The organism is Afipia sp. GAS231 (assembly GCF_900103365.1).
Classification (GTDB): Bacteria; Pseudomonadota; Alphaproteobacteria; order Rhizobiales; family Xanthobacteraceae; genus Bradyrhizobium.
The window spans coordinates 3,928,417-4,159,102 of the sequence record NZ_LT629703.1 but is presented as its reverse complement, the minus strand read 5'-3'; the positions used below and the strand labels follow the sequence as shown (position 1 = coordinate 4,159,102).

At 62.7% G+C, this 230,686-nt stretch carries 197 protein-coding genes, 2 tRNA genes and 1 pseudogene (2 of these 200 running past the window's edge); 102 read left to right on the top strand and 98 right to left on the bottom strand.

Annotated features, from left to right (window positions below):
- From BLS26_RS19550 to BLS26_RS19520, 7 genes are all read left to right on the top strand, one after another.
- Window positions 1-1,232 carry the 3' portion of an AMP-binding protein gene (locus tag BLS26_RS19550; RefSeq protein WP_092513793.1) on the top strand. The gene continues 319 nt to the left of window position 1, outside the view, so only the last 1,232 of its 1,551 coding nucleotides appear in the window; its start codon lies off the left edge, out of view; its stop codon occupies window positions 1,230-1,232.
- A gap of 281 nt (window positions 1,233-1,513) precedes the next feature.
- Entirely contained in the window at window positions 1,514-3,109 is a 1,596-nt protein-coding gene (locus tag BLS26_RS19545) for an ABC transporter substrate-binding protein (RefSeq protein ID WP_092513791.1), read from the top strand.
- A gap of 203 nt (window positions 3,110-3,312) precedes the next feature.
- Window positions 3,313-4,260, top strand: a complete 948-nt coding sequence (locus tag BLS26_RS19540) for an ABC transporter permease (protein ID WP_092513789.1) — start codon at window positions 3,313-3,315, stop codon at window positions 4,258-4,260.
- Between the two features lie 10 nt (window positions 4,261-4,270).
- The gene (locus BLS26_RS19535; protein ID WP_172804637.1) at window positions 4,271-5,164 is read left to right on the top strand and encodes an ABC transporter permease; all 894 of its coding nucleotides are present in this window, start codon (window positions 4,271-4,273) and stop codon (window positions 5,162-5,164) included.
- Window positions 5,164-6,177 carry an ABC transporter ATP-binding protein gene (locus tag BLS26_RS19530; protein WP_092513786.1) on the top strand — a complete coding sequence of 338 codons (1,014 nt, stop codon included), beginning with the start codon at window positions 5,164-5,166 and terminating at the stop codon, window positions 6,175-6,177. The genes BLS26_RS19535 and BLS26_RS19530 overlap by 1 nt, the downstream gene beginning before the upstream one ends.
- Window positions 6,174-7,163, top strand: a complete 990-nt coding sequence (locus BLS26_RS19525; RefSeq protein WP_092518275.1) for an ABC transporter ATP-binding protein — start codon at window positions 6,174-6,176, stop codon at window positions 7,161-7,163. The genes BLS26_RS19530 and BLS26_RS19525 overlap by 4 nt, the downstream gene beginning before the upstream one ends.
- Before the next feature lie 262 nt (window positions 7,164-7,425).
- Window positions 7,426-8,370, top strand: coding sequence for an IS110 family transposase (locus BLS26_RS19520; protein ID WP_092513248.1), 945 nt, complete (start codon window positions 7,426-7,428; stop codon window positions 8,368-8,370).
- Between the two features lie 178 nt (window positions 8,371-8,548).
- On the opposite strand, the gene BLS26_RS19515 is transcribed toward BLS26_RS19520, so the two are convergent.
- The 9 genes from BLS26_RS19515 to BLS26_RS19475 form a co-directional block, all read right to left on the bottom strand.
- Window positions 8,549-10,510: an acetyl-CoA carboxylase biotin carboxylase subunit gene (locus BLS26_RS19515; RefSeq protein ID WP_172804802.1), complete on the bottom strand. Its 1,962-nt coding sequence runs from the start codon at window positions 10,508-10,510 to the stop codon at window positions 8,549-8,551.
- A gap of 5 nt (window positions 10,511-10,515) precedes the next feature.
- Complete coding sequence (locus BLS26_RS19510; RefSeq protein ID WP_092513782.1) at window positions 10,516-12,132, bottom strand: acyl-CoA carboxylase subunit beta; 1,617 nt, start codon at window positions 12,130-12,132, stop codon at window positions 10,516-10,518.
- Window positions 12,133-12,148: 16 nt separating this feature from the next.
- Window positions 12,149-13,750: an AMP-binding protein gene (locus BLS26_RS19505; protein ID WP_092513780.1), complete on the bottom strand. Its 1,602-nt coding sequence runs from the start codon at window positions 13,748-13,750 to the stop codon at window positions 12,149-12,151.
- A 150-nt stretch (window positions 13,751-13,900) separates the two neighbouring features.
- Window positions 13,901-14,767 (bottom strand): 3-keto-5-aminohexanoate cleavage protein, encoded by an 867-nt coding sequence (locus BLS26_RS19500; protein WP_092513778.1) that lies wholly within the window; start codon window positions 14,765-14,767, stop codon window positions 13,901-13,903.
- A 54-nt stretch (window positions 14,768-14,821) separates the two neighbouring features.
- Window positions 14,822-15,664 (bottom strand): helix-turn-helix domain-containing protein, encoded by an 843-nt coding sequence (locus BLS26_RS19495; protein WP_092513776.1) that lies wholly within the window; start codon window positions 15,662-15,664, stop codon window positions 14,822-14,824.
- A 198-nt stretch (window positions 15,665-15,862) separates the two neighbouring features.
- Complete coding sequence (locus tag BLS26_RS19490; RefSeq protein ID WP_092513774.1) at window positions 15,863-16,519, bottom strand: glutathione S-transferase family protein; 657 nt, start codon at window positions 16,517-16,519, stop codon at window positions 15,863-15,865.
- Between the two features lie 69 nt (window positions 16,520-16,588).
- Complete coding sequence (locus BLS26_RS19485) at window positions 16,589-17,800, bottom strand: acyl-CoA dehydrogenase family protein (RefSeq protein WP_092513772.1); 1,212 nt, start codon at window positions 17,798-17,800, stop codon at window positions 16,589-16,591.
- Between the two features lie 9 nt (window positions 17,801-17,809).
- A complete protein-coding gene (locus BLS26_RS19480) occupies window positions 17,810-18,967 on the bottom strand; it encodes an acyl-CoA dehydrogenase family protein (protein WP_092513770.1) in 1,158 nt (385 codons plus the stop codon).
- Window positions 18,968-19,103: 136 nt separating this feature from the next.
- A complete protein-coding gene (locus BLS26_RS19475; protein WP_172804636.1) occupies window positions 19,104-20,258 on the bottom strand; it encodes an acyl-CoA dehydrogenase family protein in 1,155 nt (384 codons plus the stop codon).
- Between the two features lie 186 nt (window positions 20,259-20,444).
- Between BLS26_RS19475 and BLS26_RS19470 the strand changes: the two genes are divergently transcribed.
- Window positions 20,445-21,662, top strand: a complete 1,218-nt coding sequence (locus BLS26_RS19470; protein ID WP_092513768.1) for an ABC transporter substrate-binding protein — start codon at window positions 20,445-20,447, stop codon at window positions 21,660-21,662.
- 113 nt (window positions 21,663-21,775) lie between these two features.
- Here the strand turns inward: BLS26_RS19470 and BLS26_RS19465 are convergent, their stop codons facing one another.
- A complete protein-coding gene (locus BLS26_RS19465; protein ID WP_157676501.1) occupies window positions 21,776-23,308 on the bottom strand; it encodes a patatin-like phospholipase family protein in 1,533 nt (510 codons plus the stop codon).
- Between the two features lie 209 nt (window positions 23,309-23,517).
- Between BLS26_RS19465 and BLS26_RS19460 the strand changes: the two genes are divergently transcribed.
- Window positions 23,518-24,546 (top strand): alpha/beta fold hydrolase, encoded by a 1,029-nt coding sequence (locus BLS26_RS19460; RefSeq protein WP_092513766.1) that lies wholly within the window; start codon window positions 23,518-23,520, stop codon window positions 24,544-24,546.
- Window positions 24,547-24,635: 89 nt separating this feature from the next.
- Here BLS26_RS19460 and BLS26_RS19455 read toward each other — a convergent pair whose 3' ends face one another.
- A complete protein-coding gene (locus BLS26_RS19455) occupies window positions 24,636-25,661 on the bottom strand; it encodes an ATP-grasp domain-containing protein (protein WP_172804635.1) in 1,026 nt (341 codons plus the stop codon).
- Entirely contained in the window at window positions 25,658-26,578 is a 921-nt protein-coding gene (locus BLS26_RS19450; RefSeq protein WP_244541628.1) for a putative zinc-binding metallopeptidase, read from the bottom strand. Before BLS26_RS19450 ends, BLS26_RS19455 begins: the two co-directional genes overlap by 4 nt.
- Before the next feature lie 1,211 nt (window positions 26,579-27,789).
- On the opposite strand from BLS26_RS19450, the gene BLS26_RS19445 reads away from it, so the two are divergent.
- Both BLS26_RS19445 and BLS26_RS19440 read left to right on the top strand, forming a co-directional pair.
- On the top strand, window positions 27,790-29,343 hold the full coding sequence (locus BLS26_RS19445; RefSeq protein WP_092513760.1) for a long-chain fatty acid--CoA ligase: 1,554 nt from the start codon (window positions 27,790-27,792) through the stop codon (window positions 29,341-29,343).
- A 72-nt stretch (window positions 29,344-29,415) separates the two neighbouring features.
- The gene (locus BLS26_RS19440; protein ID WP_092513758.1) at window positions 29,416-30,639 is read left to right on the top strand and encodes an ABC transporter substrate-binding protein; all 1,224 of its coding nucleotides are present in this window, start codon (window positions 29,416-29,418) and stop codon (window positions 30,637-30,639) included.
- 217 nt (window positions 30,640-30,856) lie between these two features.
- Here the strand turns inward: BLS26_RS19440 and BLS26_RS19435 are convergent, their stop codons facing one another.
- Both BLS26_RS19435 and BLS26_RS19430 read right to left on the bottom strand, forming a co-directional pair.
- A complete protein-coding gene (locus tag BLS26_RS19435) occupies window positions 30,857-31,063 on the bottom strand; it encodes a cold-shock protein (protein ID WP_092513756.1) in 207 nt (68 codons plus the stop codon).
- Between the two features lie 177 nt (window positions 31,064-31,240).
- Window positions 31,241-32,005, bottom strand: a complete 765-nt coding sequence (locus BLS26_RS19430; RefSeq protein WP_092513754.1) for a helix-turn-helix transcriptional regulator — start codon at window positions 32,003-32,005, stop codon at window positions 31,241-31,243.
- Window positions 32,006-32,192: 187 nt separating this feature from the next.
- On the opposite strand from BLS26_RS19430, the gene BLS26_RS19425 reads away from it, so the two are divergent.
- The 3 genes from BLS26_RS19425 to BLS26_RS19415 all read left to right on the top strand — a co-directional run bounded on the left by BLS26_RS19425 (window position 32,193) and on the right by BLS26_RS19415 (window position 37,561).
- On the top strand, window positions 32,193-34,463 hold the full coding sequence (locus BLS26_RS19425) for a marine proteobacterial sortase target protein (RefSeq protein ID WP_092513752.1): 2,271 nt from the start codon (window positions 32,193-32,195) through the stop codon (window positions 34,461-34,463).
- A 142-nt stretch (window positions 34,464-34,605) separates the two neighbouring features.
- Window positions 34,606-35,172 carry a class GN sortase gene (locus BLS26_RS19420; protein WP_092513750.1) on the top strand — a complete coding sequence of 189 codons (567 nt, stop codon included), beginning with the start codon at window positions 34,606-34,608 and terminating at the stop codon, window positions 35,170-35,172.
- Window positions 35,173-35,338: 166 nt separating this feature from the next.
- Window positions 35,339-37,561, top strand: a complete 2,223-nt coding sequence (locus BLS26_RS19415) for an acetate--CoA ligase family protein (RefSeq protein WP_092513748.1) — start codon at window positions 35,339-35,341, stop codon at window positions 37,559-37,561.
- Window positions 37,562-37,665: 104 nt separating this feature from the next.
- Here the strand turns inward: BLS26_RS19415 and BLS26_RS19410 are convergent, their stop codons facing one another.
- On the bottom strand, window positions 37,666-38,427 hold the full coding sequence (locus tag BLS26_RS19410) for a trypsin-like serine protease (protein WP_092518272.1): 762 nt from the start codon (window positions 38,425-38,427) through the stop codon (window positions 37,666-37,668).
- A gap of 109 nt (window positions 38,428-38,536) precedes the next feature.
- Here BLS26_RS19410 and BLS26_RS19405 point away from each other — a divergent pair, with 109 nt between their 5' ends.
- The 3 genes from BLS26_RS19405 (at window position 38,537) to BLS26_RS19395 (ending at window position 41,613) form a co-directional block, all read left to right on the top strand.
- Window positions 38,537-39,172, top strand: a complete 636-nt coding sequence (locus BLS26_RS19405) for an HAD-IA family hydrolase (protein ID WP_092513746.1) — start codon at window positions 38,537-38,539, stop codon at window positions 39,170-39,172.
- A 109-nt stretch (window positions 39,173-39,281) separates the two neighbouring features.
- Window positions 39,282-40,229, top strand: a complete 948-nt coding sequence (locus BLS26_RS19400) for a MoxR family ATPase (RefSeq protein ID WP_092518271.1) — start codon at window positions 39,282-39,284, stop codon at window positions 40,227-40,229.
- A 7-nt stretch (window positions 40,230-40,236) separates the two neighbouring features.
- Complete coding sequence (locus BLS26_RS19395) at window positions 40,237-41,613, top strand: VWA domain-containing protein (RefSeq protein ID WP_092513744.1); 1,377 nt, start codon at window positions 40,237-40,239, stop codon at window positions 41,611-41,613.
- Here BLS26_RS19395 and BLS26_RS19390 read toward each other — a convergent pair.
- Window positions 41,607-41,960 (bottom strand): Hpt domain-containing protein, encoded by a 354-nt coding sequence (locus BLS26_RS19390; RefSeq protein ID WP_092513742.1) that lies wholly within the window; start codon window positions 41,958-41,960, stop codon window positions 41,607-41,609. The two genes, BLS26_RS19395 and BLS26_RS19390, sit on opposite strands and share 7 nt — an antisense overlap.
- 160 nt (window positions 41,961-42,120) lie before the next feature.
- Here BLS26_RS19390 and recQ point away from each other — a divergent pair, with 160 nt between their 5' ends.
- Complete coding sequence (gene recQ, locus BLS26_RS19385) at window positions 42,121-43,983, top strand: DNA helicase RecQ (protein WP_092513740.1); 1,863 nt, start codon at window positions 42,121-42,123, stop codon at window positions 43,981-43,983.
- Between the two features lie 3 nt (window positions 43,984-43,986).
- On the opposite strand, the gene BLS26_RS19380 is transcribed toward recQ, so the two are convergent.
- Entirely contained in the window at window positions 43,987-45,000 is a 1,014-nt protein-coding gene (locus BLS26_RS19380) for a 1-aminocyclopropane-1-carboxylate deaminase (RefSeq protein WP_092518270.1), read from the bottom strand.
- A gap of 159 nt (window positions 45,001-45,159) precedes the next feature.
- Between BLS26_RS19380 and BLS26_RS19375 the strand changes: the two genes are divergently transcribed.
- Window positions 45,160-45,624, top strand: a complete 465-nt coding sequence (locus BLS26_RS19375; RefSeq protein WP_092513738.1) for an Lrp/AsnC family transcriptional regulator — start codon at window positions 45,160-45,162, stop codon at window positions 45,622-45,624.
- Window positions 45,625-45,759: 135 nt separating this feature from the next.
- Complete coding sequence (locus BLS26_RS19370) at window positions 45,760-46,308, top strand: hypothetical protein (protein WP_244541627.1); 549 nt, start codon at window positions 45,760-45,762, stop codon at window positions 46,306-46,308.
- 23 nt (window positions 46,309-46,331) lie between these two features.
- On the opposite strand, the gene BLS26_RS19365 is transcribed toward BLS26_RS19370, so the two are convergent.
- Complete coding sequence (locus BLS26_RS19365; RefSeq protein WP_092513736.1) at window positions 46,332-46,610, bottom strand: hypothetical protein; 279 nt, start codon at window positions 46,608-46,610, stop codon at window positions 46,332-46,334.
- On the bottom strand, window positions 46,610-46,786 hold the full coding sequence (locus tag BLS26_RS36315; protein ID WP_172804634.1) for a hypothetical protein: 177 nt from the start codon (window positions 46,784-46,786) through the stop codon (window positions 46,610-46,612). Before BLS26_RS36315 ends, BLS26_RS19365 begins: the two co-directional genes overlap by 1 nt.
- Window positions 46,787-47,059: 273 nt before the next feature.
- On the opposite strand from BLS26_RS36315, the gene BLS26_RS19355 reads away from it, so the two are divergent.
- Window positions 47,060-47,368 (top strand): hypothetical protein, encoded by a 309-nt coding sequence (locus BLS26_RS19355; RefSeq protein WP_092518267.1) that lies wholly within the window; start codon window positions 47,060-47,062, stop codon window positions 47,366-47,368.
- 136 nt (window positions 47,369-47,504) lie between these two features.
- Here the strand turns inward: BLS26_RS19355 and BLS26_RS19350 are convergent, their stop codons facing one another.
- The 10 genes from BLS26_RS19350 to BLS26_RS19305 all read right to left on the bottom strand — a co-directional run bounded on the left by BLS26_RS19350 (window position 47,505) and on the right by BLS26_RS19305 (window position 58,924).
- Complete coding sequence (locus BLS26_RS19350; protein ID WP_092513732.1) at window positions 47,505-48,227, bottom strand: ABC transporter ATP-binding protein; 723 nt, start codon at window positions 48,225-48,227, stop codon at window positions 47,505-47,507.
- Window positions 48,224-48,973 carry an ABC transporter ATP-binding protein gene (locus tag BLS26_RS19345; RefSeq protein WP_092513730.1) on the bottom strand — a complete coding sequence of 250 codons (750 nt, stop codon included), beginning with the start codon at window positions 48,971-48,973 and terminating at the stop codon, window positions 48,224-48,226. The genes BLS26_RS19350 and BLS26_RS19345 overlap by 4 nt, the downstream gene beginning before the upstream one ends.
- Complete coding sequence (locus tag BLS26_RS19340) at window positions 48,970-49,923, bottom strand: branched-chain amino acid ABC transporter permease (RefSeq protein ID WP_244541626.1); 954 nt, start codon at window positions 49,921-49,923, stop codon at window positions 48,970-48,972. The genes BLS26_RS19345 and BLS26_RS19340 overlap by 4 nt, the downstream gene beginning before the upstream one ends.
- Entirely contained in the window at window positions 49,920-50,789 is an 870-nt protein-coding gene (locus tag BLS26_RS19335) for a branched-chain amino acid ABC transporter permease (RefSeq protein WP_092513728.1), read from the bottom strand. Before BLS26_RS19335 ends, BLS26_RS19340 begins: the two co-directional genes overlap by 4 nt.
- A gap of 73 nt (window positions 50,790-50,862) precedes the next feature.
- On the bottom strand, window positions 50,863-52,119 hold the full coding sequence (locus BLS26_RS19330; protein ID WP_092513726.1) for an ABC transporter substrate-binding protein: 1,257 nt from the start codon (window positions 52,117-52,119) through the stop codon (window positions 50,863-50,865).
- Between the two features lie 101 nt (window positions 52,120-52,220).
- Window positions 52,221-53,474 carry an ABC transporter substrate-binding protein gene (locus BLS26_RS19325; protein WP_092513724.1) on the bottom strand — a complete coding sequence of 418 codons (1,254 nt, stop codon included), beginning with the start codon at window positions 53,472-53,474 and terminating at the stop codon, window positions 52,221-52,223.
- Window positions 53,475-53,832: 358 nt separating this feature from the next.
- Window positions 53,833-54,585: a DUF2786 domain-containing protein gene (locus tag BLS26_RS19320; RefSeq protein ID WP_092513722.1), complete on the bottom strand. Its 753-nt coding sequence runs from the start codon at window positions 54,583-54,585 to the stop codon at window positions 53,833-53,835.
- Between the two features lie 123 nt (window positions 54,586-54,708).
- Window positions 54,709-55,965, bottom strand: a complete 1,257-nt coding sequence (locus BLS26_RS19315) for a S1C family serine protease (RefSeq protein WP_092513720.1) — start codon at window positions 55,963-55,965, stop codon at window positions 54,709-54,711.
- Between the two features lie 141 nt (window positions 55,966-56,106).
- Window positions 56,107-57,381, bottom strand: coding sequence for a hypothetical protein (locus BLS26_RS19310; protein WP_092513718.1), 1,275 nt, complete (start codon window positions 57,379-57,381; stop codon window positions 56,107-56,109).
- Window positions 57,382-57,433: 52 nt separating this feature from the next.
- Window positions 57,434-58,924 (bottom strand): trehalose-6-phosphate synthase, encoded by a 1,491-nt coding sequence (locus BLS26_RS19305; RefSeq protein WP_244541625.1) that lies wholly within the window; start codon window positions 58,922-58,924, stop codon window positions 57,434-57,436.
- A 90-nt stretch (window positions 58,925-59,014) separates the two neighbouring features.
- Here BLS26_RS19305 and pks2 point away from each other — a divergent pair, with 90 nt between their 5' ends.
- The 3 genes from pks2 (at window position 59,015) to BLS26_RS19290 (ending at window position 68,193) form a co-directional block, all read left to right on the top strand.
- Entirely contained in the window at window positions 59,015-65,296 is a 6,282-nt protein-coding gene (pks2, locus tag BLS26_RS19300; RefSeq protein WP_305764648.1) for a sulfolipid-1 biosynthesis phthioceranic/hydroxyphthioceranic acid synthase, read from the top strand.
- 213 nt (window positions 65,297-65,509) lie between these two features.
- The gene (locus BLS26_RS19295; RefSeq protein ID WP_197681260.1) at window positions 65,510-66,799 is read left to right on the top strand and encodes a condensation domain-containing protein; all 1,290 of its coding nucleotides are present in this window, start codon (window positions 65,510-65,512) and stop codon (window positions 66,797-66,799) included.
- Window positions 66,800-66,897: 98 nt separating this feature from the next.
- Entirely contained in the window at window positions 66,898-68,193 is a 1,296-nt protein-coding gene (locus tag BLS26_RS19290) for a glycosyltransferase (protein ID WP_092513712.1), read from the top strand.
- Here BLS26_RS19290 and BLS26_RS19285 read toward each other — a convergent pair.
- The 4 genes from BLS26_RS19285 to BLS26_RS19275 form a co-directional block, all read right to left on the bottom strand.
- A complete protein-coding gene (locus BLS26_RS19285) occupies window positions 68,167-69,330 on the bottom strand; it encodes a nucleotidyltransferase family protein (protein WP_092513710.1) in 1,164 nt (387 codons plus the stop codon). The two genes, BLS26_RS19290 and BLS26_RS19285, sit on opposite strands and share 27 nt — an antisense overlap.
- On the bottom strand, window positions 69,327-70,484 hold the full coding sequence (locus tag BLS26_RS19280; protein ID WP_157676500.1) for a PqqD family peptide modification chaperone: 1,158 nt from the start codon (window positions 70,482-70,484) through the stop codon (window positions 69,327-69,329). Before BLS26_RS19280 ends, BLS26_RS19285 begins: the two co-directional genes overlap by 4 nt.
- A 249-nt stretch (window positions 70,485-70,733) precedes the next feature.
- A complete protein-coding gene (locus BLS26_RS35830) occupies window positions 70,734-70,892 on the bottom strand; it encodes a hypothetical protein (protein ID WP_157676499.1) in 159 nt (52 codons plus the stop codon).
- Between the two features lie 168 nt (window positions 70,893-71,060).
- The gene (locus BLS26_RS19275; protein WP_092518261.1) at window positions 71,061-72,809 is read right to left on the bottom strand and encodes an AMP-binding protein; all 1,749 of its coding nucleotides are present in this window, start codon (window positions 72,807-72,809) and stop codon (window positions 71,061-71,063) included.
- A 69-nt stretch (window positions 72,810-72,878) separates the two neighbouring features.
- Between BLS26_RS19275 and BLS26_RS19270 the strand changes: the two genes are divergently transcribed.
- The 3 genes from BLS26_RS19270 (at window position 72,879) to BLS26_RS19260 (ending at window position 76,448) form a co-directional block, all read left to right on the top strand.
- Entirely contained in the window at window positions 72,879-74,216 is a 1,338-nt protein-coding gene (locus BLS26_RS19270) for a hypothetical protein (protein WP_157676498.1), read from the top strand.
- 79 nt (window positions 74,217-74,295) lie between these two features.
- Window positions 74,296-75,252 carry a glycosyltransferase family 2 protein gene (locus BLS26_RS19265; protein WP_197681259.1) on the top strand — a complete coding sequence of 319 codons (957 nt, stop codon included), beginning with the start codon at window positions 74,296-74,298 and terminating at the stop codon, window positions 75,250-75,252.
- A 74-nt stretch (window positions 75,253-75,326) separates the two neighbouring features.
- Window positions 75,327-76,448, top strand: coding sequence for an LptF/LptG family permease (locus BLS26_RS19260; protein WP_092513702.1), 1,122 nt, complete (start codon window positions 75,327-75,329; stop codon window positions 76,446-76,448).
- 17 nt (window positions 76,449-76,465) lie between these two features.
- Here BLS26_RS19260 and BLS26_RS19255 read toward each other — a convergent pair whose 3' ends face one another.
- The gene (locus BLS26_RS19255; protein WP_157676497.1) at window positions 76,466-77,650 is read right to left on the bottom strand and encodes a rhamnan synthesis F family protein; all 1,185 of its coding nucleotides are present in this window, start codon (window positions 77,648-77,650) and stop codon (window positions 76,466-76,468) included.
- A 272-nt stretch (window positions 77,651-77,922) separates the two neighbouring features.
- Between BLS26_RS19255 and BLS26_RS19250 the strand changes: the two genes are divergently transcribed.
- From BLS26_RS19250 to BLS26_RS19230, 5 genes are all read left to right on the top strand, one after another.
- A complete protein-coding gene (locus BLS26_RS19250; RefSeq protein ID WP_092513698.1) occupies window positions 77,923-78,756 on the top strand; it encodes an ABC transporter permease in 834 nt (277 codons plus the stop codon).
- Window positions 78,725-80,074, top strand: coding sequence for an ABC transporter ATP-binding protein (locus BLS26_RS19245; protein ID WP_092513696.1), 1,350 nt, complete (start codon window positions 78,725-78,727; stop codon window positions 80,072-80,074). The genes BLS26_RS19250 and BLS26_RS19245 overlap by 32 nt, the downstream gene beginning before the upstream one ends.
- A 108-nt stretch (window positions 80,075-80,182) precedes the next feature.
- A complete protein-coding gene (gene rfbC / locus BLS26_RS19240) occupies window positions 80,183-80,737 on the top strand; it encodes a dTDP-4-dehydrorhamnose 3,5-epimerase (RefSeq protein ID WP_092513694.1) in 555 nt (184 codons plus the stop codon).
- Entirely contained in the window at window positions 80,737-81,642 is a 906-nt protein-coding gene (rfbD, locus tag BLS26_RS19235; protein WP_092513692.1) for a dTDP-4-dehydrorhamnose reductase, read from the top strand. The genes rfbC and rfbD overlap by 1 nt, the downstream gene beginning before the upstream one ends.
- Before the next feature lie 173 nt (window positions 81,643-81,815).
- A complete protein-coding gene (locus BLS26_RS19230) occupies window positions 81,816-82,505 on the top strand; it encodes a bifunctional DNA primase/polymerase (RefSeq protein WP_092513690.1) in 690 nt (229 codons plus the stop codon).
- A gap of 398 nt (window positions 82,506-82,903) precedes the next feature.
- On the opposite strand, the gene BLS26_RS19225 is transcribed toward BLS26_RS19230, so the two are convergent.
- The 3 genes from BLS26_RS19225 to BLS26_RS19215 form a co-directional block, all read right to left on the bottom strand.
- Entirely contained in the window at window positions 82,904-83,668 is a 765-nt protein-coding gene (locus tag BLS26_RS19225) for a class I SAM-dependent methyltransferase (RefSeq protein ID WP_092518259.1), read from the bottom strand.
- 189 nt (window positions 83,669-83,857) lie between these two features.
- A complete protein-coding gene (locus BLS26_RS19220) occupies window positions 83,858-85,018 on the bottom strand; it encodes an IS30 family transposase (protein WP_092511988.1) in 1,161 nt (386 codons plus the stop codon).
- 122 nt (window positions 85,019-85,140) lie between these two features.
- Entirely contained in the window at window positions 85,141-85,467 is a 327-nt protein-coding gene (locus tag BLS26_RS19215; protein ID WP_074830840.1) for an antibiotic biosynthesis monooxygenase, read from the bottom strand.
- Window positions 85,468-86,070: 603 nt separating this feature from the next.
- Here BLS26_RS19215 and BLS26_RS35825 point away from each other — a divergent pair.
- From BLS26_RS35825 to BLS26_RS35815, 5 genes are all read left to right on the top strand, one after another.
- Entirely contained in the window at window positions 86,071-86,214 is a 144-nt protein-coding gene (locus tag BLS26_RS35825; protein WP_157676496.1) for a hypothetical protein, read from the top strand.
- An 88-nt stretch (window positions 86,215-86,302) separates the two neighbouring features.
- Complete coding sequence (locus BLS26_RS19205; RefSeq protein WP_092513689.1) at window positions 86,303-86,590, top strand: hypothetical protein; 288 nt, start codon at window positions 86,303-86,305, stop codon at window positions 86,588-86,590.
- A gap of 264 nt (window positions 86,591-86,854) precedes the next feature.
- The gene (locus tag BLS26_RS19200; RefSeq protein ID WP_092513687.1) at window positions 86,855-87,172 is read left to right on the top strand and encodes a GcrA family cell cycle regulator; all 318 of its coding nucleotides are present in this window, start codon (window positions 86,855-86,857) and stop codon (window positions 87,170-87,172) included.
- Window positions 87,173-87,198: 26 nt separating this feature from the next.
- A complete protein-coding gene (locus BLS26_RS35820) occupies window positions 87,199-87,375 on the top strand; it encodes a hypothetical protein (RefSeq protein ID WP_157676495.1) in 177 nt (58 codons plus the stop codon).
- A gap of 269 nt (window positions 87,376-87,644) precedes the next feature.
- Window positions 87,645-87,788 (top strand): hypothetical protein, encoded by a 144-nt coding sequence (locus tag BLS26_RS35815; RefSeq protein WP_157676494.1) that lies wholly within the window; start codon window positions 87,645-87,647, stop codon window positions 87,786-87,788.
- A 12-nt stretch (window positions 87,789-87,800) separates the two neighbouring features.
- Here BLS26_RS35815 and BLS26_RS19195 read toward each other — a convergent pair whose 3' ends face one another.
- Both BLS26_RS19195 and BLS26_RS19190 read right to left on the bottom strand, forming a co-directional pair.
- Window positions 87,801-88,352, bottom strand: coding sequence for a hypothetical protein (locus BLS26_RS19195; protein WP_092513685.1), 552 nt, complete (start codon window positions 88,350-88,352; stop codon window positions 87,801-87,803).
- A 272-nt stretch (window positions 88,353-88,624) separates the two neighbouring features.
- A tRNA-Ser gene (locus BLS26_RS19190) sits at window positions 88,625-88,714 on the bottom strand.
- A gap of 278 nt (window positions 88,715-88,992) precedes the next feature.
- Between BLS26_RS19190 and BLS26_RS19185 the strand changes: the two genes are divergently transcribed.
- Window positions 88,993-89,268, top strand: coding sequence for a hypothetical protein (locus tag BLS26_RS19185; protein WP_244542013.1), 276 nt, complete (start codon window positions 88,993-88,995; stop codon window positions 89,266-89,268).
- A 170-nt stretch (window positions 89,269-89,438) separates the two neighbouring features.
- Here the strand turns inward: BLS26_RS19185 and BLS26_RS19180 are convergent, their stop codons facing one another.
- The 4 genes from BLS26_RS19180 to BLS26_RS19165 all read right to left on the bottom strand — a co-directional run bounded on the left by BLS26_RS19180 (window position 89,439) and on the right by BLS26_RS19165 (window position 95,685).
- Window positions 89,439-90,899, bottom strand: a complete 1,461-nt coding sequence (locus BLS26_RS19180; RefSeq protein ID WP_172804633.1) for a trehalose-6-phosphate synthase — start codon at window positions 90,897-90,899, stop codon at window positions 89,439-89,441.
- A gap of 196 nt (window positions 90,900-91,095) precedes the next feature.
- Window positions 91,096-91,926: a trehalose-phosphatase gene (gene otsB / locus BLS26_RS19175; protein WP_092518257.1), complete on the bottom strand. Its 831-nt coding sequence runs from the start codon at window positions 91,924-91,926 to the stop codon at window positions 91,096-91,098.
- A 6-nt stretch (window positions 91,927-91,932) separates the two neighbouring features.
- A complete protein-coding gene (locus tag BLS26_RS19170; protein ID WP_371360627.1) occupies window positions 91,933-93,390 on the bottom strand; it encodes an MFS transporter in 1,458 nt (485 codons plus the stop codon).
- 324 nt (window positions 93,391-93,714) lie between these two features.
- Window positions 93,715-95,685, bottom strand: coding sequence for a methyl-accepting chemotaxis protein (locus BLS26_RS19165; protein WP_092518255.1), 1,971 nt, complete (start codon window positions 95,683-95,685; stop codon window positions 93,715-93,717).
- Between the two features lie 545 nt (window positions 95,686-96,230).
- On the opposite strand from BLS26_RS19165, the gene BLS26_RS19160 reads away from it, so the two are divergent.
- From BLS26_RS19160 to BLS26_RS19145, 4 genes are all read left to right on the top strand, one after another.
- Window positions 96,231-96,716: a (2Fe-2S)-binding protein gene (locus tag BLS26_RS19160; RefSeq protein WP_074821965.1), complete on the top strand. Its 486-nt coding sequence runs from the start codon at window positions 96,231-96,233 to the stop codon at window positions 96,714-96,716.
- Between the two features lie 87 nt (window positions 96,717-96,803).
- A complete protein-coding gene (locus tag BLS26_RS19155; RefSeq protein ID WP_092513677.1) occupies window positions 96,804-99,143 on the top strand; it encodes a xanthine dehydrogenase family protein molybdopterin-binding subunit in 2,340 nt (779 codons plus the stop codon).
- 14 nt (window positions 99,144-99,157) lie between these two features.
- Window positions 99,158-99,958 carry a xanthine dehydrogenase family protein subunit M gene (locus tag BLS26_RS19150; RefSeq protein WP_092513675.1) on the top strand — a complete coding sequence of 267 codons (801 nt, stop codon included), beginning with the start codon at window positions 99,158-99,160 and terminating at the stop codon, window positions 99,956-99,958.
- 157 nt (window positions 99,959-100,115) lie between these two features.
- A complete protein-coding gene (locus BLS26_RS19145; protein WP_092513673.1) occupies window positions 100,116-101,228 on the top strand; it encodes a CaiB/BaiF CoA-transferase family protein in 1,113 nt (370 codons plus the stop codon).
- A 148-nt stretch (window positions 101,229-101,376) separates the two neighbouring features.
- Here BLS26_RS19145 and hppD read toward each other — a convergent pair whose 3' ends face one another.
- Complete coding sequence (hppD, locus tag BLS26_RS19140) at window positions 101,377-102,495, bottom strand: 4-hydroxyphenylpyruvate dioxygenase (RefSeq protein ID WP_092513671.1); 1,119 nt, start codon at window positions 102,493-102,495, stop codon at window positions 101,377-101,379.
- A 138-nt stretch (window positions 102,496-102,633) separates the two neighbouring features.
- On the opposite strand from hppD, the gene BLS26_RS19135 reads away from it, so the two are divergent.
- Both BLS26_RS19135 and BLS26_RS19130 read left to right on the top strand, forming a co-directional pair.
- Entirely contained in the window at window positions 102,634-103,110 is a 477-nt protein-coding gene (locus tag BLS26_RS19135; RefSeq protein ID WP_172804632.1) for an Lrp/AsnC family transcriptional regulator, read from the top strand.
- Between the two features lie 201 nt (window positions 103,111-103,311).
- Complete coding sequence (locus BLS26_RS19130) at window positions 103,312-103,623, top strand: DUF1272 domain-containing protein (RefSeq protein WP_092518253.1); 312 nt, start codon at window positions 103,312-103,314, stop codon at window positions 103,621-103,623.
- Between the two features lie 103 nt (window positions 103,624-103,726).
- On the opposite strand, the gene fahA is transcribed toward BLS26_RS19130, so the two are convergent.
- From fahA to BLS26_RS19105, 5 genes are all read right to left on the bottom strand, one after another.
- Window positions 103,727-104,998, bottom strand: a complete 1,272-nt coding sequence (gene fahA / locus BLS26_RS19125; RefSeq protein ID WP_092513669.1) for a fumarylacetoacetase — start codon at window positions 104,996-104,998, stop codon at window positions 103,727-103,729.
- 128 nt (window positions 104,999-105,126) lie between these two features.
- Entirely contained in the window at window positions 105,127-106,473 is a 1,347-nt protein-coding gene (gene hmgA, locus BLS26_RS19120) for a homogentisate 1,2-dioxygenase (RefSeq protein WP_092518252.1), read from the bottom strand.
- Window positions 106,474-106,475: 2 nt separating this feature from the next.
- Window positions 106,476-107,429 (bottom strand): MBL fold metallo-hydrolase, encoded by a 954-nt coding sequence (locus BLS26_RS19115; RefSeq protein ID WP_092513667.1) that lies wholly within the window; start codon window positions 107,427-107,429, stop codon window positions 106,476-106,478.
- A gap of 32 nt (window positions 107,430-107,461) precedes the next feature.
- Window positions 107,462-107,689, bottom strand: a complete 228-nt coding sequence (locus BLS26_RS19110) for a DUF2783 domain-containing protein (protein WP_092518251.1) — start codon at window positions 107,687-107,689, stop codon at window positions 107,462-107,464.
- A 7-nt stretch (window positions 107,690-107,696) separates the two neighbouring features.
- Window positions 107,697-109,310 (bottom strand): FAD-dependent oxidoreductase, encoded by a 1,614-nt coding sequence (locus BLS26_RS19105; RefSeq protein ID WP_092513665.1) that lies wholly within the window; start codon window positions 109,308-109,310, stop codon window positions 107,697-107,699.
- 257 nt (window positions 109,311-109,567) lie between these two features.
- On the opposite strand from BLS26_RS19105, the gene BLS26_RS19100 reads away from it, so the two are divergent.
- Window positions 109,568-110,017, top strand: coding sequence for a MarR family winged helix-turn-helix transcriptional regulator (locus tag BLS26_RS19100; protein WP_244542012.1), 450 nt, complete (start codon window positions 109,568-109,570; stop codon window positions 110,015-110,017).
- 120 nt (window positions 110,018-110,137) lie between these two features.
- Here the strand turns inward: BLS26_RS19100 and BLS26_RS19095 are convergent, their stop codons facing one another.
- Window positions 110,138-110,944, bottom strand: a complete 807-nt coding sequence (locus tag BLS26_RS19095; RefSeq protein WP_092513661.1) for an N-acyl homoserine lactonase family protein — start codon at window positions 110,942-110,944, stop codon at window positions 110,138-110,140.
- A 481-nt stretch (window positions 110,945-111,425) separates the two neighbouring features.
- Here BLS26_RS19095 and BLS26_RS19090 point away from each other — a divergent pair, with 481 nt between their 5' ends.
- The 4 genes from BLS26_RS19090 (at window position 111,426) to BLS26_RS19075 (ending at window position 118,034) form a co-directional block, all read left to right on the top strand.
- Window positions 111,426-112,910, top strand: a complete 1,485-nt coding sequence (locus BLS26_RS19090) for a caspase family protein (protein ID WP_092513659.1) — start codon at window positions 111,426-111,428, stop codon at window positions 112,908-112,910.
- 144 nt (window positions 112,911-113,054) lie between these two features.
- A complete protein-coding gene (locus BLS26_RS19085) occupies window positions 113,055-113,753 on the top strand; it encodes an OmpA family protein (protein ID WP_092513657.1) in 699 nt (232 codons plus the stop codon).
- 193 nt (window positions 113,754-113,946) lie between these two features.
- A complete protein-coding gene (locus BLS26_RS19080) occupies window positions 113,947-114,870 on the top strand; it encodes an efflux RND transporter periplasmic adaptor subunit (RefSeq protein ID WP_092513654.1) in 924 nt (307 codons plus the stop codon).
- Window positions 114,870-118,034, top strand: coding sequence for an efflux RND transporter permease subunit (locus BLS26_RS19075; RefSeq protein WP_244541624.1), 3,165 nt, complete (start codon window positions 114,870-114,872; stop codon window positions 118,032-118,034). The genes BLS26_RS19080 and BLS26_RS19075 overlap by 1 nt, the downstream gene beginning before the upstream one ends.
- Before the next feature lie 11 nt (window positions 118,035-118,045).
- On the opposite strand, the gene BLS26_RS19070 is transcribed toward BLS26_RS19075, so the two are convergent.
- The gene (locus tag BLS26_RS19070; protein WP_092513652.1) at window positions 118,046-118,720 is read right to left on the bottom strand and encodes a Crp/Fnr family transcriptional regulator; all 675 of its coding nucleotides are present in this window, start codon (window positions 118,718-118,720) and stop codon (window positions 118,046-118,048) included.
- A 219-nt stretch (window positions 118,721-118,939) separates the two neighbouring features.
- Here BLS26_RS19070 and BLS26_RS19065 point away from each other — a divergent pair, with 219 nt between their 5' ends.
- The 3 genes and pseudogenes from BLS26_RS19065 to BLS26_RS19055 all read left to right on the top strand — a co-directional run bounded on the left by BLS26_RS19065 (window position 118,940) and on the right by BLS26_RS19055 (window position 125,206).
- The gene (locus BLS26_RS19065; protein WP_092513650.1) at window positions 118,940-121,024 is read left to right on the top strand and encodes an AsmA family protein; all 2,085 of its coding nucleotides are present in this window, start codon (window positions 118,940-118,942) and stop codon (window positions 121,022-121,024) included.
- A gap of 256 nt (window positions 121,025-121,280) precedes the next feature.
- Window positions 121,281-123,731, top strand: coding sequence for an adenylate/guanylate cyclase domain-containing protein (locus BLS26_RS19060; protein WP_092513648.1), 2,451 nt, complete (start codon window positions 121,281-121,283; stop codon window positions 123,729-123,731).
- Window positions 123,732-123,981: 250 nt separating this feature from the next.
- Window positions 123,982-125,206: pseudogene (locus BLS26_RS19055) on the top strand (IS481 family transposase).
- Between the two features lie 607 nt (window positions 125,207-125,813).
- Here BLS26_RS19055 and BLS26_RS19050 read toward each other — a convergent pair.
- The gene (locus BLS26_RS19050; protein ID WP_092513647.1) at window positions 125,814-126,140 is read right to left on the bottom strand and encodes a transcriptional regulator; all 327 of its coding nucleotides are present in this window, start codon (window positions 126,138-126,140) and stop codon (window positions 125,814-125,816) included.
- 273 nt (window positions 126,141-126,413) lie between these two features.
- Here BLS26_RS19050 and BLS26_RS19045 point away from each other — a divergent pair, with 273 nt between their 5' ends.
- Window positions 126,414-127,256 carry an efflux RND transporter periplasmic adaptor subunit gene (locus BLS26_RS19045; RefSeq protein ID WP_244542011.1) on the top strand — a complete coding sequence of 281 codons (843 nt, stop codon included), beginning with the start codon at window positions 126,414-126,416 and terminating at the stop codon, window positions 127,254-127,256.
- Between the two features lie 340 nt (window positions 127,257-127,596).
- On the opposite strand, the gene BLS26_RS19040 is transcribed toward BLS26_RS19045, so the two are convergent.
- Window positions 127,597-128,436 carry a caspase family protein gene (locus BLS26_RS19040; protein WP_092518250.1) on the bottom strand — a complete coding sequence of 280 codons (840 nt, stop codon included), beginning with the start codon at window positions 128,434-128,436 and terminating at the stop codon, window positions 127,597-127,599.
- Window positions 128,437-128,793: 357 nt separating this feature from the next.
- Here BLS26_RS19040 and BLS26_RS19035 point away from each other — a divergent pair, with 357 nt between their 5' ends.
- The 7 genes from BLS26_RS19035 (at window position 128,794) to BLS26_RS19005 (ending at window position 137,973) form a co-directional block, all read left to right on the top strand.
- Window positions 128,794-130,521 carry a hypothetical protein gene (locus tag BLS26_RS19035; RefSeq protein ID WP_092513644.1) on the top strand — a complete coding sequence of 576 codons (1,728 nt, stop codon included), beginning with the start codon at window positions 128,794-128,796 and terminating at the stop codon, window positions 130,519-130,521.
- Between the two features lie 228 nt (window positions 130,522-130,749).
- Complete coding sequence (locus BLS26_RS19030) at window positions 130,750-131,475, top strand: thermonuclease family protein (RefSeq protein ID WP_092513642.1); 726 nt, start codon at window positions 130,750-130,752, stop codon at window positions 131,473-131,475.
- Window positions 131,476-131,623: 148 nt separating this feature from the next.
- Window positions 131,624-132,463: an LssY C-terminal domain-containing protein gene (locus BLS26_RS19025; RefSeq protein WP_244541623.1), complete on the top strand. Its 840-nt coding sequence runs from the start codon at window positions 131,624-131,626 to the stop codon at window positions 132,461-132,463.
- 139 nt (window positions 132,464-132,602) lie between these two features.
- Window positions 132,603-133,787 (top strand): alanine--glyoxylate aminotransferase family protein, encoded by a 1,185-nt coding sequence (locus tag BLS26_RS19020; protein WP_092513638.1) that lies wholly within the window; start codon window positions 132,603-132,605, stop codon window positions 133,785-133,787.
- 156 nt (window positions 133,788-133,943) lie between these two features.
- Window positions 133,944-135,005, top strand: a complete 1,062-nt coding sequence (locus tag BLS26_RS19015; RefSeq protein ID WP_092513636.1) for an ABC transporter ATP-binding protein — start codon at window positions 133,944-133,946, stop codon at window positions 135,003-135,005.
- A 26-nt stretch (window positions 135,006-135,031) separates the two neighbouring features.
- On the top strand, window positions 135,032-136,099 hold the full coding sequence (locus BLS26_RS19010; protein WP_092518249.1) for an ABC transporter substrate-binding protein: 1,068 nt from the start codon (window positions 135,032-135,034) through the stop codon (window positions 136,097-136,099).
- Between the two features lie 155 nt (window positions 136,100-136,254).
- On the top strand, window positions 136,255-137,973 hold the full coding sequence (locus tag BLS26_RS19005; RefSeq protein ID WP_244541622.1) for an iron ABC transporter permease: 1,719 nt from the start codon (window positions 136,255-136,257) through the stop codon (window positions 137,971-137,973).
- A 112-nt stretch (window positions 137,974-138,085) separates the two neighbouring features.
- Here the strand turns inward: BLS26_RS19005 and BLS26_RS19000 are convergent, their stop codons facing one another.
- Entirely contained in the window at window positions 138,086-139,192 is a 1,107-nt protein-coding gene (locus BLS26_RS19000) for a hypothetical protein (protein WP_092513634.1), read from the bottom strand.
- Window positions 139,192-140,628 carry an MBOAT family protein gene (locus BLS26_RS18995; protein WP_092513632.1) on the bottom strand — a complete coding sequence of 479 codons (1,437 nt, stop codon included), beginning with the start codon at window positions 140,626-140,628 and terminating at the stop codon, window positions 139,192-139,194. Before BLS26_RS18995 ends, BLS26_RS19000 begins: the two co-directional genes overlap by 1 nt.
- 229 nt (window positions 140,629-140,857) lie before the next feature.
- Here BLS26_RS18995 and BLS26_RS18990 point away from each other — a divergent pair, with 229 nt between their 5' ends.
- Entirely contained in the window at window positions 140,858-142,975 is a 2,118-nt protein-coding gene (locus tag BLS26_RS18990) for a S9 family peptidase (RefSeq protein ID WP_172804631.1), read from the top strand.
- A gap of 124 nt (window positions 142,976-143,099) precedes the next feature.
- Here the strand turns inward: BLS26_RS18990 and BLS26_RS18985 are convergent, their stop codons facing one another.
- From BLS26_RS18985 to BLS26_RS18960, 6 genes are all read right to left on the bottom strand, one after another.
- Entirely contained in the window at window positions 143,100-143,819 is a 720-nt protein-coding gene (locus tag BLS26_RS18985) for a ribonuclease activity regulator RraA (RefSeq protein ID WP_092518246.1), read from the bottom strand.
- A gap of 129 nt (window positions 143,820-143,948) precedes the next feature.
- A complete protein-coding gene (locus BLS26_RS18980; protein ID WP_092513628.1) occupies window positions 143,949-145,040 on the bottom strand; it encodes an SMP-30/gluconolactonase/LRE family protein in 1,092 nt (363 codons plus the stop codon).
- Window positions 145,041-145,180: 140 nt separating this feature from the next.
- Complete coding sequence (araD, locus tag BLS26_RS18975; RefSeq protein ID WP_092513626.1) at window positions 145,181-146,917, bottom strand: L-arabinonate dehydratase; 1,737 nt, start codon at window positions 146,915-146,917, stop codon at window positions 145,181-145,183.
- Window positions 146,914-147,774 (bottom strand): ABC transporter permease, encoded by an 861-nt coding sequence (locus tag BLS26_RS18970; RefSeq protein WP_092513624.1) that lies wholly within the window; start codon window positions 147,772-147,774, stop codon window positions 146,914-146,916. The genes araD and BLS26_RS18970 overlap by 4 nt, the downstream gene beginning before the upstream one ends.
- Window positions 147,775-147,785: 11 nt before the next feature.
- On the bottom strand, window positions 147,786-148,550 hold the full coding sequence (locus BLS26_RS18965) for an ABC transporter ATP-binding protein (RefSeq protein WP_092513622.1): 765 nt from the start codon (window positions 148,548-148,550) through the stop codon (window positions 147,786-147,788).
- A 4-nt stretch (window positions 148,551-148,554) separates the two neighbouring features.
- Entirely contained in the window at window positions 148,555-149,535 is a 981-nt protein-coding gene (locus BLS26_RS18960; RefSeq protein ID WP_244542010.1) for an ABC transporter substrate-binding protein, read from the bottom strand.
- Between the two features lie 167 nt (window positions 149,536-149,702).
- Between BLS26_RS18960 and BLS26_RS18955 the strand changes: the two genes are divergently transcribed.
- The 3 genes from BLS26_RS18955 to BLS26_RS18945 all read left to right on the top strand — a co-directional run bounded on the left by BLS26_RS18955 (window position 149,703) and on the right by BLS26_RS18945 (window position 154,642).
- On the top strand, window positions 149,703-150,422 hold the full coding sequence (locus tag BLS26_RS18955; protein ID WP_092513618.1) for a GntR family transcriptional regulator: 720 nt from the start codon (window positions 149,703-149,705) through the stop codon (window positions 150,420-150,422).
- 227 nt (window positions 150,423-150,649) lie between these two features.
- Complete coding sequence (locus BLS26_RS18950; RefSeq protein WP_092518245.1) at window positions 150,650-151,084, top strand: response regulator; 435 nt, start codon at window positions 150,650-150,652, stop codon at window positions 151,082-151,084.
- Between the two features lie 54 nt (window positions 151,085-151,138).
- Window positions 151,139-154,642, top strand: a complete 3,504-nt coding sequence (locus BLS26_RS18945; RefSeq protein WP_092513616.1) for a PAS domain S-box protein — start codon at window positions 151,139-151,141, stop codon at window positions 154,640-154,642.
- A 28-nt stretch (window positions 154,643-154,670) separates the two neighbouring features.
- On the opposite strand, the gene BLS26_RS18940 is transcribed toward BLS26_RS18945, so the two are convergent.
- Window positions 154,671-155,306: a response regulator transcription factor gene (locus BLS26_RS18940; RefSeq protein ID WP_092513614.1), complete on the bottom strand. Its 636-nt coding sequence runs from the start codon at window positions 155,304-155,306 to the stop codon at window positions 154,671-154,673.
- A 154-nt stretch (window positions 155,307-155,460) separates the two neighbouring features.
- Between BLS26_RS18940 and BLS26_RS18935 the strand changes: the two genes are divergently transcribed.
- Window positions 155,461-155,811 carry a hypothetical protein gene (locus BLS26_RS18935; RefSeq protein ID WP_197681258.1) on the top strand — a complete coding sequence of 117 codons (351 nt, stop codon included), beginning with the start codon at window positions 155,461-155,463 and terminating at the stop codon, window positions 155,809-155,811.
- Between the two features lie 236 nt (window positions 155,812-156,047).
- Here BLS26_RS18935 and BLS26_RS18930 read toward each other — a convergent pair whose 3' ends face one another.
- From BLS26_RS18930 to BLS26_RS18900, 7 genes are all read right to left on the bottom strand, one after another.
- Window positions 156,048-156,368, bottom strand: coding sequence for a pilus assembly protein PilZ (locus BLS26_RS18930; RefSeq protein WP_092513612.1), 321 nt, complete (start codon window positions 156,366-156,368; stop codon window positions 156,048-156,050).
- A gap of 4 nt (window positions 156,369-156,372) precedes the next feature.
- The gene (locus BLS26_RS18925) at window positions 156,373-157,245 is read right to left on the bottom strand and encodes a protein-glutamate O-methyltransferase CheR (protein WP_092513610.1); all 873 of its coding nucleotides are present in this window, start codon (window positions 157,243-157,245) and stop codon (window positions 156,373-156,375) included.
- 29 nt (window positions 157,246-157,274) lie between these two features.
- Window positions 157,275-157,661 carry a PleD family two-component system response regulator gene (locus BLS26_RS18920; protein ID WP_092513608.1) on the bottom strand — a complete coding sequence of 129 codons (387 nt, stop codon included), beginning with the start codon at window positions 157,659-157,661 and terminating at the stop codon, window positions 157,275-157,277.
- 42 nt (window positions 157,662-157,703) lie between these two features.
- Window positions 157,704-158,180: a chemotaxis protein CheW gene (locus tag BLS26_RS18915; RefSeq protein WP_092513606.1), complete on the bottom strand. Its 477-nt coding sequence runs from the start codon at window positions 158,178-158,180 to the stop codon at window positions 157,704-157,706.
- Between the two features lie 33 nt (window positions 158,181-158,213).
- Window positions 158,214-160,973, bottom strand: a complete 2,760-nt coding sequence (locus BLS26_RS18910; RefSeq protein ID WP_092513604.1) for a hybrid sensor histidine kinase/response regulator — start codon at window positions 160,971-160,973, stop codon at window positions 158,214-158,216.
- A 583-nt stretch (window positions 160,974-161,556) separates the two neighbouring features.
- Window positions 161,557-161,967, bottom strand: coding sequence for a response regulator (locus BLS26_RS18905; protein WP_092513602.1), 411 nt, complete (start codon window positions 161,965-161,967; stop codon window positions 161,557-161,559).
- Between the two features lies 1 nt (window position 161,968).
- Window positions 161,969-162,457, bottom strand: coding sequence for a response regulator (locus tag BLS26_RS18900; RefSeq protein ID WP_092513600.1), 489 nt, complete (start codon window positions 162,455-162,457; stop codon window positions 161,969-161,971).
- A gap of 669 nt (window positions 162,458-163,126) precedes the next feature.
- Here BLS26_RS18900 and BLS26_RS18895 point away from each other — a divergent pair.
- The 3 genes from BLS26_RS18895 to BLS26_RS18885 all read left to right on the top strand — a co-directional run bounded on the left by BLS26_RS18895 (window position 163,127) and on the right by BLS26_RS18885 (window position 165,005).
- Complete coding sequence (locus BLS26_RS18895; protein ID WP_092513598.1) at window positions 163,127-163,852, top strand: Crp/Fnr family transcriptional regulator; 726 nt, start codon at window positions 163,127-163,129, stop codon at window positions 163,850-163,852.
- Window positions 163,853-164,155: 303 nt separating this feature from the next.
- A complete protein-coding gene (locus tag BLS26_RS18890; protein ID WP_092513596.1) occupies window positions 164,156-164,548 on the top strand; it encodes a response regulator in 393 nt (130 codons plus the stop codon).
- Between the two features lie 211 nt (window positions 164,549-164,759).
- Entirely contained in the window at window positions 164,760-165,005 is a 246-nt protein-coding gene (locus BLS26_RS18885) for a hypothetical protein (RefSeq protein ID WP_092513594.1), read from the top strand.
- A gap of 246 nt (window positions 165,006-165,251) precedes the next feature.
- Here BLS26_RS18885 and BLS26_RS18880 read toward each other — a convergent pair whose 3' ends face one another.
- Window positions 165,252-165,872 (bottom strand): helix-turn-helix transcriptional regulator, encoded by a 621-nt coding sequence (locus BLS26_RS18880; protein ID WP_092513592.1) that lies wholly within the window; start codon window positions 165,870-165,872, stop codon window positions 165,252-165,254.
- 681 nt (window positions 165,873-166,553) lie between these two features.
- On the opposite strand from BLS26_RS18880, the gene BLS26_RS18875 reads away from it, so the two are divergent.
- Entirely contained in the window at window positions 166,554-167,000 is a 447-nt protein-coding gene (locus BLS26_RS18875; protein ID WP_092513590.1) for a hypothetical protein, read from the top strand.
- A gap of 32 nt (window positions 167,001-167,032) precedes the next feature.
- Here BLS26_RS18875 and BLS26_RS18870 read toward each other — a convergent pair whose 3' ends face one another.
- Both BLS26_RS18870 and BLS26_RS18865 read right to left on the bottom strand, forming a co-directional pair.
- The gene (locus tag BLS26_RS18870) at window positions 167,033-167,239 is read right to left on the bottom strand and encodes a hypothetical protein (RefSeq protein ID WP_092513588.1); all 207 of its coding nucleotides are present in this window, start codon (window positions 167,237-167,239) and stop codon (window positions 167,033-167,035) included.
- A gap of 90 nt (window positions 167,240-167,329) precedes the next feature.
- Window positions 167,330-168,349: a glycoside hydrolase family 3 N-terminal domain-containing protein gene (locus BLS26_RS18865; protein WP_092513586.1), complete on the bottom strand. Its 1,020-nt coding sequence runs from the start codon at window positions 168,347-168,349 to the stop codon at window positions 167,330-167,332.
- Window positions 168,350-168,498: 149 nt separating this feature from the next.
- On the opposite strand from BLS26_RS18865, the gene BLS26_RS18860 reads away from it, so the two are divergent.
- Window positions 168,499-170,568 carry an acetoacetate--CoA ligase gene (locus BLS26_RS18860; protein ID WP_092513584.1) on the top strand — a complete coding sequence of 690 codons (2,070 nt, stop codon included), beginning with the start codon at window positions 168,499-168,501 and terminating at the stop codon, window positions 170,566-170,568.
- Between the two features lie 43 nt (window positions 170,569-170,611).
- On the opposite strand, the gene BLS26_RS18855 is transcribed toward BLS26_RS18860, so the two are convergent.
- Together BLS26_RS18855 and BLS26_RS18850 are read right to left on the bottom strand one after the other, a co-directional pair.
- Window positions 170,612-171,190 (bottom strand): hypothetical protein, encoded by a 579-nt coding sequence (locus BLS26_RS18855; RefSeq protein ID WP_157676493.1) that lies wholly within the window; start codon window positions 171,188-171,190, stop codon window positions 170,612-170,614.
- Window positions 171,191-171,200: 10 nt separating this feature from the next.
- Window positions 171,201-172,718, bottom strand: coding sequence for a papain-like cysteine protease family protein (locus tag BLS26_RS18850; RefSeq protein ID WP_092513580.1), 1,518 nt, complete (start codon window positions 172,716-172,718; stop codon window positions 171,201-171,203).
- A 508-nt stretch (window positions 172,719-173,226) separates the two neighbouring features.
- Between BLS26_RS18850 and msrA the strand changes: the two genes are divergently transcribed.
- On the top strand, window positions 173,227-173,739 hold the full coding sequence (gene msrA / locus BLS26_RS18845; protein ID WP_092513578.1) for a peptide-methionine (S)-S-oxide reductase MsrA: 513 nt from the start codon (window positions 173,227-173,229) through the stop codon (window positions 173,737-173,739).
- A 76-nt stretch (window positions 173,740-173,815) separates the two neighbouring features.
- Here msrA and BLS26_RS18840 read toward each other — a convergent pair whose 3' ends face one another.
- A complete protein-coding gene (locus BLS26_RS18840; RefSeq protein WP_092513576.1) occupies window positions 173,816-175,243 on the bottom strand; it encodes an MATE family efflux transporter in 1,428 nt (475 codons plus the stop codon).
- A 135-nt stretch (window positions 175,244-175,378) separates the two neighbouring features.
- Here BLS26_RS18840 and BLS26_RS18835 point away from each other — a divergent pair, with 135 nt between their 5' ends.
- Window positions 175,379-176,224, top strand: coding sequence for a LysR substrate-binding domain-containing protein (locus BLS26_RS18835; protein ID WP_244542009.1), 846 nt, complete (start codon window positions 175,379-175,381; stop codon window positions 176,222-176,224).
- Here BLS26_RS18835 and BLS26_RS18830 read toward each other — a convergent pair.
- On the bottom strand, window positions 176,221-177,108 hold the full coding sequence (locus BLS26_RS18830; RefSeq protein ID WP_092513572.1) for a LysR substrate-binding domain-containing protein: 888 nt from the start codon (window positions 177,106-177,108) through the stop codon (window positions 176,221-176,223). The genes BLS26_RS18835 and BLS26_RS18830 overlap by 4 nt on opposite strands.
- A gap of 144 nt (window positions 177,109-177,252) precedes the next feature.
- Between BLS26_RS18830 and BLS26_RS18825 the strand changes: the two genes are divergently transcribed.
- The 4 genes from BLS26_RS18825 (at window position 177,253) to BLS26_RS18810 (ending at window position 180,226) form a co-directional block, all read left to right on the top strand.
- On the top strand, window positions 177,253-177,933 hold the full coding sequence (locus tag BLS26_RS18825) for a hypothetical protein (RefSeq protein WP_244541620.1): 681 nt from the start codon (window positions 177,253-177,255) through the stop codon (window positions 177,931-177,933).
- 60 nt (window positions 177,934-177,993) lie between these two features.
- On the top strand, window positions 177,994-178,908 hold the full coding sequence (locus BLS26_RS18820; protein ID WP_092513570.1) for an SDR family oxidoreductase: 915 nt from the start codon (window positions 177,994-177,996) through the stop codon (window positions 178,906-178,908).
- 11 nt (window positions 178,909-178,919) lie between these two features.
- Window positions 178,920-179,333 (top strand): nuclear transport factor 2 family protein, encoded by a 414-nt coding sequence (locus tag BLS26_RS18815; RefSeq protein ID WP_092513568.1) that lies wholly within the window; start codon window positions 178,920-178,922, stop codon window positions 179,331-179,333.
- Window positions 179,334-179,530: 197 nt separating this feature from the next.
- Complete coding sequence (locus BLS26_RS18810; RefSeq protein ID WP_157676491.1) at window positions 179,531-180,226, top strand: hypothetical protein; 696 nt, start codon at window positions 179,531-179,533, stop codon at window positions 180,224-180,226.
- Between the two features lie 41 nt (window positions 180,227-180,267).
- On the opposite strand, the gene BLS26_RS18805 is transcribed toward BLS26_RS18810, so the two are convergent.
- Window positions 180,268-180,357 (bottom strand) — tRNA-Ser (locus tag BLS26_RS18805).
- 123 nt (window positions 180,358-180,480) lie between these two features.
- Between BLS26_RS18805 and BLS26_RS18800 the strand changes: the two genes are divergently transcribed.
- A complete protein-coding gene (locus tag BLS26_RS18800; RefSeq protein WP_092513564.1) occupies window positions 180,481-181,344 on the top strand; it encodes an alpha/beta fold hydrolase in 864 nt (287 codons plus the stop codon).
- Window positions 181,345-181,639: 295 nt separating this feature from the next.
- On the opposite strand, the gene BLS26_RS18795 is transcribed toward BLS26_RS18800, so the two are convergent.
- Window positions 181,640-182,737, bottom strand: a complete 1,098-nt coding sequence (locus BLS26_RS18795) for an ROK family protein (RefSeq protein ID WP_092513562.1) — start codon at window positions 182,735-182,737, stop codon at window positions 181,640-181,642.
- 385 nt (window positions 182,738-183,122) lie between these two features.
- Here BLS26_RS18795 and rplU point away from each other — a divergent pair, with 385 nt between their 5' ends.
- The 3 genes from rplU to BLS26_RS18780 all read left to right on the top strand — a co-directional run bounded on the left by rplU (window position 183,123) and on the right by BLS26_RS18780 (window position 184,716).
- Window positions 183,123-183,602: a 50S ribosomal protein L21 gene (gene rplU, locus BLS26_RS18790; protein WP_092513560.1), complete on the top strand. Its 480-nt coding sequence runs from the start codon at window positions 183,123-183,125 to the stop codon at window positions 183,600-183,602.
- A gap of 93 nt (window positions 183,603-183,695) precedes the next feature.
- Entirely contained in the window at window positions 183,696-183,965 is a 270-nt protein-coding gene (gene rpmA, locus BLS26_RS18785) for a 50S ribosomal protein L27 (protein WP_092513558.1), read from the top strand.
- 154 nt (window positions 183,966-184,119) lie between these two features.
- The gene (locus tag BLS26_RS18780) at window positions 184,120-184,716 is read left to right on the top strand and encodes a GNAT family N-acetyltransferase (RefSeq protein ID WP_092513556.1); all 597 of its coding nucleotides are present in this window, start codon (window positions 184,120-184,122) and stop codon (window positions 184,714-184,716) included.
- A gap of 57 nt (window positions 184,717-184,773) precedes the next feature.
- On the opposite strand, the gene BLS26_RS18775 is transcribed toward BLS26_RS18780, so the two are convergent.
- The gene (locus BLS26_RS18775; protein ID WP_092513554.1) at window positions 184,774-185,688 is read right to left on the bottom strand and encodes a DMT family transporter; all 915 of its coding nucleotides are present in this window, start codon (window positions 185,686-185,688) and stop codon (window positions 184,774-184,776) included.
- A gap of 196 nt (window positions 185,689-185,884) precedes the next feature.
- Between BLS26_RS18775 and BLS26_RS18770 the strand changes: the two genes are divergently transcribed.
- The 17 genes from BLS26_RS18770 (at window position 185,885) to BLS26_RS18700 (ending at window position 202,249) form a co-directional block, all read left to right on the top strand.
- Window positions 185,885-186,367 carry a MaoC family dehydratase gene (locus BLS26_RS18770; protein ID WP_092513552.1) on the top strand — a complete coding sequence of 161 codons (483 nt, stop codon included), beginning with the start codon at window positions 185,885-185,887 and terminating at the stop codon, window positions 186,365-186,367.
- A 157-nt stretch (window positions 186,368-186,524) separates the two neighbouring features.
- On the top strand, window positions 186,525-187,055 hold the full coding sequence (locus tag BLS26_RS35810) for a hypothetical protein (RefSeq protein ID WP_157676490.1): 531 nt from the start codon (window positions 186,525-186,527) through the stop codon (window positions 187,053-187,055).
- A gap of 25 nt (window positions 187,056-187,080) precedes the next feature.
- Window positions 187,081-187,263 carry a hypothetical protein gene (locus BLS26_RS18765; RefSeq protein WP_092513550.1) on the top strand — a complete coding sequence of 61 codons (183 nt, stop codon included), beginning with the start codon at window positions 187,081-187,083 and terminating at the stop codon, window positions 187,261-187,263.
- Between the two features lie 203 nt (window positions 187,264-187,466).
- Entirely contained in the window at window positions 187,467-188,525 is a 1,059-nt protein-coding gene (gene obgE, locus BLS26_RS18760) for a GTPase ObgE (RefSeq protein ID WP_092513548.1), read from the top strand.
- A gap of 103 nt (window positions 188,526-188,628) precedes the next feature.
- Window positions 188,629-189,771, top strand: coding sequence for a glutamate 5-kinase (gene proB, locus BLS26_RS18755; protein ID WP_092513546.1), 1,143 nt, complete (start codon window positions 188,629-188,631; stop codon window positions 189,769-189,771).
- 433 nt (window positions 189,772-190,204) lie between these two features.
- On the top strand, window positions 190,205-191,659 hold the full coding sequence (locus BLS26_RS18750) for a tetratricopeptide repeat protein (RefSeq protein ID WP_092513544.1): 1,455 nt from the start codon (window positions 190,205-190,207) through the stop codon (window positions 191,657-191,659).
- A gap of 600 nt (window positions 191,660-192,259) precedes the next feature.
- Window positions 192,260-192,406: a hypothetical protein gene (locus BLS26_RS35805; protein ID WP_157676489.1), complete on the top strand. Its 147-nt coding sequence runs from the start codon at window positions 192,260-192,262 to the stop codon at window positions 192,404-192,406.
- A gap of 864 nt (window positions 192,407-193,270) precedes the next feature.
- The gene (locus BLS26_RS18745; protein ID WP_092513542.1) at window positions 193,271-194,563 is read left to right on the top strand and encodes a glutamate-5-semialdehyde dehydrogenase; all 1,293 of its coding nucleotides are present in this window, start codon (window positions 193,271-193,273) and stop codon (window positions 194,561-194,563) included.
- Window positions 194,564-194,666: 103 nt separating this feature from the next.
- Window positions 194,667-195,248: a nicotinate-nucleotide adenylyltransferase gene (locus tag BLS26_RS18740; RefSeq protein ID WP_244542008.1), complete on the top strand. Its 582-nt coding sequence runs from the start codon at window positions 194,667-194,669 to the stop codon at window positions 195,246-195,248.
- 220 nt (window positions 195,249-195,468) lie between these two features.
- Window positions 195,469-195,825, top strand: a complete 357-nt coding sequence (gene rsfS, locus BLS26_RS18735) for a ribosome silencing factor (protein ID WP_092513540.1) — start codon at window positions 195,469-195,471, stop codon at window positions 195,823-195,825.
- Window positions 195,826-195,926: 101 nt separating this feature from the next.
- Entirely contained in the window at window positions 195,927-196,409 is a 483-nt protein-coding gene (gene rlmH, locus BLS26_RS18730) for a 23S rRNA (pseudouridine(1915)-N(3))-methyltransferase RlmH (RefSeq protein WP_092513538.1), read from the top strand.
- A 39-nt stretch (window positions 196,410-196,448) separates the two neighbouring features.
- Window positions 196,449-197,816, top strand: a complete 1,368-nt coding sequence (locus BLS26_RS18725) for a murein hydrolase activator EnvC (protein WP_092513536.1) — start codon at window positions 196,449-196,451, stop codon at window positions 197,814-197,816.
- The gene (locus BLS26_RS18720) at window positions 197,813-199,189 is read left to right on the top strand and encodes a S41 family peptidase (protein ID WP_092513534.1); all 1,377 of its coding nucleotides are present in this window, start codon (window positions 197,813-197,815) and stop codon (window positions 199,187-199,189) included. The genes BLS26_RS18725 and BLS26_RS18720 overlap by 4 nt, the downstream gene beginning before the upstream one ends.
- 170 nt (window positions 199,190-199,359) lie before the next feature.
- Window positions 199,360-200,580: a divergent polysaccharide deacetylase family protein gene (locus tag BLS26_RS18715; RefSeq protein ID WP_092513532.1), complete on the top strand. Its 1,221-nt coding sequence runs from the start codon at window positions 199,360-199,362 to the stop codon at window positions 200,578-200,580.
- A 261-nt stretch (window positions 200,581-200,841) separates the two neighbouring features.
- Complete coding sequence (locus tag BLS26_RS18710; protein ID WP_092513530.1) at window positions 200,842-201,345, top strand: RNA pyrophosphohydrolase; 504 nt, start codon at window positions 200,842-200,844, stop codon at window positions 201,343-201,345.
- An 18-nt stretch (window positions 201,346-201,363) separates the two neighbouring features.
- Entirely contained in the window at window positions 201,364-201,885 is a 522-nt protein-coding gene (locus tag BLS26_RS18705) for an RNA pyrophosphohydrolase (RefSeq protein ID WP_092513528.1), read from the top strand.
- A 142-nt stretch (window positions 201,886-202,027) separates the two neighbouring features.
- Complete coding sequence (locus BLS26_RS18700) at window positions 202,028-202,249, top strand: hypothetical protein (RefSeq protein WP_092513526.1); 222 nt, start codon at window positions 202,028-202,030, stop codon at window positions 202,247-202,249.
- Window positions 202,250-202,259: 10 nt separating this feature from the next.
- On the opposite strand, the gene BLS26_RS18695 is transcribed toward BLS26_RS18700, so the two are convergent.
- From BLS26_RS18695 to BLS26_RS18670, 6 genes are all read right to left on the bottom strand, one after another.
- A complete protein-coding gene (locus BLS26_RS18695; RefSeq protein ID WP_092513524.1) occupies window positions 202,260-203,912 on the bottom strand; it encodes an adenylate/guanylate cyclase domain-containing protein in 1,653 nt (550 codons plus the stop codon).
- A 189-nt stretch (window positions 203,913-204,101) separates the two neighbouring features.
- The gene (locus BLS26_RS18690) at window positions 204,102-204,509 is read right to left on the bottom strand and encodes a F0F1 ATP synthase subunit epsilon (RefSeq protein WP_092518242.1); all 408 of its coding nucleotides are present in this window, start codon (window positions 204,507-204,509) and stop codon (window positions 204,102-204,104) included.
- Between the two features lie 139 nt (window positions 204,510-204,648).
- Entirely contained in the window at window positions 204,649-206,091 is a 1,443-nt protein-coding gene (atpD, locus tag BLS26_RS18685; protein ID WP_092513523.1) for a F0F1 ATP synthase subunit beta, read from the bottom strand.
- 47 nt (window positions 206,092-206,138) lie between these two features.
- Window positions 206,139-207,017, bottom strand: a complete 879-nt coding sequence (locus BLS26_RS18680; protein WP_092513521.1) for a F0F1 ATP synthase subunit gamma — start codon at window positions 207,015-207,017, stop codon at window positions 206,139-206,141.
- Between the two features lie 148 nt (window positions 207,018-207,165).
- Window positions 207,166-208,695 carry a F0F1 ATP synthase subunit alpha gene (atpA, locus tag BLS26_RS18675; protein WP_092513520.1) on the bottom strand — a complete coding sequence of 510 codons (1,530 nt, stop codon included), beginning with the start codon at window positions 208,693-208,695 and terminating at the stop codon, window positions 207,166-207,168.
- Complete coding sequence (locus tag BLS26_RS18670; RefSeq protein WP_092513519.1) at window positions 208,695-209,255, bottom strand: F0F1 ATP synthase subunit delta; 561 nt, start codon at window positions 209,253-209,255, stop codon at window positions 208,695-208,697. The genes atpA and BLS26_RS18670 overlap by 1 nt, the downstream gene beginning before the upstream one ends.
- A gap of 662 nt (window positions 209,256-209,917) precedes the next feature.
- On the opposite strand from BLS26_RS18670, the gene BLS26_RS18665 reads away from it, so the two are divergent.
- Complete coding sequence (locus tag BLS26_RS18665; protein WP_092513517.1) at window positions 209,918-210,409, top strand: septal ring lytic transglycosylase RlpA family protein; 492 nt, start codon at window positions 209,918-209,920, stop codon at window positions 210,407-210,409.
- A gap of 246 nt (window positions 210,410-210,655) precedes the next feature.
- On the opposite strand, the gene BLS26_RS18660 is transcribed toward BLS26_RS18665, so the two are convergent.
- Window positions 210,656-212,866, bottom strand: a complete 2,211-nt coding sequence (locus tag BLS26_RS18660; RefSeq protein WP_092513515.1) for a primosomal protein N' — start codon at window positions 212,864-212,866, stop codon at window positions 210,656-210,658.
- Window positions 212,867-213,007: 141 nt separating this feature from the next.
- On the opposite strand from BLS26_RS18660, the gene BLS26_RS18655 reads away from it, so the two are divergent.
- Both BLS26_RS18655 and BLS26_RS18650 read left to right on the top strand, forming a co-directional pair.
- Window positions 213,008-213,979 carry a tyrosine recombinase XerC gene (locus BLS26_RS18655; protein ID WP_092513513.1) on the top strand — a complete coding sequence of 324 codons (972 nt, stop codon included), beginning with the start codon at window positions 213,008-213,010 and terminating at the stop codon, window positions 213,977-213,979.
- Between the two features lie 122 nt (window positions 213,980-214,101).
- On the top strand, window positions 214,102-214,692 hold the full coding sequence (locus BLS26_RS18650) for a DUF4337 domain-containing protein (protein ID WP_092513511.1): 591 nt from the start codon (window positions 214,102-214,104) through the stop codon (window positions 214,690-214,692).
- Window positions 214,693-214,865: 173 nt separating this feature from the next.
- Here BLS26_RS18650 and BLS26_RS18645 read toward each other — a convergent pair whose 3' ends face one another.
- From BLS26_RS18645 to BLS26_RS18590, 12 genes are all read right to left on the bottom strand, one after another.
- Window positions 214,866-215,396: a hypothetical protein gene (locus BLS26_RS18645; RefSeq protein ID WP_092513509.1), complete on the bottom strand. Its 531-nt coding sequence runs from the start codon at window positions 215,394-215,396 to the stop codon at window positions 214,866-214,868.
- Window positions 215,397-215,633: 237 nt separating this feature from the next.
- Complete coding sequence (gene lpdA / locus BLS26_RS18640) at window positions 215,634-217,037, bottom strand: dihydrolipoyl dehydrogenase (protein WP_092513507.1); 1,404 nt, start codon at window positions 217,035-217,037, stop codon at window positions 215,634-215,636.
- 35 nt (window positions 217,038-217,072) lie between these two features.
- Entirely contained in the window at window positions 217,073-217,819 is a 747-nt protein-coding gene (locus BLS26_RS18635) for an SDR family oxidoreductase (protein WP_172804630.1), read from the bottom strand.
- Between the two features lie 180 nt (window positions 217,820-217,999).
- Window positions 218,000-219,241 carry a 2-oxoglutarate dehydrogenase complex dihydrolipoyllysine-residue succinyltransferase gene (odhB, locus tag BLS26_RS18630; protein WP_092513503.1) on the bottom strand — a complete coding sequence of 414 codons (1,242 nt, stop codon included), beginning with the start codon at window positions 219,239-219,241 and terminating at the stop codon, window positions 218,000-218,002.
- A gap of 150 nt (window positions 219,242-219,391) precedes the next feature.
- Window positions 219,392-222,349, bottom strand: coding sequence for a 2-oxoglutarate dehydrogenase E1 component (locus tag BLS26_RS18625; protein ID WP_092513501.1), 2,958 nt, complete (start codon window positions 222,347-222,349; stop codon window positions 219,392-219,394).
- Window positions 222,350-222,483: 134 nt separating this feature from the next.
- Window positions 222,484-223,368 (bottom strand): succinate--CoA ligase subunit alpha, encoded by an 885-nt coding sequence (gene sucD / locus BLS26_RS18620; protein WP_092513499.1) that lies wholly within the window; start codon window positions 223,366-223,368, stop codon window positions 222,484-222,486.
- A gap of 51 nt (window positions 223,369-223,419) precedes the next feature.
- Window positions 223,420-223,896: a DUF1579 family protein gene (locus tag BLS26_RS18615; protein ID WP_092513497.1), complete on the bottom strand. Its 477-nt coding sequence runs from the start codon at window positions 223,894-223,896 to the stop codon at window positions 223,420-223,422.
- A 2-nt stretch (window positions 223,897-223,898) separates the two neighbouring features.
- Window positions 223,899-225,095 carry an ADP-forming succinate--CoA ligase subunit beta gene (gene sucC, locus BLS26_RS18610; protein ID WP_092513495.1) on the bottom strand — a complete coding sequence of 399 codons (1,197 nt, stop codon included), beginning with the start codon at window positions 225,093-225,095 and terminating at the stop codon, window positions 223,899-223,901.
- A 120-nt stretch (window positions 225,096-225,215) separates the two neighbouring features.
- Window positions 225,216-226,184 (bottom strand): malate dehydrogenase, encoded by a 969-nt coding sequence (gene mdh, locus BLS26_RS18605; protein WP_092513493.1) that lies wholly within the window; start codon window positions 226,182-226,184, stop codon window positions 225,216-225,218.
- A gap of 233 nt (window positions 226,185-226,417) precedes the next feature.
- Entirely contained in the window at window positions 226,418-227,602 is a 1,185-nt protein-coding gene (gene zapE, locus BLS26_RS18600; RefSeq protein ID WP_092513491.1) for a cell division protein ZapE, read from the bottom strand.
- 210 nt (window positions 227,603-227,812) lie between these two features.
- Window positions 227,813-228,349 (bottom strand): RNA 2',3'-cyclic phosphodiesterase, encoded by a 537-nt coding sequence (gene thpR / locus BLS26_RS18595; RefSeq protein ID WP_092513489.1) that lies wholly within the window; start codon window positions 228,347-228,349, stop codon window positions 227,813-227,815.
- Between the two features lie 192 nt (window positions 228,350-228,541).
- Window positions 228,542-229,321, bottom strand: a complete 780-nt coding sequence (locus BLS26_RS18590; protein ID WP_371360981.1) for an arylesterase — start codon at window positions 229,319-229,321, stop codon at window positions 228,542-228,544.
- On the opposite strand from BLS26_RS18590, the gene BLS26_RS18585 reads away from it, so the two are divergent.
- Both BLS26_RS18585 and BLS26_RS18580 read left to right on the top strand, forming a co-directional pair.
- Entirely contained in the window at window positions 229,320-230,033 is a 714-nt protein-coding gene (locus tag BLS26_RS18585; protein ID WP_092513487.1) for an ABC transporter ATP-binding protein, read from the top strand. The two genes, BLS26_RS18590 and BLS26_RS18585, sit on opposite strands and share 2 nt — an antisense overlap.
- Window positions 230,030-230,686: the 5' end (the start) of an ABC transporter permease gene (locus BLS26_RS18580; protein ID WP_092513485.1), read on the top strand. 1,914 nt of this gene lie beyond the right edge of the window; 657 of the gene's 2,571 nt are visible here — the first part of the coding sequence; it begins with the start codon at window positions 230,030-230,032; its stop codon lies beyond the right edge, outside the window. Before BLS26_RS18585 ends, BLS26_RS18580 begins: the two co-directional genes overlap by 4 nt.

The following is a 230,686-nucleotide window of genomic DNA, read 5'->3' as shown; positions in this document are numbered from 1 at the left end:
TCGATGTTGCGCGCGAAGCGTTGAAGGAATGCCCGAAGGTCGAACTCTGCATCGTCGTCGATGGAGAGGGTGAGAGCGATCGCATCGTCGGCCTGCAGCAGGCGACCGCGGGGCTGCCGAATACGCCGGTCGCCGACGAATGCGTCGGCACCGCCATGCTGTATTCGTCGGGCACCACCGGCCGGCCAAAGGGCATCCTGCGCCCGCTGCCGGAACAGCCGCCGGTGCAGAACCTGCCGATCTTCGATTTCCTGCTGAAGCTGTGGCACTACCGTGAGGGCATGGTCTATCTTTCGCCGGCGCCGCTCTACCATTCGGCGCCGCAGGCCGCGGTCAACCTCACCATTCGCTCCGGCGGCACCGCCATCATCATGGAAAGTTTCGACCCCGAGCGTTATCTCGCGCTGGTCGAGCAGTGGGGCATCACCCATACCCAACTGGTGCCGACGATGTTCTCGCGGATGCTGAAGCTCCCGGCCGAGGTACGCCAACGCCACGACCTGTCCACGCTCGAAATCGCAATCCATGCCGCCGCACCCTGCCCCGCGGCGGTCAAGGACGAGATGATCAAATGGTGGGGGCCGATCATCCATGAATATTACGGCGCCACCGAAGGGCTCGGCTTTACGGCTTGCGACAGCAAGCAATGGCTGGCCCATCGCGGCACCGTAGGCCGAGTCCTGCTCGGCGACCTGCATATCCTCGACGAGAACATGCAGCCGAGCCCGAAGGGCCAGCCTGGCACGGTGTGGTTCAAGACCGCGACGCCGTTCGAATATTTCGGCGATCCGGCCAAGACCCAGGAGTCACGCTCGCCCGATGGCGGCATGAGCACCGTCGGCGACGTCGGTTATGTCGACGAGGACGGCTATCTCTACCTCACCGATCGCGCCACGTTCATGATCATCTCCGGCGGCGTCAACATCTATCCGCAGGAATGCGAGAACCTCCTGATCACCCATCCCAAGATCGCCGACGCCGCGGTGTTCGGCGTGCCCAATCCGGACCTTGGAGAAGAGGTGAAGGCGGTGGTGCAACCGATGCCCGGGGTTGCGCCGGGGCAGGCGCTGGCCGACGAACTGATCGCATTCTGCAGCCAGTCGCTGTCGCGCCAGAAAGTGCCGCGCTCGATCGATTTCGAGGCCGAATTGCCGCGGCTGCCGACCGGCAAACTCTACAAACGCCTGCTGCGCGACCGCTACTGGGGCAACAAGACCTCACGGATCGTGTGACGGGACGAAGCGCGCCGTGAGACAGGTGAGGCATATTGGCGCGATCCCTGTGTGCCTTTGCCCGCCCATGGCGGACCGAAACGCGATCGATAGGCGAATTCCCGGCAAATCGCGGCAATAGCGCGCCCGCAAGTTCCGCCACGCGAACATTGCCCGCCACGCGAACCCCGCAATAGTCCGAATTGCCAATCCCCACATCGGCTTGGCTGGTTGCCCGGGCGTACCACCGTGGTATCCTCGATACCAATCGGCCAGTTGAGACCGAAGTTGTGGAGGGGACCATGCGGAGCGTTCGCGCGCTTGCCGCTGCGGCATTGTTGTTGCTGCCGGCTAGCCATGTTGCATCGGCGGAGGAACCGAAGCACGGCGGCATCCTGAAGATCTATCACCGCGACAGCCCCGGCAGCGCGTCGATCCACGAAGGCGCGACCTATTCGATCAACATCCCCTTCATGCCTGTCTTCAACAACCTCGTCATCTTTGACCAGCACGTTGCACAGAACAGGGCGGATACGCTGCGGCCGGAACTCGCGGAGAGCTGGGCCTGGAGCAGCGACAACAAGACCCTGACCTTCAAGCTGCGACAGGGCGTCAAGTGGCACGATGGCAAGCCATTCACCTCGGCCGACGTCAAATGCACCTTCGACATGCTGATGGGCAAGTCGCAGCAGAAGTTCCGGCAGAACCCGCGCAAATCCTGGTACGATCAGGTCGATGACGTCGTCACCAATGGCGACTTCGAGGCGTCGTTCAAATTGAAGCGGCCGCAGCCGGCGCTGCTGGCGCTGCTGGCCTCCGGCTACACGCCGGTCTATCCCTGCCACGTCTCGCCCGGCGACATGCGCACCCACCCGATCGGCACCGGTCCGTTCAAGTTCGTCGAGTTCAAGGCCAACGAGTCGATCAAGCTTGTGAAGAACCCGGACTACTGGAAGAAGGGCCTGCCCTATCTCGACGGTATCGAATTCAACATCATCACCAACCGCTCGACCGCGATCCTTGCCTTCGTCGCCGGCAAGTTCGACATGACGTTCCCGACACATATCACGATCCCGCTGCTCAAGGACATGAAATCCCAGGCGCCAAACGCCATCTGCGTGGTCGAGCCCACCAACGTCTCGACAAACATCATCGTCAATTCGACGGCACCGCCGTTCGATAGTCTCGACATCCGCCGCGCCATGGCGCTGGCGCTCGACCGCAAGGCCTTCGTCTCGATCCTGTTCGAGGGCCAGGCCGACATCGGCGGCACCATGCTGCCGGCGCCTGCCGGCCTCTGGGCGATGCCAAAGGAGATGCTGGAAAGCATTCCGGGCTATGGCCCGGATGTGAACGCCAACCGCGAGGAGGCCCGCAAGCTGATGGCGAAGGCCGGCTACGGCCCGGACAAGCATCTGGCTGTCAAGGTCTCCACCCGCAACATCGGTGAGTATCGCGATCCCGCGGTCGTCCTTATCGACCAGCTGAAGAGCATCTATATCGACGGCGAGCTCGACGTCGTCGACACCGCGCAATGGTTCCCGAAGGTCGCGCGCAAGGATTACATGCTCGGCCTCAATCTCACCGGAAATGCCGTCGACGACCCCGACCAGTCGTTCTACGAGAACTACTCCTGCGGCTCGGAGCGCAACTACACCAACTACTGTAACAAGGAGATCGAGAAATTGTTCGACGTGCAGTCGCAGGAGACTGATGTCGGCAAGCGCAAGAAGCTGGTATGGGATATCGACAAGAAATTGCAGGAAGACGTCGCGCGACCGATCATCTTCCATGCGCGGGCCGGCACCTGCTGGCAACCTTATGTCAGGAACGTCACGATCATGTCCAACAGCTCCTATAACGGCTATCGTTACGAAGATGTCTGGATGGACAAGTAACTTCGTCGGCCGGTAACCGGACGCTCCAAAGCGTATACGAGCGAAGTGGACGCCGGTTCGCGCCGCAATCAAGTTTACGCAGATTGCGTAGACTTATCTGCGGTAGGAAACGCGTCAAAACAAAGAGCGGAGCCCGGTTCTGATTTGATCAGGACCGGAACGGCTCCAAGGAATACCAAAGGAACGCCAAAGGGGAACGTCAGGTGTTTGCTTATATCGTGCGACGCCTCGCTTTGATGCTCGTGACCCTGATCGGGATCTCGATCATCATCTTCGTGCTGCTGCGCGTCGTCCCCGGCAATATCGTCGACATCCTGTTCGACGCGGCTGGCTTCGTCGACCCCGCCGACAAGGCCAATCTGGAAAAGGAACTCGGCCTCAACCTGCCGCTCTACGTACAGTATTTGCACTGGATCGGCGGGTTGCTGCACGGCGACCTCGGCTATTCCTACGTCTCGGAAAAGCCGGCGTTGCAGGAGATCCTGCCGCGGATTCCGATCACCGCGCGGCTCGCCGGCCTCGCGCTATTGTTCTCCGCCTCGATCGGCATTCCCTTGGGCGTCATCAGCGCGGTGCATCAGGGCTCGCGGCTGGATTACGCCTTGCGCATTGTCAGCCTGAGCGGGCTGTCGCTGCCCTCGTTCTGGCTCGGCCTCTTGATCCTGATGGCGTCGGTCTCGCTGTTCGGCAGCATGCCGATCTACAACCCGAATCCGAAAACCTGGACCGAGGCAATTGCGATCTATTGCGTACCGGCGATGGCGGTCGGCTTTCGCAGCGCCGCGCTGACCATGCGCATCACCCGCTCCTCGATGCTCGAGATTCTGCGGCAGGACTACATCCGCACCGCACGCGCCAAGGGCGCTTCCGAAGCTTCGGTCAACTACCGCCACGCGCTGAAGAATGCCATCCTGCCCGTCATCACCGTGATCGGCATCGAGGCCGCCTTCCTGATCGGCGGCCTGATCGTGACCGAGACCGTGTTCAACATTCCCGGCGTCGCCCGCTTCCTGGTGGAAGCGCTGCGCTGGCGCGACTACCCGATCGTGCAGAACCTCGTGATGCTGATCGCCGTGGTCGTGGTGTTCGCCAACTTCACCGTCGACATGCTGTATGCCGCGATCGATCCGCGCATCCGGTTTGGGGATTAGGAGCCGCCGCTTGACTTCGATCAACTACGACAGCGAGCTGAAACGCGCCGGCGCCCATTCGACGCATGGCTGGCGCCGGCTGCTATTTCTCGCGCAACGCTACGTGCTCGGCACCTTCGGCCTGTTCATCATGCTGCTGTTCGTCTGGGTGGCGATCTCGGCCAACCTGATCAGCCGTTACGATCCGCTCAGCGTCGATTCCACGCATCGCCTCGCGTCGCCCGACTGGCTGCACTGGATGGGAACCGATTCGTTCGGCCGCGACGTCTGGAGCCGGATCATCCACGGCGCGCGCATTTCGCTGGCGGTCGGCATCGGTTCGACCTTCCTGGGATCGTCGATCGGCGTCATGGTCGGCCTCGCCTCCGGCTATCTGTCGGGCTGGGTCGACCTGGTGTTCCAGCGCGTCACCGATATCCTGCAGGCGTTGCCGCTCTTGGTGCTGGCGCTGGTGATGACGGCAGCACTCGGCCCGTCGCTGCCGAACGTGATCATCGCGATTGCGATCCCGCTGATCCCCACCGTGGCCCGCGTGATCCGCGCCAATACGCTGGCGCTGCGCGAACTGCCGTTCGTCGAGGCCGCCAAATCGATCGGCATGAGCGAAACCCGCATCGCGCTGCGTCACGTGCTGCCGAATACGCTGGCGCCGCTGATCGTGCTGGCGACCGCACAGCTCGGCTCCACCATCCTCACTGAAGCGTCATTATCGTTCCTCGGCCTCGGCATCCCCGAGCCCTATCCTTCCTGGGGCCGCATGCTGTCGGAATCGGCGGCGGAATATGTCCGCACCGCGCCGTGGCTGGTGATCTTCCCGGGCATCGCCATCAGCCTCGCGGTGTTCGGCACCAACCTGTTCGGTGATGCGCTGCGCGATATCCTCGACCCGAGGCAACGCGGCTGATGACCGGGGCAAGAGCGGAAGAAACGGTTCTTGACGTCAAGAACCTGCAGACGGTGTTCTTCACCAACTCCGGACTGTTCCGGGCGGTCGACGACGTCTCGTTCCATGTCTGCCGCGGCGAAACGCTGGCAATCGTCGGTGAATCCGGCTGCGGCAAGAGCGTCAGCGCGCTGTCGATCATGCGGCTGGTGCCTGACCCGCCCGGCCGCATCGTCGGCGGTTCGGTGACGCTGGAAGGCACCAATCTGCTCGACCTCGACGAGGCCGAGATGCGCAAGATCCGGGGCAACCGGATCTCGATGATTTTCCAGGAACCGATGACCTCGCTCAATCCGGTCATGCGGATCGGCGACCAGATCACCGAAGTGGTGCAACTGCACCAGACCATGACCAACAAGCAGGCCTGGGCCAAGGCGGTCGAGATGCTGCGCCTGGTCCGGATTCCCGAACCGGAGCGGCGGGCGCTGGAATATCCGCACCAGTTATCCGGCGGCATGCGCCAGCGCGCCATGATCGCGATGGCGCTGGCGTGCCGGCCGGCGCTGTTGATCGCGGACGAGCCGACCACCGCGCTCGACGTCACTATCCAGGCGCAGATCCTGGCGCTGATCGTCGACCTGCAGAAGACGCTCGGTACTGGCCTCGTGCTGATCACGCATGATCTCGGCGTCGTGGCGCAGACCGCGCAGCGCGTCATCGTGATGTATGCCGGCAAGAAGGTCGAGGAGGCCACCGTCGAGGATCTGTTCGAGAACCCGCTGCATCCCTACACCCGGGGCCTGATGGCCTCGATGCCGGCAGTGATTTCGCTGGAGGCCAAGGCCGACGCGCGGCTGACTGAAATTCCCGGCATGGTGCCGTCGCTGACCAACCTGCCCGCCGGCTGCGCCTTCGCGCCGCGCTGCAGCCTGGCGATCGACCGCTGCCGCGCCGAATATCCGCCGCTGCAGGAATTTGGCGGCAATCATTGGGCGGCGTGCTGGCGCGCGGCGGAAACGGTGGCCGCGCCATGACCGACACACCCCTGCTCGAAGTCACCGACCTCGTCAAACATTATGCGGTGCGCGGCGGCGTGCTGCGCCGGCGGATCGGCACCGTGCATGCCGTCGACGGCGTCAGCTTCTCGGTCGGCCGCGGCGAAACGCTCGGTCTCGTCGGCGAATCCGGCTGCGGCAAGTCGACGGTGGCGCGTACCGTGATGCGGCTGGTCGAACCTTCCAGCGGCGCCATCAAGCTTGACGGCACCGACATCACCGGCCTCAGCAAATCAGAGATGCGGCCGCATCGGCGCTCGATGCAGATCGTGTTCCAGGACCCGTTCGCTTCGCTCAATCCGCGCATGACCGCGGGCGATATCGTCGGCGAACCGCTCAGCGTGCATGGGCTCGCGACCGGTCGCGAGAAGCAGGCGCGGGTCGCCGAATTGTTCGCGCAGGTGGGCTTGCGGCCCGACCAGATGAAGAACTATCCGCATCAGTTCTCCGGCGGGCAGCGGCAGCGCATCTGCATTGCGCGCGCGCTGTCGCTCGGGCCGAGCCTGATCGTCTGCGACGAGCCGGTATCGGCGCTCGACGTCTCGATCCAGGCACAGGTGATCAACCTCCTGATCGACCTGCAGCGCAAGCACGGCTTCTCCTATCTGTTCATCGCGCATGACCTCGCCGTCGTCGCCCATATCAGTCATCGTGTGGCGGTGATGTATCTCGGCCGCATCGTCGAAATCGCCGACAAGAAAGAACTGTTCGCCAACCCGCGCCATCCCTATACCCAGGCGTTGCTGGCGTCGGTGCCGGTCGCCGATCCCAAGGCAAAGAAACTCGCACCCATGATCGATGGCGACGTGCCGAGCCCAATCAACCCGCCACCCGGCTGCGCCTTCCACACCCGCTGCCGCTATGCGATGGACCGCTGCAAGGTCGAGCGGCCGGTGCTGGTGGCAGCGGGCGCGAAGCACGAGGTGGCGTGCTGGCTGAATGACGGGACGGGGCGACCGGGGTAGGCTTGTCGTCCCTGCGAACGCAGGGACCCATACCGCGTGATCCATCGATGGTATGCGGTGGCTGAGACCGTGCGCACAACGACCGCCGCGGCGTATGGGTCCCTGTGTGTGCAGGGTCTGTCATGATGGGGTGGGCGGGAAGCCGTTGGGTCCCTGGCGCATGACGCCGTAAGCCGGCTCGGTCTCCCGCCCGTTTCGACCATTAACCTGAACAGTTGCACGAGGCTGCGCCAACAGACCTCGCATCACAGGGACAGGCCCCATGATCTTATCCCTTCGCTGCGTCGGAATCGACGTCTCCAAGCATACGCTCGACATTTTTGATGATGCCGTCGGCAAACCCGAGCGCATCGCCAACGCGCTACAGGCCATCACGGAGCAGGTGGCGCGTTGGCGATGCGGCAATGTCTTTGTCGTATTCGAAGCCACAGGCGTCTACGACCGAGAACTTGCCGAAGCGTTGCATCGGGCCAGGATCCGGTTTGCCCGCATCAATCCCGCCCGCGCTCGCGACTTTGCCCGCGCGCGAGGACGGCTGGCTAAAACCGATGCGATTGACGCCCACATGCTCGCCGGCTTTGCGCGGACGATGGCGCCGGCTTCCGAACAGGCGCCAGATCCAGCCCGGAACGCCCTGTCACTCCTCGCAAAACGCCGCGATCAACTGGTCCACATGCGGGCTCAGGAGAAGAACCGGCGCAGCGAGACGCGTGATCCCGCCATGATCGAAAGCATTGCGCGCCTCATCGACTTCCTCAACGGCGAGGTCAAGGCGATCGAGGCCAGGATCAAAACCCTCATCAAGGCCGAGCCGACGATATCCGACGACGCGCGTCTGATACGATCGGCACCAGGCGTCGGGCCTGTCGCCTGTATGCAGCTCATCGCCCAGATGCCCGAACTCGGTCGCGTCGGGCCTAAGCAGGTGGCTGCGTTGGCTGGTCTGGCTCCGCTTAACGTCGATAGCGGCCTATATCGCGGCAAACGAGCCATCGGTGGCGGCCGCAAGCGGGTCCGCGACGCTCTCTACATGGCCGCTCTCAACGCCGTACGCCGCGATGGTTCGGTTAAAGCTTTTTACCAAAAGCTCCGCACCGCCGGTAAACCCGCCAAACTTGCCCTGATCGCCGTAGCCCGAAAACTCCTCACGACCCTCAACGCCATGGTGCGAGACCGGAAAGCCTACCTCGCACCACGGCCTTCATAACAGTTGCCGGCTCAAGGCCGGGACGACGGGTGGTTAAGCCGTCGTCATTGCGAGCCAACGGGTCGCGCGCATGCGCGCCCGATGACAGGCTCCGCGAAGCAATCCATCTTGCTTTGCGTCGCAAACGACGAATGGATTGCTTCGTCGCTTCCGCTCCTCGCAATGACGGTTGCGGCAGCTAAACCGCCGCGATCTCCACCACGATCTTCCCCGTCGTCACCTGCTCGCCCTCGGCCACATCAATCGCCGAAACCGTGCCGGCCACACCGGCCGTATGCACGTGCTCCATCTTCATCGCTTCCAACGTCATCACGGGTTGCCCCGCAGCGACCTTGTCGCCCGGCTTGACCAGCACCGCGACGACGCGGCCGTTCATCGCCGCGCGCACCTTGCCGTCGCCGCCGCTGGCCGCGGCCGAGACCGGGGCTGCCAGCGTCAGGTCGCGGATCGCAATCGTGACGCCGCGATGCAGGACATAGAGGCGGTCGCCATCGCGCAGGAACCGTGCGGATTCCATTGTCCCGTTGGCGCGGAAGCGAATGGCGTCGCGGCCGAGTTCGTCGATCTCGAAACGCTGCTCGCCACCTTCGAAGGACGCCCGATAGCCGCCGTCGCGTTCGCGCACGATGTCGACCTCGTGCACGCCCTGGCCGAGATCGATCCGCGTCGTCAGCGGAAACGCCGCCGCCAAAGACCGCCCGCGGCGCCAGGCCGGCGCCTGCGGATGCGTCGCATAGAGCAGCAACGCCGCCAGCGCGGCCTCCGCCTTGTCATCGGCGCGCGGCAGCAGCAGTTCGCCACGATGATTGCCGATAAAGGCCGTGGTCGCTTCGCCCTTCGCAAAAGCGGGATGGCGCAGGCACGAGATCAGGAATCCCTGATTGGTGGTGACACCAAATGCCGCGGTCTGCTCGAGGCCGCAGATCAGCTTGCCGCGCGCCTCGTTGCGATCCGTACCATGGCTGATGATCTTGGCGATCATCGAATCGTAGAACGGCGGAATCTCGAAACCTGATTGCAGCGCATGCTCGACGCGAATGCCATCCGGCATCTGCCACAGCGCCATCCTGCCGGATTGCGGCATGAAATCATGATCGGCGTCTTCGGAACACAGCCGCACCTCGATCGCGTGGCCGGAGAACTTGATGTCCTCCTGCACCAGTCCGAGCGGCTCGCCGCTGGCGACGCGCAGTTGCAGTCCGACCAGATCAAGGCCTGTGATCGCCTCGGTGACGGGGTGTTCGACCTGCAGCCGCGTATTCATTTCCATGAAATAGAATTCGCCGCTCGCATCGAGCAGGAATTCCAGCGTGCCGGCGCCCTCATAGCGCAGCGACCTCACTGCATCGACGGCGACCTGGCCCATCCGCGCCCGCAGCCGCGGCGTCACCGCCGGCGACGGCGCCTCCTCGATCAATTTCTGGTGCCGGCGTTGCACCGAGCAATCGCGTTCGCCGAGATGAATGGCGTTGCCGTAGCGGTCGCCGAACACCTGCACTTCAATATGCCGGGGATTGACGATCGCGCGCTCCAGAATCACGCTTGCGTCGCCGAACGCGCCCTGCGCCTCGGATCGCGCGCTGCGCAGTGCGTCCGGAAACGCGGCGGCATCCGCCACCAGCCGCATGCCGCGCCCGCCGCCGCCGGCGACGGCCTTGATCATGACCGGGAAGCCGATCTTCTTGGCCTCCTTCAGCATCACGGCGTCACTCTGGTCCGCCCCCTGATAGCCGGGCACGCAGGGCACGCCGGCCTTCAGCATGATGTCCTTGGCGCCGGCCTTGTTGCCCATCGCCCGGATCGATTTCGGCGACGGCCCGATGAACACCACCCCCGCGTCGCGGCAGGCCTGCGCGAAATCTTCGTTCTCGGCGAGAAAGCCATAGCCGGGATGCACTGCGCCGGCGCCCGAGGCTTTCGCCGCCGCAATGATGGCATCGATCCGCAAATAGGACTGCGACGGCAATGCCTCGCCGATCCGCACCGCCTGATCCGCCTCGCGGACATGCAGCGCATCGCGGTCGGCGTCGGAATAAACCGCAACCACGCCATAGCCGAGGCGGCGCGCGGTGCGCATGATCCGCAGCGCGATCTCGCCGCGATTGGCGATCAGGATCTTGAAGAACGGCGTTTGCTTCATCATGCTCATGGCCGGGCGACCGAGAATTGCATGCGCTGGGGGATGCGCGCCTCGGCCTCGCGGCAGATCGCCAGCACCTCGGACAGCACGCTGCGGGTATCGCGCGGGTCGATCACGCCATCGTCGAGCACGCGCGCGCTGGTCGAGAATACGTCCATCTGGCCGTCGAACACGCCGATGATCTGCGCCTTCATCGCATCGAGCTTTTCCTTCTCGACCGGCTTGCCGCGCCGCGCGGCGGCCGCCTCGGTCACGATCGCCATGGTTTCGGCGGCCTGCTCGCCGCCCATGACCGCTGTTTTGGCATTGGGCCAGGAGAAGCAGAAGCGCGGATGGAAGCCGCGCCCGCACATGCCGTAATTGCCGGCGCCGAACGACGCGCCGCAGTAAATCGTGATCTGCGGCACCGTGGCCGACGTCACGGCCTGGATCATCTTGGAGCCGTGCTTGATCATGCCGGCTTCCTCATAGGCCTTGCCCACCATGTAGCCGGTGGTGTTGTTGAGATAGAGCAGCGGCGTGCGCGACTGGCAGCAGGCCTGGATGAAATGCGTGGCCTTGTTGGCGCCGGGCACATCGAGCGGGCCGTTGTTGGTGATGATCCCGATCGCCTGCCCCTCGATGCGGGCGTGACCGCACACGGTCGCAGGACCGTAATTGGCGCCGAACTCGGTGAAGTCGGAATCGTCGATGATCCGCGCAATCACCTGGCGCATGTCGACCGGACGCTTGTGGTCCATCGCCATGATGCCGAGCAACTCTTCCTGCTCGTAACGCGGCGGGCGCCACGACGTCTCGGCCGGCTTCGACCGGTCCCATTCCAGATTGGTCATGATATCGCGCGCGATCCGCAGCGCGTCGCGGTCGTCCTCGGCGAGATAATCGCCGAGCCCGGAGATCGAGGTGTGCATCTCGGCGCCGCCGAGTTCCTCCTCGGTCGCGATCTCGCCGGTAGCAGCTTTCAAGAGAGGCGGCCCGGCCAGGAACGCACGGGTACGGCCGCGCACCATCACGATGTAATCGGACAGCCCGGTCTGGTAGGCGCCGCCCGCGGTCGAGGAGCCGTGCGTTACCGTCACCACGGGCAGACCGGCCGCCGACAGCCGCGCCAAATTTCGAAAAATGTTGCCGCCGCGAATAAAATCCTCGACGCGGTAGCGCAGCAGGTTGGCGCCGGCGCTTTCGACCAGCTGCACATAAGGCAGCTTGTTCTCCAGCGCCAGTTCCTGCACCCGGAGCGTCTTGTCGAGCCCGTAAGGCTGCAGCGCGCCGGCATCGATGCCGGAATCGTTGGCGCTGACCATGCAGCGGATGCCGGCAACAAAGCCGATGCCGGCGATCAGCCCGCCGCCGGGCACGCTCTTGTCCGCATCCGGCACATCGAACATGTAACCGGCGAGCGTCGACAGTTCGATAAAGGGCGTGCCGGGATCGAGCACCAGCGCCACCCGCTCGCGCGGCAGCAACTGCCCGCGCTTGTGGAAGCGATCCTTGGCGCCGGCGGAGGCAGCGCGCGTCCGCTCCTCCAGCATCCGCATCCGCGCGATCAGCGCCAGCATGCCGTCGCGGTTGGCCTTGTAGGCGGCGCCGCCGGTGGCGACGGTGGATTCGAGGATGGCCATGTTTACTCCGTCATCCTCACGCGCTCTTCCCGGTAAAATGTTCGCTGTACGTCTGACGCAATTCGACCTTGCGCAATTTCCCGGTCGCGGTCATCGGCATTTCGTCGAGGATACGAATGAATTTCGGCACCTGGAAGCCGCCGAGGTGTTTGCGGCAATGCTCGGCGATCGCGGCTTCGTCGGCTTGGGCACCCGGCTTCAGCTTGACGAACGCCGACACCGCCTCGCCCCATTGCGGGTGCGGCAGGCCGACGACGGCAGCGTTCTGCACCGCCGGATGCGCCAGCAGCGTCTCCTCGATCTTGACCGAAGCGACGTTCTCGCCGCCGGACTTGATCATGTCCTTCTTGCGGTCGAGGAACAGCACCTCGCCGTGCTCATCGATCAGCGCGAGATCGCCGGTGTGATGCCAGCCGAACTTGCGCGCCTCTTCGGTCGCCTTCGGATCCTTGTAATAGCCCAGCATCACATTCGGGCCGCGATGCACGAGCTCGCCGGCCTCGCCGCGCGGCAACAGGTTGCCGTTGTCGTCCATAACAGCCGTTTCATTCACGATCAGCGATTCGCCCCAGTAATTGCCGAAGCGTTCGAGCTGGCGGTCCGGCTGCGACATCGTGGTGGCCGGATACATTTCGGTCTGGCCTGACGAGAGCACGAAGTTCGGGCACATGTCTGCTATCGCGCGTTCCAGCAGCGGCCGGCCCATCGGCGCCATGGTGTAGATGCAGGTCTTGAGGCCCGACAGGTCGAACTCCCTGCGGCGCGGATGATCGAGGATCGCCTGGTACATCAGCGAGAGGCCGACAAACACGGTGAGCTTGTCGCGGACGATGGCTTCCATGCAGACGATGGGATCGAAGCCGCGCATCAGCGCCATGCGGCCGCCGACCGACAGATAGCTCAACAGCAGCACATGACCGGCGCAATGGAACAATGGAAACTGCCCGGTGATCCCGTCGTCGCGGCCGAGCTTCATCTCGATGCAATTGCTCATCACGGCCATCACAACGGCGAGATGGCAATGCATCGCGCCCTTGGGCCGCGACGTTGTGCCCGACGTGTAGATGATCATCGCCAGATCGCGCTCGTCGAAATCGATCTCGGGCTCGACGTCGGGCCGGTCTTTGATCAGGTCGGCGAAATTCTCCAGCCCTGACGCTGCGACCTTACCGGCGAGGTCGATCGCGATCATCTGCATGCCGCGCTTCTCCAGCGCGGCGCGGCGGTCAGGCTGCGCATGCAGCATGTCGTCGATGACAGCGAAGCGAACTTCGGCATGGTCGAGGATATAATCCATGTCCGCCGGGCCGAGCATGGTGTTGATGGGGACCCAGACCAGTCCGGCGCGATGAATGCCGAACAGCGCTTTGACGAATTCGACCGAGTTGTTGCAGATCGTCGAAATCTTGTCGCCCGGCTTCAGCCCGCGGCTAACCAGATAGTTGGCAAAACGGTTGGCGTCGCGCTCGATCTCGGTAAACGTCACGCGGCGCGCGCCATCGGTCAGCGCCACCCGATCCGGAAACCGCGCCGCCGCCCGCTTCAAGAGATCACCGATCGCGACGCGGCCGATCCGGCCCGGCCCGGGCACGCCGCCGGTTGCGGTGAGGTTGGTCATCTGTTCCACTCCCCGTGAACGTAATCCAAGACGCTCACCCCACCCTCCGTCATTGCGAGGAGCGAAGCGACGTGGCAATCCAGTCTTTCTTTTCGCGGCAAGATGGATTGCTTCGCTTCGCTCGCAATGACGGCTGAGTGTGTCCCGACGCTAATGCCTGGTCCCGAAAATCTGCCGCGCTTCGGCGGGGCTCGCGATCTCGCGGCCGGCACGCCGGGCACAGGCGGCGATAGCTTCGATCAACTGCCCGTTCGAGGTCACCTTCTTGCCGTCGGCGAGATAGAACGTGTCCTCAAGCCCGGTGCGCAGGTGTCCGCCCAAATCAGCGCAGCGCTGGTGCAGCGGCCAGATTTCGCCGCGGCCGATCGCGGTGACTTGCCAATGTGCGTCCGGCTCTTTCAGCTTCAGCAGGATCGGCAGCAGTTCCGGATCGGCCGGCATGCCGGAGGCCACGCCCATCACGAAATTGTACTCCAGCGGGCCCGCATACATCCCGGTCTGCCGGTACATGTTGACGCAACGCACGATGCCGACGTCGAAGCATTCGAATTCCGGAATCGTCCCGGCCGTTTTCATGACGTCGAGATAGTCCTGCACTTTCTCGACCGCGTTATCGAACATCATCGGCGGCCAGGCCCAGGTGTTGTCGGACTTGACCTTGAGATAGTTCAGCGAGCCGGCGTTGCAGGCCGCGATCTCGGGCTTGGTCTCGCGCACGCAGTCGAGCGCGCCCTGGTAATGCGGCCCCGAGGTGCCGGTAGTGTGGTTGATGATCACGCCTGGGCAGGCCTCGCGGATCGCCTGCTGGATTTCCTTGGAGACGCTGACTTCCCAGGACGGCAGGTGGCCCTCGTTCGGCTCCTGCTGGCGCAGATGCATATGCATGATGCTGGCACCGGCGTTAAACGCAGCCTTGGCCTCGCGCGCCATCTGCTCCGGCGTCACAGGCACGTTGTGCTGTTTCGGATCGGTCAGCACGCCGTTCAGCGAGCAGGTAATGACGGCCTTGTCGCCCATGGATCAGCCCTTTGATTCCCGGAAGCTATTGCTCTCGCGATCATGCGGCCGGGATCAACTGGCTTCTTGCGTCCATGCGCTATTGTCGGCCTCGATGCGACCGCTGGTATAGATCGCGAGGTCGCGCGAGCCGGAAAAGATCGCGCGCGGCTTCAGCCCGTAGAAGCGGCGGATCGAATGGCTGAAATGCGTCGAGTCGGGATAGCCGATATCCTGCGCGAGATGCGCGAGGTTGATGTCCTGGTTGGCGAAGTGCAGCAGATGCCGCGCACGCTTCCAGGCGCGGAACGAACGGAACGAGATTCCGGTCTCTTCCTTGAACAGATGCAGGAAGCGCGACGGCGACAGCGCCGCCTCCGTGGCGCAGCTTGCCGCCGTCACCGGTTCGCCGCAGAACTTTCCGATCTGCACGATCGAGCGTATCACCCGCGGATCGAGCGCACGCGGTGCCAGGACTTCGCCAAGACACAGCAGATCGAATTCGGCGTTCGAAATATCGTTGCCACCCTCCTCATTACCTTGGCGCTCGCGCAATTCGACATAGGCGTCACGAATCCGGTTGGCGAAGTTTGCGCTTTCGGGGCCCGAGAGGCGCTTGACGAGATCCTCGAACACGCCTGGCGGAACGCTTTCCGGCTCGATCACGAGGCTGAGCACCGAGCGGTAGTCGCTGGCGATGGTGTGCATGATATTCGGCAGCACGGCGGCGAGCTCGCAGAGGGTCTCGCGGCCATCGGCGGTGAGGCACAGCCCGCCCTCGATCGCGACATAGACATTGAGCGCGCCGGAGCAGCGCGCCCGCGGGCGGCCGAGCAGGCCGGCGTAAAACACGCGCTCCGGGGTGATCAGCATCAGGTGGCCGGATTTGTGGCCGCTCTCGTGACCGATGTCGTTCATGGCAGTTCCTCCTCGCGCGGCTCTAAGGCCGCTGCGACAGGAGGCAACCATAGCGCAAAATGGGGGTCTGTCACCGACGAACAAAAGGGTCATTCCGGGGCGCCCGAAGGACGAACCTCAGGGGTGCAATTGCACCCCGGGGAATCTCGAGATTCCGGGTTCGATGCTTCGCATCGCCCCGGAATGACGGCGCTCTAACTAGGGCCGCACCCTCGCCTTCACGCCCTGTTCCACCCCGGCCTTCTGTTCCGCCGCCACCGCGCGCTGGTAACCGTCGCGCTGCTGCAACCGCTCCCAATAGGCCCTGACATTCGGCCCAAAGTCCTTGTCGAGGCCAATATTGCCGGCCAACCGCAAGGCATAGCCGTTGGCGATATCGGCGGCGGTGAACCGGCCGGCGCAGAGGAACTCCGAATTGGCCGTGGCGGCTTCGACCGCCCGCAGCCGGCCGAGGAACCACTTGGCATAATCGCCGGAGACCTGCGGGTTCCGGCGCTCTTCCGGCTCGAGCTGACTGTATCTCAGCACCAGCGTTTGCGGAAAGGTCAGCGTGGCGTCGCTGAAATACATCCAGTTCAGGAACGCGCCGTAGGCCGGCTCGTCGACCCCGACCACCAGCGGCGTCGGCCCGTGCCTTGTGCCGAGGTAATGACAGATGCCGGAGGACTCCGTCATTTTGGTTTCGCCGTCGACCATGAAGGGAATGGTGCCGAGCGGGTTGATCGCCATGTATTCCTTGGCAAACACCCGCGGCGGGAACGGCAGCATCTTGAGCTCGTAGGGCAGCCCCTGCTCTTCCAGCATCCAGAGCGGACGAAACGAGCGTGCGCCGTCGCAGTGATAGAGCGTGATCATCGAGCGTTTCCCCTGATTTTGTTCAAGCGAGTTTAAGGCAAGCATGGCCTGGGCGCCATGGAGCGCGTGTCAGCCGTTGCTGTGCTTTTTCAATTCGAGCCGCGCAATCTGATTGCGATGGACTTCATCCGGGCCGTCGGCGAGACGAAGCAGGCGCGCCGTCGCATAAGCCGCGGCGAGTCCGAAATCGTTGCCGGTGCCGGCGCCGCCATGGGCCTGGATCGCCCAGTCGATCACCTGGCAGGCCATGTTCGGCACCGCGACCTTGATCATCGCGATTTCAGCCCTCGCCGTTCGGTTGCCGACGGTATCCATCATGTGCGCCGCATGCAGCGTCAGCAGCCGCGACTGCTCGATCATGATGCGCGATTCCGCGATTCTTTCCTGCGTCACGGTCTGCTCCGAAACCGCCTTGCCGAAAGCGACGCGGCTTCTGGTGCGTACGCACATCTTCTCCAGCGTCCGCTCGGCGAGGCCAATCAGCCGCATGCAGTGATGAATGCGGCCGGGGCCGAGACGCCCCTGCGCGATCTCGAAGCCGCGGCCCTCGCCGAGCAGCATGTTGGTCGCGGGAACGCGGACATTGTCGAAAACGACTTCGGAGGCGCGATCCGGTACGCCGTAGAATCCGAACACCGGGATCGGCCGCAGCACTTTGACGCCTGGCGTATCCATCGCCACCAGGATCATCGACTGCTGGCGATGGCGATCCGGATTGTTGGGATCGGTCTTGCCCATGAAGATGCAGATCTTGCAGCGCGGGTCGGTGGCGTTGGTGGTGTACCACTTGCGGCCGTTGATGACGTAGTCGTCGCCGTCGCGGACGATCGAGCTCTCGATGTTGGTGGCGTCGCTGGAAGCGACCGCCGGTTCGGTCATGGCGAAACATGATCGGATTTCGCCTGCCAGCAGCGGCTTGAGCCATTTTTCCTGATGCTCTCGCGTGCCGTAGCGCGCCAGCACTTCCATGTTCCCGGTGTCGGGCGCCGAGCAGTTGAACACCTCGGGCGCCAGATGCGTCCTGCCCATCACTTCGCACAGCGGCGCGTATTCGAGATTAGTGAGCCCCGCGCCATGTTCGCTTTCAGGCAGGAACAGATTCCACAGGCCGGCTTCGCGCGCCTTCGGCTTCAGTTCCTCGACGACCGGATAGACCTTCCACGGGCCGAGATCCTCGGCCTCCTTATAGAACCGCTCCTCGTTCGGATAGACGTATCGGTCCATGAACGCTTCGAGGCGGTGCTTCAGCTCGCTGACTTTCTCACTCTGCGCATAGAACATGATCCGCCCCTACTTCTTGGCGCCCGGCAGCGTGCCCATCATCTTGCACAGCACCGTCAGCATCACCTCGTCGGCGCCGCCGCCGATCGAGGTCAGGCGGCTGTCGCGATAGGCCCGGCTCACCGGCGTCTCGTTCATGAATCCCATGCCGCCCCAGAACTGCAGGCAGGCATCGGTGAGTTCGCGGCCCAGACGGCCCGCTTTGAGTTTCGCCATGGTTGCGAGCCGCGTGACGTCCTCGCCCGCGACCAATGCTTCGGCGGCGCGATAGATCAGCGCGCGCAACAATTCGACCTCGGTCTGCATTTCCGCGAGCTTGAAATGGACGGTCTGGTTGTCGAGGATCGATTGGCCGAACGCCTTCCGGTTGCGGGTGTACTCAATGGTCTCATTGATAATGAACTCATGCGCCTTGAGGCAGGCCGCCGCGCCCCACAGCCGCTCCTCCTGGAACTGCACCATCTGGTAGGTAAAGCCCTTGCCCTCCTCGCCGATGCGGTTGCGTTTCGGCACCCGGACATTGTCGAAATAGATTTGCGCGGTGTCGGAGGAGCGCATGCCCAGCTTGTCGAGCTTGCGCGCGATCTGCACCCCCTTGCTCTTCATCGGCACGCAGATCAGCGACTTGTTGCGATGGACCTGGTCGTCGCTGGTGTTGGCGAGCAGGCAGATCCAGTCGGCCTGGGTGCCGTTGGTGATCCACATCTTGCCGCCATTGATGACGTAATCGTCGCCGTCGGAGCGGGCATGGGTCTTGATCGAAGCGACATCGGAGCCGGCGCCGGGCTCGGAGACGCCGATACAGGCGACCATGTCGCCGGCGATGGCGGGCGCCAGAAACTCGCGGCGCACGTCGTCGGAGCCGAACCGCGCCAGCGCGGGAGTAGCCATATCGGTCTGCACCCCGATCGCCATCGGCACGCCGCCGCAGGTGATGGCGCCGAGCTCTTCCGCCATCATCAGCGCGTAGCTGTAGTCGAGCCCCTGGCCGCCGAACTCGACGGGTTTGTTCAGCCCGAGAAAGCCGAGATCGCCGAGCTTCTTGAACAGCGCATGCGCCGGAAAAATATCGGCCTTCTCCCACTCGTCGACGAACGGATTGATCTCCGCGGCGATGAATTTTTGCAGAATACGACGCGGTTCGTCGTGGTCGGCGGTGAAGAGCATTTTTGTGATCCAGAGCCTTATTAGTTAGCCCGCCGTCATGGCCGGGCTTGTCCCGGCCATCCACGTCTTTGGCCGCCAGTAGAAAGAAAGACGTGGATGCCCGGGTCAAGCCCGGGCATGACGGAGAGAGAGAACGTCACAACCCCATCTGCCGGCTCGCCAGATCCTTCATGATCTCCTCGGTGCCGCCGCCGATGGCGTTGACCTTGACCTCGCGGTAGATGCGCTCGACCTTGATGCCGCGCATGAAGCCGGCGCCGCCGAAGATCTGCACCGCCTCGGAGGCGCAGAACGCCATGGTCTGGGTCGCCTGGTTCTTCATCATGCAGATCTCGGCGACCGGGCTCTCGCCCTGCCCGAGCCGCCACGCCAGCATTTCCAGCATCGCCTGCGACGCTGCCACCTTCTGCGCCATGTCGACCAGCTTGTGACGGATCACCTGATGCTGCGAAATCGGTTTTCCAAACGTCTTGCGCTCTTTGGCGTAGGCGATCGCGTCCTCGACGCAGACCCGCGCATAGGCGGTGCAGCTCGCCGCCATGCCCATGCGCTCGCTGTTGAAATTATGCATGATGATCTTGAAGCCTTGGCCTTCCTCGCCGATCAGGTTCTCGACCGGCACCCGGCATTCGTCAAAATGCAATGTCGCGGTGTCCGACGCCCACCAGCCCATCTTCTTGAGCTTGGTGCGCGACAGCCCCGGCGTATTGCCCTCGATCAGGAGCATGCTGACCCCGCCGGGGCCCTCGCCGCCGGTGCGCACGGCCACCGTCAGATAATCGGCGCGCATGCCCGACGTAATAAAAGTTTTCTCGCCGCTGACGACGTAATGGTCGCCGTCGCGCCGCGCCTTGGTACGCAGGTTGGCGACGTCGGAGCCGCCGCTCGGCTCGGTGATCGCCAGCGCCGAGATTTTCCTGCCCGCCAACACATCCGGCAGCACCCGCGCCTTCACCTCCGGCCGGGCCGCGCGCGCGATCGGCGGTGAGCCGATGGTGTGGCTCATCAAGCTCGAACTGACGCCGCCGGCGCCAGCGCGTGCCAGCTCCTGCGAGGCCACGATCTTCATGAACTGGTCGGCGGGTACGCCGCCGAACTCTTCCGGGAAGCCGAGTCCCAACAGCCCGATCTCGGACGCCTTGACATAGAGCTCGCGCGGAAACTCGCCGGCCTCGTCCCATTCATGGGCATAGGGCTCGATCTCGCGCGCGACAAAGCGGCGCATCACGTCGCGAAACGCCTCGTGCTCCGGCGTGTAAAATGGGTTTTGCACCCGCGTGCGTTCCAGCATAGCGTCCTCCCGAGCATGATCCGAGGTCATGCTCCAGCATGAAGGCAACGTTGCCCTGATTTGGCCCGCGCAAACTTGCGTCCAGCGGCTGGACAGCAACTCAACGCAAGACCGGCGGCGTGGGCGGGCCCTAGCCTTTGGTAAAAAGCAGATAGCACATACGGCCATTGGCCGGGAGGATGAAGCATGATCCGATCGAGGCTATCAGCCCCGGCAGCCCTTTTGTCAGTCGTGCTGTCGCTGTCCGCCTGGACGGCGGCCTCCGCCCAACAGCCGGGAATCACCGACACCGAAATCAAGTTCGGCAACATCATGCCGTATAGCGGCCCGGCCTCGGCGCTCAGCGTCACCGGAAAAGTATTCGCCGCTTATTTCGACATGATCAACGAAAAGGGCGGCGTCAACGGGCGCAAGCTCAACATGATCTCGCTCGACGACGGTTTTTCGCCGCCGAAGACGGTCGAGGCCACCCGGCGGCTGGTCGAGAACGACAACGTCGCTTTCATGTTCGGCACCATGGGCACCGCGCCGAGCTCGGCGACCGCCAAATATCTCAACGGCGCCAAGGTGCCGCATCTGTTCCTGATCTCATCCGCCTCGAAGTGGAACGAGCCGGCGACGCAGCCCTGGCTGATGGCGCTGCCCTGGGCGCCCAACTATGTCGAGGAAGCCGGCATCGAGGTGCGCTACGCGCGCGCGAAAAATCCCAAGGCGCGGTTTGCGATTCTTTACCAGAACGACGATGCCGGAAAGGATTATCTGCGCGGCGTCAAGGAAGCGCTGGGCACTGAGGCCGACAAGGCGATCGCGATGGCGTCGAGCTTCGAGGTCGCCGATCCCACGGTGGATTCGCAGATCCTCACCCTCGCCAACACCAAGGCCGATGTGTTCCTGATCTACAGCGTGACGCCGCGCGCCTGTGCGCAGGCGATCCGCAAGGCCTATGAAACCGGCTGGCGGCCGATGCGTTTCATTGCCTCGGGCTGCGCCAACAAGGACACCGTGATGGTGCCGGCCGGGCTGGAAGCGTCGCACGGCATCATGTCGGTGGTGTCGCTGAAACCTTACGTGCCTGATTCCAAGGACCCTGGGCTGATCGCCTATGGCGACTTCATGAAGGCGCGGCTGCCCAACGTCGACCCCGCCAACTTCGCCGCCGGCTACGGCTACATGGTCGCGCAGGCGCTGGTCGTGGTGCTGGAGCAGTGCAAGAACGACCTCAGCCGTACCAACATTATGGCGCAGGCCGCCAACTTGAAGAACGTGCCGCTGTCGATGCTGCTGCCCGGTATTACGCTGAACACCTCGCCGACCGACTACCGCCCGATCAAGGACGGCTACATGGTCGAGTTTCGCGACAGCCAGCTCGCCGTGATCAGCGAACTGCTGCGCGGCGGCTCGTGACCGCGAGAATGTAGCGCAGCAAAAGCAACATAATCCGACTTCACACTCCGCTCGTCATGCCCGGGCTGCTCCCGGGCATCCAGGTCGGTGGTCCGTCGTCCGATTTTCGTTGGTTATGCGGCTTCACCCGCCACCCGGCCTGCGAGCCGGACGATCGTATCGCGATAACCCAGGCGCATCATTGCGCGGGCTCGCTCTGCCGCAAAATCCATCGTGCCAACCAGTATGTTCCCAAGCGGGCGCGATGGCGTCAGCACCAGAAGCTCAGGAAGTGTCGCCGGCGGCGGCCGGCCAAGACGCTCGAGCACCCGGCTCAGGTCTGTGCGAATCCTTGCTTCGTCCCCTCGGTTATTCAGTGGCATCACGATGATCGTGCGATGACCGGGCAGATCGACCAGCGCGGCAAGCGGCTCGTTGTCAGCGATGCCGCCGTCCACGTATGTGACGCCATCGAACTGACGCGCTGGAAAAATTTCGGGCAAGCCGGCGCTCTGGAGGATGAGTTCTCGCATCCGGCCCGGAGGCTCGGTGCAAACGTTGAAGTGGTTCGGCACGTATTCCATCGTCCAGGATGTCGTCGGCAGCGACGCACCATCGACCAAACCGCCGAAGTCCCTATCCAGCGTCGGTATGATGCCCGACCGCTCCGAGACTGCCGGGCCACCGGTTGCCGTGCCGTGGGCAAGCAGCCGAGGGGCCACGGTGCGCTGTACTTCGCGCAGCGCGCCGAGCGTCACGAATACCGGCGTCGGGTGTGCCTTCAGCTGCTCGGGATTTACGCATTCGCTTATCAGCTCGGCGAGCCGGGTGTTGGACGCCAGAACGAGGCGGGTGGCGAGCAAGTCGAGAGCCGTCGCGAGCCAGGACGCATAGTTCACGACGCACAGCGCCAAAAACGGTGCGCCGATCACGGCCACTGCGACCTCGAACAGCGGCAAGGCGAGATACCACCAACCCGCTAGTCCGGAGAACGCGATCAGCACCAATGTGAACTGCGCGATCCAATCGTTCGAGCGCGGCTGTTTCAGGAGCGAAAAATACCAGCGAAGCACAGCTGCAATCGCTCGCAGCGGCTCGACGGCGCGCCATGCTTGCTGCCACTCGTGGGTGGCACGATAGAGACTGACCGGTATGGCCCGTGCCGGGAACTTGAACTTGCCCAGATACGGCACGATCAGCACAACGCGGATCGCAACCGCGACGAGCAAGGACCACCAACGCATTTGCAACACGCGGCCGAAGCTCATGTTGTTCCAGATTCGCTCGGCGCGGTCGAATTCGTCCTGCGCCACAAGCACGGCATTCAGTGCACCGACCGATGTGCCGGCAATGGCGCCGAAACGAACGATGCCGCTGTCGCGCAGCGCCTTCCAGCAACCGACCTGGTAGGCACCTTTCGCGCCGCCGCCACCCAACACGAGGCCGACCGGGCCGCTCGCGGCGATCGCCCGCCCTGCCGCCGCTGCCTGGGCTCGTTCAGCGTTGGTGGGTGGCGCAACCTCGAGGGCACGCAGGCTGCGCCGGCGGACGAGGCAGCCAGCGGGGACGAGACCTATGGTCAAGGCCACCCATGCCCACCACGGCGGGCAGTAAGCGACGATCGGCGCAGCAAGGCGCCGCATCAGCCCGCCGATGGCCGCGAGCAATTCGGCACCGGTTGGCCCATTGGAAGACGTTGGATCCCAGGGGAGGCCTGCCACTGGAGAAAAACCTCTGGTGTCCGCGCACGGCTTTAGGCACGTCGTTCAGCATGGCGCGGCCCATCACACGCATCAAGGGATTTTGACTATCGGCACAGTCCGCTTGCAGATAGTCAGCAAGGGAAAGAATTCACCCCAACTATCGGCGGGAAACCATGAAACTCTGGACACGGACGATCCTCGCCGGCGCAGCGCTTTCTGCGGCTGTCTTCGCCGGGCCGCTGGCCGCCCAACAGCCGACCGACGCGGCACCGGCCTACGGCCCGGAACTGGAAGGCTTCGACTATCCCTATCCGGTTCAGCGCTTTGCTTTCACCTCGCAGCGGCAGTCGCTGCAGATGGCCTATCTCGACGTCAGGCCGGAGCGCCCAAACGGGCAGACGGCGGTGCTGCTGCACGGAAAGAATTTCTGCGCCGCCACCTGGGAGCCGACCATCAAGGATCTGGTCGCGGCCGGCTATCGTGTGATCGCGCCGGACCAGATCGGCTTCTGCAAATCGAGCAAGCCTGCCGCCTACCAGTTCACCTTCAAGCAGCTTGCCGGCAACACCCACGAACTGCTGGCGAGCCTCGGCATCGACAAGGCCGTGGTGATCGGTCATTCCACCGGCGGCATGCTGGCGGCGCATTATTCGCTGATCTACCCAAAAGACGTCAGCCACCTTGTCCTCGTCAATCCCGTCGGGCTCGAGGACTGGTCCGCGAAGGGCGTGCCGCCGATCTCGGTCGACCAATGGTACGCGCGCGAGCTGAAGACAAATGCGGACGGCATCCGCGCCTACGAGAAATCGACCTACTACGCCGGCAAGTGGGAAGATCGCTACGAACGCGCGGTGCAGATGCTCGCCGGCCTCAACAACGGCCCGGGCAAGGAAGCCGTCGCGTGGGACTCGGCGCTGATCTACGACATGATCATCACCCAGCCCGTGCTGTATCGTTTCCCGGAAATCTCCGTGCCGACCTTGCTGATGATCGGCCAGAAAGACACCACCGCGATCGCCAAGGACTTCGCGCCGCCGGAGCTCCGGCCGAAACTCGGAAATTATCCCGAACTGGGCAAGGCCGCTGCCAAGGCCATTGCCGGCGCCAGGCTCATCGAGTTTCCCGACTACGGCCACGCGCCGCAGATGACGGACCCCGAAGGTTTCAACAAGGCGCTGATCGCGGGGATTTCGAAGTCGTGAACGCCTAGCGAGTTGCGAGGGCTTCGAGCAGACCAAAACAGCCGGACACAGGTGAATCAGGCATGGAGCCCCTCTTCCGGATACCCGTCTCAGCCTATGGATGCCCCGGCGTTTGCCCGGCTTATTCCAAGCGCCAGAATGCGATGCAAGAGGCTAGGGTAATCCAGTCCGTCATGCTGGGCGGCTGTAGCGAACTCCTGGCTCCTCGCGATTTCGGGATTGGGGTTCGCTTCAATGAAATACAGGGTGCCGTCGGCAGAGAGGCGAAAGTCAACGCGCGCGTATCCATCAAGCCCTAGTGTTCGGTAGATGCGTTTCGCTGTTCGTTGAATGCGGGCTCGTACCTCCGGCGCAATGTTCGTGGCCGGCCCGTCTACAATTCCCACGCGCTCCTGATAACCGGTATCGTGTTTGACTTTCTCGGTGGCTATGGCCTGGCCGCCCATGGTTCCAAATTTCAATTCCCAAACTGGCAACACTCGCAACCGATTGTTGCCGAGCACGCCGACATAAAGCTCGCGTCCCTCGATATATTGCTCGGCGATCGCGGCGGTTCCGATCCGCTCGTGAACGAACGCCACGCGCGCCGCGAGCTTTTCGTCGGTATCGACGACGGATGCCTGCGAGATACCTCGGGATCCATCTTCGTTCAGGCTCTTGACGATCAACGGCAGTGCAAGACGCGCGGGGCGTTTGACCTTTCGGCGCATCGGGAATACGGCGAAGGCCGGCACCGCGACCCGGCGATGGTGCACCAATGTCTTGGACAGATCCTTGCCGCGCGCCAAGATCAGACCACGCGGGTTGCACCCGGTATACGGGATCTGCATCAGTTCGAGATAGCTTGCGACGTGCTGGTCGTACGTAGGCTCGTTATGAAATTGCTCCAGCAACGTGAATACCACGTGCGGCTTGAAATTTTCGATCTGCTCGCGCACCGGCTTGATTTCTTCCTGCGCACCGAGCGGGCGAACATCATGACCGGCTGCGCGCAAGGTGCTGACGACGTCGTATTCTGTTTTCCATTCGTTGATTTGCCGCGCAGTGTACCCGTCGGTAGAGTCCGGGGGCACGAAGTCCGGATGCATCAGCACCAGAACGCGCAGGCGTTTCATAGCGCGATCCATTTTCGCCGCGAAGGACCAAACAGCGCGTGCATGGTCTTGGCAGTCAACAGGACGGTGAAGTCGGTCACGAGCTTCCGCTCGGAGCCGACAGCGCGCAGATTCAGCTCCCGACAGCGGGAGATCATGTCGTCAAGCACAGCATCTAGCGTAAGTTGGTTCTCGCCCGTCCACCGAGCAACCAGCCGCCTCAAATGCGCGCGGTGCCGCCGGATAAATGCAGAAGCCGGTTGCCCCCGGCGATTCAGCGGATCGACGGAAAAGATCCTGGAGAGGTCGCGATCGTAAGTCTTCGGTGCCCGGAAAGCGTAGAACTCCTGCTTCTTCTTATAGTGGTCGCCAAGTGTCTGGCTGAGTTCACGCAGCGGATCAACACGCTCCCGCGTCATGATCAGAGGCCGCTTTCCGGCGATTTCCTCCATCAGTTCGTTAACATATTCGAGCTTCTTCAGCGCTGGCCAGCCGGCATAGCGCGTCCGCCAGTTCGAACGCGGCCGAAGCCACACCGCGAAGGTTTCAGCAAAATCCTCGTCCGGATGGCTCTGTGCGTACCAGAGCCGAAGATGCTGGACATATTGCCGGCTGGCCGGATTGGGCCGGTAATAGCGCGGGTAGTGTTTTGATGACCGACCGAACAACTGCTGCCAAAGCCGGCGGCGCTGCAGCTGATAGCCGTGCTGGATCGCATGGCCCGCCTCATGGCGGAGGATGGCCATGCATTCGGACCAGGTACCGCCCTCGACGTCGAGCATCATTTTCTTCTCGAGCTTCATCAGGCGGGGATGGGCAAGGTAGAATGGGATGGCAATGCCGGGAATGGCTGCAGGACTAAACCATTCGCTCGATATCCACGTATGTGGCCGAAGCCGGATGCCCCGCTCTTCGAGCTCTTCATAGAGAGTGCTCATACAATCTTCGAGCCAAGTACCTTCGACCGCAACCCTCAGACTACTGAGGCGTTGCTGAAGTAACTGGTCATCCGATAGCTTTTCCCAAGCATATTTCCGGCGCGGCATAGGCATCTAAAGTCACAACAACAGGGACTTTGATGGTGTCATAGGATGTTGCTGACAACAACCGCCGATTCTCAGCGGCGCGCCGTTGTTCAGTCAGCGGCCCGCGTCGGACAGAGGGTCAAGACCGGCCCTGCGGAGTTCGAACCGCCGCTTCTGTTGTACCCGAGACCGGACATCGCTAGCCGGACCGACCGTGTCGGTTCGTGCCAAGCTGATCTGAAGGGGACGTCCACTTGTGGCGCAAGCGCACTCTGGCGCGCCGCCAGTCTGGAAGAGGATTCCAATTTCTGATTTTCCGAAATTCTTCTTGACCGCGACCCGGAATCAGCCGTACACATCCGCCGTCCCGTTCCACTCGGAGGGCGTTTCGCGATCGTCACAACGCGGGATGGGATTGCGATGGACGCGACGTCACAAAGACGAGTGTGGCTGTTGCGTACGGCGAAGTCGTGTGGGCCTGGCGCCCCGATGCAGGTGTCAAGTTCGCAAGCGGCTAACGCTTCTTGCGGGCGATGGTGTCACAAAAAGCAGGGTCACCAGGGCGAACTCGTATAAGCCGTAAAGCCATTGCGCAGGGAAGGCCGGAGGCTTCCGCCAAACCTGTATGCTCATGTGCAGCCTATACTAGCGCATATCGCACATGAGACCGCGGGTGCGGCGCGCACCCGGTCTTCCCTGCGCCCTCTGATTGGGAGGGTGAGGTTTTCTAGCAAAGCTTCGGGCAGGTCATGCCGCGAGAACGATTTCCGCTGTCATCGCCCGCGAAGGCGGGCGATCCAGTATTCCAGAGGCGCCAGTGATTGGAACGATAAGGCGCGGCGTACTGGATCCCGCGCATGCGCGGGGGATGACGAGAGTGGAGCGTTTCGCGCTCTCCTTCGTCATTGCGAGGAGCGAAGCGACGCGGCAATCCATCGGGCCGCAAAAAGAAAGACTGGATTGCTTCGCTCCGCTCGCAATGACGGAAGCTGCCGCCACTCCGCGTCCTTCCGCGACCACTCAACGCAAGACAGGTTTCAAATTCGGCCGCTCCATCCGGCAGGTTGGGATAGGATCAGCCAAGGCTCGGGCGGCGTCAGACCGCTGAAATCAGGGAGGAAATCTTGTCCGTTCGCTACTACGACTGGATCGCCCATTTCGGCCGCCGCACGCCGGACAAGATCGCTGTCGTCGACCTCGCGAGCGGGCGCCGTATTTCCTATGCGGAGTTCGACCGCCGCATCGCGCGGCTTGCTTCTCACCTGCGCGACCAACTCGGCGTCAAACGCGGTGACCGGGTCGCGGTGCTGGCGCTGAATTCGACCGATACGCTGGAGGTGCAGTTCGCCTGTTTCCGGATCGGCGCCGTGTTCCTGCCGCTGAACAACCGGCTCACCGTTCCGGAATTGCAATTCATCGTCGGCGATGCCTCGCCCACGGTGATGATCCACGATAGCGATCTTGCGGAGACGGCACTCACCGTCGCCAAGCTCTGCAACGTCGCCTCCGCGCTGCACTACGGCCCCGGCGGCTCCTATGAAGCCGGGATCGCAACGGCAACGCCGCTCGATGCGCCCGAGGTCGTCACGCTCGATGACATCTCGACCATCATGTACACCTCGGGCACGACAGGCCAGCCCAAGGGCGCGATCATCACCCACGGCATGACGTTCTGGAATTGCGTCAACCTCGGCGGCCCCGCCTACATCTCGCCGTCGACGGTGCTGCTCACCGTGCTGCCGCTGTTCCACACCGGTGGACTGAATTGCTACACCAATCCGGTGCTGCATGCCGGCGGCACCGTGCTGATCATGCGCACGTTCGATCCAGGCCTGGCGCTGCAACTGATCAGCGATGTGTCAGTCGGCATCAATCAGTTCTTCGGCGTCCCCGCGATCTACCAGTTCATGGCACAGCATCCGGCGTTCGCGACCGCTGACTTCTCCAGGCTCGTGATCGGCGGCGTCGGCGGCGCGCCGATGCCGGTGCCGCTGCTGAAGGTGTGGGAAGCGCGCGGCGTCGCGCTCCAACAAGGTTATGGCATGACCGAGACCAGCCCGGCGGTGCTGACGCTCGACAGGGAGGACGCTGTGCGCAAGGCCGGCTCGTCGGGCAAGCCGGTGATGCACACCGAAGTACGGATCGTTCGCCCCGACGGATCGGACGCCGGTGTCGACGAACTCGGCGAACTCTGGGTCCGCGGCCCCAACGTCACGCCCGGCTACTGGAACCGGCCCGACGCCAACGCGTCTTCGTTCACCGACGGCTGGCTGCACACCGGCGACGCCACGCGGGTCGACGCGGAGGGCTTCTACACCATCGTCGACCGCTGGAAGGACATGTACATTTCGGGCGGCGAGAACGTCTATCCGGCCGAGGTCGAAAGCGTGCTGCATCAAATTGCGGCAGTTGCCGAAGCCGCCGTCATCGGCATCCCGAACGAGCAGTGGGGCGAGGTCGGCATGGCGATCGTGGCGGTGAGGCCCGGCCATACCCTTGCCGCCGAGGAGATTCATGCGCATTGTGCCGCCAATCTGGCGCGGTTCAAATGCCCGCGCCTGATCGAGTTTGTCGATGCCCTGCCGCGCAACGCGACCGGGAAGATCCACAAGCCGACGCTGCGAAGTAAATTCGGCGTGTCCAAAGCCACCGATACGGCGAAGGCGATCGCCTCGTAACTGCCAATTAAATGAGTACCGCCGCGTTTTCGTTAATGCCTCTCAACACAAGAAACCAGGGAAGAAAACTTTATGAAGAACAAGAAACTTTCTTTGCTCACCGCAGCAGCCGTGCTGTCGCTGCTGTCAACGCAGGGCGCACTGGCGCAGAAGAAATACGACACCGGCGCCTCCGACACCGAAATCAAGATCGGCAATGTCGAGGCCTATAGCGGCCCGGCTTCCGCCTACGGCGTCATCGGCAAGACCGAGGAAGCCTATTTCAAGATGATCAACGATCAGGGCGGCATCAACGGCCGCAAGATCAACTGGATCTCCTATGACGACGGCTACAGCCCGCCAAAGACGGTGGAGCAGATCCGAAAATTGATCGAGAGCGACGAAGTGTTCCTGGTGTTCAACGCGCTGGGTACGCCGACCCAGACCGCGGTCCAGAAATATCACAATTCCAAGAAGGTCCCGCAGCTGTTCCTCGCCACCGGCGCCAGCAAGTGGAACGACCCGAAGGACTTTCCCTGGACCATGGGCTTCCAGCCGAGCTACCGCGTCGAGGCGCGGATCTTCGCGAAGTACATCCTGAAGAACAAGCCCGACGGCAAGGTCGCTGTGTTCTATGCCAATGACGATTTCGGCAAGGACTATGTCGCGGGATTGAAGGACGTGTTCGGCGACAAGGCTTCCAGCATCATCGTCGCCGAGGAAAGCTACGAGACCACCGAGCCCTCGATCGACTCCCACATCGTCAAGCTGAAAGGCACCGGCGCCGACGTCTTCGTCAACATCGCCACACCGAAGTTCGCCGCACAGGCGATCAAGAAGATGGCGGAGCTGGAATGGAAGCCGATGCACCTGATGACCGACGTGTCGATCTCGATCGGCGCGGTCATGAAGCCCGCCGGGCTTGAAGCTTCCGAAGGCGTACTGTCGGCCAGCTATCTGAAGGATGCGTCCGATCCGCAGTGGAAGGACGACGAGGGCATGAAGAAGTTCATGGCCTTCATCGACACGTACATGCCGGGCGCCAACATCTCCGATTCCAACCTGGTCTATGGCTACGCCGCGGCGCAGACCATGGTGCAGGTATTGAAGCAGTCGGGCGACAACCTGACCCGGGAGAACGTGATGAAGCAGGCCGCCAGCCTGAAGGATTTTGCACCGGATACGCTGATCCCCGGCATCAAGGTCAACACCTCGGCCACCGACTTCGCCCCGATCGAACAGCTCAAGATCATGCGGTTCAAGGGCGGCCAGTGGGATCTGTTCGGCGATATCATCAGCGCCGAGACGGGTGGCTAGAGCATGATCCGGAAAAGTGGGCACCGGTTCCGAAAAGATCATGCTCACACAAGTGTCGAAAAGCAAAAAGCCCGCCGGCATATCGCCAGCGGGCTTTTCTATTCAGAAGCCGATCGAAGGATCCCAGTACATCCGTGGGTCTCCGTTAGCGATCACCAAAGCGTTTCGCGTGAAAGCGGGTACCGTCTCACGCAAGAAATGCTTCGAAAACTTAAGACTAGACGCGGAGGTTTTCCGCGCTGGTCTTGCCGCGCTTGCTGTCGACCTTCGCTTCATATGAAAGCTTTTGGCCTTCATTGAGCGAGCTCAGACCAGCACGCTCAACGGCGCTGATGTGGACGAAAACGTCGGTTCCGCCATCGTCGGGCTGGATGAATCCGAAGCCCTTGGTTGCGTTGAACCACTTAACTGTTCCGGTAGCCATGTCACTATCTCCAAGATGCGCTAAGCGCTTTTGGCCCGCACGACCTCCGTGCGGGCTTATCCGACTTCAACGATGACTTGGGGAATGGAGCCGGTTTCGGCGCGGTCAACAAGGCAGAGCGGTAATTCGAATGGCGGTGATATAGCCTATTTCAGCGGAAAAGCAAGGCTCGAGGCACTAACCCGGCAAAAACATCGCAAACGGCTCGTCGAGCGTCCGCCGCAAATGGGTGCGATAGGCCGAATAATTGGCATTTTCGGGCGAAATCCGCCCAAATGCCGGGTTTTGGATCATCTTGACCGGCAAATACGCAATCGGGGCCGCGATCGGCGTCAGCAGCGAGCCGCGTCCCGCCAGCAATGTCGTGATGATCCCGAACATCTCGCCGGAGATCGGCAGCCGCGCCACCGTGATCAGGCGGTGCTGGCCGTGCCGGTTGGTAACGAGATAGATGTGGCCGGACTGGTTCGGCACCGCCACCTCGCCATACTGCGTGTAAGCCGCATCCTGCCGCTCGCTCTCGTGAAACACCAGACATGATGCGGCGGCGTCCCAGCTGATTTCGGTGAGGTAGGCGAAGATCGCGTCCTTGTCGCCGAACGACGGACGTATCGTGATGTAGGTTCCTTCGATCCAGGCCACCGCACGACGCGAATAGGCGCCGAGCCCATCCGCCGCGACGTCGCCGTTGACGGGGAGAGCCGGTGCCGGCGCCTCCGCCGTCGTGCGCAGGGAGACGCCGAGCGCCTGTTCGAGCCGAACCGTGGTCGCGAGCGTGAACGGACGGCGTCCGCCCAGCACTTTCTCGAGCGTCGACAGGCTCAGTTTCGCCAGCTCTGCCAGCGACTGCCGCGAGATGCGGCGGCGGGCGATCTCCTCACGAATGGTGTCGGCAATCTGCCGGCTTTGCTCGGCGGAAAGCTGCTTGTCCGGCGTCGGCATCGTCACCCCTGTTCGGTTGGCGCCAGTGTACCAGACGCACAATCCATCACAAACCCGCACAAACCGGCCGCGTCCGAGGCGCGCCGCGCTGGCCCACGGCTGAACAAGGCCGATCATTCCGCTCGCGCCAAAGCGCGGCATTCCGCACGTTTCCAAGCGGCGAAACCGCCATTTGGGAGCGAGTGACATGACGACATGCGATGAGATTGAAACCGACAGTCGCACCGGTCTGGCCGGACTGGTCAGGCTGGTGCTGTTCATGGTGATGCAGGGACTTGCCGTGATCCTGGTCGGATTCGCGGCATTATTTTTGAGCTTCGAGCCGGTGTGGTCCGCACCCCAGCCCGCCGCGTTCATCAAGCCTGGAGACGCCCGCTCCGGCTCGCTGCTGCTGAAGACCGACGAAGGTTACAACGATGCGGCGCGGCTCGGCATCGACGTCGATCTCACCGTATCGGGGCCGACGGTTCGCGCCCGCGTCACGCAGATCTTTCGCAACCCGACGCAAAACTGGGTCGAGGCGGTTTACGTCTATCCGCTGCCGTCGGGTGGCGCGGTCGATACGCTGAAGATGGTGATCGGCGACCGCGTCGTGGTCGGCGACATCAAGGAGCGGCAGCAGGCCAAGGCGATTTACGAACAGGCCAAGCAGAACGGCCAGAAGGCGGCGCTGACCGAACAGGAGCGGCCGAACATCTTCACCAACTCCGTCGCCAATATCGGCCCCGGCGAGACCGTGCTGGTGCAGATCGAATATCAGGAACCAGTCCAGCAATCCGGCAACGAATTCTCGCTGCGGGTGCCGATGGTGGTCGCTCCGCGCTACAATCCCGCACCCGTGGTGCAGAGCGTCGACTTCAAGGCCGACGGCGGCGGCTGGGGCGCGGTGAAATCCGATTCCGTTCCGGACCGCGACCGCATTTCACCTGAAGTGCTCGACCCCGCGACCAACGCGCCCGTCAACCCGACGACCATCACCGTTCACCTGCAGGCCGGCTTTCCGCTCGGCGAGGTCAAGAGCCATTTCCATCCAATCAAGACTGAAAAAGCCGACGCCAACACCAGCATCATCCGCCTCGCCGAAGGCCCGGTGCCGGCAGATCGCGATTTCGAACTGAGCTGGAAGCCCGCGGCCGAAAAAGCGCCGTCGGTCGGCCTGTTCCGCGAACATGTCGGCAACGCCGATTATCTGCTCGCCTTCGTCACGCCGCCCTCGGTCGATCAGGCCCAGCAAAAGCCGCTGCCGCGCGAGGTGATCTTCGTGATCGACAATTCCGGCTCGATGGGCGGCGTCTCGATCATCCAGGCCAAGGCCAGTTTGATCTACGCGCTCGGCCGCCTGCAGCCCGGCGACCGCTTCAACGTGATCCGCTTCGATCACACCATGGACGTGCTGTTCCCGGCGCCGGTGCCGGCCGACGCTGTTCATCTCGGCCAGGCCACCTCATTCGTCGGCGCGCTGCAGGCCAATGGCGGCACCGAGATGGTGCCTGCGATGCGCGCGGCGCTGTCCGACAATAGCGGTGACGCCAACTATGTCCGTCAGGTCGTGTTCCTGACCGACGGCGCCATCGGCAACGAGCAGCAACTGTTCGAAATCATCAGCGCGCTGCGCGGCCGCTCGCGTATCTTCATGGTCGGCATCGGTTCGGCGCCGAACACCTATCTGATGACGCGCGCTGCCGAACTCGGCCGCGGCACCTTCACCCATATCGGCTCGGTCGAGCAGGTCGAGGAGCGGATGCGCGGGCTGTTCGCCAAACTGGAAAATCCCGCGGTGACCAATCTCACCGCGAAATTTTCCGATAGCGCCGCCGACATCACACCGACAGCGATCCCCGACGTCTATCGCGACGAGCCGCTGGTGCTGGCGGCGAAGCTCGACAAGCTCGCGGGCTCGGTCGAGATCAAGGGCCGCATCGGCGACCGTCCCTGGGTCGTGACGCTGCCGCTGGCGAATGCCGCCGAAGGCAAGGGCCTGTCCAAGCTATGGGCCCGCCGCAAGATAGCGGATGCCGAAGTGGCACGCACCACGCAGCAGGTAAAACCCGAAGACGCCGACAAGGCCATCCTCGCGCTGGCATTGGAGCACCAACTGGTGACACGTCTGACCAGCCTGGTCGCGGTCGACAAGACCCCGAGCCGTCCGGAAGGCGAACCGCTCAGGGTATCGGAACTGCCGATCAACCTGCCTGCCGGCTGGGATTTCGCAAAAGTGTTCGGCGAACGCCCGCAGCTTCCGGCCGCGCCGACGGAGCGACGTGCCGACACGGGCGACGCCAAGGTTCAGGTCGCGACGCTGAAGCGCGCCCAGACTCCGGTCGTGCAATCCCCCGCCACCGTCATGCTGCCAAAGACGGCAACGGATGCGGAGCTGAAGCTGATCGCGGGCGCGATCCTCTTGATGCTCAGCCTGATGCTGTTCGTCTACAACCGGCGTCAACTGTTCATGCGCTGACGTCACGAGATGGAGGCGGCGCCCCAACCGCTTCCTGAAAAGCGCGCGCGGCCTGTCCGCCCCCCCCCCAAGGCCGCGCGCGTGAGATTCACCACCATCGTCATGGCAAGCGAAGCGAAGCAATGACGAAAGGGCCAACGACATGCCCCGCATCCTCCCTCTCCTCCTCGCCCTCGCCGGCCTCATCCTGTTCGGCCAAGGCGCCTATATCCACGCCAAGGCGCTGCTTGCCCAGGTCTTACTGGAGCGCGCCTTCGACACCACCATCGCCACCGGACATCCAACAAAGCCGTGGTCGTGGGCGGATACCTGGCCGGTGGCGCGGATCGAGGTGAAGCGAATTCATGCGCGCGCTATCGTGCTGTCCGGGAGCAGCGGCCAGGCACTCGCCTTCGGCCCCGGCCATGTCGAACTGACGCCGAACGCCGGCGAGCGCGGCGTCGCCGTCTATTCCGCGCACCGCGATACGCATTTCGCCTTCCTGAAGAACGTCGCCATCGGCGACGAGATCGATATCGTCAGAAATGACGGCCGGACGTTCCGCTATCGGGCAGATGCCACTTCCGTCGCGCGTTTTGACGCTTCCGGCATCGATCCTCTCGCAGGCGGGCATGAACTGGTGTTGTCAACGTGCTGGCCGTTCGACGCGTTGACGCCGGGCCCCGACCGCTATCTGCTGCATGCTACCATGATCGAACCCGGCTCCTGAATTCTCCGCAAGCCGAAATATCGTGCGCAGGGCGAATGGAGCTGCCCGTCCAACGCGTGTTGCCACGTCAGCCAAGTCTCAATAAAAAGGCATCAACAAATGAAAATCATGGCGCGGCGATCACCTCGATCGCCCCGGCCAAAGGAACAACGGGTAAGGGAAGTCCATGGAAGCTCAGGCACGTACCGTATCGCACCAAGCCGAACAATGGTCGCCCTCGCCTGACGCCAGCGACATCGTCAAAAGCATCCATGCGATGCTGCACCCGCGTAATATTGTCCTGGTCGGCGCCACCGACAAGCCCGGCAACTATGCCGAGCGCATCTGGAACAACCTGATCAAGTACCAGTTCGAAGGCGGGCTGTTCCCGGTCAACGCCAAGCGCGAAACGATCTGGGGCGTGCCCTGCTACAAGGATTTCGCCAGCCTGCCCAAAAAGCCCGACCATGTCGTGGTGCTGGTGCCAGCCCGTTTCGCCGTGCAGGTGATCCGCGATGCGGCGGCGGCCGGCGCGCGCTCCGCCACCATCGTCACCTCGGGCTTCAGCGAGTTGCAGGACGCGGAAAGCCAGCGGCTGGCGGAGGAACTGAAGCAGGCCGTCAAGGAAACCGGCCTAGCCGTCACCGGCCCGAACTGTCTCGGCAATCTGAGCGCGGGCGAGAAACTCTTCACCAATATCGATGACCGCATCGTCACGATGGAAGCAGGCCCCGTGGCGATTGCCGGGCAATCCGGCGCGATCGTGATGGCGATCCGCCAGGCACTGGAAGATCGCGGCGTCGGCGTAGGCTATATGGTGACGACCGGCAACGAGACAGGCCTCGAGACACCGGATCTGATGGCCTATTTCGCCGCCGATCCCTCGATCCGAGTGATCGTCGTCTATCTCGAAGGCGTGCGAAACACCAAGGTGTTCCGTGACGCCTGCAAGGCCGCGCGCAAGGCGGGCAAGCCCGTGATCGCGCTCAAGCTCGGCGCCTCCGAAGGCGGCCGCGCCGCCGCGATGGCGCACACCGGTGCGCTGGCCGGCTCGATCGAAACCTTTGACGCGATCTCGACGCGCGAAGGCGTGATCCGCGTGCGCGGGCTCGACGAGCTGATCGAGACCACCGAATGCTTCGTGCATGCCGAGCCGCCGAAGCGCGACCGCCTCGCCGCCGTATCGCTGTCCGGCGGCAAGCGCGGCCTCTTGATCGACGCCTTCCATTCGGCCGGCCTGAATTTCGCGCCGCTCAGTGCCAACGCCAGCGCGCAATTGGCAAAAATGCTCGGCCCCGGCAGCATCGTCGGCAATCCGCTCGACGCCGGCTTCGCCGCGGTCGTCGACCCCTCCGTCTACATGAGTTCGATCCAGATCATGATCGACGATCCCGATACCGATATCGTCATCATCGACGCCGAACTGCCGAAGGCGCCGCACGAGCTGCGCGAACGTAACCTGCGTATCGTCAATGATATGGCAGGCAGAGCCTCCAAGCCGGTAGTCTACATCAGCGCGATGTCGATCGGGTTTACCGAGTTCACCAAGGGCCTGCGCAAATCGCTGCCAAACATTGCAGTCATGCAGGGTCTCGATCGCGCGGTCGGCGCGATCAAGTCGCTGATCGACTATGCGCAGTTGCGCAAGGAAGTGCCTGATATCAAGTCGAGTTCGAAGGCGTCCGCCCGCGCGGTGCTGGAAAAGATGCTCAAGAGCGCCAACGGCGCCGCGGCGCTCGACGAGGTGGCGTCAAAGAAGTTGCTCAAGGCCTATGGCATTCCGGTCTCCAGGGAAGAGATCGCGCAGACCGCGGCGGAAGCCGTGAAGATCGCCAAGAAAATCGGCTTCCCGGTGGTGGCCAAAGTCGTCAGCGCCGACATCCTGCATAAATCGGATATCGGCGGCGTGGTGCTGAACCTCAACAGCGCGGCCGAAGTGAAGAAGGCCTTCAACGACATCACTGCGCGGGTGAGGAAGCTCAAGGGCAAGCCGAAGCTCGAAGGCATTCTGATTGCGCAGCAGGTCAAGGCCGACCTCGAGCTCGTGGTGGGTGCTTCCCTCGATGCCGAGATGGGCCCGGTGGTATTGTTCGGCACCGGCGGCGTCGACATCGAATTGATGAAGGACGTGGCGCTGGCCGGCGCACCGCTGGATGAGGCCGAGGCGAAGCAATTGATCGCAAAGACCAAGGCTGGCGTGAAAATGAAGGGCTATCGCGGCAAGCCGGCACTGCACGAGGCGAGTGCGGTGAAGGCGCTGGTCGGTCTGTCCAATCTGATGGCGGATGCCGGCAACCGCATCGCGTCGATTGATGTCAATCCGTTTTTGATCAACAGCAAGGTCGGCGTGGCGGTTGATGGACTGATCGTGCTGAACAATGCTGCCGCGAACAAGGCGGCGGGGCACTAAGCTCGTAGGGTGGGTTAGGCGAAGCCGTAACCCACCACAGACCAACCGCGCCGCACGAAGTTGGTGGGTTACGCTTCGCTAACCCACCCTACGCTTCCGCGAACTTACAACCCCGCGCCCCACTGCCGCGCGGTCTGCAAAATCCAGTCGCGATACAACGTCAGCGGCGTGACGCCGGTGAGACCGCCGCAGCCCGCCGAGCCGTTTGGGCCGGTCGACCAACTGACGACGCCGATGATCGCAGGGCCGCCTTGCTGATCCTCGAACACCGGTGCGCCGGAATCACCGGTGCAGGCGCCGAGCCCGTCGCGTGAGCCCTGGTTGACGGGATCGACCAGCCTGATCTGCAGCGTTCCGGGTTTGCCGGTCGCGACCAGGCCGGCGACGCGGATGGCGCCGCCGCTCTTGCCGTCGCCGCGCACGGTGACGCCGATGCCGGCGATGGTGAAGCGGCTGCCGACGACGATGGGAATGTTGGGCATGCCGAGTACCGATGGCACCTTCGCCTTGGCCGGTGCGCCGAGCAGCAGCAACGCGACATCCGCCGTAGCCCGATGCGCCAGCATCGTCTGCATGTTGAAGCCAGGATGAACAGCTACCGTCTTGACGTCCTGCAACGAAGGCTGTCTGTCCGCGCCGTATTCGACGATCTTGTAGTCGGCACCGGGCTGCACGCAATGCGCCACGGTCAGCACCAGCTTTGGCGCGATCAGCGCGCCCGTGCAGAAATTGCCGCGCGAGCCGACGATGGTGACGACCGAGCGGCCAACGCCGTCCGTCTGCGGCACGCCGCCACCAACGATGGCGTGGGCAGGAACCGAGAGCAGCAGCGCGAGGCCGGCGATCATGGGGGACAAAATTTTCATGGCCGCAGCAATAGCCCGCGCCACGCCGGTCGCCAAGCTGCCGTTCGGGCTGGTTCCATCGGCCATTCCGTGTTAGCCGCTCTGCAACATCTATTCAGTTGGGCAGGGAATGATGATCGAGGCCGTAATCTGGGATTTCGGCGGGGTGCTGACCACCTCGCCGTTCGAGGCATTTGCGCGATACGAGACTGAGCGCGGGCTTCCCGCCGACATCATCCGGCGCACCAACGCCGCCAACCATCTGGAGAATGCCTGGGCGAAATTCGAGCGCGCCGAGGTTGATATCGACGCTTTCGACGAACTGTTCGCAACGGAATCGCGGGCGCTCGGCGCCGAGGTTCGCGGCAAGGACGTGCTGCCACTGCTGTCGGGCGATCTGCGGCCGGAAATGGTCGAGGCGCTCAAGCGCGTGAGGGCCAAGTTCAAGACCGGCTGCATCACCAACAATCTGCCGGCCAATGCCATCGGCAGCCACAGCGGCCGCTCGCTCTATGTCGCCGAAGTCATGGTGCTGTTCGACCACGTCATCGAATCCGCGAAACTCGGCTTGAGAAAACCCGACCCGCGCATCTACCAGATCATGGTCGAGGCGCTGAAAGTGAACCCAAAAAATTGCGTCTATCTCGACGACCTCGGCGTCAACCTGAAACCGGCGCGCGACATGGGCATGACCACGATCAAGGTGCTCAACGCGGCGCAGGCGATCGGGGAACTGGAAGCGGCGACCGGGCTCGCATTGCGCTAGACGGAAAATCCCGAGATTTTGCGGCCTCGGCATGATGAAACGGTGCTTGTCCTTTGCCGGGAACGCAGGCAAAACACTCTGAAATCATGAGAATTCGGAGTTGAAACCCGTGGCTGACAATCGGCCTTCGGCCTCGATCGAGGCAGTGGAAAGCGGTCTTGCGGCGCAAGGCTATATTGCGAGCCGCCAGATCGCGACCGCGGTCTATCTGGCGCAGCAGATCGAAAAACCCATCTTGGTCGAAGGCCCCGCCGGCGTCGGCAAAACCGAGCTGGCGAAGGCGATCGCGGCGTGGCGCGGCCTGAAGATGATCCGCCTGCAGTGCTATGAAGGGCTCGACGAAGCCAAGGCGCTCTACGAGTGGAAATACGCCAAGCAGCTTCTGTACACGCAGATCCTGAAGGACAAGCTCGGCGAAGTCCTCGGCGGCGCGCCGACGCTCGAGGCCGCGCTGGACCAGTTGCATGATTTCGGCGACGTGTTCTTCTCCAAGGAATTCGTCGAGCCGCGGCCGCTGCTGCAGGCGCTGGAGCAGCCGGCCGGCTGCGTGCTGCTGATCGACGAAATCGACAAGTCCGACGCCGAATTCGAATCGCTGCTCTTGGAAATCCTCAGCGATTTCCAGGTCACGATCCCGGAACTCGGGACAGTCGTTGCCGTCAAGGCGCCGACGGTGATCCTGACCTCCAACAGCGAACGCGATCTCGGCGACGCGCTGAAGCGGCGCTGCCTGCATCTGCATATCGGCTTCCCCGAGCAGCGGCTGGAAGAGCGCATCGTCGAAAGCCGCGTGCCCGGCATTTCGCAGACTCTGCGCAAGCAGATGGTCGGCTTCATCCATGAAGTCCGGTCGTTGGACCTGAAGAAATTGCCGTCGGTGAGCGAGACCATCGACTGGGCGCGCGTGCTGGTGCTGCTGCAGGCGCCGGAGCTGGGCCACGAGATCGTCAAGGACACGCTGAACGTGCTGCTGAAATATGAGGCGGATATCGAGGCCACGATGCCTCAGGTCTCCACCTTCATCGCCAAGGCCACGCGTCAGAACGTCTTCGGGTAGCGGGCGAATGCGAGAGAACCTGCATCGCTTCTTTCGTGCGGCGCGGGGCGCGGGTGTCCGGCTCTCGCCGGCCGAAAGCATCGATGCGATGCGCGCGGTCGCCAAGGTCGGCATCGCCGATCGCGCGATCCTGCGCGATACGTTTCTGCTGACGCTCGCCAAGAGCCAGGACGAGAAGAAGGCGCTCGGCGACTGCTTCGACCTGTTCTTCGATCAGCCGGAGCCGCAAGCCCCGCCCGAGGACGGCGAGGCAGACGAGCAGGATACCGAAGGATCCAACGCATCAGCCGGCTCACCCAGCGAAGCCATCGGTGGCGGCGAGCAGGCCGAAGGACTGGGCCAATTGGCGCAGATGCTGCTGGCGCAGGACCGCAACGAGATTTCGGCGGCGATCGCCAACGCGGCGAGTGCCGCCTCGCTGTCCGACATCCGCTACTTCACCCAGCGCGGCATCTTCTCCGGCCGCATCCTCGATCGGATGGGCATCCAGCGTCTCCGCGATGATCTCGATGACCTGCAGGCGACCAACCCCGCACTGGCGGAGCGGTTGACGGATGCGCTGGAAGGTTTGCGCGGCACCGTTCGCGAAACCGTCGCGCAGGCGCTGATGCTGTACGGGCGCGAGGAAGCCGAGAACCTCCGCAACGAGATCCTGCGCAACGCGCCGCTGTCCCGGATCGAGCCGCGGCAGGTCGAGCAGATGCGGCATCTGATCCGCCAGATCGCGCGCCGCCTGCGCGAACGCTACAGCAAGCCGCGCAAGCGCCAGCGCCGCGGCCATCTCGACGTCCGCCGCACGATCCGGCGCAACGCGGCATGGGGCGGCGTGCCGTTCCTCACCGCCTGGAAGCGCCGGCACCGCGACAAGCCGAAGATCGTCGCCATCTGCGACGTCTCGGGTTCGGTGGCGAAGGTTTCGGATTTCTTCCTGCTCCTGATCCACAGCCTGCACGAGGTCGTCGACGACGTCCGCTCGTTCGCGTTTTCGGGCCACCTGATCGAGGTCAGCGATATCCTGGAGAAGAAATCGCCCGAAGAGGCGATGGCCGAGATCATGTCAAAGGTGGGATTCGGCTCGTCCGACTACGGCAATTCATTCGCCGATTTCGAGAACGAATTCATGAACTCGCTGACGCCGCGGACCACGGTGATCGTGCTCGGCGATGCCCGCACCAACAACCTCGTTCCGCGCGCCGACATCCTGCGTCGCATCGCCGAACGCTCGAAGCGGCTGGTGTGGCTCAATCCCGAAGGCCGCATGGCCTGGGGCTGGGGCGATTCTGAAATGCCGCGCTATTCGACGTTCTGCACCGTGGTCCGCCAATGCGCCACCGCGCAGCAGCTCGAACGCGCGGTGTCCGATATCGTCGCGAGCTATCAGTAGGCCGGTTGCAGCAAGTTTGTCCGGGCGAATTCCGCCGCTTGCTCGAATGACTGGCGAAGGGCTCCCGTGCATTCATCCAATCGCCGGGCGCTCATGCCCTCGATGCCGGATTCAAGCTCGCGCGCCAGCGCCGACAATTTTACAAAGCCGAAGGTCGCCGCCGAACTCTTGATCGAATGCGCTGCCCGCTTGATCGACGGACGACCGGTCGTGGCCGACATGATCAGGGCCATCTTGCAGGGCGTATCGGCCAGGAATGCCTGCAACACCTCGGCAGCGTCTTCATTTCCGAGTTCGGAACAAAGCCCGCGGAAGACGGATGGGTCGAACAGGGGCGCTTCATTCATGTGCGCGGTCTTTCCTCGTTATTGGCCCGGAACGCCGGCGGGCGCCGCAGGCTAACGCACGCGCGTGGACGGCGCGTAAAGCCCGGCGAACAGAACTTTTCCTGAATTTTACGATCGGTTAGTGATATCAGGGATTTCCAGCCGGATGACCTGATTCCCCATGCCTTCCCCCGCAGCCCGTCCCCGCGACAATGCCCCCGATGCGCTGTCCGTGCTGAACGCCGTGTTCGGCCTGCCGGCCTTTCGCGGCGCGCAGGAAGAGATCGTCCGCCACCTCTCAGGCGGCGGCAACTGCCTGGTGCTGATGCCGACCGGCGGCGGCAAGTCGCTGTGTTATCAATTGCCTTCCCTGCTGCGCGAGGGCTGCGGCATCGTGGTCTCGCCGCTGATCGCGCTGATGCGCGACCAGGTCGCAGGCCTCCTGGAAGCCGGCGTCAAGGCGGCGGTACTGAACTCGACGCTGTCGTACGAGGAAGCCGATGAGGTCGAGCGGCGCCTGCTCGCCGGAGATCTTGATTTGCTCTACGTGGCGCCGGAACGGCTGCTGACGCCACGCTGCCTCAACCTGCTCGGCCGCGCCAAGATCGCACTGTTCGCGATCGACGAGGCGCATTGCGTGTCGCAATGGGGGCATGATTTCCGCCCGGAATATATCGGCCTGTCCGTGCTCGCCGAGCGCTTTCCCGACGTGCCGCGCATCGCGCTGACCGCGACCGCCGATGACCTGACCCGCAAGGAGATTGCCCACCGGCTCGGGCTTGCCGATGCGCCCTGCTTTGTCGCGAGCTTCGACCGTCCGAATATCCGCTATGAAATCGTCGAGAAGCAGAACGCGCCGACCCAACTCAAGGCCTTCATCGACGAGCGCCACGCCGGCGACGCCGGCATCGTCTATTGCCTGTCGCGCGCCAAGGTCGAGGATACCGCGGCTGCGCTGACCAAGGCCGGCATTCCCGCTTTGCCCTATCATGCCGGTCTTGATGCAAGTGTGCGCGCCCGTAACCAGGATCGCTTCATCAACGAGGACGGCGTCGTGATGGTTGCCACCATCGCGTTCGGCATGGGCATCGACAAGCCCGACGTGCGTTTCGTGGCGCATCTCGATTTGCCGAAGAGCATCGAGGCCTATTACCAGGAAACGGGACGTGCGGGCCGCGACGGCAAGCCGTCCAGCGCCTGGATGGCCTATGGCCTGTCCGATATCGTGCAGCAGCGCCGCATGATCGACGAATCCACCGGATCCGACGCGTTCAAGCGCGTGTCGGTCGGCAAGCTCGATGCGCTGGTGGGGCTCGCCGAAACCGCCGGCTGCCGGCGCAGCCGCCTGCTCGGCTATTTCGGTGAGGCGGTCACAACAGGTAATTGCGGCAATTGCGATAACTGCCTGTCGCCGCCGCAACTTCGCGACGGCAAGGTCGCCGCGCAGAAGCTGTTGTCCTGCGCCTACCGTACCGGGCAGCGATTCGGCGCCATGCATTTGATCGACGTGCTGGTCGGCCGCCTGACCGAAAAGGTCACGCAATTCGGTCACGACAAATTATCGGTGTTCGGCATCGGCGCCGAACTCAACGAAAAACAATGGCGCTCGGTGATCCGGCAACTGGTTGCGATGGGTCATCTGCAGACCGACAGCGAAGCCTTTGGCGCGCTGAAGCTGACGGAGACCGCGCGCGCCGTCCTGAAGGGCGAGACCGAAGTCATGCTGCGCGAGGCGCCGGCCGGGACCCGCGTCCGCGCCAGCCGGAGCAAATCGCGGCGCGGCGATCTGGCGCCGCGTGCCAGCGGCGAAGGCCGGTCCAATGATGCCGGCCTGCAGACCGACCTCAGGGCATGGCGTTCGGAAATCGCGCGCAAGCGCGGCGTGCCGGCTTATGTCGTGCTGCACGATTCGACCATCGACGGCATCGCCGCTTCGCGTCCGACGACGCTCAACGAGCTTCGCAACATCCCCGGGATCGGCGACAAGAAGCTCGAGCACTACGGCGAAGAGTTGATCGCGCTGGTGCGGGCGGCAGAGGCGTAAGCGCTATCCGTTGCGGAACGTATAGGCGTATCCGTTGATCGCCGGCGCACCGCCGAGATGCGCATAGAGCACCTTCGATCCCGCAGGGAAATAGCCCTTGTCGACGAGGTCAATCATGCCTTGCATGGATTTTCCCTCGTAGACCGGATCCGTGATCATGCCTTCGAGCCGCGCGCTGAGCCGGATGGCTTCCTTGGTCTCCTCTGAGGGAACGCCGTAGGCGGGATAGGCATAGTCCTCGATCAGGACCACGTCGTCCGCGACGATTTCCTGGCCGAGTTCGACGAGGGCGGCGGTGTTGCGGGCGATGTCGAGCACCTGGGCCTTGGTCTGATCAGGGGTGAACGACGCGTCGATGCCGATCACCTTGCGCGCGCGGCCGTCCTTGGCAAATCCCACCAGCATGCCGGCATGGGTGGAACCGGTGACCGTGCAAACCACGATGTAATCGAAGGTGAAGCCGAGTTCTTTCTCCTGCGCCCGAACCTCCTCGGCGAAGCCGACATAGCCGAGCCCACCAAACTTGTGCACGGACGCGCCGGCCGGAATCGCATAGGGCTTGCCGCCCGCGGCCTTTACCTCGGCGATCGCCTGCTCCCAGCTTTGCCGGATGCCGATGTCGAAACCTTCGTCGACCAGCCGCACGTCGGCGCCCATGACCCGGCTGAGCAGGATATTGCCGACGCGGTCATAAACGGCGTCCTCATGCGGCACCCAGCTCTCCTGCACCAGACGGCACTTCATGCCGATCTTCGCTGCCACGGCCGCAACCATGCGGGTGTGATTGGATTGCACGCCGCCGATCGAAACCAGCGTATCGGCATTGGAGGCGATCGCGTCGGGGATGATGTATTCGAGCTTGCGCAACTTGTTGCCGCCGAAGGCGAGCCCCGAATTGCAGTCCTCCCGCTTGGCGTAGAGCTCGACCTTGCCGCCGAGATGCTGCGTCAAGCGCTCCAGTCTCTCGATATGGGTCGGTCCGAAGGTCAGCGGATAGCGTTCGAATTTCTCCAGCATCGTCATCTCCGTTGATGGTCTGATCTGGGGAGATGCCCTATCACCAAGCTAGGGAAAGGTGCTCTCTAAGTTTCTAGAAATCTTTTATCTATTCTGCGGGTTGGTCCGAAAATATTAGTATTCCTTCCGCAATATCGGAGAACCACGAAAGATTCTTCCATGGCCGGCGCGCTCGACCGTATCGACCTCAAGATATTGCGTTTGCTGCAGAATAGCGGCCGGCTGAGCAATGCCGAGCTGGCCGAAACGGTCGGCGTCAGCCCGGCGACCTGTCACCGCCGCACCCAACGCCTGTTCGACGAGGGCTTCATCGCCGAGGTCCGGGCGATGGTGGCGCCGCGCAAGGTCGGCAAGGGCGCGCTGGTCATGGTCGGCGTCGTGCTCGACCGCTCCACCCCGGAAAGCTTTGCGACCTTCGAGCGGGCGATCGCGAAACTGAAATTCGTGCTCGACTGCCACTTGGTGGCAGGCGATTTCGATTATTTTCTCAAAATCCGCGTCGGCGACATGGAAGATTTCAACCGCATCCACGGCGATCAACTGATCGCGCTGCCAGGCGTCCGCCAGACCCGGACCTTCTTTGTCATGAAGGAGGTGGTCGACAACGCGCCGCTGGATTTTTGACTGGTCCCGGACATGGCCGCCGTACCATAAAACCGGCGCTATTTTGCCGTTAAGTGCTAATGCTCGGTTCCCATCCGCGATTCGATCGATGTTCCACGGCGCCTTTCCCATGCCCTATCCCATCGGCCAGGTATCATGATGCGTCAGTGCTGGCAGGCCTTCGCAGTCGCGACGTCGCTCCTTGCGGCGCCGTCGTTTGCCGCCGACGATCCGGATACCATCATCTTCGCGATGATGCCCGGAAAGTGCAGCATGCTGAACGTGGCGGGACACGCGTTCGCCTGCAGGGCCGTTGCGTTCTTTCAGACCGAGGAAGGCCGCGCCAATTTTACGGTGGCGCTCGATGATCCCAATGACGACAGCCACATCATCACGTTCTCGGGCGACAATGGCCGCAGGCCGGAAGCCAATCTGTACGAGCTGCCGATCGACCGGATGATGCTGAAGTCCAAGGACAGGCCGAAGGCCGATGGCTTGCCGGTGCCATCCGTGGAATCGACGGCCGGGATGTGCAAGCAGGTTGGAAACTTCGTGACGATGGAGGTTTCCTCGGTGTCCTGCACCGCGACCGACAGGAACGGCAAGAAATACGAGTTGAAGTACGAATCTGATGGCGAGCCGATGTCGGTGCGCCGCATCAAGCGGGTGCGGACCGGAAGCACGGCGGTATCGCCGTTTGACTAGTCGGACGGTCCAACGCTGCTCCCTCAAGCCGGCGATTTACTGTCCGCATCTTGCGAAGGCGACGGCGCTGCCGTCGGCTCCCGGTTTGACAGGATCGTTGTCGCCCATCTCGGCCTTGCTTCATCCTCGCCCGGCACATTGATCTGCACGGCGACGCCGTCGCTGACGGCAAAGGATGCGGCCAATGCGGCAGCTTCCAGCGCAGCACTCCTGGAATCATAGACGCCGGCGATCTTGACGTTGTCGGCAAACACCGACCAGCCCAGCGGCGCCTTCACGATTTCGAAAACCGACCGCACCATCACGAGACGCACGCGCCTTCGGGGAACGGGATAATCGGCCAGGGCGGCCCGGCATTGTCGTTGGTGGCTTTCGGCGGCTCGGCTGCCATCAGCGATCTCGCCATCGAGTCCTCCACCGGCAGCACGATGGCCGTCCTTACTGCTTCCATCACCCGCTCGAACTCAATTTCACTCATCGCGCGCTCCATCGGCCCCCGCGGACATCGACGCCGCAAGGATCATTTGTGGGAACCGCGCCCGCCACAGATCGCATGCAAGTTTGGTGTTTCGTGGCCCGTGCCCGGTCGCTTCGATGGCAAAATGCGGCGTAATCGCGGTTTCAAGCGAGACATGCCCTCGGACTTGATCCGAGGGTGGGCGCCGGGCTTCAGCCGGGAGAGATGCGGCGCGACGAAATCGGCCGGATCGGCGCATGCGTGATAGACTCGGCCGCGAATCAGGAGATTTTCATGTCTGCAGACAGTGACAGCACCATCGCGTGGCACCGCGCCCAGTTGAAGAAGCTGCGCGAGACCCTGAAGCATATCGAGACCACCAGGTTCACGGTCGGCGAGCCCGCCCAATCGCGGAAGACCGGCAAGACCCAGAAGACCATTGCCGACCTGCAGCGAAAGATCAGCCAGTCGCTGCAGATCATCGCGGCCTACGAACGGCAGACCCGGCGGCCGCTGACGACCGATCAGCAAAGCCTCGCCAGTGTGAGCTGGAGCAGCTGGAATGCGCAGGCCGCGCACACGCGCAGCAATAATTCACGGTAAGGCGCCGGACGCCTGGGTTTCCAACTGCTCGATCGTCATGTTGGCGCAGTGAATGCGGACGCAGCGACAGCATCCGCCAGGCAGCTCAGACCGCCGGGTCCCACAGCCGCGCCAACGCTCCTGCCACCAAGGCCCTTCACGTCAGGGTCCATTCCTCGGCACTCGCGCCGGCGAGCGCCCGGACACGCGCCTCGTCTACTGCAAGTTCATGTGCATGCCCGGAATAGACCACGATGCCATCGTCCAGCACATAGGCTTCATCGGCGATTTCCAGGCTCATCCTCGCGTTCTGTTCGACCAGCAGAACGGAAATACCCTCGGCTTTCATCTGCTGGACGATACGAAACACCTCGCGCACAATCAGCGGCGCCAGGCCTTGCGAAGGCTCGTCGAGAATGAGCAGGCGAGGATTGAGCAGCAGCGCACGAGCGATCGAAAGCATTTCCTGCTCGCCGCCGGAAAGCTGACGGCCACGATTGAGCTTGCGTTCTTCAAGCCGGGGAAAAAGCTGGTAGATCCGCGCAATGGTCCACGGCCCGCCGCGTTCGAGCGGGACCTTGAGGTTTTCCTCGACGCTGAGATTGGCAAAGATGCGACGGCCTTCGGGCACATAGCCGACGCCAGCCGCGGCGATCCGAAAGGTCGGCCAGCGCGTGGTCTCCGCTCCGAAGATCGTGACCTTGCCTTCGCGCGCGGGCGTTAGCCCCATCAGGCTTCGCAAGGTCGTGGTCTTGCCGGCGCCGTTGCGGCCAAGCAGGGCGGTGATCTTGCCCTCGGCAACCTCGAGGTTGACGCCATGCAGGATGTGGCTCTTGCCGTAGTAGGTGTGGAGGCCTTCGGCGGTCAATGCGGCGGTCATGCGGCGGTGCCCAGATAGGCCGCCTGAACGGTCTCGTTGGCGGCGATTTCCTGTGGCGTGCCCTGCGCCAGCATCTTGCCCTGATCGAGCACGCAGATACGGTCGGCAAGATGAAACACCACGCGCATGTCGTGTTCGATCAGCACGATGGTGTAGTTGCTGTCGCGGTGCAGGCGGCGGATCAATTGCGTGATCTGGAACGTCTCCTGGTCGCCCATGCCGGCGGTTGGCTCGTCGAGCAGCAGCAGATGCGGTTTCAGCGCGAGCGCCATCGCGATCTCAGCAGCACGCTGGTCGCCGTGGGCGAGTTCACCGACCAGCCGGTCGGTCTTGGTTTCCAGTGACACCAGCTTGAGCGTCTCTTCGACGCGGGAATAGACCTGCGCCTGTTCCGAGCGGTTGATCCACGGCCGCAAACGATATCCGCTGGCGACTTCGGCGGCGATGCGGACGTTTTCGAACACCGTGAGTTCGGGAAAAATCTCGGTGATCTGGAAGGTGCGCGCCATGCCGCGGGTGACGCGCTCATGTGTCGACAGTTTGGTGATGTCACTGCCGTCGAAGGTGATGGTGCCGGCGGTGGGCGGAAAGAATCCCGAGATCAGGTTGAAGAAAGTGGTCTTTCCCGCGCCGTTCGGCCCTATGATGGCGCATAGTTCGCCCTTGGCCACATTCAGCGATACCTCGCGCACCGCCACGAGGTTGCCAAAGCGCTTGATGACGTTGGCGATTTCGAGAACGTTCATGCCTTGCTCCGTTGCAGGAAACCGAGCAGGCCGCGCGGAAAGAACAGCACCACAAGGACGAACAGCAGTCCAACGAACGACATCCAGTTGACGGTAACACTGGACAAATAATCCTGCAGCACAACGAACACGGTTGCGCCGAGCAGCGGTCCCCAGAAGCTGCGCATGCCGCCCATTACCGCCATCATGACGAAATCGCCGGATTGGCTGTAATGCAGGCCTTTCGGATCGGCAAAATTATTGACCAGTGCATAGAGAGCCCCGGCAAATCCCATGAAGAAGCATGACAGGGTAAAGGCGATCCAGATGTGCCGCTCGACGGGAAGTCCCAGAAAGCGCGAACGCCGCTCGTTCTCGCGGATCGCAATCATGGTGCGCCCGAACGGCGAGCGCAGGATGAACCCCATGGCACCGACCGCAAGCGCGAAACAGAACAGGACGAAGAAATAGAAATTGTTGGCATTCGACAGGATGTCGAACTTGAACAAACCGAAGTCGAGCGGTTGACGCGAGAAGCCGCGCAGGCCGTCATCGCCGCCCGTTACCGAACTCCACTGAAAAGCGATGTAGTAGAATACCTGGCCAAAGGCGATCGTCACCATCGCGAAGTAGACGCCGCGGCGGCGCACGATCAGTGTGCCGAGGATGGCACCGCAAAGGCCTCCCAGCAGCATGCCCATCAGAAGCGCCAGTGGCGTGCTCGGCGCCAGGAATTTGAGCGTCAGCCCGGCGCCGTAGGCGCCGAGCCCGAAATAAGCGGCATGCCCGAACGATAGTACGCCGGTGAATCCAAGCAGAAAATTCACCGACATCGCCGCGAGGCCAAGCACCAGCACGCGGGTGGCCAGAGCGGTATAACCGCCGAGCGGCACCATCCAGTAGGGGGCGAAGATCAAGGCTGCCCAGATCGCCGCGAGGACGATCAGCTTGCGGGTCTGTTCCGACGTCAAGACATCATTCCTTCCTCGCCCAGCAAGCCGCGCGGACGTATCAGAAGGACGACCGCCATCATGACATAAATGACGGCTTCGCTGGCCGCGGGCAGGAACACCGCGGTCAATCCCGAGGCCAGCCCGATCAACAGGCCTCCGAGCAACGTCCCCGGCAAGCTGCCAATACCGCCGACGATAATGGCAATGAAGCTCGGCATCAGAAGGCCGGTCCCCATGGTCGGCTCGAGCCCCAATTGCCCGGCGGCGAGAACGCCGCTGAGACCGGCCAGGTAAATGCCAACCGCGAAATTGAGGGAGCGCAGCAGTCCGACGTTAATCCCGAGGGCCGCGACGGTCTCGAGATCGAGCGTGCCGGCGCGGATGCGGATGCCCAGCCGTGTATAGCGCAGCAGCAGAAAAAGCGCTGCGACGGCGATGAATACCACAGCTACCATGAACAGGCGGTAGCCGGTGATGAAGAAAAAATCACCGCTCAGGGGCTGCGCCAGGAATGCCGGAATGGTGACGGGTTTGCCTTGCGGACCGAAGATAAAGCGGGTTCCATCCTCGATGATGAAGGCGAGGCCGAAGGTCAAAAGCAGGCTGTACAGGGGATCGCGTCCGTAGAGCGGTCGGATCAGCACTCGTTCGACCGCAAGTCCGATCACGGCGGTCAAAGGCGGCGCGATCAGCAGCGCACCCCAGAAGCCGACATAGGGCGTGATCGCATAGGCGATGTAGCCGCCAATGACGAGAAATCCGCCATGGGCGAAATTGATCGTGTTGCTGAGGTTGAGAATGAGCGAGAGGCCCAGCGCCATCAGCACGTAGAACGCGCCGACGATGAGCCCGTTGGTGATGTTGAACAGAAGCAGCAGTGTCATGGAGCACCGGACGGGGACAATGAACACGACCCGTGAAGCGCTCCCGGGATCGCTGTCGTGACGAATTTCATGGTCAGGCCGGCCACTGGACTTTGCAACCGGTCTCTTCAACGGCGGGCGCCGTCTTGTCGCCGGGCACGACGACGTCGACACGGTACAGGTCTTCCGGGTCGTCCTTGCCTGTCGACTGCGCCTCGCCGACGAAGGAGGATGTCATCAGTTGATGATCGCCCTTGCGGTAGTAAACCTTGTTCGGCTGCAGCTTGACGTCGTCCGGCAGCTCGAAATTCTCCAGCGCCGCCGCAAGCTTGACCGCGTCGAGCGTCTTTTCCTGGTTTGCCACCAGGGCAAAGGACATCGCCGAGGCGTAGCCGAACCAGTGCCGCGCGGTCGGCACGTTGCCCTTATTCACTTTGCGAACGTCGGCAACAAATTTATCGACACCCGCCACGCCCGGCTGTTTCCAGTACCATTCGAACATCCAGACACCTATGCGCGCCTCCGGCGGCAGCGCGGCGAGCGATTCCAGTTCCTGCTGCGTTCCCGCGACATGGATCTGCTTGTTGAGCCCGAACTGCACAACCTGCTTGAGGCAGTTGATCATGTCGGAACCCTGCACCAGCAGGATCAGCACGTCCGGATTGGCCGCGCGCGCCTTGATCAGGTAGGCCGAGAAATCCGTGGTGCCGAGCGGCGTGAGCTCATTGCCGGAGACAGTGCCGCCGAGCTTTTTCAAATCGTCGGTGCAGGCCTCATACAGTGTGTGGCCGAACGCATAGTCGGGCGTGATGAAGTGCCATTTCTTCCCATACTTGCCGAACAACACGCTCGACACTGAATTCGCTTCCATCCGCGTGGTGTTGCAAACGCGGAACACGTTCCACTTGCAGTCCTTGCCGGTGATCGAGTCGGTATGGCCGCCGGAGACGATGTGCAGGATCTTCTTTTCGGCGGTAACCTGGGCTATGGCGGCGGCGATGCCGGAGTTGACGTCGCCGATCATGAAATTGACCTGGTCACGCTCGATCAGCTTGCGCGCCTTCTGCACGCCCGTCCCGACGTCGTTGGCGGAATCCTCCACCAGCAATTCGACCTGGCGCCCGAGAATGCCACCCTTAGCGTTCATCTGCTCGACGGCAAGCTTGGCGCCCATCACCTCGTTGCCGGCGGGCGCGGCATAGACGCCGGTGAGAGGATCGACCATGCCGATCCGGATCGCTGTTTCACCGCGGGCCTGGATGATGAAGGGGGAGGCTACCTGGAATGCGCCGAGCGCGGCGGCGCCTGTGATGAGCGTGCGGCGGTCGAATTTCGGGGTGAAAGTCGTCATGGGATTCCTCATTGGGACGCCGGTTCTTCGTTGCGGCGTTATTCCTGTTGCAGAATCATTTCGCGTGGTGCGGTCAGGCATCAGGCGTCATCCGTTGGTATTCAGGCCGGCCACTGGATCTTGCAGCCGGTGTTTTCGACCGGTCCGGCGGCTTTTTCGCCGGGGATGGGGTTTTTCACCGTGAACATGTTGTCCGGGTCGCCCTGCGGCGGATGCGCCTCGCCGACGAACACCGTGCTCATCAATTCATGGTCGCCGGCACGGAACGCGGGCGCGCCCGGTTGCAAAGCGACCTCGGGCGGCAGCTTAAACCCTTCAAGCGCATGCGCGAGTTTTGGCGCATCAAGCGTCTTTTCCTGGTTCGCGATCAGCGCCAGCGTCTGCACCGACGCATAACCGAACCAGTTGCGCGCCGTCGCCGCGACGCCTGTAATCTTCTTGATCGAGGCGTTGAATTCCGCGACATGCGGCACGCCTGGCTGGTCCCACCACCATTCCATGGTCCACCATCCGACCCGCGCACCGTCCGGCACGGCGCGGATGCCTTCCAGCTCGAACAGGGTGCCGCCGACCGCCATCTGCTTGTCGAGGCCAAACTGGACGAACTGCTTGAGGCTCGAGACCTGGTCGCCGCCGCCCATGACGTTGATCAGCACCTGCGGGCCAAAGGCCTTCGCCTGGATCAGATAGGCGGAGTAATCCGCCGTGCCCAGCGGCACCAGCGCGCCGGAAGAGGTGCCACCGGCGGCTTTCAGCAGCTTTTCGAAGCCGGCTTGCACTGAATGGCCATAGGCATAGTCGGGTGTCAGGAAGTACCATTTCTTGCCGAACTTCTCCATCAGCGTGGAGGCGACGGCGTTGGCGTCCATGGTGGTGGAGTTGCAGACCCGGAACACATTCCACGAGCAGTTGGTGCCCGTTATCGGATCGGTGTGTCCACCGGAGACGATATGGAGCACCTTCTTTTCGCTGGTGACCTGCGCCATCGCGATCGCGATGCCGGAATTCACGTCGCCGATAATGAAGCTCACATTGTCGCGCTCGATCAGCTTGCGCGTTTTCTGCACTCCGGTGCCGACATCATTGGCCGAGTCCTCAATCAGGAGTTCGACCGGCCGGCCCAGGATGCCGCCTTTCTTGTTGATTTCTTCGGCGGCGAATTTTGCGCCCACCACTTCGCCCTGCGCGATGGCGGCATAGACGCCGGTCAGGGGATCTACCATGCCGATCCGCACCGGCGTTTCGCCGCGGGCAGTGATGATGAAGGGCGAAACAACCTGCACCGCCGCGATGGCGGCGCTGGTCTTGAGAATAGTCCTGCGATCGACCGACCGGGGCCGTTGCGGCTTTTCCATGCGTGTCCTCCCAGACAATATGAACGTGCCTTGATAACCGGCATTCTTGGATGCCTTTGGCCAATGCCCGCCACCGTAACCCTTCCGGATTCCATTTGCCAATGGCAATCCGGTGGGGCCGTTGCAACCTTCGGCCTAGTCGCAATGCAGCGCGGCTTCGATTCTGCGACGACGAGAAGGTGAACCCATGCGCACCTTCCTCACCGGCGCCGACGGCTTCATCGGCGGCGCTGCAAAGCAAGGCCCGTGCGCCGGACGCCGTCGTCAACGACGTCGCCGCGCACCGTGGCCGGGGCTGGTTGGCGACAGCGTACCGTTCATGTTGACGAGGAAACCGGTGCCGGTCTGGTCAAACAGTTTATCGGGCTTTGCCGGCTGTGCGCCCGGCGGCCCTTGGCGGCACCTCGTTGATGCCCGGATTGATGGCCACCGACACGCCGGCGGCGCCGCCGGCTTCATAGGCCATCATCGACACCATCCGGCTATTGCTGCGCAGTGTCCGCAGCTTCATGTTGAGCTTGTCGAATTCGGCATCGACCACCGAGGTCTTGAGGACAACCAGCCCGCGGCCCGTGCTGTGGTTGACATCATCGCGACTGGCCTTCATCGCCATCAGCTTGTCCGCAATCGAAGCCACCATCCCCAGCGCGAACGAGGCGTTGGCCAGATGCCGCTCCTGGTGCCGCAACTGGCCGTAATCGGCCGAGGTCTTGAAGCGACCGAGCTCGGCGCGCACCGCGGCGTCGATCAGCTCGGTCAGATAATGCGCGACCTCGATATCCGGGCGCAGACCAAAGAAAACATAGCTGCTCTCGCCAGCCGCATCCTTCTCGCGCCAGACCCGGCAATCACAGAAATGAGCGATCGCGCCGATGCAGTCGTCGAGAGGAATTCGCTTCTTGCGATGGGTCTCATAGACACGCCGCTCGCATGGCGTCGCGCGCAGCTCGACGTCGGTGAGTGACAGGTCGTAGCGATCGAGCAACTCGGCGACCTTGGCGGCCGCCGACATCGCCTCGTCCTCGGTGCAACCATTGTCGATGGTCTTGGCACGCAAGGCCTGAATACGGACCTTCAGCTTGTCGAGTCCGCCGATATCGTGCCGGTCCACGGATCATCTCTCCGAGATGCGCGGCGCTGTGCACGACGCATCAGGTTTTGCTTTCATCCCGGTTACTTACGCGGGAGATCGGGGGATGGCTAGTGAGGAAACACGCGGAGCGGTATTCCGCCCCTAATTCTTGGCGGTCTCGTTCTTTGGTTTTGCCTTGCAGGAAATCAAAAGGGTAAATGCCCTTGCATTGCGAGCAATGTCTGTCGTCTTCAGTTCGGTTTTGGCGTCGGAGATCTGGTACGGCACCACGCTGTTATCGAGAAAATCCCGCAGCGCGCCCGTCTTGATCGCGAAATTGATATTCTCCGGGATGCTGCCCGTTGCTCTCACGACCTTCAGTGCATTCAATTTTGCCGCCACCACGCCGACCACATCGCCGCTGGCCGCCAGCAGCGGCCCGCCGCTGTTGCCGGGTTGAACGGCGGCGCTGATCTGCAGGAAGCGCGTGTCGTTCAGCAGGCCGCTGAGCGAGCTGACGATGCCCGTCGTGACCGTGAAATCGGAAGTGAGCAGTCCATGGAACGGAAAACCGATCGCAATGACGCTATCGCCGGACTGGACCGCTTTGTCCTTGATCTTGGCGACCTCCTTGAACGAGCCGGGCACCTGAAGCAGCGCGAGGTCATTGGTCTCGTCGGTGGAAACGACACGCAGCGTGGCGGGCGCCTCACCGGTCAGATTGCCCTGAATATCCCCGACGCAGCCGTCGACGACATGCTGGTTGGTCACGACATGCCCGTTGGTGCTGACGAGGAAACCGGTGCCGGTCTGGGTAAAGAGTTTGTCGGGCTTCGCCGGTTGAGCGCCCGACGGCTCCGTCGTGTTTGCGACCACCGGCTTGACGGCGGGCACGACGAAATCGCCGACATTGGCGATACCGCCCCGCCTGGTCTTCTCGACGCAGTTCAACACCGCCGGCAGCAACTGCGCGGTCTGATCGAGATTGAACTGGAAAAGCTGCCCCTGCGTATAGGCCGTCATGGCCCTCGCCTTTCGAAACTGGGTGATCAGCGACGAAGTGATCGGCATCGGGACACGGACCAGCTTTTCGGCAATCGGCACGCCGTGAACGTTGAAAGGCTGCTGGCCATCAAAGGTAAGGGTGAGTGGAAAAGCTTCTCCCGTCTTCAGTGACCACTTGTCGTGAGCAAGCGCGAGGCTCCATCCCCCGCCTTTGTCGATCATCACCATGAAATAGATGCCGCTGGCGTACTGGCTGCCAGCCGCACAGTGCGTAAACGCGCCGGTCTGGTCGGTGTAAGCCCCGCCCTTCCAATTTCCAATATTGATCGAACCGTAAGGCCCGCCCGCCTCCGCATTCGAACCGGCAAACATCGCAACCCACAGCGCTACGATGGCAACAACGCGGAATTTCATGGCATGCCCCCAGCAAGATCGGGGCGAGCATAATTTGGCTTGCAACCGAAGTCTAAGGCTCGTTTGGACCAGGCAGGGTCGGTACGGCCCGCCGTCGCGGGCCGGGGCGCCCCAAATTGAGCGCTGAGACATTCCCTGATCCTAGGGCCAGCAGCCGCTGGGCCGTTTTTCCATCGGGCGGTCACACAACGCCAACTCCCATCCGGGAGGCCATATCCTCAAGATGTTGGTTTCGCCACTCTGAAAACGAGATACCTCAGCCGACCAATTGGGCCCGCGGTCGAATTCTCTGCCTCGCGGCAGGTTGACCACCTGAATCAACACGACGTAGCCCAGGAATACGGTCCAGAACGCCTTGGCCTTGGATGAACTACGATAAGCGATCTGCGCGCACGCAATCGAGAACAGCGCTTGGGGAGCGAATGCGTACCTTCCGCCGTCCGCGGGGTCGAGAAGCCCTAGCTTATCGTTCAATGCTCCGAGATAGCTTCCGCCGGCCAACGTCGCACCGGCCATGATCAGCCAAATCGCCGCGGCCGATCGCGTACGGATTGCGGCCGAACACAGAAGACTGAATGCGCATATCGAGAGGAGCATCGGCCACAGCGGACGCTCTCCGCTTGCGAACTGTTCGGTCAACAAGCGCCCGATGGCGCTCGCCTGCGGGAGAGGTAGCAGGCTGATGGCGACATGCTTCTGAAAGGTGATTGCCCCAAGCAGGAGTGGTGACATCCCGACGCTTCGGTCCGATGGAACGAAGAACAGCGCCGCGATGGCTGTTCCCGCTGCTATGCAGATCAGGAAACAGATGCGCGCACGATTGCGTTCGATGACGGCACGGGCAAGAAAAAGCGGAAGCAGCATCCACGTCCCAGGGCCGCTGAGCGCCGCGAGAAATAGGATACCCCCGTAGACTGCAACCGTGACACCCGCCTGCGCTTCAAGCGACAGGATCAAAGCCGCAGCCAACGTGAGATGGTGCTGACTGCTGATCGTCGTAAGCCACGTTTCGAGCACAGCGGGAGCAAAGGCGATAACCACGATGGCGAAAACAAGGGATCGGCCGTTTTGCAGCCAGTCGTCGCGGCTGTTAAGTAAAATGATCACAGGTAAGCATTGAACCAACAATGCGATCAGCATTGTGAGGTGGGGCGCAGATGCCATTGGCATGAGATAATATGCTGCAAGGGCGCCAAGTGTGGCGCTGAGATTCAGGTAACCCATGTGAACAGTGGTTAAAGCAACGAACCAATGCTGCTCCGCAGCCGCCCAGAAATAGATTCGGCCTTCCTCAGCCCAGAAGCGGCCCTGAATTACCGCGTCGGGAAGCCTTGCACAGACGAGAAAGGAGAATGCCAGCAATACCGCGAGCTTCGCCGCCGACGAAAATAGCAAACTTTTGCCTGGCTCGCTCATAGTCTAGTCCCGCAACAATCCATCATAGCCGGCATGGCCTTCGCTGTCAGCGTCAACGCAGTATCATCCGCGGCGGGTTTGCCGGCACCGACGGCGAGCGGCGGGCCTCCGAAAGTGCATCCAGGAACGCGGAGAACCAGTTTTGCAGCGAGCCGCGCTTCAATTTTGTTACCATTTGCTGCCAGCGTTCGCGGCGTTCTTCAATGGTCATAGCGAGCGCCCTGGCAATCTGCAGCGCCATACTGTCGACGTCGTGCGGATCGACCAGAAGCGCTGCGTCGAGTTCTTTGGCTGCGCCGGCAAATGTCGACAATATCAGAATGCCCGGATCGACCGGGTTTTGCGCGGCGATGAATTCCTTTGCCACCAGGTTCATGCCGTCGCTAAAAGGCGTCACCAAGCCGACCTCCGCGGTCCGATAAAGCCCGGCCAGCGTCGACTGTGAAAATTCCTGGTTGAGATAGCGGATTGGCGTCCAGTCGGACTGACGATGCCGGCAGTTGATCTCCCTCACCAAAGTGTCGAGATCGGCTTTCAGTTCGCGATAGGCGCGAATATTGGCGCGCGACGGGGCTGCGACTTGTAGAAACGACACCACGCGCTTCAGGCCCGGCTCGATCTCCAGCATCCGGCTGAAGGCGCGGAAACGGCTAGCCAGGCCTTTCGAATAATCGAGCCGGTCGACACCGAGCACGAACTTTGAGCTTTGCAGGCTCGCGCGCAACCGCAACACGTCCGGTTGCTCGATGGCGACGGTCGCGCGCGCGGCGAATTCGTCGACGTCGATACCAACCGGGAAGGTCGCCAGCTTGGTCCAGCCCCATGCGCTGGCGATCATGTCATTCTTGACGGTTACGCCCAGTTCGTACCGCAGGTAATCCTCGAAGTTCTGGCGGAATTCGATCGTCTGGAAGCCCACGAGATCGTAGGCCAGCATCTCCTGCACCATCTCGCGATGATGTGGCACTGCCGCCATGCAGCGGCGGTCCGGCCACGGCGTGTGCAGAAAAAATCCGATCGGACGCTCGATTCCAAGCCGGCGCATTTCGGCGCCAAGCGGGAGAAAATGATAATCGTGGATCCAGAAAATGGAGTCCGGCTTGTCAAAGCGCATTAGCGCCCGCGCCATGAAGGCGTTGACTTCGCGATAGGACCCGAAGTGATCGGCCGTAACGTGGATGAGATCGACACGCGAATGTAGTACCGGCCAGAGAACAGAATTGGCGAAACCCTCATAGTAGTTGATATAGTGCTGTATGGGCGGGTCGACGACGACGATCGCGCCAGTGCCGAGGGCCCGGATATCTGCACTGGAATTTCTCGCCCGACACGCGCTGCTCACGTCACCGCCGAAACCGAGCCAGGTCGCACCATGCCTGCTGACCATCGGGATTAGTGCTGCCTCCAATCCTCCCGAGATTGGTTCACCGGCTTTTGCTCCTGCCACCCGATTGGAAACGACGACCACGCTCACGACAGCCTCCCGAGACGGCAAAACGTTGATTCGGCAGCTCCATGGTGGGACACGGTTGCCAGCTCGCACATAAAAATTCGGTTATATTTATCAAAGCCCTGACTAAGAGTGTGCAGCAGTGATAGGAACTTGGGAATAGGCAGGGAGAGGCGGGGGAGCGTGGACAAGGCAAGTGTGACTGCGGTCGCCGTCATCGGGATGGCGTGCCGGCTGCCGGGCGACATCAACTCCCCAGATCTCTGTTGGGAAGCGCTGCTGCGTGGTGACGACCTCGTCACGGAGATTCCCGCCGACCGCTGGGACGCTGACTACTACTACGACCCCGAGCCGGGGGTGCCGGGCCGGTCGATATGCAAGTGGGGCTCTTTCCTGGACGACATCGGCGGCTTCGACCCGGATTTCTTCGGCATCACGGAAAAAGAAGCGACGGCGATGGATCCTCAGCATCGGTTGCTGTTGGAAACCGCGTGGGAAGCCATGGAACACGCCGGGCTCACCAAGCGCACGATCGCCGCTGAAACAGGAGTCTTCGTCGGATTAAACTACGGCGACTACCAATTCGTGCACATCGCCACCGACGCCTTCGACGGACCTTATGGAAATACAGGCACCATTTCCTGCATGGCGTCCGGGCGGATTGCTTATGCGCTCGGGCTGCGCGGGCCCGCGGTCACAGTGGACACCGCATGCTCGTCCGGCCTGTTCGCGATCCATCAGGCATGCCGCAGCCTGAACGACGGAGAGAGCAAGCTTGCATTCGCGGGCGGCGTCAACGTCATGATGGAGCCGCGCAGGTCCGCATCGGCGTCGGCGGGGGGCATGCTGTCGGGCACCGGGCATTGCCATGCGTTCGACGCCAAAGCAGACGGCTTCGTGTCTGGCGAGGGTTGCGTCGTCCTGTTGCTCAAGCGCCTGCCGGACGCGCAGCGGGATGGCGACCGGATTCTCGGTGTGATCCGCAGCACCGCGGCCAACCATAACGGCCACACCACGAACATCGCGATGCCCTCCGGCAAGGCGCAGACCGCGGTGTACCGCGCGGCTCTTGCCGCAGCAGGCGTAGACGCCGGCACCGTCGGCATGGTCGAGGCGCACGGCACGGGTACTCCGGTCGGTGACCCAATCGAGTATACTAGCCTTTCCGAGGTCTACGGCCTCGACAACCCCTGCGTCCTCGGCGCCTCGAAGACCAATTTCGGGCACACTCAAGCGGCCGCCGGTGCGCTGGGGATGATGAAAGCGCTGCTTTCCGTCCGGCATGGCGTCGTCCCCAAGAACCTGCACTTCGAAGCCTTGCCTGATGCATTGGCCAGGATCGACACCGGGCTGTTCGTGCCGAAAGAGACGACGCCGTGGCCGCTGGATGACGGACAGCCGCGACGTGCGGCGGTCTCGGCGTACGGGATCTCCGGAACGAATGTGCACGCGATCGTCGAGGAGGCACCCAAGCCGCTTTCCGGCAACGGCGCGGCCATCAAACCGGGCCGCGACGGCCCCCTGCTGTTCCCGCTGACATCCTCGTCGACCGTGGGACTGCAGCAAGCCGCTGGGCGGCTAGCCGACTGGGTCGAGGCGCAACCGTCGGACCTGGCGACGCCGGACCTGGCCTACACGCTTGCGCGCCGGCGTGGTCACCGCTCAGTGCGGACAGCCGTGCTTGCCAGCACCAACGCGGAGCTGGTAGCGGCGCTGCGGAAGGTCGCCGAAGGTGATGCGATATACCAGGAAGTGGTGGGGCAGGACGAACGCGGTCCGGTCTGGGTGTTCTCCGGCCATGGATCGCAGTGGGCCGCAATGGGCGCGGACCTGCTGGCGAACGAGCCGGCATTCGCGGCGGCCATCGCCGAAATGGAGCCACTGATCGCTGCCGAATCCGGCTTCTCGGTAACCGACGCGCTGACCTCACCCGAGAAGGTGACCGGCATCGATCAGATCCAGCCAGCGATCTTCGCCATGCAGGTCGGGCTGGCGGCCACGATGAAATCCTACGGAGTCCGGCCTGGGGCGGTCATCGGCCATTCGATGGGCGAGTCCGCGGCCGCTGTCGTCGCGGGAGCGCTGTCGCTGGAAGACGGTGCGCGGATCATCTGCCGCCGCTCGCGACTAATGACCAAGATCGCCGGTTCAGGCGCGATGGCGTCGGTAGAGCTGCCTGCCCAGCAAGTACTTTCGGAACTCATGGCGCACGGCGTCGATGACGTCGTGGTGGCGGTGGTGGCCTCTCCGCAATCCACGGTTATTTGCGGCGCAACCGAGACAGTCCGCAAGTTGGTCGCGTCATGGGAGAAGCGCGATGTGATGGCCCGCGAGGTTGCGGTCGACGTGGCATCGCATTCGCCGCAAGTCGATCCGATCCTCGACGAACTCTACGAGGTTCTGGCGGAGATCGAGCCGTTGACGCCGAACGTTCGGTACTACTCCGCCACCTCGTTCGACCCTCGCGAAGAGCCTTACTGCGACGCCAACTACTGGGTCGACAACCTGCGCCACACGGTGCGTTTCTCGGCGGCGGTGCAGGCGGCTCTGGAGGACGGCTTCCGGGTCTTCGGTGAATTATCACCCCACCCGCTGCTGATCCATGCGATCGATCAAACCGCCCGCAGCCTCGATATGACCGTAGCTGCAGTTGCCGCGATGCGGAAGGAGCAGCCGCTACCCCACGGGCTGCGCGGGTTGTTGGGCGACTTTTTCGCCACCGGTGCCATGGTCGACTTCTCCCTGCTCTATCCCGGTGGACATCTGATGGATGCCCCACTGCCGGCCTGGACCCACCGGAGCTTGTTGTTGAGCCGCGAGGGTCACAGCTCCAGCGCGTTGCGTTCGAGCGTTGCGGTTCACCCGTTGATGGGCCAGCACGTACGCTTGCCCCAGCAACCCGATCGCCACGTTTGGCAGGCCGAAATCGGTACCGCGACGCTGCCCTGGCTGGGTGACCATCAGATCCACGGCAAGGCCGCCCTGCCGGGTGCGGCGTACTGCGAGATGGCGCTCACCGCGGCCCGCACCATCTTCGGCGAGGCATCCGGGGTTAGCGGTGTCCGCTTCGAGCAGATGCTGCTCCTCGACGAGCACGGGCAAATCAGCCTTGGCGCAACCGCAGAGGTGTCCGGCACCTTCGCGTTTGTGGTGGAGACCAATGAGGACGGGATGCAAGCGCGGCGCGCTTCCGCAGTGTTGCACAAGGCCGACGATGAAGAGCGGCCCGCCGCCGAGGACATCGACGAGTTGCTGGCCGCGCACCCGACCCGTGTTGAAGGTACGAACCTCCGGGAGGCGATGGACCTCCGCGGCATTCAATACGGTCCGGCATTCGCCGGCCTTGCCGCCGCTCACACTGCTGAGGGAAACAGCACCACGGTGTTGGCCGAGATCGGTCTGCCCAGCGCGGTCCGGACACAACAGAGCAGTTACGGCGTGCATCCGGCACTGCTCGATGCCTGCTTTCAGTCGGTCGCCGCCCACCCCAGTGTTGTGAACGCCAGCCTCAGCGGCCTGCTGCTGCCGCTCGGTGTCCGGCAGCTGCGGGTTCACGGCCCCCTCAGCACGGCCCGCTACTGCTACTCGAGGGTGACGGCGACCGGTGGCGCCATCGAGGCCGACCTCGACATCCTGGATAAGCAAGGCAACGTGCTGCTGACGGTGCGCGGACTGCAAATGGGCACAGGGATCTCGCCCGGCGCCACGCAGGCCCGGGTGATGGCCGAGCGGTTGCTGACCGTGGAATGGCAGCAACGCGACCTGCCGGAGGTGGGCACCACCGGGACTGGCGCCTGGCTTCTGGTCACCACGTCCGATGCCGCCGATCTCCTGGCGGCGGCGCTCACCGATGCGATGAAGCCGCGCGAGGCGGAATGCACCACGCTGTCCTGGCCCCGGCGGGCCGACCATCGGGCGATGGCCGGGCGGCTGCGCGCAGAGATCGAAAAAGGCGGGTACGCCGGCGTGGTCGTGATCACCGGGCCGAAGAACGGAAATGCGGACGGAGAAAGCGCCGCGCGTGGCGGTGAGTACGTCCGCCACGTGGTGCGCATCGCCCGCGAACTGCTGGACATCGAGGGCGCGTCGCCTCGGCTTTACGTCATCACCAGGAATGCTCAGAAGGTGCTGTCGGACGACACTCCCAATCTGGACCAGGGCGGACTGCGCGGCCTGCTCCGTGTGATCGGCATCGAGCACCCGCACCTGCAGACCACTCACATCGATGTTGATGAGCGCACCAGAACCGATCAGGTGGTACGCCAGTTGTTGCTGATGGCGCCGGGGGAAGACGAAACGGCGTGGCGCAACGACGCGTGGTACACCGCGCGCCTGTGCCCTGCTCCGCTGCACCACGACGAGCGCCAAACCACCGTCGCGGAACACGATCGCGACGGCATGCGGATGCACATCCGAACTCCGGGTGACCTGCAAACGATGGAATTCGCCGCTTTTGACCGCAGCCCGCCGGGTCCCGGGCAGATCGAGGTCGCGGTCACCGCCTCGAGTATCAACTTCGCCGATGTTCTCAACGCGTTCGGGCTCTATCGGAGCCTCGACGGGACCTTGCCCCGGCTGGGCACGGATTTCGCGGGCGTGGTGACGGCCGTCGGATCCGACATCACCAACCACAAGATCGGCGATCACGTCGGCGGCATGTCGGCCGACGGCTGCTGGGCCACGTTCGTCACCTGTGATGCGCGTCTGGCCACCAAGCTGCCGGAGGGCATGACCGACGCCCAGGCCGCCGCGGTAACCACGGCCCACGCGACCGCATGGTACGGCCTGGACGGCCTTGCCCGTATCAAGGCTGGCGACAAGGTACTGATCCACTCCGGAACCGGTGGCGTGGGACAGGCTGCGATCGCGATCGCGCGTGCGGCGGGTGCCGAGATCTTTGCCACCGCCGGCAGCGAGCAGCGTCGACAGCTATTGTGCGACATGGGAATCGCGCATGTCTACGACTCGCGCAGCGTCGAGTTCGCCGATCAGATCCGTCGCGACACCGATGGGTACGGCGTGGACGTCGTGCTCAACTCGGTGACGGGCGCCGCGCAGTTGGCAGGGCTCGATCTGCTCGCGCCGGGCGGACGGTTCGTCGAGATCGGCAAGCGCGACATCTACGGGGACACCAAACTGGGACTCTTCCCGTTCCGTCGCAACCTCGCGTTCTGGGGCCTTGACCTGGGACTGATGTCGGCCAGCCATCCGCAGCAGGTCAGCGGGATCCTGAGCACCGTGTACCGGTTGATCGCCGAGGGTGTGCTGCCGATGCCCGCGAGCACGCACTATCCGCTCGCCGATGCGGTAACGGCGGTTCGTGCGATGAGCGCGGCCGAACACACCGGCAAGCTCGTCCTCGACATCCCGCGGGCCGGACGCAGCAGCGTGGTGCGGCCGCCCGAGCAGGTTGCGGCTTTCCGGCGGGAGGGCTCCTACATTATCACCGGTGGTTTGGGCGACCTCGGACTGTTCCTGGCCGAGAAGATGGCCGCCGCAGGCGCCCGCCGGATCGTGCTCAACTCTCGTTCCGAGCCTACGGTAAAGGTGCTCGAGACAATCGAACGCATCCGTTCGATTGGGTCCGATGTGTTGGTGGAGCGCGGTGACATCGCTCAGGCTCATACCGCGGAGCGTTTGCTGGCGACGGCGACCGCAGCCGGACTTCCGCTGCGTGGCGTGCTGCACGCGGCCGCCGTGGTCGAGGACGCCACGTTGACGAACATCACCGACGAACTGATCGACCGCGACTGGGCGCCCAAGGTGCACGGCGCGTGGAATCTGCACGAGGCTACCGCGGCCGCGGAGCTGGACTGGTTTTGCGTGTTCTCGTCGGCGGCCGCGCTGCTGGGATCGCCGGGTCAGGGTGCCTACGCGGCTGCCAACAGCTGGCTGGATGCATTCGCCCACTGGCGGCGCGCACAGGGCCTGCCGGCCACGGCAATTGCCTGGGGCGCCTGGGGAGAGATCGGCGGCGGGGCGAAGTTTGCCGAAGACAGCGGCGCCGCAATCACTCCGGACGAGGGCGCATATGCATTCGAGCAGCTGCTGCGCCACAACCGCAGCTACACTGGCTATAGTCCGCTCATCAAAACACCGTGGATCACGTCCATAGCGGAACGCAGCAAGTTCTTCGAGATGTTCAAAGCCGCGGGGAAAAAGCACTCAGGCTCGGGCAAACTGCGCGCTGAACTCGCCGAGCTGCCGCTCGACGAGTGGCCCGCCCGGCTGCGGCGTCTGCTCTCGGAACAGATCGGTCTGAGCCTGCGTCGCAGCGTCAACCCGGACCACCCGCTTTTCGAGTACGGTCTCGACTCGCTGGGCAACCTCGAACTGCGCATTCAAATCGAGAACGTGACGGGGGTTCGCATCACCTCTACGGACATCACAACCGTTCGAGGCTTGGCGGATCACCTGTTCCAGAAGATGGCCCCCAAGGAAGAGAATCCCGCAAGGCCCGCGTAACGCAGATCCTCCGTCGACGGACGGTGCACTGCTTCAGGATATCAGGAAAGGGAAAATGTGTTTTTAGGTGGAGGCTCCGATCACGACGGGCTACGAGTAGGCAGCGCCTACGACTGGAATCCGGGACCAGGTTCAGTCGTTACCTGGGGGCCAACACCCCGCAGCATTGAAAACGCCCGGCTGGCGCCAATAAGCCCGGTACCTCCCAGCTCGATGCAGGCAGGCCATCTTCGTGGCTATGTCGAGTTCCGGGAGCGAAGCCTCGATTATTCACGCACGGTCATGGGCTCGTGGGATGTGCCCGGCCGCTGCGATATTCGCGTCATCACCTACGTCCTCAACGCGCACCTTCGGCGCCACGCGACGTACCGCAGCTGGTTCGAATACAAGGACGCCCAGAACATCGTCCGACACACCATCCAGGATCCTCGCGATATTCAATTCGTCGCTAAAGAGTATGGCGTGATGACGCAGCTCGAGTGGCGAGATCACGTGTTGGCCACGCCCGACCCGCTGCAATGGGATTGCTTCAGGTTCGGCGTCATCCAGTACCAGGACCGCTTTACGTTGTACGCGTCGGTCGACCATCTCCACTGCGACCCGGTGCTGATTGCCAGCTTTTATGTAGAGATCTTGATGAACTACAACGCCCTCCTGGAAGGCAAGGCACCGGTCACGCTGCCACCAGCAGCCAGTTATGACGATTTCTGCCTGCGGGAAAGCCAATATGTATCGGGAGTGACGCTGGAATCGCCCGAGGTGCGGAAGTGGATCGAGTTCGCGGAAGCCAACGGCGGAACGCTGCCGGACTTCCCGCTGCCGCTCGGCGAGCAATCGATGCGAGACGGCGGGGAAGTCCACGTGAGGCGGCTATTGGGTCCGGAGCAGACGGCTCGGTTCGAAGCCATTTGCCGGCAGACCGGCGTGAGGTTCAGCGGCGGTTTATTCGCCTGCGTGGCCCTTACGCATTACGAGTTAACCGGTGCGGAAACGTATTACGGACTCACTCCCATCGATAAACGAAAGAACCCGGCGGATTTCATGACGATGGGATGGTTTACCGGCGTGGTACCGTTCACCGTTGCCATCCGCCCGAACTCGTTCGAGGAAACCGCCCGCGTGGCCCAGGCGTCGTTCGACGCAAATATCGACCTGGCGAATGTACCGTACGACCGGGTGCTGGAATTGGCTCCCGGGCTGCGAAGACCTGGACCTCAGTTCACCATGATGAACTATATGGACGCAGGACTTCCTCCGCTTTCTGCCATCGTCGCAAGCGCAATGAAGGGCGTGAATGCGACTGCGTTCACCGACGGCAGAAACCCGGCGTTCGCCTACTCTACGGTTTACCGCCTGTTCGACGAGGTCACGATCATGGTCTCCTATCCGAAAAACCCGATTGCCCGGGAATCCGTCAGGCGCTACACGGAGGCGCTAATGTCTGTGTTCCACCGTGCCGTCGGTGACGGCTTGGCCGGGGTGCCGGTTCGCGTAGCCAGTTAGGCATCGAAGATTTGTAGGCATCGAAGTTTTGTAGGCATCGAAGATTTGGCCCACATCGAAAAACTGGCCCACGTATCTGGCAGCGGAAAGTTGCGCCGGTGAAGTTCGTTTTGGCAGCCCATGGGACTCGCGGCGACGTCGAGCCCTGTGCCGCGGTCGGTGTGGAACTGCAACGCCGCGGCCATGACGTCCGAATGGCGGTCCCGCCCGACCTGGTTGACTTCGTCAAGTTGGCCGGGCTGTCCGCCGCCTCCTATGGGCCGGACTCGCGAGAGCAAATCATTGCCGTCGCGGATTTCACCCATAACGCCTTCAAGATCCAGAACCCGGTCATCTTCGCGCGTGCCGGCAAGGAGCTCTTCGTCAAGGGCTGGGCCGAGATGAGCCGGACGCTTACCTCGCTAGCCGGCGGGGCGGACCTGCTGTTGACAGGCCAGACCTATCACGGGCTCGTCGCGAATGTCGCCGAGTACCACGACATTCCAGTGGTGGCATTGCACCATTTCCCAGTGCGGGTGAATGGCGAGGCCGGGCTTCCCTTCCTGCCTTCACCGCAGCCGTTGGTTCGCACGACGATAAAAGCGGTATGGTGGTTGTATTCACACATCACCAAAGCCGATGAAGAGGCGCAACGCCGGGAGCTCGGCCTGCCGCCCGCGTCGGTCACTGCAAGCCGGCGCATGGCAGAAAGCGGAACGCTTGAAATCCAGGCCTACGATCAGGCGATCTTTCCCGGGCTTGCGGCGGAATGGAACGGCGAACGCCCCTTTGTCGGCGCGCTGACCTTGGAGTTGACCGCCGATACCGATGATGAGGTAGCGTCCTGGATCGCCGCGGGAAAACCGCCGATCTATTTCGGTTTTGGCAGCACGCCCGTCCAATCTACTGCCGAGACGGTGGCCATGATTGCGGACGTTTGCGCCGAACTGGGCGAGCGGGCGCTGATCTATTCCGACACCGGCAGATCCGAACCCCGTTCACATCCCGATCACGTCAAGCTCGTCGGCCAAGTCAGCTACACTAAGATCTTGCCCATGTGTCGCGCCGCCGTCCACCATGGTGGCGCCGGGACCACGGCCGCCGGCCTGCGGGCTAGCCTCCCGACGTTGATCCTGTGGGACGTGGCCGACCAGTTCATCTGGGCGACCCAGATCAAACGACTGAAGGTCGGCTCCGCCAAGCGTCTTTTGAACCTCAGCCGGAAATCCCTCGTCAAGCAGCTCCGCAAAATCCTAGCACCCGATTGCAAAGCGCGGGCTCGCGAGATCGCCCCGCGGATGACCAACCCCGCCGCTAGTGTCGCCACCGCCGCCGATCTGTTGGAACAGACCGCCCGCGGGGCGCGTGAGAGTAGCGGCCGCGCGCGATCAGTCCTTGGACAAGCCGCGCCATAGGGTCCGGGACCTATTGGCGATCCCGCGCAAAGGTGCCGCAAGCCGCCACGATCGCGACGTCAAAATTGCAGCCAGCGCGCTTCTGGTGTCTTCCAGTTCGGACTGAGTTGCAGCCAGTGCGCTTCTGGTGCTTTCGAGTTCGGACTGAAGGAAACTCGAATGCGTCAATAGTCTGTCACATGTCACTTGCAGGCGCTCGATTTGAAAATGGAAGCCATCGCGCGATTCCGTGTTGCGCAACTCTGCCATGGCGTCCCTCCGTGGCGGGTGGCTCAGTTGAGGCGCCGTCTGGCCGAACAATTCGCTGACCAGGTGAAGATACGTCGCGAGCACCTCGCCTGCATCAGCGGCGGAGAATCGACGATCGAGTTCGTTCCAGTTGATTGCCCGCTCATGGCACGCCCGGAGCAGCGCCAGATCAACAACATGGCGAAGCTGAACCTTATTCAGGATGTATAATTCGTGGAAAATCTCGCCGTGAAAGATGATATGACCGGCGTTCCGCGTCGGCTCCGGCAGCAGCACGCGCTGACCGCGAAAACGAACCGATCGAGCCATCTCGCAAAACCAGTCCGTTGCGATCACGGCATCGGCGGACCGGCTGATAACATCGGTGTGCAATTCCACTCCGGTCCCGGTTTCGGGATCCAGCAGCATAGGCAGATGGTGGTGCGTTGGCGGCGATACGGCTGACCACTTGGTGTCGAATCCGACAGCCTTCAATGCGGCGCAAGCCTCAGCCGATCGACTTCTCGGAATCAGAATGTCGATGTCACCCAAAATTCGCATAGAAGGCTGCGGATAGACTCCTTCAACAAGAAGCGCGGCGCCCTTCAGAAGCACTGGCTCGATATCAATCGCATTGAGCAGGCCGGCAACGCGTGCCAAGGTTGAAAGAATTTTCTCGTTGCGTTTCTTGTTTAGCGCAAGCGCAGCCTCGAAATAATTGCGAACATCGCAAGGAGCATCGATTTCCGGATCGAAACATGCCGCCAGCGTGGGGGTCGCGTAATGGAAGCTCGCTACTTCGATAATCAACTCCCAGGTTACGTCGGCCTGGTGCGTATGCTCCTCGCCACCAAGAAGCCCGGCGCGGAGATACGAGCAAACAGTTGTAAAGGCTTCCCAACGCGTCATGCGATCGCTCGTTCGACAAGCTGCACGGCATCATCGAGTGTGCCGTAACAGATCGCATGGGCGGGTGTGTCATCGAGCCAGTCAAGGAAGGATTTCACCCTTGCCTCGGTGATCGGATAGCCAAGCCAGACCCGATCGATCAGCAGATTTTGGATCGCGTCAAATTGTGAGAGGCTGCGCTGTTTCGGCGCCGTGCCTGCGATAAACCGCGGAAATATGAGAGCTCGCAATTTCACCGCCGTCGCGTCCCACACTTCGGCGGCAGGGACCAGGAGCCGCGCCTCGGTGCCCTTTGTGGAATAAGCCGGAGCGTTCCCCAATTCCGGAAATCGAGATTTCAGAAGTTCTTTGCTGCCGGGCTTTATGCTGAGCGGCAGCGGCCACGGCACGATCTCGCCGTCGGGCTCGGATACGGGCACCGCGTCGTCGCTGAGATAGTCGAAACCCCGGCTGACGAGACCTGCCGCCAGCGTCGTCTTGCCGCTTCCGGACGGCCCGGCAAGCGCGAGACCAATGCCGTTGCGCGCGACGGCCGCGCCATGAATGACCGCGCGCCAATGCACATTCGGGTGGATACATTCGAGGACTGAGTGCCACAGGCCGCCGATGAGCAGGCCCGGATTGCTGGTGCGCATCCGTTCCAATCCGTCACGGATGATCACGGCCTCGGTGGATACGCTGCCTCTAATTTCGATTCTTGTCTGCGGCCGCGCGCCTGGAGTCTCCAGATGGCTGAGAAACAGCCGGACCGAAGGCAGATCGGTCTCGACCGCGAATGCCATCGCTATTCCGCCGATGGTGCAGATCCATTCCGAGGCCCATCTCGCCGGCGCACCGCGATATCCATCGACGGCGCCAGACTCAAATTCGTCCGCAGCCGGTCCGGTCCCGGCGCCGGCGATGACGCCCTGCGCGCGCCATTGTGCAAGGATCAATCGAAGGTCTGCTCGTGCGCGCGACCGTGGGATTCCCCACGCCCGTTCGAACTCGGACTCCAAATCCTCAACAGGCCGGCCGGCCTCGATCAATTCCCACGCGAAGCGCGCCGAATCATTGTAAGCGAAGAGGCAATTGGAACTGATGTCGAGAAGCAGCAGGCCGCCGTCGATCGGAAACTTGCGTACCCACGCTGACGGTCGGATGTCGTCCTGCAATTTGATAAGAGCTCCGTTGAGGGTTCCTCAACGCCCTGGGTTTCCGCCTAGCGTTCCTGGGAGGAGCCGAGTGGATATCGGTTGCAGCCGGTCGGATCCCGGGGATTCGCTCGAAGCATCACTGCCGGGGTCCCCGGCCACAAAGTCTCAGAAGAACAAAGTCTCAGAAGAATCGCATGTAAACGTCGCTCAGGATTGCGCCCAAGTCGCACCTGCCGTCGCCCGATCCTCCATGCGTCAAGATCGCGCTCAGGTTCCGCTTATGGCGGCCGCCCGTTCGCTCAACAGCATGGCCAGCATCACCGGCGCCGTATATTTCGCAAAGCGACCCAACGCTTCGCGTCGCGTCGGCTCTTGCGATTGCTCCGCGGCGTCGTCATCCGCCCCGCGCTCATGATCGTCGCTCAAGACGCAGTCCTCGCTCATGGTTCCATCGAATTATGCATCAGCCGATTTGACTTGGCAAGCCGGCAGCCGGCAGGCCAGCGAAGCAATGATTCAAAGACGGGATCGTATTGGACAAAGTTCACCTGGAGCGTATTCGAGATCGCCGGATTATCGGACCCCAGCGTGACACTAGGCATCCACTCTTGTGAACTTGTTTTGCCGATACAGCTCGACACATTGAGATCGCCTGATCTTGCCGCTGGTGGTAACCGGGATCGAGCCGGGCGAAACCAGAACCAGATCCGCCACACTCAGACCCCGAGACTCTGAAATTGCCGACGTGACTTCGCGTTTCAGGATGCGCAGTCGGTCCACCTCCTCGTCGGAGACGCCCCGCTTCCTGAGTTCGATGACCACGACCAGCTTTTCGATGCCCTTGTCGGGAACGGCTATCGCTACGCAGCGGCCGGCGGTGATATCCCGGATCGTCATCTCGATGTCTTCGGGAGAGTGATTGCGCCCGTAGACAATCAGCAGGTCCTTGATGCGGCCGATGATGAACAGCTCTCCATCGGAGAAGAAGCCGGTGTCTCCGGTTCTCAGCCAGGGAGCTTCGGGGGTTTGCTGGGACGGGTCGGCAATCTTTGCCCCGAACGTGCGCTGACTCTCTTCTGGCTTGTGCCAATACCCGGTAGCCACGTTGTCGCCGTGCACCCAGATCTCCCCGACCGTTCCATCCGGGCACTCGCTATTGGTATTCGGATCGACGATGCGGACCAGCATCGATCCCGGAGTACCGTAACTGACCAGCGGCGTGCCACTTCCGGTTTCGCATCGGTTCGCCTGGCCGGCAGCCAGTTTCTCGACGTCGAAGTTGGCGATCTCGGGGGGTTTGGCCGCCCGACGCGTCGCGATGTACACTGTAGCTTCCGCCATGCCGTACGACGGCCGCAGTGCCTTTGGATCAAAGTTGAAGGCCGCAAACCGGTCAGCGAATAGCTTGAGCGTCGCGGGCTGCACCCGTTCGCTGCCGTTGAGAATCGTGTGCACGCCCCCGAGATCAAGCCCGGCCATGTCGTCATCGGACGTCTTCTGCGCCGCGAGTTCGTAGGCGAAATTCGGCGCTCCCGAAATCGCGCCACCGTTGCGCGCCAGCAACTGCAGCCAGCGGGCAGGTCGCCGGAAGAAACCCATCGGGCTGGTGAGCAACGTCGGCGTACCCGCCAGGATCGGAAAGACGACCCCCAATTGCAGGCCCATGTCGTGGTAGAGCGGCAGCCAGGATACGATGGTGCTGTCCCCCGGGAGGACTCCGCCCTCGGCCGCAAAGAAGTCGGCCATCATCTGCCTGAAGTTGGCGAAGACGTTCTTGTTGGAGACCATGACGCCTGCCGGCGTCCGGGTGGATCCGGATGTGTACTGCAAATAGATGCAATCCGCCTGGTCATTCGCGCCCCGAATTCTTGGGCTCGTTACTCGCTGACGAGAATCGAGATCCAGCAGATCGACTTCGATGATCGCAGGCGCGAATTGCCCGCGGTGCGACTGCAGCGACGCGCTGACATTGTCGATCACCGCAGACGTGGTCAGCACAACAGAAGGCGACGCATCGGCCAGCACCGAAACTACACGTTCGTCATGAACGCGACCGTTCGGAACCGACAGCGGCACCGCGACACGTCCCGCCTGCAGCGCGCCCAGAAAACTGACGACATAGTCCAGGCCCTGCGGAGCCAGTATGAGCACGCGATCCCCGGCCGACCCGCGGTGCTTGATCTGCTCACCAAGATTCACCACGCGCCGATACAACTGCGACCAGGACAAGGTCAGCGGCACGCCCTTCCGATCCTGGTCGTAGTCAACGTAGGTATACGCCGTTTCGTTGGGCTGGAGGCTGGCGCGCTCGCGCAGCACGGCGGTTAGCGAAGACTGGGCCACGGACAACAAGCTACCTTCGTCTACGCACTGCCTTGTGCACCGCGACGCAAATAAACTACCGTGGACGCGATGGACAATCGACTGGCGCACATGGACCAATCCTCCTTTCTCGCTCTGCGGGCACTTGGCCAAGGGGCAATCGTGCAGTTCAACTGGATATATAACCGGCCGGTAAATGTCGATGGGTTGCGCCGTTTCCACCGTGGTCTGGGATACGGGTTGCTGGGACGACGGGTCGAGCGGTCTCCGTTGCCCTTCGCGCGCGATCGATGGGTCGCCTGTCGCGGGCCCGAAGACATCGAGATCGCCGAATCCCCCCATCCGCGAAACGATCTGAACACTTGGCTGCTGGAGCGCGCGAGCCTGCCGCTGGACCCGGAGTACGGACCCTGCTGGCGCATCGGCGTACTTCCATTCGAGGACGGCGGGAGCGCGGTTTGTCTGACCGTTTCGCATACCCTCGCGGATGGGCTTGGGATCGTCCAGGCGATGGCCGATGCAGCCAGCGGGACGCCGCGCAACCTCGACTATCCGGATCCCGGTTCGCGCACGCCTCGCCAGGCGCTGCTTGAGGATGCGCGGCAGACCATCGCGTCGACACCGGAGCTGGTGCGAGCGATGGCAGCTGCGATGCGGATCGGCTGGCGCCAGCGCCGCCAGGTCGCCGCGTCGATCGCAGCGTCACCTCCGCCGCCGCGAACAGATGGAAACGATCAGCGCGTCGTTGTGCCCAGCCTGACTGCTTATGTCGACCTGGCGGAATGGAATGAGCGCGCGACGGCTCTCGGCGGGAATGCCGCTTCTCTGCTCGCAGCATTCGCGGGCAGACTGGGCGTGCGAATGGGGCGCGTTCGCGACGACGGATCGGTCACGCTTTCGCTCCCGGTCAGCGACCGCTCCGAAGGTGACACGCGCGGCAACGCCCTGATGTTTCTCTCCGTTTCGGTTGACCCGACGCGCTTGTCGTCCGATCTTCGGGAGATCCGCGTCAAAATCGGGCAGGCCCTCGCCGACCTGCCGGAGACCTCCAAGGAGATGTTGGGACCGTTGCCGCTGACCTCGCTTACTCCGAAATGGGCGGCGCGCGGCGCGGTGGGAATCGGGTTGGGTACCGCAACCATTCCGATCGGCTGCTCCAATCTCGGCGACCTGCACCCTCCATCGAACCGCGCCGATGGCACCGACGCCGACTACATGCATTTGCGTTTCTTCGAACCCGGCATGAGCCAGCGCACGCTCGAACGCATGGGCGGCCAGCTGCTCGTGGTCTCAGCGCGGGTCCACGGAAAGATCTCCATCTCGGTCAACGCATATCGGAACGGCCGGACAAACTCCCAGGATACGCTGCGGGAGGACCTGTCCCGGACATTCGCCGAATTCAACTTAACCCCCGAGATGTCGGACTAGTGGCAGCCCGAACATTGTGGGCTGATGGCGACCGGGTGGCGTGGTGCGCTATCGCTTCGCTCGATTGGGAATGGCAGAGATGAGCACCGACGATGCCGACGACCTGACGGCTAATCCGGCGATTTCGGTATGCGTGCCGACATACAACAACAGCGCCACGCTCGTGCGGTGTCTGCGCACTATTCTCGATCAGGACGGCGTCGACTTCGAGATTGTGGTGGTTGACGACGATTCTTCAGACGGCTGCGCGGCCATCGCGGCAACGATGCTGCGACCTGGCGATCGTCTGATCCGCAACGATACTCGGCTCGGCCTCAACGCAAACCACAACAAATGCATTGAACTCGCGCGGGGCACCCGCATTCAATTCGTGCACGCGGACGACTGGCTGCTGCCTGGAGCCCTGCAGCGACTGGCGTCATGCTTTGATGACCCGGCTGTCGGGCTGGCGTTCGCGCCTCGGCGTATCGTGCAGGATGACCTCCCGTGGCGGTACCGAACGGTGAGCAAGCCGCACAAGTTCTTTCCGGCGCTCCGCGAACACAACAAGGGATCGTCATTGGTCGCACAGATGATGTTGATGGGCGGCGCCGGCAACTGGATCGGAGAACCGACTTCCGTGATGTTTCGACGCGAGCTGGCGCTGGCCGTGGCAGGCTTGCGCGACGACATCTACCAGCTCGTTGATATGGACCTCTGGTTTCGCCTGATGCTGAGATCGGCGGTCTGTTTTGTGCCCCACGAACTGTCCGTGCGCACCCACTGGGACGGCACGGAATCGATACGTAACGCGAGGACCGGCCGAGGCTGGCTCGACCATCTGCGCATTCTCACCTGGCTGATGGTGGATCCGGCGTCGACCCGGGCAATTCAGGTGTTCGCCGCGGTATGGTGGCCGCTTATCTGGCTCGCCCTGTACGTGCAGGTCGCGCTGTTCGGGCCGCGGCGATGGTCACGTCTGAAGACGCTGGTGCGCGCCCCCGTTCAAGAGTTCGCCCATGCGCGGCGGCTGGCCATGAGGCTTTCACGGCGCTAAAGCGCACGTTTTACATCACCCGACAGACGTAATAGGTTGCGCAATTCTCATGCTTGCGGACCAGCCTCGTTTCCATGACGATCCAGCGACATATGTTCGTCCAGTTGCTTGTGGCGCTACTCGTCGTAACCAGTGCCCTGTCGAGCGTACTAACGCTTGGCTTTGTATTTGCGAGCGCTCCGTCAGCCGTCCTTTATTCCAAGGCCATACTTCCGGTTTTCTTCGGCGCGCTTACAATCAATTTTTGCAACGTTATGCCCGTCGGCATGGCCGTCGCGGCAACATGGTACTACACCAACCTTGTCGACGATCATGCCGTTGATGTGCTCTACGCGACGGGGTTTTCTCATTTCTCCGTCATTCTGCCTGCACTCCTGCTGGCGGTGTTGGCCGCAGCCGCTGGATTTTATCTCTCCCTTGTCGAAGTCCCGCGTGGCTGGAGCCGCGTTCTGGACGCGATCTACATTGGGACTCACAACGTCGATCCTTCGACGCTCGAGCCGCAGCATTTCTATACGCTGAATGATAATAGCCGCACTTTCTACTTCGGTCGCCGGATAGCCGACAATGAGATTGCCGAGGTGTTCATGCAGGAGCGAGCCAAGGACGGAGGTGAAAGATCGATCAGCTCTCAGTCCGGAAATTTTGTAAGAACGCCCGGGAAGACCCTGCTCTATCTCGTCGACGCCGTACTGCAAACGCGAAAGGCAGGCGAGCGGGCGCCCGCAATTGTCAGCGTCGACAAGCTGTGGATCGATTCGGGTATGCGCGGCAGCGCTACGCCTGAACGAAATGCGAAGTATCTGGCTGAACTGGATTTGTCTGCTTTTTCTGCCGGATACGATCAGGGCGACGCAAATTATCACCGTGAATGGATAAGAGAGGCATTCAAGCGAACGATCTCGCCAATCCTGACCGTGATCTATCTGCTGGCCGGTGTCCGTCTCGCGCTAATCGGTCTCGGTGGCAGACAGGAGAGACCTTGGAAATTATACGTCGTTTGCGTGGGGGTCATCGTCCACCACGCGATCCTTCTTCTCACCATAGATGCACTGATCGGTTTGGACGGAAGACTGGCCTGGGCGATTATCGCTGCGATCGTGATCGAGATCTGTATGGGGATCGCCGTCAATTCCGCGCCCCCAACGGCTTTCAGGGGCGCCCTCGCGCCATCGTCAGGTCCACCGACGCACTGACCTGATCGACGAGCAGTTTACGACGGCGGCACATTTTCGACTGGCAGCATGGCATCGGAGATCAACGACGTATCGTAACTCGTATAACGGTCGAGAAAGCCCTTCCAGTAACCGGCACTCGCCAACTTCATTGGGTTGTCTCGAATGAGCTGTCGCTTGATAAACGGACAACGCGAGCGGGCGATCAGCTGATCCCAGTAAAAATGGGTCGGGTTGCACCGGCGGAAACTTCTTGATTTCCGCAGCCTGTCAAACGGACAGACCGCGTTGCCGCGAAACCCCGAGCGGCGCAGCGACTGCGAGAGTGAAATCTCGCCCCTGCGGATAATCGATCGCTTTGTCAGACTTGCGAAATCCACCGCAAACACTTTGCGAAAAGCTTCGCTTCGTGCCACGTCGCCGCGAAAGCAAAGAAAGTATGATTGCAGATGCCAAGCCATTTCATAGGAGTCGGTAATCCCCCAGAAGTCCCAGTTCTCGGCAAATTGCGAATTGAATACAGGCTCAAGATCAAAAATCGGACCAAACACGCTGTCGTTTGCCAGCAATAGCCAATCCACCTCTGCCAACGGGACAACGTGATGCAACGCCCATTGCCACGAAGCGAAGTCCAATCCAGCGTTCTCACGGCAATGCACCCTAACGCCGCCACGTTCTACGTCGCGTCGATCAGAAGCGCTCAGATTGGGAGATGTGCTCACCAGGTGCACCTCGAAACCGCACCGGCCGAGTTCGGACAGGTATCGCTGCACATAAGGCAGTATCCGACCGGCGGCATCGAAATGGCTGAATACGCAGACAAGCCGCAGGTTTCCGGAGCGCTTGGGTTGGGAAATCGGCTCGTGCCGGGGGTCTCGCCCTTCTCTTGCGCCGCGCAGCATGAAGTGTTCGAGCGCGGTCAATCCGCTCGCATGCGCGTCGGGGTAGCGGCGGAAATAATCTGCGGTGCTGAAATCCGGGTTAGGATCGAGCCCTTCACCGGCTCCTCGGGCAAGATAGTGGAGAATCGGAACGTTGCCGCGGTCTGCTGCTTCGGGCCGTTTCGCAACATACCATTCGGTGTCGAAGAGCGGATTGGGGTCAAGCAGGCGCCCCAACGAGACGTGGTGCCAGGCCGCATCCATGCGCCGAGCGAGCGGCCATACGGATGCGGGCCGGAACGAATCCGAGTTGTTGAGCCCGTACCAAACGGAATCGAACAAGCCTGACCGCGTCAGTTCGTCGTGCCGGCGCCTCACGGATGAGAATGGTAGGTAAGCCTCTAGCCCCATTACGTTTCTATCGCCAGCTGGGATTTCCGGCCTTGAGAGTCTTGACCGGGATCATCGGATGCAATGTAAGTGAAAATCTGAGGTTACGCAGCTACAGGTTCTCTGTCACTCCGGTTTTCGGCTGGCGACGACCGCTCCTGTGCAATTGCATTGTAGACGGGGCTGAATAACACTAACCGGGTTCTGCCCACGGGAAAAACAAATTGGAGACGCTCGGCGCCCAGACGATGGACAAGAAGTTTCCCGGTTTCTTCGCCGGCCTCGCCTCGGCGTGGCGCCATCGCGAACTGGTAGTCCGTCTCACCATGGGTGAACTCTTTTCCGCCTATCGCGGGTCGCTGTTCGGCTGGTTCTGGCTGGTGGCAGCCCCACTGGGTCTGCTTGCGTTCTATTCGGTTTCGACCGCTTCCATCGCGCCAGCGACGAATAGGGGTGACTACCTCGCCTACCCGCTCTTCATCTTTTGCGGCCTGATCTATTTTCAGACGTTTTCGGAACTTTTGCTCCGCGCTCCCAGCATGCTCGCGGGGCATGTCCAAATGCTCAAGAAGACGATGTTTCCGACCGAAGCACTGGCCTGGATAGCGCTGGTCCGCTCATCGATTTCGACCGTCATACTTTTAGCCATCCTGATCAGTTTCTCCATCGTAGTTCGCGGCCATCCGGCACCGGCCATTGTGCTCCTGCCGATCATTTTCGTAAGCTTCTGCCTGACCATGCTTGGCATGGTGTGGGTGCTCTCGATCATCGGCGTTTTCGTGCGCGATTTATCGTATTTCATCGCGTCGATTATGCCGGCACTTCTGCTCGCCACACCGCTGTTCTATTCGCCCTCAGACGTACCGGCAGGCATTCGGCCGCTCCTTTATCTTAATCCGTTGACCTTCTACATCGAGGCGACGCGGGATATTTTGGTCCGAGGCAACGTTCCGAGCTGGTCCAACCTCGTCGGCGCAGTGACGCTTGCCGTGATCATGTTCCGGCTAGGCTACGGATTTTTCATCTATGCTCGGCATCGGGCAGTCGATGAGCTCTGACGTTGTCATTCGGGCACGCGGACTGGGTAAGGCGTTTGAGCTCTACCAACGGCCGCTCGACCGCGCCAAACAGTTTCTGCTGGGCAAGCGCGGGAAATACTTCGAGGAGTTCTGGGCGGTTCGGGACGTGAATCTTGAGATTCGCCGCGGGGAAAGCCTCGGCATCATCGGCCGGAACGGCGCCGGCAAATCGACTTTGCTGCAGTTGATCTGTGGAATCGTTGCGCCCACATGCGGCACATTGTCGGTTCAAGGCAAAATAGCCACCATGCTGGGGCTCGGCGCCGGCTTTTCGCCGGAGTTGAGTGGGCGTGAGAACATCTACATAGCCGCTACGGCGCTCGGTCTCTCATCGGCCGAGATTCGAAAGCGCTTTGATTCGATCATCGATTTTGCCGGGCTCGGTCCGTTCATTGAGCAGCCACTGCGCCATTATTCATCCGGCATGCAGGCCCGGCTCGCCTTTGCGATTTCCGTCCATGTTGATGCCGACATCCTGGTGATCGACGAAGTACTCAGCGTCGGCGATGCCGCATTCGGCGCCAAATGCATGGAGTTCATTCGTAATTTCCAAACACGCGGAACAATCCTGCTGGTTTCACATGATCTCCCTGCCGTCGCCAACGTGTGCAGTCGCGCCATCTTTGTCGACCACGGTTCGATCAAGGCTGACAGCTCGCCTGCAGATGTGATCCACGAATATGTGTCGTCGACCTATGCCTCCACAGACACCGGCGGAACATTTCGAACCGGGGTCGGTCATGAGCCACCGGACGTCGACGCGACAGTCGACGTGCCCGGCGAAGGACAGCTAAATCCAGGCGCTCAATGGTTCGGCACGCGCGGTGCCACGATCGTCGAAGTCGCGTTTACGGATAGCAATCAACGGCCGCTGAGCCTGGTGCGCGGCGGAGAGCAGGTTGTGCTTCGGATAAGCGCACGGGCGGAGGACGATCTGGCACTTCCCATCGTTGGATTCATTGTTCACGACCGCATGGGTCAGGATGTCTTCGTCAGCAATACCTTCTTGTCGCACGCGGGCGACCCCATACGAATTTCCGCCGGCTCAACCTTCGTGGGCGAATTCGGTTTTGAGATGCCCAGACTCAAGGCAGGGCAATACTCGCTTTGCGTCTCGGTCGCCGAAGGCACGCAGGAAAATCACATCCAACACCACTGGATCAATTCTGCAATCTTGTTCGAGGCTGCACCGATAGAGCCGATTTTTGGCGTCTTCACAGTACGGACGCCACTCAACCGCATTCGGCTGCTTGGCAGCAGCCAGGCGCTGCAGTCGGCTCCGGCGAAGCAAGAATGAGTCCCGGCGAGCCCTCTTGGCTCTGCTTTCGAGACATAACAGATGGCGCGCGACAGCCGAATTTGTTATGGCGAACTGAGTTTACCTCCCACCCCTTGTATTTAGCCGATGAATGTCATTGTTGCCGATCTCCCTGAAGTCCTGATTATCGAACTCAAGCTTTTCGGTGACCAGCGGGGCTTCCATCTCGAAACCTTTCAGGTGGGCCGTTACACGGACTGCGGTGTCTGTCGGCCATTTGTGCAAGACAACATGTCGCGCTCGGCCCGGGGCGTGCTGCGGGGGCTGCATCTGCAAAACCCGAGCACCCAAGGCAAGCTGGTGAGCGCCATGCGCGGCCGAGTGCTGGATGTTGCCGTAGATGTACGCCTCGGTAGCCCGAACTTCGGGCGCCATGTCGCGGTCGAGCTGAGCGAAGAGAACCGCAGGCAATTGTGGATACCGCGGGGATTTGCGCATGGCTTTCTGACTTTGTCAGAGACGGCGGATTTCTTTTACAAGTGCGACGAACTCTATAGTCCGAAGGACGAGATCGTCGTGCGCTGGGATGACCCGGCAATTGGAATTGCCTGGGGCATGGAGAACCCGCTGCTTTCGACCCGGGACGCAGCGGCACCGCTGCTGTCGCAGGTCGCAAATCTGCCTGTCTACGGCCAGGTTTGATGCGCATCCTCGTCACCGGTGTGACGGGGCAGGTTGGCAAGGCGCTGACCGAAAGGCTCTGCAGGCTCGGCGATGTCATTCCAGCCGACCGTTCGGTCCTCAACCTGGCCGAGCCCAGTACGCTTCCAGAGGCACTTGACCGTCTTTCGCCGGATCTGATTGTCAATCCCGCGGCCTACACCGCGGTCGACCGCGCGGAAGACGAGCGCGAGCTCGCCTTCATCGTCAATGGTGAAGCTCCCGGTGTTATCGCCCGATGGGCGTCGCGCAGGCAAGTTCCTCTCGTTCACTTCTCGACCGACTACGTGTTCGACGGTCAAGGCGAAACACCATGGCACGAGGATAGCCCGCCGGCTCCCCTATCGGTTTACGGCGCCAGCAAGCTCGCCGGAGAAGAGGCCATCCGCGCTGGCGCTGGACCCCATTTGATCGTTCGGACATCCTGGGTCTACGCGGCGACGGGCGTCAATTTCCTGAAGACGATCGCGCGTTTGGCCTGCGAGCGAACGGAATTGAAGGTCGTCGCAGATCAAGTCGGCGCGCCAACCTCGGGGCGGGTTATTGCCGACGCCATCGCCGGCATACTCGCCGCAGACAGCACCAATCTTCCGCAACGCTTCGCCAAGGCAAACGGCCTCGTGAATATAGCAGCGTCGGGCGAAACCAGTTGGCACGGCTTTGCTGCCCGGATTATCGATGGTTTGCGCGCGCGCGGGATCAAGCTTGCGGTCCAATCGATCGCGCCTTTGCGAACTGAGGAGTTTCCAACGAGAGCGAAGCGACCACATAATTCTCGCCTGGATCTGACGCGGCTGAACGCGGCGTTTGGCTTGATCGCGCCGTCGTGGGCGGATTCGCTTGAACCGGAGCTTGATAAGCTCGCGCGAGAAATGCGGATTGAGTAGGCCGAGCAAGCGCTGAGCTCTGATTGCGGGGACTCTTTTGGCTACTGCTCCAAACTGGATGTCATGGAAGAAGTCGGCCAAAGTCGGAGCGGTCATGATCCGGACACGCGCGTGAGACGGCGTATCAACGCGAGCCTGGGTGGCCAAAGGCGAATGTTGGCGTCCCGACTGGAATTGAAAACGGAATTTTCGTTATCGATGCCGATACTGTCGAAGGTCATGGCGTTGACGGTATCGCCAACCTGCAAGCGTTGATTGATGCTAATGGCCCATTGCCGGAAACGCGGATGGCGGAAAGCCCGACTGGCTCCAAGCACTGTTATTTCAAATATTCAGCAGGGGTAAAAATTACTAATAGTGACAGCAAGCTCGCGCCCGGTGTCGATGTTCGAGGGGAAGGCGGGATGGTGCTAGCTCCACCAAGCGTCAAGCCAGGTGTCGGGGCCTATGAATGGATCAACGAGACCGACATTGCCGATGCACCGCAATGGCTGATTGATCAACTTGTTGAAACAACGCCGGAGGCAGAATCAAAGGCTGACCAAAAAGCTGACCTGCAGCAGACTGACCTTGATCTCATCAGGCAGGCTATGGCGGCGATCCCCAACAATGACTTGGGACATAAGGAATGGAAGGATTGGGGCATCCGGATATACGCAACAGGTGCTCCTTTCGAAGTGTTCGATATGTTTTCAAAGAAATCGAAAAAGAACATCGCTGCTGGAACACAACAGGCATGGGTTGAAATAACCAACTCGCCACCAACCCGGACTGGCGCTGGGGCTATCTTTAAGATGGCTGATGAACTAGCGCCGGGTTGGCGTGCCGCCGTCAAAATTAGCGACTTCATCGCCTATAAATGAATTTAAGGTTTCGCGATGTACAGCCGCTTGTTGGTTGCCGGCAACCGTCGCGGAAGGTGACGGCGGTCTTTTGCTTTTTTCTCCTTTGAGGCCGCCGTCACCCAATCAAATCCCGGAGGGCCTTTCAGATCCACCTCCGGGCGCGCGCAGTGGGAGGTCGTGCGGGAAAACAACGCCCACAGCCGGTGCAGCTTTACAGTGGGTGCAAGTCCCACCTCTTCATTACCTCCAAAGCTGGCACCGGCACCTTTACGTCGGTAACGGGAAAGCCCGTGATGACTGATCCTGATCGGTTTCCTTGTCCGCTCTACAGCGCATAACGGACCTAGGTCAGACATCGCGCCATGTCCGAAAAGTGCCAAACGGCGACATCGGTGCGAAGCGTCTATTGCGCGGCCTCAATTGTGAACCCATGTAAATTGCCGCTTTCGCGCCACGACAATAAAACTCTCCGCGAACCATCCGGGGACCCTGAGCCTGCGGCACGCCTTCTCGAACGGCACGATCAGCGCGTCGCAGAGACGCGGAAACAATCGGCCCGGTCGCGGGAGATAGCCGTAGTACATGCTCTCCACTACCTCAAATCCTTCATCCGACAGTAGCCTTGAAAATCGATCCAAGGTCAGCGTGTTTCGAGGTATTCTCGGATAGGCCCAGCTCATGATATGACTGACTAACCCCATGGGTGACGTCCCATTTAGTTGGACGTTGCACACCAACACGCCGCCGTTGCGGAGATGCCGATAGATCGCCCGCAATGCGGCCCGTCTGAGCGGGTCTTCTGCATTCAAGAAAAAACGAAACGCGGTGGCGACGTCAAATGTGTGTTCAAGCGGGACCTTCGTAATGTCGATGCATAGCAGCGTCACGTTGTTGGGCACGGAAGCCGCCAAAAGCATTGCTTCTGACACATCGACCCCGACAACCGAACCGTAGAACAGGCCTGCGACCTTTGTAATACGCCCGGTTCCGCAGGCGAAATCGAGGATTGTTCGCTCTGCCCCTCCGAGCGGGCGCAGAATTCTTTCGAGCAAAGGCTGTTCGACCTTCCGCCACAACGCCGCGCAATAGCCCGCTTCAAAAGTGCTGACATAGTCGGCTACGATATCCGCCGACTGATGGCTCACGCGATAGCTCTCGCTGAACGTGTCTCCATTGAGCATGAGAAATACGTCCCGAGAGTGAAATCTATCAAATGCTAACCACGTGCGGGGGGGGACGTCTTCATGCATTCGAATGATAGCGGAATGCGCCGCGAAAATCCTTTGTCGGGCACGCCCGAAAGGTCTGCTCTGGGTCAAAACCGGAAAAGCTCAATACGAGCACATGTTTTCCGCTGTTCATCTGCCGGCTCAACCGGTCGACGCAACACAGGCGTTAAATCTCTCTGCTGGGGTTTCAAATTGCAAGGTCTCACGTGGCCGTTCGTTTAGTTGACGAGCCACTTTGTTCAGATGGGCTTGCGAATGCACCGACAAGTCGGTGCCCTGAGGGAAGTACTGTCTCAACAGGCCATTGGTGTTCTCGTTCGACCCGCGCTGCCACGGGCTTTGCGGATCGCAAAAATAGACGTCGATGTTGGTCGCCAACGTAAATCGACGATGAGCCGTCAGTTCCTTGCCCCGGTCCCAGGTCAAGGACTTATACAGCTCCTTTGGTAGCTTCTTCGCCTGCTTGATGAGTGCGGTGACTACCGTCCGGGTGTCCTTGCCTGCCACCTTGGCCAACATCACGTAACGCGTTTGACGCTCGACCAAGGTCGCGATGTAGGTGTTGTTCGGCCCGGACAGCAGATCGCCCTCCCAATGGCCAGGCACCGCCCTATCTTCAACCGCAGCCGGTCGCTGACGGATTGAGACGGCATCCTTCATATGCCCCCGTCTATCGCCATTCGGATCAACCGGCCTGGAGCGACGCATCGAGCGCTTCGATCGGAGATGGCAAAGCAGCTCTTTCTTGAGCACGCCGCGCGCTTGGACAAACAGGCTGCGATAGATGGTCTCGTGTGACACCTGATTATACTCGTCTTCAGGATGCGTTCTCTTCAGCCAACCGGCTATCTGCTCGGGTGACCAATCCAATCTGAGCTTCCCTGCCACGGCCTGCCGAAGCCGCGAATTGATCGCCAATTTACAACATTTTGGACGACGCGATCGTGCCCAGGCATTCTCGTCCGCAACTGTCGCCCGGTAGCGATCACAGCCGCCATTGCGGCTCATTTCCCGGCTCACCGTCGAGGGTGAGCGGCCAAGCAGTTTGGCGATAGACCGGGCCGATCGACGTGCGCTAACACCTCTGGAAATCACCTCGCGTTCCGCATGCGTCAATGCCAACCTGGAGCGACGCCGCTCCGCAGGACGAAACCCTCCATGCGGGGCAACCAGAAAATAGATCGACGATGACTGCTTACCAAAAGCTCGCCCTATCGCCTTCAATGACTCCCCGCGCTTCCAGCGATCCCATAACTCCGTTTTCTCTGCCGCAGTAAAACCTCTATGAAATCTTCGTTCCATCCCACACTCCATCTTTTCCCTCTAAGATAAAGTGTTGCGTCGACCGGTTGAGACCACCATCCAAGAACGGACATTGACGGGTTCTCACGCGCTTGCGATGGACAGCAAAATGTCCGTGCGTATTACGCGACCTTGCCGCGTCCCACCGTCTGGCGAACCTCAAAGCCCTCGAACTGGGGGTGATCCAGATACAGCGGCTTGTTATCCCCTGCCCGACTATGCGCAGCACGGAACGCCTCTGATTTGGTCCACGCTTCAAACACGGCACGGTTTTCCCAGACGGTATGAGAAGCATAAAGCGTGTGATCCTCGGCCTCGGGACCTTTGAGAAGGTGAAACTCTACGAAGCCCGGGACTTTTTCGAGATGACTGTCGCGCGACATCCAGACCTGCTCGAAGGCTGCTTCAGACCCTTTGGTAACCCGGAAACGGTTCATTGCGATAAACATCATGATCTCCTACTCTCGATGGCTGCTATGCCGAACGTCTTCGTCACGATCCTGCAATGCGCTGGATCGTCGGCGGCAAGGCCCCCCAGGGCCGCGCGGCTTCGCCAAGCCTGATGGGCCGCTAGTTTTCATAAAATGAGGCGTTGCGGATCAGGTGCCTTTGATGTCCGATATACCCTCAACAGCGGCGCGAAGTCGAACGTCGCGGATGTCCGAGTTGGGTCTAGGCTGTGTGTGGCAGGGAGGCCAAGGCATGAGGATAATGACCGTAGCGTTCGCTCTCGGAACCGCCCTGGTGTTGTGTAACCTGGGGACGTTTAGTGTCGCAGCGCATGCGCAGAAGGCCAAAGTCGTTCGTGAACCACGGGAAAGGCCTCTCATCAGAGTGCCCGTGGTTAGGACAACTCCTTACTGGGATTACTATATTGTTCCACGATATCGTTATCGCCCTGAGGACGACCGGGTCGATCCATGCGGCGGGCCCGTAGTGCCCGTAATACGCTATGGGCCTCAAGAGGAAACGGTTCCGTTGTGGCTGGCGAACACTTTGGGTCTTGGCCGTGTGCATGGTCGAGATTGGCCGTGTAAGGGTCAAAGCCGGTAATGCACCGATTGAGCAGAAAATTTCAGCTTATTCCCCGCGAGGCCATCAAGGCGCTGATCGTGGCGAACACCTTTCTCGAAACCGATCTGGAAGAAACTGAAGGCGGCGGCCTCGATGGGTTACGCGCGAGGGAAATTGTTTGAGGCGGCTAAGACGTTCCCGCATATGATCGAAAGGATTGGTATGATTTATTTAGGGTGATTAAGTCAGCACTTCTGACAGGAGCGTCAAATGGCTCTCTTAAAACGAGAACTGTATCGTCAGGTAAAAGGCCCTGAGATCACCCACGGGGATCGTTGCACGCTAGTTTTCGATACCGACGCGAAGAATTTATACGTCGAGCGCGAAGTGGCACATTTAGACGCGACCGTTCAGGGCGCGATTGAGATACAAACGGCGACGATGGATATTGCAGATTACCTCAAGCAAGGCGGACAGACTGCTGGGCACCGCGAGCTGTGGCGGTTGCTGAGGACGCTTTTCAAAGAGACCGGCGATACCGGTGAGCTGATCGACTAGCCCTCAACGTCTCGCCAGCCTTTTGGGCTTTCTCAGCCACATCCGCTTGGCCCTTGCCTCGGCACGCTTTTTGAGTTCGGCCTTAATCCTTTCGATCAAGGTTATTGCTTCTGGTGTCTGAATTTTAAGGGTGGAGTTCACGTGCGCCCTCCCAAAAACTTGCGTTCCGCAGGCTAGTCCAATTCCGGAAGAGGGCAATCTAAAAAACGTCGGTGCCGCCAAACCTTTCGCAGTCCTTTGTGTTTGGTGTATAAGCCATCTGCCATGGAGTGGAACGCCTCCGACGTTGCGTTACTTACAGCGCTTTGGACCAAGGGCCACAGCGCCGCGCAGATCTCGCGCCGTCTCGGGTACAGCCGTGACGCGGTCTGCGCCAAGTTGCTGCGCATGGGCCTGAAGCGCGGTCACAAGCCGCCAACCGCCAATCCCAAGATCATAGCGAGGCCATCGTTGGCGGCATGCCACCGCCCGGTGGAAAAGGTGATGTCTTCACACAAGCCAAAGCCTAAGGAATTCACCAAGCGCCAGCTCTGCGAGATGCTGGCTGAGGCCGCCGCTAACACTGCGCGACTGCTTCGATGATGCCTTGCCTTGGGAGGAGCAAAAACATGACCCCACGCATCCCCGAGGAATTTTCCACCAAGGTTGATCGACTGGAGTCCCTTCGTGAGATCATGGGCAACACGATGCCGCCCCGCGATCATCCTGACGAGGACGAAGAGGATGAAGAGGACGAGGACCGCGTCGACGATCCGCCGGTCGTGCGCGAGCCGGACGAAGACTAGAGCATGATTCCACACGCAAAAAGCCGCCAAGGTCTCCCTCGACGGCTCGTGCCGTTGCGTTTGCGTAGAGGTACTGTGTCGAGCGGTGCTCGAACGCAGCCCGTGCTCGCTCTTATTTGGACGCACACGACCTTCGATGAGGCGGTGGGTGCGTTGCCAGTGTGTCGGGCCAACGATCCCCGATCCTTATGACATGTGACTGGCGGCGATGCTCTTCAAGCCAGCGTTGCTGTCCCATTCGATGAAATGGCGAAGCGGGACATGACTCGATGGACCGGATTGAGGAGGCAGCGGATCAGCTATCGAGGCCGGCGGCGGTGATGTCCGCGAGGCCCGTCAAGGCGCTGATCGTCGCCAACGCGTTTCTCGAAACCGATCTGGAAAAGCTAAAGGCGGCGGCCTCGATGGGTTAACTAACACACAACCTAATGACTGATCGCCGGAATCTTCCCTCGATCAACCCTGTCCACCAACGACAAGAATTGTTCAATCAGCTTCTCGACTACGTCCCCGTTTGACATCAATTGCTCGGGCTTCGACTTATCCATCCACCGCATCTCCCGTCCCATATTCAAAGCTGGGTAATACTTCTTCTGCCCTAACTTCTGAGGTTCGTAAAACGGCATCTTATTCTCGCTACGAAGCACAACGGCTCCGTTATATTCCGTGCACTCAAGCGCCACATCCTCCATCACATTCGTATAAATCTGCCTCCACCGCACTTCCAAAGCCACCCTTCCGTACCTCAAGACCCCGCGAACACCTGCGCCCTCGGATTCATATCCCCACATCCATTGGGAGCCCACTTCGGCCTTTATGTGCTCCACTTGAGCCATAAGCTCTTTCATCAAATCATCGATTACCTTGGCTGCGGTCCCTTTGATAAATGGATGGTCTCGGAAAAACTTCTTCTCGTCTTGACGAAGTAACTCTTCTTGTTGGAACCGTTTCGCCAACTCCAGAGGCGATACTTTCACGACTTCGCCGCCGCGCTCTTGAACACGCAGCTTGATCGCTCCCGCAAGCTGGTCGAGGGTATGGGATGCGGCCCGATATCGGACGGCCTATCGACCGCTTAAGGAAGGTGCTCCGACATTGCGGAAAGGTGCTGCCGGCGCGTTCTACGGCTAGGGCCTCTAGAGCTAGCCGTGCTGGGTCGGGCCGCCAAAAAGGCCGCCTCGCCCCTTCGATGCTCAACCGGGGGTTTTATCCCGAAATACGCATTAAACTATTGATTTCATTGACACTCTGGCGGAGAGAGTGGGATTCGAACCCACGGTACGGTTTCCCGCACACACGCTTTCCAAGCGTGCGCCTTAAGCCACTCGGCCATCTCTCCGGAGGCCCTCTCTTGAAGGGGCAGGACTGATTTTGCAAGGGGGCCGGGCACCGCTGCCGAAATTTCGACAACCAATTGAATTTATTTGGTAATTTATACAAAAGGCCGATCCGCACAGGGGCCTGTGCTGACGTCTTGAACCGAAATCCTGCTAATGCCGACGACCGTAGCAGCGACTAAAGTGATTTTCGCAGGCGGAGGACGGCATGAACATCACGCGGACACTCCTTTTCTCTCTCCTGGTGGCGACTTCGGCTGCGGGCAGCACCGGTCCGGCGATGGCGCAGGCCTGTACCCGCCAGGGCACGGATGTGAGTTGCGACGACGGCCGGCGCGGGCTGTTCGCAGGCGACGCGATCATCTGGGCCGACGGTACGCGATCGAGTCTCGCCTCGCCGCATCCGAGCGTCATCGTCGGCAACAAGTCATCCGTCATCGTCGGCCAGGGCGTGTTCGTCGGCGGCCAGGGCAAGGGCGTGGTGCCGATGGAAAACCCCAGCGACCCGCGCCGGGCGCGCTGCCCGGTGCTCGATGGCGTGTCGTATTGCTACTAGGGGCTATTATCCGTCCCTCATGGTGAGGAGTGCGAAGCGCGTCTCGAACCATGAGAGCCCAGACACAATTCCTCCTTCGAGACGCCGCGGAGTCTGTCAACTGGCGCGCGTTCGCGCGACCCGTTGGCGGCTTCTGAGGATGAGGCGAGATCGTCGTGGGCGCTTCGGCCCTAGTGATACCGCACGCCGCTGTTGACAGAACGAAGCGGCCACGGGGTCGGCGGATCAGCCAGGACCGGTCCCAGTGGGCCTTTATCGACTTGGCTTTCCTGCAGGGCGTCGATGAAATCGGCGGACCACTGCTGAATGGTGTGGTCCCGCAGTTTCGTCATCATCGCTTCCCAGCGCATCCGACGTTCGGTCAACGGCATCGAAAACGCGGTTGCGATCGTGCGCGCCATGCCGTCGATGTCATGCGGATTGACCAGCAGCGCGGCATCGAGCTCGTTGGCGGCACCGGCGTATTTCGACAGCACCAGCACGCCGGGATTTTCCGGATTCTGCGCGGCGACATATTCCTTGGCAACGAGGTTCATGCCGTCCTGCAGCGGCGTCACCACACCGACCTGCGCGGTACGATAAAGGCCTGCCAATACCGCCTGGCCAAAGCCCTTGTTGAGATAGCGGATCGGCGTCCAGTCGACTTCGCCGTGGTTGCCGTTGACGTCGCTGACGAGTTTTGCAAGCTCACTCTGCAGATTGCCGTAGGCCTCGATCGCGCCGCGCGACGGCGTTGCGATCTGCAGCAGTGACGTCGCGCGCTTGAGCTGCGGCTGCAACGTCCACATCCGGTCGAACGCCTTGATGCGGTTGACCAGCCCCTTGGAGTAATCCAGCCGGTCGACGCCGATCGCGAGCGCCTCGCCGTTGAGGCTGCGCCGCAGCCGCGAGACATCGGGATGGGTGACGGCCTTGGCGGCGAGCTGGGCAAATTTCTGCGGATCGATACCGATCGGGAAAACCTCGGCGCGGGTCCGTCCGTGCTGCGAGATCACGACGCCATCGTGCACGACGAGATCGAGATCGGACTGCGCGTAGGACAGGAAATTCTCGCAATCCTCGTCGGTCTGAAAGCCGACGAGATCGTAGGCCAGCATCGCCTCGATCAACGCGCGATGATGCGGCACGCCGGCGATCACCGCCCGCGCCGGCCATGGCGTGTGCATAAATAGGCCGATCGGTTGCGTGATACCAAGATCGCGCAGCTCGGAAGCCAACGTGAGGAAGTGGTAATCCTGGATCCAGAACATCGAATCCGGCTTCTGGAATCGCAGCAGCGCACGCGCCATGAAGGCGTTCACTTCACGGTAGCTGGCATAGTCTTCTTCGGAAGCGCGGATCAGATCGGCGCGCGAATGCAGCGCCGGCCACAAGGCCGAATTGGCGAAGCCTTCATAGTAGCCGCCGTAATGCGCGGCCGGCAGGTCGAGCATTGCCAGCGCGCCCTCGCCCAAAGCCTCGATTTCGGCGAAAGGTTCCTTCTGGTTCCCGTCACAGACCCGGCCACTGGAACCGACCCAGATCGCGCCCGAATTCTCGACGACGGGCAATAGCGCCGCCGCGAGTCCCCCGGTCATGGGCTCGTTAGGCTTTGCGCGCGCTACGCGATTCGAGACGATAACGAGGTTCACAGGTCCCCTCCTGGGTTCACTCGCGAGTTAACAACCATTCATCAATATGGTTCCTGACCACCGTTTCAACGAATTGAAACCAAATTCGGGCTGGCGAGAATGGAACTCACTGGAACTCACGAAAAATAAAATTCGCCGTGAGAACGCGGATGAAGCGCGAAGAAATGATGTTCGAAAGCCGGCGACACCGGAATTTTTATGGCAGGCTTACGTCCCTTTCGTCGTCAAGCAGATGCGCGAGAAATTGCCTGACATCATCGGGCGAATCGAAATGTCCGGCCACGCCCCTGGCGCGGCGGCCGACGGAAAATGCGAGGCCATCCATATCCGGCATGATGGCGAACACCGACTCGTCGGTGACGTCGTCGCCGATGAAGAACGGACGGCGGCCCTTGAACGGCTCGTGCTTCATCAACTCGCGCACGCCGCTCGCCTTGTCGAATCCGGAATGCTTGATCTCGCAGACGCATTTGCCGGGCAGCACTTCGATCGGCGCGTTCGGCAGATCGGCCCTGATCAGCGACACCGCTTCGTAGATCGCCTTCTCCGCATGCGGCGCAAGCCGATAATGCAGCGCCAGCGAATAGCCCTTGTCTTCCAGCAATATTCCGGGGCTGAGTCTGGCGATGGCGGCGAGCCGCAACTTCAATTCCTTGTCCATGGACGGCGCGGGGGAGACGGCTTCGTCACTCCCGCGGATTCGCATCTCCGCGCCATGACCGCCGACCGCTGGAAACTGATCCGGCGCAAAGATCAGATCGATGTCGTTGAGCGAGCGCCCACTGACCATCGCCAGCGCACCACCGGTGCGCTCATGCAAACGGCGAAGCGTCTTCGCCAGTCCCGGCGGCACCCAGACCTCGCGCGGTGTCGGCATCAGATCGAGCAGCGTGCCGTCGATGTCGAGCAGCACGGCGCATTCGCTCAAATGCGGAATCAGCGAACGCGGCACCGGAACGGAATCCGGAGTCTCGTTATCATCAACGATGTCGTCTTCACGCTGCATTTCGGCCAGTTCCTGATTCATCATATCCTACTCCACAAAAGCTAGCGGCCGTGCGACGGATTCGAGCGATTTGCGCTCGGCCGCGACGGCGTATCGCCACGCGACAATGGCGGCGGCGACCATCAATGCCGACCCGAACAAATAGCCGGCGAAAACAGAGTTGCGCGATCCGGTATCGATCAGCGCGCCGAACAGCGCAGGCCCCGCGACGCCGCCGATGCCGGTGCCAACAGCATAGAACAGCGCGATGGCCAGCGCCCGGACTTCCAGCGGAAACGTTTCGCTGACGGTGAGATAGGCGGCACTCGCCGCAGGCGAGGCAAAGAAGAAGATCACCATCCACGCAATGGTCTGTCCTTGCGCACTCAGCGCGCCGATCGAGAACAGATAACCGGACACCGCAAGCAACGCACCCGAGACCCCATAGGTCAGCGTAATCATCACGCGGCGGCCCAGCGTGTCGAACAATCGCCCGAGCAGCAGCGGTCCCAGGAAATTACCGGCGGCGAACGGCAGGATGTACCAACCGACATGATTTGCCGGAATACCGAAGAAGTCGGTCAGCACCAACGCGAAGGTAAAAAAGATCGCATTGTAGAAGAACGCCTGGGCCGCCATCAGCACCAGTCCGACCAGCGAACGCTGACGATAGGCGTTGAACAGGGTATCGGCCACTTCACGCAGCGGCGTATGATCGCGCATCCTTATCTTGATCTTCGGCAGGGCCTGCTGTTGCACATCTCCGGTTGCCGACTTCTCGATCTCGTCCACGATCGCATGTGCTTCATCCGGGCGGCCATGGATCATCAGCCAGCGCGGGCTTTCCGGAATCCACATCCGCATCACGAACACGATCAGGCCGAGGAACGCACCGGTCAGATAGGCCACGCGCCAGCCATGATCCGGCGCCAGCACCGCAGGATCCAATAGCACAATCGCACTGACGGCGCCGATCGCAGCGCCGATCCAGAAACTGCCGTTGATCAAGAGGTCGGTCCAGCCGCGATAGCGCGCCGGCACCAGTTCCTGGATCGTCGAATTGATCGCGGTGTATTCGCCGCCGATCCCCGCACCGGTCAAAAATCGAAACAGTGCGTAACTCGCCACGCTCCATGACAATGCGGTGGCCGCCGTCGCCGTCAGATAGAATGCCAGCGTGATGAAGAACAGCTTCTTGCGACCGATCCGGTCGGTCAGCCAGCCGAAGCCCAATGCACCGAGCACGGCGCCGGCGAGATAAGCACTGTTGGCAAAGCCAACGTCAAAATTCGAAAAATGCAGCGCCGGGCTTTCCTTCAACGCGCCGGCCAGCGAGCCCGCCAGCGTGACTTCCAGTCCGTCCAGCACCCAGGTGATTCCGAGCGCGAGCACGACACGGGTGTGAAATCCGCTCCAGCGCAGATTATCGAGCCGCGCGGGAATGCTGGTCTCGATGATGCGATCGTTATCTTGCTGCGCCGGCGCCAATGCCGGAGCGTCGTGCACCTGCTCCAAACCACGCCGTTTCGGCTGCACATCCATCGGGTTGAACCAACGAAAAAACGCCCCGGAACACCCCGTCCCAGGGTTCTCTCGCCCAAATTGCGGCAAACGGGATGCCCGCCACGCAAGACAACGCCTGCGCGGCGTCGGGGTTCCCGCATAGCGGTAGCGGAACCGGGTGAGATAGACCGTCATCCCGGCGAACGCCGGGATCCATACCGCGTGATTTATCGGTAAGGCACTGCGGCTGGCGAGGGGCGCAACAACCAAATTAGCGGTTATGGGCCCCGGCCCCGTGCGCAATTGCGCACTAGGCCGGGACAACGACTAAGCCGCCCTGATATTCGCCATGAAGCGGTCGAGCTCCTCGCGCAGGCGGGCGCTTTCGCTCGACAGCGAGCGCGCCGAATTCAGCACCTCTTCCGAGGCCGTGCCGGTTTCGGTGGCGCCGCGGTTGACCTGCATGACGTTGGCGGCGGCTTCCTGGGTGCCCTGCGCCACGTTCTGGACGCTGCGCGCGATTTCCTGCGTCGCCGTGCTCTGCTGCTGAACCGCATCGGAGATCGTGGTGGCGATATCGGAAATCTTGCCGATGGTGCCGCCGATCTCCTTGATCGCCGCCACGGACTCTTGCGTTGCGCCCTGCATGCCGGAGATGTGGTTGGAGATTTCGTCGGTCGCCCGCGCGGTCTGGCTCGCCAGCGACTTGACCTCGGACGCGACCACCGCGAATCCTCGGCCAGCATCGCCGGCGCGGGCGGCCTCGATGGTGGCGTTCAGCGCCAGCAGATTGGTCTGCTCGGCGATCGCGGTAATCAGCTTGACGACGTCGCCGATCTCCTGCGCCGCGCGCGACAATTTTCCGATGCGGCCGTCGGTCTGTTCGGCCTGACGCACCGCGGCCTCAGCGATCTGGCTGGATTCCTTGACGCGGCGGCCGATCTCGTCGACGGAGGCCGAAAGCTCCTCGGTCGCTGACGCCACCGACTGCATGTTGCTGGAGGCCTCTTCCGAGGCGCCGGCCACCTGGCTCGACAGGCTCTGGGTGGTTTCCGCCGTCCGCGTCAGGGTGCCTGCCGCGGCTTCAAGCTGCACCGCGGATGCCGAAACGTTGCCGACGATGGCGCCGACCGCGGTCTCGAAATCATCAGCAAAGCGAATGAGTTCGGCGCGCCGCGCCGCGCTCGCAGCCTTGTTCTGTGCTTCCTGGGTGGCGGCGTCGCGCTCGGCGCGGGCTACGGCCTGCACCTTGAACTCCTCCACCGCACCCGCCATCTCGCCGAGTTCGTCCTTGCGCCCGAGGCCGGGCAGCACGACGTCAAAATTGCCGGCCGCGAGTTCGCGCATTGCACTGCACATCTTGGTCATCGGCCGGGAAATGCCCTTGCCGAGCAAGAAGGCCCAGACGCAGCCGAGCACGAAGCCGCCGGCCGCCAGCATCAGGATCAGTTGCTCGGTCTCGCCGATGGTCGCGTGCGATTCACCCTCGAGCCGCTTCTGGTCGGCCACCAGGTCCGCCTTCATCACGCCGGAGCCCTGGTTGATGGCGGCCGCCGACTCCGTCATTTCGAGGGTCAGCTCGTCGATTTCCTTGGAATTGTCGACCAGCTTGGTTAGCGCCTGCCGGTATTCGTCCAGCATGACGGAGACTTCCTTGATCCCCTGCTGGATCTTGTCGGTGTTCGACGAGATCGCCTTCAGCGACCCCTCGACGAATTTCAGGCGCGCCAGCGCACTCGCCGCGGTCGTCTTGTCGGAATTGACCACGAAGGTGTTGGCCAGCGCCGTCACCGCCTGAAACTGTTCCAGCACGCGTTTTGTCCCGAGGGTAATGACCTGAATTTCGGAGTCGTCGGCGTTGCTGGGGAGATCGTCGAGCTTGTAGCGCAACGTGGTGCCGGTACGCGCGAGCTGGTTTTGCGTGATCAGCGCGCTCTGGTCCTTGACCTTGAGGATGTCGGCGAAAATCTTGGTGAAGGCGCGGAATTCCCGCTCCAGTTTCACGATCTGCTCGAGCCGGGCCGGGTTGGTGGTGCCCTTCATCGAGGCAATAATGGCGTCCTTCAGGCTGCCCTCGGCCGCTAGCGCCGCCTTGCCGTCCTCTTCCTTGCCCGTCGCCACGAAATAGCGGGCCTGCGACCGGTAGGAGATCAATTCGCGGTCGATGTTGCGGGCCAGATCCGCCTCCAGCACGCTGCGGCGGTAGGAGTCGACGCCCCCGGACACACGTTCGAAGCCGAGATAGGCAAAACCCATGCTGGCGGCCGAAATCGCCAGCGTCACGGCAAAGCCGAGCATGATCTTGGCGCGGAACCGGAGGGTCGGGAATTTGATCGATAACGACCCGGCACGTTTCACTATTCCCACCTCAAGCCCCCCGCTTTCGTTCTGAAAACTCAGGGACCGGGCGGCCCAAGGCCCCCGATCCCTGGGTAAAACTACGGCAGAATGGATAAGGGTGAGTAAACCCCGCCCGGACGCCTTGGGTTGTGGGGGGCCGGACGCCGGCGTTCTCTTACCCCCTGGAGGGGTCGGAGACGAGCGAAGCTCGCTCATCGGTCGACGCGAAGCGGCGGGGTGGGTGAAGGCCTCTCCTCGCGAACAGTGCCCGCGTTGAGAGATCACCCTACCCCGTCACGCCTCGCGCGATCCGTGCCGACCGACGAGCGAACTTCGCTCGTCTCCGACCCTCCAGGGGAGGGTGAAGAAAAGCCGATCGCATGACGACACCGCTCACTCCCAGAGTGTCATCACAATGACAAGCGCGACCAAAATCCTAGTTGCAAGTTCCCTCCCCGCTGTTTCTAATTGGAATAATTCAAAAACATCGGGAGGTATCACGCGTGTCTACCATCAAACTGACGGTGAACGGCAAGGCCGTCTCGGTCGATGTCGAGGACCGGACCCTCCTCGTCCATCTCCTGCGCGAAAATCTCAACCTGACCGGCACCCATGTCGGCTGCGATACCAGCCAGTGCGGCGCCTGCGTCGTCCATATCGACGGCAAGGCGGTCAAATCCTGCACGGTGCTGGCCGGACAGGCCGCCGGCTCCAACGTCACCACGATCGAAGGCCTTTCGAAGGGCGACGAACTGCATCCGATGCAGGCGGCGTTCCGCGACAATCATGGCCTGCAGTGCGGCTATTGCACGCCCGGCATGATCATGTCGGCGGTCGATATCGTGCACCGCTACGGCGGCAAGCTGGACGAGGAAACCGTCCGCCATGAGCTGGAAGGCAATATCTGCCGCTGCACCGGCTACCACAACATCGTCAAATCGGTGCTCGATGCGGCCGGCCGCATGAAGGTCTCGCAGGCGGCCGAATAGCCTCCGCCGGCTACCAAACCTGCATTCAAGACCGCCACCTTTCGATGGAAAGGGCGGAAACAATAACTCCGGTTGGGAGGACAGAACATGGGCGTTGAAGGCATTGGCGCAAGCGTTGTGCGCAAGGAAGACCGCCGTTTCACGACTGGCAAGGGCCGCTACGTCGACGACATCAAGCTTCAGGGCATGACCCATGCCCATTTCATCCGCAGCCCGCACGCGCATGCCAAGGTCAAGGGTATCGATTCATCCGCGGCGATGAAGATGCCGGGCGTGGTCGGCGTGCTGACCGGCCAGCAGATCGTCGACGACAAGGTCGGCAACCTGATTTGCGGCTGGGCCATCACCTCCAAGGACGGCACGCCGATGAAGATGGGCGCATGGCCGGCGATGGCGCCGGAAACCGTGCGTTTCGTCGGCCAGGCGGTCGCGGTCGTGATCGCCGAGACCAAGAACCAGGCCAAGGACGCCGCCGAAGCCGTGGTGGTCAATTACGAAGAACTCCCCGTCGTCGCCGACATCCGCTCGGCGCTCAAGCCGGGCGCACCGCAGTTGCATCCGGAAGCCCCGGGCAACGTCATCTATGACTGGCACATCGGTGACGAGGCTGCCGTCAAGGACGCCTTCGGCAAGGCCGCCAATGTGGTCACGCTGGAATTGACCAACAACCGGCTGGTGCCGAATGCGATGGAGCCGCGCGCGGCGATCGCGGAATACGACGAGGCCGAAGAGCATTTTACGCTGTACACGACGTCGCAGAACCCGCATGTCGCCCGCCTGGTGCTGTCGGCGTTCTACAACATCGCGCCGGAGCACAAGCTGCGGGTGATCGCCCCCGACGTCGGCGGTGGGTTCGGCTCCAAGATCTACATATACCCGGAAGAAATGGTGGCGCTGTGGGCCTCCAAGAAGGTCCGACGCCCGGTGAAGTGGACCGGCGACCGCACCGAAGCCTTCCTGACCGACGCCCATGGCCGCGACCATATCTCGAAGGCGGAGATGGCGTTCGACAAGGACAACAAGATCATCGGCTTGCGGGTAAAAACCCACGCCAATCTCGGCGCCTACATGTCGCTGTTCTCGTCGTCGGTGCCGACCTATCTCTACGCCACGCTGCTGTCGGGCCAGTACAACATCCCGGCGATCTACGCCGAGGTGATGACGGTCTACACCAACACCACGCCGGTCGATGCCTATCGCGGCGCGGGCCGCCCCGAAGCGAGCTATCTGGTCGAGCGGCTGATGGAAACCGCGGCGCGGCAATTGAAGGTCGATCCGACGGAATTGCGCCGCAAGAACTTCATCACCCAGTTCCCGCATCAGACGCCGGTGATCATGGCCTATGACATCGGCGATTTCGGCGCCTCGCTGGATGCGTCGATGAAGGCGATCGACTATGCCGGTTTCCCCGCGCGCAAGGCCAAGGCCAAAGCCGACGGCAAGCTGCGCGGCCTCGGCGTCTCCTGCTACATCGAGGCCTGCGGCATCGCGCCCTCGAAGGCGGTCGGCAGCCTCGGCGCCGGCGTCGGCCTGTGGGAGTCGGCTGAAATCCGGGTCAATCCGGTCGGTACCATCGAGGTCCTGACCGGATCGCACAGCCACGGCCAGGGCCATGAGACCACCTTCGCGCAGTTGATTTCGGAACGCTTGGGCGTACCGATCAGCCAGGTGCAGATCGTCCATGGCGACACCGATAAAGTGCAGTTCGGCATGGGCACCTACGGTTCGCGCTCGCTTGCGGTCGGCGGCACCGCCATCATCAAGGCGATGGAAAAGGTCGAAGCCAAGGCGAAGAAGATCGCAGCCCATCAGCTCGAAGCGTCGGAGAACGACATCGTCATCGAGAATGGCGAGTTCAAGGTCACCGGCACCGACAAGTCGATCGCGCTGCCGATGGTGGCGCTCGCCGCCTACACCGCGCACAACCTGCCGGATGGCATGGAGCCCGGTCTGAAGGAAACCGCGTTCTACGATCCCACCAACTTCACCTTCCCGGCCGGCACTTATATCTGCGAGATCGAAGTCGATCCCGCGACCGGCAAGACCTCGTTCGTCAACTTCGTTGCGGCCGACGATTTCGGCCGGCTGATCAATCCGATGATCGTCGAAGGTCAGGTTCACGGCGGCTTGGCCCAGGGTATCGGCCAGGCGCTGCTTGAACACGCGGTCTACGACGCCAACGGTCAGCCGATCACGGCCTCGTTCATGGATTACACCATGCCGCGCGCCGACGATTTACCGTCGTTCAAGCTCTCGCATACGCCGACGCTGTGTCCGGGCAATCCGCTCGGGGTCAAGGGCTGCGGCGAAGCCGGCGCGATCGGCTCTTCGGCGGCCGTGATCAACGCGATCACGGATGCCATCGGTCACAACAAACTGGAAATGCCGGCGACGCCCGATCGCGTCTGGCATGCCATTCACGGCTAAGAGGAGCACACATCATGTATGAGACAATTTATCATCGCCCCTCCTCGGTCGACGAAGCCGCGGCACTGTTCGCCAAGGGTTCGGAATCGAAGTACCTCGCCGGCGGCCACACGCTGATCCCGGTGATGAAGCAGCGGCTGGCGTCGCCGTCCGACGTGATCGATCTCGCCCGGATCAAGGATCTGGTCGGCATCGAACCATCGGGCGACGGGATCGTCATCAAGGCCGCCACGACGCATTACGACGTGGCCCAGAGCAGTATCGTAAAGAAAGCGATTCCCGCGCTGGCCTATCTCGCTTCGCTGATCGGCGATCCCGCCGTGCGGCATCGCGGCACCATCGGCGGCTCGATCGCCAACAACGATCCGGCCGCGGATTATCCTGCGGCTCTGGTTGGGCTTGATGCCACCGTGAAAACCAACAAGCGCAACATCAAGGCCGGCGATTTCTTCAAGGGCCTGTTTACGACGGCGCTGGAAGACGGCGAGATCATCACCGCGGTCTCCTTCCCGGTGACCGACAAGGCCGGGTATGCCAAATTCCCCCACCCGGCGTCGCGTTTCGCGCTGACCGGTGTGTTCGTGGCCAGGAGCCCGGGAGGCGATATCCGCGTCGCCGCCACCGGAGCTTCGCAGAACGGCGTCATGCGGGTACCGGCGATCGAAGCGGCGCTGAAGGCCAATTGGTCGCCCGGCGCCATCGACGGCGTCACCGTCTCGGCCGACGGCCTGATGAGCGATCTTCACGGCTCGTCGGACTACCGCGCTAACCTGATCAAGGTGATGGCGCAGCGGGCGGTAATCGCTGCGGGCTAGCGCCTAAACGCAATATGACAAGAACGGCGCGCAGCGATGCGCGCCGTTCTGCATTTTGGACCAATTGTCGGCAAAAGAAGCTTGCCACGGCCTCGCTTCGGCGGGACAATTTAGCTAATCAACTAATTAAAGACGCTTCCCTCGGGAGAGAAACAACGTGCTCGATAAACCAGCCGCCCAATCCGCCACCCGCGCCTCCGGTCCGCTCGCCGGTTTCCGCATCGTCGAATTCGCCGGCATCGGCCCGGGCCCGTTCGCCTGCATGATGCTGGCCGACATGGGCGCGGAAGTCGTGACGCTCGATCGCATCGGCGCCAAGAAGAACCTGAAAGCGGTGGCGACACGCGGCCGAAAAGTTGTTGAGCTCGATTTGAAGGACAAGGCTTCGATCGCGCAGGCACTCGACCTGCTTAGCCATGCCGACGCGCTGATCGAAGGCTTTCGGCCTGGCGTGATGGAGCGATTGGGCCTCGGTCCCGACGTGGTGATGGCGCGCAACCCGCGTCTGGTGTTCGGCCGGATGACCGGCTGGGGTCAGGAAGGCCCGCTGGCCAACGCCGCCGGCCATGACATCAACTACATCTCGATCACCGGTGCGCTGGCCGCGATCGGCACCAAGGAAAAGCCAGTGCCGCCGCTCAACCTGGTCGGCGACTTCGGCGGCGGCGCGCTTTACCTCGTGGTCGGCGTACTCGCCGCTATGCTCGAAGCGTCGAAATCCGGCAAGGGCCAGGTGGTCGATGCCGCGATGTGCGACGGCGCGGCATCACTGATGTCGATGTTCTTCGACATGACGGCGATGGGCCGCTGGACCGATGAGCGCGCCACCAACTTCCTCGACGGCGGCGCGCATTTCTACGGCGTTTACGAATGCTCCTGCGGCCATTTTATCTCGATCGGCTCGATCGAGCCGCAGTTCTACGCACTGCTGCGCCAGCATGCCGGCCTCACCGACGCCGACTTCGACGCCCAGATGGACCGCAAGGCCTGGCCGGCGCTGAAGGCAAAGCTGGAAAAGGTGTTCAAGACCAAGACTCGCGAAGACTGGTGCAAGATCATGGAAGGCAGCGACATCTGCTTCGCGCCGATCCTGACCATGCAGGAAGCGCCAAAGCATCCGCATAATGCGGCGCGCAACATTTTCATCGAGCGTCACGGCGTCACCCAGCCCGCCCCCGCGCCGCGTTTCTCGCGCACGCCTTCGGCGGTGCGAGATGCGGTGAGTGCGGATATTGGTGAGCTGACGAGCGCGTGGAAGGCGGGACGGTAGTTCCGCGCTCTCTCGTGCCCCGGACGCGGTGCAGCGCGCAGCGATGCACTGCAGAGCCGGGGCCCACGGCAAACGTTTCGGCAGTAATGGGTCCCGGCTCTGCGGAGCAGCGTAAAGAACGCTGCACCGCGTCCGGGACACGAGAAGCCTACGCCGCGTTGCCCACCTTCAGCACACCCCTTCGAATCTGATCTTCCTCGATCGATTCGAACAACGCCTTGAAATTCCCCTCGCCGAACCCGTCATCGCCCTTGCGCTGGATGAATTCGAAGAAGATCGGTCCAATCGCATTCGCCGAAAATATCTGCAGCAACACCTTGGTTTGGCCGCCCTCGACGACACCTTCGCCGTCGATCAGGATGCCGTCGCGCTGCAGCCGCGCAACGTCCTCGCCGTGCTGCGGCAGGCGCGCATCGATCTTCTCGAAGTAGGTTGCAGGCGGCGGCGGCATGAACGGCAGGCCGTCGGCGCGCAGCGTCTCGACGGTGCGATAAATATCGCGTGCACCGCAGGCGATGTGCTGGATGCCCTCGCCTCTGTAGATGTTGAGATATTCCTCGATCTGCCCGGAATCGCCGGCGTCCTCGTTGATCGGAATTCGGATCTTGCCGTCCGGGCTGGTCAGCGCGCGCGAGAACAGGCCGGACGCACGGCCTTCGATATCGAAGAACCGGATCTGGCGAAAGTTGAACAGTTTCTCGTAAAAGCCGGTCCAGACGTCCATGCGGCCGCGATGGACGTTGTGGGTGAGGTGATCGATGTAATAAAGCCCCGCGCCCGCGGGACGGACGTCGCCCGCGCCCAGCCATTCGAACTCGAGGTCGTAGGCCGCACCCTTGGCGCCGTAACGATCGACGAAATAGAGCAGGCTGCCGCCGATGCCCTTGATGGCGGGAACATCGAGCGTTTTCTGCGCTGAAGAGACCTCCGCGGGCTCCGCGCCGAGCGACAGCGCGCGCTCATAGGCCTGCTTCGCATCGACCACGCGAAACGCCATCGATGGCGCGCAGGGACCATGTGCGGCAACGAAATCAAAACCATGGGTGCCGGGCTCTTCGTTGACGAGATAGTTGACGTCGCCCTGGCGATAGACCGTGATCTTTTTACTCTTGTGGCGCGCGACCGGCGCATAGCCCATCAGCTTGAACAGCGCGTGCAGCTCCTCCGGCCGCGGATGGGCGTATTCGACGAACTCGAAGCCATCGGTGCCCATCGGATTGTCGGCGCTGATGGTGGCGGCCGGCGCATCGTGCGGAAACGGACCCATCCTTAACCTCCCTAACGCCGGAATCTCCCTGATTTGGCTGGATCGAGTTTCCGCCATATCGGGCGCAAAGAGCATGCAAAGGGACGCCGAATTGGCTACAATGATGCAAGCTTCGTGCACCAAATGGGTATTTCACGCATGATCCCCGTAGACGCCTTCGACCTCAAAATGCTGGCCGCGTTGCAGGACGACGGCCGCCTGACCAACCAGCAACTGGCCGACCGGGTCGGCCTGTCCGCCTCGCAATGCTCGCGGCGGCGGATGCGGCTGGAAGAGGAGAAGGTGATCGCGGGCTATCACGCCGACCTCGCCGGCGAGGCGCTCGGCTTCAACCTGATCGCCTTTATCCACATCACGCTGGCGACGCATTCGCCGGACAATGCCAAGAAGTTCCGTGCGCTGGTCAACCGTGTCGACGAGATCCAGGAGGCGTACTCGCTCACCGGCGATGCCGATTATCTGTTGAAGGCCGTGCTGCGCGATCTCAAGAGCCTGTCCGACATCGTCAACAACGTGCTGATGCCGCACCAGAGCGTGGCGCATGTGCGCTCCTCGATCGTGCTGGACCGGCTGAAGGAAAGTTCGAAGCTGCCGTTGAAAGAGCTCCCGCGGTAGCGGCCTTATGGTTCGAGACGCGCGGCGTTGCCGCGCTCCTCACCATGAGGATCTGAGACCTCATCCTGAGGAGCCACGCGTAGCGTGGCGTCTCGAAGGATGCAGCCCCACTCTAGCATGGCCCAAATCGAGGGAAATTCGCCATTCGCATTTCTGGCCCGATTTGCGATCATCCCCCTCAAATCAACGCACGGGACCGCCATGGCGCTGCAACTCCGGCCGAACTGCGAATATTGCGACAAGGACCTGCCGCCGAGCGCGACTGAGGCGCGGATCTGTTCCTACGAATGCACGTTCTGCGCGGACTGCGCCGAGAACAAGTTGCACAACGTCTGCCCGAACTGCGGCGGCGGCTTCGTACCGCGGCCGATCCGGCCGGCAACGCCGCGGCGACCTGGCGTCTGCGTCGACCAGCAGCCGCCATCGGACAAGCGCGTGCATCTGAAGTATAGCCTCGAGGACGTGGCGGCGCATTGCGCGATGTATCGGGATATTCCGCCGGCGGATCGCTGACCTATCAGCCGTCATTGCGAGCGAAGCGAAGCAATCCAGACCTTCTTTGAAGCAAGATGGATTGCTTCGTCGCTATCGCTCCTCGCAATGACGCGGAGAGACCTCACACCGCCGGCGTGATCGTCCCCTCGACCTCGCCAAACCCGACGCGGTAGCCGTCGCCCTGGCACCAGCCGCGCATGACAAGCGAATCGCCGTCTTCCAGGAACGTCCGCTTGACGCCGCCGGGCAATTCGACCGGCTCGGTGCCGTTCCACGAGATTTCGAGCAAGCTGCCGCGCTGGTCTTTTTCCGGACCGGAGATGGTGCCGCTGCCGAGGAGGTCACCGACATTCATGGCGCAGCCGGACGAGGCGTGGTGCACCAGTTGCTGCACCGACGACCAGTACATGTATTTGAAATTGGTGCTGGAGATGTCAGCCGCTTCGTTCTTCGCACCGGCGCGCAGCGCGACGTCGAGCCGCAGGTCGTAATTGTTCGGCTGTGCCTGCCGCAGATAGGCGAGCGGCTCCGGATCCTGCGTCGGGCCATGCAGCCGGAACGGCTCCAGCGCCTCACGCGTCGCGATCCACGGGCTGATCGAGGTCGCAAACGCCTTGGCCTGGAAAGGCCCGAGCGGCACATACTCCCACTGCTGGATGTCGCGCGCGCTCCAGTCGTTCAGGATGACGAAGCCGAAGATCATCTCCTCGGCCTGCGCTTCGGTCAGCCTCTCGCCGATGGCAGAGGGTTGCCCAACCACCACGCCCATTTCGAGTTCGAAATCGAGCCGCTTGCACGGCCCGAAGCTCGGCAGGTCGACGGCTGGCGGCTTCAACTGCCCGCACGGCCGGCGCACCGGCGTGCCGCTGACCACGACGGTCGAGGCGCGGCCGTTGTAGCCGATCGGCATGTGCAGCCAGTTCGGCTGCAGCGCGTTGTCCTTGCCGCGGAACATGACGCCGACATTGGTGGCGTGCTCCTTTGACGAATAGAAATCGGTATAGCCATCGACCTTGATCGGCAGATGCAGCTTGACGTCTTTCATTGGCACCAGCGCCAGCTTGCGCAGTTCTTCGTTGTCGCGCAGCTCGGGATGATCGTGGCGCAACAGTTCGCTGATCCGTGCCCGGGTCTTCGTCCAGACTTTTGGCCCCAGCGCCATGAACGGATTGAGCGAGGCGCTCGAGAACACACCGAGCGCGCCGACATCCAGCCTGGAGTCCTGTTCGAGCTCCCAGAGATCGAGCACGAAATCGCCGATCGCGACGCCGACGCGCGGCGCGAGGCCATCCTTCGCCGAGAACACGCCGTAAGGGAGATTCTGGATCGGGAAGTCGGAGGTGGGAGCGACGGGAATGAAGGAACGGAGGGTGGGGTCGTTGGGATGGGGCAAATTACTTCTCCAATTAACCGCCGTCATGGCCGGACTTGATCCGGCCATCCACGACTTTTCTTTGCTGCTTCAAGACGTGGATGCCCGGGACAAGCCCGGGCATGACGAGTCATGGACAGCGAGCAGCCTCACGGCTTGTTCGGATCGAAGCGCTTTTCCAGGCCCTTCCAGCAATCGGCGTAATCGTCCTGCAAGGTCGCCGACTTCGCCGCGTGCGCGGTGACGCGCTGCGGGTAGCGGGTCTCGAACATGAAGGCCATGGTGCCGGTCAGCTTCACCGGCTTTAGTTCGCTGTTGCTGGCATGATCGAACGCCTGGCGGTCGGGGCCGTGCGGCAGCATCATGTTGTGCAGGCTGATGCCGCCGGGGACGAAGCCTTCGGGCTTGGCGTCATAGACGCCGTAGATCAGCCCCATGAACTCCGACATGATGTTCATGTGATACCAGGGCGGCCGGAAGGTGTTTTCGGCCACCGCCCAGCGCTCCGGGAAAATCACGAAGTCGATATTGGCGGTGCCCGCGGTTTCCGACGGCGACGTCAGCACCGTGAAGATCGAGGGATCGGGATGGTCGAAGCCGATGGCGCCGACCGGCGAGAAGGTGCGCAGATCGTATTTGTAGGGCGCGTAGTTGCCGTGCCACGCCACCACGTCGATCGGCGAATGCGGCAGCGTGGTCTTGAACAGCGAGCCGCCCCATTTCACGAACAATTCGGTCGGCGTGTCCTTGTCCTCATAGGCCGCCACCGGCGTCAGGAAGTCGCGCGAATTGGCGAGGCAATTGGCGCCGATCGGCCCGCGCTCCGGCAGCGTGAAGGCGCCACCGTAATTTTCGCAGAGATAGCCGCGCGCCGGGCCAGAAGGAATCTCGACGCGGAATTTTACGCCGCGCGGAATCACGACAATTTCGCCGGGCTCGGCATCGATGCGGCCGAACTCGGTGACCAGGCGCAGATTGCCCTGCTGCAGCACGAACATCATCTCACCGTCGGCATTGTAGAAATGCTGATCGACCATCGATTTGGTGATGAGATAGATGTGTGCGGCCATGCCGGCCTGGGTGTTGGCGTCGCCGGCCGTGGTCATGGTCTGCACGCCCCGCAGGAAGGTCATGTCCTCCTTCGGGATCGGCGCCGGGTCCCAGCGCAACTGTGCGATCGGCAATTCATGTTCGTGACACGGCGCGGTGCGCCACAGCCCGGCATCGGCTTTCGCAAACCGTCCGGAATGTTTTACGGACGGGCGGATGCGATAGAGCCACGAGCGCTCGTTGCTGCCGCGCGGCGCGGTAAACGGCGAGCCGGAGAGCTGTTCGGCATAGAGCCCATAAGCGCAGCGCTGCGGCGAGTTGCGGCCCATCGGCAGCGCGCCGGGCAGCGCCTCGGTCTCAAAGCTGTTGCCGAAGCCGGACATGTAGCCCGGCGTCAGTTGCGCGGTGCTTCGAACGATCTGATCAGGCGAGGTGTTGATATTCATGGTCATCCTCCTTGCAGGGCGGCCCACATTTCCTGGTCGCGCTTGTCGGTCCAGATTACGGGATCGTCGATCCCCGACGCCTCGTCGAACGCGCGCGAGACGTTGAACGGCAGGCAGTGCTCGTAGATCGCAAACGACGAGAATTTCGGGTCCATCACCTCGCGCGTCGCCGCCATCGATTCCTTCAAATTGCGCCCCCGGGCGACCGAAGTTTCGGCAGCGCCATACAGCGAGGTGACGAAATCGCGCGTCATCGCGATGGCATCGCGCCCGGTGGAGAGGCCTTGCAGCGCATCGCCGCGGCCCGGCGCAATTGCCTTGGGGTTGAAGGCGCGGATTTCATTCAGCGTCATCGGCCATTCGCGCAAGTGCGCGTCGCCGCAATAGCAGGCCGAGTGATATTCGATCAGGTCACCCGAGAACATCACTTCGGCATCCGGCACCCAGGCGACGATATCGCCGGACGTGTGCCCCGCGCCGAGCTGCATCAGCCGCACTTCGCGTTTTCCGAGATAGATCGACATCTCGCCTTCGAACGTCAGCGTCGGCCAGGTCAGGCCGGGAATGCTCTGCGCATCCTGGAACAGGCGGGGAAACCGGCCATATTCGGAATCCCAGTCCTGCTGGCCGCGCTCCTCGATCAGCCGATGGGTTTCGGCGGACGCCACGATACCCTGCGCCTTGTAGGCGGAGGCGCCGAGCACACGCACCGCATGATAATGCGACAGCACCACATATTTGATCGGCTTGTCGGTCACGGTGCGGACGCGCTCGATCACTTTATTGGCCATCGCCGGCGTCGACTGCGCGTCGAACACCAGGCAGCCGTCGTCACCGACGATGATGGCGGAGTTGGGATCGCCCTCGGCGGTGAAGGCATAGAGATCGGTGCCGATCTCGGAGAAGGTGATTTTCTTCTCCGCCATATCGGTCGTGGACGCGAAACCTTTGGCCATCAATTCTATCCCTGACTTCGTTTGAGACGTATCTATTGTTGTTGCTGCTGTTGCTGCTGGCTGGCATCGAGCATCCGCCGCTTGGCGAGCGCAATCGCCTCGTGCAGAACCGCGATATCGCCGATATGATTGGCAAGGATGAGCACCAGCGCCGCATCGAGATCGGCGCTCTGCTCGTCGCTCAGGCCGCGATGCGCCTCGACGACGGCGCGAAACGCATCGTCGGGCTTGGCGAAATTCGAACTGGTCGACAGCGTCATATAAACCTCAGTTGTGGCCGGACGCGCGCGCCAATGCGGCATCGAGCGCGGGCCGGGTCGGATGCCGGAAACGGGCGGCGACGTAGCCGTCAGGCCGCAGCAGATACGCAGTGCCGGGTTCGGCATCGTAGCGTGCGCCGGCGAGACCTTCGGAATCTGCAAATCCATCATCGCCACCGATGCGGACCACACTAACGCCGTCGGGTGCGTCGACGGCAGCGCCGTTGCCGAATTCCAGCAAGGTGAAGCGCATGCCGCTGCCGATGAAGGCCTCCGTCAGGTAGATCGACTCGCCGGAGGTCGCCACCAGCGGCGCATCTGATATCGACGCGCCGGGCTGCACGCCGCCGCGCCACTTATCGCCATCGGCGGTCGAGAGCGGCGTCTCGTAGACCGAAGGCGTCGACAGCCGCCCGCCATTGACCATGCGCTTGCCGAATTCGGTCTCCTTGGCGAGCGACAGCACCGCCTTGCGCAACCGCGCCTCCTGATGCGAGTTGGGCGCCATGAAATCGGTCGAGCGGGTCGATTCGCGGATGTTCTCGTCGGCGGCCGCACTGCGCTCGATGTGATAGCTGTCGAGCAGGGTTTGCGGCGACCGCTGGCGCAGCACCCGGTCGAGCTTCCATGCTAGGTTCTCGGCATCCTCGAGCCCGGAATTGGCGCCGCGGGCGCCGAACGGCGACACCTGATGGGCGGCGTCGCCTGCGAATATCACGCGGCCATGGAGGAACCGGTCCATGCGGCGGCACTGGAATTTGTACAGCGAAATCCATTCGAACTCGAACTTGTCGTGGCCGAGCATGCGCGCGATTCGCGGCCGCACGTTTTCCGGCTGCTTTTCAACCGCGGGGTCGGCGAAACGATTGAGTTGCAGGTCGATCCGCCAGATATCGTCCGGCTGCCGGTGCAGCAGCGCCGACCGCCCGGCATGAAACGGCGGATCGAACCAGAACCAGCGTTCGGTCGGGAATTCCGCCGTCATCTTGACGTCGGCGATCAGGAACTGGTCCTCGAACACCTGCCCTGTGAACTCCGCGCCCACCATCTGCCGCAGCGAGGAGCGGGCGCCGTCGCAGGCGACGACAAAGCCGGCCTGCAGACGGTACGGACCATCCGGCGTCTGGATCGTCAGCGCCACATGGTCGTTGCGTTGCTCGAGCCCGACCACCTTGTTGCGCCAGCGCAGATCGATGGCGGCGAGCCCGCCGACGCGATCGACCAGATAAGCCTCGGCATAGAATTGCTGCAGGTTGATGAAGGCCGGCCGCTTGTGGCCCTGCTCCGGCAGCAGATTGAACTGGTAGAGCTTCGAGTCGCCGTGAAAGATCTTGCCGACGCTCCACACCACGCCCTTGTCGACCATGCGCTGGCCGATGCCGAGCCGGTCCCAATATTCCAGCGAGCGCTTGGAAAAGCAGATCGCGCGCGAACCCTCGCCAATCCGGTCGGCATCGTCGAGCAACACCACCGATTGCCCGCGCTGCGCCAGATCGATCGCCAGCGACAGCCCCACTGGCCCGGCGCCGACCACCACGACTGGATATTCGGCCACGTCAGCCCCCGACCTGTCCTGATCGGGGTGCCTGCGATAGCCGAACTGGGTTTTGGTTGATGCCATGCGGGCTGAACCTTGCGACGAGCCGTCCTTGTAACTAGCCGTCCTTGCAACTAGTCATGGGCTGGCGACCATGATAATAGTCGCATCTGCAACTATCTTAAATCCTGAGCGCCGTCCCCAGTCAACTCAAATTGGAGCCATTTTTGGCACAAGCGCCTTCCAGCGAGCGTCCGCCCCGGCCGCGAACCGAAGAGGACCGGCGTCCGCGGGATGAAGACGCGGCCCGAAAGAGCGCGCGGCTCGATCTCTTCAAGTTCGTGCCGTTCCGCCTGAACCGGTTGGCCGCCGAAGTCAGTTCGGCGCTGGCGGCCGAATATCAGGCGCGTTACGGGCTCGACATTCCCGAATGGCGGGTGCTGGCGACCCTCGGTTTTCGCAACGACCCCTGCAGCGCGCAATATATCGCCCACTGCACCCGCACCCATAAATCCACCATCAGCCGCGCCGTCACGGCATTGATGAAGCGGCAGATGGTCGAGCGCGTCGAGAACGCGGACGACCGCCGCGAGTTCCGCCTTCGCCTGACGCGCAAGGGCGCGGCGCTCTATGAGGAGTTGATCCCGCGCCTGCTGCGCCGGGAGCAGGAGATTCTGTCGTGCCTCTCTGCGCCGGAACGCAAGAACCTCGCGCTGCTGCTCGGCAAGATCGAGGACAGCCTCGACCTGGTACGTGACAGCGAGCAGGCGGACGCGAAGGAAGCGTATTAAGGCCCCGACCTCACCCCGTCATTGCGAGCGCAGCGAAGCAATCCATCTTGCCACATCAAGAAAGAGTGGATTGCTTCGTCGCTGCGCTCCTCGCAATGACGGCTGTGAGAGTCCTGCCCCTTATTTCACAAATGATCGCGATGGCGGCAGATGCAGCGCAAAGGCATCGACCTTGTCGCTGGCGCGCGGATAGATCTCGCTCACAATCGGATCGTGGCCCGGGATGAAACGATCGGGATGGCCGGCGAGCTTTTCCACGATCTCCCAGCCCTGCGCCATGTCGCCGACATTGTAGACGATCGGAAACGGACTGCGCTTCTGCAGGTTGGCATAGTAATGCGCCGCATCCGACGCCAGCACCACCGGCCCGCGCGCGGTTTCGACCCGCACCACCTGCAGCCCGTCGGAATGGCCGCCGACGCGATGCACCGTGACGCCCGGCGCGATCTCGCCATCGCCGGAATGGAAGGTGACGCGCTCGCCATAGACATGACGGACCATCGTGGTGACGTGCTCCACCGAGAACGGATGCCGCAGCATGCCGTTGCACATGCAGCGCCCCGTCGCGTAGCTCATCTCCCGGTCCTGCAGATGGAACCGGGCATGAGGGAAGCGATCGAGATTGCCGGCGTGGTCGTAATGCAAATGGGTGACGATGACGTCCTTGATGCTGTCAGCCTTGACGCCAAACTTTTCCAGCGCGTCGACCGGGTTGAGCGTGAGCTTGCGGGCGCGCGCCTTGGCCTCTTCGGCGTTGAAACCGGTGTCGACCAAAATCTCGCGGCCACCGCCCCGGATCAACCAAACGAAATAATCGAGGTCCTGCGCCGTGGTTTCGTGCGGATCCGGCACCAGAAAATTCAAATGCGGGGTGCGCGGCGACATCGTTGCATAGCGCAACGCGTAGATTTCGTAGGCATTTCCCATCGGTGTCACTTTTCTTGAGGTTTGGATTGGCCGATGCGGGCAGCAAGCCATTGCCATCCGCAAAGGTCAAACCCGCCTCGCGCATGACAGCCTCGCCTCTGTGTGAGACGGATCACATTGCCTCACCTGCCTTGTGCGCAATTGCACACTGGGGCCGGTGATCCCGTATTGCAGAATGGCTTATGTGAGCCGTCAGGCCTCGGCGCACTGATACCTTTCGCGGGGTACGACGGAAGGGCTTGATAGGAGCTCGCGCGGCCACTCTGTGACACCGGTGCGACATCAGCGGGAGCGCAATTTATTCCGGTGCTTCCGCACGCAGCGTCGCGGTTAATTGTCGCAATTAATGACGCCATCGCAAGCGGTTGACGCAGTGCGGGCGCGGTTTGATAATGCAGGATGCGTAGAGTAAGGTCGCCGCGGCGCAAGCTGGTATCGGCGCCTTTTTGGTTGGGTTGCTGCGATCTGGACTGCCGTCATTATGAAAATTCGCCTTGCATTGCTTACCCCGTTGATTTTTTCGGCCGCGATTTTTTCGGTGGTGTCGATCGCCCCGTCGTTCGCGGCAAGCGACCGCTATGCGCTGGTGATCGGCAACGCAAAATATCCGGATGCCGAAGCGCCGCTGAAGGAGCCGATCAACGACGCCCGCGACGTCGCCGACGAGCTCAAGCGCGACGGCTTCAACGTCGATATCGGCGAGAACCTCACCGGCGAGCAGATGCGCCGCGCCTTCGACCGGCTGTACGGCAAGATCAAGCCGGGCTCGGTCGCGCTGATTTTCTTCTCGGGTTTCGGCGTGCAGTCGAGCCGCCAGAGCTACATGATCCCGGTTGACGCGCAGATCTGGACCGAGTCGGACGTTCGACGTGACGGTTTCAGCCTTGAAACGGTGCTGGGCGAGATCAACAGCCGCGGCGCCGGGGTCAAGATCGCCCTGGTCGACGCCTCCAGGCGCAATCCGTTCGAGCGCCGCTTCCGCAGCTTTTCGGCCGGCCTCGCGCCCGTCATCGCCCCGAACGGCACGCTGGTGATGTACTCGGCGGCACTTTCGTCGGTGATTTCCGACAACGGCACCGACCACAGCCTGTTCGTGCGGGAGCTGCTCAAGGAAATCCGCACCCCCGACCTGATGGCGGAGGAAACGCTGAACCGCACCCGGGTCGGCGTGACCCGCGCCTCGCGCAGCGAGCAGGTGCCGTGGATTTCGTCGTCGCTGGCCGAGGATTTCTCCTTCATTCCGGGCGGCTCCGGCCCGCGGCCGTCGAGCCCGCCGCCGCCTCCGGCGCCGGTCGCAGCGCCTGCTCCGGCACCCGCACCGGCCCAAACGCCTGCGCCTCAGGTAGCGGCTCCCGCACCGCCTCCGCCGCCCTTGCCGCCGCCACCCGCCCCGCCCCGGGTTGAGGCCGCTATACCTCCGCCTCCGCCGCCGGCCAAACCGAACACCAGCACCCCGGCGCCGTCGATTGCCGACGATCCGACCATCAAGAGCCTGACCGACAAGCTGGTCGACAATCCCGACGATGGCGCCGCGCTGTACCGGCGCGGGCAGGTCTATGCCAGCAAGGGCCTCTACGACCTTGCCATCAAGGACTTCAACAATTCGCTGCGGCTGAATCCAAAGGACGTGGAAGCCTACAACAACCGCTGCTGGGCCCGCACCGTCATCGGCGACCTGCAGGCCGCGCTGAAGGATTGCAATGAAGCGCTGCGGCTGCGGCCGAATTTCGTCGATGCGCTCGACAGCCGTGGCCTGGTCAACCTCAAGAGCGGCCAGACCAAGAATGCCATTGCCGATTTCGATGCCGCCCTCAAGATCAACCCGCGATTGACCTCGTCGCTGTATGGCCGCGGCCTTGCCAAGAAGCGCAACGGCTCGCTTTCGGAAGGCGATCTGGATATAAACAACGCGAAGGCGATGGACCCCAATATTGCTAAGGAATTCGCCGATTACGGGGTACAGTGACGATTATTTGAGGTGAAGGATGGCGCTTGCTGAACCCCGAAGCAGGCGGCAGGACTAAGGAAGTAATAGGCCGCGGCCGATTGGTCCGGCAGCTCATTTGCATCACGTTTGGAACCGCGCGGATACCCGCAGGAGGGACTGGCAATGTCACAGAAATCTGTAACCCGAACGCTTGGCCGAACTCTTGGCGCGATCCTGTCGATCGCAACGATCGGCGCCGCAATTTCATTCGGTGCGGTTACCGCCCGCGCCGAAGATAACAACAACAAGGACAAGAACGTCACCGAAGACCAGATCGTCCGCGCGCTGGTTCCCGAAAAGAAGGCACCGCTGACCCGTGGCCTTTCGGTCGGACCGCAGCAGGTCGCCGACCCGGCCGCAGTCGCCGCCGAGGGCAAATTCGTGCAGCAGATCCGTGGCCGGTCCACACGCTCGCTGTCGAGCACCGAGCGCGAAGAGATCGCCACCATCGTCAAGGACAAGCCCAAGATCGATCTGGAAATCAACTTCGAGTACAACTCGGCCGATATCAGCGCAAAATCGCTGCCGTCGGTCCAGGCGCTCGGCCGCGCGCTGACCAACGCCGATCTGAAGGGCTCGACCTTCGTGGTCGCCGGTCATACCGATGCGGCCGGCGGCGAGTCCTACAACCAGGACCTGTCCGAGCGCCGCGCTGACGCGATCAAGCGCTATCTGGTCGACAAATACGGCATCACCGGCACCGATCTCGTGACCGTCGGATACGGCAAGAGCAAGCTCAAGGACCCGAGCCAGCCGATGGCCGAGGTCAACCGCCGCGTGCAGGTCGTGAACATGGAAAACAAGGCCACCGCGTCCAAGTAAACTGTCAAGTAATTGTCCAAGTAATTGTCAAAGTAACAAGCGTGGCGCCGACCAGGATTTTCCGGCTACAATACGTCCCGCAACAGCCATGCGGGACGTATTCGTTTTGGGCGTCATTCAAGGTTCTCGCAAGGTTCCCGCCCAACCGAATGCCCCCGACCTCCTTTGACTTGCAGTCTGGATTGATCCGGCGATGAACCTCTCCGAATATCTCAAACCCGCGCTTGGAGTGGCATTCTTTGCTGTGCTGGGCGTCGGCTATTACTGGTTCGAGCATCGTTCCCACGCCGAAGAAAAGGATACGCCGGGCCAGGCGCTGGTGATCGTCACCAAATCCACCAATGCCTGCTTCTCCGACATGGTCCGCGTCACCGGGTTCATCGTGCCGCGCCGCGAAGCGCAGGTCGGCGTCGATCAGGAGGGATCGCGGGTCACCGATCTTCTGGTCCGCGAAGGCGACACCGTCACCGAAAATCAGGAACTGGCGCGGCTGACCCAGCCGCCGCAGCAACCGGGCGCTCCCGCCGGCCGGCCTGGGCCGACCTCGCTGCGGGCGCCTGCGGCCGGCCTCGTCACCGAAGTCAGGACCGCAGCCGGCGCACCGGCCTCGCCGCAGGCCGGGCCGATGTTCCGGATTTCGGTCAACAACGAAATCGAGCTGGAGGCCGAGGTACCGAGCGTCCACCTGCTCAAGCTCAACCCCGGCGCCACGGTGCGGATCAGCCGCGACGACGCCCCCGATGTCGTCGGCAAGGTCCGGCAGATCTCACCGCAGATCGACCGCGCCACCCAGCTCGGCAAGGTCCGGATCACGCTGAACAACAATCCGTCGCTCAAGGTCGGCATGTTCGCCCGCGCCAATATCGACGCCAAGCGTTCCTGCGGCGTCGCCGTTCCGCGCACCGCCATCGACCGCCTCACGCTGCAGGTGGTCAAGGGCAACACGGTGGAAACGCGAAGGGTACGGGTCGGGCTTACCTCCGACACGTCGACGGAAATTCTTGAAGGCCTCGACGTCGGCGAAACCGTCGTGGCCGATGCTGGCACCTCGCTGCACGACGGCGACCAGATCAAGACCATGTTTGCCGATGAACTCGAGCGCACGCGGACACGCTAATGGCTTTGAATATCTCGGCATGGTCGATCCGGAACCCGCTTCCGTCCATCGTGTTTTCGATCATCCTCTTGGTGCTGGGCTGGGTGAGCTTCACCAAGCTCGCGGTGACGCGGCTGCCGAGCGCCGACATCCCGGTGATTTCGGTGGCGGTCTCGCAATTCGGCGCGGCACCATCGGAACTTGAGTCGCAGGTCACCAAGACGATCGAAGACGGCGTCTCCGGCGTCGAAGGCGTGCGGCACATTTCCTCCTCGATCACCGACGGCTTGTCGCTGACCACGATTCAGTTCGCGCTCGAGACCAATACCGACCGCGCGCTGAACGACATCAAGGACGCCGTCACCCGCGTTCGCGCCAACCTGCCACAAAACGTCACCGAGCCGCTGATCCAGCGCGTCGACGTCATCGGCCTGCCGATCGTCACCTATGCCGCGATCTCGCCCGGCAAGACGCCGGAGCAATTGTCCTATTTCGTCGACGACGTCGTCAAACGCGCGCTGCAGGGCGTGCGCGGCGTTGCGCAAGTCGAGCGCATCGGCGGTGTCGAGCGCGAGATTCTGGTCTCGCTCGATCCCGACCGGCTGGCGGCCGCGGGCCTCACCGCCGTCAATGTCAGCCAGATCCTGCGCGGCACCAATGTCGACCTCGCCGGCGGCCGCGCCGAAATCGGCAAGAACGACCAGGCGATCCGCACGCTCGCCGGCGCCAAGACGCTGAACGAACTCGCGGGAACCATGATTCCGCTGTTCGGCGGCGGCGAAGTCCGGCTCGACGATCTCGGCACCGTCACCGATACCATCGCCGATCGCCGCACCTTCGCCCGCTTCAACGGCGAGCCGGTGGTGGCACTCGGCATCAAGCGCTCCAAGGGCGCCAGCGACGTGGTGGTCGCCGCCGCCGTGCAGAAGCGTATCGAGGTGCTCAAGGCCGCTTATCCCGACGTCGACCTGAAGCTGATCGACACCTCGGTCGAGTTCACCAAGGGCAATTACGAAGCCGCGATCTCGACCTTGTTCGAGGGTGCCATTCTCGCCGTCGTCGTCGTTCTGTTTTTCCTGCGCGACATCCGCGCCACCATCATCGCCGCGATCTCGCTGCCGCTGTCGATCTTCCCGGCGTTCTGGGCGATGGATCTGCTCGGATTCTCGCTGAACCTCGTCTCGTTTCTTGCCATCACGCTGTCAACGGGTATCCTCGTCGACGACGCCATCGTCGAGATCGAGAACATCGTCCGCCACATGCGCATGGGCAAATCGCCCTACCGCGCCGCACTCGAAGCCGCCGACGAAATCGGCCTTGCTGTGATCGCGATCTCGCTGACCATCATCGCGATCTTCGCGCCCGCCAGCTTCATGTCGGGCATCGCCGGGCAGTTCTTCAAGCAATTCGGCATCACGGTCTCGGTGCAGGTCTTCTTCTCGCTGCTGGCCGCGCGCTTTGTCACGCCGGTGCTCGCCGCCTACTTCCTGAAGGATCATCCGCACGACGACCCTCCGCCTGGCCGCGTGCTGCAAACCTACACCAAGCTCGTGACCTGGTCGGTGAAGCATTACTTCATCACCGTCATGATCGGATTCGGCATCTTCGCCGCCTCGATCTGGAGCATCACGCTGCTGCCACAGGGTTTCCTGCCGGCGCAGGACACCGCCCGCTCGCTGCTGGCGATGGAGCTGCCGCCGGGATCGCAACTCGCCTATACCGAAAAGGTGACGGAAGAAATCGTTGCCCGCCTGCGCAAGCGGCCCGAGGTGAAGAGCATCTTCGTCGACGGCGGCCGGGTGCCGCCGGGTACGCTGGAGGTGCGGCGCGCCGCGCTGATCATCAATTACACGCCGAAGAAAGACCGGGACAGCGCCCACACGCAACGACAGCTCGAACTCGACATCGGCCAGGAACTCGAGAACGTTCCCGACATCCGCTTCTGGTTCCTCGACGAAAACGGCCTGCGCGCGATTTCGCTGGTCGTCACCGGCGTCGACAGCAACATCGTCAACAACGTCGCCAGCGAACTGGCAACCCAGATGAAGCGGATTCCGATCATCGCCAACGTGATTTCGGAAACCTCGCTCGACCGGCCCGAGCTTCGGATCCGGCCGCGCGCCGAACTCGCCGCACGGCTTGGCGTTTCGACCGAAAGCCTCTCGCAGACCATCCGCGTCGCCACCATCGGCGACGTCGGTCCGGCGCTGGCCAAATTCGATGCCGGCGACCGCCAGGTGCCGATCCGCGTCCAGCTCGAGGACAACGCGCGTGGCGACCTGCAGATGCTGCAGCAGTTGCGCGTGCCGCTCGGCCAGCGCGGCGAACGCGGCGGCGTGCCGCTGTCGGTCGTTGCCGACATTCAGCTCGACCAGGGTCCGACCAGCATCAACCGCTACGACCGGGAACGGCAGGCAACGGTTGCCGCCGACCTCGTCGGCACCGCCGCGCTCGGCGACGCCACCAAGAAGATCTACGATCTCCCGGTCATGAAGAGCCTGCCGAAGGGCGTCAAGGTCAGCCCGTCGGGCGACGCCGAAAGCCTGAACGAATTGTCGGAAGGCTTTGCCACCGCCATCACCGCCGGCCTGATGATGGTCTATGCGGTGCTGGTGCTGCTGTTCGGCACCTTCCTGCAGCCGATCACCATCCTGTTCTCGCTGCCGCTCTCGATCGGCGGCGCGATCGCGGCGCTGCTTCTGACCGGCAAGCAGCTCACCACGCCGGTGTGGATCGGCATCCTGATGCTGATGGGCATCGTCACCAAGAACGCCATCATGCTGGTGGAATTCGCGGTCGAGGCGATCCGCGAAGGCAAGAAGCGCGACGAGGCGATCATCGACGCCGGCATGAAGCGCGCGCGCCCGATCGTGATGACTACCATCGCGATGGCCGCCGGCATGATGCCGTCAGCGCTGGCGTTCGGCGCCGGCGGCGAATTCCGCTCGCCGATGGCGCTCGCCGTGATCGGCGGCCTGGTGTTCTCGACGGTGCTGTCGCTGGTATTCGTCCCGGCGATGTTCATGATGATGGACGACCTCGGCGCCTTCATCTGGCGCTTCGGCAAGCTGCTGCTCGCCTCCCACGCCGAAAGCGAACCCGCGAGCCGTGGGCACGATCACAACGAGCCGCCGGCCAAGGGCCCGCCGGCGACGCCGCCTGCGATGTCACCTGCGGCGGAGTGAGGATAAAGCCCTCAATCGTTCCGCGCCACCGCCGTCAGCTTGGTCATGTTCTGCAGCATTATCCTGCCGCGCTGCAGGTCGAGGATGCCGTCCTTGCGCCAGAGCTGCAGTTGACGGTTGACGCTCTCGCGGGCGGCGCCGACGAAGACGCCGAGTTGTTCCTGCGAGATGTGCACTTCGGAACCGAAATCGTCGGATAGCGCGCAGAGCCGCCGCGCGAGGCGAACCGGCAGCGGCTGCAGCACCGATTCCTCCATCCGCTCGCTCTGCCAGCGGATGCGCTGGCACAGCAGCATGATGATCTTGATCGCGACCTTCGGTTCGCGCTCGAGGAACGCGAGGAAATCCTCGCGCCGCAGCACGAACAGTTCCGACGGCTCGCCGGCGGCGGCATCCGCGGTGCGGCTCTGGCCGTCGAGCACGGCGACCTCGCCGAACAGGTCGCCCGGGCCCATGAAATTCAGCGTCAGGCGGCTGCCGTCGGAGGCGCCGGTCTCGATCCGGATCTGGCCGCGGCGGACCCCATACAAGGCATCGCCGGGATCGCCCTTCTGGAACAGCATTTCGCCGACCCCGAGCTGCTCGGTGTGGCAAAGGCCGGAAATGCGCTGCAGCTCGTCGGCGCCCAAATCCGCAAACATCGGATTCATTTTCAAAATGACCGCAAATTCGGCCTGTTTACTCATTGTATTGCCTTCCAAATCAGTCCCAACCAGCCTCCCGAACCGGTTAGCAAAATTTGCCCGCCTGGAAGTGTGTCATAAGTCACATAACTTTGCAGTACCCTTGGATTATTTTTGGCTTCATTGGGCCCTATCCCTTTCCGGGATAAGCTCGCCCGATCGGCCACGTGCGCCTGTGGCGCGGTCGAACTCGATGCCGGTTAGCCGGTCTGGAATGTCGAAATGAGAGCATTGAAAATCGCCGGCGCCGCCATCGCGGCCGTGATCGCCGTCATCGCGCTGCTGCTGGTGATCGGCATCCCCTCCTCGTTCCTGACCTCGCAGATCCAGGACCGGGTCGAGCGCGAGACCGGCTACCGGCTCACCATCAATGGCGGCGCCAAGGTCGGACTGTGGCCGTCGCTCAACGTCACCCTGAACGACATCACGCTGCAGGACCCGAAGGGGCGCGACAGCGACAACCGCATCACCGCCAGCAGCATTCAAGCGGATATGACGCTCGGCAGCGTGTGGGCCGGCAAACCCGAAATCACCGAGCTCGTGATCGTGCGCCCGGTCGTCAACGTGCCGCTGCAGCGCGAGCGGCTGAGGGAGACCGCCGCACCGGCGAAGCCCGCTGCCGCCGGCGCCAATGCCGTTTCGATCGAGCATGTCAGCGTCACCGGCGGCACGGTGGTGTTTTCCAATCTGCGCGACCGGGTCGAGAACCGGATCGAGACCATCAACGCCGACGTCACCGTCGATGCCGATCGCAAGATCCGGATATCCGGCAATGCGCGCAGCGGCGACACGCCGCTGAAATTCGACATCAAGGCATCGCCGCCCGCCCCGCCGCTCGAACGGCAGAATATCCCGGCCGAGATCAAGCTCGACGCACCCGGCCTGTTGCAGGCACCGCTTTCGGCCAAGGCCGAAGTGCGGCTCAACGGCGCGGTGGTAATGATCAACGGCCTGACCGGTACGATCGGCGACGGCGCGTTCAACGGCTGGGCCTCGGTCGATCTCGCCAGCAAGCCGCTGGTCAAACTAGATCTGGATTTTCGGCGGCTGGCGCTGGCGAAATCGCCTGACAGCAACGGTTCCGCAGGCCAGCCGTGGAGCAATGCGACGATCGACCTCAACGGTCTCAACTATGTCGACGTTCAGGCCCGCATTTCCGCCGCCGAACTCGTGATCGGCGACGGCCATTTTGCGCCCGCCGCGATCGATGCGACGCTCACAAGTGGCGTATTGACAGCGCGGGTCTCCAACCTCGGCGCCTATGGCGGCACCGCCAATGGCGACGTCACCATCGACGCCTCGGCCGCCAATCCCGCTTTCACGCTGCGCGCCGATCTCACCGGCGTGCGCGCGCTGCCGCTGCTGAAGGGCCTTGCCGATTTCGACAAGCTCGACGGCAAGCTGCAGTCCAGGATCAGCGTGCGTTCGTCCGGCAACAGCCAGCGCGCGATCATGGCGAACATGTCGGGCACGACGTTCGCCGTGTTTCAGGACGGCGCCATCAAGGGGCTCAATGTCGCACAGATGATCCGCTCGCTGACGGCGAGCACGCTGTCGGGCTGGCAGGAGAGCAGCGAACAGGCGACGGATCTGTCGCAACTGTCCGCCTCGTTCAAGATCGACAAGGGCCAGGCCCAGACCACCGACCTCAATCTGGTCGGCCCGCTGGTGAAGATGACGGGCGTCGGCACCATCGACCTCGGCACCAAGCAGATCGGGTTCCGGGTCGAGCCGAAGCTGGTGATGACCACCGAAGGCCAGGGCCGCGCCACCGAGCCGGTCGGGCTCGGCATTCCCGTCATGATCGAGGGCCCGTGGGGCGCGCCGCGGATCTATCCGGAGATGCAGGGCATGCTCGACAATCCCGAGGCGGCCTATGCCAAGCTCAAAGAAATGGGCAAGGGCCTGTTCGGCGCCAATGGCGCCGGCCTCAACGGCGCCGGCATCGGCGCCGCGCTCGGTGGCCTGCTTGGCGGCGGCCAACCGGGCGCAGGTGCCGCGCCGGGTACCGGACAGGGCGGCCAGCCGAACAATCCGCTCGGCGGCCAGCTCGGCGAGACCATCGGCAATCTGCTGCAGCAGGGTTTGAGCGGGTTGGGCCAAGGAGCCGGTCAAGGCGGAGCAGGTCAGGCCGGCACGGGTCAAGGCGCGCGTCCGAGCCAGGGCCGCAACATTCCGAGCCCCAACGCGGCAACCCCCGCGCCCGCCGAGACCACCGCGCCATCGACCCCGGCGCCTGCGGACACGACCGCGCAGCAGGATAGCCAGCCGATGAACGACGTCTTGCGGCAGCTGTTTAACCGCTGACTTATTCGTCATGGCCGGGCTTGACCCGGCCATCCACGTCTTCCCTCTCACGGCGAACAAGTGCGTGGATGCCCGGCACAAGGCCGGGCATGACGGCTGTGGTCGTCCCTGCCCAAATCCGGGGCTAACCATCCCGGTGGACAGCCGGTCAGGGGCCTCAATTCGTGCTAGAACGGGGCCCATGCGCGCCTCCCCTGGGGGCTGATTGCGGCAACGAAGCTGAGGCGCCCATCGAGGAGTGGCGCACGAGGGTGCGATGAGCGGGGTGAGGGATAAGATCTGGTTCCTGCGCGAGGGCCTGTTCGCCAAATACGTCATCGCCCTGGTCGGCCTCGTCGTGTTCGTGCTGGCGGTCAACGGCGCGATGGAAATCTGGATCAGCTACCGCGGCATCAAGACCACGCTCAACGACGGCATGTCGGAGAAGGCGGAGGCGACGGCCAAGCACATCGAGCAATCGATGGCCGACCTCGAGCGGCAGATCTCCTGGGCGACGCGGGCCTATTCCAACACCGTCGAACTGCGCCGCGCCGACTATGCGCAACTGCTGCGGCAGGTCCCCCAGGTCAGCCAGCTCTCGCTGCTCGACCCCCGCGGCCGCGAGCAGCTGCGGCTGTCGCGCCGCACCGTCAATGTCGGCAGCAACGTCGATTTCTCCCGCGACGTCTCCTTCACCGAAGCCACCGCCCGCGGCACCGGCTACGCCCCGCCCTATTTCCGCGGCGAGCATCCGTACATGACGATCGCGCTGTCGCATTCGGATTCCAACGTCACCGTCGCCGAGATCGATCTCGACTTCCTCTCTGAATTTTTGGGCGAAGCCCAGGTCGGCAAGGTCGCCTCTGCCTATGTCGTCGACGACAAGGGCCAGGTGCTGGCGAGTTCGTCGAAGGGGCCGGACGTCGGCAAGAGCCTTTCGGCATTGCCGCAGGTCGCGGCGGTGATGGTGCTCGGCGGCACCCGGCTTGCGGCCGGCACCGACAGCGCCGGCCAAGACGTACTGACCACGGCGAGCCCGGTGCCCAAGCTCGGCTGGTCCGTATTCTACGAACAGCCGACCGCGCAGGCGCTGACGCCGATCCGCGATCAACTGGTGCGGATCGCGTTCTTGATCATGCTCGGCCTCGTGGTCGCGATCATCGCCGGCACCATCATGGCGCGGCGCATGCTGGTGCCGATCACGGCGTTGCGCGCCGGCGCGCGGCGGCTCGGCGCCGGCGAATTCGGTCACCGCATCGAAGTGAAGACATCCGACGAACTCGAAGAGCTCGCCAACCAGTTCAACAGCATGGCCGGGCAACTGGCCGAGACCTATTCCGACCTCGAATGGAAGGTGAAGGAGCGGACGCGCGATCTGGCGCAATCGATCAACGAGCTCAAGGTGCTCGAGGAGGTCGGCCGCGCGGTGGCCTCCTCGCTCGATCTCAACGCGGTGCTGCCGACGGTCGCCGCCCGCGCGCTCGAAATCACCCATGCCGACGCGGTGCTGATCTACGGCTATGATGCCACCAACCACCAGTTCAACCTGACCGAAGCGATCGGTATCGACAAGGCGGCCGAAGGCGGCCATCGCGCCATCGACGAGGCCGGCAGCCCGCTCGGCGAGGCCGCGGCGAAGGCCGAGCCGATTTCGATTCCCAATCTCGACGCGACATCGGAACATCCGTTGCGCGACATGGCGGTCGCCGCCGGTTTCCATGCGGTGCTGGTCGTGCCGCTGGTCGATCAGCAGGGTATTCTCGGCTCGCTGGTGGTGCTGCGGCAGAGCGCCGGCGCGTTCTCGCCGAATTTGATCGGCTTGATGAAGACCTTTGCGCATCAATCGGTGCTGGCGATGCGCAATGCGCGGCTGTTTAGTGAAGTCGACCACAAGAGCCGCGAACTGCTGAGCGCCAACGACACCGTGCGGCAGCAGGCCGACAAGCTGCGGGAGCAGACCGACCAGCTCAAGGATTGGAACAGGTCGCTGGAGGAGCGGGTGGAGACGCAGCTCGGCGAGATCGAGCGCATTCGCCGGTTGGAGCGTTTCCTGGCGCCGCAGGTGGCGCAACTGATCGCGTCCTCCGACGGCCATGAAGGCCTGCTCGACAGCCACCGCCGCGAAGTCACGGTGGTGTTCTGCGACCTGCGCGGCTTTACCGCGTTCACCGAGTCGACCGAGCCGGAAGAGGCGATGAACGTGCTGCGCGAATATCACGCGGCACTCGGCAAGCTGATTTTCAAATACGAGGGCACGCTCGACAAATATGCCGGCGACGGCGTGATGATCCTGTTCAATGCGCCGATCCAGTTCGAGGACCACACCGCGCGCGCGGTGAAGATGGCGGTGGAGATGCGCGACACCATCGGCCCCTTGACCGAGCGCTGGCGCAACCGCGGCCACAACCTCGGCTTCGGCATCGGCATCGCGCTCGGCTATGCCACGCTCGGCCAGATCGGCTTCGAGAACCGGCTGGAATACGCCGCGATCGGCAGCGTCACCAACCTGGCTTCAAGGCTGTGCGACGAAGCCAAGGCCAACCAGATCGTGGTGTCCAGGCGCGTCTACGGCATGGTCGAGGAGTGGGTCGACGGCCGCGCGATCGACGATTTGAATTTGAAGGGCTTCAATCACCCGGTGCTCGCGGCGGAGATTCTGAGCTGGCGCGAGGAGGTCGACAATGTGGTGGATGCCGCAGCGTCGACGGCAAGGCGGAAGAAGAAATAATCTCCGAGTTCCGGGTTCGAGCCGAACCCCATAGTCTGCGGCAGACTCAAAACTACGAAAACAACCCCATGCAAAGTAGAAATATGCGTGGGGAAAGGCATGCGCAATTCGCCGTCAGCGATGTCAAACAGCCCTAGTCACCCACTCCGCTGTCATCGCCCGGCTTGATATACGGCCCGGAGACATGGGTAACATCGTTCGGAGACATGGGTAACACATCGACGGCATGGACAGGGCTTAGGAGGCCAGCATGCCGTGGCGCGAGGTGTCGTTCATGGATCAGAGACAGGAGTTCGTCGGGTTGTTTCAGCAGCCGGATGTGAACCGGAGGGAGCTTTGCCGACGGTTCGGTATCAGCCCGAAGACGGCCTATAAATGGCTGGCGCGGGCCGGGGTTGAGAACAAGGATTGGGCGCAAGACCGATCCCGGCGGCCTCGGATATCGCCTCGTCGAAGTACGGCCAAGATCGAGACGGCAGTCTTGGAGATACGCGAAGCCCACCCGGTCTGGGGTGCTCGCAAGATCCGGCGTTGTCTGGAAGACCAGCACAAGAATGTCCCCGCAGCTTCGACGGTTCACGCAATCCTGGCACGGCACGGCCGCGTCCCTTCGCCTGCGCAGCCGCCCCAATACAATCGCTTCGAGCATCCCGCGCCGAACGACGTCTGGCAGATGGACTTCAAAGGACGCTTCCCACTCGGCGATAGGCAGATGTGTCATCCGCTCACTATGATCGACGACCATTCGCGCTATGCTCTGTGCCTGCAGGCTTGCACCAACGAACAGGCGGAGACGGTCCAGCAGCACCTCGAACGCACCTTCCGCCGCTACGGACTTCCAAGCGCCTTTTTGGTAGATAACGGCGTTCCGTGGGGTACCTGTTCCGAAGTCCGGTGGACCAGACTTCGCGTCTGGTTGCTCAAGCTCGGCGTCAACGTCATCTATGCACGTCCCCATCACCCACAGACAAAAGGCAAGAACGAGCGGTTCCATCGCACGCTGAAGGCCGAAGTCCTATCGATGCGAACCTTTAGAACATCGAGAGAGCTGCAGAAGGCCTTCGACCATTGGCGCCACGTCTATAACAACCAACGACCGCACCATTCCCTCGGCCAGGAAGTGCCAGCAAGTCGCTACCGGCCGAGCCCTCGCTCACTGCCGAGCAAGCTGCGCGAGCCGGAATACGAAGAAGGAGCGATCCTGCGCAGAGCCGGCTCAGTCAAGGCCAACATCAGTTTTGGTAACAGGCGTTGGCACATGCCCGACGCATTCCGCGGCGAACTACTGGCCATCAGATCGCTCAACAAGGATGGAGAGTTCGGCGTCTTCTTCGGAGCCCACCAAATCGCATGCATCAATATGCGATTTGGTGTTCAATGAAACCGTTACCTATGTCCCCGAACACCCGTTACCTATGTCCCCGGTCCATACACTTGACCGGGCGACCCAGTATTCCAGAGACGTCAGCGATTGAACCGAGAAGCTGCTGCGTACTGGATGCCCCGCCTTCGCGGGGCATGACAAGCAAAATCATCCCGCTGCGCGATGCGCCCGGAGTTTTGAAAAACCTCACCCCCGAAAATCAGAGGGCGCAGGGAAGACCGGGTGCGCGCCGCACCCGCGGTCTCGTGCGCAATGTTGCAAAGGAGTGCTGCGCCCGAGCATACAGGTTTGGCGGAAGCCTCCGGCCTTCCCTGCGCAATGGCTTTACGGCTTATACGTGATCGCCCTGGTGACCCTGCTTTTTGTGACACCATCGCTCTAAAGGCCGCGTTAGCCGCCCTCGAACTTGACGCCTGCATCGGGGCGTCAGACCCACACGATTTCGCCGTACGCTAAAGGCCACCTCGTCTTGCGACCCTTGGCGTCCATCGCAGCCCTTCCCACGCCGTGACGATCGCGATACGCCCCTCTGGCGGGATGGGATGCGCGGATTGTGCGGTTGATTCCACCAACGACGGAAGCGAAATGTTTTTGCGTGGAGGGCTGGACGGGATTCTTGGTATCCCAGTTGATTTGCCCGTCGGGCAAGATTTACGGAAGCAGCCAGCCGGTTTTGCTCCTGCGGCAACGTCAGGTGCTCACGCCGCGTCGGCCACAGCACGCACTTCCAGATGCACACCAGTCTTGACCTGCAACACGCCGATCACGCCGAGTAGATTCTCAGCCGTTGGATTGCCGCCGGGCCCGAACATCCGCATCAAGCTTTTCTGCGGCCGCCCAAGTGCGGCGCTCAGTTTTTCGAAGCCCAGTGTCGCATTGATGTAGTCGCGGATCGCGGCGCGGCCGGCGTCGATGTCACCTTGCAGCAGGGTCTGTACGGCTTCCTGGAACAATGCGCGGCGAAAGGCAGGATCGCGCGCTGCGCGCGCCTGCACCGTTTGTCGGAAGTCCTTCGTCAGCCCCATGGCGTATTCCCGGATCAGAATCAATTGGTGCCATATATGTTACCACACTTCAACTGCCGCATCTTCGCGCAACTGAAGCTGATATCTGGCGCCCTGCCTCGACAAGCCTTTGTACGATTCTGTCCGCGAGCCTGATGGCCGGCTTTCGCTCCGGCTTGGCGCACCAACCACCATTCTGATATCCAAGACCCCGAAACCGGGAATGAAAAGCCGATGACTAACTTTCGCGCGCACGACTGCTCACTGAGGCTGGCCCATCTGATCGCGGCGAGCATGATCTGCCTGCTTTCCTCCCCCACCCTCGCCGCCGACGATCCCGAGGTCGCCCCGAAGGGCGCCGCGGTCACGGTGCTGAAGGCGGCGAAATCCTGTTTTGCCAATATCGTCGAGGTGTCCGGCACCATCATTCCGCGCGAGGAGACGCAGGTGCGGCCCGAGCGGATGGGGCTGAAGGTTTCCGAGGTGCTGGCGGATGCCGGCGATACCGTCACGGCCGGCCAGGTGCTGGCGCGGCTGACCTTGCCGGAGGGCGGCACGGTGACGGTGCAGACGCCGGTGGCGGGGCTGGTTTCGGCCACGACGGCCGCGGTTGGTGCGATGGCCTCGGGCAAGGGCGAGGCGCTGTTTTCGGTGATCGCGCGCAGCGAGTTCGATCTGGTCGGCCTGGTGCCGACGCGCGACATCGCCAAGCTCGCGGTCAACCAGACCGCAAGGATCAAGGTGATCGGCGCCGGCGACGTCGACGGCAAGGTGCGGCGGCTGTCGACCACGGTGCAGCCGGACAGCCAGCTCGCCCAGGCCTTCATCGGTATCACCACCAATCGCCGGCTGTTGGTGAATTCGTCCGGCCGCGCGCTGATCACGACCGGGCAGAGCTGCGGGCTTTCGGTGCCGCTGACGGCGATTCTCTACGGCTCCGCCGGCACCGTGGTGCAGGTGGTGCGGCGCGCCCGCGTCGAAACAAGGCGGGTGGAAACCGGGTTGATGTCGGGCGGCCAGGTCGAAATCCGCGAAGGCTCGCAACTGGTCGAAGGCGATATCGTGGTCGCCCGCGCCGGCGCCCTGCTGCGCGAAGGCGATCCGGTGCGGCCGGTGACGGCGGCGGGGGTGAAGTAGGTACGCCGGCGAAGGCGCCCCCTCTCCCGCTTGCGGGCCGAGACGAGCAAAGCTCGCTCTTTGAGGGTTGGGGTGGGGGTGCCTCCGCAAACGCCGGCGCGAGTGGATAGATTTCCCCCACCCGCCACGCTCAGGCAGCGCAAGTGCGCTGCCGGGCGTGTCGACCTAAGAGCGAGCTTCGCTCGTCTCGACCCCGCAAGCGGGAGAGGTGCAGCGGAGCGAGCTGAGAGAAAGACGTGGATGGCCGGGTCAAGCCCGGCCATGACGGATGAATCACATCACGCGGCGTATGGGTCCCGGCCTTCGCCGGGACGACGCTGAGAGTGTCGCGCTCGAGCCTTTACCCGCCGATGCGGACGTCTTCCAGCAGCGACGAGGACACCGACGGCACCTGCTCGCCATCGCTGGCGCGGGAGATGGCGACGCGGGTCTTGTTGAAGACCTGCTCGGCGCCGGTCTGCGCATTCAGGTTGTTGAGCAGCTCGGTGACCAGCACGCTGTACTGGCCCTTGCCGTCATCGGTCACCTTGCCGGGGGTCGCCGACGACAGCACCAGCGCGTTTTCCGGCGGCGAGATCGGGGCGAGGCCGTGGCTGAAGGAGCGGAAGCGGCGCTCATAGGGGTTGCGGCGCGAGGCATCGACCACGACGAGCTTGGCCTTGGCGCCCTTCTCGGTCATCGCGTCCAGCGCCTGCTCGATGCTGACGCCGGAGCGGCGGACGTCGCTTTCCTTCCAGATCGCGGCATCGACCGGGATCATGAAACTCTCGCGGCCGACCTGGATGCCGTAGCCGCCGAAGAACAGCATCACGACGGTGTCCTTGCGGATCTTGGACTTCATCCGCTCGATGGCGCGGGCCATGTCGTCGCGGGTGGCGTCTTCCACCACGTCGACGTCGACGCCCTGGGCGCGCAGCGCCGCGGTCAGGCCGCGGGCGTCGTTGATCGGCTGCGCCAGCGGCGCGTTGGCATCCGGATAGTGGCCGTTGCCGATGACGAGCGCGACGCGGGCCGCGCCCTGGCCGATCGAGCCGGTCTGCTCGGTGCCAACAGCCTTGGCGGCATCGAGCGCGCGCTTGTTGAGCGCGGCATGGGCGCCGATCGCCAGCGACACCAGGCCGACCAGAGCGACGGCAATGGTGACGGGGCGTCGGGAGATCCGGGCTTGCGTCAAATTCATCGTTTCCATTCCCAATCGTTTTCCAGCGCGCGCCAGTTAGTCGCGCCAATGCCGGTTAGGTTTGTGGGGTTGCCAAATGTGTGCCGTTCAATTGCGCGCAATTTGCGGCACTGCAACAAAGAAACCCTTAACCCGCACGGCCGGCCGGGGCAACCTCCTTTGGCGCATGGAGCCGATGGCGGCGGATGATGGCGGGAACTTGGGCCGATTTATGTGATATGCATCACATTTGCGTTTCCCGCCAAGCTGTATAGTTTTCAAGGGCTTGCAGGCCGCGTTCGGCCGGCGGTGGCTGCCTTTGGGTCCGCTTGGGTTCCGGCAGCCCTTAAGTTTACCGTTCCGGCTGAAAGAAACGGCATGGGTTTTCAGTATTTTGCCGGCGCGGCTTTTCGCGCGCTGACCGCCCGGAAGGACGGTCCGTCGCTGTACGACGTCTGCGATCCCGTGCTGCTGAACTACTGCGGTGGCGACCCCCATCTCGGCAAATTCTACAAGACCGCGCTCGGCAACCCGGCGCTGCGGCCGCTGCTCCGCCGCACCGGGCTGCCGGCCCTGAACGACGCGGGAAGGCTGCAGCGGCTGCGCGCGGCGCTAACCCAAGCCCGCGACGCCGCCGAACCGGACTGGGCCGCGGTCGGCGCGCCCATCGCCGAGCTGATGGCCGATATCGGGGTGCGCCACCCGGAGCCGGCCAAGGTCGCGGCTCAGGCCCGCGCGCCCTCTGCGGCCGAGATCGAGCGCGTCATCCGCCGCTGCGGCGCGCATCTCTTGGGCTCGTTCGCCAAAAACGGCTTCATCCCGACCTATGCCGCGTTCAACCTGCTCGGCGATGCCGACATCAGCGGGCGCGAAATGCTGATGGCGCTGACCGGGCTGAACGCCCGCGGCTACAAGAACTCGACCTTGCTGTTCAGCCTGGCGCGGATCTTCATCGCGCATTCGCCGGCGCGGGCGCTGATCAACCCGCCCTGGACTGGTGTAGCCGAGCCGATGTGGGAGCCGATGCAGATCCGGCACCGCTCGGCCTATTACGACGCCTTCTTCACCGAGGCGCTGCTGAGCTTTGTCGAGACCGGGCTCGCCTCGGGCGAGGAGACCGCGGCGTCGCAGCGCGCGATATCAGAGATGGTGGCGTTCTGCCTGAAGACCAGCGCCGAGGAAGTGCCCTCGCATGACGGCTCGACGGTGCGCGTCATCACCGCGCTGGCGCCCGGATCGGGGCCGCGGTTCTCGCGCTTCTTCGCGCAGATCAAGCAGGACCTCGGCTTCGGCATCTACGTGCCCGACTGCGACACCACCGCGTGCTCGTTTTCGGCCGCCACGCAGGCGGGCTCGACCGATCCGATCCTCGATCAGCCGCTGCTCGACTTCTACAAAGGCTATCAGGTGCGCGAGGGCGCCAACGAGCCACGCGTCACCGTGCCCTTGAACGACCATATCGATTACGAGGGCGGCGTCGTCACCTGGATCGACAATCTCGCCGGCGACCGGCCCTACGGCAACGACCTCGATCCGACGCTCAACCTCGACATTCTCGAGGTCAGCTTTCGCAACCTCGCGCGCTGGAAGATTCTGGAGACGCCGCAGCGGCTGGAGACCGTGCATCGCATCATCGGCTTCCAGCGCAAGCTCGCGGCAAGCGGCGCCTTCGCCAACCCGCGTTCGCATATCTATTATCTGCCCGAACTCTACTCGGCCTATTTCGGCCGCTGCCATGCCGCGTTCATGGCATTGCCTTTGGCCGCGCGGCAGGCGATCGATCCCGACGGCGCGTTCGCGTTCATCCGGGCCAAGGTGCTGGCCTATGTCGAGGGCGAGCTGATCGCGCGGGAGATGAACGCGTTCGATGCGGCGCTGGCGCTGATGGCGCTGGCGCATCTCGGCGCCGACGTCGCGACGTTTACGCCGGCGCTGGCGTGCATCGTGGCTGACTTCGGCGAAGGCGGCAGGCATGGGCCCTACAAGGCCTATGAGTGGAACAAGATGAAGACCCCGACGCGGATTCTGGTCGGCGGCCCCGAGGTGACGTCGGCCTTCGTGCTGATGGGGCTGGCGCTGGCGCGGGGGAAGATGGCGGAAGCTTGATTGTCATTCCGGGATGGTCCGAAGGACCAGACCCGGAAGTTCGAGATTCCGGGTTCGATGCTCACGCATCGCCCTCAGGTGCGCAATTGCGCACCGGGGAATGACAACGACAATGACGGGAAGTTGAAGGCGGGCGCCAGCCCGGGTGTTGGCAAGCCAGTCGCATTGCCCGCACAATGATGAGGCAGATTTGATCGAGGCCCTTTGCGTTCACTTTCGGGATTGCCGATGACATCGAAGTTCTTGCTCGCCGCACTGCTGTCGCTGCTGCCGGTCCTGGCGCAGGCGGCCGAAATCACAGGCGTCCCCCGCATCCGCGAAGGCGACCACATCCAGATCGGCAACAGCCGCATTCGCCTGGGGGGAATCGACGCGCCGGCGGTCGACCAGCTTTGCCTGAACAATTCGGGCGAGCGCTGGACCTGCGGCGTCGCCGCCCGCGACGAACTGATCAAGCATGTCGGCAGTAAAAGCTGGACCTGCCATCCCCGCACCACCGACCGCCGCGGCCGCACCGTGGCGCGCTGCGAGGTCGAGGGCGAGGACATCCAGAAATGGCTGGTCGCCAACGGCTGGGCGCTGTCCTACACCCGTGTCAGCCATGACTACGACGCCGATGAACAAGCCGCGCGCGAGGCCAAGGCCGGGATGTGGCAGGGCGCCTTCATCGCGCCGTGGGACTGGCGCGTCCGCAACAAGAAGACCGCCATTCTCGGCGCCGCGAAGGCGCCGGAAAATGCCAAATCGATCCTGTTGGCATCGGCCTCGGGCCCGGTCGCGCCCTCGCCCGACTGCACCATCAAGGGCAACGTCAACACCTCGGGCGAATGTATCTACCACACCCCTAGCAGCCGCTGGTATGCGCGGATCCAGATGCATGTGAACAAGGGCACCCGCTGGTTCTGCTCGGTCGAGGACGCCGAAGCCGCCGGCTGCCGCGAGACCAAGCGGTAGCTGTCTTCGGGGCCTCATGGTTCGAGACGCGCGGCGTTGCCGCGCTCCACCATGAGGAATTCAAAGTCTCTCCCTCATCCTGAGGAGGCGCGTAGCGCCGTCTCGAAGGATGAAGCCACCATCCGCATCAACATCCAAGAGCATTGTAGTGTCCGACCTCTACGACGAACTGGAATCGCAGCGGCAGCGCCGGCATTCGCGGCTGGAGCGAATTCTTTTGATCTCGCTCGTTGTCGTCGCGGCCTACACCGCACTGGCTTATCTGCTGCTGCCGCTATTCTGGACTCACTACGAGCACCAGAAAGGCCTCGCCAACCTGCCGATGGTGACGCGCACCGCGCAAGGCATTCCCGGCGATCCCATGAATGTCGGCCTCGTCGGCGATCGCAGCGACGTCATCTGCGCGATGCATGCGGCGGGCTGGTATCCGGCCGATCCGATCACGCTGAAATCGTCGATCGAGATCGTAGGCTCCGTGTTGCTGGACCGGCCCTACAAGGACGCGCCGGTGAGCAATCTCTATTACCTCGGCCGCCGCGAGGATCTCGCCTTTGAAAAACCGATCGGCCAGAACGCCGATCGCCGCAACCATGTGCGCTACTGGAAGGTGCTGGACCAGGGCGAGGAAAAACGTCCGGTGTGGCTGGGTGCGGCAACGGAGGATCGCGGCGTCGGCGTTAGCCACTACACTGCGGCGGTCACGCATCACATCGCCGCCGATCTCGATGCCGAACGTGCGCTGCTGGTGGCTGATCTCGAAAACGCCGGGATGGTCGACGCCAAATATCAGGTCACCGGCATCGGGCCGACGCTCGCCGGCCACAATGGCGGCGGCGACCTCTATTACACCGACGGCGAGATCTGGGTGCTGCGGCTGGTTGCAGCCTGCAAGAAGCGCGACGGGCCCGCGGTGACGATCCCAAGCCCGCCGGCGACCGAGATGAAAGATCAGATCTGGCACGCGATCGCCGACGCGATGCCTAAATAACGCGAGAACACTCGGAGCAATCCGGCCTTTTTGCGGCTCTGGATTGCGTCGCTGCGCTCGCAATGACGGCTTTGATCGCCTATTGTGGAACTCAGGGCTGAATGTTCGACGCTAAATCTCCGACAAGGAAAACCAAAAAATGACCGTTCGCGCGGGCCGGGAATTTCTGGCCATCCCCGGGCCCACCACCATGCCCGACGAAGTGCTGCAAGCGATGCATCGCCCGGCGCTCGACATTTATTCCAACGAAATGGTGGAGCTGACGCACGGCCTGCTCGCCGATCTGTCCAAACTGTTCCGGACCAAAGGCCACTCCTACATCTACATCGCCAACGGCCACGGCGCCTGGGAGGCAACGCTCTCCAACGTGCTGTCGCGCGGCGACAAGCTCTTGGTGCTGGAAAGCGGCCGCTTCGCGATCGGCTGGGGCATGGCCGCCAAGGCGATGGGCGCCGATGTCGAAGTGCTGAAGGGCGACTGGCGCCGCGCCATCCGCCCCGCCGAGGTCGAGGCACGGCTACGCCAGGACAAGGATCACAAGATCAAAGCCGTCGTCGCGGTGCAGGTCGATACCGCGTCAGGCGCCTATAACGACATCGAAGCGATCGGCAAGGCGATCAAGGCCTCCGGCCATCCGGCATTGTTCATGGTCGATACGGTGGCGTCGCTCGGCTGCATGCCGTTCGAGATGGACGCATGGGGCATCGACGTCGCGATGTCGGGTTCGCAGAAGGGCCTGATGACGCCGCCCGGCCTTGGCTTCGTCGCCGCCAACGATCGCGCCCGCGAAGTACACAAGAAGGCTGATCTGCGCACGCCCTATTGGGACTGGACCGAGCGCGACGGCAGCGAACACTACCGCAAATATGCCGGCACCGCGCCGGTGCATCTGTTGTTCGCGCTGCGCAAGGCAATCGACATGCTCCACGCCGAAGGATTGGAAAACGCCTTCCTGCGCCATAGTCTGCTCGCCGAAGCGGTGCGCCGCGCGGTTGCGGTCTGGGCCGAGGGCCAGGTGCTCGGCTTCAACATTGCCGAAGCGAACGAGCGCTCCAATACGGTCACGACGGTGACGGTGAACGGCCATGATCCTGCTGCGCTGCAGCGCTACTGCAAGGAAAAATGCGGCGTAGTGCTCGGCACCGGGATCGGCGACCTCTCGGGCCAGGCGTTCCGGATCGCCCATATGGGCCACGTCAACGCCCCGATGGTCCTCGGCACGCTCGGCGTCATCGAAGTCGCGCTCAATGCGCTCGATATCCCCCACGGCAAGGGTGGAACCGAAGCCGCGATCGAATATCTCGGCGAGAACGTGAGCGCATAACGATTTAGCCCTCCTCGCGAGAGACAGGGCTAAATAACATGCAGCCATTCCACTTTCGGCGGCTTTTCCTCCCGGCATTTTTCGTGCTTATACTGGCATACAAGTATACAAGCGCCGGACGCTGATCCGCGTAAGAAAAATGCTGGAGGAATCCGATTGGCGTCCGTTGATTTGCGCGGCCTGACCAAGCGCTTTGGTGCGCTTGCGGTGGTCGATAACGTCTCGCTGCGGATCGATCACGGGCAACTGGTCTGCCTGCTTGGCCCGTCCGGCTGCGGCAAGACCACGACCTTGCGGCTGATCGCCGGTTTCCTGGAACCTTCCGACGGCGAAATCCATGTCGGCGACCGGCTGGTGTCGTCGAAAGCGCGCACGCTGCCGCCCGAGCAGCGCAAGATGTCGATGATCTTCCAGAGCTACGCGCTGTGGCCGCATATGACGGTCACTGAAAATATCGTCTACGGCCTGCGGCTGCGCAAGATGGACCGCGATACCATCGCCAAGAAGCTGGCGGCGATTCTCGCCACCACCAAGCTCGAGCCGCTGGCGCAACGCTATCCCGGCGAACTCTCCGGCGGCCAGCAACAGCGCGTGGCGCTGGCGCGCGCCTTGATCGTCGAGCCGGAAACGCTGCTGCTCGACGAGCCGTTGTCGAACCTCGACGCCAATCTGCGCGAGGAAATGCGGTTCGAGATCCGAAGGCTGCACGACGAATATCGTTACACGACGGTCTATGTCACCCACGACCAGTCCGAGGCCATGACCACCGCCGACCTGATCGCGGTCATGAACGGCGGCAAGATCGACCAGCTCGGCTCGCCGGAGGACATTTACGCGCGGCCGGAATCCGAATTCGTCGCGCGTTTCATCGGCGCCAGCAACGTCATCAAGGGCACCGCGCGCGACGGCAATCATGTGACCTTCGCGGGCGCCACCCTGCAGGTGATCGGCGCGCCGCTCACGGCGGGCCAGAGTGCGGCGGTGGCGATCCGCCAGCACGACATCGGACTTTCGACGCAGGCGCCGGCTTCGCCCGATAATGTAATCAAGGCGGTCGTGACCCGTCAGGTCTTTCTCGGCGCCAACAGAGACTACATGGTCGAAGTCGTTGATGGCACGGCGCTGCGCGTCACCACGCCGACCGAAACCAATGTCGGCAAAGGCAGCGAAGTCTGGCTGACGCTACCGCCCGACCGCTGCCGCGCGTTGAGCCGGTGAAAAACAAAAAGAAACGGGAGGACGCGATGAAGGGACGAAGACTTTCGCGACGCGACATCCTGCAGGGCGCGGCCGCGTTGGCGGCGGGAACTGTGTTCGCCTCGCCGATTCGCGCCGAGGCGCCGGCACCGGTCGCGATCACGGCTGCGCTGGTGGACGCGGCGAAGAAAGAGGCCAAGGTCATTCTCTACTCCTCGATGGATCTGCCGGTCGGCGAAAAGCTCGGCAAGGCGTTCGAGGCCGCCTATCCCGGCATTTCCGTGCAGATCGAGCGCTCCGGATCGGAGCGGCTGTTTCAGCGGCTCGACCAGGAATTCGGCTCGGGTATCCGCTCTGCGGATGTCGTCAACACCTCGGATGCGTCGCACATCATTTCCTGGAAGAAGAACGGCTGGCTGGCGCCTTTCGTGTCGGAGGATATCGCCCAGCATTTCCTTCCTGACTATCGCGACCCCGACGGCATGTCCGCGACCTCGCGGATCTATCTGTCCTCGATCGCCTACAATACCAAATTGGCGAAACCCGAGGACGCGCCGAAAAGCTACGCCGACCTGCTCGATCCCAAATGGGCCGGCAAGATGGTCAAGGGCCATCCCGCCTATAGCGGCACCATCATGACCGCGACCTTCCAGCTGGTTCGCGAACTCGGTTGGGATTATCTCGACAAGCTTTCGAAGCAACGTGTGATGCAGGTGCAGTCCTCGACCGATCCGCCAAAGAAACTTGCGCTCGGCGAACGCGCTGTGATGGCCGATGGCAATGAATATGGAGTCGTGCTGCTGAAGGAAGCCGGCCAGCCGGTCGAGCCGATCTATCCGACCGAGGGCACGCCGACGATCTCGGGGCCGACCGCCATCTTTGCGTCCGCGCCGCATCCCAATGCCGCGCGGCTGTTCCAGGCCTGGCTGCACACCCGCGAGACCCAGCAATTCTTTTGCGACTATACCGCGCAATACTCGGCCCATGCGCAAGTGGTGCCGCACCCCGGCCGACGAAAACTCTCCGACATCAAGCTGATGAAGGAGGATGCCGCCGGCGTCGAGCAAATGGCGGAAGAAATCAAGACGCGCTATGCGCGGCTGTTCAAAGTCTAACTTCCTCATGGTGAGGAGGCGCGCGCACCAACCAACGACGTCATTCCGGGATGGTCCGAAGGACCAGACCCGGAATCTCGAGATTCCCCGATGCGCATTGCGCATCTGAGGTTCGATGCTTCGCATCGCCCCGGAATGACGGAGAGAGAATTTACATGACCATCACCACCACTGCCGCCCCCAAAACCCGCATCGACTGGACCAGGCCGGTGCTGTCGCTGGTTGCGTTCTTCATGGTGGTGCTGATTGCGCTGCCGCTGTCGTGGCTGGCAATCTACGCATTCACCGACAAGGCGCGGCATCCGACGCTGCAGAATTTCGTCACGCTGTTCACCAACCCGGATTTCCTCGACCCGCTGCTGACCACCGCGATCATCGCCACCACCTCGGCGGTGATCTGCTGCCTGGTCGCAGCACCGATCAGCTGGCTGGTATCGCGCACCGACATGCCGGGGCGGCAAACCATCCGGTCGTTGGTGACGGCCTCGTTCGTGACGCCGCCGTTTCTCGGCGCGGTCGCCTGGGAATTGCTGGCCGCGCCGAACTCAGGACTGCTGAACCAGCTCTACCGGTTCCTGACCGGCGCCGATTCCGATTCCGTTCTGTTCAACATCTACTCGCTGACCGGGATCATCTTCGTGATCTCCTGCTACACCTTTCCGTTCGTGTTCGTGCTGGTCGCCAATGCGCTCGACAACATGCCGGGCGAGCTCGAAGACGCCTCCGCCATTCTCGGCGGCAAGGCCTGGACCACGGCGCGCCGGGTCACGATTCCGCTGGCGCTGCCGGCGCTGGTCGCCGGCGCGTTGATCGCCTTCCTGCAGGCGATGACGCTGTTCGGATCGCCCGCGATCCTGGCGCTGCCCGCCGGCTTCCACACCATGACCACGAAAATCTGGAGCCTGTTCCAGTATCCGCCGAAGCTGGAACTGGCGGCGGCCGCCGCGGTGCCGCTGCTGGTGCTGACGATCCTGCTGCTGCAGGGCCAGAAATTCCTGCTCGGCCGCCGCGGCTATTCGGTGGTCGGCGGCAAATACGGCGCGCCGCGCCAGGTCGAACTGAAGCGATGGCGTTGGGCGGCGCTGGCATTCTGCCTCATCGTGCTGCTCAATCCGGTGTTCCTGCCGTATCTGGCGCTGCTCAATGCGGCGATCTCGCCGAATGCGACGACGCTGGTGACGCCGTCGACGGCGACCTGGCACAACGTCGTCTTCGTGTTCACGGAGTTGTCGTCCACCCAGCTCGCGCTCAAGAATACGGTGATCCTGGGCGCCTCTACCGCGACCATCGGCACCGTTCTTGCGCTTGTCATCGCCTATGTCACCACCCGCCGCGTCATCGCCGGCCATCGCATCCTCGGCTTTCTTGCCACCGCGCCCGTCGCGGTTCCCGGAATCGTGCTCGGCGTCGGCCTGTTCCTCAGCTACACGCGGCCGCCTTTCGTGCTGTATGGCACGCTGTGGATCCTGCTGATCGCGTTTCTCACCATCAACCTGCCGTCGGCCTATCAGCAATTGCAGGCGGCGTTCGCCACCATCCATCCCGAGCTCGAAGACGCCAGCCGCATCCTCGGCGCGACACGGCTGCAGTCGCTGCGGCAGATCACAGCACCCTTGCTGCGCACCGGCGTGATCGCGACCTGGTGTTTCATCTTCATCGGCGTGATGCGGGAATTGTCGGCGGCGATCGTGCTGTTCACCTCGCAGACCAAGGTGTTGAGCGTGCTGATCTACGACCTCAACGAAAGCGGCGACCTCGCCGCGATCTCGGTACTCGGCATCGCCATGCTGGTGATTACCTTCGCTGTGGTGATGGCCGTCAACCGGATTCCGATGTTCGGCGGCAACGCGACGGCAAGGTTGCGGAATAGTTAGCGTCCCCCTTGCCGTCATTGCGAGGAGCGAAGCGACGAAGCAATCCAGCCTTTCTTTGTGACGAGAGATGGATTGCTTCGCTCCGCTCGCAATGACGGGGAGAGGTCGCGACCTACCGTTCCAGCCGATACGCCTCGACCTGCGACTTGAGCCGCTCCAACGACGCCAGCGGCGCTGATCGCTCAACCCCATATTTCCGCTCCGCCAGCCACTGCAGCACCCTCAGATCCACCGCCGGCGAATGGTGGATGACATCGCCATAGTTTGCGAGGTCATGGGTCACCTCCTTCACCGCGCGAAAGTCGTACAGCCGCACATTGGGCAACGCCAGCAACCGCGGAAACGCATAGGCGGTAAAGTCGTAGACGGTCTTCAGCGCCGCCGGCGCAGCGTCGCGCATCGCCACGAACTGCAGGATTGAGTAAGGCGGGAAATAGATATCGAACGTCACATCCGGATGTTTCGAAATCAACCCGATGGCGTCGCGTTCGAACGCGCGGACCATCGCGTCATAATTGTAGCCGTCGGCCAGATAGCGGCTGCGAACGGGATCGGTGATATGCTTGAAAGCGGCGATCGCCTTTTTGGCGTTGTAGGCGCCGGCGACGTCGTAATCCGGCGGCAGCGAATTGATGTCGTCGACATCGGCGATCGGAAACTTGAAGACGAGGTCCGAGGTCAGCCGCGCGACAACAGGTTCAAGCGGCGGCAGCGACCGCGCCAGAATCCACAGCGACTCCCGCGCCATCTGACCGCTGAACAGGTAGCCCGCCAGGCCCACGGCGCTGCGGCGATAGAGCCCGGAGGGAAGATAGACGTCGGAATCGATCTCCGGCGTGTCGCGAAAGATCCAGTCGTCGATCTGCCAGACCACGCGCCTGGGATGCCGCGCCATCGCCGCATCGAGCACAAAGCTCTGTTCGCGCGAATTCGATCCCGTCATCGACAGCTTTAGCGAACGGCCGCCGAGGATGCGGTCGATGTCGCGCTGACGGAAATGAATCGCGAGCGACGTGCCCATGAAGGCGGTGTCGAATGGCTGGCTTCGGATCAAGCCGGCGTCCTGCATCCGCGTATCCGCCGAATACATCGCCGGAAACAGCCGCGACGGACGGAACAGCTGCAGGGGATCGACGACGAAGTTGAGCGCCGCGGCCATCAGCAGGATGAACGCGCTCGCGCACAGAAACTTCAGGAGATTTTTGGCGACAGGGCTCATCAGAACCTGAAATAGATGAATTCGCTGTGCTGCTGGATTCCCAGAATCCCGAACGCCAGCACCGCGGCGGCGGCGTAGAGGAACCAGGGACGCAGTCGCGCTTGTGTCAGACTATCGCCGACGGTGCGGCGCGCGTGGTCATAGCCCATGACCGCCTGCGTATTCGGCGCGAACCACGCCAGCGCGGCATAGCAGGCGATGAAGGCCAGATTGGCGATTTCAATACGACCGAGCGCGAGCCGGCTCGGATCGGCCATCCGCACCAGCACGTAGATAGCCGAATCGATGTCGTCGGCGCGGAAGAACACCCAGGCGACGACAACCGACAGAAACGTCAGCACCGCACCCACGAGCGTCGCCGCCGGCCGCAGCCGCGGCGCGACCTCCGGACCAAACCGGTTCCAGGCGTGATTGATACAGAGATAGGCGCCGTGCAGCGCGCCCCAAACCACAAACGTCCAGGCCGCGCCATGCCAGAGGCCGCCGAGCAGCATCGTGACCATGAGGTTGACATAGCGCCACACCGGGCCGCGCCGGTTGCCGCCGAGGGGTATGTAGAGATAGTCGCGCAGGAATTGCGACAGCGTCATGTGCCAGCGCCGCCAGAACTCGATGATCGAGGTCGCCTTGTAGGGCGAACTGAAATTCAGCGGCAGGAAGATGCCGAACATCAGCGATATTCCGATCGCCATGTCTGAATAGCCGGAGAAGTCGAAATAGAGCTGGAACGTATAGGCCAGCGCGCCGGTCCAGGCCTGATCAAAGGTCGGCGACCCCGGACCGAACACGGGTCCGACCAACGGCTGAATGCCGTCGGCCAGACAGGTCTTCTTGAACAGCCCGATCGCAAAGATGATCAGGCCGCACAGAATGAGATGCGGATCCGGGCGTTTTGTTTCGGCACGCTCGAACTGCGGGATCATGTCCCGGTGGTGCAGGATCGGCCCCGCGATCAGATGCGGGAAGTACGTGACGAACAGCGCGTAATGCGGCAGCGCGTAGCGCGCGACCTTGCCTCGGTAAGCATCGACCAGAAACGCGACCTGGGTGAAGCTATAGAAGGAGATGCCGACCGGCAGCAGGATGTGGACGACAAAGCCGGTCGAAAACAGCGCGTTGAAATTAGCAGCGAGAAAGCCGGCATATTTGAAGATGCCGAGCACCAGGAGATCGCCGGCCACGCCGGCCGTGAGCACCGCAAACCGCACCCTGGGGCGCAAATCCCTCGCAATCAAGAGATAGCCGACGCCGTAATTGAACGCGATCGACGCCAGCAGCAACAGCACGAACGGCCAGTTGCTGAACGCGTAAAACGCCAGAGAAGCCAGCGCCAGCCAGATGACCGGGGCCAGATTGCTGCCGCGGCCGAGCGCGAAATAGCCCGCCAGCACGACCGGCAGGAACAAAAAAATGAACGAATAGGAATTGAAGAGCATCAGGCTTTCCCGGCGGGGCCGAAAAGCCTAACCATACAACGCGGGAGGCAACAACCCTGCGGCGGCGGGTGTGGCAATCCGCGCGTTGAGATACGATATAAGGCATCAGGTTCCTTCTCGTCATGCGCGGGCTTGACCCGCGCATCCATCTGGAAAGAAGGCTTCTTCAAAAGGATGGATTGCCGGGTCAAGCCCGGCAATGACAGCTTCCCAGACTAACGAGGATCGAGTGACACAAGCAGCAACTAAAAAACCTTCGCTCTCCGCGCCGTCAGCGCCGCGCCGGCCGCACACGTTCACCACCCACGGCATTGCCGTGACGGACGACTACGCCTGGCTCAAGGACGAGAAGTGGCAGGAGGTGCTGCGCGATCCCTCGATCCTCGACGCCGATATCCGCACCTATCTCGAAGCGGAGAACGACTACACGGAAGGCTTGCTCGGCCACACCACGCCGTTGCAGAAGAAGCTCGTCGCGGAGATGCGCGGGCGGATCAAGGAAGACGATTCCAGCGTGCCGTCGCCGGACGGCCCGTTCGCCTATTTCCGAAAATTCCGCGAAGGCGGCCAGCACGAGATTTTCGCGCGGACGCCGCGCGACGGCGGCGATGAGACGACCGTGCTCGACGGCGATGCGCTGGCGGCGGCCCACGACTATTTCAAATTCGGCGGCAGCCGGCATTCACCCGACCACAAGCTGCACGCCTGGAGCGCCGACACCAAGGGTTCGGAATATTTCTCGATCCGGGTGCGCGACTGGGCCGACGGCACCGACCGCGACGATCTCGTCGAGGAGACCGACGGCGGCGTGGTCTGGAGCACGGACGGCAACAGCTTCTTCTACGTCAAGCTCGACGACAATCACCGCCCGATGCAGGTCTGGCGTCATCATCTCGGCACCAAACAGGCCGACGATACGCTGGTCTACGAGGAGCAGGACTCCGGCTGGTTCACCCATCTGCATGAGAGTTCCTCGGGCCGGTTCTGCGTGATCGCCGGCGGCGACCACGAGACGTCGGAGCAGCGGCTGATCGATCTGGCGCAGCCGGAGGCGCCACCGCGGCTGGTCGCGGCGCGCGAGGAAGGCGTGCAGTATTCGATCGCCGACCGCGGCGACGAACTGTTCATTCTCACCAATGCCGACGGCGCGATCGACTTCAAGGTCGTCACCGCGCCGCTGGCGTCGCCGCAGCGGGCCAACTGGCGCGACCTGATCCCCTACCGCGAAGGGGTCTACGTGCTCGATGTCGAGCTTTATGCCGGCCACATGGTTCGACTCGAGCGCGCCAATGCGCTGCCGGCGATCATCATCCGCGATCTCAAAAGCGGCGAGGAACACGCCATCGCCTTCGACGAGGCGGCCTATTCGCTCGACACCATGGGCGGCTACGAGTTCGAGACCACGAACTTGCGGTTTTCCTATTCGTCGATGACGACGCCGTCGGAAGTCTATGACTACGACATGGCGAAGCGAACCCGGGTATTGCGCAAGCGCCAGGAGATTCCGTCCGGTCACAAGCCGGTTGACTACGTCACCACCCGCATCATGGCAACGGCACATGACGGCGCGCAGGTGCCGGTCTCGATCCTGCACCGGAAAGACCTGGTGCGCGACGGCCGTGCGCCGCTGCTGCTCTATGGCTACGGCTCCTATGGCATGGCGATGCCGGCCTCGTTCGCCGCCAACCGGCTGTCGCTGGTCGACCGCGGCTTTGTTTACGCGATCGCGCATATCCGCGGCGGCGCCGACAAGGGCTGGGGCTGGTATCTCGACGGCAAGCGCGAGAAGAAGACCAACACATTCGACGATTTCGCAGCCTCTGCCCGCGCACTGATCGAGGCCAAATACACCAATGCAAAGCGCATCGTCGGCCATGGCGGCAGCGCCGGGGGCATGCTGATGGGCGCGGTCGCCAACCGTTCCGGCGAACTGTTCGCCGGCATCGTCGCCGAAGTGCCGTTCGTCGACGTGCTCAACACCATGCTCGACGACACCTTGCCGCTGACGCCGCCGGAGTGGCCGGAATGGGGCAACCCGATCGAGAGCGAAAAGGATTTCCGCACCATCCTGTCCTACTCGCCCTACGACAATGTCGCGGCAAAAGACTATCCGGCGATCCTCGCCATGGGCGGCCTGACCGATCCGCGCGTCACCTATTGGGAACCGGCAAAATGGATCGCGCGCCTGCGCGCGACCGTGACCGGCGGCGGCCCGGTGCTGCTCCGCACCAACATGGGCGCCGGCCACGGCGGCGCGTCGGGCCGGTTCAACCGCCTCGACGAAGTCGCGATCGTCTATGCGTTCGCGCTATGGGCGGTGGGGCTGGCGGAGAAGGCGGAGAGCTAAACGCTCCGCGCCCCCGCGTATTTATCAAACTCGTCATGGCCGGGCTTGTCCCGGCCATCCACGTCTTTGGTTCAACAACGAAGAAAGACGTGGATGCCCGGCACAAGGCCGGGCATGACGGAAACTACCTTCCATTCTTCTTCCGCCAAGCCGCAAAGTCCTTTGGCGTCTGCTCGTCGGTGGCGGGATAGAGGCCGAGGATCGAGCGGCCTCGGCCGACTTCCTCGGTGACGAAATCCTCGAACGCGGTCATCTCGACGGCTTCATCGGCGATCTCGTCGGCGATGTGCGCGGGGATCACGATGACGCCGTCGCTGTCGCCGAGGATGACGTCGCCGGGAAATACCGGCGCATCGCCGCAACCGATCGGCACGTTGATCTCGATCGCCTGATGCAGCGTCAGGTTGGTCGGCGCGCTCGGGCGGTGGTGATAGGCGGGAAAGCCAAGCTTGGCGATTTCAGCCGAATCGCGAAAGCCGCCGTCGGTGATGACACCGGCACAACCGCGCTGCATCAGCCGCGTCACCAGGATGGCGCCGGCGGAGGCCGCACGCGCATCCTTGCGGCTGTCCATGACCAGCACGCAGCCTTCAGGACAGTCCTCGATCGCCTTGCGCTGCGGATGGGCGCGGTCGCGAAACACCTCGATCTTGTTGAGGTCCTCGCGCGCCGGCATGTAGCGCAGCGTGAAGGCTTCACCGACCAGCACCGGCTGATCGGGGCCGAGCGGATGCACATCCTGAATCATCTGGATGCGAAAGCCGCGCTTGAAAAGTGCGGTGGCGACGGTGGCGGTGGAGACGGTCTTCAGCTTGTTGCGGGTGGCGTCGCTCAGTTTGGTCATGGTGTTCATCCCAGGTTGTTGGTCATTCCGGGATGGTGCGTTAGCACCAGACCCGGAATCTCGAGATTCCCCGATGCGCAATTGCGCATCTGCGGTTCGCGCTTCGCGCGCCCCGGAATGACGGAGTAGTTAGACCGCGCCATGCGCTTCCACGTACAGCGCGTAGACCGAGTGGCAGCTCGCCATGTAGAGGCGGTTGTTCTTCGGGCCGCCGAAGGTGAGGTTGGCGCAGCGTTCCGGCAGGCGGATGAAGGCGAGCACCTTGCCGGCGGGGCTGAACACCATGACGCCGTCGAGGTCCTCGGACTTGCCCTTGAGCTGGAACACCTTGCGGCCGCCGACATCCGACGGTTCGGCCTGCAGCGCACCGTTGGAGCCCCAGCCGCACCACAGATTGCCGTCGCGGTCGACGCGAAAACCGTCGATCGAGCCTTGGTCGGCGGCGTCGATCAGCTTGGTCTTGCCGCCGAGCGTGCCGTCGGCGCCGACGTCGTAGCTCCAGATGCTGCGGTTGGGCGTGCCCTTCCATTCCACGACGTAGAGCTTCTTTTCGTCCGGCGAGAACGCCAGCCCGTTGGGATTGACGACATCGGTGAGCACGGCTGTGATCTTGCCGTCCTTGGCGATGCGGTAGACATTGGTGGCGGCCTGTTCGGGCTTTTCCTTCTTGCCTTCCCACTCGCCGTTGATGCCGAAGATCGGATCGGTGAACCAGATCGAATCATCCGATTTGACCACGATGTCGTTCGGCGCGTTCAGTCGCTTGCCCTCGAACTTGTCGGCCAGCACCGTGATCTTGCCGTCCTTCTCGGTGCGGGTGATGCGGCGCGTCACCGAATGCTCGCAGGTGACGAGACGGCCCTGGCGGTCGCGCGCATTGCCGTTGGCGTAGTTGGCATTGGCGCGGAATACGCTGGTCTGATTGGTCTTCTCGTCGAACTTCATGATCCGGTTGTTGGGAATATCGGAGAACAAGAGATAACCGCCCTCCGGGAAGTAGGCGGGGCCTTCGGCCCAGCGCATGCCGGTCGAGACCTGTTCGACCGTCGAAGAGTAGAGCCGGTATTTGGCGAAGGACGGATCGAGGATCTGCACCGCCGGATCGGGATAGCGCTGGTTTGGCGTGAACGGAAACGATTGCGCGAAGGCGGTGCGGGAAAGAAGCGCCGAGGCGACGGTGGCACCGGCGCTTGCGAGGATATTGCGTCGGGTAATGGTCATTATCGTCCTCCCTGTGATGCTTTTTTGATTGACGTCAGCGTTTCAGCGTCATTGCGAGGAGCAAAGCGACGAAGCAATCCATTCTTCGTTTTCGTAAGGAAGATGGATTGCTTCGCTGCGCTCGCAATGACGGCTCTAGCTCAGTAAATCGAAGGCTCGCCGACCGGTGCGCCGAACCCCGTTTCGAGAAAGTCGAAGTCGCAACCTTCGTTGGCCTGCTTGATATGTTTGGTGAACATCCAGCCATAGCCGCGCTCATAGCGGCGTTCCGGCGGCTTCCACTCGGCGCGACGTTTTGCCAGTTCGGCTTCGGATACTTCCAGATTGATGGTGCGCGCGTTGACGTCGAGCGTGATGCGGTCGCCGTTGCGCACCAGCGCCAATGGTCCGCCGATATAGGCTTCCGGCGCGACGTGCAGGATGCAGGCGCCGTAGCTGGTGCCGCTCATGCGCGCATCCGACAGCCGCACCATGTCGCGCACGCCTTGTTTCACCAGTTTGGTCGGGATCGGCAGCATGCCCCATTCCGGCATGCCGGGGCCGCCCTGCGGACCGGCATTGCGCAGGATCATGACGTGATCCGCTGTCACGTCGAGGTTGGGATCGTCGACCGCTTTTTTCATCGACGGATAATCGTCGAACACCAGCGCGGGACCTGTGTGCTTGAGGAAGCGCGGTTCGCAGGCGCTGGGTTTGATCACGCAGCCATCGGGGGCGAGATTGCCCCTGAGCACCGCGAGCGCACCTTCGGCATAGATCGGATCCTTGACCGTGCGGATGACGTCGTCGTTATAGACTTCGGCGCGCGCGATGTTGTCGCCCAGCGTCTGGCCGGTAACCGTCATGACGTCGAGATGCAGATGCTCCTTGATGCGGCTCATCAGGCCCGGCAGGCCGCCGGCATAGAAGAAATCCTCCATCAGATATTTGTCGCCGCTCGGCCGCACATTGGCGATCACGGGCACCTTGCGGCTGGCAATTTCGAAATCGTCGAGCCCGATGTCCTGGCCGGCGCGGCGCGCCTGCGCGATCAAATGAATGATCGCATTGGTCGAGCAGCCCATCGCCATCGCCACCGTGATCGCGTTCTCGAAGGCCTTGCGAGTCTGGATCTTGTTTGGCGTCAGATCCTCCCACACCATCTCGACAATGCGGCGACCGCTTTCCGAAGCCATGCGGATGTGGCCGGCATCGGCCGCCGGAATCGACGACGCGCCGGGCAAGGTCATGCCGATCGATTCGGCGATCGCGGTCATGGTCGAGGCGGTGCCCATGGTCATGCAGGTGCCGTAGCTGCGGGCGATGCCGGCCTCGACATCGACCCAGTCCTTGTCGGAGATTTTTCCGGCGCGCCGCTCGTCCCAGAATTTCCAGGCGTCGGAGCCCGAACCCAGCGTCTTGCCTTTCCAGTTGCCGCGCAGCATCGGGCCGGCCGGGAGATAGATCGCCGGCAGGCCCATGCTGGTCGCACCGAGCAGCAGCCCCGGCGTGGTCTTGTCGCAGCCGCCCATCAAGACGACGCCGTCGACGGGATGACCGCGCAGCAATTCCTCGGCGTCCATCGCCAGCATGTTGCGGTAGAGCATGGTGGTCGGCTTCAGAAACGATTCCGACAACGACAGCGCCGGCAGTTCCATCGGAAAACCGCCGGCCATCAGGATGCCGCGCTTGACGTCCTCGACCCGCGACTTGAAATGCATGTGGCAGGGCTGCGCATCCGACCAGGTGTTGAGGATCGCAATCACCGGCCGGTCCTTCCATTCCTCCGGCGCGTAACCCATCTGCATCGCGCGCGAGCGATGGCCGAAGGCGCGGAGATCGTCGGGCGCGAACCAGCGCGCGCTGCGGAGATCGGCGGGGTTCTTTCTGGCGGTCATGACTGCGTGCCCCATTTCTGGACGGTATTGCGCTCGATGGTGCGGAAGATCAGATTTTCGACAATGAGCCCGATGATGATCACGGTCAGCAGGCCGGCGAACACAGCGGGAATGTCCAAGAGGTTGCGGTTCTCGAAGATGAACCAGCCGAGACCGCCCTGCCCCGATGACACGCCGAACACCAGTTCGGCGGCGATCAGCGTCCGCCAGGCAAAGGCCCAGCCGATCTTGAGGCCGGTCAGGATCGAGCCGAAGGCGGCCGGAATGAGAATGCGCGCCACATAGGGCAAGCCGCGCAAGCCGTAATTGCGGCCGACCATGCGCAGCGTGTTCGACACGCTCTTGAAGCCGGAATGGGTGTTGAGCGCGACCGGCCACAGCACCGAGTGGATCAGCACGAACACCAGGCTGCCATTGCCGAGCCCGAACCAGATCAGCGCCAGCGGCAATAGCGCGATCGCCGGCAGCGGGTTGAACATCGCGGTGATGGTTTCGAGAAAATCCGTACCGATCCGGGTCGAGATCGCTAGAATGGTGAAGATGGCGGCGAGCACGATGCCAGCGCCATAGCCCATGAACAGAACTTTCAGCGAGGCCCAGGCGCGCAGCGGAATGGTGCCGTCTTTGACCTTTTCGAACATCGTGATGATGGTGTCGTGAAAGGTCGGAAACAGTAGCGGATTGTCGAGGAAGGTGCCGTAGGCCTCCCAGGCCGCTGCAAGAAAAATAATGATCACGGCTTTGCGAACAAAACCGTCATTCCACAGCAGTTCCAGCACGGTGAGCTTGCGCTCGACCTCGACCGGCACGTCAGCGCTGGCGGCGGCATCGCGCAGCAGGATTCTGGCTTCGCCCATCGCGCGCTCCCTCAATGTTCGGTTGCGGTATCGGCGAACAGCAGATCATGGATCTGCTTTTCCAGCCGGGCGGCGCTGCCGTCCTCGCTGGAGACCTGGTCGACATCGATGACCTCGGCCTTGACTCTCCCTGGATGCGGCGACAGCAACAGAATCCGGTTGCCGATCTTGATCGCTTCGGCGATCGAATGCGTCACGAACAGCACGGTGAATTTGGTTTCGGCCCAGAGCTGCAGCAATTCATCCTGGCAGGTGCGGCGCGTCAGCGCGTCCAATGCCGCGAACGGCTCGTCCATCAGCAAAATATCCGGCTCCATCGCCATGCCACGCGCGATCGCGACGCGCTGCTTCATGCCGCCCGACAGCGTGTGCGGATAGGCATCGACGACACGCGTGAGACTAACCTTCTCGATATAGGCCCGCGCCCGCGCCTCCGCTTCCTTGCGCGGCAGCCGGCGCGTCATCAGCAGCGGGAACATGACGTTTTCCAGCACCGTCTTCCACGGCAGCAACTGGTCGAACTCCTGGAAGATCATCATCCGGTCGGCGCCGGGCTCGGAGATCTCGCGGCCGGATATCCGCATCTTGCCTTCGCTCGGCGTCATGTAGCCGCCGACCGCCTTCAGCAGCGTGGACTTGCCGCAACCGGAGGGGCCGAGCAGCACGAAACGATCGGAGCGATCGACCGTGAAAGAGACCCGCTCGGTCGCGGTCACGACCGCGCTCGACGTCTTGTAGCGCAGCGTTACGTCACTGACGTCGAGAAGCGCGGTCATGGGCTCAGTTGCCTTTCAGCTCATGCGCGACCGGGAGGTAATAGTCGGTCCAGGCTTTCGGCATTGATTTCAGCGTGCCGGTCTTGAACAGATGCGCGGCAAACTTCATGGTGCCCTGCGGCTGCAGGTTCCACTCCATCATGCCGGGCTCCTTCAACCAGGCCAGCAGATCCTCGACGCTGGTCTTGTCGCCGGTGACCTCCTTGTAGATTTCCACCGCCGCCTTTGTATCGCTGCGGATGAAATCCTGCGCTTCCTTGGTGGCGTCGAACACCGCCTGGATGATCTTCGGGTTGGCATCGGCGAATTTTGTCATGGTGAAGAATTGCGCCTGGCTCAGCGGCCCGCCCATCACATCAGGCGACGACAGCACCACATGTGCGCCGGCCACGTTCTTCAGTTCCAGGAACGTAAACGGCGGGATCGCGAAGTGGTTGCGCACCTCGTGCTGGGCATTGGTCATCGCCACATAGGCGTCGGGATGGCCGAGCTGCACCGTGTTGGCATCGAGCTTCGACCATTGGTCGGCGCCGAAGGCTTCGGAGGCCGCGATCTGCAGCACGATCGCCTGGGTCGAGACTTTGACGGTCGGCACCGCGATCTTGTCGTTGGGGCCGAAATCCTTGATGGATTTAATATGGGCGTCGCGGCTGATCAGCGTCATCGGCTGCGCCGAGGTAGCGACGATGCCCTTGACCCCGCCGCGGGTGCGATCCCACAGCAACAACAGGTTGCCGGTGCCGGTATTGAGAATATCGACGCCGCCGGCCAGGAGCGCATCGGTCTGCGCGCCGCCGCCGCTGAGATTGATCCATTTCGTCGTGACACCGGGCACACCCAGCGCTGCGGCATGCTTCTCGATCAGTCTGTTTTTTTCCATGATGTGCGAGGGCATGTAGAAAATGCCCGGCTGCCGCGACAGCGAGATCTCGCTCTTGGCCTGAGCCAGGGCCTGCGAAATCACCGGCGAGCCCGGCAGCACCATCGCGAGAACAGCGGCGGCTAGCGCGCCAGCGCGCCAAATCCTGTGATTCATGGTGCATCTCCTCCGGCAGTCTCGTTGACGCCTTTGGCGAGATGCACTAATGTATTAGTGCATTTGATGCAAGCGCCTTCTGACAAGGAACTTCCGACATTGCCCGGCTCCGCCTGATGACCCCACCGCACACCGCCCCCCGCCGCGCCATTCCCGGTTCCGCCGATCGGCTCGACCGCGACCGTCAGGCGGCGCCGCAGGTGTTTGAGCGCCTGCGCGGCATGATCATTTCACTGGACCTGCCGCCGGGATCGCCGCTGTCGCGCGCCGCATTGGCCGCGCAGTTCGGGGTCTCGTCGACGCCTATCCGCGACGCCCTGATGCGGCTGGAAGAGGAAGGGCTGGTCGAGGTGTTTCCGCAATATGCGACCGTGGTCAGCCGGGTCGACGTGCGGCTGGCGCAGCAGGCGCATTTCTTGCGGCAGGCGGTCGAACTCGAAATCGTGCGCGGGCTTGCGATCCGCCATGACGAGGCGTTTGTCGCCGAACTCAACGCGACCATCGCGCGCCAGCAGCAATTCGCCAAAGCCGGCGATTTCGAACGGTTCATGACGGCCGACAACGAATTCCACGCCCAGCTCTATGCGGCGACCGACAAGCAGGACCTCTGGTCGCTGGTGCGCAGCCGCAGCGGGCATATCGACCGGTTGCGGCGCATGCACCTGCCCTCTCCCGGCAAGGCCCAGGATATCGTGCGGCACCACAGGCTGATCGCAAAAGCCATCGGCGCCGGCGAACCCGACGAGGCGCAGAAGCATCTGCGCACCCATCTGTCGGGCACTCTCAGCGAACTCGCCCAGATCAGGGCGCGCTACCCGGAATATCTGAGCAACTAGCCGCGCGGTTCTGCTCGCGCATTCGGTATCCCCGGCGAATCATGCCGCGCTGATACGCGGGGCCGTGTGGTCGTCTGCCCCGCACCATGCGGATAGAGCGCTTTTGTGGGAACCTTTTGATCGCCCATCCGGAACCTGCGTCAACGGGAAACGGTTGCGAGAGAGCGAGCTTTCGGCAAAACTCACGACCTGTCATGGGTATTCCAGCGGCGGCGGAGAACCTTCCTTTGGCAAGAATACTGGTCGTGGATGATGAGGTGGCGGTTCAGAGCACCATCCGCCTGTTGCTGGAACGCGCCGGCCACGGCGTGGTCACGGCGGGCGACGGCCGCAAGGGACTCAGTCTGTGCGAGGCCGGCGATTTCGACCTGCTGTTTCTCGATATCTTCATGCCGGGAATGGATGGCTTCGAGACCATGCGGATGGTTCGTCAGCGGCATCCGCGGATGCCGATTATCGTCATCTCCGGTCGGCCGATTTCTGTCGAGCCGGACTCCGCCCCCGACTTCCTCACCATGGCCACCAAGCTCGGGGCGGTCTCGAGCCTGCAAAAACCGTTCAAACCCGCCGAGCTGCTGGCGGCGGTCGCAAACTGTCTGCAAGCAGCCGGACATGGCCTAAGCCAACAGGCGGTGTTGCGTCCCGCCGGTAATGCACCTTAGCATGGATTGACCGGCATTCGACCGGGTCGCCATGGGAGGGCGCGCGAAAGCAAGATGACGCTGACAACCAGGCTTGCCATCGCGATGATTGCGTTGGTCGCGATCGCGGTATCCGCGGTCGGATGGCTGAGCTATCGGAGCCTGGAACAAGCCGTCCTGCCGCGGGTGCTCGATCGGATCGAAACCCATTCGCGGTTGGCCGCCAGCGAGCTGGAATCCCAGGTTCGCACCGGGCGCGGCGACATCGCCACCTTCCAGGGGCTGGCGGCGGTGACGGGATTGATGCGGGCGCGCCTCAATGGCGGGATCGATCCAACCGATGGTACCCCCGAAGCCCTCTGGCGCGAACGGCTGGAAGGCCGGTTGGCAGCCCAGATGCCGCTGCGGCCGGCCTATTCGCTCCGCGTCATCGGCGTCGCCGATGGCCACCGCGAAATCATCCGGGTCGATCGCTCAGGCCCGAACGGCGCCGTCCGCATCGTGCCTGATGCCGAGCTGCAGCAAGTCGGCGACGCGCCGTATTTCCGCGACACGATCAAACTGGCCGCGAATGAAATCTACGTCTCTCCGGTCGACTTGAACCAGGAGAACGGCGTCATCGCGAGCCCGCATATACCGACGATGCGGTTCGCGATGCCGGTATTGGCGCCGGACGGCAAGCCGTTCGGCATCGTCATCGCCACGGCCGATATGCGGCCCGCGCTCGAGCGTGTCCGGTCGTCGGTGCGGCCTGGCGAAAGCGTCTACGTGGTCGATGCCAGGGGCAACTATCTCGTTCATCCCGATCGGGCGCGCGAATTCGGTTCGCAACTGGGGACGCCGACCGATTGGCGGAAGGACTTTCCGGATTTGGCGGAGTCGTTCGGCACCACGAAAAGCATCGCGCAGATCGTGCAAACCCGGACCGGACGACCCGGCGGCGAGGCTTTGGCTCCTGCCGTTCTGGCCGGCAGCGTGTGGACCGCGGTCATCGAACTGGTCCCGAATGCCGTCGTCATGGCGCCGGCGCAGGCGATCGGGAAGAGCTCGATCACCGTCGGGTTGATCGCCGTATTGTGCGCAACGGTGCTGGCGCTGCTGATCGCGCGATCGCTGACCCGGCCGATCGTCCAGTTGACCAGGGCCGTCGAGGCCGCCGCCCGTAGCGGGACGGCGGTGATCCCGGTCGACGCGCGCGGCGAGACGGGCGTGCTTGCGCGCGCATTTGCGCGTGTGATGGAGGAGGCCAATGCCAAGGCGGTCGCGCTCGAGCACGAGGTCGGCGAACACCGCCGCACCATCGCGGCGCGCGATCACCATGCGGAACGCGAACGCCTGTTCAGCGCTGCGGTCGAATCCTCGAACGATGCGATCATTACCACGTCTCTCGACGGCACCATCACCGGCTGGAATTCGGCCGCAAGTCGCCTGTTCGGATATTCGGCGGCAGAAACCACTGGCAAAAGCATCGGGCTACTCGTACCCGAGGACCGGCTGTCGGAGGTGGATGACACGCTGCGCCGTATCGGCTGGGGTGAAAGCATCGAGCACAACGAAACGGTGCGGTTGCGCAAGGACGGCACGCCGATCGAGGTCTCGCTCAGCCTTTCCGCCATCAGGGCGCCTTCGGGCGCGACCATCGGCATTGCCGGGGTGGTGCGCGATATCACCGACAGCAACAAGACCCGGCAGGTGGTGCGGCAACAGACCGAGGAACTTCGCCGCATCTTCGAGACCTCGCAGGATCTGATCCTGGTGCTGGATTCCCGCGGATTTCTGGTCCAGGTCAGCCCGAGCTGCCAAGCCATCCTGGGATTTCGGTCCGATGAAATGATCGGCCGCAGCGGGACTGACTTCATCCATCCCGATCATCTGGAGAATTCCCGCGAGGAAATGCGCGCGGCGCGACGCGGGCTGCGCCCGAAGATTTCCGATACCCGCTGCATCCACAAGGACGGAAGAGCCGTATGGCTGTCATGGCTCGGGACCTGGTCCGAACCGGTCAAGCGGTTTTTCTTCGTCGGCCGCGACATGACCGAGAGCCGGCTGGCGCAGGAGACCTTGCGCGAAAGCGAGCAGCTCGCCCGCGGCATCATCAATTCCGCGCTCGATGCCTTCGTCCAGACCGATCAGCGCGGCAACATCCGAGATTGGAATTCGCAAGCCGAGGCCATTTTCGGATGGCCGCGGACGGACGTGCTTGGAAAGAACATTTTCGGGTTGATCGCACCGGATCCGGCCCAGGGTCCGGTCCAGACCGACCTCGGACGCTTTCTGGAGTCCGGACTCGAACAGGTTGCAAGACCCCGCCGCGAGGTCCAGGCGCGACGGCGCGACGGAACTGAATTCACCACGGAGTTGAGCATCACGGCGCTGAAGACCCGCGACGGATTCGTGTTCAACTGCTTCATGCGCGACCTCACCGACAGGATCACGGCCGAGGATCGGATCAGGCAGGCCGAAAAGATGGAAGCCGTCGGTCAGCTCACCGGCGGCATTGCGCACGACTTCAACAATATTCTGACCGTGATCACGGGCACGATCGAAATCCTGGCCGACGCGGTCAAGGACGAGCCGCAACTGGCCGCGATCACGCGGATGATCGACGAAGCGGCATCACGGGGCGCCGATCTCACCCAGCATCTGCTCGCCTTTGCCCGCAAGCAACCGCTCGAGCCCAAGGAGACCGACGTCAACACGCTGATCATCGACACCGCCAAGCTGCTGCAACGGACGCTCGGCGAGCACGTCGAAATTGAATCGGTGTTCGAGGACGAGATCTGCGCGGCGCTGGTCGACCCCAATCAGCTCGCTACCGCCATCCTCAATCTCGCGCTCAACGCGCGCGACGCGATGCCTGATGGCGGCAAGCTGATCATCGAAACCGGAAGCGTCGTGCTCGACGAGAATTACGCAAGGATGCACAGCGACGTCCGGCCCGGCCGCTACGCCATGATCGCGGTGAGCGATACCGGAACCGGCATTCCGGCCGACATGCTCGACAAGGTGTTCAATCCGTTCTTCACCTCGAAAGGTCCCGGCAAGGGCACCGGCCTCGGGCTCTCGATGGTCTACGGTTTCGTCAAGCAATCGGCCGGCCACATCATGATCTATAGCGAGGAGGGCCACGGGACGACGATCAAGATGTATCTGCCGCCGGCCTCGGGCACCTTGCCGGCCACTGAGCCGACGCCGGCACCCGTCGTCGAGGGTGGTCACGAAACCATTCTGGTCGTCGAAGACGACAAGCTGGTGCGCGACTATGTGCTGACCCAACTGCATTCGCTGGGCTACGTCACGCTGGATGCCGCGAATGCGACCGAGGCGCTCGCGATCGCCAATGCCGGCCATCCCTTCGACCTGCTTTTCACCGACGTGATCATGCCCGGCATCAACGGCCGCCAGCTCGCCAACGAAATAGTGAGGGTCAAGCCCGCCCTAAAGGTGCTGTTCACGTCGGGCTATACGGAAAACGCAATCATCCACCACGGCCGGCTCGACGAGGGCGTGCTGTTGCTCGCCAAGCCCTATCGCAAGTCGGACATGGCGATCATGATCCGGAAAGCGCTCGCCGATTGAGCGCTTCGCTCGAAAACGCCATGGTCGATCAGGCCTGACGCTGAGTGGTCATTACGATCCGCACCAGATCGGCGGCGTTCCGCGCGCCGAGCTTCTTCATGATATTGGCGCGATGATCCTCGATCGTGCGCGGGCTGATCCCGAGATGGCGTCCCGCTTCCTTGTTGGATGCACCCGCGGTGAACTGTTCCAGCACCTCGCGCTCGCGTCGCGTCAGCGGTTCGCGTCCCGGAAAATGCAGCGTCGCAATCCGCGATGCGGAGTTTTCTGCCTGTCGGCGGGCATATGCCTCGATCGCCTCGTCGAGTCTCGCCACGATTTCGCTGCCACGAAACGGCTTCTCAATGAAGTCCAGCGCGCCGTTCTTGATGGCGGTGACCGCCATCGCGATATCGCCCTGCCCCGAGATCATGAAGATCGGCGCGGGATAGTCCTCGCCGTGAAGCTCCTTCAGAACGTCGAGGCCGGATTTCCCGGGGATGTTCACGTCGAGCAGGATGCAGGATGGGGTCCGGGATCTCGCAACCGCGAGCAGGGCGGCGCCGTCTGCGAAACAGATGACCTGATAGCCGCCCGCCGTCAGGACCATGGACAGCGTGTCGCGGACGGCCGGATCGTCGTCGACCACGAAAATCTCCCCGCGGGAGAGGGCTTTTTCAGCCATGTCTTATCGTCCATGCGTGGTGAATCATGACGCATACTCACGTGATCGTATTCAACAGCCGATCCGATCAAAACGCACCCGTATTTGTACGGGACGTTCGCTTAACGCACAAGTAGCGACGCGAACCTTAAACACGAGGGTAAGGAGTTTACCCATGCAGAATGCAGCTGGTGATGGCATCGCGTTCGGACCCGACGGTCAGAATGACAGCTATCGATCGGTCGTGTCGGACCTCGTGAGCCTGATCGAGCATGTCCAGGCGAGCCTGCGGCTAATCGAACAGACCATGGCCCCGGAAACCTCGCTCGGTGGCCAGGAAAACGCCGTCGATGTCGTCGTGCTGGACGACGTCTCGCCGCGTTACGTCAAGGCGGCTGCGGCGCTGCAAGCCTGCGACGCCAATCTCGGCATCGCCCTCCACGTCCTGCTGGATTCCAGCACGCCCGGGCGCGGCACCAGCGCCTATGCCGAAGTCACGCCGGCGCTTTCGATCTCGCTGATGTAGCCGGAGGCGGCTGCTTTGCGGGAACTCGCGATGTCCCTCCGTGACAGACTGGTCTCGCGCGATCGGCTCCTTGCCGGGGCGGCGGCCTGGTGTGCAGCATGCCAGGGGCGCGCTGGCCGGCCAGGCGATTGGCGTGAGAGTCCCGTCAGAGCATGTGAGGCTGTTATCTGAAGCAAAACAGGTGTCCGCCCGCGGATCCGGTCCGCGGGTAAGCCTTAGCGCGCGGCGCGATGGCCTTAGTTCGACATCTCTTCATTTTTGGCCGTGCCCGACCGCTTCTTGGCGTGCTTACCCCTCAGGAAATGGATGTCCATTTCGGTGCCGTTGACGCGAACCAGTTCGCATCGGCGGTAGGCAAGGCCGGTCGACGACAGCAACAGGAAGAACTCCTTGAGATTGAGGCCCTGGATCGAACCTTCAACGGTCAGGGTCGCGTCGATATCCGAGATTGCGTTAAGCTGGCAATCGCGGCGCCACGTGCCGTCGATGGCCATGATGCAGACATCATAGCCCCGGCTGAAGGTGACGCGCTCCATTCCCTTGTTGTCTTCCGACATTTCCTCAACGTCCTGCCATCGCCGCGACTTTTGGCGTTGCTGTTGCGACCGGCGCAACGGTCGCGCGCGCGCCGGTCGGCCGGTAGAGCCCGCGCTTGTCCGGGAACGGCTTGAACACATCGGTCAGGCCGACAACCGTTTCCGCCGCACCCAGCACCAGGAAGCCATCCTGTTCCATCGTCTTGGCGAGACGGCCGAAGATGTTGATCTTGGTGTCCTGGTCGAAATAGATCAGCACGTTGCGGCAGAAGATGATGTCGAATACCCCGAGCTGGGAAAAATCGTGCAGCAGGTTGAGCTGGCGGTGCTGAACCATGGCGCGGATGTCGGCGCCGATCTGCCACAACTCGCCGTTCTGCTTGAAATGTTTCACCAGCAACTGGATCGGCAGGCCGCGCTGCACCTCGAACTGGCTGTAGATGCCGGCCTTGGATTTCTCCAGCACTTCCTGGGACAGGTCGGTCGCGATGATTTCGACCCGCCATCCGGCAAGCTGCGCGCTCATGTCCTTCAGGCTCATCGCCAGCGAATACGGCTCCTGGCCGGTCGAACCGGCCGCACACCAGATCCGGATGCTCTTGCGATTGGCGCGCGCCTTCATCATCTCGGGCATGATCGAATCGCGGAAGTGATCGAACGGCACCTTGTCGCGGAAGAAGAAGGTTTCGTTGGTGGTCATGGCTTCGACCACCTGGGCAATCAGGGTGGACGAGCCACCCTTCATTTTTTGCACGAGTTCGCTGATGCCGGGCAGGCCGCATTTGCGCGACAGCGGAAGCAGACGGCTTTCGATCAGATATTGCTTGTCTGCGGACAGGTCGAGACCGGAATGATCCTTCAAGAGCTTACGCAGATACTCATAGTCTGGCGGCGTCACAGGGGCCTCTCAAGGGCAAGCGGAAAGGATTAGGCCGTTGGTTCCATCAACTCGATCAGGCCGACTTCCGCGAATTTCGCGGCAACGATGCCTTTGTCGAACGGCTTCATGATGTATTCGTTGGCACCGCCGTCGATCGCACGCGAGATGTGGTCGATGCTGGTCTCGGTGGTGCAGAACACCACCTTGGGCGTATCACCGCCAGGCATGCGGCGCAGATGGCCGAGGAACTGGTAGCCGTCGATCACGGGCATGTTCCAGTCGAGCAGGATGGCTTCCGGCATCGCGCGTTTGCAGACGACAAGCGCGTCGACGCCGTCTTCGGCTTCGACGACGCTGAACTGCAGTTCTTCCAGGATGCGGCGCGCAATTTTACGTACGATGCTGGAATCATCGACGACGAGACAGGTTTTCATTTCTTGGCCTCCTGGTCTGACGAACGGCGCATGCCAATCGGGTTATGCTGCGAGGACTACTTTGGGCACGATTTCGAGGACGCGATCGACGTCGAGGACGACCATGAGCTGACCTTCGAGGCGGTGAACGCCGCCGGCGAGCTTGGCCATGCGGGGATCGAGATTGACGGGGTTTTCCTCGCGGCCGTCGTCGCGGAGCCGCAGGACCTCGCCGATCTGGTCGATCAAGAGCCCGTAGGACTCGCCGCGCAGGTCGACACCAACCGCCATCGGCGGCTTGCCGTCGTCGTTCTTGGGCAGCCCCAGCCGGGCGCGCATGTCGACCACGGTGACGATGCGGCCGCGCAGGTTGAGCACGCCGGCGATCTCCGCCGACGACAGCGGAACCCGCGTCAGCCGTTCCGGCATGAACACGTCCTGGACCCGCGAGATCGGCAGGCCGAACAATTGCCCGCCGATAAAAGCGGTGACGTATTCGGCCACGGTGCCCTCGATGGTGTCGGTCTTGGTCGTTGTCATGATGTATTGCCCTTATGCCCCGGCTAAGCTTGCTTATGCCGCGTGCTTGATCTCGGGAGCGGCGGTCTGTTCCTTCAGCGCCGCGATCAGGCCCGGACGGTCGAACTTGGCGACATAGTCGTGGAAGCCGGCCTGCCGGCCGCGCTCGATCGCCGCCGGCGACACCATCGAGGACAACGCGATGATCGGCATCGCACTCAAGTGCTGGTCGGCTCGGATAACTTCCGCAAACTCGAACCCGTTCATGTCGGGCATTTCGATGTCGGTCAGCACCACGTCGAACACCTGGCCCGAGCGCAGCGCGGTGAGGCCTTCCTGGGCGTTGGGGGCGACCCGCACCTTGTAACCGGCCGCCTTGAGTACCGGGGCCAGCATGTTGCGGAAGAAGGCGCTATCGTCGACCAGCAGCACCGACTGCGACGACATCGACGGCCGCATCTCCTTGCGCGAGAACCAGTCGGCAAACGCCATCGGCAGGAAGTGGCCGACGTCGATCACTTCGGTGGCCTGGCCCTTGATCACGGCCGAACCCAGGATGCCGGACTGCGAGCCCGCCACCTCGATGTGCAGCCGCTCCTCGACGATGTCGATGATCTCGTCGACCACGAGACCCATCGAGCGGCCGTCGTCGGCGAACACCAGGATCGGCTGCGAGCCTGACGTTTGAACGGTGACCCCGTCCATCTGCACCAGCGGCATCAGCTGCTCGCGGTACTGCACCATGTAGCGGCCGTTACTGAGTTCGATCTTGTCGGTGGCGATCTCCTCCAGACGGGTGACGAGCCCGAGCGGCACCGCCTTGGGCTGGTTCGAGCCGGCGCGGAACACCAAGAGCGAGGTCAGCTGCTCGCCCGAGGAGGCGTGCGCCGCGGCATGGTCGTCGGCGAGATCGCGCGAGGCGGAGCCGGCCGCGCCCAGCGCCTTGGCAATGCCGTTGGGGTCGATGATCATGATCACGGCGCCGTCACCCAGAATGGTGTTGCCGGAGAACATGTCGATGTGCCGCAGTTTGGTCGACATCGGCTTGACCACGATTTCTTCGGTGTGGAACACGCCGTCGACCACGATGCCGAAGGTCTGGCTGCCGACCTGGGTGACCACGATAAAGCCGTTCTCGGGGTCGGAAGAAGTACCATCGTCAATTTTGAGCAGCTTCTTCAGGTGCATCAGCGGCAACAGCTTGTTGCGCAGTCTGAGAACCGCGGTGTCCTTGATGCGCTCGATGCGGTGTTCGGAGTTGGCCCTGGCGCGGACCAGCTCGACCACAGACAATTGCGGAATCGCAAAGCGGTCGCCGGCGGCTTCGACGATCAGGGCCGAGACGATGGCCAAGGTCAGCGGGATCTTGATGGTGACACTTGAGCCCTCGCCGGCCACCGACTTGATGTCGATGGTGCCGCCGATCTGGTCGATATTGGTGCGCACCACGTCCATGCCGACGCCGCGGCCGGAGACCGAGGTGACGGCGGCCGCGGTCGAGAAGCCCGGCGCGAAGATGAACTTGTGGATCTGGGCTTCCGTCATCTTCTCCAGATCGGCCTCGCTAACGAGACCGTTCTGGACCGCCTTGGCCTTGATCCGCTCGGTGTTGAGGCCGCGGCCGTTGTCGGCGATGCAGATGATGATGTGGCCGCCTTCATGGTAGGCGGACAGACGGATGGTGCCCTGCTCGGGCTTGCCGGCGGCGGAGCGCTCACTGGGCGTCTCGAGACCATGGTCGGCGGAGTTGCGCACCATGTGCGTCAACGGATCCTTGATCAGGTCGAGCACCTGGCGGTCCAGCTCGGTGTCGGCGCCGTGCATCTCCAGTTCGATCTGCTTGCCGAGTTCGCCGGAGAGGTCGCGGACGATGCGCGGCAGCTTCTGCCAGGCGTTGCCGATCGGCTGCATCCGCGTCTTCATGACGCCTTCCTGCAGCTCGGCGGTGACGTTGGAGAGCCGCTGCAGCGGCACCTTGAACTCGGTGTCCTCGTTGCGGCGGGATATCTCCAAAAGCTGGTTGCGGGTCAGCACCAGCTCGGAGACCATGGTCATCAGGTGTTCCAGCGTGTCCACGTTGACGCGGATCGACTGGTTGGCGATTTTGTCGGCTTCCTGGACGTCGGTCTCGGCGGATACCGGCTTCCTGACGGCCTTGGCTTTGGCGCGCGGCTCGGGAGCGGCTTCCGGCGCGGCGGCGGGCGCTGCGGCCTTGGCGACCGGGGCAGCTGCAACCACAGGCGCGGGCGCGGCCGGCTCGACTTCGATGGCGGTCTCGCGGAAGGCGCGTTCGAGGTCGTCGAGCGAGACTTCGCCGGGACGCAACGGACGTTCCAGCACCTGCTCGACCAAAGTGCCGGCTACGCTGGTCGCGGGGGCTGCCGGTGCAACCGGCGGTGCTGCGACCACGGGCACTGCCTCAACCGCAACCTCGGCATGCTTGCCTTCGGCCATCTCGTGCAGTTTTTCGATCAGGTCTTCGTCGGTACCTTCGGGCTCGGTTTCGGTGGCTTCGAGACCGGCGAGGATTTCCTTGATGCGGTCGATCGAGGACAGGATCAGCGTCACGGCGCCGGCCGTCACCGGCATGCCGTCGCGGAATTTGCCCATCAGGGTCTCGCCGGCATGGGCCAGCGCTTCGAGCCGGGGTAATCCAAGGAAACCGCAGGTGCCTTTAATCGTGTGAACCAGCCGGAAGATGTTATCCAGGATCTTGGCGTCGGTCGGATCCTGCTCGAACCGCACCAACTGATTATCGACCGTATCCAGGCTCTCGTTGGTCTCGGTCAGGAACTCCCGCAGAAGATCGTCCATCAGAGCATGCCTTCCAAGTTCATGTAACGGTCGTCTTCTAGCCATACCCGTTCGGGCTTCACGACGACGTTAATTTCGTTGTCCGTGCAAATACGGAGGAAGTGAGCTTTCGTTATCCGGCGGCGTGCATTCACGATCGCATGCAGCTTCGCCAACGGCGTGCAGGGCGAACGACATGATGGGTTACGTGACCGCTGCAACCACAGGCATCGAGAGCATTTCTCCGACACTCCATCGCTTGCGGCAGAGGCGTTCTGCTGTGGCGTTCGCGACCCGAAACATCGTTCAATTTACAACAAATGCGTTCAGATCTATCGGGCGTTGCGAAGCCTCTCGCTCATGCGGGACGAACCGGAAAACTTCGTCGCGGGGCCGCAGGCCGGCGTCAGGCCGCGAGCAACGCTTCGTCGCGCTTCATCAACTTCCGGATTTCCTTGGGCGTCTTGGCGTTCCAGCAATCACTGGCTGTTGACGCCGTCGATCGCAAAAAATCGGCAATCCGGTTTATGGTGAACAGATCCTAAACGACGCGTGCAGCATGCGCGCAGCCCGCGCGACGCCTGCGACACCAAGCCTGCGATGGCTACCGAACAACGCCTGCGAAACGGGAGCCGGCTTCGGCCAGACACTCATTGATGACGGTCAGCAATGCCATCGGCGTGAACGGCTTGCGCAGGCAGCGCGCCGCCCCGAGTTCGAGCGCCATGCGCAAAAAGTCCGGCGCCGGCGAGTCGAGATTGGCGAAGGCGTAGCCGGACATTGCGATCAGCGGAATCGCCGGCGCGCGTTCGTGGAATATCCTGATCGATTCGAAACCGCGCATGTGCGGCATGAAGATATCGACGATCATAAGGTCGAAGCCCGCGCCTTCCAGCGCGCGAAGCCCGCTATCGCCGCCATCGGCTATCGTCACTTCAAAGCCGTGGCGCTCGAGAGAGATCTCGATCGCCATGCAAACCATGGGATCGTCATCGACGACGAGCACTCTAGTCATGTCAGCCCCCGCGAAAATCTGCGTCCAATCGTTCCGTCGTGCCGGACCTCCGCTCGGACAACCCATTGGCGACGGCGGAAAGCGTAGCGACATGCCTTCGATGCGGCTCGGCTGCCGACAGGCATTCGTCGATCAGGCCGAGCAACGCCGATGGCCTGAACGGCTTGCGCAGGCACCGTGTCGCCCCAAGGCTGAGTGCCAGTTTAAGGCAGGCGGGGTCGTCCGCTTCGGCGCCGGAAAAGACGTAGCCAGAAATCGCAATCAACGGCACCGTCGGCGCACGCTGGTGAAATAGCCTGATCGACTCGAAGCCGCGCATGTCAGGCATCAGGATATCGGCGATCATCAGATCGAAGCTGGCGTCATCCAGCGCAGCCAGACCGTTGGCACTGCCATCCGCGGCCGCGACCCTGAACCCACATCCTTTCAGCCACGCGGCAATCGCGAGACGGACATGCCGGTCATCATCGACCACGAGAATGCGACGCATTGCGGCCTCCTTCGCCGTTTCCGTCACGCTTTGGGCACTCGAAGGCACGGCAACAACCAACGGCAAACGGCTCCGCGACGGCACAATGCTGGCCCGGCGCGCGGCGTTTTGCCTTGCGAATCAGTGCGCTACTCTTATTTCCGCCGCAAATCGACCAGGCTGTCTGCCCTCCAGGGTGTATAGGGATGCTCACGCAACCTTTTGTCGAATCGAGCAGGGAAATATTCGAGCCGACATCCGGCGCGGTGTGTCGCGGGTGCGAGACCGTTCGAGTCCCGCCTTCGACACGCGACAGAATGCCTGTGCTATCGCGCCCACCCAATCGCCTGAGGCAGACCAGACGCCAGCGGCGTTTCAGCGCGCGTGTCCGCTTTTTAAAACCGTCGAAATGATCCAGGCGTAAACGATCGGCGTACGGCGTAACGCCGTGAGGATTGCATCGGCACATCCGCGCCGGGCCGCCAGGCTACCCCAATCGTCTAACGACCGCGCCGGAACGGCCCGTCAATTCTCCTTGCCAAGCTTACGACCCCGGATCATCATCTCCAGATTAGGAATGTACGCATTGGGAACCAGCCGGCAGGAACGGCTTGATCCACAAGGCTTTGCCCATCAGGGTCTGCCACGAGGCTTAGCTGGAAGGACATACCTATAAACAGGGAGACTGCTATGGAATCAGCCCCCCGTTCACCGAATGGATTTCTGTCTTCGCTGACTGCGGACGACTTTGAATTGATCCGCCCTCACTTGCGCACCGTCGATCTCCACCAGGAGATGGTGCTGGTTGAGGTCGACGAGACGCTCAAACGCGCTTACCTGCCGCACCGCGGCGTGATCTCGCTGGTGGTCAAGCTCGCACGCGGCGAACACGTGCAGATCGCGATGGTCGGCCGCGACAGCATATTCGGTTCGTTCTCCGCCCTCGGCGACGCCGTCGCGCTCAACAGCGCGGTGGTGCTGGTACCCGGGGTGGCATCGACGATCGACATCGACCAGCTTCGCGCGGCGGCCGACCAGAGCGCAATGTTCCGCGCCGCGCTGGCCCGGCATGGACTGGCGGTCTATGCGCAGATTCAGCAAACCGCAGGCTGCAATGCCTCCCACACGGTGGAATCCCGGCTGGCGCGATGCCTGTTGCAGACGCGCGACCTGTCCGGCAGCGACAAGCTGGTGCTGACCCAGGAATCGATGGCGCAGATGATCGGCGCGCGCCGCAACAGTGTGTCGCTGGTGGCCAGCACGCTGCAGCAGGCGAACTTCATCCACTACAGCCGCGGGCATATCGAGATTACCAATCTGGACGGCCTGATCCGGACGTCCTGCGAATGCTATGGAACCGTGAAGGCCCAGTACATGAGGCTGCTGCATCCACGCATCCGCTGCGCCGCGGCGTGACGACTTGCGCACCAGCCAAGTCCCGATCTTTCTGAGCCCCGAACGCTCTGATATGCTTTCCAAAGTCTTGCGCGCGAGGATTGCGCCAGGCCGCTATCGGCGGCCGTTTACCCCGTATAATTACTACCAGCCCGCAGGTTTCGCGGCCGGCCCGTCCGGCCCGGAATTAACGCGCTGTTCAATGAGCCCTGTTAATTGTCACGTTGCTGACGGGTGCGAGTACGAGATAAGCGGCGAAGTCTTTCGCATGCTGCGCGCATTCACCCGTGTTCAGCGTCTTGTGAATTGCGCGGAGTTAAAGACATGGCTTTTGATTTGTCGATGCCGATCCTGGTGGTCGATGACTACAGCACCATGATCCGCATCATCCGCAATCTTCTCAAGCAGCTCGGGTTCGAGAACGTCGACGACGCCAGCGACGGATCGGCGGCGCTCGCCAAGTTGCAGACCAAGCGATACGGCCTCGTGATCTCCGACTGGAACATGGAACCGATGACCGGCTACGACCTGCTCAAGGAAGTCCGCGCCAGCCCGGAATTCTCGAAGACGCCCTTCATCATGATCACGGCGGAATCCAAGACCGAGAACGTCATCGCGGCGAAGAAGGCCGGCGTGAGCAATTACATCGTCAAGCCGTTCAACGCCGCGACACTGAAGACCAAAATGGAAGCCGTGTTTCGCGGCTCGGCCGACTGACATCGTGGCGGGGTGTAACGCCTCATCCTGACGGAAAACGCATCGCCGCCGGCCGCAAGCCGGTATCGGCAAAGACCCACCCATCACAAGATCTGTTTCTGACATGGCCGGGCCGGCGCGTGGTGCGCTCTGGCCGTACTTCTACGGCGTCGGATTTTCACAATCAGCTAATATTGAGTAGCGATAGTCGCGTGGACTGAAGGAGTACCTCATGTTCACGTTCGAAACGAGCGATCAGAAAGAAGCGCGGCGTTTCCGTATCGCGCAGTTCAACGGCAGAACCGCAACCGCTCGCGCAGCCGGCTCGGCGGTCACCGGCCACGTTCGATCGATCGTGGAAAACAAAGCGAGCGTTCCGGCCGCCTGGACGATCACGATCGTCCCGGAAGAGCCCAAGGCATCCGTCGCGTTGCGGCCGTCGCCCCGCGTCCGGTCCTTCGCGGAAGATCTCTGCTAGAGCCTCTCTCTGCTAGAGCCTCATCGGTTCTGATTGAATCAGAACCGGGCTCTGCTCTTTTGTATTGACGCGTTTTCTTGACGCGAAGCGGCGTCCACCCCCGGATCAAGTCCGAGGGCATGCTTCGCTCGAAAACGCCATCGGCAGTAACGGCCCTGTCCGCACCGCAACGCGCATCTTTGTGCGTCGGCCGGCCATAGCGCTCCCAGCCCGACGATGGATGTATGGAGCGTGATGGTTGGGAGATCAGGCGGGCTGCAGCAACGCCTTGCGCACGAGATCGGCGGTGTTGCGGGCGCCGAGCTTGCGCATCGCCTCGGCGCGATGGCTCTCGAACGTCCGCGGGCTGATGTTCATTCGCAAGGCGCCCTGCTTGTTGGAACAACCCTCGCTGATCAGGCTGAGCACTTCGCGCTCGCGCTTCGTCAGCGGCTTCTGGCCCGACTCGGTCGCGAACATCACCCCCGACGTACGTCCGACATCCCTGCTGCGGCCGCCCTGGCTTTCCCGGCCTTGCTGGTGATCGTAATCGGGAGCCGGCGCCGGATGACTATCCGAGATCTGCTTGACCAGGGCGCAGACACGTTCGGTCTGCTGAAGCGCGTTTTCGACGACCTGTTGCAGGTAAACGCGATTGCCGGGCGCTTGCCCAAATTGGTGGCTGTGCTGCTTGATCTCGTTCATGTAGAGCAGCAGCGCGGTCAACGGGCCGTTCAACTGCCGGGCGATCGCAGCCCCCGCCTCTTCGGTCGCCCGAACCCGCGCGGCGGACAGATGGACAAAGTCGAGATTGTCTTCCAGGGGCGTGATGTCTTTCACCCACTTTGAAAAGTGCGAATCACCGGCTCGATGGTCTGGGTGTGACATATAACTAAGTTATCGGTTCGATTCTCGTTCATGGTTAATTTCGTCGCCAGTAAGAATACGGGGCAAACCCCGAACTTCGCCGCGTGGCTGCCGGAACCTAGCGAAAACGCGCGAAAAGCACCCGAAAACGCCGCATTTTGGCGCCGAAGTCCGTAATTTTGCGGATCAAATATATTTACGCCTGACCGCGCCACCCCCGGTATTTTCACTGGGATCGCATTTACCTTCTTAATGGAGCCCGATCGATTTGGACGACGTGCGCAGCTTTGTCGCAGTGCAGCTACGCGTGATGCGCGAGCGAGCGCGCCGGGCGACATTCCAAGGTTGAAATTTTGCAAAGGTTGAAATTTTGCAGGGGTTGAAGTTTTGCGACATCAGGCGCGCGGGCGCTTGAGGAATTTTCCCAGGAACCGTCCCGAGACCACGAACCTGAACCACCAAAAAACCAGCCGTCGCGTTTTCATCGGTTCCACCCACGGGGGCCGAGACGGCCCGCGGAACGCCTTTGATAGCGCGGACGCAGCAACGCCCCTGTGAGCTGTTTCACAATCGATCGTCGAAACACCGTCGCCGGCGGCCGCGTCGACGCGATTTTGCGCCGATTACGATTTACAGGCTTTGCCGGCCTCGCGATGATCGAGGTTCTCAATCATCGGCAAATCATCAAAACGGGAGACGGCGATGTCGCAAGGCAAGGGATATTGGATCGCAATGGCGGCATTGGCCGGCACCCTGGCGTTTGGTTCAGGCCTCTCGTTCGGTTCAGTTGTCTTGGCGCAGACCGCACCGGCTCCGGCGGAGAATGCCGCGCCGACGGCGGACAATGCCGTGCTGCTCACCGTGTTCCTGAAGCACGATCAGTCCCGTCCCCTAAGCGAACTCAATGCACAGCTTGAGCGGCAGGGCTATTACAAGGCTTTCCCGCCGGCCGGCATCGAAGTCGTCAGCTGGTATGTGATGATGGGGATCGGACAGGTGGTGACGCTGCGGCTGCCGGCATCGCGGCTACGCGAGGTCAATCGCATCATGGAGAACAGCGCCTGGGGCAGCTATCACACCGAGTTTTATCCGACCTACGACTACAAGGCGATCGGCATCGCGGCGCACGACAAGGCGCAGGCGCAATAGGCAATGGTTGATTGATTCAGATCAGCGGCGGATCAGCCGAGCCTGGAGATCTGTTCCTCGGTCACGACGCGCTCGACATTCTCGGTCTTGCTCTTGATGCGGTAGCGCGGGCGGCCGTCGGATTCGATCGGCAGGCAGGAGACGATGGTATAGATGCTTCGTTCCTTCACCGTCGCGCGGCCCTGGGGGCCCTGCAACTGGTGGTGAACGTCGTCATTGATCGCGTAATTGTGGGCCATCGTCGGTCTTTCGGGGGTTGAAAAAAGGCTTTTAGTCTCAATGGCCTCGTAAGGCAACATGGGTTTGGCCGGGCATCGCGACATCATTAATTACGCCGTGGCCGGCGTATCAGCCAAAAGCGCCTTTCGCTGGCGGACTCGTTCGATTGATCGCCCGATCGCGGCCGGAGCCAAAGTTCCATCGCGCAATCCCTGCCCGATATATTCGGCGATTCCGGCCATTTCCCGCTCCTGGTCGAACAGGTTGTTGCCGATGCAGAGCATGTCCATGCCGGCCCGGAGCGATTGCAGGCTGGCCTCCCTTGTTCCCAGCGCCTTCTGCAGTCCCTGCATCTGCATGTCGTCGGTGATCAGCAGCGTTTCGGGAAGGCGCTTGCGCAGACGACCGAGGCCTGCCGCCGACAAGGTCATCGGATGATCGGGGTCCCATTGCCGGACGATGGCGTGACTGACCAGCACCGCATCGCCAAACATTCTGGGCGCCAGCGCATAGAACAGCTCTTCCTGTTCGGGAACCAGCGAATCCGAAATGTCCATGAACTCCTGGTGCGAATCCACCAGCGCGCCGCCGATGCCGGGAAAGTGCTTCAGGCACAGGCCGATCCGCTGCTCGCGCGCGACCTCGCTGGCCAATAGCGCATTGGCTTCGACTTCGGCGATGTCGGCGGAGTAGGAACGCTTGACCCTCCCGATATTGGGATTGTCAGGATTGTAATCGACGTCAATCACCGGCGCGAAATCGTAGGCAATGCCGAGCTGTCGCATCTCGGCAAAACTCGCGGTCAGGATTTTGCGCTTTTGAGCCACCGCGAGATGGTTGAACTCCTTCGCGCTCGGCAGCGGCGCAAAGCCGCGGCCTTCCTTCAGCCGCCGCACCAGCCCTCCCTCCTGATCGATGAACACCATCGGGTGGGACGGCAGACGCGCGATCTCGCCGCAGAGCCGGCGCACCTGCTCGGGGGATTCGATGTTGTTGTCGTATTGCCGGGTCTGGCAGGAGTAGTCGAACAGGATCACGCCGCCGAGGCCGTAACGTTCAGCGAATTGGTGCAGCCACGCCGGAATGGTCTTGCCGAAAAAGCCGAGAATGAAGAGTTCGCCGATTTGCATTCCAGCGCTTTCGCCAACCGGCCAAGACGTTGCTGTCAAGACGTTGCTGCCAAGACGTTTCCGCCATGACGTTCCTGCGCCGATTCTTCTATGTTAAAAGCGGGCGCTTGAACAGCGGACGTCCCCGGGCAGCACGAACAGAAGAGATCATGACAGCATCGACCATTCCGCAAATGGCGCGTTACCGCCAATGGCTCGGCGAGCAACGCGGCCTGCACTTCCAGGACTATGAAGCGATGCGGCAATGGTCGGTTCGCGAGATCGATGCGTTCTGGCAAAGCATCTGGGATTATTTCGACCTGCGATCGCCGACGCCGCATAGCGCGGTGCTGGCGCAGCGCAAGATGCCGGGCGCGGTCTGGTTTCCGGGTGCACAGGTCAACTATGCGCGCCAGGTGCTGCGGCATGTCGAAGCGGCGCATGCGGCAGGTCAGCCCGCGATCGTCGCCTGCGGCGAAGACGGCGTGTTGAAGGAAACAAGCTGGCCCGAACTGCGGCGCAAGGCGGCGGCGCTGGCAATGCACCTGAAGGCACAAGGCGTCCGCTCCGGCGATCGCGTGGCGGCCTACCTTCCCAACATCCCCGAGACCATCATTGCCTTTCTCGCCACCGCCAGCATCGGCGCGGTGTGGAGCGTCTGCGCGCCCGATATGGCAGCACCCGCGGTGATCGATCGCTTCAAGCAGATCGAGCCGAAAATTCTGATCGCCTGCGACGGCGTTACCTATGCCGGCCGGCGACACGACCGGCGGCAGGTGATCGACGAGCTGCGGCGATCGCTGCCAACAGTTGAACATGTCATCATCCACAGTGACAGCGCGGATCGCGGCGCCGGCTCCGATGTCCTGCTGTCGACCATCCTGTCGGCGACCGGCGCCGCGATCGACGCGTTCGAGCCGAACTGGTTGCCGTTCGATCATCCGCTCTGGATCGTCTATTCCAGCGGCACGACGGGGTTACCCAAGCCGATCGTGCACGGCCACGGCGGCGTCGTCATCGTGGCGCTGCCGCTCAACGTACTGCACAACGATATCGGCTGCAGCTACGGTGAGGAATCGTTCGGCGAGCGTTATCACTGGTACTCGTCGACCGGCTGGATCATGTGGAATTGTCAGGTCGCCGGCCTGCTCAACGGCACCACGATCTGCGTCTTCGACGGCAGCCCAAGCGGGTCGAAGGAAAATCCGGACTGGGAAACGTTGTGGCGCTTCGTCTCAAACTCGAAGGCGACGTTTTTCGGCGCAGGAGCTGCGTTCTTCGCCGGTTGCACCAAGGCCGACGTCGACCTCGGCGCCAGTGGCGACCTTTCGCGCCTGCGCGCGCTCGGCTCGACGGGATCGCCGCTCTCGGCCGACACCCAGCAATGGTTCAGCGCGCGCTTCGCCCGCCTTGCCGAGACCAATGGCAGCGCCGCGCAACGCGACATCTTCTGGGCCAACATGTCCGGCGGTACCGACTTCGCCGGCGCCTTCATCGGCGCCAACCCCGAATTGCCGCAGACGCCGGGCCTGATGCAGTGCCGGCTGCTCGGCGCCGCCGTGGAGGCCTTCAACGAACAGGGCCGCGGCGTCATCGAGGAGGTCGGCGAACTCGTCTGTACCGAACCGATGCCCTCGATGCCGCTGAAGTTCTGGAACGACGAAGGCGATGCGCGCTATCGCGGCAGCTATTTCGACACCTACCCGGACAACTTCGACGGTACCGGCCGCGGCGCGGTCTGGCGCCATGGCGACTGGCTCAAGATCAACACCGACGGCTCCTGCGTGATCTATGGCCGCAGCGACGCCACCATCAACCGCCATGGCCTGCGGATGGGCACCAGCGAACTCTATTCGGCGATCGAAGCCTTGCCGGAGGTGCTGGACTCGATGGTGGTCGACCTCGAATATCTCGGCCGCGAAAGCTACATGCCGCTGTTCGTGGTGTTGCGGGAAGGCATTGCGCTCGATCGCGCGATGCAGACACGCATCAACAATGCGATCGAAGCCGGCCTGTCGCGGCGGTTTCTTCCCAACGAGATTTTCGCCGTGGCCGAGATCCCGCGAACGCTGTCCGGCAAGAAGCAGGAACTGCCGATCAAGAAACTGCTGCTCGGCCAGCCGCTGGAGAAGGTCATCAACAAGGACGCGATGGCCAATCCCGGCTGCCTCGCCTGGTATCTCGATTTCGCGGCGAAGCACTTGCAGAAGAACGCGAGCGCGGCGTCGACGGCCCGGTGAGGTCAGCGGCGACCTGTCGTCGGCGCGCCCGGCGCGGCGTGATTTATGGCGCGCTTCGGCTGGCTTGGCCGGCCTTGTATCTCAGCTCCTCGATCAGCCGGGAGGCGGGAACCGGTTGGCCGACCTGCGCGTCCACCGGAGATGGGTCAAGCGGCACCAGCAGATCGCCGAGTCCGCCGACCTTATGAAGCCAGAGGGCAGTGACATATAAGCCCGGCACGCGGAGAAGCCGCGGCTCGAAGTCATCCTTGCTCACCTCGGGCAGCGCACGCGCTGATCGAAGCGCATCCGCGGTTGAGCCGACGACGCGGCCTTCATTGAAGGCGGAGAGGACTTGTTCGTCACCGGTCCCGGTAGGAACCGCTTCCGCGGAAGCGACGGCTTTGTCGCCGTCGTGCACGAGAAAGAGCCATCCGGTCGGCTTGGCCGCCTCCAGGTCTTTGCTGGCCACCAGATCGTTGAGACCCAGCGTGAACACCTGAAGGGGCTCAACAAGCTGGAGCGGCCCGGTAGATTTGCGCAACGCAGGGATCCTGAACGTTCTGTGCTCGGCGAAATTCCGGAAGGTCGATTGGACGGCCTCGGTCGCCTGGGACGGGGGAGACGGAGTGAGAAGGGCCATCGGAAACTCCTCAATATTTGGAGTAGTAGGTGTGCGTCCACGTACCGCTGCCCTGATACTTGGTCTGCAGCGTGGCGTAGTTGACGTTCGAGCGGCCGTAGATCGGATCGTCGACGGTCACCCAATCGATCCCTCCGGCGGAATAGTGACCCATGATACACAGGAAGTGAGCGCCGCCGCCTGACCAGGCGACTCTAATCCCAAGCGGGCGCGCGAACGTCACCTCAGTCTCGATCTGGGCGATGCTGGCCACGGTCCCCACCCAATGGTCGAAATGGCCGACCACGGCGAGTGCCTGGTCGAGATAGCTTGGCACGTTGCACGGCCCGGACGCCCCCGCACCACAGCAGTCGTTCCGGCCGAGCTCATTGTTGGCGACCGCGCACTGCGTCCAGCCGCTTGCCGGCTTGTAGAACAGCGCGACGCTGGTTGCAGTTGCCGCCCAGCACCAGTTCGATTGCTGCTGGTGCTGCATCGAGAAGTCGATCTCGTCGAGCCACCAGATCGTGTCGACGTGGTGATCTGTCCCTACCACGAATACGTCCAGGATGTCCGGGTAGCGGCTTAGTGCGTTGACGGAAGTGTTCGGGGCGACAACTCCCCCGGCAATCTGGAACCAATTGCTCCACCCGCTGCTGACGTCCCACCAAACACTGTAGACGCCATGATTCGTGCCCACGGCAAAGACGTCGAGGTGATTGGGATAGCGGGAAACGACGCTGATCGACGTGTTGGGCGCGGCAACCCCGCCACTGACGTTAAACCAGTTCGCCGCCCAACCGCCGTTGGCGTCCCACCAGATGCTGTAGATCTTGTGGTCGGTGCCGACGGCGAAGACGTCCATGTGCGTGGGGTATCGGGCCACGGCTGCAATAGAGGTGTTCGGGGCCGCAGCACCGCCGGCGACCCTGAACCAGTTCGCCCATCCCCCATTAACGTCCCACCACGTGCTGTAGATGCCGTGGTCGGAACCGACCGCAAAGAGATCGATATGGTTGGGGTTGCGGGCAAGCGCCGTGATCGACGTACCGGGGGCCGCGACCCCGCCGCTCACGTTGAACCAGTTCCCTGCCCATCCGCCGTTGGCGTCCCACCAGATGCTGTAAATCTTCATGTCCGTCCCTACAACGAACAAGTCGAGATGGTTGGGGTTGCGGGCGATGGCCGCGACCGAGCTGCCGGGGGCAGCGGTACCGCCAGCGACCCTGAACCAGCTCCCCGCCCATCCACCGTTGGCGTCCCACCAGATGCTGTAGATCCCGTGGTCCGACCCCACCGCGAACAGGTCGAGATGGTTGGGGTTACGGGCAACCACCGTGATTGTCGTCCCCGGGGCCGCAACACCGCCGGCGACCCTGAACCAGTTTGACCAGCCCGTGGCGATATCCCACCAGGCGCTGTAGATCCCGTTATCGGTGCCCACGCAGAAGACATCCAGATGCTGCGGATATCTGGCGATCGAGGTAATTGAGGTGCCAGGCGCTGCGACGCCGCCGCTTACGCCGACCCAGTTCGGAGCCCAACCCATTGTGTACTCCTCTCTAATGGAGCCGCTGTTTTTCGGAATCGTTCCTCAGACTGCAAGAAGGCGTAAACTGTCATCACGGCGAAGAGGCTCATGCTGACGACCACCGCAGTGGCCACAGAGACGTGATCGCCATCGTCGGATCGGTGCTCGCAGAGTTGGCGTCGCGCGGATCATCTCGCTCATGGCCTGCTCCTGGCTGTGTGGTGCCGGAAGCTCCCTTTGGAGCGCCCGGCATCGGTGAGCGGTTCGTTTCGACCACCAATATCTACACCCCCCGCAGCCCCGCGTATGTGAACTACACCACAACCTAAGGCTTTATGCGCCTGCGTCACGCATGAGTGAACAATCACCGGCAGGTGTTTGCTCGTGGAAACGACATGTCCTTTGATCCAGCGCCCAAGAGAGTTTCGCGGGCGCGGCGTGAGCTGATCGCCACCCCGCAACCCGTTGAACGCGGTATCTATCGGTCATACATAGGACCGGTCGGGCAAACCAAGGGAGAACCGAGATGGCTGAGAAGACCGAGCGGGCTGTTCTGGCCGGTGGATGCTTTTGGGGCATGCAGGATCTGATCCGCAAAATGAGCGGCGTGATTTCGACCCGCGTCGGCTACTCCGGCGGCGACGTTCGCAACGCCACCTATCGCAACCACGGCACCCATGCCGAAGCGATCGAGATCGTCTTCGACCCGCGGCTGCTCAGTTATCGGCAACTGCTCGAGTTCTTCTTCCAGATCCACGATCCGTCAACGCGCAACCGTCAGGGCAACGACATCGGCATGAGCTATCGCTCGGCGATCTACTACACCAGTCCCGAGCAGGAGCGCGTCGCCCGCGACACCATCGCCGATGTCGATGCGTCAGGCATCTGGCCCGGCAAGGCCACCACCGAAGTTGCGGCCGCCGGCGATTTCTGGGAAGCCGAGCCCGAACATCAGGATTATCTCGAACGCTATCCCGACGGCTACACCTGCCATTTCGTCCGTCCGGGCTGGCGCCTGCCGCAACGCAAGGTCGGGTAAGGACAAATCCGGGCGGATGCACCCCTCAATACGATCGCCTCGCAACGGCGTGGCAATCGTCGATCGAAATGGCGCGTTACTCATAGCCGGAGCGACGGAGCAAGGGTGGCAGCGCGCACACGCCAAAAGCGACCATTCCCAGCGCAACCGCAAAGAAATTCCAGATAATGTCGGCCTTGAGCCAGACCACCGCATAGCCGCCGAGCACCGCGATGGCGGCCCTGAGTAGCGCGGCGAGGACCGAGGCCTCCATGCGCCGGGTCGCCTGTCCGACGCAGTAAAGAGCATAACCGAGCCCGAAGAATCCAAAGAACGGCCCGACGCGGTGCAGGTATTCTGCGCCGACTTGCAGCACGGATGGATCCTGGCTGAACAGTCCGATCCATGCTTTCGGAAAGGCAGCGGCCGTCAGTCCGATCAATTCCGTCAGGGCGAAGGCCATCGCTACACCGATCCAGGATGCCTTTACGGCTCGTTCTACCTGACCGGCGCCGAGGTTCGCGCTGATCACGATTCCGACGGGACCGCCGATGCCGTAGGCCAGCGGCACCAGAAGAAATTCGAGCCGTGAGCCCGCACCATAGCCGGCCAGGGCCTCGACGCCGCCCGTTGCCACATAGGCCGTAACGATCGCGAGCGTCAGATTCGTGGTGCAGGAGACGATGGCCGACATGCCGCCGACACGGAGAATGGCGAGCGCCGGCGCCAGCGAAAGTCTTGGCACGCGAAACGACGGCTTGAGCGCGCCAAACCCACCCCAGAGATAGGCGGCGTAGGCCAACGTTCCCAACGCATAATACACCAGCATCGCGACGGCGCCGCCCGAGGGACCAAGCCCCGGATAGCCAAAGGCCCCAAAGATCAGTGCCGACGAAAGCGGGACAAGCATCAATCCGCCGCCACAGACCACGATCACCGGAACCTGCAAGTTGCCGGTGCCGCGAACCACCGCCATCAGCAGGTTGAACAACCAGATCACCGTGGCGCCCGCAAAAATGATCAGCGAATAAGAGACGGCGATCTCCAGGGCATTTCCGGAGACGCCCATGTGCGCGTACAGGGTCGGACCCAGCGCCACCATGACGGCCGTCGTCGCAAGGCCGAGCGGAACGCCCAGCAGGACGGCGTACCAGGCATATTCGCTGGCCTCGCCGATCCGGCCGGCCCCGAGCACGCGTGCAACGGTCGTGACGATGCCGCCGCCGAGCGCGCCCTGCGCGACGGCGACCACCAGCGAAACCAGCGGAAACACCGGCGAGACACCGGCCAGGGCATCGACGCCCGTTCGCGACACGAAATAGACCTCGAGCAATCCAATCAGGATCTGGACGATCATCACCGTGGAGTTGGGCACGGCAAGCCGCAGGATCGTCGGCACGATCGGCTTCGCCAGCAGCATCTGGGTGCGGGCGTCCGTCTCCACCGCACGGGCGCGAGGCTTGCCGCACGCTGTGGATGACGAAAGCTGGCGCGGTTGAGGTGACAGGACACAGGACGCTTGCATGGCTGACGCTCCATCTTGGAGCCTATGCAATTAGTCCCGCGATGACCGCGCATCGAACGATAAGATTTGACAGGACATGTTAGCGTTCCTAACAATTGGCGAATGACGCGTTTACCGCCGCTGGAAGCCTTGCGGGTGTTCGAGGTGGCTTGCCGCCACGGCAGCTACTCCGAAGCGGCGCGCGAATTGCACGTGACGCACAGCGCTGTCAGCCAGCGCATCAGACAACTGGAGGAAGAACTCGGCCTCACCCTGTTCGAGCGGCAGGGCAACCGGATGGTGGCCACGCCGGGCGGACTGAGATTGCAGGCAGGCGTCAAAGGCGCGTTTTCGGAACTGAATGCGGCGCTGGGCAACATCGGGACTCGTCGGACCGCGGCAGAAATCACCGTAAGCCTGCTGCCGGTCATGGCGGCCCGCTGGCTGGTTCCGCGCCTTCCCCGTTTCACGGCCCGCTACCCGAGCATCAATCTGCATATCAAGACCGGCCAGTCGCTGGCCAATTTCAAATCCGACGGCGTCGACATCGCGATCCGGTTCGGCACCGGCGATTGGAAGGGCCTGCGGGCCATCAAGCTTCTCGATGAAGAGCTTTTTCCGGTATGCAGCCCCGGCCTCAACGACGGGCGATTGCCGAAGGACCCTGCATCGATGTTATCGGAGCCGCTGCTGATCGACCGCAACGTGTCGTGGCGCGCCTGGTTCAGGTCTGCCGGTGTGACGCTTGATCGCGATATCGCAGGGACCTCCTTCACCGATACGAACGCGTTGATGGAAGCCGCCGTGGCAGGACAGGGGATTGCGCTCGGCCGTCTCTCGTTCACGCGATCCGATATCCTGGCGGGAAAGCTGGTTCGCCTGTTCGAACACAACTTGCGTCTCTCTCACTGTCATTATGCGGTCTATCCGATCTCTTCGGAATCCAACCCGGCGCTGACGGCTTTCCGGGACTGGCTGATCGAAGAAGCCCGGCGCAATTAGGAAACCCCGGCGAGCTTGCCGACCATGGAAAGCAGCAGCTTCAGGATCGGCGACTTGTTCGCCTTGTGGTAGGCGAGAACCAGGTCGAGCGTCGGTACTTCTCCCTGCAGCGGACGTGTGGCTATTGATTCCGGCAGATAGTTCCTCGTGTAAGCCGGCAACAGCATCACCGCGCGCGTCGACGTGATCATCGAGATCGCATGGACGACATTGTGCACTTCGTGCTCCGGCTTGAGATCGATGCCGGCCCGGTTGAAATACGCCAACACGACACGGCGCACCGCGGGGGCCGCCTTGGAAGGAAGCAGGAAAGCTTCATTGGCGATCTCTTGCGGCGCAACCGCTGTAAGCGAAGCCAGGCGGTGGTCGCCCGGAAAAGCAAGCACCAGCGGGTCCGTGCGCACGCGCCTGTAGACCAAATCCTCCATATGTTCTTCCGGCCTGATGAAGGCGGCATCGAGCTTGCGCCGCATCAAGGTCTTGGCCAGCACCGGAGAGTAATCGCTCGACAGCCGGATTTCGATGCCGGGAAACTCCTCGCGAAGGATGCGTTCCACCTCGGGCAACAAGCCGATTTCGGCCCCCGACATGAAACCAAGCGCAAAGGTCGGTCGCGCCGGCTGAGCTGCACGTAGCGCCGCTTCCTTGGCGGCTTCCGCCTGAACCAGCGCCATTCGTGCATGTTCGAGAAAGGCTTTTCCCGCTGACGTCAGTTCAACGCCGTGCGCGCTGCGATGCATCAGCTGGACGCCGACTTCCTCTTCGAGATCCCGGATTTGCCGGCTCAGCGACGGCTGCGACGTGTGCAGCTTCTGTTCGGCGGCAACGGTCAAGCTGCCGGCATCGGCGACGGCGACGAAGTAGCGCAGGTGCCGGAGCTCCATCCCAACCTCCCATATCTCGCAGGCATGGGGCCAGCTTACAAAGTCTTTTCCAGACGGACCAGCCGCTCCTATAGCAGGAGGGCGCTGAACGCGGGGGGTCTGCCCGCCAGGCAGGGCGTATTCCGATCCAAACCAGATGAAGGCATGCGCATGCGCAAAGGCATCAAGGCGTCGCTGTCGTTGCTTCTGGCGATGACCGCCATGGGCGAAGCCGCGGCGCAGTCCCCCAGCACTCAACCGAAGGCAAGCGGCATGGAAACGGACGTCACGAAGATCAAACAGGCCCTGCTCGGAAACTGGGAGAGCATCGCTCCCGAGGTGCGGCCAAGCGCCGCCAAGAATGCGGACGGCTCGCTCAAGCCGTTCTACCTCAAGCGGACATTCAAATATCTGCCATCCGACCGGTTCGAGCTCGAGATCGTCAACTCGGCGGACCCTTACGGTGCGGTGCCGCTCGCGCGCCTCAAGATTGGCGGGCACATGCTGTGGCAGGGCTCTCACCCGATCGCTGCGGGGGCGCAGAAGGTCAACTTCATTGCCGATGAGGCCTACGAAGTTACTCCGCTCGCGGCGGGATTTGCCGATGTGCTCAACAAGGTCGCCTCGGCGGGATACGCGCCGTGGGCCGTCAACGCGACCCAGAGCATCTTCGGAAAGACGTTTGTTCCCTTTGCCCTCAAGGAAGGGACGAATTTCATGGAATACGATCTGGTCTATCTCAGAGGAGATCTGCTGTTCTGGGGCGCGCGCAATATCGACGGCCGCGGCTTTGATACCGAGCAGAACCGGCCCACCAACCTGCAGATCCCGCTGGTCCGCAAGTAGCGCAGGCGTGATAGAATTGATCTTGCGAAAGTGACTTGATCCCTTGAGCAAGGTGCTTCGATGGCGACACAGGCTGAAATCCCTTCGCAGCTCGGCAAGACCGCCGTTGTCACCGGGGCCACGGGTGGCCTCGGTTACGAGACCGCCCAGGCCTTGGCCAAGGCCGGCGCAGAAGTCATTCTGACCGGCCGCGACGACAACAAGGGGCGGTCGGCTGTCGAGAAGATCAGCCGCGAAGTGATCGGCGCCAAAACAAGCTACGAACATCTCGATCTGGCCAGCCTCGCATCGATCGCCGACTTCGCGCAGCGGATGCAAACCCGGCAATCGCTTGATCTCCTGGTCAACAATGCCGGCGTGATGGCGTTACCCCGCCGGCAAACCACGGCGGATGGCTTTGAGATGCAGTTCGGAACGAACTATCTCGGCCACTTCGCTCTCACGGCCCGGCTGTTGCCGCTGTTGCGCGCGGCGAGCGGCGCACGGGTTGTCAGCGTCAGCAGCCTGGCGCACCGGACCGGGTTGATCGATTTCGGCGATCTGCAGGGCGAGCGCCTGTACTCGCCATGGAAGGCCTATGGGCAATCCAAGCTCGCATGCTTGATCTTCGCGCTTGAACTGCAACGACGCAGTGACGCGGCCGGCTGGAAGCTGATCAGCAACGCCGCCCATCCCGGATTTTCCCGCACCAACCTGTTCGCCGGTGGCCCCGGCGGCCTGATTTCCCTTGCGACCGATTTCGCCGCGCCGCTATTCGGTCAATCCGCGGCCGACGGCGCGAGGCCGATCCTGTTCGCAGCGACAAGCCCGGAGGCAAAGCCGGGCGCCTATTACGGACCCGGAGGGCTCGGTGAATTGCGAGGCGCGCCGGCGTCCGCCCTGATCATGCCGCAGGCGCGCGACGCGACGACGGCTGCCAGACTCTGGGATGCGTCCGAGAAGCTCGTCGGTACGTCATTCGGCAGCCCGCCTTGAGGAGAAATGCCATGGCCGCCTCATCCGAACCGGGCAACGAAAACAGCCTCGTTCAAACCGTCCTGAACGCGTTCGATACGCTTTTCAACAAGCGCGACTACGCTGCCGCCGAGCGTTTGTGGTCTCCGCGTTACATCCAGCACAGCGCACATATTGCGCCCGGCCGCGAAGGGCTGTTCGACCTGGTCAAGTCTTTGCCCGCGACGCTGCGCTATGAGAACCACATCGCAGCCGCGACCGGTGACTTCGTCATTCTGCACGGGCGGTTCAGCGGTCACGGCCTGCCGGCGGCGTGGGTCGTCGCTGATATCGTGCGCATGGAGAATGATGTGCTTGCGGAGCACTGGGATGTCATCCAGGACGAGGCCACGCGGGAGCAATCGCTCAGCGGTCTGCCGATGTTCGGCGACAAATTCCCGGGCTGACCGCGACCGCCTCGCAGCAATAACTGGAAACATTTTGCCGGGCGCGGCAATCTTTGCCGCGCCTCCCGGCGCGTCATCGAGATGGATGACGAAGCGATTGCCAGAAAACCCGCATCATTTGCGCAAGCCCGGTTTCAAATTATCCCGGCACGCCGTTTGCTTTCTCGTAGGTACCAAGAGTACCGAAGAGGTTTGCGATGAGTGTGAGTGGCGTTGCCGGACCGAATATTCCGCGTAGCTGGACCCCGATACTGAACCGACGTGACGACAGCGCTCAAACGGCGTCACCAAATTCCCCCGATCAAACTGCAAACTCCTCCGATCAGACCGGCGCGCCGACGTCTCCGTTTTTGGGCAAGATCGCGTCATCGGTGACCGACTCGATCATGGTGTCGCTGCCGAACGGCATGTCGGTCGGCATGGCCCACTTCGGCGGCGGCAGCAGTGGCTTTGACGCACAGATGCTTTCGTCGCTGGAGGATCTGGTCAGCAATCTGAGCTCCTATGCGACGACCTCCAAAGGCACTGATGACGGAACGCAGCCGAACGCGGCGAGCGATGGTTCAAAGAACACCGGGTCCAACAGCGATCTGCAGGGGACACAGGCGATCGACATGATGCATGTCGACCTCCCCAACGGAATCTCGGTTGAAATACGCCACTCTTCGGCGAGCGCTGAAGCCGACGGCGGCCTCGCCGCCATGAACCAAATGGAAAAGGCGATGGAAGAACTCGTCGACCATTTCAGCGGCCTGGGAGGCTCGGCGGATTCAGGATCCACCGCGGCCAACTCCGTCGCCAGCCAACGCGCGCTCGCCGCCTACGCCGAACAGGCAAAACAAAAAGACCAGACATCGCTGGCAGACGGGGTTGGGGTGAGCAAAGCTTCCTGATGGTGGCGGCCGCGTCGCGGCTTAAGGCTTGCGAAGGAAGCTGGCGGAGAGGGAGGGATTCGAACCCCCGATAGGCTTGCACCTATGCCGCATTTCGAGTGCGGTGCATTCGACCACTCTGCCACCTCTCCAGGCGCCAATTGGGGTGATTCCTCACCCGCGGTCGGGGCGAGTTCTAGGCGAGGATGGCGGGCCAGACAAGGCGCGGCGCCAACAATTCCGAAGGGGCCTGAGTCCCCAAAAAGGAGCCGGAAATGGAGCATTTGACGGTTCAGGCCAACCATGCGGCATTCCATGTCGCCCGGATCGGGGCCGGGCAGCCGCTGTTATTGCTGCACGGATGGCCGGAATTCTGGCTGAGCTGGGAGCCTGTCATGACGCGGCTGGCCGATCGCTTCACGCTGTACGCCCCGGACCTGCGCGGTTTCGGCGACAGCGACAAGCCGGACGCCCCGCATGGCCCGGACCAGCATGCCGCCGACATGCTGGCGCTGATGGACGCGCTCGACCTCAAGCAGGCGGGCGTGGTCGGCCATGACGTCGGCGGCGGGCTGATGCAGCCGATGGCGCGAAGCGCGCCGGACCGCATCGCCGGATTGTTCTTCTTCGATTTCCTTTATCCCGGCATCGGGCCGCGCATGGCCGAGCCGGAGCGGCTGAACAACATCTGGTACCAGTCGTTCAACCAGCTCGATATCGCCCCGGTTCTGATCGGCGCGTCGCGCGAAAGTTGCCGCGCCTATTTCGGTTATCTTCTGAAACACTGGAGCCATCGCAAGCACGCCTTCGACGACGCGCTCGAAACCTGGGTCGATAATTTTCTCAAACCCGGCAACCTCGCCGGCGGCTTCGCCTATTATCGCGCAGCCCACGCGGGTCGGATCCGGATGCTGAAGGGTGAAGCGCCGCAACTGGCGCCGATCGATGTGCCGACCTGCGTTCGCTGGGCCGAACACGATCCGCTGTTTCCCTATGCCTGGACCGACCGGCTCGGCGAGACGTTTTCAAATCTCGATCTCGCTGTCTTTCCCGACGTCGGACACTTTCCGCATCGCGAGGACCCCGATCGCGCGGCGCGCGAGATCGCAGCGTTTTTCACGCGCATCGGCTGGGTTTGAGCGCGATTGTAAATGCAGGGAAAAGGTGGGGCCGCCAGACGCGACAAAACACTGACGGCCCCGTGCCGCTTCATCGAAATTCTGGCTGGGAAGTGCGGCTTCGCCGGCCAGAGGGGAGCGACGAAATGACGGTAGCGGTAGGAGCGGAAACGGCAACGCGAACCCGGTTTTAACCTAACCGGTCAACCTTACCGGAACAGTCGCCGTCATTCCGGGGCGCGAAGCGAACCTCAGAGGTGCAATTGCACCTCGTAGTTCTATGTTTCGCATTGCCCCGGAATGACAGCGCACTTTCCTAATCCTTGCTCTTCTTCGCCTTCTCGCCATTGCCGTTTTCCTTGCGGCGATTGGTAAAGCGCGCGTTGCCGAGGCCGGTGCCGATGGTCAGCACGCCCCAGCGCTCGACATCCTGCATGAACGGAACTTCGGAAAGGCCCTGCGCCACGCCGTCATTGTGCATCAGCACCGCGGTGTCGTGACCGCCGATCTCGGGGATGGCTTCCACCAGGCTCGCCGGCAGATTGAATTTGCTGCTCTCCCAGTTGCCCGGCAGATTCTGCGCGCCCTTCTCGATCGAACCGTCCTCGTTGATGACGCCGGGACAGGCGATGCCGATGAACGGCGCCAGCTTGAGGCCTTCTTTCTCGGACGCCGTGATCAGATCCTTCAGCATCTTGACCAGCCGCTTCACCGCGCCCTCGCGTGTCGGCTCGTCGTTGGCGTGCCGCCACAGTTCGGACTTCCACACCGCGGCCTTGGAAAGATCGGGCGCCTTTTTCCAGCGCGTCTCAACCACGCCGCAGCGGATGTTGGTGCCGCCGATGTCGACGGCGAGAATGCTGTCATGGGCTTCAAAAATCCAGGACGGCGCCAGATGCAGCGTCCCGATCAGGCCGGCATCGTCGGGATGAAAACGGATCGGCACCAGGTCGACCTTGAAGTCCTCGGCCTTGAGGATGATGTCGGTGCGGGCGATGGCGAGTTCGCCGACCCGGCTCTGCCGAAAACCGCCGCCGACCACGATGCGCTCGGTATCGGCCCAGGCCTTGGTCTTGAGAAATTTCCCGGTGACATGCGCCAGTTCCTGCGCGAATTCCTCGATCGCGCCATGCACCAATGCCGAAGCATGGATATCGTCGCCGACCAGCGCCGCGTCGAGTTCGCTCTTGGCGATCTCCTCGGCGGATTTCTTCCCCAAGGGATCGTCGCCGTTTTTCTTCAGCGGCTTGCGCAACGTGTCGAGTATCTCGCGAAACGCGCCCTTGCTGGCGCGGTCGCCGAGAAAGCCGTCGTCGTCCTTCAACTCGATATTGAAGCTGTCGACCTCCACCGACGGCAGCCGGGTGGCGCCGTGACGGGCGATGCCCGTGGTCGTGACCGCATCTTCTGCCATAGTGCCCCTGCCTGCCGGATTTCGGCAGGACAACGGTCGGGGAACCCTTTGGTTTCACTGGGGCGAATGGGGAGTGGCGGGTAGCGAATGGCGGCCCGCCCTACCCCTGTTCGCCATTCGCTACTCGCCATCCGCCCTTTCGGCCCCGAATCCCTCATTTTGGGGCGGTTTTGGGCCGCCTTTTCCTTGACTCATGGCTTTCAGCGGCTATAAGTCCCCGCATCCGGCGCGGGATTTCTCGCGCCGCTTGTTTTTGCGCGATTTTGAGGGGTTCGCCCCCGACCCGCGCGAAAATCGTACCCATAACGACTGACCAAAAAGCCGACCCGGGCAAACCCTCTATGGGGACGTCCGAGGCCGGGATCGAACACGAAGGAATAAAACGATGTTCGCAGTCATCAAAACCGGCGGCCGGCAATACCGCGTCGTTCCGGATGATGTGCTCGAGGTAGGCAAGATCGCCGGCGATGTCGGTACGATCGTGCAGCTTGGCGAAGTTCTGGTGGTCGGCGGTGACACGCCGGTGCTGGGTTTGCCGACGGTTGCTGGTGCTTCGGTCGCGGCAGAAGTGCTGGACCACAAGCGCGGCCCGAAGGTGATCGCGTTCAAGAAGCGCCGCCGCAAGAATTCACGCCGCAAGCGCGGCTATCGCGACGAGATCACGGTGCTTCGCATCACCGAGATCCTGACCGACAACGCCAAGCCCTCGATCGGCCCGCGGCCGAAGCGGGAAAAGGTTGCCGCTCCCGCCCCCGAGAGCGACGGCGACGAGGCACCGAAGAAGAAGGCGCCCGCCAAAAAGGCCGTGGCCAAGAAGGCGGTTGCAAAGAAGGCTCCGGCCAAGAAGGCCGCCGCGAAAAAGTGATCGAAGCGCTTCGAGAAATTGAAGCGTGATAAAAAGTGAAATGATTCCGTCAAGGAATTGATCTAGAACTCAAGGCGAAGTCGGAGACGGGCCATGGCTCACAAAAAAGCAGGCGGTTCATCGCGGAACGGACGCGATTCAGCGGGCAAGCGCCTTGGCATCAAGGCCTATGGCGGCGAGCGCGTGATTCCCGGCAACATCATTGCGCGTCAGCGCGGCACCACCTGGCATCCCGGCCTTAATGTCGGCATGGGCACTGACCATACTCTCTTCGCCAAGGTCGAAGGCCACGTCGAGTTTCGCGCAAAAGGTAATGGTCGCACGTTCGTATCGGTGGTTCCGATGGCGGAGGCGGCCGAATAGACGGTGGACACAATCGAGTCCGCCGGGTCCTGTTGAACCGGCGGAGTCGAAGAGGGCTCCAAGGGGAGGCGGGAAACCGGCCTCCCTTTTTTATTGCGCGTGTGCCGCCAGGACATGGGCAATAACCCAAGAGCTGCCTTCAAGGAGCCCTCCAATGTTGCAGGACATCCCCACCCCGGCCTTGCGTGAGGCAGGTAGCTGCGTCCTCGAGACCGAACGGCTGGCGTTGCGCCGGCCCACCCTCGCGGACGTAAAAGCGATCGCGTATCTCGCCAATGATCGCCGCATTGCCGAAAACAGCCGCCGGCTGCCGCACCCCTATTTGCAGGATCATGCCGTCGAATTCGTGCGCGCGATGGCGGCGGACCGGCGCGAGACCGTGTTCCTGATCGAGCACACGCATTCGCCGATCGGCATGGTCGGCATCGACTGGCGCGAACAAAGCGCGCCGGAACTCGGCTATTGGCTCGGTGTCGAGCATTGGGGCCGCGGTTTCGGCACCGAAGCCGCACGCGCGGTCATCGATTTCTTCTTCGAGGAGTTCGACGCCGAGCACCTGGTCTCGGGCGCACGGGTCGCCAACCCGTCCTCGCGCAACATCCTGGAGAAGTGCGGCTTTCAGTGGAGCGGCGTCGAGCTGCACCGCTTCGAGGCGCTGGGATCCTCGACCCCGGTCGACTGCTTCCGGCTGTCGCGCAGCGTATGGTCGTCGCTGAAAAACTGGGGAAGCTCGACGCGGAAAGAGCGGTAACTTTTTCCTTGTCGTCCCGGCCTGGTGCGCAATTGCGCACGGGGGCCGGGACGACAATTACGCCGGCGGATTGACCACCGCTTCCTGCCGCCCGAGCTTCTGCTCGCGCAGGAAGATGTAGAGCCCGGCGCCGATGATGATCGCGGCGCCGATCAGCGTGGCGCGTGACGGCACGTCGCCCCACACCACGAAACCGAAGATCACCGCCCAGACGATCATCGAATATTGATAGGGCACCACGACGCTGGCCGGCGCCAGTTTCAGCGAACGGTTGACGCATAATAGCGCGGCCACCGAAATCAGCCCGGCGGTGGCGAACAGGCCGAGGCTGCCGAGCGACGGCGTCACCCAGCCGATCGGCGACAGCAGCGCACCGAGCAGGAAGGTGCCGCCGAATTGCGACGACGCCAGCACGATATCCGGCGTCGCCCGCAGCGAGCGCGTGATCAGCATCAGGAAGGCGAACGAGATGCTGCCGCCGAGCGCGATCATCGCCGGCCAGCTCACCGTCTGCGCCGAGGGACGCATCGCAATCAGCACGCCGCAAAACCCGACCAGGATCGCCGTCCAGCGCCGCCAGCCGACGTGCTCGCCGAGCACGATCCCCGACAGCGCGGTGACGAAAATCGGCGACGCCAGGTAGTAGGTGATGACGTCGGCGAGCGGCAGATAGACGGTCGCGAGAAAGAACGCGGCAACCTCGAGCGTGGACAGCGTGACGCGGAGCAGTTGCAGCCACGGCCGTTCGAGGCGGCCGAATTCGGCGCGCTGCTTCCACATCATCGGCAACAGCACCAATAGCGCCGCACAGGCGCGCAGCCACAGCAACTGCCCGACCGAATAGGTCGCGACCATGAACTTGCCGAGTGCATCGCCGAACGAGAACATGAAGATCGACAGCAGCATCAGGCCGATGCCGGCCAGCCGCGCGGAACGCTCGTCGTAGGTCGATAGTTTGGCGAACAGACTCATGCGAAGCCTTAAAGACGGAGACGCCCGCGATGTCCAGAGCGGCACACCGCGGGGGCCCGGACACAAAATCGCGAAAACAACCCCATGCAAAGTAGAATGGGGCGCGCGAGAACCAGTCGAATTGAGCCAATTGTCGCAGGCGCGGCGCTGCGATACCGATAGACCCAATGCCAGGAAACGCCGAGAGGAAACCGCCATGACCGACTTCGATCCCGCCCAGCATCGCATGGTGAGCGAACAGCGCTGGTTCGAAGACTTTGTCCTCGGCGAGCGCTTCGTGATTCCGAGCCGGACCCAGACCTCGGCGGTGTTCGCCGCGTTCCAGACCGCCAGCGGCGATACCCATCCGATCCATTACGATGTCGAATATTGCCGCGCCCGCGGCATGCCGGACCTGCTCGCGCATGGTTTCCAGACCCTGGTTCACACCGCGCCGGGCGCCGGGCTGTTTCCCTATATCGTCGAGGAATCGCTGGTCGGCTTTCTCGAACAGTCGAGCAAGTTCTTAAAGCCGGTCTATGCCGGCGACACCATCTATCCCGCGCTCGAAGTGATCGAGCTGGTGGGTGGCCGCACGACCGGCGTGGTGACGCTGCGCTCGACCGTGTTCAACCAGCGCAAGGAGCTGGTGCTGGAGGGGACGCAGAAGTTTTTGATCCGCCGAAGGGCGACATCATAGTGTAGACAGGGCGACGGAAAACACTGGCCCCAGCGAGGGCCTTCCAAATACTCAGGCGCACTTGTTGCGCCATTAAGCGCAGCCTCAATGCGCCCCTAGGCCTCTTTCTGGTAGTAGTCGTCAGACTTTTTCCCATCGCCACTCAGGAATGCTCCATATGGCCCGCATGACTGCCGAAGACTTCAAAGTAGGCATTGAAGAAATCCAAAACGAACCCGATAGATCGGCAGGCATCGTTGCGGCAACCATGCTCGAATCCTCTATTGAGGATGCCATCCTGTTACGTCTAATTCCTATGTCAAATACTCACCGTGAGGCGCTTTTCGGCGGAGAAGCATTCTTTGCGAATTTCGCCTCTAAGATTGAGCTAGGATTTTCGCTTGGTCTTTACGGACCGCGTACAAAATCAGAGCTTGGGTACATACGAAAGATTCGCAATCAGTTTGCACACTATGCTGGACGTTCATTCGGGCACGGCGAAATCGCAAAACTTTGCAAGCTAATAACTTACTACGGGCCACCAACCGTTGATGAAACGCCGAAAGAGGCAAGAGAATATTACGATAAATTCCCCGGCATAGAGCTTAGATGGCGCTTTTTACACGCTGCGTCACATATCGGACTGCAAGTGCTCAAAGAAGCCAGCGAATACTCTTGGCAACCTCCAAACCCAAGCCTTCTCGGCTAGCCCTCCTCATAGGCCGGTGAATGGCTTGGGCAGCTTCATCTGCCAAATCCGTCTCCCGACTAAAGCCAAGCAAAACTTCAAACCCGGATGGTTCGACGTCCCCATCGTCTACGCCAGTCAGCATCGCGGCATCTTCGTTGCCGAGAAGGGGTTTCACGGCGAGGGCGTCTTCAACGAGGCGATGACGGCGTGGGAGAAATCGCCGTAAAAGCAGGCCCAATATCGCCAAAAACCGCAAAACGGCCCGAAAATTAAGGCTTTTCGCCAAAGTTGCGGGCCTTGAGGGTTGCCGCTTTGGCTGCCGTGGCTTACGTAAGACGCCAGCACAGCACCCCAGTTCCAGATTGATGTTTTAACGCGCTTTCTTGACGCGAACGCTGCGCTTTTCGCTCGAAAACGCTATGGTGACCCATGAAATTCCTCGATGAAGCCAAGGTCTATATCCGCTCCGGCGACGGCGGAAACGGCTGCGTGGCGTTTCGCCGCGAAAAGTTCATCGAGTTCGGCGGCCCGTCCGGCGGCAATGGCGGCCGCGGCGGCGATGTCGTGATCGAAGTGGTCGACGGGCTCAACACACTGATCGACTATCGCTATCAGCAGCACTTCAAGGCGCAGAAGGGCGTCAATGGCATGGGCAGCGACCGCCATGGGGCCAACGGCAAATCGATCGTGCTGAAAGTGCCGGTCGGCACGCAGATCATCGACGAGGATCGCGAAACGCTGATCCACGACTTCACCACGCTCGGCGAAAAGTTCGTGCTGGCCGAAGGCGGCAATGGCGGCTTCGGCAACGCGCATTTCAAATCCTCAACCAACCGCGCGCCGCGCAACGCCAATCCGGGCCAGGAAGGCGAAGAGCGCTGGATCTGGTTACGGCTGAAGCTGATCGCAGACGCCGGCCTGGTCGGCCTGCCCAACGCCGGTAAATCGACCTTCCTCTCGGTTGTCAGCGCCGCCAAGCCGAAGATCGCCGACTATCCCTTCACCACGCTGCATCCGCAGCTCGGCGTCGTGAACGCGCAGGGCCGCGAATTCGTGCTGGCCGATATTCCGGGTCTGATCGAGGGCGCGCATGAAGGCGCCGGCCTCGGCGATCGCTTTCTCGGCCATGTCGAGCGTTGCCGGGTGCTGCTGCATTTGATCGACGCCACCTGCGAACACGCCGGCAAGGCCTACAAGACGGTTCGCACCGAGCTCGACGCCTATGAAGGCGATCTCGCCAACAAGATCGAGATCGTGGCGCTGAACAAGATCGACGCGGTGGCGCCGGATGAGCTGAAGAAACAGAAGGACCGGCTGAAACGCGCCGCGAAAAAGACGCCGCTGCTGGTCTCGGCCGTGACCGGCGAAGGCGTGCCCGAAGCGCTCAAGGCGCTGGTCGAGGTGATCGGCGAAGCGCCGGTCTCACTGAAGGCCAAGGGCGGCGTCCAGCAGGCCGAGCCGTGGGCGCCGACGAACCCGCAGGACTGATATCAAGGCTGATATCAGCCGCGACTTCCTTGGCTGCGCCACTTCCAAATCACGAAGCCGGCGCGTATTGCTTCCCAATACTCCGCATCACGCAACCAAGCCCATGAAACGCCCAGCGCTCAAAAACTTCCGCCGCATCGTCGTCAAGGTCGGCTCGTCGCTGCTGATCGACTCGGCGAAGGGCGAAGTCCGCGCGGCGTGGTTGTCGGCGCTGGCGGCCGATATCGCGAAGCTGCATGGCGAAGGCCGCGACGTGCTGGTGGTCTCATCGGGCTCGATCGCGCTTGGCCGCAGCAAGCTGAAGCTGCCGCGCGGTCCGCTCAAGCTCGAGGAAAGCCAGGGCGCCGCCGCGGTGGGACAGATCGCGCTGGCGCGGATCTGGTCGGAGGTGCTTGGCGCGCACGGCATCGGCGCCGGACAGATTCTGGTGACCTTGCAGGACACCGAGGAGCGCCGCCGCTATCTCAACGCGCGCTCGACCATTGGCAAGCTGCTGGAATGGCGCGCGGTGCCCGTGATCAACGAGAACGACACCGTCGCCACCAACGAAATCCGCTACGGCGACAACGACCGCCTCGCCGCGCGCGTCGCCACCATGGCGAGCGCCGATTTGCTGGTGCTGCTGTCCGACATCGACGGCCTCTATGACGCGCCGCCCGGCGCCAATCCGAATGCAAAGCTGATTCCGATCGTGGAATCCGTCACCTCGGAAATCGAGGCGATGGCGGGTGCGGCGGAATCCGAACTGTCGCGCGGCGGCATGTACACCAAGATCGAAGCCGCCAAGATCGCGACCACCGCCGGCACGCATATGCTGATCGCGTCCGGCAAGATCGAGCATCCGCTGCAGGCGATCGCCGACGGCGGCCGCTGCACCTGGTTCCTGACCCCCGCCAATCCCGTCACCGCGCGAAAACGCTGGATCGCAGGCTCGCTGGAGCCCAAGGGCACGCTGACCATCGACGCCGGCGCGGTCGCGGCGCTCCGCGCCGGCAAGAGCCTGCTGCCGGCCGGCGTGATCCGGATCGACGGCCAGTTCGCCCGCGGCGACGCCGTGGTGGTGCGCGGCCCTGATACGCACGAAATCGGCCGCGGCCTCGTCGCCTATGACGCCGACGACGCCGAGAAGATCAAAGGCCGCTCTTCGCCTGACGTGATGGTGATCCTGGGCATCAGCGGCCGGGCCGAGATGATCCACCGCGACGATCTGGTGGTGGGCGGGCCGCGGACGACCGATTTGGCGTAAGCCTCACACGACAGGCATCGATGTCTTGCCGACCGCTCATCACACGGACGACTTCGACACCGTCGGGCAAGGCTCAGTAGAAGACGATGTCGTTGCCGACGGAAAACTGCGCAAATCGGTTTGCAGTGAGGCCGCTCACGGCACGCCAAGGGAATCTACGGCGTGAACCGATAAACCTGGAGCGAACGGCGGACGTCCGCTTTGGTGCGCCCCCAAGAGCGGACGTCCCTTTTCTGAAATGGCCTGTTATCTTCGGAAAGCCCAGCTTTCCGAAGAACTCGATGATACTTCTGCCACCCGGCTGGATCAAATACTCCTCGCGCAATGACTTCGAGAGTTATCTCTTCGTTAGGAGTTGGGTTTATCATGGAATTGATTCGGGTCTTTGCGACAACGATACGTTGGTCGATCTCAATTCCAAAGGACGCCTACAATGGGCCGGCTTCGACCTCGTTTCAAAAGCCATGAGCAGAGCAGAACAAGGCGCTCTCCGACCGATCTGTACGACGCCGCCGCGCGCCACTTTTTGTCCAAACGATATGGGCCGGCCGAAGACCGCTGTCGGCAGGCATTAACGCTTGATCCGAAGCACGCGGATTCGCTCCATCTTCTTGGTTTGGTTCACTGGCAGACCAACAGGCTGGATTTGGCCGTCGATCTGGTCGCCTCGGCAATCAGATGCAACCCGAACAATCACGAATATTTCTTGAATCTCGGGGAGCTGCTTCGAGACCAGAACAAGTTGGATGACGCCAGGAAAAGCTTCGATATCGCGATCAAGCTGGCTCCAAATCGGGCCGCGGGTTGGATCAAATTAGGAAACCTGCTGCGAATACAGCGTCGATACGATGAAGTATTGCTGACGTATGAGCATGCTTTTACGCTCGATCCCAACAATGCGGAGGCATCAGCTCTGAGCGGCGGCGTCTTGCTCGAATTAGGCCGGTATGAGGAGGCGCTCGCCAAGTGCGATCTTTCGCTGGCCATTTCCCCGGATCAGGTTGAAGCTCTCTGTGTCAAAGGTGATTGCCTGCGCAATCTCGGTAGGACTGCAGAGGCAGCGGCTAGCTATCGGCGGGCATCTGAGTTGGAGCCGGACCGCGTGTCTGTCTGGCGGTTGCTTGGAAAAGTGCTTGAGCAACTCGGGGATCGTGACGGCGCGATCAAGGCCTTACGCCGGGCGCGTGAAATAGATCCTTCCGATCCGTTCGGTGCGAGCGTCGAACTGATGCGGCTGGGCGCTGACGAATTGTCCGAAATGCCACCTGCCTATGTGCGTTCGCTGTTCGATCAATATGCGGCTACATTCGACACCGCTCTGGTGGAGAGTCTTGGATATCGCGGACCCTCGGTGTTGTTTGAGGCGGTGCGGTCCGCGTGCCAAGCGCGTCAGAGGCCGGCCAATTTCAAACACGCGATCGATCTCGGTTGCGGTACAGGACTGGCGGCGGTCGCCTTTGCTAAAATAGTCGATCAATTCATCGGCATCGACCTTTCGCCGGCTATGATCGAAAAGGCACGCGCCACGGGTCTCTATGCCCAGCTTAAAGTGACCGATATGCTGGAGGGTCTGCGTACGACGCCTGACTCCGACGCAGAGCTCGTCCTCTCCGCCGACGCGATGGTCTATGTCGCCGATCTCTTTCCGGTTCTGAAGGAAGCGAGCCGCGTTCTGGCTTCCGGCGGCCTTTTGGCTTTCACTCTGGAGAGGCACGACGGCGACGGTTTTATTATGGGCGAGGGCAAGCGCTACGCTCATAGTGCTTCTTATGTGCGCGCGTCGCTCGAGGCAGCCGGTCTTGTGGTGTTAAAGCTTGAACAGCAACCGATCCGCCACGAGAGAGGCGTGCCCGTGCCAAGCCTTGGGATCGTTGCGGAGAAATCGTGAATTGTTCACTACGGCCGTTAAAATTCTTGGCGCCGCTCCGCTTTTGCCAGAGGCGGCGGACATGCCGGACCGTCGGCCACGGGTCCGAAAGGTGCCACGCGAAAAGATGCCGCGATTGAGGCCGCGGGTTTAGCGAAGAGTGCCTAGCATCTCGTTCAAACGATCAGGCCAATCCGGCTGACCTAACCCCGCCCACACGAGACTATCCCGCCAGTCCCGCACGAGGATCGTCTTAACACGCGGAATACGGCTCACGTCTCCCTCAAGTAGAATGAATGCGGCCGCTTGCAGTCGCTCTGGGTCTTGGCGTGAAGTGGCGTGATCGTCTGATACGGTGCGCAGAAAGGCAATTATTTCCTCTGTAGCTTGAGGTGGGTAGTCGCGGCGAACGCGCGCTTCGAGACGCGGGCTGATATTACTTACCACTCAGGCTCTCCCGGACAGCTCTTCCCGAAAGACTAGTCAGAGCCACATGAACTGCAAACCTGCTACAGTGCGACTTCCGAATCGGGTCATTCTCAACTGAAACCGGCGCTCTGCGCCATGTCCGGTCTGCCCACGTTAGCGACGGGATAGCGGACATCGCTGGAGGTCCGGTTGGTGCCAGGAAGAGCTAGCCTGCGCCCGAGCCAGGCGGCGGCGCAGGACTCAGCGGAGCGCCCCCTACCGAAACAGGGCCGGCTGGCTTGGGAAGTGCAGGAAGACTTGCAGGAAGAGTTGCAGGAAGAGTTGCAGGAGGAGCTGTAGCAAGAACCGGAGGGGGTACTTTGCGCGACGCGTGGACGACCCGCGTGCGAGGATTTGGACGCGGGATGCTGGATGTCGTCAACGGGCCGCCGATGCTGGAAGTTGTCAGCGGCGGCGTCATCGGATTCTGCAAAGAGTTCACCTGCGCCGTCAGCACGGCGAGTTGACGGGTTATTCTTTTCAAATCCGCCTGTTGGGTTGCGGCGCTCTGCGTGAGCGACGCCAACGCATCGGCGTTTCGCTGCAACGCATCGGCGTTTTGCTGCTCCGACGACTGAATGTCCCTCAGTCCCGCCCTGACAACGGGATCCGGTACGAGGACCGGAGCCGGGCTAGGCGGCGGAAGTGCAGCGACGCGATTGGCCCTCGGTGGGGCGAAGCGGCTGAAGTCCGGCAAGACTGACCGATTGAAACCCGGCAAGAAATTGGCGGTGGCGGCACCGATGAGGACGGCCAGGGCGACCAGGGACACCGCGATCACCGGTACCCGGCTTGAGGCCACCTGCGGTGCCGCCTCGGGCTGCGTGTCCGCTTGCGTTTCCTTGTCCGATGCTTCGGTCACCTGAGTTCCCTACATCTCAGCCCAGTCGCGAGATTCGTCCCATCGCCGGTCAGCAAGACAAAAGAGCCATCGCGGTGACAAACCAGCAATGGCTCCCGCGCGCTTGCCCACCCGAATTCCGCTCAAATCATGGGCTCGTATGGTTAATGATCGGTTTCCAGAGACAGCGGACCTCGGTGCCGTCCGAGCCTGGCTGCCGCCGTCACCCCGGGCGGCCCGGCTGCCATGCCGGTTCCGGACCTCGCCAAGGTCTCAATTTCCATGCTAGAACATGGCCTTAACGAAAGCCCGAGACCCCCTGGATGACCGCGCCGCTGAAGGCGATCGACGGCAACGCCGATCTGCCCGCTTTGATGACCGAACTCGCCGGCCGCGCCCGAGCTGCCGCGCGGGTGCTGGCGCTTGCCTCGCCCGAGCAGAAGAACAAGGCGCTTGAGGCGATGGAGCGCGCCATCCGCAGCAACGCGCCGGCGATCCTCGCCGCCAATGCCGAGGACGTGGCTGAAGTTCGCGCCGGCGGCGCGACGTCGGCCTTCATCGACCGCCTGACGCTGACACCAGCGCGCATCGAGGCGATGGCCGATGGTGTCGTCACCGTGCGCGGCATTGCCGATCCGATCGGCACCGTCACCGAGAGCTGGCAGCGCCCGAACGGCATGACCATCGAACGCGTGCGGGTGCCGCTCGGCGTCATTGCCGTGATTTTCGAAAGCCGTCCCAACGTCGCCGCCGACGCCGGCGTGCTGTGTTTGAAATCCGGCAACGCCGTGATCCTGCGCGGCGGCTCCGACAGTTTCCGTTCCTGCCGCGCCATCCATGATTGCCTGGTGCAGGGCCTGCGCGAAGCCGGCCTGCCCGAAGCCGCGATCACGCTGGTGCCGACGCGCGATCGCGCCGCCGTCGGCCTGCTGCTGACTGGACTGAACGGCGGCGTCGACGTGATCGTGCCGCGCGGCGGCAAGAGCCTGGTCGCGCGCGTCGAGGCCGAGGCGCGCGTGCCGGTGTTCGCGCATCTCGAAGGCGTCAACCACGTCTATGTCGATCACTCCGCCAATCTCGACATGGCCAAGAAGATCGTCCTGAACGCCAAGATGCGCCGCCCCGGCGTCTGCGGCGCCGCCGAGACCTTGCTGGTCGAGCGCGCGGCCGCTGCGACAACGCTGAAACCGCTGGTCGCGATGCTGATCGATGCCGGCTGCGAAGTCCGCGGCGACGATGCCGTGCAGCGCGTCGACGCCCGCGTGAAACCCGCTTCCGACGAGGACTGGGACACCGAATATGAGGACGCGATCATCGCGGCACGCGTGGTCGACGGGCTCGATGACGCGCTCGCGCATATTGCCAATCACGGCTCGCACCATACCGATGCGATCGTGACCGAAGACGCGCAGGCGGCGCAGAAATTCCTCAACGAGGTCGATTCCGCGATCGTGCTGCACAACGCCTCGACGCAGTTCGCCGATGGCGGCGAGTTCGGCTTCGGCGCCGAGATCGGCATTGCCACCGGCAAATTCCACGCTCGCGGCCCGGTTGGCGCCGAGCAACTGACCAGCTTCAAGTATCGCGTTCACGGCACCGGGCAGACGCGGCCGTGATCGCACCTGCGTTGTCGGACGAACGCACGCGGTGGCCGCGTTGAAGCCACCTTCAGTCGCGTCGCAATCGGTCTCGCAGGCCATCCCGCTCTACAGCAACGGCATGCGGATCGGGCTGCTCGGCGGTTCCTTCAATCCGCCGCACGAGGCGCACCGTGCCATCAGCCTGTTCGCGATCAAGCGGCTGAAACTGGATCGGGTGTGGTGGCTGGTGACTCCCGGCAATCCGCTCAAGTCACAGGGCGCCCTGAACGACCTCGACACCCGGATGGATGCCGCGCGCAAGATGGCCGACGATCCGCGCATCGACATCAGTTGTCTCGAAGCTGTCATCGGTATCCGCTACACTGTCGACACCATCTCTTACCTGCGCCGCCGCGCTTCCGGCCTGCGCTTCGTCTGGATCATGGGCGCTGACAACCTTGCGCAGTTTCATCGCTGGCAGAACTGGCGGCGCATCGCTTCCGAGGTGCCGATCGCTGTGATCGACCGTCCGCCGCAGAGTTTCCGGGCACTCGCCGCCCCCGCCGCACAGGCGCTGGCGCGCTATCGGCTGCCTGAGAATCAGGCGGCCCGGCTGCCGGATCAGCATGCCCCCGCCTGGGTTTTCCTCACCGGCTTGAAATCGAACCTGTCGTCGACGGGCCTGCGGAACCCGGACGGCAGCTGGAAGGCAAAGAAGTGACAGTTGGGTCTCAACCGACAGGCGGAGATTACTGGAATATTGAAACCGTTAACCCCACATGCCTAATATAGCCCGTGGACGTCAGGATTCGGCGTTCGCGATACAGTGAAAGGAATGGTCCCTGGCCACATCTGTATTGTCAAAGTCTGTTTTACCCAAGGTTTCCAAAGCCAAAACTGCTCCAAAAACCACGCGTAAAACATCGACCAAAGCTGCAGCCTTGAAGGCGCAACCCGACGCCGACAAGACGCTGAATATGATCCTCTCCCGCCTCGACGATATGAAGGCGGAAGAAACGGTCACCATCGACCTTCGCGGCAAATCTGCATTTTCCGACTACATGATCGTCACCACGGGACGGGTCAACCGCCACGTCGGCGCGATCGCGGAAAATGTCACCAAGGCGCTGAAGGAAACCGGCATCAAGAGCATCCATGTCGAGGGCATGCCCAACTGCGACTGGGTGCTGATCGATTCCGGCGATGTGGTCGTGCACGTGTTCAGACCCGAGGTCCGCGAATTCTACAATCTGGAAAGATTGTGGACGCAAAACCCGGCGGCGGCGAAGGCGATCTAAGGTTCCGGCGCCGATGCGAATCGGCGGGGGCGCATGTAGTTTGCGTGCGCGCGGTGTAACGCGCGCATGCTGGAAGCTGATCTGATGCGTAAGCCCCTCTGATGCGCCTTGTCGTGGTTTCGATCGGCCGGCTGAAACAGGGCCCGGAGCGGGAACTGGCCGAGCGCTATCGCGAGCGTTTTGACGATATCGGCCGCAAGCTCGGCTTTCGCGGCCTCGAGATTCACGAGATCCCGGAAAGCCGCGCCCGCGATGCCGCAACCCGGATCGCCGAGGAAGCGGCGGCGATTTCGGCCGCGATCCCCGAAAAGTCGATGCTGGTGGCGCTGGACGAGCGCGGCAAGAGCGTCGATAGCGCAAGCTTTGCCCGCGAGCTCGGCCGCTGGCGCGACGAAGGGGTCGCCAACACAATTTTCACAATCGGGGGCGCGGACGGACTTTCGCCCGATTTGCAGCGCAGGGCTAAGCTACGCATTGCGTTCGGCTCGGCGACCTGGCCGCATCAAATGGTTCGCGTCATGCTCCTGGAACAGATTTACCGCGCCGCGACCATTTTGGCCGGCCATCCCTATCACCGTGTCTAGGCACGGTGGCGTGAATACAGAAAGCGCTGATTAGGCCGAATGCACTCTTCGCCGGACATTTACCCGCGCCTTGATGCCGCCAACCGCTGGCGGCCGTTGGTGCTGTTGTCCGCAGGCTTCTTGAGCCTGGCAAGCCTCGTCCTCGCGCCGGCCGCGGCGCAAGTGGTGGTGCCCGCGCCGCAGGCGACCGCCGCCTCGCCCGACATCATCCGGCAGCGCGAGCAAGAACTGGAAGCCGCCCGCGAGCAGCAGCGCAAAGCCGCCGAGCTGCAACAGAAATTAAAAGCCGATATCGCGGCGATCGGACAGGACCGCTCCAAGCTCAACCAGCAACTGATCGACGGCGCCGCCCAGGTGCGCACCGTCGAGACCCGCATCGCCGACGCCGAGGCGCGGCTGCGTCCGCTCGATGCCCGCGAGCAGCAGATCCGGGCCTCGCTCGATTCACGCCGCTCCGAAATCGTCGAAGTGCTGGCGGCGTTGCAACGCGCCGGCCGACGCACGCCGCCGGCCTTGCTGGTCCGGCCCGAGGATGCGCTGCAATCGCTGCGCACCGCGATGCTGCTCGGCGCGGTGGTGCCCGAGCTGCGCGGACGCGCGGAAAAGCTCTCCAGCGATCTCGGCGAACTGGTGGCGCTGCGCAAGACCATCGCCACCGAGCGCGACGCGCTGGCGCGCGACCGCGACAAATCACAGGACGATCAGGTCCGGCTGGCGGCATTGGTCGACGAGCGTCAGCGCAAGCAGAGCGCGATCGAAAAGGACATGGAGGCGGAAGGCGCGCGCGCCATCACGCTCTCCAAACAAGTCGACAGTCTGCAGGGCCTGATCGCCAAGATGGAGCAGGACGTCAAGAGCGCCGCCAAGGCGGCCGCTACCGCCAGCATGCAGGGGACGCCCGCGGCCCCGAACGGCAAGCCTAATGTGGGCGGACTGAAGGACCCCGCGCGACTCAGTCCGGCGATCGCCTTTGCCTCTGCCAGGGGATTGCTCGCATTTCCGGTGAACGGGTCCAAGATTCGCGATTTTGGCGGTTCCGACGGTGCGGGTGGCGTCGAAAAAGGCATTTCTTTGGCAACCCGGGCCGGCGCACAGGTCACAACCCCGTGTGACGGTTGGGTTGTTTACGCCGGACCCTTCCGCAGCTACGGACAACTCTTGATCCTGAATGCCGGGGGCGGGTATCATGTCCTGATCGCCGGGATGGAGCGCATTTCGGTAAACATCGGCCAGTTTGTACTTACGGGGGAGCCGGTCGCGACCATGGGGTCGACATCCCAGGTTGCATCCATTCTCGCAACGACGGCGAGTCAGCCCGTGCTCTATGTCGAGTTCCGTAAGGACGGCACTCCAATCGATCCAGGTCCATGGTGGGCCGCAAATGAAGGCGAAAAGGTTCGCGGATGATGCGCAAGACTTCTGTAATTCTCCTCAGCGCCGCCGCCGGTGCGGCTTTGACGCTCGCGATCACGCAGCCCCGCGCTGTGCTGATGGGATCGAGCGCGCGTGCCGCCACCTCGGACACCTATCGCCAGCTCAACCTGTTCGGCGACGTCTTCGAGCGCGTGCGCAGCGACTATGTCGAGAAGCCGGACGACTCGAAGCTGGTGGAGTCCGCGATCTCAGGCATGCTGTCCGGCCTCGACCCGCATTCCAGCTACATGGACGCCAAGAGCTTCCGCGACATGCAGGTGCAGACCCGCGGTGAGTTCGGCGGGCTCGGCATCGAGGTCACGATGGAAGACGGCCTGATCAAGGTGGTCTCGCCGATCGACGACACGCCCGCCTCCAAGGCCGGCATCATGGCCAACGACATCATCACCAATCTCGACGACGAAGCGGTGCAGGGTCTCACCCTGAACCAGGCGGTCGAGAAGATGCGCGGACCGGTCAACACCAAGATCCGCCTCAAGATCATTCGCAAGGGCCAGGACAATCCGATCGACGTCACGCTGGTGCGCGACAATATCCGCGTCCGCTCGGTCCGCGCCCGCGTCGAGAGCGACGACATCGCCTATATCCGCGTCACCACCTTCAACGAGCAGACCACCGAAGGCCTGAAGCGCGAGATCGGCAATCTGTCGAACCAGATCGGCGACAAGCTCAAGGGCTACATCATCGATCTGCGCAACAACCCGGGCGGCCTGCTCGAGGAAGCGGTCACCGTTTCCGACACCTTCCTGGATCGCGGCGAGATCGTTTCGACCCGCGGCCGCAACGCCGAGGAAACCCAGCGCCGCGCCGCCCATCCGGGCGACCTGACCAAGGGCAAACCGGTGATCGTGCTGATCAACGGCGGCTCGGCTTCCGCCTCCGAAATCGTCGCCGGCGCGCTGCAGGACCACAAGCGCGCGACCCTGGTCGGCACCCGCTCGTTCGGCAAGGGTTCGGTGCAGACCATCATCCCGCTCGGCAGCGGCAACGGCGCGCTGCGCCTGACCACTGCGCGCTACTACACGCCATCCGGCAAGTCGATCCAGGCCAAGGGCATCGTGCCCGACATCGAGGTGCTGCAGGACGTGCCGGACGAGCTGAAGTCGCGCGTCGACACCAAGGGCGAGGCCTCGCTGCGCGGCCATCTGAAGAACGACGGCGACGAGAAGACCGGCTCGCAATCCTACGTGCCGCCGGACGCCAAGGACGACAAGGCGCTGAAGACCGCCGCCGACCTGCTGCATGGCATCAAGTCCACCGCCGCGACCACCCCCGCGCCGGCAGCGGCCTCCACTGACAAGGCCTCGGCCGAAAAGCCGGCAGCTCCCGCCACGTCGGTTCGGTAAAAAAACGCGATATCCGTGAAAAGGGCGGCCTGCGGGCCGCCCTTTTTGTTGGCGGGTTCCGGCTTTCTGACGGCAGCTTTTGCACGCGGCGCGGGAGCTCGATTCGGGCTCCTCGTGGTATCGTCGCTCGGATTGATTCGGAGAGGTTCCGGATTGATTCGGGGAGGTTCATGGCGGAGACGGCCGACGAACTGAGCACGCCGCTCGGACAGAAAACGGAGCGCCAGAAGCGCCGGTTTCGGCTGCCGTTCTCGGCGATGCAGGCGCTGGCCGTGCTGCTTGGCCTGTTGCTGGTCGCCTTCCTGAGCATCGCGCTTTTCACCGACAATCCCCTGGGCGGCGAACCGGTCGCCCAAATCGCCCTGCGCAAGCCGGCAACCGACGAAAAGCCCGCCCAGGCGGCCTCCAGCCACCAGGCCGAACCGGCGGCGAAGGCCGAATCCAGGCCATCAGCGGCAAGCGACAACAAGACCGTCACGATCATCGACGGCTCCAGCGGCAAGCGTCAGGATGTCGTGATCGGCGGTGACGGTGCCGGCAAGAACGACTCCAAGACCGACACCGAGGCTGCAGCCCCCGCTTCCGTCATGGCCGGCATCGATCCGCGGCTGCTGGAGAAGACCCGCTACGGCATGATCCCGGTCGTTGCCGACGGCCTGAAGCCTTTCACCGTCTATGCGGCCGAGGCCGACCGCGCCAAGGCGGCCAAGATGCCGGTGGTCGCCATCGTCGTCGGCGGCCTTGGCGTTGGCGCCGCCAAGACGGTCGACGCCATCATGAAGCTGCCGCCGGCCGTGACGCTGGCATTCACGCCGTACGGCGCCGACCCCACCAAGCTCGCCGAGCGGGCCCGCGCCCAGCGCCACGAGATCCTGCTGCAGATCCCGATGGAGCCGTTCGACTATCCCGACAATGACCCCGGCCCGCAGACGCTGCTGACGAGCTTGCCGCCCGAGCAGAATATCGACCGCCTGTACTGGCACCTGAGCCGGTTCCAGGGCTATGCCGGGATCGCCAATTTCATGGGCGCGCGGTTCCTGGCGACCGACGCCGTGATGCAGCCGATCATGCGCGAGGCCGCCAAACGCGGCCTTGGCTACCTCGACGACGGCTCGACGCCGCGCAGCGTCGCATCGTCGCTGGCGGCAGGTCAGGCGATGCCGTTCGCCAAGGCCGATTTCGCCATCGACGCGGTGCCGACCTCGGCCGAAATCGACCGAACGCTGATCAAGCTCGAGACGCTGGCCAAGGAACGCGGACTGGCGGTCGGCGTGGCCTCGGCCCTGCCGATCTCGATCGAGCGGATTGCGGCCTGGATCAAGACTCTCGATAGCCGTGGCATCATGCTTGTGCCATTGACAACGGCGATGCTGAAATCAAAATCAGGCTAGAGCGTTTTCAAGCGAAGTGGGTACCGGTTCGCGTGAAGAAAACGCGTCAAAATAAAGATATAGAGCCCCGGGACGGGGCTCTATAGATCAAGCCGATGGCGCCGGTCCGGGCCTTCCGGACGACGCCGGTTCGATCGGTTGTGCCGCAAGCATGATCCGGAAAAGTGGGTACCGGTTTTCCGAGAGATCATGCTCAAACAGAAAGACAGAGCGGGATGACTTCTCGAAGAAAAGTCATCACGATCTGGGAGCCCTGACGGAATGGCGCGCTACGAAGACCTGCCTTACCGGACCTGCGTCGGCATGATGCTGATCAACGCAGCGGGGCTGGTCTTCATCGGCCGCCGCGCCGGCGGCATCGAACATGTCGATGAAACCCACGTCTGGCAGATGCCGCAGGGTGGCGTCGATCCCGGCGAAGACACCTGGGCAGCGGCCAAGCGCGAGCTCTACGAGGAAACCAGCGTCCGCTCGGTGGAGAAGCTCGGCGAGGTCGCCGACTGGCTGATCTACGACATTCCGCGCACCGTCGCGGGGCGCACCTGGAAGGGCCGCTATCGCGGCCAGCGGCAGAAATGGTTCGCCGTGCGCTTCACCGGCAAGGACAGCGAGATCAACGTGGCGAGCCCCGGGGGCGGCCACAAGGCCGAGTTCGTCAGTTGGCGCTGGGAGCCGATGAAGAACCTGCCGGAGCTGATCGTGCCGTTCAAGCGACCGGTCTATGAGCGCGTGGTGAAGGAATTTTCCAGCCTCGCCGGCAACTGACGCTCGTTTGAAAACGCCATGTCCGACAAACCCTATCGCCCCAATGTGGGGATCGCTCTGTTCAATCGCGCCGGCCAGGTGCTGGTCGGCCGCCGTTTCCGCGACGACGGGCCGGAAATCATTCTGCCCGGCCTCGAATGGCAGATGCCACAGGGCGGCATCGACGCCGACGAGAACCCGCGCGAGGCGGTCATGCGCGAGCTCTGGGAGGAGACCGGCATACGCCGCGCCGACCATCTCGGCGAGACCGACTGGATGACTTACGAGTTCCCGCTTTATGACGGACCGTCCGGCCACCGCCTCGCCAAATTCCGTGGCCAGCGGCAGAAATGGTTCGCCCTGCGATACACCGGACAGGACGACGAGATCGATCCGCTGACGCCACGCAACGGGCAGCCGGCCGAGTTCGACGCCTGGCGCTGGGAGCGGCTCGACCGCGTCGCCGACCTCGTGGTGCCGTTCCGGCGCGACGTCTACCGGACGGTGGCGCGGCTGTTTGCCGAATTCGCGGAACCCGCTACCGGCCGTGCGGTCGACTGACCGAGAACCGGACGCGAATTTTTCTCGGTTCGCTCACGTTTTTTTTGCAACCGACTCCCGCCCTGCTCGTACACACTATAAGCGTCATTGTGTCCACGGATGACGTCCGGAATAACCTGCAGCGCGAGATGTTTTGTCTGACATGAAGGAAGTGATTGTGATCAGGCGCCGGCGGGCCTGGGAATGGCAGCTGCGCGATCAGAGCGGTATCTTGATCATGGGCGGGCGAGAGAAAAGCCGTCCGGCGGCGCGATACCAGGGCTATCGCGCGCTGTTCATGCTGCTGGCCTGCAGTTGGCGCGGGAACGATCTGGAGACCCCCCGGCCGTCGGCCGCGCGCGGAGAATTCCGTCCCACGCAATGAACCCGGCGCTCTAGTTCGGCCCGACGGAGAACGGGCCGATCGCGATGACATGGCAATCGCCGTCCCGCTTGACGCAATCGGCGAGCGCGCTGTTGACCGCCGCCTGTTCGGACGCCGCCTTGAGGCCGAGTCCCGGCCGGCCGGCCGTCCCCACGGCGACCGCATTCCAGCCGCTGGTCGCGTCAGCGACCTTGCGGGCGACATCGTCGCGGGCTTCAGGGGCGATCACCGCGTTGCCGGCAACCTTGAAGAAACCGGTGACTTTCAGTGTGGTCGGAATCGGAACGACGAAATTATCATTGAGCGCGAGAATCATGCAGGGAACGCCGGCGACGGCGCCGCATGATTCAAGGGCCCGCCGCACGGCTTCATCCACCGAATCCATGCCGGTGAAAAAGTAGAACACGCCGCCGGGGCCTAGCGCGATGGTCTTGGCCTTTCGGCCCGGCACATAGAGGTTCTCAATCCTTGTCTTCCCGGCGTCGCGCGTGAGCGGCACGTCCTTGGCTACAAATGGCTGTTCGGTCGCCGCGTCATGCCTGACCCAAGGCTGCGGCGGCACCGGCGGCTTGCCGTGCGCGTAAACGACGTTGTCGCCGACGGCATAGAGTTCGCATTTCCTTGGCGACTGCGCCGTATCCGCCCGCTTCTGGCATTGCTCGACGGCGGCGGTCCGGGCAGCCTCTTCACTCGGTTGCGCGGCAACAGACGCACTGATCCCGCCGGTGTTGAGCGCGAACGCCTTGAAAGCGGTCGCCCCCGCATACTCGCTGGCAAGCGATGCGCGGGTTTTGTCGCTGACGAACGGGACATTCGCGGCCACGAATTTCTCGGTCGAACCGATCGGCGGCGAAGGTGCCGGCGGTGCTGATGGCGGCGAGGACGCCGCGGCTTTGGATGCGGGTGCCGGGGCGGCTGTCGGTGCTGGCGCGGGCGCCGGCGCAGGGACCGCCGACGGCGCCGGGCTCACAGTGATCGCAGGCTCTGCAACCTTGACCGCCTGCGTCTCCAGCTTGGTGAAATAGAGGAAGCCGCCGGCGCCGATCGCGGCCAGGCTGACCAGCGTGACCGCTACCGGCCACATCCAGTTCGGCGGCGGCGAAGCCTTGACGGGCTTCTTGACCTGCGGGGTCGAATAAGTCCCGTCCTCGCGTCGCATCGCCACCATATAGGCGTGCACGGGCGTCGGAATGTTCTTCACTTCCTGCGCGCCGATATCGGCGAACTGCACCGACAGCTTGTTGGCGACCTGTTCGTGCACCGCGCGCGAGACGCAGATGCCGCCGACCTCGGCGAGCCCCTCGAGCCGTGCCGCGATGTTGACGCCGTCGCCGAGGAGATCGCCGTCGCGCTCGACCACATCGCCGATGGTGATGCCGATGCGGAACGACATCTGCCGGCTCGGCGGATACGCCATGTTCCGGGTACGCAGGCTTTCCTGGATATCGATCGCACAGCGCACGGCTTCGACGGCGCTGGGAAATTCGGCGAGGACGGCATCACCCGCGGTGTTGAAGATCCGGCCGCCGCATTTGGCGATGAAATCGTCGGTTACCTGACGATAGGACGCCAACCGCCGCAGCGTCTCCTCTTCGTCCTCGGCAACCAGTCGGCTGTAGCCGGCAATATCGGCCGCAAAAATCGCCGCGATCTTGCGTTTCATGAAAAACAGCCTCGGACAAAAATATGCACCGACAGAATGCCGTCAGAACTTCCCGGGCGCAACTATAGCGTTTCGAGCTTGGTTGGGACCTGTTCACAACCGGAAAACGCAAAAAAGCGCCCGTCACGATGTGACGGGCGCTGAATTCGTTCGGGCCTTCAATGCGCCCCGGCGCGTTTGCTCCGGGGCCTAGTGCATTGCAGTCGCATTGAGCTCTTGCTGGATGCTCTTGAAGTGGTCCAGCCGCTCGATCGCATGGTCGAGCTCCGAACCTTCCTTCTCCGCGAGCTTGGCTTCCATCTCGGCGATGGTGTCGGCAAACTGTGCGCGGTCGAGCTCGGCTGTCGAGGTGGCGACGTCGGCGAGCACGGTGAGGCCCTTGTCCGACATTTCGGCGAGGCCGCCGAGCACGATGATCTTCTGATGCGCGCCGCCGGCGGTGATGGTGAGGATCCCCGGACGAACCGCGGCCACAACCGGCGCATGGCCGGCCAGCACGCCGAAGTCGCCTTCCGCGCCGGGGACGTCAACCTGATCGACTTCGCCGGAGAAGGCGAGCTTTTCGGGTGAAACCAGATCGAAGTGGAAGGTGGCCATGATGTTTCCGCTCTCTTCGCTGTCACCCGCGGGCTTGACCCGCGGGTCCATCAAGCAAAATTTCTTAGTCGATGGATTGCCGGGTCAATTTACGCGAAGACGCGCTTCGCGCTGTTGCCCGGCAATGACGACAATTAACTTAAGCCGCCTCCGCCGCGAGCTTCTTGCCCTTCTCGACGGCTTCTTCGATGGTGCCGACCATATAGAAGGCCGCTTCCGGCAGATGGTCGTACTTGCCTTCGCAGATCGCGCGGAAGCCCTTGATGGTGTCGGCGAGGTCGACGAACTTGCCGGGCGAACCGGTGAAGACTTCGGCGACGTGGAACGGCTGCGACAGGAAGCGCTCGATCTTCCGGGCGCGGGCGACCGCGATCTTGTCCTCTTCCGACAGTTCGTCCATGCCGAGAATGGCGATGATGTCCTGCAGCGACTTGTACTTCTGCAGCACCTGCTGGACCATGCGCGCGGTGTTGTAGTGATCCTCGCCGACGACGAGCGGCGAAAGCATGCGCGAGGTGGAGTCGAGCGGATCCACCGCGGGGTAGATGCCCTTTTCCGAGATCGCGCGGTTCAGCACCGTGGTGGCGTCAAGATGGGCGAACGAAGTCGCGGGCGCCGGGTCGGTCAAGTCGTCGGCCGGCACGTAGATCGCCTGCACCGAGGTGATCGAACCCTTGTGGGTGGTGGTGATGCGTTCCTGCAGCGCGCCCATGTCGGTGGCGAGCGTCGGCTGATAACCCACGGCGGACGGAATACGGCCGAGCAGCGCCGACACTTCGGAGCCTGCCTGGGTGAAGCGGAAGATGTTGTCGACGAAGAACAGCACGTCCTGGCCCTGGTCGCGGAAGTGCTCGGCGACCGTCAGGCCGGTGAGGCCGACGCGGGCGCGGGCGCCCGGGGGTTCGTTCATCTGGCCGAACACCAGCGCGCACTTCGATTTGACGCTCGGATCGGGATTATGCGGATCGGCGTTGACCTTCGATTCGATGAACTCGTGATAGAGGTCGTTGCCTTCGCGGGTACGCTCGCCGACGCCGGCGAACACCGAATAACCGCCGTGCGCCTTGGCGACGTTGTTGATCAGTTCCTGAATCAGCACGGTCTTGCCGACGCCGGCGCCGCCGAACAGGCCGATCTTGCCGCCCTTGGCGTAAGGCGCCAAGAGGTCGACGACCTTGATGCCGGTGACGAGAATTTCAGCCTCGGTGGACTGGTCGGTGTAGAGCGGCGCTTCCTGATGGATTGCGCGCAGACCTTCCGAAATCACCGGGCCGGCTTCGTCGATCGGCTCGCCGATCACGTTGATGATGCGGCCGAGCGTTCCGGCGCCGACCGGCACCATGATCGGGTTGCCGGTGTCGGTAACTTCCTGACCGCGGACCAGACCCTCGGTGGTGTCCATCGCGATGGTACGCACCGTGGATTCGCCGAGATGCTGGGCGACTTCGAGCACCAGGCGGTTACCACCGTTCTTGGTCTCGATCGCGTTCAGAATGGCGGGCAGATGTCCCTCGAACTGCACGTCGACGACGGCGCCGATGACCTGCGTGATGCGTCCGGTCTGGTTTGCGGGTGTGGCCATAAACTCTCTCCTTCGAATTCGGTCGTCGTCAGGTTGATTGCGCGCCGTTACATCGCTTCGGCGCCGGAGATGATTTCAATCAGCTCCTTGGTGATCATGGCCTGACGGGTTCGGTTGTAGATCAAGGTCTGCTTGCGGATCATGTCGCCGGCGTTGCGGGTGGCGTTGTCCATCGCGCTCATCTGCGCGCCGTAGAACGAAGCGTTGTTTTCCAGCAGCGCGCGGAAGATCTGCACCGCGAGATTGCGCGGCAGCAGCCGCGTCAGGATCTCGTCTTCCTCGGGCTCGTATTCGTAGGCAGTCGACGGGCCGGCATTGGCGGCCGGCGCATCCACCACCAGCGGGATCACCTGCTGGGCGGTCGGGATCTGCGAAATGACGGACTTGAAGCGTGAAAAGAACAGCGTGCAAACATCGAATTCGCCGTCGGCAAAACGCGCCAGAACCTTCTTGGCGATGTCCTCGGCATTGACGAAGCCGAGCTGGCGGACCGAGCGCAGCTCGACGTGATCGATGATCTGGCGGTCGAAGTTGCGGCGCAGCTGCTCGTAGCCCTTGCGGCCGACGCAGAAGAATTTGACTTCCTTGCCCTGGTTCATCAACGCCAGTGCGCGCTCGCGGGCGAGGCGCACGATCGAGGAGTTGAAGGCGCCCGACAGGCCGCGCTCGCCGGTGCAGACCAGCAGCAGGTGCACCTGATCCTTGCCCGTGCCGGACATCAGCGTCGGCGCGCCGGGCGAACCGGCGGCAGCGGTCGCGATATTCGAAATCACCGCATCCATCTTTTCGGCGTAGGGCCGCGCCGCTTCGGCAGCGGTCTGCGCCCGGCGCAGCTTGGAAGCCGCGACCATCTGCATCGCCTTGGTGATCTTCTGCGTCGCCTTGGTGGAGGCGATGCGGACCCGCATGTCTTTAAGTGAAGCCATTCTTAGTCCACCCCGGCGACCAGGTTCTCAAGTAACCCGACCGCGAACCTCTCTTTCGTCATGCCCGGCCTCGTGCCGGGCATCCACGTCTTATCTTTGATCCACGCACAAAGACGTGGATGGCCGGGACAAGCCCGGCCATGACAGCTTAAGCCAGCGTCTTGGTGAAAGCCTCGACCACCGTCTTCAGCTTGGCCGCGGTATCGTCGCTGAGATCGCGGCTTTCGCGGATGCTGTTGAGGATCTCGACGTTCTTGCCGCGCAGCAGCGACAGCAGGCCGTCTTCGAACGGACGCACCTTGGCGAGCGGAAGCGCATCGAGGTAGCCGTTGGTGCCGGCCCAGATCACGCAGACCTGCTCTTCCATCTTCAGCGGCGAGAACTGCGGCTGCTTCAGGAGTTCGGTCAGGCGCGAACCACGGTTGAGCAGTCGCTGGGTCGAGGCGTCGAGGTCGGAGCCGAACTGCGCGAACGCCGCCATTTCGCGGTATTGCGCCAGCTCGCCCTTGATCTTGCCGGCGACCTTCTTCATCGCCTTGGTCTGTGCCGACGATCCGACGCGCGACACCGACAGACCGACGTTCACCGCCGGGCGAATGCCCTGGAAGAACAGGTCGGTTTCCAGGAAGATCTGGCCGTCGGTGATCGAAATCACGTTGGTCGGAATGTAGGCCGACACGTCGTTGGCCTGGGTTTCGATGACCGGCAGCGCGGTCAGCGAACCCGAACCCTGGTCCTTGTTGAGCTTCGCGGCACGCTCGAGCAGGCGCGAATGCAGGTAGAACACGTCGCCGGGATAGGCTTCGCGGCCCGGCGGGCGGCGCAGCAGCAGCGACATCTGGCGATAGGCGACGGCCTGCTTGGACAGATCGTCATAGATGATGACGGCGTGCATGCCGTTGTCGCGGAAATATTCGCCCATGGTGCAGCCGGTGAACGGCGCGATGTACTGCATCGGCGCCGGATCGGAGGCGGTGGCGGCGACGATGATCGAATATTCCAGCGCGCCCTGCTCTTCGAGCACCTTGACGAACTGGGCGACGGTCGAGCGCTTCTGGCCGATCGCGACGTAGACGCAATACAGCTTGATGTTCTCGTCCGGCTGCGCGTTGAGCGGCTTCTGGTTCAGAATGGTGTCGAGCGCGATCGCGGTCTTGCCGGTCTGACGGTCGCCGATGATCAGCTCGCGCTGGCCGCGGCCGACCGGGATCAGGGCGTCGATGGCCTTGAGGCCGGTCGCCATCGGCTCGTTGACCGATTTGCGCGGAATGATGCCGGGCGCCTTGACGTCGACGCGCATGCGCTTGTCGGCCTGGATCGGACCCTTGCCGTCGATCGGATTGCCGAGCGCGTCGACGACGCGGCCGAGCAGGCCCTTGCCGACGGGCGTGTCGACGATGGCGCGGGTGCGCTTGACGGTCTGGCCTTCCTTGATCTCGCGGTCGGCGCCGAAGATCACGATGCCGACGTTGTCGGTTTCGAGGTTCAGCGCCATGCCGCGGGTGCCGTTCTCGAACTCAACCATTTCACCGGCCTGGACGTTGTCGAGGCCGTAGACGCGGGCAATGCCGTCGCCGACGGACAACACCTGTCCGACTTCGGTAACTTCAGCCTCCTGGCCGAAATTCTTGATCTGGTCCTTCAGGATCGCGGAAATTTCCGCGGCGCGGATGTCCATCAGCCTGCCTCTTTCATCGCGTGCTTGATCGAATTGAGTTTGGTGCGAAGCGAACTATCCACCATGCGGCTGCCGAGCTTGACCACAAGGCCGCCAATGATGGAGGGATCGACTTTCACGTTGAGCGCGACGTCCTTGCCCGTCACTGACTTCAGTGCGGTCTTGAGAGCGTCGAGATTCTTTTCATTGAGTTGTTCGGCAACCGTGACATCGGCGGTCGCTTCGCCCTTGTACTTCGCCACCAGCGCGCGGAAGGCGCGGATCACATCGGTGACGGCAAACAGCCGGCGATTGGCGGTCAGGACCTTAAGGAATTTCGCGGAAGTGCCGGCAATTCCAGCCTTGTCGAGCACCGCCGTGAGCGCCTTCGACTGCTCACCTGCGGAGAATACCGGACTGCGGACGAGGCGCTTCAAATCGGCGCTGTCGGCCAACATGGCCTCGAATTGATCGAGATCGGCTTTCACGGCGTCGAGCGATTTCTCGTCGCGCGCCAACTCGAACAAGGCCGTTGCATAACGGCCTGACACTCCCGAAACGGACGGATCTTCAGCAGCCACCAGACGCTCTTTTTTTGCTGTCAAACTCGCAAGGCAGAGACCGCCGCCGCGTGAGCGGCGCCTAGCGATCCAAGCCCTTGGAATTCAAGCGGGACTTCGATTTTCGACCGTCACGCGAGGTAACGGGATCGTTAAAATCGCGGCTTTGCTAACATAGCAAGCGCGCAGGTGCAACATGACGGCACGCGCCGGCGATGCCTTGTCGCACGTCAATTTTCGGCGCTGCTTTCGACGCTGCTTTCGATTTGGCCGACGCGTGTTTCACAGTCCTCGCGCACCGGGAAATCCCGGCCGGCAGCTGCCCGACCCGCTTGTCGGGAACAAACTCACTCGTTCCACCCGTATCTGCATAGGGGCCATGAGCGGCCAGGCATGAACCTTTTTCGGGTTCCGCCGATTACTTGCGCAAATCTCGCAGTTGCGAGCAATGACTATACTAATCAGTAATACCAAGTATTCGAATGGTTAAAATTTGGTTAAAGCCAAATATTACGGAACTTTATCTGGTTAGTTGATCTCAGTAACAAGATATGTCAGCCGGACATATCCTGGCTTTACTGCCCAATTCATGCCTCATTGCGGAACCAAACGGCAGTCACACAAACTGGGACGGGGGTTCCACTTGTCACATATGTGGCAATACTATCTGAGGGACTAGTTTAATGTTGAATACCAATAAAGCGGTGCTGGGAAATCAAACCCAGTCGCGTACGGCTTTCGCTCTGATCGCCGCAACTCTCCTGATCGGTGGCAGCGTCTCCGAGGCTTCCGCCAAATCCAGGCATCATCGCCACCATTTCCACCAGGCGGCGAAGTCGACCGGCGGTGACTGGCGGGATGCCAATGCCTCGATGGGCGGCACTTCCGGTGGCCACAGCTTCTCCGGAATGGCTTCCTTTTACGGCAACGAATCCGGCAGCAGGACCGCCTCCGGTCAGCGCTTCAACCAGAACGCCATGACGGCGGCTCACCGCTCGCTGCCGTTCGGCACCAAGCTCCGGGTGACCCATCGCGGCCAGAGCGTCGTCGTCACCATCAACGACCGTGGTCCCTTCATCAGGGGGCGCGTGCTCGATCTCTCCACGGGCGCTGCCCGTGCCATCGGACTGACCGGCGCCGGCGTCGGCAAGGTCACCGCCGAGGTCGTTTCCTAAAGCGCTGACATCGCGCCGTTTTCCGGTCCAACGGATCGAGTAAGCGTTGCGTAGCGTAACGGTCGCGAATTCGTTCGCGCCGACTAGAGCCTGCCGTCGCACATGACGGCAGGCTTTTTTGTGCCCGGAACCTATCGGCCGTCATTGCGAGGAGCGTAAGCGACGAAGCAATCCAGCTCCTCTAGGCAAAGAGCTGGATTGCTTCGCTTCGCTCGCAATGACGGAGAGAGACCTTCGCCGTTCCGGTCACAAAAAGCTCTGCGGATCGACATCCACTTCGAGCTTGAGATTGCCCTTGGTCTTCGGCCCCGCGGCGAGCCATTCACGCAAATAGTCCGACAGGTCGACATTGCGCAGCGACTTCACCAGCAGCCGGAAACGATAGCGGCCCTTGATGACGGCCAGCGGCGCCTCGGCGGGCCCCAGCACCTGGATGCGCTCGTCGATCGGGGCGATGGCAGCAAGTTTTCGCGCAAAGCCTTCCGCGGTCGGCCGGTCGCCGGCGGAAATGATCAGGCTGGCAAGCCGGCCGAACGGCGGATAGCCGGTGCGTTCGCGCGCGTCGATTTCAGAGCCGTAGAACGCCTCGCGGTCGCAGGCGATCAGCGCCTTCATCACGGGGTGTTCGGGCTGATGGGTTTGCAGATAGCCGACGCCGCGACCCTGGTCGCGGCCGGCGCGGCCGATCACCTGGTTCAGCAACTGCCAGGTCCGCTCGGCGGCGCGCGGATCGCCGTTGCCGAGGCCCAAATCCGCATCGACGACGCCGACCAGATTGAGCCTGGGGAAATTATGCCCCTTCGCCACCAGTTGCGTGCCGATGATGATGTCAACGCGGCCTTCGGCGATTTCGTTCAGTTCGCTGCGCATGGTCTCGATCGAGGTGATGAGATCGCTCGACAGCACCATGGTGCGGGCTTCCGGAAACAACTGTGCGGCTTCCTCCTGCAGGCGCTCGACGCCGGGGCCGACCGCGACCAGCGATTCCTCGGCTGAACAATGCGGGCAGATGTTCGGGCGCGGCATCGAGAAGCCGCAATGGTGGCAGACCAGCCGCTGCCGAAACCGGTGGTCGACCAACCAGGCGTCGCAGATGGTGCAGGCAAAGCGATGCCCGCAGGCCCGGCATAGCGTCAGTGGCGCATAGCCGCGGCGGTTCAGGAACAGCAATGCCTGTTCGCGCTTCTCGATCGCGAATTTGATCTGCTCGGCCAGTGGCGGCGAGATGAAACGGCCGCGCGGCGGCGGCGCGCGGCGCAGGTCGATCGCCTCGATATGCGGCATGTGCTGGCCGCCGAAGCGCGACGGCAGCGCCACGCGCTGATAGCGGCCCTTGCGGGCGTTGACTTCGGTTTCGACCGACGGCGTCGCCGACGCCAGGATGATCGGGATCTTTTCGATCCGCGCCCGCACCACCGCCATGTCGCGGGCATGATAATGCGCGCCGTCGCTCTGCTTGTAGGCCTGGTCGTGCTCCTCATCGACCACGATCAGCCCCAGATCCGCATAGGGCATGAACAGCGCCGAGCGGGCGCCGACCACGACCGGCGCTTCGCCGGATGCGATCGCGGCCCAGTTGCGCGCGCGGGTCCGCGGCGTCAGTTCCGAATGCCACTCCAGCGGACGAACGCCGAAACGCTGCGCGAAGCGATCGAGGAATTGTCCGGTCAGCGCGATCTCGGGCATCAGGATCAGCGTCTGCTTAGCTCGGCGAACGGTTTCGGCGATCGCCTCGAAATAGACTTCAGTCTTGCCCGAGCCGGTGACGCCATCGAGCAGCGCGACATGAAAGCTACCGTTGGCCGCCAGCGCCCGCATCGCATCGACGGCGCTGCGCTGCAGGGAAGAGAATTCCGGTTGCGCATGGTGCGGATCCGGCGCCGGCGGCGCCAGTGGCGGCGGCATCGCCTCTGTTGTCAGCGTGCCCTCGTCGACCAGACCGTCGATCACGCCACCGCTGACGCCGGCTTCCCGCGCCGCATCGGACTTGCCGTGCAGCAGGCCATCCGACAGCACCTCGATCACCCGCCGCCGCGCCGGCGTCAAACGCCGCGGCGGCTCGCCGACCAGCCGCACCCCGAGCCGCATCCGCTCGGGCCCGAGATTTTCGCCCATCCGCAGGCACATGCGCAGCACCATGCCGCGGGCGGACAGCGTGTAATTGGAAACCCAGTCGACGAGATGGCGCAGTTCTTCCTTCAGAGCGGGCACGTCGAGCTTTTCGCCGACATCCTTGAGGCGGTTGTGCAGGCGCGGATCGGGCGTGGCGTTCTCCGCCCACACCACGGCCACCACCTCGCGTGGCCCGAGCGGCACGCAGACGACGTCGCCGGGTTTCAGTTCCATGCCGCGCGGCACCCGGTACGAATAGGCCTGATTGAGCGCAACCGGCACCAGCACGTCGACGACACGCGCCGACTGTGACGATGAGGTGGTTTGGCGCGTGGAATGGTCCATCGAATCAGGCTCTGACGTGGCAGCCGCCTAGGTTACGGGCCCGTGGCGGTGGGGGCTACCCAAGTTAACGGAAGGTAAGCGAAAGAGGTGCGATATAATCGCCAAAGAATCACGGCGCCATAGCTCCATGAGCCAAGCTTCATGACCCAATCTGCCGCGCCAGCGCAAACCATCGATCTCGACTGCGCGGACGAAAGTTTTGCGCTGGAGATGACGCGATGGCTGACGCATCTGCGCGCCGAACGGCGGCTGTCGCCGAAGACGCTGGAGGCCTATGCCCGCGACTTGCGGCAGTGCCTGGCCTTTCTCTGTGAACACTGGGGCAAGCGGGTGTCGCTCAAGGCGTTTGCCGCGCTCGAAGCCAGTGATGTCAGGGCGTTCATGGCGATGCGCCGCGCCGACGAGATTGGCAGCCGCTCGCTGATGCGGGCGCTCGCGGGCCTGCGCTCGTTCGGACGATTTCTGGAGCGCGAAGGCAAGGGCAAGGTCGGCGCTCTGTCGGCGATCCGGGCGCCGAAAATCGGCAAGAGCCTGCCGAAGCCGATCCAGATGGCCGCGGCCAAACGGTTTGCCGATGCCGAAGAGCGCGCCGGCGAGGATCGCGATCCCTGGATCTGGGCGCGTGACGCGGCCGTGATGGCGCTGCTCTACGGTTCGGGCCTGCGTATCTCCGAGGCGTTGGGGCTGAAGCACCGCGACGTGCCGAAGCCCGGCGAAGGTGACGTCATCACAGTGCTCGGCAAAGGCAACAAGACCCGGATGGTGCCGGTGTTGCAGAACGTGCTGGCGCTGATATCAGACTACACCGCGATGTGCCCGCATCCGCTGCCGCCGGCGGGGCCGATCTTCGTCGGCGCCCGCGGCGGGCCGCTCAGCCCCCGGATCATCCAGCTCACCATGGAGCGGCTGCGCGGCGCGCTCGGCCTGCCCGACAGCGCCACGCCGCATGCGCTGCGGCATTCCTTCGCCACCCATCTCTTGAGCCGCGGCGGCGACCTGCGCGCGATCCAGGAATTGCTCGGTCACGCCTCGCTCTCGACCACGCAGATCTATACCGGGATCGACACCGAGCGGCTGCTGGAAGTCTACCGCACCGCCCATCCCCGCGGGTGACCGCGCCGCGCGACGACATATTCCCGTCACACCGTTGACGAGGCGCGCTTGCCTCTTGCGCCGGCCATATTGTTCGGTCAATCGTGGGGCCGGGTCACGGCCATTCAGCGGGGAGAACTACCATGAGCGCGCATGAGAGCATGGAGCAGGCGGATCAGGCCAAGGAGGCTTCCGGCGAAAACAGGAAGATCGCACTGCTGATCGCAGTGATCGCGCTGTGCCTGGCGCTGTCGGAAACGCTGGGCAAGGGCGCGCAGACCGAGTCGATCAGCAAGAACGTCGAAGCCTCGAACCTGTGGGCCTTCTTCCAGGCCAAGAGCATCCGCCGCACCGTGGTTGAAACCACCGCCGAACACGCGAGACTCAGCCTCGGCACCGTCGGCGACGATGCCGCCAAGGCGGCGCTGCAAAAGCAGATCGACGACTGGAAAAAAACCGCGGCGCGCTATCGCTCGGAGCCGGAGACCAAGGAAGGTTCGGAACAGCTCTCCGAACGCGCCAAGGACGCCGAACACGAACGCGACGAGGCGACGGCGAAATACCATCACTACGAGCTGGCCTCCGCCGCGTTCCAGATCGGCATCGTGCTGGCCTCGGCCACCATCATCACCGGCATCGTCGCGCTGGCCTGGGTATCCGGCATCCTGACGCTGGCGGGGATCGTCATGACGGCACTCGGCATCCTGTCGCCGCATCTGCTACATTTACACTGAGCGAAAGGCGACGCGGCGTCACCGCGTCATTGCGAGCCAACGGGTCGGCGCGAAGCGCCGCCCGATGACAGGCTCCGCGAAGCAATCCAGTCTTTCTTCGTGCGGCAAGATGGATTGCCGCGTCGCTTCGCTCCCTTGCACAAACGCTTCGCGTTTGTTGCAGGTAATGACAGCTAGCGCGCTTCGTGCACGCTTTTGCGAAAGCGCTGGATCAAGCGCAGCATCCGCGATGACCAGCCGCCGCCCTCGCCGCGCACGGTATCGAGAAGCCGCTGCTTGACCGGCTCGACCAGAGCGGCGGCCTTGGCGCGCAGGGCCATCACGAATTCATAGAGCCTCTCGAACCAGCGCATTTCCAGCAGCTTCGCGCGCGTCACGTCGAAGATGAAGGCGGTGACGCCGACGCCGAGGAATTTCGCGAACACGATGGTGACGACGGCAGCCAGCCAGTATTCATGGGTCAGCAGCCACAGCCCGGCCAGCTTGAGCGGAAACAGCGGAATCACCGGCACCAGAAACACGATCAACGTCATCGCCGGCGACAGCGTGTCGACCCGCTCGGCCAGCCATTGCTTGAAGGTGCGCAGCGGGATCAGCGCGACGGCGCGCGCCACGATCGGCTCGAGATGATCCCACAGCCATGCTTCGACCAGGAAGATGACCGCGAGCAAAACCCAGAACGGTTGAAGTAGGCGGCGCATCATGGACGTGATCTCTAGAGTCTTATCGGTTCTGATTTTATCAAAACCGATGAGACTCTACTCTTTTGTTTTGACGCGTTTTCGTTACGCGAACCGGTATCCACTTCGCTCGAAAACGCTCCAGGGCGCGATGACTTTTCTTCGAATCGTCATTTCGCCCCGTCTTCATTTGAGCATGGCTTTTCAACACACCGGTATCAACTTTTCCGGATCATGCTATCCGGCAAATGCCGGTGTCGATCACATATGGATGGCGCGCTTGCCCACCGCAAGCGCCGCTTCCTTGATGGCTTCGGAACGGGTCGGATGCGCATGGCACGTTCGCGCCAGATCCTCGGCGGAACCGCCGAACTCCATCAAAACACAGGCTTCGTGGATCATTTCGCCGGCTTCGCGGCCAATAATGTGCACGCCGAGCACCCGGTCCGTCTTCGCATCTGCGAGAATTTTCACGAAGCCGTCCGTGGTCTGGTTGACCTTGGAACGGCCGTTGGCGGTAAAGGGAAATTTGCCTGACGTATACGCCACACCCGCCTGCTTCAGCTCTTCCTCGGTCTTGCCGACCGACGACACTTCCGGCGTGGTATACACAACACCGGGGATCACATCGTAATTCACGTGGCCGGCTTGCCCCGCGATGATCTCCGCGCAGGCAACGCCTTCGTCCTCGGCCTTGTGCGCCAGCATCGGCCCCGCGACGACGTCGCCGATCGCATAGACGCCCTTCACGCTGGTGGAAAAGTGCGCGTCGATCTGCACACGGCCGCGATTGTCGAGCGCCACGCCGGCCTCCTTGAGGCCGAGGCCTTCGGTGTAGGGCACGCGGCCGATGCAGACCAGAACCACATCGGCCTCGAGCGTCTCCGCCGCACCGCCCGCCGCCGGTTCGACCTTGGCCGCGAGCGTCTTGCCCGAGGTGTCGACGCCGGTGACCTTGGCGCCGAGCTTGAACGCAAAGCCCTGCTTCTCGAGGATGCGCTGGAATTGCTTGGCGATTTCGCCATCCATGCCGGGCAGGATGCGATCGAGGAATTCCACCACGGTGACCTTGGCGCCGAGGCGATGCCACACCGAGCCGAGTTCGAGGCCGATCACGCCGGCGCCGACGATCAACAGGCTCGACGGCACCTTGTCGAGCGACAGCGCGCCGGTCGACGACACGATGCGCTTCTCGTCGATCTCGATGCCCTTCAGCCGCGCGATATCCGAGCCGGTGGCGATGACGATGTTCTTGGTCTCGACCACCTGCGCCTTGCCGTCGCCGCCGGTGACCTCGACCTTGCCGGCGCCGAGAACCTTGCCCTTGCCGCTGATGACGTCGATCTTGTTCTTCTTCATCAGGAACTCGACGCCCTTGACGTTGCCGTCGATGCCCTGCTGCTTGAAGTTCATCATCGAGGGCAGATCGAGCGCAGGCTGTGAGACCTTGACGCCCATCTTGGCAAAGGAGTGTCCGGCTTCCTCGAACATTTCGGAAGCATGCAGCAGCGCCTTCGACGGCATGCAGCCGACATTGAGGCAGGTGCCGCCCAGTGTCGCGTCCTTCTCGACCACGGCGACCTTCATGCCGAGTTGCGCCGCGCGCACCGCGCAGACATATCCACCGGGTCCGGTGCCGATGACGACGAGATCGTAGGTAGCCATGATCGAAATCCTGTAGCTGAGAGATGTGACAGGGATTAGCGCCCGCCGGAGACATCCAGGATGGCGCTGGTAACGTAGGAGGCCTCGTCCGACATCAGCCAGACAATGGCGTTGGCGATTTCTTCGGCGGTGCCGACCCGTTGCATCGGCACCATATGCGCCAGACGATGGGCGCGATCGGGTTCGCCGCCCGACGCATGAATTTCGGTATCGATCAGCCCGGGCCGGATCGCCGCGACGCGAATGCCTTCGCCGGCGACTTCGTGGCCGAGGCCGACGGTGAAGGAATCCACCGCGCCCTTGGACGCCGCGTAGTCGACATAGGTGTTGGGGGCGCCGAGTTTGGCCGCGACCGAGGACAGGTTGACGATGACGCCGCCCCCGCCGCCGTTGCGCGTCGACATCCGCTTGACGGCTTCGCGGGCGCACAGAATGCTGCCGGTGACGTTGATCGCCATCATGCGCTGAATGCGCTCGGCCGACATGTCTTCGACCCGTGCCGACGGCCCGACGATGCCAGCATTGTTGATCAGCGCGCCGAGCGTGCCGAAATCGTCGGCCGACTTGAACAGCGCCAGAATATCCTTCTCGCTGGCGACGTCGCATTTCACCGCGATCGCCTTGCCGTTCTTGCGCTCGATCGAGGCGACGACTTCTTTTGCAGCCGTTTCGTTGCTGGCATAGCCGACCACGACCCGGAAGCCGCGGGCGGCGGCGGCAAGTGCGGCAGCGCGGCCGATGCCGCGGCTGCCGCCGGTGATCACAACAACCTTGTCCGTCACATCAGCCCCCACTAGTGCCCGGTTCTGATTGAATCATAACCGGTCTCTACACTTTGTTCTGACGCGTTTTCTCTACGCGAACCGGCATCCACTTCGCTCGAAAACGCTCCAGTCACAGCGTATCGATCCACGGCGCGCGCGACGCCGGGCCCGAACGCCGACGCCGGCAAACCGAATGTATTAGAGATCCAGCACCAGCCGGGCCGGATCTTCCAGGCTTTCCTTGACGCGAACCAGGAACGTCACCGCTTCCTTGCCGTCGATCACGCGGTGATCGTAGGACAGCGCCAGATACATCATCGGCCGGACTTCGATCTTGCCGGCGACCACCATCGGCCGCTCCTGGATCTTGTGCATGCCGAGAATGGCGGACTGCGGCGCGTTCAGGATCGGCGTCGACATCAGCGAACCGTAGATGCCGCCATTGGTGATGGTGAAGGTGCCGCCCTGCATCTCGTCGATCTTGAGCTGGCCGTCACGGGCGCGGCGGCCGAAATCGGCGATCGATTTTTCGATATCGGAGATCGACTTGTGATCGCAGTCGCGCACCACAGGCACGACCAGGCCCTTGTCGGTGCCGACGGCAACGCCGACGTGATAGTAGTTCTTGTAGATCAGGTCGGTGCCGTCGATCTCGGCATTGACGGCCGGGATGTCCTTCAAGGCCTGCACGCAGGCCTTGGTGAAGAAGCCCATGAAGCCGAGCTTGGTGCCATGCTTCTTTTCAAAAACGTCCTTGTACTGCGTCCGCATCGCCATGATGTGGCTCATGTCGACCTCGTTGAAGGTCGTGAGCATCGCCGCGGTGTTCTGCACGTCCTTCAGCCGGCGCGCGATAGTCTGGCGCAGCCGCGTCATCTTCACGCGCTCTTCGCGCGCGGCATCGTCGGCCGGGGACGGAGCTCGCACCTGCACGGCGGCCGCAGGCTGATTGACCGGGGTCGGCGCCGAGGCCGCCTTCTCGATCGCAGCCAGCATGTCGCCCTTGGTGACGCGGCCATCCTTGCCGGAGCCAGGCACGGTCGCGGCGTCGACGCCGCTTTCGGCGGAGAGCTTGCGCACCGACGGCGCCAGCGGCGCGTCTGCGGGTGCGGCCTTCGGCGCCGGAGCGGGCGCAGGTGCAGTGGCCGGTGCGGCGGCGGCAGCAGGAGCCTTGGCAGGCGAAGCAGCCGGCTTGGCGCCAGCGGCGCCCTCCGAGATCTGGCCGAGCAGCGCGCCGACGGCGACGGTTTCGCCATCCTTGGCGGCGATCTCGCCGAGCACGCCCGCCGACGGCGCCGGGACTTCGATGGTGACCTTGTCGGTCTCGAGCTCGACCAACGGTTCGTCCACCGCCACGGCGTCGCCGGCCTTCTTGAACCAGCGGCCGATGGTGGCTTCCGTCACGGACTCGCCGAGCGTCGGAACACGAATTTCAATCATGGTCTGTTTCCTCTTTGCGTCATGGCCGGAATCGTCCGGACCATCCACGCCTACAATCGGTTTTGGGAAAGCAAGCTGTCATATCCGAGACATAAGAAGCGAAGACGGCGCTCCGCGCCTTTTGCCCCGGATATGATGAGTTGAAAAAATCTAGTTCAGCGCCTCGTCCAGCAGGGCCTTGAGCTGCGCCAGATGCTTCGACATCAAACCGGTAGCGGTTGCCGCCGACGCGGCGCGGCCGGCGTAACGCGGGCGCCTGTTCGGCGCGTGGACCTGGCTCAGCACCCATTCGAGATAGGGCTCGATGAAGTGCCACGCGCCCATGTTGCGCGGCTCTTCCTGGCACCAGACCACCTCGGCACCCTTGAAGCGTCCGAGCTCGTGCACCAGCGCCTTCAGCGGCACCGGATAAAGCTGCTCGACGCGCATCAGGTAGATGTCGTTGATGCCGCGCTTCTCGCGCTCCTCGTAGAGGTCGTAATAGACCTTGCCCGAGCACAGCACGATGCGCTTGATCTTGTCGTCCGACACGAGCTTGATGGGCTCGTCGGGCAGCATCTGGGCGTCATCGTACAGGATGCGGTGGAAGGTGGCGGTGGCGCAGAGTTCGTCCAGCCGCGACACCGCGCGCTTGTGGCGCAACAGCGACTTCGGCGTCATCAGGATCAGCGGCTTGCGGATCTCGCGATGCAGCTGGCGCCGCAGCACATGGAAGTAGTTCGCCGGCGTGGTCGGGTACACCACCTGCATGTTGTCTTCGGCGCACATCTGCAGGAAGCGCTCGAGCCGCGCCGAGGAATGCTCCGGCCCCTGCCCTTCATAACCATGCGGCAGCAGGCAGACCAGGCCGGACATGCGCAGCCACTTGCGCTCGCCCGACGAAATGAACTGGTCGAACACCACCTGGGCGCCGTTGGCAAAATCGCCGAACTGCGCTTCCCACATCGCCAGCGCATTCGGCTCGGCCAGCGAATAGCCGTACTCGAAGCCCAGCACCGCCTCTTCGGACAGCAGCGAGTTGATGACCTCGTAATGGCCCTGATCGCCGCCAAGATGGTTGAACGGCGTGTAGCGGCTCTCGTCTTCCTGGTCGATCAGCACCGAGTGGCGCTGCGAGAAGGTGCCGCGCTCGGAATCCTGACCGGACAGGCGGACGTGACGGCCTTCCTGCATCAGCGAACAGAACGCCAGCGCCTCACCGGTCGCCCAGTCGATGCCGACGCCGTTGTCGATCGCCTTGGCGCGGTTCTCCAGATAACGCTGGATCGTGCGGTGAACCCGGAAGCCGTCCGGCACCTTGGTGATCTTGCGGCCGATATCCTTCAGCACAGCGACATCGACGCCGGTGACGCCGCGGCGGGCGTCTTCTTCCTGATCGGCGGACTTGAAGCCGGCCCATTTGCCGTCGAGCCAGTCGGCCTTGTTCGGCTTGTAGCCGGAGCCGGCCTCGAGTTCGGCATCGAGCCGCGCGCGCCAGTCGGCCTTGGCCTTTTCGACCTCGCCTTCGGTCATCACGCCGTCGGCAATCAGCCGCTTGGAATAGATCTCGACCGTGCCGGGATGCGTTCCGATCTTCTTGTACATCACCGGCTGGGTGAACATCGGCTCGTCGCCTTCGTTGTGACCGTGCCTGCGGTAGCAGAACATGTCGATCACGACGGGCTTGTGGAATTTCTGCCGGAACTCGATCGCGACCTTGGCCGCGAATACCACGGCTTCCGGATCGTCACCGTTCACATGGAAGATCGGCGCGTCGATCATCTTCGCCACATCGGACGGATAGGGCGAGGAACGCGAGTAGCGCGGATAGGTGGTGAAGCCGATCTGGTTGTTGACGATGAAGTGCAGCGAACCGCCGGTGCGGTAGCCTTTCAGGTCGGACAACGCAAAGCATTCCGCCACCACGCCCTGGCCGGCGAACGCCGCGTCGCCATGCATCAAGAGCGGCAGCACCGAAATGCGCTGGTCTGGCGGATCGCCGTGCTGGTCCTGCTTGGCGCGCACCTTGCCGAGCACCACGGGATCGACGATCTCCAGATGCGACGGGTTGGCGGTCAGCGACAGATGGATGCGGTTGTTGTCGAACTCGCGATCGGACGAGGCGCCGAGATGGTACTTGACGTCGCCGGAGCCTTCGACCGCGTCGGGATTGGCGGAGCCGCCCTTGAATTCATGGAACAGCGCGCGATGCGGCTTGCCCATCACCTGGGTCAGCACGTTGAGGCGGCCGCGATGCGGCATGCCGACGACGATTTCCTTGACGCCGAGATTGCCGCCGCGCTTGATGATCTGCTCCAGCGCCGGGATCAGCGCTTCTGCGCCATCAAGACCGAAGCGCTTGGTGCCGGTGAACTTGATGTCGCAGAATTTCTCAAAGCCTTCGGCCTCGATCAGCTTGTTGAGGATCGCGCGACGGCCTTCGCGCGTAAAACTGATTTCCTTGTCCGGACCCTCGATGCGCTCCTGGATCCAGGCCTTCTGCGCGGCGTTGGTGATGTGCATGAACTCGACGCCGAGCGTCTGGCAGTAGGTGCGCTCGCAGATCGCGACGATTTCGCGCAAGCTGCCGTATTCGAGGCCCAGCACGTGGTCGAGGAAGATCTTGCGGTCGAAATCGCCTTCCGAAAAACCGTAGCTGCGCGGATCGAGCTCTTCGCGGTCGCGCGGCGCCTCGATGCCGAGCGGATCGAGCTTGGCGTGGAAGTGACCGCGCATGCGGTAGGCACGGATCAGCATCAAGGCGCGAACCGAATCCCGCGTCGCCTGGTGAACGTCGGCGGCGGATATTTCGGCGCCCTTGGTCTGCGCCTTGGCGGCGAGCTTGGCGCCGACCGCCTTCTCGACGGTGACCCAGTTGCCGTCCAGCGCCGAAGTCAGCTCGTCGCGCGGCGTCAGCGGCCAGTTGTCGCGACCCCAGGAAGCGCCGTCGGCGTTCTTCTGGACGTCAGCAGGGCTGTCCTTCAGGCTCTTGAAGAACTCCTGCCAGTCGGTGTCGACCGAGGCCGGATCCTGCTCGTAGCGGGCGTAGAGTTCGTCGATGTAGGTGGCATTGGTGCCCTGCAAAAACGAGGAGAGGGCAAAGGCGGCATTCGCGTCCTGGCGAGACATGGGGTCGTCCTGGTGATTTCGGTTCGCGCGTGGCAGACGGCGCAAAAACCGATCCGGAGGCCGGATCGGCTGGATAAAGAACCCTTTACCCTATTTAGGACGAATATTCCCGCCGAAAAGAACCAAGAATTGAATTAGGACTTCAATTTTTCGACGAGGGTATGTCCGAGCCGGGCGGGTGACGGCGAGACCGTAATTCCGGCCGATTCCATCGCCGCGGTCTTGGAACCGGCGTCGCCCTTGCCGCCGGAGATGATGGCGCCGGCATGGCCCATGCGGCGGCCGGGAGGGGCGGTAACCCCGGCGATGAAGCCGACCATCGGCTTCTTGCGGCCGCGCTTGGCCTCGTCCTTGATGAACTGGGCGGCGTCTTCCTCGGCGGAACCGCCGATTTCGCCGATCATGACGATCGAGGTGGTCTTGGGGTCGGCCAGAAACATCTCCAGCACGTCGATGAATTCGGTGCCCTTGACCGGGTCGCCGCCGATGCCGACCGCGGTGGTCTGGCCGAGGCCTTCCTGGGTGGTCTGGAACACGGCTTCATAGGTCAAGGTGCCGGAACGCGAGACGATGCCGACGCTGCCGGGCTTGAAGATATTGGCCGGCATGATGCCGATCTTGCACTCGCCCGCGGTCATCACGCCCGGGCAGTTTGGCCCGATCAGGCGCGATTTCGATCCGCTCAGCGATCTTTTCACCCGCACCATGTCGAGCACCGGAATGCCTTCGGTAATGCAGACGATCAGCGGGATTTCCGCGTCGATCGCCTCGCAGATCGCATCCGCCGCACCCGGCGGCGGCACATAGATCACGGAGGCGTCGGCGCCGGTCTTTTCGCGCGCTTCGGCGACGGTGTCGAACACCGGAAGGCCAAGATGGATCGAGCCGCCTTTGCCCGGCGAGGTGCCGCCCATCATCTTGGTGCCGTACGCGATCGCGGCCTCGGAATGGAACGTGCCGTTCTTGCCGGTAAAGCCCTGGCAGATGACTTTGGTATTCTTGTCGATCAGAACGGACATGATGGATGTTACTTTCGCAAATGGCCAGGAAAGGGAGAACTCAAGGGAGAACTAGTGGATTCGCCGGTACGCGCCGGTGAGCACGTCGGCCCATCCTTCGGCGTCAGGCGAGAACTGGATCTTCATGGTGTAGTTGTTGTCGTCGATGACTTCGTAGACATGGCGCGCATTGCCGCGCAGCGAGCCGCGCACCAGGACCAGCGACTTGCCGCTCCAGCCGCCGGAAGCCGGCGACGGCGGGTAGTAGCCGAGCGAATCGTGCCAGAACAATTTGTAGAGCCGGTCCTCGCGATCGAAGGTGAAGACGCCGTGGGTGGCGAAGCTTTCCTTGCCGTCGCGGGTCTGGCGGGTGTCCTGGATCAAATAGAAGCCGTTGAGGTCGATGCGCGCGACCACGCGCGAGGTCGCAGGTCCGCCCGCGGTCCAGCGTGACGGATAGACCATCTCTTCGCCGCTCCATTCGCCGGCAAACGCCGCGAGCTTGCGGTGTTCATCGAGCAGCGTCGGTGCGTCGAGATGGTCAGCCATCGCTAGCCTCCCTTAACGGCTTTCACGATTTTCTGCGCGGCATCGTCGAGATTGTCGGCGGGCACGACGTTGAGACCGGATTCGCGGATGATCTTCTTGCCGGCGTCGACGTTGGTGCCTTCGAGCCGCACCACCAGCGGCACTTTCAGGCCGACTTCCTTGACCGCGGCCACCACGCCCTCGGCAATGATGTCGCATTTCATGATGCCGCCGAAGATGTTGACCAGGATGCCCTTCACGTTGGGATCGGCGGTGATGATCTTGAAGGCCGCGGCGACCTTTTCCTTGCTGGCGCCGCCACCGACGTCGAGGAAGTTCGCCGGCTCCATGCCGTAAAGCTTGATGATGTCCATCGTCGCCATCGCGAGGCCAGCGCCGTTGACCATGCAGCCGATGGTGCCGTCGAGCGTGACGTAATTGAGATCGTATTTCGACGCCTCGATTTCCTTGGCGTCCTCTTCGGTCTCGTCGCGCAAGGCGGCGACTTCGGGATGGCGATACATCGCGTTGTCGTCGAACGACACCTTGGCGTCGAGCACGCGCAACAGGCCCTGTTTGGTGACGACCAGCGGATTGATTTCCAGCATCGCCATGTCCTTGGCGGTGAAGGCGTTGTAGAGCTGCACCACCAGCTTCTCAGCCTGCTTGGCGAGATCGCCGGAGAGGTTGAGCGCCTTGGCCACGGTGCGTCCGTGATGGCCCATGATGCCGGTCGCCGGATCGACCGAGAAGGTCACGATCTTTTCCGGGTTGTTGTGCGCGACGTCCTCGATGTTGACGCCGCCTTCGGTCGAGACCACGAACGCGACTTCCGAGGTTTCGCGGTCGACCAGGATCGAGAGATAGAACTCCTTGTCGATGTCGGAGCCGTCTTCGATGTAGAGGCGGTTGACCTGCTTGCCGTGTTCGCCGGTCTGGATCGTGACCAGCGTGGCGCCGAGCATCTGCTTGGCGAATTCGTTGACCTCGGCGACCGACTTGGCGATGCGCACACCGCCCTTGTCGCCGGCAGAGGCTTCCTTGAACTTGCCCTTGCCGCGGCCGCCGGCGTGGATCTGGCTCTTTACCACCCAGATCGGGCCGGGAAGCTTCTTGGCAGCAGCGTCGGAATCCGAGGCTTTCAGGACGGCTTCGCCGCGGGAAATCGGCACGCCGAATTCATGCAGCAGAGCCTTGGCCTGGTATTCATGGATATTCATCGCGACGCTCCCCAAACCCTGACGCGGTGCGATTGATGTTCACACCGGATTTCCATGTGGTATACCATATACCAGATGGAGTGCAAATATTCCAACCGGCTAGCTAATAGCCGAACGGGATCAACGGCCTAGCAGATCCGGCGCGATCTTCTTGCAGGCGTCGACCAGGCCCTGAACCGAGCCGACCGACTTGTCGAAAGCTTCGCGGTCCTTGCCGGCCAGTTCGATCTCGACGATGCGCTCGACACCCTTGGAACCGATCACGACGGGCACGCCGACATACATGTCCTTCACGCCGTACTCGCCGTTGAGATAGGCGGCGCAGGGCAACACGCGCTTCTTGTCCTTCAGGTAGCTCTCGGCCATCGCGATCGCGGAGGCGGCCGGCGCGTAGAACGCCGAACCGGTCTTCAAGAGATTCACGATCTCGGCGCCGCCGTTGCGGGTGCGGTCGACGATCTCGTCGATGCGGGCCTGCGAGGTCCAGCCCATCTTGACCAGGTCGGGCAGCGGGATGCCTGCGACGGTGGAATATTTTACCAACGGCACCATGGTGTCGCCGTGGCCGCCGAGCACGAAGGCGGTGACGTCTTCGACCGAGACGTTGAATTCATCGGCCAGGAAATAGCGGAAGCGCGCGGAATCGAGCACGCCGGCCATGCCGACCACCTTCTTGTGCGGCATGCCGGAGGCCTTCTGCAGCGCCCAGACCATCGCATCCAGCGGGTTGGTGATGCAGATGACGAAGGCGTCGGGGGCGTATTTCTTGATGCCGGCGCCGACCTGCTCCATGACCTTGAGGTTGATGCTCAAGAGATCGTCGCGGCTCATGCCGGGCTTGCGCGGCACGCCGGCGGTGACGATGCAGACCTTGGCGTTGTCCAGCGCCTCGTAGGAATTGGCGCCGGTCAGGTGGGAATCGAAACCGTCGACCGGGGACGACTGCGCGATATCGAGCGCTTTACCCTGCGGAACGCCCTCGGCGATGTCGAACATCACGACGTCGCCGAGCTCCTTCAGGCCGACGAGGTGAGCCAGCGTTCCGCCGATCTGACCGGAGCCAATCAAAGCAATCTTGTCGCGCGCCATGGGAAATTTGTCCTTCTGAGACGAAGAGGGAGAGGGAAAGTCAGGCTGGACGGCTGGTTATCCCTTTCGATTGATACGTTCAAGTCGGGGTATGCCCAATTGTCGGTCTCCTGCCGATCTTGCCTTGATTTCGGTCAGGCCTGTCATTCCGGGGCGTACGAAGTGCGACCCCGGAAGTTCGAGATTCCGGGTTCGATGCTGGCGCTTCGCCCCGGAATGACGGCGGAAGCGATTTACGTCTCCACCAGCCCCGTGGTGGACCCACTCGCGGCGGAATCCTTCCTTCCGTGCGGGAGCGCCAGATAGGATTCCGAACTCATTTCGATCAGCCGCGACGAGGTCCGCTTGAACTCGTTGGCCTCAGTGCCTTCGGTCGCCAGGTACAGCGACACCGGATCGGCCGCGGCCGAGGCCATCAGCTTCACCGCATTGTCATACAGCGTGTCGATCAGCGAGATGAAGCGCTTGGCGGCGTTGCGCTCGCCGTGGTCCATCACAGGAATGCGATCGATCAGAATGGTGTGATAGTCGTGCGCCAGCCGCAGGTAGTCGGAGGCGGCCAGCGGCTTTTCGCAGATATCGGCAAAACCAAACCGCGCGACGCCGTGCGCCGAACAGGGCACGCGCAGCACCCGGCCCTTGATCGCGATGTCGCGCGCCTTGCACGGTGCATTGCCGGTCATCTTGCCCCAGGCCTTGTCGAGCGCGGCGGCGGCGGATTGATCTGCCGGCACCAGCCACATGTTGACGCCGGCAAGTTTTTCCAGCCGGAAATCCGTGCGCGCGTCGAGCCGCAACACGTCCATGTGGTCGGAGATCTGCGCGATGAACGGCAGAAACAGCGCGCGGTTCAGGCCGCCTTTGTAGAGATCGTCGGGCGCCACGTTCGAGGTCGCCACCACGACGGTGCCGAGTTCGAACAGCTTTGAGAACAGCCGCCCCAGGATCATCGCGTCGGCAATGTCGGTGACGTGAAATTCGTCGAAACACAACAGCCAGGCCTGGTCGAAGATCGCGTTCGCGGTCAGCGCGATCACGTCGCCGTCGGCGATTTCGCCGCGCGCGATGTTCTGGCGATAGCCGTAGATGCGCTCATGCACCTCGGCCATGAATTCGTGGAAATGGGCGCGGCGCTTGTGTTCGACCGGACTGTACTGAAAGAACATGTCCATCAGCATGGTCTTGCCGCGGCCGACCTCGCCATGAATGTAGAGCCCGCGCGGCGGCGGCTCGTCCTTGTCGCCGAACAGCCGTCCGAGCAGGCTCTGCTTGCGCGCGGGCTTGTAGCTCGACAGCCGCTCGTCGAGGGCAGCCAGCGCCTCGACGGCGTCGGCCTGCGCCGGATCGGCCTCGATCGCGCCGGAGGAGACCAGCGCCTGATATTGTGAGCGGAACGAATTGGGCGAGGTGGACAGCATGGGAGCATCTTACGGCCCCAAGCGTGCGAAAATTGCAAGCCGTGAATTGGTGGTGGGGGTATGCGTGAACACGCCCAAAGTCGTCATACCCCGCGAAGGCGGGGTATCCAGTACGCCGCGGCTTCTCGGCTCTATCTCAGACGTCTCTGGTATACTGGATCATCCGCCTTCGCGGATGATGACAGTGTCGGTTGTCGCGCGCACCTAATCTCACGCACTCAGCGCGTAGGAATCCTCGACCACATAGGGCCCGCCGCCGGTGGAGGCGCGGGAGGAGAACAGCACGAAGCGATCGGCCATGAAGGTGCGGCTCGGGAAATAGCCGCGCACCGAAAGATAATCGGCGACGTCCTGGCTCGAAGCATCGTGCAACCGCGCCAGCGTCACATGGGGGACGAACTTGCGGCCTTCGGGATCGAGCCCGAGGCGCTGCATCAGCCGCTCGAGCTCGGCCTGCAGCTCGATCAGCGGCCGGCTCGGCTCGACGGCGGCGACCACCGCGCGCGGTTTCTTGCCGCCGAAACTCTGCAGGCCCTGCACTTTCACTTCGAACGGCTTGCGGTTGATTCGAAACAGCAGCGAGGCGATTTCATTCGCCGACATGCCGTCGATATCGCCGATGAAGCGCAGGGTGACGTGATAATTTTCGGGATCGATCCAGCGTGCGCCGGGAAGGCCGCCACGCAAATTGGAAAGTTGCTGGCCGATCTCGGCCGGAATTTCCAGTCCAGCGAACAAACGCGGCATCGCAAGATCCTCGATGCAGAGGCTTGAGCCGCGAGGCTCTCGCCTGACAACAAACCCGGTGACGAATCACCGATACCTAATTTCTACCCGACTTATGTGACTCTGCGAAGCATGCGGCACGCGCTGTCCGGAAAGCTACGGAAAAAAACTTGGATAAGGTTACTGGGGTTAAGGTTATCGCCTTCCGGTTTTTCAACTGCGTTGCCCGGAGATCGTGCCGAGAACGGCCTCCACCACGGGCAGTATATTTTTCACGATGACATCGACCCCCTCCGCGGTCGGATGCAGGCCGTCGGCCTGATTGAGCTTGGCGTCGGCCGCAACCCCTTCGAGAAAAAACGGATAGAGCGGGACGTCGAAGGATTTCGAAAGCTCCGGATAGATCGCGTTGAATTTGGCCGCGTACTCGCTGCCATAATTCGGCGGCGCCACCATGCCGCACAACAGCACCACAATCTTGCGCGCCTTCAGCCGGGTCAGGATATCGGTCAAGGCGGCGCGGGTGACGGCGGGGTCGGTGCCGCGCAGGGCGTCGTTGGCGCCGAGTTCGAGAACGACCATCTCGGTTCCCTCGGGGATCGACCAGTCGAGCCGGTCACGGCCCCCCGAAGCGGTGTCGCCGGACACCCCGGCATTGATCATGTCGACCTTTATCCCTTTGTCGCCCAAGGCTTTTTGCAGCCGCGCCGGGAACGCCGCCGGACCCGACAGGCCAAGGCCGGCACTCAGGGAATCGCCCAGCACGACCATTTTGAGGGACTTGATGGGGCCTGCGGCCGGCTCGGTGGGGCCTGCGGCCGGCGTGGTGGGGCCTGCGGCCGGCTTGGCGGCTGCCGCGCCCGGGGTTTGGGCCAAAACCGGGCCTGCCATGATCCCTGCCGTCATCAAAGCCATAATCAACACGCGTATGTGCGCGAAGATTCGTAAGCGCCCCTCGACCCGAGCGGCGGAAGTGCCATATGACCGAGCCATGGACAGTCTCATCGAACCCTCTTCACTGATCGGCCTCCAGCCGGACACCATTTCCATTTCCAACGTCAATCTCTCGCTCGGCTCCGGCGCCGCGCGCGTACATATTCTGAAAGATATCAGCCTTCGTGTAGCATCGGGCGAGGCGATCGGCCTGATCGGACCGTCAGGCTCGGGCAAATCGACCTTGCTGATGGTGATGGCGGGGTTGGAACGTCCTGACAGCGGAGAAGTGGTGGTGAACGGAACGCCGTTCAATGCCCTCGACGAGGACGCGCTGGCGCGCTTCCGTGGCCGCCAGGTCGGCATCGTGTTCCAGTCGTTCCACCTGATCCCGACCATGACCGCGCTGGAGAACGTCGCGGTGCCGCTGGAGCTCGCCGGCAACCCCGATGCCGCCGAGCGCGCGGCGCAGGAGTTGACCTCGGTCGGGCTCGGCCAGCGCCTGCACCATTATCCGACGCAACTGTCCGGCGGCGAACAGCAGCGCGTGGCACTGGCCCGCGCGCTGGCGCCCGACCCCGCCATTCTCGTCGCAGACGAACCGACCGGCAATCTCGACGAAGCCACCGGCAAGCAGATCGTCGATCTCCTGTTCACCAAACATGCCGAGCGCGGCATGACCTTGGTGCTGGTGACGCACGACACTTCGTTGGCGCAGCGCTGCGATCGCGTGGTGCGGCTGCGCTCCGGAAAGATCGACACCCATTCATGAACGTCATTGCTGAACCCGTTTACCGCAGCCGTGGAGCGTCGCTGGCGTTGCGCTACGCGCTGCGTGAATTGCGCAGCGGCCTGCGCGGCTTTTACGTCTTCATCGCCTGCATCGCGCTCGGCGTGATGGCGATTGCCGGCGTCGGCTCTGTCGCGGCCAGCCTCAGCGAAGGTCTGACGCGCGAAGGCCGCACGCTGCTCGGCGGCGATGCCGCATTTTCGCTGATTCAGCGCGAGGCCAAACCGGAAGAGGTTGCCTTCCTGCGCACGCGCGGCCAGGTGTCGGTCGCGGCCGCCCTGCGCGCGATGGCGCGCTCTGGCGACGGCAAGTTCGCACTGGTCGAACTCAAGGCGGTCGACAGCAGCTATCCGATGCTCGGTGAATTGTCGCTCGCGCCGAAAATACCGGTGGCGGATCTGCTCGCCGAGCGCGACGGTGCGTTCGGTGCGGCGGCGGACTCCACATTGCTGGCGCGGCTCGACCTCAAGCTCGGCGACCGCGTCACCATCGGCAACGCCACCTATCAGATTCGTAGCGTGGTCGAGGCCGAGCCGGACAAGCTCGCCGGCAATGTCGGGCTCGGCCCGCGCTTTCTGGTCAGCGAGGCCAGTCTGCGCACAACTGGCCTGCTGCAGCCGGGCAGCCTGGTGCGA

Bases quoted from the DNA above. Each gene is read 5' to 3' on its own strand.
- BLS26_RS18870 (WP_092513588.1), bottom strand. From the start codon at position 167,239: ATGGCCCACAATTACGCGATCAATGACGACGTTCACCACCAGTTGCAG.
- BLS26_RS19440 (WP_092513758.1), top strand. From the start codon at position 29,416: ATGAAGAACAAGAAACTTTCTTTGCTCACCGCAGCAGCCGTGCTGTCG.
- BLS26_RS19185 (WP_244542013.1), top strand. From the start codon at position 88,993: ATGGCGCAGGCCTGTACCCGCCAGGGCACGGATGTGAGTTGCGACGAC.
- BLS26_RS19115 (WP_092513667.1), bottom strand. From the start codon at position 107,429: ATGGCCAAAGGTTTCGCGTCCACGACCGATATGGCGGAGAAGAAAATC.
- sucC (WP_092513495.1), bottom strand. From the start codon at position 225,095: ATGAATATCCATGAATACCAGGCCAAGGCTCTGCTGCATGAATTCGGC.
- BLS26_RS19045 (WP_244542011.1), top strand. From the start codon at position 126,414: ATGATCTGCCTGCTTTCCTCCCCCACCCTCGCCGCCGACGATCCCGAG.
- BLS26_RS19405 (WP_092513746.1), top strand. From the start codon at position 38,537: ATGATGATCGAGGCCGTAATCTGGGATTTCGGCGGGGTGCTGACCACC.
- BLS26_RS19165 (WP_092518255.1), bottom strand. From the start codon at position 95,685: ATGCTCGGCTTTGCCGTGACGCTGGCGATTTCGGCCGCCAGCATGGGT.
- BLS26_RS18775 (WP_092513554.1), bottom strand. From the start codon at position 185,688: ATGAGTCTGTTCGCCAAACTATCGACCTACGACGAGCGTTCCGCGCGG.
- BLS26_RS19205 (WP_092513689.1), top strand. From the start codon at position 86,303: ATGGCTCTCTTAAAACGAGAACTGTATCGTCAGGTAAAAGGCCCTGAG.
- BLS26_RS18965 (WP_092513622.1), bottom strand. From the start codon at position 148,550: ATGACCGCGCTTCTCGACGTCAGTGACGTAACGCTGCGCTACAAGACG.
- BLS26_RS19295 (WP_197681260.1), top strand. From the start codon at position 65,510: ATGCAGGCAGGCCATCTTCGTGGCTATGTCGAGTTCCGGGAGCGAAGC.
- BLS26_RS35810 (WP_157676490.1), top strand. From the start codon at position 186,525: ATGGCCCGCATGACTGCCGAAGACTTCAAAGTAGGCATTGAAGAAATC.
- BLS26_RS18850 (WP_092513580.1), bottom strand. From the start codon at position 172,718: ATGGGTTGGGCTCCGAACTGGGTCGGCGTAAGCGGCGGCGTCGCAGCG.
- BLS26_RS18795 (WP_092513562.1), bottom strand. From the start codon at position 182,737: ATGGCAGAAGATGCGGTCACGACCACGGGCATCGCCCGTCACGGCGCC.
- BLS26_RS19105 (WP_092513665.1), bottom strand. From the start codon at position 109,310: ATGGCATCAACCAAAACCCAGTTCGGCTATCGCAGGCACCCCGATCAG.
- BLS26_RS19310 (WP_092513718.1), bottom strand. From the start codon at position 57,381: ATGAGCGAGCCAGGCAAAAGTTTGCTATTTTCGTCGGCGGCGAAGCTC.
- BLS26_RS19350 (WP_092513732.1), bottom strand. From the start codon at position 48,227: ATGACCGCCGCATTGACCGCCGAAGGCCTCCACACCTACTACGGCAAG.
- BLS26_RS35815 (WP_157676494.1), top strand. From the start codon at position 87,645: ATGGACCGGATTGAGGAGGCAGCGGATCAGCTATCGAGGCCGGCGGCG.
- BLS26_RS19150 (WP_092513675.1), top strand. From the start codon at position 99,158: ATGTATGAGACAATTTATCATCGCCCCTCCTCGGTCGACGAAGCCGCG.
- atpA (WP_092513520.1), bottom strand. From the start codon at position 208,695: ATGGACATCCGCGCCGCGGAAATTTCCGCGATCCTGAAGGACCAGATC.
- BLS26_RS19390 (WP_092513742.1), bottom strand. From the start codon at position 41,960: ATGAATGAAGCGCCCCTGTTCGACCCATCCGTCTTCCGCGGGCTTTGT.
- obgE (WP_092513548.1), top strand. From the start codon at position 187,467: ATGAAATTCCTCGATGAAGCCAAGGTCTATATCCGCTCCGGCGACGGC.
- odhB (WP_092513503.1), bottom strand. From the start codon at position 219,241: ATGATTGAAATTCGTGTTCCGACGCTCGGCGAGTCCGTGACGGAAGCC.
- BLS26_RS19090 (WP_092513659.1), top strand. From the start codon at position 111,426: ATGAAAATTCGCCTTGCATTGCTTACCCCGTTGATTTTTTCGGCCGCG.
- BLS26_RS19410 (WP_092518272.1), bottom strand. From the start codon at position 38,427: ATGAAAATTTTGTCCCCCATGATCGCCGGCCTCGCGCTGCTGCTCTCG.
- BLS26_RS18905 (WP_092513602.1), bottom strand. From the start codon at position 161,967: ATGACTAGAGTGCTCGTCGTCGATGACGATCCCATGGTTTGCATGGCG.
- BLS26_RS18625 (WP_092513501.1), bottom strand. From the start codon at position 222,349: ATGTCTCGCCAGGACGCGAATGCCGCCTTTGCCCTCTCCTCGTTTTTG.
- otsB (WP_092518257.1), bottom strand. From the start codon at position 91,926: ATGAATCAGGAACTGGCCGAAATGCAGCGTGAAGACGACATCGTTGAT.
- BLS26_RS19375 (WP_092513738.1), top strand. From the start codon at position 45,160: ATGGCCGGCGCGCTCGACCGTATCGACCTCAAGATATTGCGTTTGCTG.
- BLS26_RS19130 (WP_092518253.1), top strand. From the start codon at position 103,312: ATGGCGCTGCAACTCCGGCCGAACTGCGAATATTGCGACAAGGACCTG.
- BLS26_RS19510 (WP_092513782.1), bottom strand. From the start codon at position 12,132: ATGGCCATCCTCGAATCCACCGTCGCCACCGGCGGCGCCGCCTACAAG.
- BLS26_RS18585 (WP_092513487.1), top strand. From the start codon at position 229,320: ATGGACAGTCTCATCGAACCCTCTTCACTGATCGGCCTCCAGCCGGAC.
- BLS26_RS18935 (WP_197681258.1), top strand. From the start codon at position 155,461: ATGCAGAATGCAGCTGGTGATGGCATCGCGTTCGGACCCGACGGTCAG.
- BLS26_RS19135 (WP_172804632.1), top strand. From the start codon at position 102,634: ATGATCCCCGTAGACGCCTTCGACCTCAAAATGCTGGCCGCGTTGCAG.
- BLS26_RS18890 (WP_092513596.1), top strand. From the start codon at position 164,156: ATGGCTTTTGATTTGTCGATGCCGATCCTGGTGGTCGATGACTACAGC.
- BLS26_RS18590 (WP_371360981.1), bottom strand. From the start codon at position 229,321: ATGGCTCGGTCATATGGCACTTCCGCCGCTCGGGTCGAGGGGCGCTTA.
- BLS26_RS18825 (WP_244541620.1), top strand. From the start codon at position 177,253: ATGCGCATGCGCAAAGGCATCAAGGCGTCGCTGTCGTTGCTTCTGGCG.
- BLS26_RS18650 (WP_092513511.1), top strand. From the start codon at position 214,102: ATGAGCGCGCATGAGAGCATGGAGCAGGCGGATCAGGCCAAGGAGGCT.
- BLS26_RS18780 (WP_092513556.1), top strand. From the start codon at position 184,120: ATGTTGCAGGACATCCCCACCCCGGCCTTGCGTGAGGCAGGTAGCTGC.
- BLS26_RS19050 (WP_092513647.1), bottom strand. From the start codon at position 126,140: ATGGGGCTGACGAAGGACTTCCGACAAACGGTGCAGGCGCGCGCAGCG.
- BLS26_RS19500 (WP_092513778.1), bottom strand. From the start codon at position 14,767: ATGGGCGACAAGGCCGTCATTACCTGCTCGCTGAACGGCGTGCTGACC.
- zapE (WP_092513491.1), bottom strand. From the start codon at position 227,602: ATGCTGTCCACCTCGCCCAATTCGTTCCGCTCACAATATCAGGCGCTG.
- BLS26_RS19040 (WP_092518250.1), bottom strand. From the start codon at position 128,436: ATGAATTTGACGCAAGCCCGGATCTCCCGACGCCCCGTCACCATTGCC.
- BLS26_RS19095 (WP_092513661.1), bottom strand. From the start codon at position 110,944: ATGGGAAATGCCTACGAAATCTACGCGTTGCGCTATGCAACGATGTCG.
- BLS26_RS19315 (WP_092513720.1), bottom strand. From the start codon at position 55,965: ATGAAATTCCGCGTTGTTGCCATCGTAGCGCTGTGGGTTGCGATGTTT.
- BLS26_RS19450 (WP_244541628.1), bottom strand. From the start codon at position 26,578: ATGAGCACTCTCTATGAAGAGCTCGAAGAGCGGGGCATCCGGCTTCGG.
- BLS26_RS19495 (WP_092513776.1), bottom strand. From the start codon at position 15,664: ATGAACGACATCGGTCACGAGAGCGGCCACAAATCCGGCCACCTGATG.
- BLS26_RS19010 (WP_092518249.1), top strand. From the start codon at position 135,032: ATGAAGGGACGAAGACTTTCGCGACGCGACATCCTGCAGGGCGCGGCC.
- BLS26_RS18900 (WP_092513600.1), bottom strand. From the start codon at position 162,457: ATGCGTCGCATTCTCGTGGTCGATGATGACCGGCATGTCCGTCTCGCG.
- BLS26_RS18865 (WP_092513586.1), bottom strand. From the start codon at position 168,349: ATGCAAATCGGCGAACTCTTCATTCTCGGCTTTTTCGGCAAGACCATT.
- BLS26_RS19395 (WP_092513744.1), top strand. From the start codon at position 40,237: ATGCGAGAGAACCTGCATCGCTTCTTTCGTGCGGCGCGGGGCGCGGGT.
- BLS26_RS18860 (WP_092513584.1), top strand. From the start codon at position 168,499: ATGACAGCATCGACCATTCCGCAAATGGCGCGTTACCGCCAATGGCTC.
- BLS26_RS19075 (WP_244541624.1), top strand. From the start codon at position 114,870: ATGGCTTTGAATATCTCGGCATGGTCGATCCGGAACCCGCTTCCGTCC.
- sucD (WP_092513499.1), bottom strand. From the start codon at position 223,368: ATGTCCGTTCTGATCGACAAGAATACCAAAGTCATCTGCCAGGGCTTT.
- BLS26_RS19345 (WP_092513730.1), bottom strand. From the start codon at position 48,973: ATGAACGTTCTCGAAATCGCCAACGTCATCAAGCGCTTTGGCAACCTC.
- rplU (WP_092513560.1), top strand. From the start codon at position 183,123: ATGTTCGCAGTCATCAAAACCGGCGGCCGGCAATACCGCGTCGTTCCG.
- BLS26_RS19335 (WP_092513728.1), bottom strand. From the start codon at position 50,789: ATGACACTGCTGCTTCTGTTCAACATCACCAACGGGCTCATCGTCGGC.
- BLS26_RS18945 (WP_092513616.1), top strand. From the start codon at position 151,139: ATGACGCTGACAACCAGGCTTGCCATCGCGATGATTGCGTTGGTCGCG.
- BLS26_RS18690 (WP_092518242.1), bottom strand. From the start codon at position 204,509: ATGGCCACCTTCCACTTCGATCTGGTTTCACCCGAAAAGCTCGCCTTC.
- BLS26_RS19545 (WP_092513791.1), top strand. From the start codon at position 1,514: ATGCGGAGCGTTCGCGCGCTTGCCGCTGCGGCATTGTTGTTGCTGCCG.
- BLS26_RS18745 (WP_092513542.1), top strand. From the start codon at position 193,271: ATGACCGCGCCGCTGAAGGCGATCGACGGCAACGCCGATCTGCCCGCT.
- BLS26_RS18615 (WP_092513497.1), bottom strand. From the start codon at position 223,896: ATGGCTGACCATCTCGACGCACCGACGCTGCTCGATGAACACCGCAAG.
- BLS26_RS19270 (WP_157676498.1), top strand. From the start codon at position 72,879: ATGGACAATCGACTGGCGCACATGGACCAATCCTCCTTTCTCGCTCTG.
- BLS26_RS35820 (WP_157676495.1), top strand. From the start codon at position 87,199: ATGACCCCACGCATCCCCGAGGAATTTTCCACCAAGGTTGATCGACTG.
- BLS26_RS18695 (WP_092513524.1), bottom strand. From the start codon at position 203,912: ATGAAACGCAAGATCGCGGCGATTTTTGCGGCCGATATTGCCGGCTAC.
- BLS26_RS19285 (WP_092513710.1), bottom strand. From the start codon at position 69,330: ATGACGCGTTGGGAAGCCTTTACAACTGTTTGCTCGTATCTCCGCGCC.
- BLS26_RS18840 (WP_092513576.1), bottom strand. From the start codon at position 175,243: ATGCAAGCGTCCTGTGTCCTGTCACCTCAACCGCGCCAGCTTTCGTCA.
- BLS26_RS19430 (WP_092513754.1), bottom strand. From the start codon at position 32,005: ATGCCGACGCCGGACAAGCAGCTTTCCGCCGAGCAAAGCCGGCAGATT.
- BLS26_RS18700 (WP_092513526.1), top strand. From the start codon at position 202,028: ATGAAGGAAGTGATTGTGATCAGGCGCCGGCGGGCCTGGGAATGGCAG.
- BLS26_RS18705 (WP_092513528.1), top strand. From the start codon at position 201,364: ATGTCCGACAAACCCTATCGCCCCAATGTGGGGATCGCTCTGTTCAAT.
- BLS26_RS18655 (WP_092513513.1), top strand. From the start codon at position 213,008: ATGACCCAATCTGCCGCGCCAGCGCAAACCATCGATCTCGACTGCGCG.
- BLS26_RS18810 (WP_157676491.1), top strand. From the start codon at position 179,531: ATGAGTGTGAGTGGCGTTGCCGGACCGAATATTCCGCGTAGCTGGACC.
- rfbC (WP_092513694.1), top strand. From the start codon at position 80,183: ATGAATGTCATTGTTGCCGATCTCCCTGAAGTCCTGATTATCGAACTC.
- BLS26_RS19355 (WP_092518267.1), top strand. From the start codon at position 47,060: ATGTCTGCAGACAGTGACAGCACCATCGCGTGGCACCGCGCCCAGTTG.
- BLS26_RS18720 (WP_092513534.1), top strand. From the start codon at position 197,813: ATGATGCGCAAGACTTCTGTAATTCTCCTCAGCGCCGCCGCCGGTGCG.
- BLS26_RS19415 (WP_092513748.1), top strand. From the start codon at position 35,339: ATGGAAGCTCAGGCACGTACCGTATCGCACCAAGCCGAACAATGGTCG.
- BLS26_RS18830 (WP_092513572.1), bottom strand. From the start codon at position 177,108: ATGGAGCTCCGGCACCTGCGCTACTTCGTCGCCGTCGCCGATGCCGGC.
- proB (WP_092513546.1), top strand. From the start codon at position 188,629: ATGAAACGCCCAGCGCTCAAAAACTTCCGCCGCATCGTCGTCAAGGTC.
- BLS26_RS19370 (WP_244541627.1), top strand. From the start codon at position 45,760: ATGATGCGTCAGTGCTGGCAGGCCTTCGCAGTCGCGACGTCGCTCCTT.
- BLS26_RS18665 (WP_092513517.1), top strand. From the start codon at position 209,918: ATGTTGAATACCAATAAAGCGGTGCTGGGAAATCAAACCCAGTCGCGT.
- BLS26_RS19460 (WP_092513766.1), top strand. From the start codon at position 23,518: ATGAAACTCTGGACACGGACGATCCTCGCCGGCGCAGCGCTTTCTGCG.
- BLS26_RS19530 (WP_092513786.1), top strand. From the start codon at position 5,164: ATGACCGGGGCAAGAGCGGAAGAAACGGTTCTTGACGTCAAGAACCTG.
- BLS26_RS19475 (WP_172804636.1), bottom strand. From the start codon at position 20,258: ATGCTGGAACGCACGCGGGTGCAAAACCCATTTTACACGCCGGAGCAC.
- BLS26_RS18740 (WP_244542008.1), top strand. From the start codon at position 194,667: ATGCGGATCGGGCTGCTCGGCGGTTCCTTCAATCCGCCGCACGAGGCG.
- BLS26_RS18645 (WP_092513509.1), bottom strand. From the start codon at position 215,396: ATGATGCGCCGCCTACTTCAACCGTTCTGGGTTTTGCTCGCGGTCATC.
- BLS26_RS19435 (WP_092513756.1), bottom strand. From the start codon at position 31,063: ATGGCTACCGGAACAGTTAAGTGGTTCAACGCAACCAAGGGCTTCGGA.
- BLS26_RS19525 (WP_092518275.1), top strand. From the start codon at position 6,174: ATGACCGACACACCCCTGCTCGAAGTCACCGACCTCGTCAAACATTAT.
- thpR (WP_092513489.1), bottom strand. From the start codon at position 228,349: ATGCCGCGTTTGTTCGCTGGACTGGAAATTCCGGCCGAGATCGGCCAG.
- BLS26_RS19020 (WP_092513638.1), top strand. From the start codon at position 132,603: ATGACCGTTCGCGCGGGCCGGGAATTTCTGGCCATCCCCGGGCCCACC.
- BLS26_RS18995 (WP_092513632.1), bottom strand. From the start codon at position 140,628: ATGCTCTTCAATTCCTATTCGTTCATTTTTTTGTTCCTGCCGGTCGTG.
- BLS26_RS36315 (WP_172804634.1), bottom strand. From the start codon at position 46,786: ATGAGTGAAATTGAGTTCGAGCGGGTGATGGAAGCAGTAAGGACGGCC.
- BLS26_RS19085 (WP_092513657.1), top strand. From the start codon at position 113,055: ATGTCACAGAAATCTGTAACCCGAACGCTTGGCCGAACTCTTGGCGCG.
- BLS26_RS19065 (WP_092513650.1), top strand. From the start codon at position 118,940: ATGAGAGCATTGAAAATCGCCGGCGCCGCCATCGCGGCCGTGATCGCC.
- BLS26_RS18915 (WP_092513606.1), bottom strand. From the start codon at position 158,180: ATGACAACGACCAAGACCGACACCATCGAGGGCACCGTGGCCGAATAC.
- BLS26_RS19485 (WP_092513772.1), bottom strand. From the start codon at position 17,800: ATGTTCTATGCGCAGAGTGAGAAAGTCAGCGAGCTGAAGCACCGCCTC.
- BLS26_RS19420 (WP_092513750.1), top strand. From the start codon at position 34,606: ATGCCCCGCATCCTCCCTCTCCTCCTCGCCCTCGCCGGCCTCATCCTG.
- BLS26_RS18680 (WP_092513521.1), bottom strand. From the start codon at position 207,017: ATGGCTTCACTTAAAGACATGCGGGTCCGCATCGCCTCCACCAAGGCG.
- BLS26_RS18940 (WP_092513614.1), bottom strand. From the start codon at position 155,306: ATGGCTGAAAAAGCCCTCTCCCGCGGGGAGATTTTCGTGGTCGACGAC.
- BLS26_RS18960 (WP_244542010.1), bottom strand. From the start codon at position 149,535: ATGGTGCTGCCGGGCTCGCCGGTGATTTCGCAGGCCCTGGCTCAGGCC.
- BLS26_RS19155 (WP_092513677.1), top strand. From the start codon at position 96,804: ATGGGCGTTGAAGGCATTGGCGCAAGCGTTGTGCGCAAGGAAGACCGC.
- recQ (WP_092513740.1), top strand. From the start codon at position 42,121: ATGCCTTCCCCCGCAGCCCGTCCCCGCGACAATGCCCCCGATGCGCTG.
- BLS26_RS18970 (WP_092513624.1), bottom strand. From the start codon at position 147,774: ATGGGCGAAGCCAGAATCCTGCTGCGCGATGCCGCCGCCAGCGCTGAC.
- BLS26_RS18885 (WP_092513594.1), top strand. From the start codon at position 164,760: ATGTTCACGTTCGAAACGAGCGATCAGAAAGAAGCGCGGCGTTTCCGT.
- BLS26_RS18930 (WP_092513612.1), bottom strand. From the start codon at position 156,368: ATGTCGGAAGACAACAAGGGAATGGAGCGCGTCACCTTCAGCCGGGGC.
- BLS26_RS19035 (WP_092513644.1), top strand. From the start codon at position 128,794: ATGGGTTTTCAGTATTTTGCCGGCGCGGCTTTTCGCGCGCTGACCGCC.
- BLS26_RS19030 (WP_092513642.1), top strand. From the start codon at position 130,750: ATGACATCGAAGTTCTTGCTCGCCGCACTGCTGTCGCTGCTGCCGGTC.
- atpD (WP_092513523.1), bottom strand. From the start codon at position 206,091: ATGGCCACACCCGCAAACCAGACCGGACGCATCACGCAGGTCATCGGC.
- BLS26_RS19260 (WP_092513702.1), top strand. From the start codon at position 75,327: ATGACGATCCAGCGACATATGTTCGTCCAGTTGCTTGTGGCGCTACTC.
- BLS26_RS19470 (WP_092513768.1), top strand. From the start codon at position 20,445: ATGATCCGATCGAGGCTATCAGCCCCGGCAGCCCTTTTGTCAGTCGTG.
- BLS26_RS19110 (WP_092518251.1), bottom strand. From the start codon at position 107,689: ATGACGCTGTCGACCAGTTCGAATTTCGCCAAGCCCGACGATGCGTTT.
- BLS26_RS19005 (WP_244541622.1), top strand. From the start codon at position 136,255: ATGACCATCACCACCACTGCCGCCCCCAAAACCCGCATCGACTGGACC.
- BLS26_RS18985 (WP_092518246.1), bottom strand. From the start codon at position 143,819: ATGACCAAACTGAGCGACGCCACCCGCAACAAGCTGAAGACCGTCTCC.
- BLS26_RS18910 (WP_092513604.1), bottom strand. From the start codon at position 160,973: ATGGACGATCTTCTGCGGGAGTTCCTGACCGAGACCAACGAGAGCCTG.
- BLS26_RS19220 (WP_092511988.1), bottom strand. From the start codon at position 85,018: ATGGAACGAAGATTTCATAGAGGTTTTACTGCGGCAGAGAAAACGGAG.
- msrA (WP_092513578.1), top strand. From the start codon at position 173,227: ATGGCTGAGAAGACCGAGCGGGCTGTTCTGGCCGGTGGATGCTTTTGG.
- rpmA (WP_092513558.1), top strand. From the start codon at position 183,696: ATGGCTCACAAAAAAGCAGGCGGTTCATCGCGGAACGGACGCGATTCA.
- BLS26_RS19490 (WP_092513774.1), bottom strand. From the start codon at position 16,519: ATGATCACGCTCTATCACTGCGACGGCGCACGCTCGTTTCGTCCGCTC.
- lpdA (WP_092513507.1), bottom strand. From the start codon at position 217,037: ATGGCTACCTACGATCTCGTCGTCATCGGCACCGGACCCGGTGGATAT.
- BLS26_RS18855 (WP_157676493.1), bottom strand. From the start codon at position 171,190: ATGGCCCTTCTCACTCCGTCTCCCCCGTCCCAGGCGACCGAGGCCGTC.
- BLS26_RS18875 (WP_092513590.1), top strand. From the start codon at position 166,554: ATGTCGCAAGGCAAGGGATATTGGATCGCAATGGCGGCATTGGCCGGC.
- BLS26_RS19200 (WP_092513687.1), top strand. From the start codon at position 86,855: ATGGAGTGGAACGCCTCCGACGTTGCGTTACTTACAGCGCTTTGGACC.
- BLS26_RS18725 (WP_092513536.1), top strand. From the start codon at position 196,449: ATGCACTCTTCGCCGGACATTTACCCGCGCCTTGATGCCGCCAACCGC.
- BLS26_RS18920 (WP_092513608.1), bottom strand. From the start codon at position 157,661: ATGAAAACCTGTCTCGTCGTCGATGATTCCAGCATCGTACGTAAAATT.
- BLS26_RS19505 (WP_092513780.1), bottom strand. From the start codon at position 13,750: ATGACCAACCTCACCGCAACCGGCGGCGTGCCCGGGCCGGGCCGGATC.
- BLS26_RS18660 (WP_092513515.1), bottom strand. From the start codon at position 212,866: ATGGACCATTCCACGCGCCAAACCACCTCATCGTCACAGTCGGCGCGT.
- BLS26_RS18715 (WP_092513532.1), top strand. From the start codon at position 199,360: ATGGCGGAGACGGCCGACGAACTGAGCACGCCGCTCGGACAGAAAACG.
- BLS26_RS19225 (WP_092518259.1), bottom strand. From the start codon at position 83,668: ATGCTCAATGGAGACACGTTCAGCGAGAGCTATCGCGTGAGCCATCAG.
- BLS26_RS19325 (WP_092513724.1), bottom strand. From the start codon at position 53,474: ATGGAAAAGCCGCAACGGCCCCGGTCGGTCGATCGCAGGACTATTCTC.
- BLS26_RS18820 (WP_092513570.1), top strand. From the start codon at position 177,994: ATGGCGACACAGGCTGAAATCCCTTCGCAGCTCGGCAAGACCGCCGTT.
- BLS26_RS18770 (WP_092513552.1), top strand. From the start codon at position 185,885: ATGACCGACTTCGATCCCGCCCAGCATCGCATGGTGAGCGAACAGCGC.
- rfbD (WP_092513692.1), top strand. From the start codon at position 80,737: ATGCGCATCCTCGTCACCGGTGTGACGGGGCAGGTTGGCAAGGCGCTG.
- BLS26_RS19480 (WP_092513770.1), bottom strand. From the start codon at position 18,967: ATGCTCTTCACCGCCGACCACGACGAACCGCGTCGTATTCTGCAAAAA.
- BLS26_RS19365 (WP_092513736.1), bottom strand. From the start codon at position 46,610: ATGGTGCGGTCGGTTTTCGAAATCGTGAAGGCGCCGCTGGGCTGGTCG.
- mdh (WP_092513493.1), bottom strand. From the start codon at position 226,184: ATGGCGCGCGACAAGATTGCTTTGATTGGCTCCGGTCAGATCGGCGGA.
- BLS26_RS18815 (WP_092513568.1), top strand. From the start codon at position 178,920: ATGGCCGCCTCATCCGAACCGGGCAACGAAAACAGCCTCGTTCAAACC.
- BLS26_RS19425 (WP_092513752.1), top strand. From the start codon at position 32,193: ATGACGACATGCGATGAGATTGAAACCGACAGTCGCACCGGTCTGGCC.
- araD (WP_092513626.1), bottom strand. From the start codon at position 146,917: ATGACCGCCAGAAAGAACCCCGCCGATCTCCGCAGCGCGCGCTGGTTC.
- BLS26_RS18880 (WP_092513592.1), bottom strand. From the start codon at position 165,872: ATGTCACACCCAGACCATCGAGCCGGTGATTCGCACTTTTCAAAGTGG.
- BLS26_RS19245 (WP_092513696.1), top strand. From the start codon at position 78,725: ATGCTCGGCATCGGGCAGTCGATGAGCTCTGACGTTGTCATTCGGGCA.
- BLS26_RS18750 (WP_092513544.1), top strand. From the start codon at position 190,205: ATGGGCCGGCTTCGACCTCGTTTCAAAAGCCATGAGCAGAGCAGAACA.
- BLS26_RS19330 (WP_092513726.1), bottom strand. From the start codon at position 52,119: ATGACGACTTTCACCCCGAAATTCGACCGCCGCACGCTCATCACAGGC.
- BLS26_RS18710 (WP_092513530.1), top strand. From the start codon at position 200,842: ATGGCGCGCTACGAAGACCTGCCTTACCGGACCTGCGTCGGCATGATG.
- BLS26_RS19265 (WP_197681259.1), top strand. From the start codon at position 74,296: ATGAGCACCGACGATGCCGACGACCTGACGGCTAATCCGGCGATTTCG.
- BLS26_RS18895 (WP_092513598.1), top strand. From the start codon at position 163,127: ATGGAATCAGCCCCCCGTTCACCGAATGGATTTCTGTCTTCGCTGACT.
- BLS26_RS19080 (WP_092513654.1), top strand. From the start codon at position 113,947: ATGAACCTCTCCGAATATCTCAAACCCGCGCTTGGAGTGGCATTCTTT.
- BLS26_RS19520 (WP_092513248.1), top strand. From the start codon at position 7,426: ATGATCTTATCCCTTCGCTGCGTCGGAATCGACGTCTCCAAGCATACG.
- hppD (WP_092513671.1), bottom strand. From the start codon at position 102,495: ATGGGTCCGTTTCCGCACGATGCGCCGGCCGCCACCATCAGCGCCGAC.
- BLS26_RS19070 (WP_092513652.1), bottom strand. From the start codon at position 118,720: ATGAGTAAACAGGCCGAATTTGCGGTCATTTTGAAAATGAATCCGATG.
- BLS26_RS19455 (WP_172804635.1), bottom strand. From the start codon at position 25,661: ATGAAACGCCTGCGCGTTCTGGTGCTGATGCATCCGGACTTCGTGCCC.
- rlmH (WP_092513538.1), top strand. From the start codon at position 195,927: ATGCGCCTTGTCGTGGTTTCGATCGGCCGGCTGAAACAGGGCCCGGAG.
- BLS26_RS19000 (WP_092513634.1), bottom strand. From the start codon at position 139,192: ATGAGCCCTGTCGCCAAAAATCTCCTGAAGTTTCTGTGCGCGAGCGCG.
- BLS26_RS35825 (WP_157676496.1), top strand. From the start codon at position 86,071: ATGCACCGATTGAGCAGAAAATTTCAGCTTATTCCCCGCGAGGCCATC.
- BLS26_RS19380 (WP_092518270.1), bottom strand. From the start codon at position 45,000: ATGCTGGAGAAATTCGAACGCTATCCGCTGACCTTCGGACCGACCCAT.
- hmgA (WP_092518252.1), bottom strand. From the start codon at position 106,473: ATGAATATCAACACCTCGCCTGATCAGATCGTTCGAAGCACCGCGCAA.
- BLS26_RS18980 (WP_092513628.1), bottom strand. From the start codon at position 145,040: ATGACCATTACCCGACGCAATATCCTCGCAAGCGCCGGTGCCACCGTC.
- BLS26_RS18800 (WP_092513564.1), top strand. From the start codon at position 180,481: ATGGAGCATTTGACGGTTCAGGCCAACCATGCGGCATTCCATGTCGCC.
- BLS26_RS18955 (WP_092513618.1), top strand. From the start codon at position 149,703: ATGACCCCACCGCACACCGCCCCCCGCCGCGCCATTCCCGGTTCCGCC.
- BLS26_RS19060 (WP_092513648.1), top strand. From the start codon at position 121,281: ATGAGCGGGGTGAGGGATAAGATCTGGTTCCTGCGCGAGGGCCTGTTC.
- BLS26_RS19215 (WP_074830840.1), bottom strand. From the start codon at position 85,467: ATGTTTATCGCAATGAACCGTTTCCGGGTTACCAAAGGGTCTGAAGCA.
- BLS26_RS19515 (WP_172804802.1), bottom strand. From the start codon at position 10,510: ATGAAGCAAACGCCGTTCTTCAAGATCCTGATCGCCAATCGCGGCGAG.